Origin of the sequence: Metamycoplasma alkalescens (assembly GCF_900476125.1) — a bacterium.
Taxonomy (GTDB): Bacteria; Bacillota_I; Bacilli_A; order Mycoplasmatales; family Metamycoplasmataceae; genus Metamycoplasma; species Metamycoplasma alkalescens.
In genome coordinates, this window is sequence record NZ_LS991949.1 from 57672 (window position 1) to 288357 (window position 230686).

Genomic DNA, 230686 nt, shown 5'->3' on the forward strand with positions numbered 1-230686 from the left:
AAAGACAATAAGTGATATTTTAAAAAGGATAATAATTCTGAATTAAAACTACAAGATGATAAGAAAACTACTGAATCACAAATTACTGCTAGTGATAAGTTAGAAAAAAACTTTACTTTAAAACAAAATAATATTTCAGTAAACTCTCCTGCATATGTTGAATTAAAGTCAGGAACTAATTATACAATTCCAAAAAATTGAATAAGAAAGTCAGAAAAACTAGTTACTTATAATTGATATCGTTATATTCTAAATTGAAATGAAATAATGAATGAAGAAGATTCAAATTGAAAAGGTTCATATTTTAGATTTATAACTAATTTTAAGAATAACTACAAAACTGATTATGATAATAAGTTATATTTCTCATATTGAGATAAAACGATTACAATGAAATACTCAATTCTTGATGGTTCAAATAAATTTCAAGAAATTATAGAAAATGAAAAAATTACAAAAGATGATTTAAATCGAACTTTCAAGAGAGCATGAGAAGCAAATGTAAGAAAACCAAATCAAAAAATTCCTGCAAATAAATTAAAAAATGATAATCTTAAAGCTTGAACTATCAAAGATATTGAATTTAATAAAATTGGTCAAGATGAAATTTCAAATGAAGATTTTGAAGCAATTGCTGATGTTTCAAAACTTAAAAAACATCAAGACTTCATTCGTAACAACACTGTTGGTTTTGCAAAAGTCTCAATTCTTAAAAATATCCAAGATCGTGTTGGTAAGGATAATCTAGGAATTAGAAAAACAATTACTGTTGAAACTGTTAATGAAGAAAATAGTAAAAAGAATGTTTTCCACTTTGTTGATATGGGAGACAAAAATAAAAAAATTAATGGTTTTGAAAATAATGTCGGAAGATTGTATCATGAAACATTAAACCCCGGATGATTAAACCAAAGTATTTCAAATGAAAATGTTGATAGTTTCTTATTAAAACCAGATAAAAATAGTTCAAAAATTAAAAAACTTCCTTCAGTTTATACAAGATCATTAATATCATCAATTTTTAGAAATTTCACCCCTGATATTAATTACTTTAATGCTGATATTCGATTTGAAAATTATTATGACTTTTTTAGAAGTACACAAATTCCCAATCTAGTTAATGGCAAGATTTTAGTTTTAACAACGGCTGATGATGAAGAAAAAGCAAATGGATCAAGTGTGATTGGTGCAATTGCAATGCCATTGCCTGATAAATATATTGTTTTAAAACAAAGTCATATTGATGGATTTTCAGATAAAAAAGTTTGAAATAAGATTATTGTTGAAAATAAAGATTATTTAAGTTTAGATGAAGTTTATCAATATTTAATCAAAAATAATTACACAATTCGGGCTGAAATTGGGGAAAATGGATGAGCTGTAGTAAGTGACCAATTTCGAAACTCAATTAGTTTACCAATTTCATTTGGTGCAATTTCAAATGATTTAACACAAGAAATTATCCAAAAAAATACGATTAAGACATTAATTGAACAACTTCAATCAGCATTGATTGATACAGACTTTGGAAAATTGTTTAAGCGTCAAGACATTGTTCGTTTATTTAGAGCAATTTCAGATTCAATTGAAGCAAATGGTTTCCATACTTTATTATCAATTGGGAAAACAAACCGCTTTATTTTTGAAAAAACAATGTTGGATGTTATTAAATATTTAGTAAAACCAATTAATCAAACTAATACACAAAATTTACAATATGTTAATATCAATGCCAATTCATTTTTACATAATTTCTTTAGAAACATTTTTAAATACTTCAAAATGAAATATGTTGAAAATGATCGAAATGATCAATATATTGTCAATGAAATTAATAAATTAGCCCAAATTCTTAGTTTCAATAAAATGTATATCATTCCACAATTAAAAATTTCATTAAGTGATCTATTAGGTTATATTGAGAATAAAGAAAAAATCTTTGATGTTTTATCAGAATTAATTAGTTCAATTGATTTTGTGAAATTTTCAGTCCTAATCAATGATTGATTTGATAAACATCCTTATAAACCATTTACCGCAGTTAATGATACATATTGAACAATGTCACGTGATCGAATGCTGATTTCATTCCTGGCATCAGTTAATGAAAATCAATTTAAAAATAGTTTAAAAGATTTAATTAACTTAGTTGATTTTTCAAAATTCTTAAAACCTGATTTAAATGAAAAATCAAGTTATTTTGCAAAATGAGTTGCTGCACACAAAGAAGCAAGAACACTCAACGAAGAAGATAAAAACCAAGTAGAAAAATTCTTTAGGGCATTAGATGCAAAAAAAGACGGATCATACTCAAATATTAGAGAAGGTTTATCAACAATTATTTCAAATATTAGTTTAGAAAAATTCACTGCTTCATTAGGCAAATTAATTCGTCATGTCAAATACCCAATTACTGCAAATAATAAAATTTATAATGACTACAACACTGAAGAATTAAATAAATTTGATTATTTAGCAGCCTTTATGTCTTCAATAAATTCAGGAATTGATAATAATGTTTCATTTAGTAAAATTAATCAAATCCAAAATGCAATTATTCAAATTCTTAATTTATCAAACAAAACACAACAAGTAGCTGGCGATATTTTGAATATTGCAATCCCTAGTTCTGATGATGGAAAAATATCATTACTTGATTTAGGTGTTTTACCAAAATTAGCATTTCCAAAAAATCCATCTTCAACAAATGTAACGCCATATAATATTTCAATTAATGGGTTTAGTTTAGTTGATATTAAAAAAATTATTTCAAAAGTTGAAAATGCAATTACTTCAAAAACACTATTGAAATTAACGCAATCAGAATTAAACTTTATTAAAAATGAAGCCTTAATTAAAGAAATTGAATTAAATAATTTGAATTTAATTAAGGACAAATTAAATAAGTATTACCAATTTATTGAAAAAATTCAATTAAAAAAATTAAAACCAACAAATGATAAATACGATTTCAAAGATTCAAAATCTGAACATGATGTTGATTCTTATGGTGATTTAACATATTGGTCAGCAATGATTGATAGCAGTAGCAGTATCAAAGATCTTGAAATTGTTAAAAAGATTCATAGTTTGCTTGCTGAGTATGTAATTGAACCTGTTTTCATGGGTAATAAAGAATATGATGTGATGAAAAATCATTTTAAGAGCTACAGCTTATGAATTAAATTAGCTTATTTCTTGAATCGAATTGAAAGAGATGAAGATAAAATTACCATTGATGAACCAACAGGAAATAAAATTATTGAAAAACAACATAAAAAAGTTCTTTCATTTGATCAAATCACAGGGATTCTAAATGAATTATATTTATTTGGGAAGAAAGAAAAAGTTGTTAAAGCAATGACTAATTATGAGAATGTTGTAAATCCAATTCCAAGTAAAGTAATTTTTGGATCTGATAGTCAATATAATGCAACGGTGTTTAAAATTCCTTATGCTCATGCACATACGAATTTAGCAAATAAGGAATTAGAAAAATTACTTGATAATTCAACAGAAATTACAGAATTTAAAAATAACTTAAGAAAAAATCATAATATTAAAGATGAAAAACTTATTAATAAAATTGTTGCCTTATTAAAAAATAATTCTTATGAAATTACATATAACTTAGGTTATATTGCAACTGCTTCTCAATCAGCTACAAATTATGATGGTGCGCTAAATAAATTCATTAATTCATTTTTAAATACCAAAAAAAGAACAACTTCATTAAACCCTTTAATTAATGATGATTATGAATTTGATTTAGCATTCAAAATGGCAATTGATAATACAAAATTAGGTAATTATTTGTCAACAATAAATGTGCCAAATAATTTATTAAATCCAATGATTTTATTATCATTCCCACAAATTCCTTTGTATTATGGTTTAAGTCCAAATCCAAATGAAGGAAATTTAGCATACATTGTTAAAAAGATGATGGATAATTTAAGATTTTCAAATATTGAAGATATTAAAAAACAAATCCAAGCGCTAACTCATGAATTTGATAGTTCAATTCATTTTGTTGAATCAAAAAATGATAGTGCTGTAGATTTGGATATTTCAAGTTTTAACCATCTATTCAACAATGTTTTAAGAAATGAAAATGGTGGTGAATTAGAAATATTTGGGATTAATATCACAACTTCAATTAAAAAAGCCTTATTCAAAATTGTGCAACCAATTCAAGTTTCAAACCTAATTTCATACACTGATTCAGGTTCGTATTTAGCAAAAGTAAACTATGGTTATGCAAATAAAAATGGTAAGGAAGTATATACTGGAGATATTAGTCAATATTTAAATAACCCATATGGAATGCAAGTTTTCATTGCTTCATTGGATGATAAATATAAAATTAAAATCAATACCCAAGAATATTTAATTATTGGCATTGATTCATCAACAGATTATTTATATCCTGTTGTTAATGAAGAAAATATTCAAGTTGATCCAAGTACACAAGCAATTGTTTATGTTAATTCAAAAGGATTTGACCGGATTTTTTCAGCTTATCCAACTTTTGCAATCAAAGAGTATGCTTTAGTTAAAGCACCAGTTGATGACAAAGGGAAATTTATTGCAGGAAGTTCACCAGAAGATCTAAAAAAAGAATTTAGTGAAATGATGACAAATATTAATCCAAATTCATTTAATAAAGTTTATTTAAAAGATGAAATGGATAGTATTAATCCTGAAAGAAAAATTCGTGTTGTCACAATCAGATCAATTATTAATTCAATTCGAAATGCAAGTATTTATTTAATTAGTATTCTAATTATTTTGGTTGCCTTCATTATTTATTTCATTATGAAAAGATATATTGAAGCAAGAAATAAAGTTGTCGGGATTCTAAGAGCACAAGGATATAAAACTTCAAAAATTGCTTTAGCATTCTGTGCTTTTGGATGAATTCCTGTTGTTGTGGGAGGTTTCTTTGGTTATATTTTAGGATTCTCATTACAAAAACCAGCAATGAATGTTTTAGCTTCATATTGAACACTCGAGAATAACATTATTCCAATTAATGTCTTCTCATTGCTTGGCACAATTTTAGTTCCGTTTTTATTTGTAAGTATTTTGATTTTTATCATTACAAGTATTTCTGTAAGTAAAAAACCAATTGAGTTAATGAGTGGAATTGTTGAAGTTAATGTTGGGAATTTAGCACAACGTGTTTCAGCAATGTTTAGAAAACTTCCAGTTAAAATTAGATTTATTGCCTCAATGGCACTAAATAATTTCTGGAAAATGTTTTCATTACTCCTTGCATTTTCAACAACGTCATTAATTTCGATGTTCTTTTTATCTTCAAATAATATTTTTAATAAAGCAATTAAAAAAACTTATGAAGATCGACTATATAAATTTAAATTAGATTTAGAAAGCCCAACAACTGAAGGTGGACCTTATGTGACATATAATAAGGATGATATCAATTCATTATTATATGTTCCGAATGATTTAGCTGGAAATGCTTCATCAAATGGAAGTCAACTTGATTATTCAAACCCAAATTTCTTAAGACCAGGTAACTCATTTAATACAGACGTTATTCAGAAAAAATTTGAGCCAGTTGTTCTAACGAAATCATCATTGGATATTCTTCTTGATTTATCTGTTGAACTAAGTCCGTGGGATATTACTTATGCGAATATGCCCGAAACCCAAAGAGCAAGAGTCTCGCAAATTTTCAAACGTGTTTCAAAAGAAATGCAAAATACACAGTATTTAATTGATATTTCAAAAATTAAAACAAATGAAAATTACTTGGATGTTTCAAATAGTAAAATTGACAACATTATTGCCGTTACTGATTTAAATAAATTTAAAGAAGATTTAGCACAAAATAAAGAAGAAGATATGTCAAATCGAACAAGTTATTTCATCTTTACTTCTTCAGAAATTTTTGATTCCGGAAATAGTGGCGGTCGGATTAATGAACAATTCAAATTTGTTGAATGAAATCCAACTGAGCAGTTTTATCAAAAACCAAAAGCTGTTTCAACGTCAAGATATAGACAAGAATATCGTAATTTCTTAGTCAATGCATATCGTAAAATTCAAAATCTTGATTTCTTTGTTTCATTTGCAGGAATTTATTGAAATGACACAACAAATGAAAAATATACCTATGCAAAAGCAAAATTAAATAATAAAGAACTAAAAATTTATGGTTATTATGATGATAGTCGTTTCATTTCAATTCGAAACCATAAACATGAAAATCTACAAAAAAAATTAGTTGATTTTGCTTATGATGAATCAAAAAATATTCCAATCATTATCAATGCTGTTGCAGCTAAAAAATATGGTTTAGGAATTGGTTCAGTTATTGAAATGGATTTATTGAACCACGTTGATCGTTTCAGTCATAAAGCGCTAAATCAAAAAGCACCAGAAACACATTATAAATTTGAAGTTATTGATATTTCAGATACTTATATCAATGAAGAATTCATTACACAAAAACATATTTTGGACAAAATTCTTGGTTATGATACATTAAGTAAGCGTCTAAAAGATTCACGTCAATTGGAATTAGAAAATGCAATTTTCCAAAATCCAAATGAAAAAGAAAAAATTCAAAAAATCTTTGATCGAAAATATGATGCATTCAACGGAATTCTTTCAAATGATTTAACACCAGTTCAAACAATTGATACATTAACAACCTATTCATCGACTGGATTCTGAGGAGCAGCTGCTTCATTCGAAGTTGAAGCATCAAATGACCAAGCGGTTTGAGAATTTTTCAAACGTGTATTTATTTCAGATGAAAGAATTAATTATGTTTCAGTTTATGAACATAATATCAATGCATATAATGAAGCGCATCCGGAAGCAAAATTAGATTACAAAGATGTTTTATTCAAACTATTAGAAATTGATGAGACACAATTTGCAAAAATCGTGAAAGAACCAAATTCGAATGAAGAATTTAAAAACATAGCAAGAAATGTTTTATCAAAATTTTATGGTAGTCACCCGGGTACAATTTATGGTAAGAACATTATGTATGGGGCTTCATTTGATGTTAATAGTAAAGATATTGAAGCCGGATTTATTTCAGGAATTTCTAAAACAGTTAACATTATTCTAATTGCTTTCATTGTTGTCTCGCTGCTAATTTCAATCATTATTTTGATTGTTATTACCAACATCATGATTGCTTCAAACAAAAAAGCAATTGCAACATTCTCTGTTTTAGGATATACAAACCGTGAAAAAGTTATGTTATTCTTTGCAAACTTCATCCCAACAATTTTATTTGCTTGTTTCTTAATGATTCCAGTTACATTAGTCTTGATTTCAGTCTTTAATGCGTTTATGATGGCAACATCACAAATTGTTTTACCTTTAGTTCTAAATTATTCAACAATTATTATTTCAATCACAATTTGCTTGACTGTTTTTGCATTAACTTCAATGTTAACTTGAAGAAGTTTAAATAAAGTTAAAGCGGTTGATGCTCTGAAAGGAAAATAATGGCAAAAAAAAATAAACAAAAACAAGAAAATAAAAATAATGATTTAAATAAATTAAACATTATTGATATTCTTAAGCATGATAAACCGTTTGAAATTAAAGATGATGGTTTAACTGTCAAAGTACTTGATTCAGCAACGCTAAAGAAATTTAAACTTGCAAATAACAAGCCAAGAAAAAAAGATGGTTTGGAAAATGAAAAAAACACAAATGATAATATTGTTGAAGTCTCTGATGTCAAAAAAACTTATTTATCAGGAAATGTTGCAACCGATGTTTTAAAAGGGATTTCTTTTGAAATCAAAAAAGGTGAAATTGCAATTTTATATGGAAAATCTGGATCAGGTAAATCAACACTTTTAAATATTATTAGTGCTCTAGATCGTCCAACTTCAGGAAAAGTTATTGTTAATAATATTAATCTTCCTTATTTAAGTGATTCAAAACAAACACTATTTCGAAGAGATAATATTTCCTTTATTTTCCAAAATTATAATTTGTTACAAAACCTAAATAGTTATGACAATGTTGAAACGGGTGCTTATTTACAAAAAAATAAGGCAAAACATTTAAATATTAAAAAATTATTTAAAGATTTTGATTTGGAAGAATGTATGTATAAATACCCTTCACAAATGTCTGGAGGTCAGCAACAACGGGTTTCAATTTTAAGAGCAATCGCCAAAAACTCAGATATTTTAGTTGCCGATGAACCAACAGGGGCATTGGATGAAAAAACTGGGCAAATTGTACTTAAAATTTTGCAAGAAATTAATCGTGATTATGGTACAACAATCATCATTGTTTCCCATGATCCCGATGTTGCACTTTTGGCGGATAAAGTTATTTATTTAGAACTTGGACAAATTAAAGAAGTTGTTACCCAAAAAAGAAAATGGTTAACTGAAGAAATTAAGCAAAATAATTTTGAAGAAATAGCAACAACATAATTTTTTTCAAGAAAATAAGAAAAACAAAAAAAGCTTCTCACAGGATTTTGTGAGAAGTTTTTGATATTTTAGAATTTGATGTTAATTTTTTAATTTTTTTTGATATCTTTGACTGAAGTATAATAAAAAGGAATATCAATTTCTTCAAGTTCTTTTCATTTATTGCCATAAATATTTCTTAAATAATTTTGATATTCAGCAATAACATTAATTTCCAAACCATCTTTTTCAAATTTAAGTAGTTGGTAATTTGTGTTTGTTAATCATTTTGCTAAAGAATTCTTATTTAAAAAGGGCGAACTAACAATAAAACCTTCATAATTTTCATCATATAAGTTTTCAAAAATATCTTTGTAATTAAGATTTTTTATTAAAGGTTTGAGCATTCTTGCAAGCCTAATTTTTTGATTGATTACTCCAATATTTGTTTTTTGCATTGAAGAATAAAATAAGGTAAATGCTTTGATTTTATTTTTTAAATTAAAAAATTTTTTGATTTTTTTAACTGTCGTGGGAATGATGATATTAATGTTTAAAAAAGGTATTTCTTGATTGATTAAATTAATATCATGGACAAATTTATTTTGTAGAGAAAAATAATCTGAATGTTTGACTGAGTCAAGAATCTTATTCGGAAATAATTCTTTTAATTTTTCATATGATTGAAAAGTCATAAAGACTTCATAATGATCAATATTATTTCAAAAATCAAGTTTATTAATACATGCTAATAAACTTAAATTATCTAAACTATATCATAAGGAATTATTGTTACAAATTTCAATAAATTCTCTCAAAATATTTTTTTTATTTTCAAAAATTTTTGTCATAAATATAAAAAAAATTATAAATGATATATTTAAAAAATCTTGATTAAATTAATGATTTAATCTTTCTTTTTTAAAATCAAAAAAATTATTGTTTTATTTTGGTTTTATAACCATCAAGTAAGATAAAATTAAAAAGTGGTAAAATATTTGTATTATATTTTTTAAATTACATTTAAACTTTTTAATAATTATTTTACATTATTCAAATAAAAAAATCTAAGTTGCTTGTTATTAAGGAGTTTTTGAAAGGAAATATATGTCTAAAAAAATGCAAAAAAATAAAACAAATGAACAAAAAACCAAAAGAAATAGGATTCTTTGAGGTACTTTTTGAGCAACAGCTATAGCTACTGCTATTGGAGCAGGAATTGGAATTCCGCTTGCGCAAGCATCAAAAGTGCTTCCAAAACCATCTCCAATTTTAAATCCGGATAGCCATATATATCGGATTCAAGACCCTTCAGGAAATAAAATCGATATCAATTATGGATCAATTGATAAAAACCCAGTTTTAGAAAATAAAAACAAACATATTTTTGAACAAATCAAAAAACATATTAGTAAATACTTATATGAACAAGAATATGAAGCTTCATTAAGATACCAAGCAATTTATAATGCCAATAAATCTAAAGCAGATGAAAAACAATTTGCTTTAGATTCTATTGAAAAAATTACTGAAAAAGTAAAAAAAGAATTGGACGATCTTAAAAAGCAATATCAAAAACAATTTGGTTTAGAAAAAAAATGGGAAGAAAAATTTTTAGAAGAGTTAGCTAAAGATAGTTGAGGAAAATCAAAAAATGAAGCCCAAGCTTTAGATTTTAAAATCAACAAAGAAATTGAAAAAAATGCTTATTTAAGATACAAAACTGAAGTAAATACTGATTGAACCTATTTGGAATTAAAAAATGGTGTCAAAGCAAATAAAAAAGTTTCTTACACAATAAAAGGTCAAGAAAAAGTTATTGCTAAAAAAGACGAAATTATAAATTTACAAAATGAGCTTAATATTAAAGAAAATGTTGATTATGTTTTACCAAAAGAAGATTCAATTGAAAATCAAGTTGATTCAAAAACATCAATTAAGATTCCAATTTTTGTCACAAAATCTTTTGTTAAAGAATTTAAAAATCCACAACGATTCATAAAACCATGATTAGATAAAAAACAAGCAATCTTATCTGAATTTGCTTTATCTACAAAACAAGATGAAACAGGATCAGAAAAACCATGAAAAGTTAAAAAAGACGAAATTATTAAATTATTAAAATTTTCAGCTTATGAAACAAAAGATAAAAAAACAGAAATTAAACTTGGTGTTGAAAAACTTAACGACTTTTCTGGTTTTAGTAATTTAATTAAGGAGCAAGAAATAAAGGAAGAAGATGAAATCAAAGCTAATAATGATAAATTATTAATTAATAATCTTTCTTCTGATACATCTAATGCAAATAAGTTTGGCTCAAAAGGGTTTATTAATTTAGAAAAAACAATTTCATCTGAAGATCCTTCTTCATATTTAAATTTATTATCAATAGTTTTAGGTGATGTTAAAAATGGTAACAATAATGTCAATAAATGAATATATAAGCATACTGAAAAAAATGACTTATTCACTACATTAAAAGAGAATCTAACAAAAGCTTTTGTAGAATCTAAATATTTTAAGGACTTTGAGAAACTTGATGTTTACAGCAAAATACTTGGTGAATTAAAAAAAGATATTTTTTCAAATGGTAAAAGTTCTTTAAAATTATCCGTTGTCAAAAATAAAAAAAATGGTGATTCTGAAATTCAAAAATATGCACAATACAATAATAAAATTGAAGAAATAATTAATAAATTTGATGAAAAAGATTTGGTTGATGTATTCGGTTCAGTTTTTAGAGATACATTTAGCAATGGTGTTGCTAGTAATAAAGCTAAGAAAAAAATTAATGCACTTTATAAAGTTGGAAATAATTTTGTTTCAGTTACATCAAAAGGAATACTAATCCAAAATGTTCATCAATTTAATAATGAAGACCAAGTTAGAAAATTAATTGTTAGAGATTTAGGAATAAAATCAAAAGCTAATTATAAAAGTTTATTTACCTCAGAATTATTTGATTTAACAACAATATTTTCTGAAGTTATTAACTCTAATGAATTTCAAATTAAAGATTTATTAGGTAATGAAGATTTTAAAAATCATATTAAGAATCAAAAATTTACTCCAATAGATTCAGATAAAGAAAAAGAATTTACTGACGAGGATATAAACGGAGCAATAAATTATATTTCTGCATTTGAAAAAACAAATAAGACATCAATTTTAAATAATAAATTGGATCAAATTGAAAAATTTGTTCAAAAGCAAGTTAATGACAACCTTATTGAAGATTTTAAATATGACTCAACTCAAAATAAAGTAACAATTGAATCACATAATGGCCGTGAAGCAGTTGATTATATTTTTGACACAATTGTTGAATATGTACTAAATGTAGAAATAAAAGAGAAAGGTAAGAGATAATTTATGAAAAAGAAAACAATAATAACAACTGCTTTATTATCTAGTCTTTTACCAATTACTTCAGTCATTTCAATTTCATGTAATAACCCAAATAGTAATAGCAAAAATGAGACTTCAGGATTTCAAGTTAATTTCTTAAAAGAACCTGCTTCAAAAAACCAAATTATTCAGCAACTTTTGGACACATATTTAAGTATTTTTTATGAAAGTGATTTAAAAGATATATCAGCTAATGATAATGATGAAAAAATTTTAAAAGCAATCGAAGATAAGAATTCAAAATTATACGCTGATTTGTATGATATATTTAAGCAATATGCTGCTAAAAAATTAGAAGAAAATCCCCAAATTTTTTGAAATTTAAAATTTGATTTTATTCGACTAAATATAGACGAAAAAGATTTTAAGCCTAGTCCAAAAGAAATTCCTAATGAAAAAGATTTTATTTTTATAATGAAAAATTCAAAACCTCTTCAACTAAATTGAAGATTGGAATTAGAAAAATTATTGATTTCTAAACTTTATTTATTAAAATCAAGAGAAGAATTTAAAAAACTTTCAAACAATGACAAAGGTCAAGATAAATATCAAGTTAGTTTAGATGCTGAAATTAAAAAAGAAGAAAAAAATAGCACTAAAAAAGATCTTTACAATGCATTGGATTTATCAAGTTCTAATTTATACCTAATTAAGTATTTAGTAGAAAATCCAATTATCCAAAAATGATCATTTACTGATAATCAGGATATGAATTTAAGAAATGGACATGCAAATGTCTCAACATTTGATGATTTTAATAATTTGGCTTCATATACATCTAGTGATAAGGTCAAATATAATTACAATCCAATCGCAAAACATAAAGAATTTATTATTGCTACAGGTAGTTCAGAAAAAACTAATTTAAAAGATTTAAGAGCATTTAAAGGAATTGAACAAAATAAAAATACTTCAGGTGACTTAGCTAATACATTAGCTGCAATAAAAAACACCAAATCTCCAATTTTTGGTTTTGTTAATCCAAATACAAATCAAGTTTGAGATCAAGACTATTTCAAATTTGCAGAAATATTAGAAAAAGAAAAAATTCTTCCTAAAATAAAACCAACAGCACAATTAAATGCAAAAGTTGGTAAAGAAGATCAACTAAAGAATTTTGATGCCAAAGATATTGAATTTGAGAGATTAACTAGAGATAATCAAAACGAAAAATTATTTACCAAAGAATTAACCCTTGAAAATGGAGAAAATAAAAAATATAAATTATTATTTGAAGTAAATGGTGATTTAGTATTTAGTAGCGGAACTAGTGGTAATTTAAGAGTTCCAATGCGTTTAAGTGTTGAAGGACTGGGTAAAAGACATTTTTATGACTTTAATGCAATTTTAAATTATGATGGCACAAAATTTGTAGTTGATGAGAGAGGTAACAACATTAATCTAGATAAGTTTCCAAAACAAATTAATATGATAAAAAATGGAACAATTGATGCTGCGTATGTTGTTAAAATTGCACCAATGTATATTTTAAAAGAAGTTGATGATGAAAAAGAACCAGGTAAAAAAGTTAATAAAGGCTTCTTAACTTTTGATCAAACACCATGAAATAATGAAACTGAACAAAGTAAAATTGCTAACCATATTATTGTTTCAAAAGGAAATGAGTTGTTTAGAGAAGCTAATAAGTATATATTAGATAATTTAGGGTTTAAATTAGTTGATTTACATCCAATTGTTTTAGACATATTTAAAGCGGAAGGAATATTATAATGGAGAAAGATATATTTCAAAGAATAATTGATAGAGAAATTCCAGCAACAATTCTTTATGAAGATGCAGATGTGATTGCTTTTTTAGATATTAAACCAGTGCAAAAAGGACATTTTTTAGTTGTTCACAAAGAATTTTCAAGAAATCTTTATGATATTGAAGAAAAAGATTTACTTAAATTAGTTTCAAAAGCACGTGAATTAGCTTTAGAATGAACTGAAAAACTTAATGCTGATGGATTTAAACTAACAATTAATAATAATGATGCTGCAGATCAAGCTGTTTTTAGAACACATATTCATATCATTCCATATTATGACTAAAACATTCTTGTAAAAAAATAGGAGAAAAAATATTCATGGAAAGAAAATATTCAGAACAAGAACAAGTGCGAAGAACAAAAGTGAATGAATTAGCTAAAAAAAATATTCGTGCTTTTAATTCAACAATTAAACCAACAATTTCTTCAAGAGAAATGATTGAATTATTTGAGAAAAAAAATCGTGAGGAAATTGATGCTCTTAAAAAAGATGTCATTTTTAATGGTAGAGTAATTACCCAAAGAGGACCTTTTTTAGTTTTACAAGATCGTTATGGCAATATGCAAATTTATGTTGACAAAAAAACATTGGACGAAATTTCAACTGAAGTTATTAAGCAACTAGATTTAGGCGATATTATTAGTGTTGAAGGACTTGTTTCAAAAACAAATACTGATGCATTAGTAATTAAAGCAAGAAAAATTACTTTATTAACAAAAGCACTAAAACCTCTTCCTGACAAATATCATGGATTAGTTGATTCTGAAGAAAGAAGAAGACATCGTTATGTTGACACAATCGTTAATGAAGAATCAAAGAAAACTTTTATTTTAAGAACACAAATCATTAAAGGGGTAAGAGAATTTTTTGATAATCTTGATTATTTAGAAGTTGATACCCCAGTGTTGCAACCAATTTTAGGTGGAGCAGCAGCAAGACCATTTATTACATTTTATAATGCTTTGAATCGCGATTTTTATTTACGAATTGCAACTGAGTTACCGCTGAAAAAATGTATTGTTGGTGGACTAGATCGTGTTTATGAAATTGGACGGATTTTTCGGAATGAAGGAGTTGATAGTACACACAATCCAGAATTTACTTCAATTGAATTTTATGAAGCATATTCTGATATGTGGGGAATGATGGAAAGAACAGAGGGTGTTTTTAAACATCTAACAAATAAACTAAAAATTGATAAAGTTAAATTTAATGGTTTTGATATCGAATTCAAATACCCATTTAAAAAAATTAATATGGTTGATGCTGTTTCAGAAAAAATTGGTGTTGATTTAAGAAAATTAAATGATGCACAAGCAATTGAATTAGCAAAAAAACATCATATTAAGGTTGAAAAATATTATAAATTAGGTCATGTTATCAATGATTTATTTGAAAAATATATTGAAGAAACATTGATTCAACCAACTTTTGTGTATGGTCATCCAATTGAAATTAGTCCCCTGGCATTTAAAGAATTAGATGATGAAAGATTTACCCAAAGAGCTGAGTTATTCATTGGAACAAAAGAATTTGCAAATATGTTTACAGAATTATCTGATCCAATTGATCAACTTCAAAGATTTGAATCGCAATTGGAAGAAAGAGAAAACGGTAATGAAGAAGCAAATGAAATTGATTGAGATTTTGTTAATGCTTTAGAATATGGGTTACCACCAACAGGTGGATGTGGTATTGGGATTGATCGTTTAATTATGTTATTAACACAAAATGATTCAATTAGAGATATTCTTTTATTCCCACAATTGAAAGATTTAAAATAATTAATAATCAAAATAAAAAATAGTCACTTTAGAAATTAAGAATGTGACTATTTTTTATTTTATTGTTGCTAATTAGATTTTGGGTGGTAGAAAAGGAGTTATTGTCCATGATTCACCACTTATGTATTTTGAGGATTTCTTTGCTTTGATATGAATTGAACCAGTTTTTTCTTCTTCTGCTTTTTTAAAATCAAATATCTCAAATTCATCTTTGTTTAATATATCAATGTTTATTTTTTCAGCAATTGCTTTTAAAATAGATTCTTCTGTCAAAATTGGATATTTGTCAAATACATCTGTTCAATTAATTGAATCTAATGGAAATTTTTTAATTTCTTCATTTAATTGTTCTTCATTCTTTTCAGATGAATCAGATTGATTTTCTTGCTTATTTATTTTCTTATTTTGGTTTTCTTTTTGTGGTTTATCTTTTGGAAATTTTTCTTCTTGATGATTATTTGTTTTATTATCTTTCAGAAGTTTTGGAATAATGATATTTATTTGACCAATTAAATATTTAGATTTTTTGGTTGTAGTAATCTCAATTAAACCTTGTTTTTCAATTTCTGCCTTTTTAATTTTAATATCAAGATCTTTTTCAAACTCAAGTTCTTTGATGGCAGTTTTTGAAATTAAAGTTTTTAAAATTTCTTCTTTTTTAATTTGATTTGAAGGATTTATTTATAAATTTAATTTCGAAATATCAATCTTTTGTTTTTTGTTATCATCTTGCTTTTGATTATTGCAAGAAATTGCAATCAAAGGTAACAAAGATATTGGCAATAAAATACTTGTGATTATTTTTATTTTTTTTCATTTGTAATTTTTACTCATATTTTTTTAAAAAGAATATTCAAATTTTTGTCTAATATTTTATTCCTAAATTTTTCTTTTAAATTTTAAAAAAAATGATTTTTAAATATAATTAATTTTGATTATATGCAAAATAAAACTTTTACATTACAAATCAAAGAAGAAATTATTAATCGTCCACTTAAAAAACAAGAAAAACTAAATTTATTAAGTGGAATTTTTGCAACTGCAAAAATTGAAAATAAGTTTGCAAAATTAATATTTAATAATAAAGATTTATTTGAATTTGTAAAAAATCTTTTGCAAGAATTTAATATTTCTTTTAGACAAAATCATAAAAATGATTTTTTAATTGACATTGCAACATTTGAAAATCAAAAACTAAAATTTGAAAGAGATTATTTTTCAGGAATATTTCTAGCAAGTGGTTCAATTTCAAACTTTGAAAGTTTGTCAAACCATTTAGAATTAAAATTTTATGATTTTAACAAAGCACTAGAATGCTTAATGACACTAAACAAATACAATTTAGAATTTAAACTTTTAAAAAGAAATAATAAATATTTAATTTATTTAAAAAAAATTGAAAATATTTGTGATTTTTTAAAAGCAATTGAAGCTATTAATTCTTATTATCAATTAGAAGAATATAAGATCTCAAGAGATTATTATAATAATATTAATCGAATTACAAATTTTGATATTTATAACCAACAACGAATTGCAAATTCAAATACTTTATTTTTAGAAAATTATGATTTTGTGATGAAAAATAAATTAAGTAATTTATTTAAAAAAGAAGAATTAGATTTTTTTAAAATCAAAAAAAATAATTTAGATTGTAGTTTATCTGAATTAGTTATTTTGCTAGAAAAAAATAATATTAAAAAATCACGTTCATCTTTAAACCATACACTAATAAAATTAAAAAATAAAGTTAACAAATACAAAGCAAAAAAACAATAATTAATTTGAATAATTTTTCTTTGATGCAATATTTAATAAGAAATTTAAAAATTTTGTAATAAAAATTTTTTATTCGATATAATAATAACCATAGCAACCATAACGAAGGGGCCCACCTGATTCCATTCCGAACTCAGCAGTTAAGACCTTCAGTGCCGACGATACCATAAGGGAAAATAGGTCGTTGCTCTTTTTTTTATTTTATTTTTATTTCAATTTAAGATTATTTTTTATTTCTTTTTCTAGTTTAAATGCCTTTATAATATAATTTAAATTAATTTTTATTTATTAGGAGTAATTTTAGAAATATGGAAAAAATTTTAGTTATTAATGCAGGTTCAAGTTCAATTAAATGAACATTATTCAATCAAGATTTAAAAATTGAAGCTAAAGGAATAGCTCAGCGAATTAAAATGCAAGAAGGCATTTTAACTTTGGATTATATGGGTAAAAAAACTGATACTTCTATGCCGCTTCCTTCTTTTTTAGAAACTGTTAAACAACTAGTTAAACAATGAAAAGATCATAATATTATTGCTGATTTTAAAGAAATAAACAAAGTTTCATTTCGGATTGTAAATGGTGGACCGAATTTGCAAAAAACAACAATTATTAGTCCCAAAGCACTGGAATGATTAAAAAGTTCAATTGATTTAGCACCAATTCATAATCCTGGCGCAATTGCTGCGATTGAAGCTTTTCAACAACTTTTACCGCATGCAAAAATGTCAATGCATTTTGATACTTCATTTCATCAAACACTACCAAAGAAAGCTTATACATATCCAATAAATAAAAAAATAACAGATGATCTAAATATTCGAAAATATGGTTTTCATGGATTAAATCATCATTACATTACCCTAAAATGTCAAGAAATATTCAACAAAAAAAATGTCAATATTGTTAATTTACATATTGGTAATGGCGCTAGTTTATGCGCAATTAAAAATAGTCAATCAATTGATACAAGCATGGGATTTACTCCATTAGCTGGAGTGATGATGGGAACAAGAAGTGGTGATATTGATGCTTCAATTATTCCTTACATCATGAAACATAAAAATATGAGCATTGAAGAGGCATTTGCAATGTTGAATGAACAATCAGGAATGTTGGGAGTGTCTGGAATTTCATCAGATTTAAGGGATGTTCAAGAATTTAAAAATAAAAACCCTCAAGCTGATTTTGCTCTTGATTTATATGCCCAAAAAATTGCTGATTATTTAGTTTTATATCTAAACAAAATAAATGATAAAATTGATGCAATTGTTTTTACTGCTGGAGTTGGTGAAAATGATAATGACATGCGTCAAGCAGTAATTGACAAAATTAACTTAGTAAACTTAGAGATTGATGCGCAAAAAAATCAAGATCGAAATTTCAAAGATTATAAATTAATATCTTCAGAAAAAAGTCAAATCCCAATTTATGTAATTCGGGCAGATGAAGAATTATTTATTGCCAAAGAAGCAATCAATTTGTAAATCTAATTCCAATTTAAAATCAATGAAAAAATCAATAATGTATATTGAGATCTAAATTATTTAGTGCCAATATGCATTATTTTTTTATAATTTTGGAAAGATTTTGCTTGAATTAACTTATAAATAAATTCATTTTTTTGTTGTATAATACAAAACTAAAGTAAAGTTAAAGAAAGGAGGTTTATTAAATGCTTAGACTTTTTAAATATATGAGTAATAAACTAAAAATGCTTTCTTTGTTAACAATTGTTTTTACAATTGTTCAGGTTATTGCTTTTTTGTTTATTCCGATTTTTATTGGGCAAATTACCTCATTAATTTCTCAAAAAATATTTTTAAAAGCAAATAATATTCCATTTGAAACATTTACTTCAAGTGTTCGAATTTTAAGAATGTTTACAGTCGAAGGAACAATTCCTGAAAGTCTAAAGTATTTTTCAATTTATTTTGCTATTGCTTTAATTATTGGTTCATCATCAACTTTATTTGGTTCAATTCTTGGATCATATGTTTCAGTTGCAGGGGCAAAACAAATTCGCGAAAAACTTTGAAATCATTTAGGAACTTTATCGCAAAAAGATATTGAATTTTTTAGTCATGCCAAAATTATGACAAGATTTACAATTGATGTTACAAGAATTCAATTTGGAATAAATGTTTTTTTAAGATTAAGTATTGTAGGACCTTTTAATTTAATTTTTGGATTAGTTTTTGCATTATTAACAGATATGAAACTTTCAGTTACACTTGGAGTTTTAATTCCGGCTTTAATGCTTACAATGATTATTTCAAGTATTATTGTTGTTCCTTATTTTGTTAAAGAACAAAGAATGTATGAACAACTAAATAATGAATCACAAGAAAGCATTCTTGGAATCAAGGTTATTAAATCATACAATTTAGAAAATCTTCAAAATAATAAATTCGAAGATAAAAATTGAAAATGAAATAAGTTATCAAAAAGATCTTGAAATGCTTACAATTTAACATTTGCTTTTGTTAATTTATTTGCCAATGTTACAACGGCTTTAATTTTATTAGTTGCAGGTTATTTTATCCGAAGAGATAGCACTGGTTCAATTTTAGAAGATGCAAATAAGTATAAAGAAACAATTTCAAGTGCTTCAACATTTATAAATTATGTTGTTTATATTACAGTTGGAGTAATTATGTCAACTTTTGTGATTTATTCATTGGTTAGATCAATGATTTCAGGGAAAAAAATCAATGAAATTTTTAAAACAAAACCAGATATTGAATATGTTGTTTCAGATAAAAAAATTGAAAATGGCCATATAAATTTCAATCATGTCTCATTTCGTTATTATAATGATTCAGAAAAAAACGTTTTAGAAGATATTACATTTGAAGCAAAACCGGGTGAAACAATTGGAATTATTGGTCCAACTGGCTCTGGTAAAAGTACAATTGCAAAATTACTAAGTCTTGATTTCAAAGCCTCACATGGTTCAATCAAAATTGATGGGCATGATATTAAAGAAATTGATACAAAATCAATTCATCAAACAATTGCCCATGTATACCAAAAGCCAGCTTTATTAAGTGGAAGTGTTCGTTCAAATTTATTGATGGCAAAACCAAATGCTAGTGATGAAGAATTAATTTATAGTATTAAAGCAGCTTGTGCTTATGACTTTGTTTTTAAATTAAAAGATAATTTGGATGCTGAAATTCAAGCTAAAGGAGCAAATTTATCTGGTGGACAAAAACAAAGACTATCAATTGCGCAAGGAATTATTAAAAAACCAAAAATTCTTATTTTGGATGATTCAACTTCTGCTTTAGATGCAAATACTGAATCAGAAATCAAAAAAAATCTAAAAAAATTAAATATCGACAATTTTGTCACAATTATTATTGCCCAAAAAATTTCATCAATCATGGATGCTGACAAAATTTTAGTTTTAGAAAAAGGAAAGGTGATTGATTCAGGACAACATCTTGATTTAATGCGCCGTTGTGCTTTGTATTCTGAGATTGCTAAAACCCAATTAGGAGAAGAAAATGTATAATTTAGATCCATTTAAAACTAAATTTGAACCAAACCTAACAAAAAAAGAAAAAAAAGCAATTAAAAGACAACAAAGACATCTTAAATGAGATAGTTTTAAAAAATTAATTCATTATTTAAACTTCAAAAAAGGTATGGCTTTTTGGATTGTTTTTAGTGCAATTTTAGCTGGAGCTTGTTTAACTTTTGGGACTTATTTAATTGGGTATATTACAGATAACTTTTTAAGTTTTGATTTTTTATTAGGAAATAATAAGCAAAATTTTGACCCCTTTAAATTTTTTGGATATTTTGCGCTGTTAATTACGCTTTATATTCTAGAACAAATTCTTTCTTATATTTCAAACACATTGTCAGTTGAAGCTGGTGTTTTATCATCGGCAATTATCCGGCATGATGCTTATAAATCAATTATGAAAATGCCTGTTTCTTTTTTTGATGCAGTAAGTGCAGGGGAATTGATGTCAATTCTAACAAATGATGTCGAAAACGTTGCTAATGGATTGGCTGGAAATCTAAACGTAATTATTTCAACAGTTTCAGTTACAGTCTTTTCATTTGGTTTCATGTTTTATTATTCAGCTTATTTATCACTAATAACATTAGTTTTATTCCCACTTTCATTGACAATGATTTTTATTTTGATAAAAAAATCAATGCCTCAGTTTGAAAAACAACAAAAACATATTGCAAAGTTAAATGGTTTTATTGAAGAAAATCTTGCCGCACATCACTTGATTAAAAGTTTGGATTTTAATTCTCAAATTAATGATCAATTTAGTAATAAGAACAAAAAACTTTATAAATCATCGCTAAAAGCAACAATTTATACCGGATTAATGTGACCATATGGTAATGTTGTGATCAATTTATTGCAATTAGTTGTTGTGATAACTGCTTCAGCTTTTGTCACAGCTGGAATTGGAACTGGTTCAAATAAGGAATTTACTCCCGGAATTTTAATGTCATTTGTTTTATATATAAGAATTATGTCAAGTAATGTTGTGCGGGTGTTTGAAAATATTTCGCAAGTTCAAATGATGATGGTTTCAGCAACTCGATTATTTAATTTAATTGCTCTAAAACCTGAAATTGATGAAGAAAAATTAGGTGTTATTGATCATGAAATTAAAGGTGAAGTAACATTTAATAATATTAATTTCTCATATCTAAAAAACCCAAATGATTTGCAATTAAAAAATGCATCATTTAAAGCTAAAAAAGGACAAGTTTTTGCTTTTGTTGGTCCAACGGGGGCAGGAAAAACAACAATCATTAATTTACTAAGTAAATTTTATATTCCAGATAGTGGTGAAATTTTGATTGATAATTACAAATCATCAGAAGTAAATGAAAAATCATGAAGAAACCAAATTTCAATTGTTTTACAAGATACATTTTTGTTTAAAGATACAATTATGGAAAATTTAAGATATGCAAATTTAGAAGCAACCGATGATGAAATTATTGAAGCTTCAAGAATTACACATGCTGATGAATTTATTCAACAACTTGAAAATGGTTATAATGAAGTAATTGAAGAAGGTGGTGCTAATTTATCACAAGGTGAAAGACAATTACTTGCAATCACGCGGGCAATTATTGCAAATAAAAATATTTTAATTCTTGATGAGGCAACTTCAAATATTGATACAAGAACAGAAAAAATTATTCAAAATGCAATTATGAAATTAATGAAAAATAAAACTTCATTTATCATTGCGCATCGTTTATCAACAATTGTTAATGCTGATTGTATTTTTGTGATTAAGGATGGCCAAATCATTGAAAGTGGTACACATAAAGAATTACTTGCAAAAAAAGGTTTTTATGAAAAAATGTATCACTCAGCTTTTTCTGAAGATTAAAATTTTTAACATTAAAAAAAGACCAGGGTATAAACTTGGTCTTTTTAATTGTTTATTTATGGTATTTAAGATTTTTTTTAATTGCTAAGCCCCGATAAATTTGTTCAATTAACATTAATCGAAACATTTGATGCGGAAATGTCATTTTTGAAAAAGCAATTTTTTCTTTAAATTTATTTTCAATCACACCATTTGAACCACCGATGATAAATGTTAAATTATCTTCGACAAATAAGTCTGAAAATTCTTCACTTGACATTTGTTTACCTTCTAGGGATAAATAAAAAACTTTGGAATTTTTAGGAATTTTTTTTAAAATCTCTTTTGTTTCTTTAGCGATTTTTATTTCAATATTATCATTGACAACTTCTTTGATTTCAATTAAATTTATCGTGGCAAAAAAATTAATTTTTTTTAGATATGAATCATAGATTTTTTGATGGTTGGAACTAAGAGTTCCAACTGCAATAATGTTTATTTTCATACTTTAGTTATTTTTTATTATTTAAATAATACATTAGCATTTGAATATCAGCTGGATTAATACCACTAATCCGTGTTGCTTGCCCAATTGTAGTTGGGCGGATTTGTTGCAGCTTTTGTCTTGCTTCAGTTGCTAGATTTTGCACTAGCGAATAATCAAGATCAACTGGTAATTTAAAATTTTCAAGCCGCATGATTTTTTCCGCAGCACTTTCTTGTTTTTTTAAGTAACCAAATAGTCGAACTTGGGTTGTAATTTCATTGATATAAGGATAATTTTTACCTAAAATATCTTTTGGTTCAACCTCAGGGTTTGAAAGTAGTTTTAAATAAGATTGACCATTTTGCACATTATATTTAATTCCTAATTGCGATTTAGATGAAACAAATTTATTTTTTAACTCTTCGATTTTTTCTTGAATATTCTTATATTTATTTTTTACTTGATTGAATTCTTCTTCAGAAATCATCTTGTTCTCAAAAGCATATTTTGCAAGTCTTTCATCAACATTATCATTTCTTAATAATAAGCGATACTCAGCACGACTTGTTAGCATCCGATATGGTTCAGAAGTTCCTTTTGTGACAATGTCATCAATTAAAACGCCAATATAACCATCACTTCTTTTAATTTCCATGACTGGTAAACCTTGAATTTTGTTTGCGGCATTAATTCCGGCAATTAATCCTTGAGCTGCTGCTTCTTCATATCCACTGGTTCCATTTGGTTGACCAGCAGAAAAGAAGTTTTCAATTAATTTTGTTTCTAGTGATTTATACAAAATTAATGGATTAATTGCATCATATTCAATCGCATAACCATATTTTTGCACTCTTGCATTTTCAAGACCAGGCACAGATTTAATGATTTCATCCTGCACATCGGCTGGCATTGATGTTGATAAGCCATTGATGTACATAATATCGCCTTTAGCAGTTTCGGGTTCAAAGAAGACATGATGTGTTTCTTTATCTTGGAAACGCACAATTTTATCTTCAATGCTTGGGCAATATCTTGGACCAACACCAACAATAACACCTGAATACAACGAACTTTTATCAAGATTTTTTAAAATGATTTCTTTTGTTTTTTTGGTTGTATGCGTTAAAAAGCAAGAAGTTTGTTCATCAAGTTTGATATTAGTTTTTGATGAAAAACAAAGTTCTGTTTTATCCAAAATTTCTTTTTCAACTTTTGAAAAATCAATACTATCCGTATAAATCCGACAAGGAGTTCCTGTTTTTAGCCTTTGTAACTCAAAACCATATTTTACTAAATTTCCTGAAAGTGTGGAACTATTTTTTTCGCCATCAGGACCATCATTTTTAATATCAAGTCCTCTTAGGATTCTTGAGTTCATATATACACCTGTTGTCATGATAACAGCCTTGGCATATAAATCACCATGTTTTAATGTCTTGATTCCAAGACATTTTTTGTTTTCAACAATTAAATCAGCAGTTTCATCTTCAATTAGGGTAATATTTTTTTCTTTTTTAGCAGCATCTAAAATTATTTCTGAATATTTTTCTTTGTCAATTTGCGCTCTTAATGATCAAACAGCAGGACCTTTTGATGTATTTAACATCTTAATTTGGATCATTGCCATATCAGCAAAAATGCCTTGTACTCCACCAAGGGCATCAATTTCCCGTGTAATAATTCCTTTTGCTGATCCACCAATTGATGGGTTGCATGGCAGCATTGCAAGTTTTTTGATATTTAAAGTTACTAATGCAACTTTTAAATTTCTTTTTGCAAGGGCAAAAACTGCTTCAATTCCAGCGTGTCCGCCACCAATGACAATGGCATCAAAATTTGTATGATTCATTTTTATTTGATTTCTTTTAAAATTTTTTCAATTCGTGCTGCTTCAGGTTCAACTGTATCAATTAAAAACACTAATTCTGGTAGTTTTTTGTATTTTCAACTTTTCGCAACAACTGAACGAATAAAAGGTGTCATTGAGGTGACTTTTTTAAAGTATCTTTCTTTATCTTTAAATAAAGTAATGAATACTTTTGCGTGTGAGCCATCATTTGACAAAATTACATCATTAATCGCAATGTTTGCAACATCAAAATCTTTTAAATCATAAAAACTATTTCCAATTAATTCTAATAATAATTGTTTTTTTCTTTCGTGAATAATTGCATTCATATTAAACTAACACATCCTCATAAAATTTTAATTCGTCATCTAACTCTATTTTATCAAAATCCTTAATATGGGTACCAAAATCAAAACCTTTTTCCACAACTTTGACATCATTTTTTTCAATTTTTAGTGAACTTATCATTCCTTTAAAAATACTTTTATTTTTTCTAAAAACTTCAACCTTACAAAATTCTTTAGCTAAACCTTCTAACATTTTACATCCAGCAATTGTTCCAACTTTTGAATAAAAGAATAATTTGATAACTTTTGCTAAACCAATTTGTTTTTCTTCATAAACAGGTTCTTTTAAAGTATTAATAATTGCTTGAATTTCTTCAATAATTTTGTAAATGATGTTGTGTGACATAATTTTAATTTGTTTTGATTCGGCAATCTTTTTAATTTCAGCTGAAGCATTAATATTAAACAAGTATATTCTTGAATTTGAGGTTTCAGCTAATAATAAATCAGCTTTTGTTAATTCCCCAGCTGTTGCACGAATAACATTAATATTAATTTCATCATTTTTAATTTTCAAAATTGCTTGCTTAATTGCCTCAGCAGTACCTTGAACATCGGTTTTAATAATAATATTTAGTGTTTTTTTACCATCTTTAATTGAGAAGGAATTTCTTTCACTTAATTCCTTTTGCTTGTTAATAAATGATTTTTCTTCTGCTAATTTTTTAGCAAATTTTTCATCGCTAACGACAATGAATCTATCACCTGAAAGAGGACTTTTGTGCAACCCTGTAATAATACATGGTTCACCTGGTAAAACTTTTTGTAGTGGTTTACCATCAACTGACATTAGGCTTCGAATGTTACCATATTCACCGCCCGCAATAATGAAATCTCTTGGTAATAAAGTTCCATTTTCAACAATGACTGTGGCAACAATTCCTCTTCCTTTATCAATTTTTGATTCAATGACTGTTCCAAAAGCATCACGGTTTAAATTAGCTTTTAGTTCTAATAAATCAGCTTGTAAAAATACTGCTTCTAATAAATCATCAATATTTTTTTCCTGGGCAGCAGAACCATAAATGAATTGGGTATCTCCCCCTCATTCTTCACAAACAATGTTATGATCACTTAATTGACTTTTAATTTTTTCAGGATCAGCACCCGGTTTATCCATTTTATTAACAAAAATAATAATTGGTAGTTCAGCTGATCGTGCATGATCAATTGCTTCAATTGTTTGGGGTTTAACACCATCATCAGCCGCAACAACAATGATAACAATATCAGTTATTTTTGCTCCTCTTGATCGCATTTCTGTAAATGCTTCATGTCCTGGTGTATCTAAGAAAGTGATTTTTCTTTCTTTATATTCGACTTGATAAGCGCCAGTGTGTTGGGTAATACCGCCAAATTCTGAAGCTAAAATATTACTGTTACGAATTTTATCAATTAATGTTGTTTTTCCATGATCAACATGTCCCATAATTGTAACAATTGGTGGGCGTGAAAATAAATCATTTGGATCATCAACAATTTCCAATTTATCAAATAAATTTTCTGCATCAACATTTTCTTCTTTTTTGAAATCCAAGTTATAAAGTAAACAAAGTTCAGCAATTTCTTCTTCATTTAAAAAAGTATTAATTGTTTTCATAATCCCTTTTTTAAAAAAGTAAGTCAAAATTTTTGCTGCTGTTTGATTAATTTTGGAACTAAATTCAGCAATCGTTAAAGGTCCACTAAAAATAAATACATTATCTTGGATTTTTGTTTCAACTTTATTTAATTTTCCTTTGATAATTTCTACATTGGAAGCTCGTTTGTTGTTTTTTTGTTTAGCCATATTTCCACCTCTTTTCATAATTTTTCGTATATTTCTTGGTCAATATTTTGTCTAAAGGCTTTATTTAATAAATGTTTTTTAAACAGGATATTAATTTGTTCTAAATTGTCTAAACAATATGTTCCTCTGCCTTTTAATTCTATATCTGGATCAAAATAAAATTCATTATTTATTTTTGCAAATCGTACTAGTTTTTGGATTGGATAAATTTTTCCATCAACAATTGATTTGCGTGTGTATTTTTTATCAATCTTCATCATCTAAATCGCTTAAATCAAGATTTTCTAACCCAGCACTTAAATCAGCATCTTTTTTAAAGTCTTTCATTTTTGTTGAAGTAATCTTTTCATAATCAGCTTCAATTTTTTCTTTGCTTTTGTTTTCTTTTTTAGTTACATCTTCTGAATAAACATCAAAATCATCATCTTCATTTTCTTTCGAATAATTCAATTCATTTTGAATTTCATACAATGCTTTTTCAATTTCTTCATCAATATTTGCATCATAAAATTGTCTTTCAAAAACCTTTTCGGTTTGTTGTGCTTTTTGTCTTAGTTCAGCTAAATCTTCATCAAATTCAGAAATATTAAATGAATAATCAGGTGCACTATATGGTCTTCTTTGAGTTTTTGCAAATGGTTTAAGATTTAGTTTTTTGCCCTCATATCTTAGTTTTGATTCTTCTTCAGAAATATTCGCATTTTCAAATGAATATTGAATTCCCATTTGGTCAGCTTGTGCTTGACTAATGATATCTAAACGAGTTTTTGTTAATTCGGATGCTAATCTAACATTTTGGCCTTTTTTGCCAATTGCCAATGTATGTTGTGCATTTGGGACAACGACAATAAAACTATTGAATTGTGGTGTTGAATCTTTTTTGTGAATGATATCAATTACTCTTGAAGGACTAATTGCATTCATGACAAATTTTTTCTTATCTTCATCATATAAAACAACATCAATTTTTTCATGGTTTAATTGTCTTGATATTGCATCAATTCGGTCTGAGTTTCGACCAATGATTGAACCTAATTCCTCAAGACCAAAAGGTGCTAATTCAGTTTTCTTGACTGCAACTTTTGCTCTTTCACCAGGAATTCTTACAATTTTAACAAGTTCAATATAACCGGCTGCAACTTCAGGAATTTCTTGTTCAAATAATTTGTTAAGAAGTTTTGATTCAACTGAAGAAACAATAACTTGAGCATTTTTTGATTCTTGTTTAACTTCTTCAATATAAACATCTAATAGATCACCTGGTCTTAGGTTTGCTAATAAACGTAGGTTGCTTGTTGATGATGGCATATAAGCAACAACACCATCATACAATTCCATTAGTGTTCCTGATTTTGTCATGTTTGTAATTTTTGCTTTGACAACACTACCGATTAAATTAATGTATTTTTCATATGTCATTTGTTTTTCAAGTTCCCGAATTTGTTGGTTAAAAATACTTAAAATTTTTTGGTAATCTTTTTTAGCAAAGCGTTCAAAATCAATTTCAGCAGAAATTAAATCACCTTCCTCAATTGAAGGATCAATTTTTTTAGCTTCTTCAATGGTGATTTCAATGCATGGACAAAAGTTATCTTTTTCATCATCTGTTTCAGGTTTAGCAGTGACAATCTTTGTGTGATTAATAACTTTGAAATCACGATTTTCTTTGTCAATAATAAATTCAAGTTCCGCATCGGGATCATATTGACCTAAGATAACTTGTTCAACAGCGCCTCTAAGAAGTTTAATTACAATTTCTTCATCAATCTTTTTTATTTGTGAAACGTTGTAAATTGCATTAAAGATTTCATTAGATTTTGTTGCCATATTACTAGGTTTCATGCTCATTTTTTCTCCTTAATAATTTCTTATACTTTATCAAAAAAGAATTGGGAAGATCCCAACTCCTTTTAATTCATCAATTAAAAATAGTATGTAATAATTTTATCATTTTTAAAACAAATATTTAAATTTAAGTATTTTTAGATATTTAGATAATCGATTTTATCAAATAATTTTTCCTTGAATTTTTTTATTTGTTTGATCAATGTCAATAATTTTGATATTTAAGTTATCCCCAATTGAAACTAATTCACTTGGATGAATAATGAATTGGTCATCTGATTTTTTCATATTTCGAATGTGGATTAAAACATTTTCTTTCAAACCAATATATGCAAAAATTCCAAAATTTGTGATGTTTTGAACTTGACCAATGATTTCTTGCCCAATTTGAATATCTTCAAATTTTAAAATCTTTTCATTGACAATGAATCCCATTTTGTCATCTCTAATATCTTTCCCAGGAGCAATTAATGAATCAATAATTAGATTGATATCATATTCACTTGCATCCAATTTTTTTGCTAGTTCTTGTTTATCAACATTTTGAAGTTTTTCTTTATCAATTGATTGAAGATTAATCTTCAAAGTTTTTACAACTTGATCAGCTAAATCATATAAATCAGGATGAATATTTGTTTTATCATAAAAGTTTTCTGAGTCATAAATTCTTAAAAAACCTGCTGATTGTTCGTATGCTTTAGTGCCTAATCCCTTAACATTTTTTAATTCATCTCTTGATTTAAACAAGCCATTTTCATTCCGGTAATCAACAATGTTTTGAGCAATGTTTTTTGAAAGACCTGAAACATATTCTAAAATGTATTTTGTTGCTGTGTTTAAATCAACTCCAACCATGTTAACAACTTTTTCAACTTTAAATGAAAGCTTATTTGCTAATTCTTTTTGATTGACGTCATGTTGATATTGTCCAACACCTAATGATTTTGGATCAATTTTGATTAATTCATTTAGTGGGTCTTGGAACTTTCTTCCAATATTAATTGCTGAACGATATTCTAAATCAAAGTCTGGAAATTCTTCGTGTGCAATTTTTGAAGCTGAATAAACTGAGGCGCCAACTTCACTAACAATTGCAAATTTGGTATTTAGATTTTGATTATTACTTCTTCTTGATTTTAGTAATTTATCAATAAATTCTTCACTTTCACGACTCGCTGTTCCATTACCAATAACAACTAAATCAACAGGATATTTATTTAGCATTTCATGAACTTTTTTAACACCTTCAAGAAATTTTTCTTTTGAACCTGCAAAAGGATAAATAATAAAACCATCTAAGTAATTGCCATTTGCATCAATCATAACACATTTACAACCATTGGCATATCCAGGATCAATTGCTAAAATATTTTTGTTTTTGGTTGCAGGTGATAACAATAAATCTTCAAGATTTTTTGAAAAAATTTCAATTGCTTCAGCTTCAGCTCGTTTAAATAAATCAGTTTTAATTTCCCGAATGATTGATGGAAAAATTAATCGGTCTAAGGCATCCTTAATTGCTTCATTGACAATTTTTGCAGTTCTTCGATTGATAAAGAATTTGTTATTTAAATAATAAATTACAACTTTTTCATTGTATTCAATTGTGTAAGATAAAATCTTTTTTTCCTCGCCCCGCGAGATTGCTAAGATCCGATGATTTGGAATTGATTTGACTTTTTCAAAATAATCATAATATTGTTTAAATGTTTCTTTTTCATCCTCAGTATTTTTTTTCTTGGTAACAATAAAACCATAATTCATTAACTGGTCTTTAACATATTCCCGAACATGAATATCTTGAGAAATATTTTGAGCAATAATGAATTTAGTTTGTTCAAGAACTTGATCAATGTTTTTTAATGTATCATTGTTAACGTATTTTGCTGCTTCTTTGTAAACATTGAATGTTTCATCTTTGTTTGTCATGATCAAATCAGCTAGCGGTCCTAGTCCTAATGCTAATGCTTCTGTTGCTTTAGTTTTTTTACCAACTTTGAATGGTTCATAAATATTTTCAATTTCTTGTTTGGTTTCAACAGTGGCAATTTTTTTTGCAATTTCTTCAGTTAATAAACCCTTTTCTTCTAAAATTGACTTAACATATTCTTTTCTTTTTAAAAGTTCAACATCATATTCGTATAGTTCATTAATTTTAGAAACTTGTTCTTCATCAAGTCCACCAGTTTGTTGTTTTCTATAACGTGAAATAAAAGGAATTGTTGCACCTTCATTTAATAATTTTAGAGTTTCTGATACTTGCATTTCATTAATGTTTAGCTTTTTAGCTACATTTTTTATTGATAAATCGCTCATAATTTTGTCCTATCATTTGAAATCAATTATTTCGTTTTTTTCAAGATAAATAAAATAACTTCTTTAATGTTTCCTATCACAATAAAAAAGTGTTTCATATTTAATTATACTATTATAATTTAATTTAGAAAAATCTTATTTTTCTAATTAATGTGTTTATGAAGCGAGGTTTAGGGATGAAAAAAATTGGTTTAATTGCAGAATTTAATCCGTTTCATAATGGTCATATTTATTTAATTAATCAAATTAAAAAAAAATATCCAGATGCAAAACTTATTGTTGCGCTTTCATCCAATTACACACAACGTGGTGAAATTGCTTGCGCTTCATTTCAAAAAAGAAAAAGAATTTGTAAGAAATATGGTGTTGATCAGGTTATTAAGTTAGATTTTCAAACCTCAACACAAGCCGCTCATATCTTTGCAAAAAATGCAATTAAAAAATTAATCAAAAAAAAGATTGATCTATTAGTTTTTGGTGCATCTGATTCAGATGATATAAATAAATATCTTAATGCGGCAAAAAAACTTAAAAACAATCAAGTAATTTATGATCAAAATGTTAAAAAAATTTTAAAAACTGGTCGCTCATTTATTTTTGCTTGTTATGAATCACTAAAATTATTTTTGAAAGAAGAAGAAATTCCACAAGATATTTTAGGATTTGAATACACAAAATTTATCATCAATAATACCTTAGAGATTAAACTAGATTGCATCAAAAGAACAGTTTCACATGCATCAAATGAAGTTTCATTAGTTTATGCTTCAGGAACTAAACTTCGAGAAATGATCAAAAATAATCAAGATATATCTTTATATTCACCTATGAGTATAACAAAAATTAAAAGAATCGAAGATACTTATAAAAAATTTCAAAAAATTGTTAAAAAAATTGATGCAAAAAAATTAGCAAATATTATGCTTGTTTCCGAAGGAATGGAAAATTTATTTAAAAAAAATATCGCTGCAAATTCATACGATGAATTTATAGAATTATGCACTTCAAAAAGATATAGTGCTTCAAGAATTAAGCGTGTATATTTATATGTTTTAAAAAAAGTTTATAAAAAAAGACAATTATGAAAATAAAAGTCTTTATTTTGCAATTGATCAAATTGTAAAAATTATTGCTGACAAAATAGCAGGGATAAATAAACTTAAAAATATTTTTCAAACATTGCTTTTTTTGTTTTGCTTATTTGAATTCTTGTTTGTAAAATTAATTTGTTTATTTTTTTGTAATTGATTAAGATCTTTTTCATTGCCCAAAGGAAGATTATCATATTTCAAAAAGGCTTTTATTTCTTTGAATAATTTTTGATTTTTTTCAATGTTTCAACCAATTTTTTCATTATCTTTGTTTGAACTTAAAATTGAATCAACTTTTTTCTTTGAATTTAAATTCAATAATTTTAGACATTGAAAATATTCATTTTTGAATGGTTTTACAAGCTTAGCAACATTTTTCTTTTTCTGTGATTGATATTCGATATTTGAATATATATCATTCAATTCAGGAATAATAAATTTGAATATTGTCTCATTTAAATAATTAGTTTTTTTAAAAATTTTAATATGTAAAACAAGACGCTCTAAAAGATTACAATAAACCAATTTATCAAATGGTTGATATTGTGGATGGTGTATAATTGCTTGATTGTTTGATAAAAATCCATTTTCATTTTCATCAATATGATGAACATAAAGTCCTTGGTTTGCTTTTTTAAAATCATTGTTTACAGAAATTAAATTATTTCCTAAAATATAAAAATAATTGCCTGGAACAAATCCATATTTATCTAATAAATATTCAATGCACTCTTCATAATCCGAATTTAATAATTTTATAATTTCAGCCATTAATTTAAATTATATTACATCAATAAAAAATCAAGGTCAAATATTGCATAACCTTGATTTTTTTGAATGTTTTATATTGAATTTTATTGATTTCAATTTTATTTATAAACTTTTAAATTCTTCAGTTGCTTCAATCAATGCAGTTGCTATTTTTTCTTCTTTTGAAGAATGCCCTCCTGTGACAATTTGCAATTTTGAATTTGGAAGATTTTTATGCAATAAGTATGCTCCTTCAGGACGGCAAATTAAATCATATCGTCCATGAACAATAATAGTTGGGATGTTTTTAATTTTTGCAATATTTTTTAAAATATAATTATCTTCCAAGAAAATATGGTTAATGAAATAATGGTTTTCAATTCTTGCAAGTTCTAGATTTGCTTTGTTATCCATTAAAATTGTTTCAATGTCAGGAAGTTGTTCAATTGCAACGGCTCCAAGTTCTCATTTTGCTCAATGATATGCAGCTTTGTAGGCAATGTCAATGTCATTGCTATTTAAGTACTTATGATATGCCTTAATTAAATCATTTCTTTCTTCGGGTAAAACAAATGAAGAAAATTCATCAAATGCTTCTGGCATAAAAAAAGAGGTTCCTTTTTGGTATAAAAATTCATTGTCTTCATCACGACCTAAAAAAATTCCCCGAAGAATTAATCCTTTAGTAGCATTAGGATAATTGATTGCATAGATTAAACTTAAACATGACCCTCATGATCCTCCAAATAAAATTCATTTTTCAATATTTAAATGAATTCTTAAAGCTTCAATATCATTTACCAAATCAAGTGTAGTATTTTGCTTAATTTCAGCTGATGGAAGTGATTTGCCACATCCTCTTTGATCAAAAAGAATAATTCGGTAATGTTTTGGATCAAAATATTGGCGACTTGATTCAGAAATTCCTCCACCCGGACCACCATGCACAAACAAAATTGGACTACCCTTTGGATTGCCAACTTCTTCATAATAAATTTGATGAATATCACTTACTTTTAAATATCCTTTTTTGTATGGTTCAATTGGATCAAACATTTTTTTCTCCTTAATATAAATTATTTAAGTTTTTTATGTATCTTTAATTTATTTTGGTATTTTTTATTAGTTTGTTTTTTTTATTTTCAATTCATAAAAGAATCATTTTATGACTGAAGTATATAGGAATTAAAACAAGTGGTAAACCAAGACCATATGCAATCAACTGTGGTGAATTAAGTATTTCTTCATATCCTTTAAAAGCAATTGAGATTTTTTTAACAAAAACAACTAGTAATAAAAATGCTAATGAGAATATTACTGAAAAATAGACTTTTCAATAATAAAATGGATTAGAAAAAATAATTGGTTTTTTTGACATCAGATTTATTGAGTTAAATGTTGCAGCAATACCTAAAACCAAAAAGGCAGTTGTTGATGCAGCTTTTAGAATGTCTTGACCATTATCACCATTATTTTTTGCCCATAAAGCACCCAAATAATAGCCAACCATTGAAATTATTCCAACCAATATTCCTTGTCATAATGTGTTTCAACCCATGTTTCTTGCAAAAATTGATTCATTTTTTGCAATTGGTAAATTATTCATGTAATTTTCTTTAGAATTTTGCAATCCTAATGCAATGGCTGGAAAACCATGAGTAAATAAATTGATTCATAGCAATTGTGTGGCTGAAAGAATATAAATATCCTTTCCTCTTAATTGTTCCCAATTTTTAAAAATTAGTCCGAAAATTAATAATCCAAATAAAACAAGAATAATTTCGGCAATTGATGTAATTAATAAATTTTGAATAACATTTTTAATTTTTTGATAAATTGAACGACCATTTTTAACAGCAGATACAATCGTTGAGAAATTATCATCTGCTAAAACCATATTTGCAGCTTGTTTTGCTGCCTCAGTTCCAGTTTTCCCCATTGCACAACCAATATCTGCTGTTTTTAGGGCAGGAGCATCATTAACACCATCCCCTGTCATTGCAACAATTTTTTCTTTTTTTTGTAAAGCATTGACAATTCTTAATTTATCATTTGGTGCAACACGAGCATAAACACTATATTTTTCAACATTAGCAATTAATTCTTCGTCACTAAATTTCTGTAACTCATCTCCTGTAATTGCTAAATCATTAGTTTTGTAGATATTCAAACTTCTTGCAATTGCAACTGCAGTATTGATATTATCCCCAGTAATCATGATCGGTTTTATTCCTGCTCTTTGACAAATTTCAATTGCTTCTTTGGCTTCTTGTCTTGGGGGATCAATCATTGCAACTAGTCCATCAAAATAAAGATTATTTTCTAAATAGTTTATTTGTTCTTCTGAATTTTTTTGTAAAAGATTATTAAATTCTTTTTCTGTAATTTCTTTTGAAGCAATTGCTAAAACCCGAAATGCCTCATTTGATCATTGATCATTAATTGTTAAAATTTGTTTCTTTTCAATGCTTGAATTATTTAATTTTTTAATTAAAATATCTGGTGCTCCCTTAACAATAACAATCAATTTATTATTGATTTTATTGATTGAGGTCATCGATTTACGTTCTGAATCAAAAGGCAATACAAAAATTCTTTGGTATTGAGTATCTAAAAGTTTTTTTTCTTTAAATTCTGAATATTTTTTTAATTGATACAAAAAAGCAACTTCAGTTGGATCACCAATTGTTTTTTCTTCATTGTTTTTGAAAATTAAATTTGCTTCAGAGCACATTGAACCATATTCAATCAATTTTAAAAAATTTTTATTCATTTGTTGATTTGGAATATCACTAAATTTTTGGTCATTCAATGTGAATAAATCAACAATTGTCATTTTATTTTGAGTTAATGTCCCTGTCTTATCTGAACAAATTACACTACAACTTCCCAGTGTTTCCACTGTCATTAAATCTTTAACAATTGCATTTTGCTTTGCCATTCTTTGGATGCCAATCACTAGAATAATTGAAGTAAAAGCAATTAATCCCTCTGGAATTGCGGCAACTGACAAAGAAACACCATTAACAATTACATTGCTTCAAAAGTATAATTCTTTGTAGTACGCTGTATTTGGAATAGCAAAAAGAATTTGCATAAGTACACTACATAAAAATAATCCAATTCCTAAATAACCAAAAATTTTTCCCAATTTATTGATTTTATTTTGTAGTGGACTTAAAGCTTCTTTTTGTTTGCTAACCATTGTTGAAATTTTTCCTAATTCTGTTTGTTCACCAATTGCACTAACAACAAAATAACCAGTTCCCGTTGCTACAATTGAAGATGAATAAACCATAAATTTCCGCTCAGCAATTGCCAGATTAAGATTCTTTTTTGCTAAATAATCTTTTAATGATGGTTCACTTTCACCAGTTAATGAAGCTTCAATTACTGACAAATTTGATGAAAAAGTCAAGTATCCATCTGCAGGGATTACATCACCTGCTTCAATCATAACAATATCACCAATTGTAATTTCTTCTGAATCAATTAAAATTAAATTGTTATTTCTGATAACTTTAGCCTTGAGTGGATTTAATTTTGACAATGAATCAACAGCCTTAGCACTTTTTATTTCTTGAATAGCACCAATCAAGGAATTGGTTAAAACAACAAATAAGATTATTGTTGGTTCAACAAATTCAACAATTAATTCAGTGTTAAAGACTCAATTTTTATTGATACCACTAACAATTGCTAAAACATACGAAAGCAATGCAGCACATAATAAGATAATAACCAAAACATCTTTAAATTGACCTAAATAAACTAAAAATGGATTGATCTTTTTAGTTTGTTTTAATTTATTTAATCCAAACTTTTTTTGCCTTTCTAAAACGTCTTCTTTATTCAACCCATTTTTCATTGATGTTTGCAGTAAATGATCGTTATTTTCTATAACTTGCTCTTCATTGTTTTTTTTAGATTTTCTTTCTTTATTTGGAGTCATATTTAAAAATTTTATAGCAATTTTAAATTGTTATTTTTAAATAAAATTATTTAAAACAATATTTTATTTGTTAATTATTTATTATTTAAATTAATTTTTAGGTTTATTTTATTTAATTGCTTATTTAAAATAAGATATATAATTTTTTTGAAAAATATGGGCAATTACCCAAGTGGCTTAAGGGGGCAGTCTCGAAAATTGCTAGGAGTTAATAGCTCGCAAGGGTTCAAATCCCTTATTGCCCGCCAGATCATAAAAATATGAAAATAAAAAAGATATAACTTTTTCTTAGATGTGAAGTTATATCTTTTTTAATATTTATTGTTGTTGTGAATTAGTTGTTATCATTGATTTTTTAAATTTTTCAGGAAGATTATTTTGTTTATTATTCATAGGTGAATTTTTAGCAAATTCAGAATAGTCTTTTATTTTTTCTACTTTCCAATTATTTATAATTTTGTCAAATGCTATTGCATTATAGAACATATAAGACATATCTGTCACATTTTCTGTTTTTCATTCTTTGAGTTCTTGATTAAAATTAGTTGCATTAGTAAACATAAAACTCATATCAGTAACTTTTGAAGTATTCCATTTTCCAATTGGTTGATTGAAATGTGTTGCATTATGAAACATAAATGCCATGCCAGTAACTTCATTTGTTTTTCAATTTGAAATATCATGATTGAATTTATTGGCAAAATAAAACATTGCTCGCATTGTTGTTACCTTATTTGTTTTTCAATTTGAAATATCCTGATTGAAGGAATTAGCATTATAAAATGTGTTTGACATTGAAGTTATATTTGAAGTATCTCAATCTTCAATACCTTCAATTTTTTCATTTTGGTTGTTTTTGAAAGCTTCTTCTAGACTTGTAATTATTGATGGCAATTTGTTTGGTACTTTTTTTATTGTTTTAGGAAAAGTTATAATTCTAAACTCATCTTTGTTATGATGGTAACCAATTTGAGTAATCTCAGTTGCATCTAAATTTGATAAATTAAAATCAAAAGTAGTTTTTTCTTTCCCAAATTTATCAATATATTTTGTTGCTTTTTTACCAGGGGTTACCATTCCTAAATCAAGTTTTAGAGTTTTGGTTCCAACTGAAAATTCAATCTCTTCTTTGTCCTCGTTTGCGTCTTGTTTAGCTTTTGGAGTTATCTTTTTATTCTCATCAGAGATTCTAAATTTTGTATCTTCACGATCTAATTTTGCTTTTAAATTTTCAAAAATTTCTTCAAATGTGTCAACAGTTGTAATTTTATTTTGAAATTCTTTATTTCATAAATTCTTTACAAGTTCAATAGTTTCTTCATCATATTTTTCTTGTTCATTTTGTGTTCTTGCTCGAAAAGTAACTTCAATCTCATTGTTTTGATTTTTGACATTAATTGTTGTTTTATTTTTTGAAGGTTACGAAATTTCTAAATCATCAAAAAAATCATTGTTAAGATTCTCATTGAATTTTTTGATTGCACTAATAATTTCTTCTTTGGTTGGATTATTGTTTGCTGTAATGATTAAACCAAGATTTTTATTCTTAATATATTCATCTAAATTTTTGGCAACAATTTGGTTTTCTTCATTCATCATAATTTCATTTACATCATTATTTTTATTTGTTTCATCATTTAAAACAATATTTTCTAAATTTTTATTGTTATTTTTTTTAATTAGTGTGGCAGCTAAAGTAATTCCAATCACAGGAACGACTATAGCTGTCGCACTTGAAAGACCAATAATAAATTTTTATTTTTATTCATTTTTATTTAAACCCTTTTAATAATTAGAAATACAAATGCCAAAAATTTTAACTTATATTTTTAAAAGTTTTAAAAAATGCCAAATTTTAAAATTAACTTTTTTTATTTATTTTTTTTGAATTTAATTCGTTATAGTTTTTAGATTTAAAAATTAAGTTCATTTGATTATTTTTTAATATGGTTTGAAAATCTTGCTAAAAGATGTTTTTATAACTATAATTATAAAAATATGACAAACCAAAAAATTAGAAATTTTGCAATTATTGCGCACATTGATCATGGTAAAAGTACACTAGCAGATCGAATTCTAGAATTTACACAAACAGTTAGTAAAAGGGAATTAAAACCCCAAATTTTGGATTCGATGGATCTTGAACAAGAGAGAGGTATTACAATCAAATTAAATGCTGTACAAATTAAATATAAAGATTATTTATTTCATTTGATTGATACACCTGGTCATGTTGATTTTACTTATGAAGTGAGTCGAAGTTTAGCTGCTTGTGAAGGAGCACTTTTATTAGTTGATGCAACACAGGGAATTCAGGCACAAACGCTTGCAAATGTTTATTTAGCAATTGAAAACAATTTAGAAATTATTCCTGTTATCAATAAAGTTGATTTACCAAGTGCCGATCCTGAAAGGGTAAAGAAAGAGATTGAAAATATCATTGGCATTGATGCCTCAGATGCAATTTTAATTTCAGCCAAAACAGGAATTAATATTGATCAAGTTGTGCAAGCAATCATTGAAAGAATTCCATGTCCAAAAGAAGCAAATAAAAGTAAACCACTTGAAGCTTTGATTTTTGATAGTTATTTCGATAATTACCGTGGTGTTGTAATTTATACGCGGATTTTTAATGGTGAAATTAGTGTCGGTGATGAAATTTATTTTATGCAAACAAAGAAAAATTATATTGTTACCGAACTTGGAGTAAAAAATCCAAACGAAGAAAAAAAAGAAAAACTATCTGCTGGCGAAGTTGGTTGAATTGCTGCTTCAATTCGGGATGTAAAAAGTGTTGCTGTTGGGGATACAATTACACTTGTTAAAAACCCAGTGCAAACCCCTTTACCTGGATATAAAAAAATGAAACCAGTTGTTTATACAGGTTTTTATCCTGTTGACACCCGTGATTATAATGCACTAAAAGATGCGCTTGAAAAAATTAGTTTGTCAGATTCATCAATTGTTTGAGAACCTGAAACTTCAAAAGCTTTAGGTTTTGGTTTCCGTATTGGTTTTTTAGGTTTGTTACATATGGATGTTTTACAAGAAAGGCTTGAGCGAGAATTTAATTTAGATATTTTAGCAACAGCGCCATCAGTTGAATTTGTGATTACATTAACAAATGGCAATGTTGAATATATTACAAATCCTTCTTTATTTCCTGATCGCAGTTTGATTAAAACAATTGAAGAACCTTATATTAAAGCTTCAATTATGCTGCCAGAAGAATATCTTGGCGCAATCATGGAATTATGTCAATCAAAACGAGGTAAATATATTGACATTGAATATCTTGATGATAAGCGCCGCCGTTTAATTTATGAATTACCATTGAATGAAACAATTTTTGATTTCTTTGATTTAATGAAAAGTTATTCCAAAGGTTATGCTTCATTTGATTATGAGCATATTGGTTTGCGTGAAAGTGATTTAGTTAAAGTTGATATTATGTTAAATGGCGAAAAGATTGATGCTTTAGCTTTAATTGCTCATCGTGATTTTGCATATCCTAAAAGTCGTGAATTAGCTGAGAAATTAAAAGAGGTTGTTCCAAGAAAAAACTTTGAAATTCCAATTCAAGCTGCAATTGGGGGTAAAATTATAGCAAGAGAAACAATCAAAGCATATCGTAAGGATGTCACAGCCAAATTATATGGAGGTGATGTCACAAGACGCCAAAAATTGCTTAAGAAACAAAAAGAAGGAAAAAAACGCATGAAACAAATTGGCAGTGTTGAAGTTCCACAAGAAGCATTTTTAGCAATTTTAAAAACTGATAGTTCAAATAACAAAAAAAATTAATTAAATTAAAAAGGAAATAAAGTCTTGATATATGGAAATTAAACCAATCATTACGTCTGAAAGCAATGAAAATAAAATCATTAACGAAGTTCAATTAGTTAATGCTACTAATGTTTTGCCATTTAATCAAGCAACTAACATATCTCACAAAAAAACACTTGATCCAGAGGGAATTATTCCTAATCATATTTATAAACTTCTTAATGGTGAAAAAAAATTTAAGCAAGCAAATTTAATAATTTTTAGTTTAATATTTTTATTTTCATTGATAACTTGTTTATTATTTGCATTTGCAAAAGATTTATTTAATAATCTAATTAAAGATGAAAATGTGACAAAGATTCCTTGGGGATGATATGTTTTGCCTGTAATTTTAATTGCAATTTCAATTCCTTATTTCTTTTTAAATTTAAATGATTTCATCTTTGTTAAAAAAACTTTTTATTATTATCGGGAAAAAATCAAAAGAAATGATTTCAGTGTTCCAACTTATATTAAAAATTTGTATTTAAAATTAATTAAAAGACAAGCAAGAAGAACTTGATTAGTTGTAGCTTTGATATTTTATTTAGGAGTATTTACCTTAATTTTTTGGGGCATAAAAGATCAAAAGTGGGGACTACTTGATTTTCAGAAATGAATTCATAATTCATTTGCAAATCCAAATGTTTTGGTTTATAGCATTTGTGGTATAATGCTAACAATAATATTGGTATTTATTATTGCAACAATATACCGGAAGAAAAAAATTACGGATATCCAAGTTTATTTTGGTGATGAAGTAATGAGTTATGAAGAATTTAACAAAGAGAAAACAAATGCATACAAATTTTGGGCAAAAATTTTCTTTTTAAGTGTTCTTATTTTGCTTGTAATACCAATAATTATTTTGTTAATCATTGCAAGAGTTCGTAAAAGAAATTAAAAAATAGTGAGGAAAAAAATGCCTACTTGAGGAATTGTTTTATTAGTTTTATTGCCATTAATTTTTGCGGCAGTTGCTGCATTTTTGGCAGTATACATTACTAAGAAAAAATTTGAAAAACATTTAAAAGAAAACCCTCCAATCAATGAAAAAATGATTCGGGTAATGTTTCAACAAATGGGACGTAAGGCTTCAGAAGCACAAATTAGACAAGTTATGCGTTCAATGAAAAATGCAAAATAATAACATAGTCAAAAAAAGACTATGTTTTTTATTAAAAAAAATTAAGATTATTATCTTCGTTCAATAAAATTTAAGATAAAAACACGAGGTAAAATATAATTTTATTTGATATTTTGAGATTTTTTAATAAAGTATCATTCTTTAAAATAATTTATAAGTTTAAACTAATTAGAAAATTAATATGATTTTAAGATGTGTAAGGAAATAATAATGGATAAAAAAATTACAAAACAACAACTAGCTACAAAAATTTGGGAAGCTGCTAATAATTTAAGAAGAAATTTAGAAGCACATGAGTATAAGGATTACATTTTAAGCTTAATTCTTTATAAATATTTATCTGACAAGCAAACAGAATTATTGTTTGAAGGTGGTATTGATAAAGATGATTTAAAGTATTTTGATAATCAACTTGATCTAAATAGTATAGATTTTGAAAAAACTAAAAGCTTGCAAAATAAAGAGGAAATTGAAAGTATTAAGAAAAATTTTATTGACCAAAATGGATATTTTATTCAATATAGAAATTTATTTAATACATGATTACATGAAGAAAACAAAAATAATTTTGACATTAAATTATTTCGTGATGCATTTACGGAATTTAATAAAACAATCAATGAAAAATATAAGGTATTATTTGAAGATGTTTTTTTAAAATTTGAAACAGGGTTAGGGAAATTGGGAACAACAACTCAAGACCAAAATACAACTGTTAATAAATTAATTGAAATTATTAGTGAGATTCCAACAAGAAAACAAGAATATGATGTTCTTGGTTTTATATATGAATATTTAATTGCAAGATTTGCCTCAACTGCTGGGAAAAAAAGTGGTGAATTTTATACCCCGCATGAAGTCTCTGTTTTAATGTCTAAAATTATTGCTTTTTATTTGAAAGATCGCGAAAAAATTAAAATATACGACCCAACTTCTGGATCTGGTTCATTACTATTAAATATCGGACAAGAGTTTAAAAAGTATAAAGAAAATGCTGATCTTAACCCTGTTACATATTATGCACAAGAAATAAAAGATGATGCTTATAATTTAACAAAAATGAATTTAATAATGAAAGATATTAATATAGCTGATATTAATGTGCGTAAAGGCGATACATTGGAAGATGATTGGCCTATTTTTAAAAATAATGATCCATCACAATATGAATTTTTAGCAGTTGATGCAGTTGTTTCAAATCCTCCATATTCACAAAAATGAGAAAGTGAAAATTGAAAATCTGATCCAAGATATGCTGAATATGGAATTGCACCTAAATCCAAAGCTGATTATGCATTCTTATTGCATGATTTATATCATTTAGAACCAAATGGAATCATGGCAATAGTGCTTCCGCATGGTGTTTTATTTCGGGGAAATAGTGAAAAACAAATTCGTGAAACGCTTGTAAAAAAAGGACAAATTGACACAATTATCGGCTTACCAGCAAACATGTTTTATGGAACAAGTATTCCAACGATTATTATGGTTTTAAAAAAACAAAGAACTGGGCGTGATATTTTCTTTGTAGACGCCTCACAGTTATATATTAAAGATGGCAAAAATAATAAATTTTCGCATTCACATATCAAAAAAATTTCTGATATTGTAAATAATAAAATTGAAGTTTCAAATTTATCAAGATTAGTTTCATATGAAGAAATTAAACAAAATGATTTTAATTTAAATATTTCAAGATATATTGATAATTTTAAAAAACCTGAAGAATATGATTTGTATTCTTCAATGTTTGGTGGTATTTCCTTGGAAGAAATGGCAAAATATGATCAATTTTTTGCGACATTTCCACAAATAAAAAATAAAATTTTTAGTTTAAATGCAAATGATTATTATCAAATTATCAATAATGAAAATGATAATATTCGCCAAATAATTCTTGAAGATAATGATATTAAGCAATATTTAAATAAATATGAAATGAATGCTAACTTATTAGTAAATCACATTAAGCAAATCATTCCTTCATTTAAAAATATGCTAAATGATAAAAAACCTGACATTGAAGAAAATTTATCTGATTTTATTTTTAATGATTTTGAAAAAATAGAACTTCTTGATATTTATGATATTTATCAAATTATTGTTAACAATGTCGACAAAATTACAAATGATCTTGAACTAATTTATAGTTATAATGAAGCAAATAAGAATATTACTCATAAAGATATTTTAGAAAATGAATATGAACGAACAAAAAGTGGCAAAAATGCAAAAATTGTTGATTGAAAATCAGATTTTATTTCACGTCAATTGATAGAGGATCTTTATTTTAAAGACAAGCATAAAGCTTTAAATCAATTTGAATCAGATTTAGAAAATCTAAATGCTCAACTAGATGAAGCATGTAAGTTAATTGAAGAAGATGAAAAAAATGAAGATATTTATGATTTTGAAAAAGATCAATTTAAAGATAATCAAATTTCAGTATTAGCAAAATCTTTTCTTAAAGAAAAAATAAATTTTGATGATGATTCATTTGAAAAAAGAATCATAAATATGGCAACAATTTTGAATGAAATTTCCACATTAAAAAAACAAAAAATTAATCCATTAAAAAATGAATTGATTGATTTGTCACTTGAAAAATATTTAAGTTTATCTGAAGAAGAAATTTATGATGTTTTAATTGCAAAATGAACAAAAGATTTAGTTGAGCAAATCAAACAAAAAGGCATGGATATTATTAATGACTATGTATCAAAATTTGAAAAATTATCAGATAAATATAAATTTACATTAAATGATATAAATAAACAAATCAAAGATACAGAAGCGCAATTAGCTAATTTGCTTTCAGATTTAAAAGGTGATGAAAGTGATATGCAAGCAATTAATGAATTAATAAACATTTTGGAGGGTAAATAGTGTCGCAAAAAAATATGGTTCCAAAGATAAGATTTAAGGAATTTACTAACGCTTGAGAACAGGAAAAGTTGGTAAATATTTTAAATTATGAACAACCAACAAAATATATAGTTAAATCCTCTAAATATGTAGATAAAGGAATTCCGGTATTAACAGCCGGCAAAACCCTAATTCTTGGGCATACGACAGACAAAGAGAATGTCAAAATAGTCTCAAAATTTAATCCAATAATTATTTTCGATGATTTTACAACATCTAGTCATTTTATTGATTTTCCATTCAAAATAAAGAGTTCTGCAATGAAATTATTAACAAATCACAATAATAATGACAATATTTATTTTAATTTTCTTTTACTTAAAAATTTAAAATATATTCCCGAAGGACATAATAGGCATTGGATATCAAAGTTTACTGATTTTAAAGTAATTACAACTAAGTATGAAGAAAAAAATATAATTTCAAGTCTCTTGCAAAACATGGATTCCCTTATCACTCTTCATCAGCGTAAGTTAGAAGTACTAAAAAATATGAAAAATCGACTTCTAAATAAAATGTTTGCTAACGAAAAAAATCAATTTCCGATGATAAGATTTAAGGAATTTACTAACGCTTGAGAACAGGAAAAGTTGGTAAATATTTTAAATTATGAACAACCAACAAAATATATAGTTAAATCCTCTAAATATGTAGATAAAGGAATTCCGGTATTAACAGCCGGCAAAACCCTAATTCTTGGGCATACGACAGACAAAGAGAATGTCAAAATAGTCTCAAAATTTAATCCAATAATTATTTTCGATGATTTTACAACATCTAGTCATTTTATTGATTTTCCATTCAAAATAAAGAGTTCTGCAATGAAATTATTAACAAATCACAATAATAATGACAATATTTATTTTAATTTTCTTTTACTTAAAAATTTAAAATATATTCCCGAAGGACATAATAGGCATTGGATATCAAAGTTTACTGATTTTAAAGTAATTACAACTAAGTATGAAGAAAAAAATATAATTTCAAGTCTCTTGCAAAACATGGATTCCCTTATCACTCTTCATCAGCGTAAGTTAGACATGCTAAAAAACTTTAAAAATACCCTATTAAATAAGATGTTTGTTTAAGGAGAAATATGCTTTTTAAAGATGAAAAAGAATTTGAAGAACACTTAGTTAATGAACTTTTAAAAAATGGTTGACAAGGAATTTCAGAAAATCAAGGGTATAAAACAATATTAAAAGATATCAATGAAGATGATCTAATTAGAAATTGAAAAAATATCATTTTTTTCATTAATAAAAAAGATTTAAACAACGTTGAGCTTAATGATGATGAAATGAATCAAATTATGAACAAAGTAGAATCATTTCATTCAATTGCAGATGCAAATATGTTTATCAATGGTGAAAGAGTTTTAATCAAAAGAACAAATCAAGATGACATAGATAATTTTAATAAAGAAATTTATTTAAAGATTTTTGGTAAAAAAGAAATCAATGCTGGAGATAGTATTTATCAAATTGCAAGGCAAGTAAAAATAAAAACAATGCTTGGGGATCGAATACTTGACTTGGTTTTATTAGTTAATGGAATGCCATTTTTTCATATTGAATTAAAAAATGAAAATTTACATATTAATAATGCAATCAGACAGTTAAAAAATTACTCAGAAATGGGATTATATAGTCGCTTTTTTAAACTTGTTCAAGTATTAGTTGCAATGAAACCAAACCAAATGTTTTATATGCCAAATACATACAAGCCATCAAACATAAATCAAACAAGTTTTCTTGTTTGAAAGAATGAAAAAAATATTGAAATTAATGATTGAAAATTAATTGTTAAAGATTTTTTATCAATTCCAATGGCGCATCGAATGGTTGCTGATTTTACTGTTGCTGATTATTCAGACAGTACAATCAAGATCTTAAGAAGTTATCAATATCATGCAGTAAACATAATTCAAAACATGTTTTTTGCAAAAAAATTTTTTAACGGACCAAATAATGGCGTTCAAAAAGGTGGGTTTGTTTGACATACAACTGGTTCAGGTAAAACACTTACGAGTTATAAATTATCACAATTATTACTTGAATGAAATTATGCTGATATTGTTGTTTTTGTTGTCGATCGGATTGAATTGGAAACACAAACTCAGTCATCATTCCATGAAATGAACAAAAGTTCAAATCATGTTGAAGTTAAAAAAACAAATTCAACAAAAGATTTATTCAAAGAATTAATTTCTAGTTCATCAAAAAAGAAACTTATTGTCAGTTCAATTTATAAGCAATATCGGATCAATGAAAGCAATTTTAAAAAAGAAGATCTTGATAAACTTGCAAATAAGAAAATTGTTTTTATTTTTGATGAAGCACATCGAACAACATTCGGTGATATGTATACAGGAATTATTAAAACATTAAAAAATGCTGTTATCTTTGGTTTTACCGGAACACCAATTGTTGAAGAAAATAGTAAAAATGGAATAACGTCTTACGAAAATTTTGGACCCTTGATTCACAAATATACAATGAAAAATGCAATTGATGATAAAAAAGTATTAGGATTCAATTGTGAATATGTTATTTTTAATTATGATTTCAAAAATCTAATAAGTTCAAATTATGATAATAATTTTGAACTAAGTTCTAATGAGTCGAAAATTATTCATACAATCTATCCTGATGATAATGAGATTAGAAATGAAAAAAGAGATTTTGAACTTTTAGCTAATAATCTAAGTCATAAAAAAAATGTTGCAAGGCATATTTTGAATCATTGAAAAAGATTGAATCAAAATAAGAAGTTCAGTGCAATTTTTGCAACCAGTAGTATTTCTGATGCAATCAAATATTTTGATGTCTTCCAAGAATTAATTTCAGAGTATAATCAAAAAAATCAAACTGATTTTAAAGTAACGGCGCTTTTTGATCCAAACATTGATTTTTCAAAAGATAAATATGAAGATTTAGAAAAAAAATATGATTCAATAAAAAGAATAATTGATCAATATAATTTAGATTTTAAAACTTCATTTGATTTTGAACAGCATGCTGATTTTAAAATTGATTTGTCAAATCGATTGGCACACAAAAACAGTTATTTAAACCTTTCGAATGATAGAAAATTAGATTTATTGATTGTTGTTGAACAAATGTTAACTGGTTTTGATTCAAAATGAATATCTTCAATCTATTTTGATAAAAAACTTGAGTATGAACATTTAGTTCAGGCAATTTCAAGAACAAATCGGATATTTGATCCAATGTTTGAAAAACCTTGAGGAAATGTGATTTTTTATCGAACACCACTACAAATGAAAATGAATCTTGATGAAGCATTAAGAATTTATGCTGATATTGATCCAAAAAATTCTACACAAAAAGATATTACTGCATACTATTCAAAAATTAATGAATCATTCAAAAAAATCAGAAATATTTTTGAAACATGAGGAATACATGATTTTGGAAGCATTCCACAAATGCCAGATGTAAATGATTTGAAATTTCTTGAATATGCAAAACAAGTTAAAGATTTTTCAACAGAATTTCTAAAGATTAAATCGAATTTGAATGCTTTTGAGATTTTAGGTTTTGAATGAGAAAACAATAAAAATATTGATTTTGATAAAGATACATGAAATTTATTAAAAGTTCGAAAAAATGAAGCTGATCTTAAAACAATATATGAATATATGAAGATTGATGAAGATGATGCTGATGATGATCTTGATTTAGAAATTGATAGTTTGATCACAACTGAATTTGTCGAAAAAGTTGATTCAGCATATATCAATAGTTTGACACAAATAATTAGTGAAACTAATGATATTGAAGTAATTCAGGCCACAAAAGAAGAATTGAATAAGATGATTTTGAAATTCCCTGTATCAGAACAAAAGTATGCAAGACAATGTTTAGAACCAACCCTGAATAATAATCAAAAACTTCCTTCAAATTTTGATTTAAATTTATGTGTGTTTGAATTAAAAGAAAAAGAAGAAAATTTAGAGTTGGAAGAATTTGCAAAAAATCTGAATGTTAATATTAAGGAATTAAAAAATATTATTCATTCAAATGAAGATATTTATGCGAATAATAATCTCCAAAATCTTTGTCGAAATAGTTACAATGATCAAGTAAGAGAATATATTTCAGAAATCAAGAAATTCCCTTTGGAAAAAGTTAAAAGAATTAATATTGAAAACTTTATTAAAGAATTCATTCTTCACAAAAGAAAAAATACTTCTTAAAATTAAAATCTGATGCCATTAATTTATGTGGTTTCAGATTTTTATTATAAAAAATAGTACATTTTAAATTTTTAATGTACTAACGTGGGTTTTATAATTTTTAATTTAAACTAGAAACTGAACGCATTACTAAATCAATATCTTTATTTTCTAGTTCATTTATAATGTGTAAATAAATTTTTTCGGTTGTATTCATGCTTGCATGCCCTAATCTTTTTGCCACAGAAGCAATTGACACTCCTGCATATAACAAAATTGAAGCATGTGTGTGCCGAAGACCATGAACACTAATGATTGGAATATTGGCTTTTTTGCACTTTCTTTCTAAAATGTCATTAATTGTTGAATTATAGATTTTGTTTTTTAAAATAAAAATTGGTTTATCTTTTTCACAATCCTTAATAAGGGAATTAAATTGCGAAACTGTTTGTCAATCAAGTGGTATTTTTCGAATTGATGATTTATTTTTAGTTGGAATAAAACCACCATCCTCTTTATAATTTCATGTTTTTGAAATGTTTAAGATTTGCTTTGAAAAATCAAAATCATTCGGTGTTAATGCAATTGCTTCAGAAAATCTCAACCCGGTTTTAGCAATCAATAATATCAATCAATCTAGAGTTATTTTTTCATTTAATTTCAAACTTTTTAGTAATAGTTGCAATTCAAATTGACTTAAAAACTTTATTTTTTTCTTTTTGGGTGGCCGCCCTTTAATTACAATTTTTCTTGTTGGATCATTTGCTAATAATCCATCATCAAAAGCATCAAGTAAACAACTTTTTAAATGATGATGAAAATCCGTTGTTGTTTGGCGTTCATGATATCTTGCATAATCATTTAATATTCTTTGATAAGTTGTTCGATCTAAATCAATTAATCTAACATCTGGTGCTAACTTTATTATTCAATCTAATGATAATTCATACTTTTTAAAACTTACATTTCTAATTGACCCCTTTTTATACACATATATTCAATTTTGAAAATATTTGTATAATAAAATTTCATTTTTCTTCATTTTCCCCTCCAAAAAACCCACGCTGATGAAGGGTGATAAGTAAGTTTATATTATCAATTAAATCTGAAATCTTGTTTTGTTCAAAAACATTTTTGGTTATTAATATTTTTAAATTAGACATTGTATTTGTTGTTAACATTGGCATTGCAACTCATGTAACATATTTTTTGATATTTCTTGAAAGTGAATTAGCAAAAAAACTATTTGGTGTATTTTGCTTTTTAGACAATATTCCACAGTGAGAAGTAGCATAAAATAAGCCTTTTCTATGAAAAACAGTACCAGCTTTTCCTACGTTTCCCACTTAGTCGCGAAAACACTCAGTTTTCAGCGGCTATATTTTTTTATAAAAAAATATAATTTATTATGCTTTTATGCTTAAATATGATATAATAAAAACATGAAAAAGTCGAGAAATGATGCAAAAAGACAATGAAGAACATCAATAGCAAGAGTTAAAAAAGGTGAATACTTATCAATTGGGGTGCCGAGACCAGATAACAAAGGTTTTGTATACAGATTAGGATATGGTTATCTGCATGAATTAAAACAATATCACGATGATCCGCTAACAATTATCAAAGCAATTATTGCAAACTTTCCATTGTCTTGATCAAAAGAACAAGCAAGAACTAAATTAGATGAGATTCTTAAAGGAAAAAAAGAAACCAAAAAAGAAGTTTTAGAAAGGTTTAAAGGTTACGAATTAGTTGAAAAACTATTTGATTATTTCAATATTTTTAACGATTGTTCTCCCACAAAATCGACAACATTAAAAGATGTTATTTTAGAGTTGATTTATCAAAGAATTAAAAATCCAATAAGTGTTTTTAACACTTATAAAACAGCAAAAAAAGAAAAAATAGACACTTATTCAAAAAATTCATTTTATAGATCATTAGACTATATAGCAAAAAACAAAGATGAAATTCTAAGAAATTTAAATGCAAAAATTTGTGCAAATACTAATAGAAAAATTGATGTATTATGATTTGACGCAACAACTACTTATTTTGAAACATTTTCTCGTGAAGGTTATAAAAAACCTGGCTATTCAAAAGATGGAAAATTTAAAGAAGACCAGATTGTTATAGGTATGGCAACTGATGAAAATGGGATACCATTACACTACAAAATATTTCCAGGAAATGTTACTGATTCAAATACTTTCATACCATTTATGCTTGAAATTGCAGATATTTATGAAGTTAACAGTGTAACTATAATTGCTGACAAAGGAATGAGTGTTAATAGAAATATTAGATTTTTAGAATCTAAGAATTGAAAATACATAATCTCATATAGAATGAAAGCTGGAAGCAAACAATTTAAAGAGTATGTATTAGATGAAAAAGATTATATAAATGATGGTGGTTTGATATACAAAACTCGTGATATTGTATCTTCATACAATAAAAAAAGAATTAATGGACATTTTAGAAGACAAATAATTAGTTTTAGTCAAAAACGAGCAACTAAAGACAAAAACGATAGAGACATTTTAATTCAAAATTTCACTAAGAAAATGAATAAAGATAATCTTGTTTCTTGTGATGATTTAGCGGGATCTAAAAAATATAGATTCTTCAAACCTATAAACAAAGGTGCGTTTTATGAACTTGATATAGAAAAAATACAAGAAGATCAAAAATATGACGGATACTATGTTTATGAAACAAATAGAACAGATTTATCAGTAAAAGAAGTTATTAATTTATATTCAAAACAATGACAAATTGAGTCTAATTTTAAGACATTAAAAGGTAAATTATCTCTTCGTCCAATGTATTTATCAACTTGAAACCATATTGTTGGTTACATTTGCTTATGTTTCATTTCATTAGTGTTTTTAAACTACATCATCTACATTCTAAATTCAAAATTAGGACTGACTGGAAAAAGTAAAATCACTGAGCATAAAGTGATTAATGTTATCAAAGAAGTTAAAGAAATTGAAGTATTTGTAAATAAACAAAAAATCAAAACTATACAAGTGTATAATGATGAGTTACAAGAAAGTTGGCAAACTTATCAGATATTATTAGAGCTTTTAACAAAAGAAAAAGTCACTTAAACATTACATTATAAAAAAACATAACTTATGAAATCAAAAATTTACATAAGTATGTTTTTTGTTTTATGCTTAAACTGGGAAACGTAGGAAAATAAGCCTTTTCTATGAAAAACAGTACCAGCTTTTGCACCGTCTGTTGTTCAAGTAATTGAATCCTTATATTGATAATTATTATAAAACCCTAACAATCCTTCACTTAGTGTTTGTGATGAATAAACTGGATAAATATATTTACCATGTTTTGTTTTTGAAATGCTATTTATAGTTATTGATGAACCTCTACCAATTTCAAACAAATTTCCTACCTTTTCCTGTTCTCAAGCGTTAGTAAATTCCTTAAATCTTATCATCGGAAATTGATTTTTTTCGTTAGCAAACATTTTATTTAGAAGTCGATTTTTCATATTTTTTAGTGTTTCTAACTTACGCTGATGAAGGGTGATAAGTAAGTTTATATTATCAATTAAATCTGAAATCTTGTTTTGTTCAAAAACATTTTTGGTTATTAATATTTTTAAATTAGACATTGTATTTGTTGTTAACATTGGCATTGCAACTCATGTAACATATTTTTTGATATTTCTTGAAAGTGAATTAGCAAAAAAACTATTTGGTGTATTTTGCTTTTTAGACAATATTCCACAGTGAGAAGTAGCATAAAATAAGCCTTTTCTATGAAAAACAGTACCAGCTTTTGCACCGTCTGTTGTTCAAGTAATTGAATCCTTATATTGATAATTATTATAAAACCCTAACAATCCTTCACTTAGTGTTTGTGATGAATAAACTGGATAAATATATTTACCATGTTTTGTTTTTGAAATGCTATTTATAGTTATTGATGAACCTCTACCAATTTCAAACAAATTTCCTACCTTTTCCTGTTCTCAAGCGTTAGTAAATTTTTTAAAAAAAAGTTATAAATATTTTAATTTTTAATGATTTTTTTGAAAAGTTTATAAACTCCTAAAAAATAAAATTAATAAAATACTTATGAAAATAATGTATAATCTTATAGTTTTTCCCTATGGAGATTGAGAGGTATGAAAGAATTTAGAACAAACACAATAAAATATACAACATCACTAACTTTGTCATTAATTGGCTCAGAAGCTTTTAAACTTGGTACATCAATTTTTATTTATAAATTTACAGGAAATTTATGATTAGTAACAATTCTTTATTTATTAGTCCAACTTCCTTCAATTTTAGTTTATATATTTAGTTCAAAAATTGTCAAAAAGTTTAAGAATGATAAGTTAATTTTATTGTTTTCAGATATTGTAAGTTTTGTTTTATTAATTCCAACTCTAATTACATTTTTCTTAACACAAAATAATAAAATCCTCTCAGTCGTTTTAATTGTCTTTAATACACTTCTTGGATTTATTCATGCATTTAGATTTATTTATTTAAAAAATGTTGTTTATTATATTTCACAAAATAATAAACAAATGAAAATCATTAATATCTCAAATTCATTTGCAACTTCATTTGGATTTTTCCTATCAACAATTTTTTCATTTTTTCTATTCAAAAATCTTGATTTTTATTGATTAGTGATCATGAATATGGCAACTTATTTAATTTCTGGAATTTTATATTATTCGCTAAAAACAAGTGCTACTGCGGCTAACTTTGAAATTGTTGCTAATAAAAATGAACATGTTATTGTCAAAAAAAATAAATTAAAATCATGAATTTTTATTCTTTCAGGTTCATTTTTAATAGGGATATTTTTATATCCAAAAACATCAGGGTTATCGCAATTATTTTCAAGTGTAGAAAATTACTCAATTGATACATGGGGTTTTTATTTATCAATTATTTTTACATCTTTTTCATTACTTGGTGTTATACTATCATTTGTTCTAAACAATAAAATTAAGCACCAAAAAAGTTTTTTCATGATTTTAGTTGTTTTAATTTTATTTCTTAATTTTGTATGACTATTTTTTAAAAATACTAATGAAAAAAGCTATTTTGTAAGTTATGTTGTATCAACAACAATTCAACAATTTCTATTTTCTTTATTTATTCCAATTTTTTATAGTCTTTCATATGAGTTATTTGATAAAAATAATTTTCATAAACAAAATGGAATTTCAATTGTTTTTAGAACAGTCATTACATCGATTATAACTTTATTATTTACACAAATAACAATAAAATTTGGTTATTTCTATACTTATTTATTTTATGCTATTGTTATTTTAATAGCTTGTTTGGGGATTTTTTATTCTATGTTTAATTTCAAGGACGCAAAATTTAAAAAATATTACAACACTTCAGTCATTGCAACTGAATATATTGAAACAGCAAAAAAAGGTTTATGAAAATCAGAAAAAAAAGTAATTGATTATTTAATTAAAGAAAATTTGGAAATTAAAAATATTTTAGATATTGGTTGTGGTGCTGGAAGAACTACTTTTGCTTTAGCAAAATTGTTTCCAAATGCCAAAATTAAAGCAATTGATATTTCTGAAGAATTGCTAAAGAATTTGCAAAATACCGATAATATTACATTTGAGTTAATCAATATTTTAGAATATAACACACAAGAAAAATTTGACTTCATCCTTTTTAGTTTTAATGGTTTAACAAATATTCTTCCACAAAAAGATGTGATTAAATTTTTTATCAAAATAAAAGAATTATTAAGAGATGAAAAAAGTCGTTTTGTTTTTACAATTCATGATATTTTTTCTTCACAAGAATATAAAGATTTTTGAATTAATAAAATGAAAATTTATTCTTTACCAACACTTTCATCTAAAAAAATTCTTTCACATAAACACCATGGAATCAAAACCAAAAACCGTTTTTATACACATGAGGATATGTTAAAAATTTTTGATGAATTTGCATTTAAATTACATCATTATTTTAAACGTGATAATGATCTTGAAGAAGATTGAGTAAATAAAATTTCAATGCCATGCGTTTTTTATGATATTTCAAAAATCTAAAAAAGTTTAGCAAATGATTTTATATCTAAGAAATCCAAGGAAATATTTTCTTGGATTTTTAATTTCTTTTTTAATGCTAATTTGTTAAATCCAATAAAAAAAATAAAAATTATTAAATATAATTAATAAACATGAAAAAAAGTGGGATTTTTAAAAACAATTTAGGATATGGCAATGATCTTTTTGTATACCAGGATAAAGAGATGTTTAATTATTCAGTCGATACAATTTTATTAGGAAATTTTGTTTCAATTAATCGCAATGTTTCAAACATTCTTGAAATTGGTACAAATAATGGTGCTTTAGCAATTTTTATTGCCGCACGATCAAAAAAAATCAAAATTGATGCCATTGAAATTCAAAAAAAAGCAGTTAATTTAGCTAAGAAAAATGTTGAATTAAATCACTTAGAAAATCAAATCGATGTAATTGAAGCAGATTTTAAAAAGTATGCAAAAGATTATGCTTTTTTATGTGGTAACAAACAAGCAAAAAAATATTCTTTAATTGTTGCAAATCCTCCTTATTACAATGAAAATTTTAATAAGCCAAGAAACACTGGCACTTATGAACAAAAATTAGCAACACATGAAATTAATCTTGACTTAGAAACACTGATTTCATTATCAGCAAAAATAATTGAACAAAAAGGTTATTTAAGTCTTGTTTTACCAATTGCAAGATATGTTGATTTAATTTCATTATTAAGAAAATATAATTTTGAACCCAAGCGAATTCAATTAGTTTATACAAGAATTAATTCCCAACCAAAATTTTGTTTAGTCGAAGCGCGATTCAATTCAGGTTGAGGAACATTTTTTGAAAAAAATATTTATTTGCATAATGAAAATAAAAATGATCATTCATACTCTGAAGAGACAAAAAAACTTTATATTCCCATCAAAGAAGGAGAAAAAAATGTCAAAAAATAAAAAAACATTTTATATTACAACCCCAATTTATTATCCAAGTGGTGATTTACATATTGGCCATCTTTTGACAACAACATTAGCTTGAGTGTATAAAAATTTTAAGCAATCCCAAGGCTATGAAACATTTTTTTCAACTGGTATTGATGAGCATGGTCAAAAAATTCAAAAAAAAGCAATTGAAAATAATTTAGATCCGCAAAAATATGTTGATATTGAATCACAAAAATTTGTTGATCTATGAAATTTATTGGAAATTGATTATGATTTCTATAGTCGAACTACAAATGAAAATCATAAGCAGATTGTTTTAAAAGTTTTTGAAAAAATGTTTGAAAAAGGTTATTTATTTAAAAATAAATATAGTGGATTATATTCAGTAAATGATGAAGAATTTTTAACAAAAACTCAAGCAGTATATAAAAATAATCAATATTTCCACCCAATTTCTGGACATTTATTGCAAGAGATTGAAGAAGAAAGTTATTTTTTTAATATGCAAAAATTTGAGCCTTGAATTAAAAAGTTTTTTTTAGAAAAAAATGATTTTTTAACAAACAAAAGTATTGAAAAAGAACTAAATAATAATTTCTTATCAAAAGGTTTAGAAAACTTATCAGTTACAAGAGTGTCATTTGATTGAGGAATTAAGATTCCAATTAATCAATATCAAGATAAAAAACAACATGTGATTTATGTTTGATTAGATGCTTTGTTTAGTTATGTAAGTGCTCTTGGTTTTGAACAAGAAAATAATCAGAATTATTTAAAATTTTGACAAAATGGTAATGAAAGAGTTCATGTTTTAGCAAAAGAGATTTCAAGATTTCATGCAATTTATTGACCAATTTTTTTAAAATCAATTAATATTAATTTACCAACTAAAGAAGTAATACATTCTTGAATTATTACACCTGAGGGTAAAATGTCAAAATCAAAGGGAAATATTATTGAACCAATTCCATTAATAAAAAAATATGGTGCTGAAGAAATTAAATATTTTTTTACATCACAAATTAATATTGATCATGATTTTTCATTTAGTGAAGAATTATTGGTTAATGTTCTAAATGCAGATTTAGCAAATAATTTTGGAAATTTAGTCAATCGGACAATCAAAATGATTAATCAAAACTTTTCAAATGGAACAAAATTTATTGAAAATGATTTGCAAGACATTGATAAGAATATTTTAGATTCACTAAATTCATTTTATGAAAAATATCTTTTTGAATTTAACAATTTTCATGCTGATAAAGCTTTAAAAAATGCAATTTTATTATCTTCGAAATTGAATGAATATATTGATTTAACAAAACCATGATTGTTAAAAAATGATTTAAAGCGATTGAATGTTGTTTTAAATACTTTGTTAAATGGAATTTATGTTATTAATCTAATGCTTTCAGTTGTAATGCCAAAAAAAACAAAAAAAATTTTGAATTTTTTGAAATTAAATTCACATGACCAAACTTTAATTTTAGACTTTAAAAAGTTTGATAATTTAAATCCTAATGCTTCAGAAATATTATTTGCTAGAATTGCAAAATAATAAATATTTTTTTGATAATTCAAAATTTTAAATTAAAAGATATTAATAAAACAATTGAGGATTTATGAAGAAAAAAATATTAAATAAGTTATTAGTTATTACATCTTTAGTAATTCCATCATCATTTTTAGTTGGATGTCAAACAAAAATGAATAATATTATTGATGATAAGTCAATAAATGATGACAAACCAATAAATGATAATAAAGAAAAAAATGATCCTGATATTAATAACCAAATAAACAATAATGAAAAAAATGATATTGATAATGAAAAAAAAGATAATTTAGTATCCAATTCATTGTCATTAGCTGATCTTAGAAGCATTAGCAATAAAAATGAATACCCTTCATATGTGAATAAATTTAAAAAAATTGATCAAGAAGTTCTTTATAGTGAAATTTATGATCGTAGTTTTTCAATTAAATTTGGAACAAAAACTAAAAATGGTGAATTTCTTTCAAATGGCAGTGGCACAGGATGGCTTTTAGATTATCATCAATATACAAATAATCCTAATAAATATAAATTATTTTTTGCAACTAATTTGCATGTGCTAGGTCATTTTAGTAATTCATTGGATGACAAATTAAATGAAGATTTAAATTATAATGATCCAAGTGAAGATAAGGTTGTTGGTGTTGCAATTGGAAAATCTAAACTAAAACCACAATCATTCCAACCAATTAGGAATTCTGAAACAAATGCTATTTCGCAAAAAAATGATTGAAAAATTGCTAATTATTATACTAACTCAGATGAGTTAGAAAAATATGATAAATCTAATTCATCTTTAATTAGCACAATTAAATCTGAGGCAATCTCAAGACCAAAAATAGTTTTTGCAGCTTTTGATTTTATGAAAGAAGAAGTTTTTGGAAAATATCAAGAAGAGCTAAAAGAATCAGCATTAAGTTATTTAAAAACTAAAGATTTAAATGATGAATACTATAAAACAACATATGAATATTATTTAAAAAATGATAAATATATTCCAATGATGGTGGACTTTGGGGTATTTGAATTTGATATTGATCTTAATAAGGCAAATGATGAATTAAAAAATTGAATCAATAAAGCAATTTTAGGACTTGATTCTTATTTAAAAAGAATAAATGAAACTAGTATTCTTCCAAATCAGGATAAAAATATTTCAAAGTATATGCTAACAAGAGACTACGTATCAGCATTAGCTAAAAATGATGAAGAAAATAATTTATACAACTTAGAAAATATTTATATTGGAGGTTATCCTGCAGATAACAATCAAGTATTATTTGTAAAAAATAATCCAACTGATCGGTATGAAGATGCAAATAAGAAAAAATTCGCATTTCCACAAGGTAGCTATGAAAATAAAATTGAATTTGTAAATAATCTTGGGATTTTTTTAGGCACATGAAAAAGAGTAATGGCTCAATGGTATGGTTATCATTATAATGTTAATTTTTCATCATTATATTATGGAGCTTCTGGATCATTAGTTTATAATGAATTTGGACAAATGATTGGAATTTATGATGCAGTTCGCTCATCAGTTAGTTCAGGTGATTTATTATCATATGCTGGAATTGCTCCACTTATGCAATCCCATGATATATTTGATGGAAATAAAAATACTACATATGCATATAATTTAATTGATGGAAGTGACAAAAAAAGATATAGAAAACAAAAAAATTCTTATCGTGAAAATTTGAGCAAACTATATCCAAATGGTTTTGAAGATAATAATAAAAAAACAAAGTTATTTGACAAAGGGTATTAATAATAAATCTTGATTAGATTCTATTTTATTTATAATTCATATAAATTATTAGTGATAAGCCTTTATAAAAATTAAAACTAAAAAACCTAAGTTATTGAATCTTAGGTTTTTTAAAATTTGAAATTAGTCAATAATTTGGGTTTATTTATTGTTGAATGAACACATAATAAGTAAATAATAATTATATTCATAAGTAATAAGTTTAGAATTTGTATAATCTATCTTAATTAAAAAAGAAAAAATAAAAAATTAGGGTTCTTTATTTATAGAGATTTAGAAATTAAAAAAAATTACTAAGAAATTTTGGAAATCATTTAAATTAAAGGATTTTGTTGATAATGATACTAAATAGCAATCATTTGATCTAAGGCATTTGATATAAAAAAAGTATATTTAATTAAATGATTTAATAATAAACTTCATTGTAATTAAAAAAAATTCTAATTTAATTTTATTTTTTTATTTTCAAAAAATAAATCTTTATTTTTAGTAATCAATATTTAATATTATGATATACTTATTTTGTATAGTTAAAATATCAAAATATTATATTTTTATATGTAACAATTTACTTTTTTCTTACTAATTTAATGATAAAAAATAGATAAAATAAAAAACAAATCAATGAATAATTAAAAAAAGCAAGTATTTTTTAATTTTAAGATTTGTTTTCAATCATTTTTCCTTAGGGTATATTTTATCTAAAAATATGATAAATTATCAAACTCATTAAAATAATTTTAAATTTAAATAAAAAGTGGATTTTATTTCAATATTAATGTTTTGAAAATTAATTAAGTATATATAGTATTAATAATAATATGTTTCTGATTATAAAAAATAAATCATTTGATTTAGCAAATTTAAAATAATACAAAATAAAATACACTCAATTAAAATAAAAAAAGCTACTAATTAAATAAAAAAACTAAAAATGAATTCAATTTTTTCATAATTTACTTCGTTTGAAATTTTGTCCTATTGCATGTATCTTATATATTAGGTCATAACATAACATATAAGTTAAATAATTTAAACCCTTTACTATACTATAATTGTCTTAATTAAGAATACAACTATACAAAATATAGAGCATATTTATGAATAAAAATAAGTAATACATTCAAAAATATGGTTGGATTAGATTTAAGATTTTATTTTTTTGCTGAAGTAATTTCAATTTAGATTGCAACCAAAAATAAAAAATAAACTTAAATTTAATGCAAATCTAAGCCCTTCAACCAACGTAAAAAACCTTCTTAAATTTCTTTATTTTGACATAAGAAAGTTTAATTTTGAAGGTACTAAAAATTTCAATTAATTTTAGATAAAAATAAAAGTAACAAATCAATAATAATTAAAAAAATATTCAATAAAAAATTAAACTAGATTTTGAAATATGAAATTTGATAAAAAATCATCTAAAATTTTAAACAAATCGCACTCCTAAACAAAGATTTATAATTAAAAATGATTCTCTTTATTTTATATATATACGTGTATAAAATATTTCAAAACTCAAGAAAAAAATTAATTCTTAAATTCAATAAATTTATTTAATGAATTTTTCAATTAAAATTGCATTCAATCTAGTTAATTTCAAAAAATTTTATTCACTTAAAAAATTAAATATAGTACTTTAGAATATTTTAAGATTTGTACAAGATGGGAAGAAGATTTATCTAAAATTGTTGCTGATGCAAATTAAATTAGCATAATTAAAAATTCACAATTACAATAATTTAATTCAGATCAAAAAAAGTTAAAAAATACTAAAAAAATTCCCAAAAAATTAGTTTTAGTTATCTTAAGTCTTTTATGATATTGAAAAATTATTCTTATTTTGCTAATGATGTGATTTTAGTTTTTTGAAAAATAAATTTTTATTTGGATAAGAATTATTTGGAAACATCATTAAAATAATTTAAATTAGAATTATTTATTTAATAATAATAAACAGTCTAAAACAAACATTTTTAAAAAAGATTTAAATAAAAAAAATGAAGTTTTTTTGAAATTGATCTTAGTTATTTTAAAAAATATAGGTATTTTTACAATTCTTAATATTTTGTTTAAATTCCAAGACTTGCTTTGGTACTGAATAAACAAAAAACTGAAATAAATAATAAACAAGAGTGGTATGTTTAAAAAAAATCAGATTTTTAATTAAGAATTATTTAATTGCGAAAGAAAAAAAATTAATTTAGGCATCATCTTTAAAAAGTGTAGATGCATTTTATAAAGAATTTTAATTTAGGCGTTGTGAGAATGTAAATAATATGGTGACTTTTTGTTTGAGGGGTCAAAAAAGCTTTGATAAAAAATCTTGTAAAATAAAGAATTAAAAATTAAAAACTTTTTTATTCTTATTTAAAAAAATGCAAATAAATTTGCATGAAAAATTCAAGTGAATATTTAGCTACTATATACAGTTTTGCTGAATTAATTTTGTTTGACTTTCTTAGTTTAAAATGAAATACTTGAAGTTACAAGATTAAATAAATTTAAATAAATAAAGCTTAATATTTCTTTTATATCTAAATAAATTAAATTAAAAACTCTCTTAAAGGCCCACAATGGTTTCATTGTGGGTTTTATTTATTTTTAAATAATAATCAAGGGTTTGAGTTTTTATTTTCTTAGTGTTTTTTTGATAAAATAATCACATGAAATTTATTGATGAAGTAGATATTTTTGTATCGGCTGGAAAAGGTGGTGATGGAATAATTAGTTTTCGCCGCGAAGCAAATGTTGACAAAGGTGGTCCGGATGGCGGCGATGGTGGCGATGGCGGATCAGTTTATTTTCAAGGTGATTCTGGTCAAAATACATTATTATCTTTTTATTACCAAAATAAAATTGTTGCGGAAGCGGGCGAAAATGGTAAACCTAAAAATGCTTATGGTCGCGGCGGTGCAGATTTAGTTGTAAAAGTACCACTTGGCACAATGGTTTATGATAATGAAAAATTGATTGCTGATATTGTTTCCGAAGAAAAATATTTAATTGCTAAGGGCGGTAAAGGCGGTAAGGGGAATTTAAGATTTAAATCTTCAAGAAACACAGCACCCCGGATTTGTGAAAATGGTTTACCTGGACAAAAATTTAATTTGCATCTAACACTAAAAGTTTTAGCTGATGTTGGTTTGATTGGGAAACCAAGTGCTGGCAAAAGTACAATTTTGTCACAAATTTCAAATGCAAAACCAAAAATTGCTGATTATGATTTTACTACTTTAGTACCGCAACTTGGTTTAGTAAAATATTTTGAAAATAATTTTGTAATTGCAGACTTACCTGGCTTGATTGAAAAAGCATCGGAAGGAAAAGGATTAGGAATTCAATTTTTAAAACATATTGAACGTTGCAAAGTAATTTGTCATGTCATTGATTTTGGTGATGAAAATAAAAACCCAATTGAGGATTTTGAAATTATTAATAATGAAATAAAAAGTTATAATCTGAGATTAGAAAAATTGCCACAAGTTGTTGTTGCAAACAAATCTGATTTAGATGCTTTTCAAAAAAATCTTTTAGTTTTTCAAAAAAAATATCCAAATATTAAATTAATTACCAATTCAGCATTTGTTGATTCAAATATTGATGAAATAAAAAAAGAATTATGAAATGCACTTTTAAATGCAAAACAAATTTCAATTGCAAATTTTTCTCAAGAGGATGATGATGTTTTTCTTATTAAATTAGAAAAAAAACCAATTGAAATCAAAAGATTGACAAATGACACATATGAAATCATTGGTGACGATGTTTATGCTATTTATGATAAAATTCCAGTAATTTCTTTAGATAATTTATGAAGATTTAATGCAAAATTAAAAAATTTAGGAGTTTTTGAATTAATCAAAAATTCCAAAATTAAAGATGGTGACACAATCAAAATAAAAGATTACGAATTCATTTGAAATGCCGAGGATTTTTAAATACAATTTTTATATATTTTTTTATAAAAAGAATATAAAAACATATATAATAATTTAGTGCTTAAAATCTTAAGCAAAATCATTATTCATAAATTAAGAGTGGAGAAGTAGCTCAGCTTGGTAGAGCACTTGACTTGGGCTCAAGCGGTCGCAGGTTCGAATCCTGTCTTCTTCACCAGTTTTTTTGGGGGGGTAGCTCACCTGGCCAGAGCGCCTGCCTTGCACGCAGGAGGTAGAGGGTTCGAGTCCCTTCCTCTCCACCATTATGGCACTGTAGCTCAGTTGGTTAGAGCATCCGGTTCATACCCGGAAGGTCAAGAGTTCGACTCTCTTCGGTGCTACCATATGTGTAACCCATCGGGAATATTTTGGACCCATAGCTCAATGGTTAGAGCAACCGGCTCATAACCGGTCGGTTACAGGTTCGAGTCCTGTTGGGTCCACCATTGGGGCAATTACCCAAGAGGCTGAAGGGAGCAGTCTTGAAAACTGCCAGGGGCTTCACGGCCCGCGGGGGTTCAAATCCCTCATTGCCCGCCATTATATCGCGGAGTAGAGCAGAGGCAGCTCGTTGGGCTCATAACCCAAAGGACATTGGTTCGATTCCAATCTCCGCAACCACGGTCCAGTGGTAAAGTGGTTTAATACGCTTCCCTGTCACGGAAGAGATCGCGGGTTCAATTCCCGTCTGGACCGCCATTATTGGCTCTGTAGCTCAGTTGGTAGAGCAACGGACTGAAGCTCCGTGTGTCGCTGGTTCGATTCCTGCCGGAGCCACCATTTCAGAAATGACTAAAACACCTTGTGTGTTTTTTTCTTTATTTTTAGGATAGAAAAAGTATAATTATTACTTATGACTGTATTACAAATTTTTATCCAAATATTTGGAGCTTTGGGTGCACTCACAACAATTTTATTAGGTGTACCTCAATTAATAAGATTAATGAAAACAAAAAAATCTGAAGATCCAAGTTATGTTTCTTTTTGAATATTTTATGTTGGGATTTTAATTTGAATTGTTTATGGTGTATTTACACCAAATGAAAATGGATGATATATCTTTTTAGCAAATTTAGTTTGTTCATTTATTTTTGCCTTAACAATTTTTTATTCATATCATTACAATTTAAAAACAACAAACAAACAAAGAAATATTGTTATTGCAGTAATTTCAATGATGCAGATCTTAGTAATTGCTTTTTTAGTTGTTTTTATTATTTTATTAGTTCAAAAAATTCAAACAGGATTCTTTTACCCAGTTGATGCAAATGGAAAAAACATTGGTAAAATTGCCTTTTTTAATCAAACAACGTCGCTATTAATTGGGTTAATTACACCTTCATTTACAACTTTAGCATTTATGCCACAGTTAATTAAAGGTTTGATTCATAAAAAATTCCAAGGAATATCACCTTGAATGCTTTTAATCTTTTTATTAAATAATGTTTGATGAATTACATTTTTCATTTTAAGCATTATTAAAGCTAAAAAAATTAATACTGAAGCTGAATTATCAACCATGAATGCCTTAATTGGTGCCCTTGTTTGACAATTGCTTTCATTAACAATTTATTCAGTTCAGTTTGGTTTTGTGCTTGCTTATGAAATCAAAACAACAAAAAAACAACAATTAATAACAAAAAGTGTCTAAGCTAAATTTGACACTTTTTTATTTAATGATTAATTTTGCAGCTTGTAAATAAGCACGCAATAAATTGCTTTTTCCTAATTCAATTCCACCATAATAACGAATTACAACAAGTAATTTATTATAAATTTCCTTATTGACTAAAAGAGTATATAGGGGAATTCCGGCTACTCCCTTAGGTTCTTTATCATCACTAAAACCATGCATAAAATTATTATTATCTTTGATAATATAGGCATAAACAATATGTCTTGCTTTTTTATGCTTTTGGCGTAGTTGCACCAAAATATTTTTTAATTCATCCTTTTTTTTGATATCAATTAAAAGTGGAATAAATTTTGATTTTTTAATTTCTAAGAAATCCATTTCTGCTATTTATTATATATAACAAATGCTATAATATTTAACATTATGTTGAAATTAATTGTTAATTATGCGGAGCGAATTGATAAATATATTGCCAATAATTCATCAATCACAAGAAATGACATTCAGCAACTAATTCAAGAGGGTGCTGTATTTGTTAATCAAACCAAAATTAATAAAAATAAATACATTGTCAAAGAAAATGATGAAATTGAAATTATTCGTGTAATTGATAAACAAATTAATGTTGAAGAACAAAAAATACCGCTTGAAATTATTTATGAAAATGATGATTATTTAGTTCTTAATAAACCAAGCGGTTTAGTTGTTCACCCTGCTCCAGGTCATAAAAGCAATACACTTGTAAACGGATTGATGTATCATTTTAAAAACAATTTAAGCAATGTCAACGGCCTTTTAAGAATGGGAGTTGTTCATCGAATTGATAAAGATACAAGCGGGTTATTAATCATTGCAAAAAACAATCAAACACATAATTATTTTGCTTCATTATTAAAAAATCATCAAATTAATCGAACTTATTTAGCGATTGTAGATAAAAAAATTAATAATAAAAAACTTCATATTGATCTTCCAATTGGTCGTGATGCTAAAAACCGCCAAAAATATGCTGTGACTGAACAAAATTCAAAACATGCTTTTACAATCATTGAAGTTTTAGATTATTTAAATATCAATAATCAAGAAAAAACCTTAGTCAAATGTAATTTAAAAACAGGACGAACACATCAAATAAGAGTGCATTTAAATTACATTGGTCATCCTGTTTATGGTGATCCAATTTATAATAAAAAAGTTGATGAATTTAATCAAAGATTACACGCAGTTTCGCTAGATTTTATTGATAATAAAGGAAATAAAATGCATTTTGAAGCACCGATTCCAAAAATTATGCTTGATGAAATGCGCAATAAATAAAAAAAGATAATTGCCTTATATTGATATATAATTATGAATACGAAATATGATGTAATTTTTACTATATTTAAGTTATAATTATCAATTAAATTTTAAAAGAAAACGGAGTTTTATGAGATCAATCGACATAGCCCAATATAATACAACTGAAGAGTTGTACAATGAACATCAAAAGAAATTCAATATTAGGTGAATTTTATTTTCGACATTCTTAGCAATATTTTGTGTTTTATTGATGATCGCTTTTATTGAATATGCCGTTAGACGTCAAGATTACATTCTTAATTATATCAATGTATTTTCATCAGTAAGAACGGATGCACAACCATCTGATGCCCAAGCAGCTGCAAATCAGTTGTATACAAGAAAATTTACACTTTCAATTATTGGTGTATTAGGTTCATTAGCGATGTTTATATGACACATGGTTTCATATTTACTTTCAATGAAAAAGAAAGACTTTAGTAGATATTCGCCTTGATTATCAAGTTTATATAGTTTAGTAATTGTTTTTACAATTATCAATTTATTTTTTTCAATGGGAAGTTTTTTTAGAATTGAAAGTTGAAATGTTAACCAAATTTTGAATGTTAGTTACACATTTGTTTTACCAATTGGATATTTTGGATTTTATTTTCCATGTTCGACAATTATTAAAATGTTTAGATATGTCAAAACAAAAGAGCAATTAAAAAAACTTGGTGCCAATGGTGATCCTTTAAATATGTTAAACCAAATGTTTGCAAACAATGCCAGTCAAAATGAATTAGAAACTGAAAAAAAACTTTCTGAAAAAAACACTTTACCTTTTGTTATTAATGATTTAGACGAAAATAAAGCAAATAATCAAAAAGCAATTGATTTTCGGGCACAATTAGAAACTTTAGATGATAAAAAAATTATTTTAATGGCACAAAAATTAAATATTTTTGGTGCCGCTGAATTAAGTCGTGAACAATTAATTGATAAAATTATCATGATTTTTGAAAATATTAAAAAAGATCAAGATCAAAATAATAATGAAAATGATCTTGCAAAAAAAGATAATAAAACAAACGAAGATGAAACTAAGTTTGAAAATGATAAAAAAGAAGAAAAAGATTCAGATGAAATTCAATAAAATTAATTTTTAAAAAAAGTAATTTTATTGATATTCTCTAATGAGTCAAGGAGATTTTTTGATTATGGAAAATATTTTATTCGCAGAATCAACAACCCCAGCACAAACTGAACCAAAACCAGCAGGATCGTTTTTAATTTTTACTTTAGTCATTACAATTTTGCTAATTATTAATCTTTATTTTTTAATCAAATTCTTTTTTTATTACAAAAAAAGCATTGATAAAACAAAAAGCATTTTAGGTGAATATTTAGTTAAAAAATATATTCAAGGAATTAATCTAAGAAGCAATGGTTTTTTTAATATCTTTTTTATTGGATGTTTAATCTTAGCGCAAATTATTTTATCATCAGTTTCGCTTTCAAGAGTATATGCTAATTTTGAATTAAATAAATCATATATTCCAATTTTTAGTGCCGGAATTGCAACAGGAGTAATTTTATTATTAAGTCTAATTTTTGGTCAAGTAGCAATTTATTTCATCAAATTTAATTATCCGCAATATAAATTAAAAAAAGATAGCATTCATTCTGAATTACTTTCATTAAAAGAATTTAAACGCAATGAATTAAATGCTAATTATCCAGAAAAAATTCAAATTGATTTTGATAAATTACGCCAAGAAAATGTTTTATTGTTCAATTTATTTCAACGCTGAATGAATTTTTATAACAACATGAATGCCGAAGTTTTAGTCACAAAAAAGCATCAAAAAATCTCAGAAGATGCAAAGAAGCAAGTTCAAAAAAGCCAAGATTCTCAATTAAAAACAAAAAAACAATTTAGTTTTCAAAAACAATACAACTTATTTTTAAATCAGTTGTTTAAAATCATTTTTTTTGGTGAAGCAATTGAAGAAATTAATAAAAAAGAAGCATTAAAACAAGAATTTTATCAAGATAAATTAATCTCTTCGAAACCAAAAAACCTGCAAGCAAATAATGCTGACAAGCAAAATGATCTAGAAAAAGAAATTGCTTGAATGTCACAAATGGATGATAAAGCAAAAATAATCCAAGAAAATAAAAAAATTACAACTCTTTCAAAAGAAGAATTTAAAAAGAAATATGAAGAGTATGTTTATGTAACTCGTTCAATGGATCCTTTATATCAAGGATTGCAAAAAAATTCATGACTATTTTATCGTGATTCAGAAATTGAGGATTTATTTTTCAATGTCAATACATCAATTTCTTACCATTTGAATGAGGAAGAATTTGTTTATGAAAAAGAATTATCAGAATTTTTAAAAGAATATAAAGACTATTTAATTTCAAAATTTTTATTAACAAGATAATTAATAAGGTAACAACTAAAAAATCATGAAGAAAGCAATTAAATGAATGTTTGTTTCGAGTCCAATTTTAATTGCGGCGCCAGCAATTGTTTCATGTGCACCAATTAATAAGGCAGTTACAACATTAAAAAACAAAGCAATTTGGCAAGTTGAACAAGAAATTGATGATTTTTTTAAAGATAAAACTGAAGACAAAGATACAGAAAAACTTAAAGAAGATGTTAAAAAATTATTAAAAGATCTTAAAAGCAAAGAGATTTCAAAAAATTATTCAATTGCAAATTTTTTAGCAGATTCAAAAAATGAATTTATTTCTTTAGTTAATAGTTTTTGACAACTTAAAATTGGCAAAGCAAAAAAAGCTTTTGAATATTTTGCGATATATGATGATTTCCGAAACTGATTATTAAAAAATAATATTGATGCCCCAGCCAATAAGAAAGTTAAAGAAAAAGTAGATAATTTTGTGAAAACTAATTTTGATAATGGCAAGATTGACTTTAATAATTTTTCATTAGAAGATATTGACAAACATAAAGACAAGCTAAATAAATTTGTTGAAGAAATTAAAGATGAGATTAAAGATCCTGAATTAAAAAAAATAGTTGAAAATGCTTCTTCTAACCTAAATGGAATAAAAGAATTTTTATAATAAATTTTAAAATGACTATTTAATGGTCATTTTTTTATTTAAAAATAAAAGACAACGCATAGATTGTTGTCTTCTTATTGTTTTTTAATTAGATAATTTATACTATAGCATGATCTTTTTCTTTGTCTTGAATAAGTAGTTTTTTTAGAAGCTTAATTAAATAGTATGATGAAAAAATTATCACTACTAAATTAATCAATGACAACACTAAAACAGCATAATCATAAGCTAAAAATTTATTTAAATCAACTAAGGTAATAAATAGCACAAGACGGAAAGTAAAAATTAGCAATAAAGCAACTATTAAACCAATAGTAATATATTTTTCTTTTTTGAGATATGGACAAATTACTAATTCTAGTGCTAAATAAAAACAAAAGACAACACTCATTGCAACGAAAATAAAATAAATTATTGCTGAGAGAGTTGGTAAATATACGGCCATAAAATTAGCTTGAGTTAATGAACCAATATTAAAAACAATATCTAATAAATTTATAATTGCCACGCCAACAATAAAAACTAATAAAACACTAACAAAAGCAACAATAAAAGTGGTATTTTTATTTTTCATTTGTAACTCCTAGTTGTTTATTTAATTCTAAAAGTAAAATTGCGCGCATATCAATTGTATTTTGTTGCTCATTATTAAAGTTAGCATAATAGTTAGCAATTAATTGTGATTTAAATTGATTTGGAAACTGTGCTAAATAAGTTTGTTTTTCTTGCAGATTAGTAAATTGAAGTTTAAACCCATTTCGTTTTTTATTTTTTGAGCTTAAGTTTTTTAAATATTTGTTATCAATTTCAACTTTATTAGCAATGATTTTATTCATTAAATGATGCAATTGACTTAATTCTTTATCATTTTTGATTGTTAAGAAAAATTGTTCAAAGAATCATTTTAGTTCATTAAAGTTTTTGCTTTTATCAATAAATTTATTAAGCATTGTTTGGAAATCATTTAGTTTCTCAAAGTCTTCAAAAATAAAAGTTTTTAAAAAGTAGTTAACAAAATAATGATCAATTGAAGCATTTTTAAAATCTTTAATTATTGTTTTAAAACAAAGATTTTTTTCTTTTGCAAGAATAAAAGCTATATTACTTAAATTAGTTTCAATGTTTGCTTCAGCAACTTTTTTTCCTGCTTGTTTGCTTTGATAAATTTGCAATAATTGTTGTAGTTTCAGTGCTAATAAATAATTTTTATTTGGCAAAATCATTTTTGATTTATTTTTTTGATAAGCTAATGGAATAAATCTAGGTCTTGATATTTCAATATCAATGTCTTGATATTTAGCTTTAATAAATACTTCATTCATAGAAGAAATTTCTAGATTATTCGAATTTGCAATTGCTTTTGGATTGAAATTCTCATTTATGGCAATAAATTCAATCTTATTAGGTTTGTAATAATAATCTTTATAAGCTAATGCTAATGCATAATCTCCTTGGGGAATTAATTCAGCTTCTTGCATTTCAAATAAAAATTTTTTATCTTTATTAGAAAGCATATTTAAGTTTTTATTTAATGTCTTGTATGCAGCAATATTTAAAGTAGTAAATAATTTGACTTTAAGTCATTTTTCTGCTTTAAAAATATTATGATGATAATATCTCACAAATAAAATATGTGCTAGTGAGTTAACTCATCAAAATGTGGATAATGTTAGTAAAGTAAGTAGAATTGCTAACATAATAGGAAAATATGGAAATAGTTTTTTATATTTATCTAAATCACTTTGACTTTGAGATGGTACTAGTGTTAGGCCATAAATAATAGCAATATTTAAAGCCAATAAACCCAAAACAAGAAAAAATGAAAAGAATAATCATAAATGTTTAAGACCTACTTTATTTGTATAATATTTTTCTAAAAGATCTTTTTTAGATTGTGATATCATATACCTCCCTTAATTTATAATTAGATCAATAATAAACACCAAACTTTCTTTGTTTGGATGCCATATCAAAGATAAAATTTTTAATTTAATTTTTTAACTTTATTATTTTTTATTAATGATTTTTAAATGAATGTTAATTTCATAAAATTATATTAATTACATATATTATATAACTAATTTCAATCAAATATAATTAGGAATATAAAAAATAGCATTTATTGCTTATTGCAAAGGTTAAAAAAATTTATTTATATTATGATTTAATTTATCTTAATTATTTTTGATAATCTGATTATATTTTTCTAAAAAAATTTGTTTAAAATAAAATTTAAAAAAATGTAAAACACCGGTTTAGTTGTTGTATAATTTATGAGTATTTTATATTCAAGCTAAAAAATACCAAAGATAATTTTCAAAATTATTTAATAACATTTTAAAAAATTAAGGAGAATAAAACTATGCCTACAGTTGCTCAACTAGTTAAGCAAGGTCGTAAGGATAAAACATCAAAATCAAAAGCTCCTGCTTTATTAAAGATGTATAACTCTTTACAAAAAAAAGAAAAAATAATTCCTGCACCATTTAAACGTGGTGTATGTACCAGGGTTGCAACAATGACACCTAAAAAACCTAACTCAGCAATTCGTAAATATGCCCGTGTTAGATTATCAAATGGACAGGAAGTAACAGCTTACATTCCAGGTGAAGGTCACAATTTACAAGAACACTCAGTTGTTTTAATTCGTGGGGGGAAAGTTAAGGATTTACCAGGGATTAGATACACAATCGTGCGTGGAACACAAGATGCAGCAGGTGTTAATAACAGAAAACAAGCTCGTTCACTATATGGAACAAAAAGACCAAAAAGTAACTAATTCTTAAAAAAGTTAAAAAGAAAGGAAAAAATATTATGTCAAGAAAACATAAAGCACCAGTGAGAGATGTTTTAGCAGATCCAGTTTTTAACTCAAAAATTATTACCAAATTAATTAACACAATCATGTTAGATGGTAAAAAATCTGTTGCTGAAAGCATTTTGTATAACGCATTTGATATTGTGAAAGAAAAAACTAATAAAGACCCAATGGAAGTGTTTAATGCTGCGCTTGAAAATGTAAGTCCACAACTTGAAGTTCGTTCAAGAAGAGTTGGAGGTTCAAACTACCAAGTACCATGTGAAGTTAGTCCAAAAAGAAAACAAACACTAGCTTTAAGATGAATTATTCAATATGCAAGATTAAGAAATGATAAGACCATGGAAGAAAAATTAGCACACGAAATTATTGATGCTTCAAACAAAATGGGTGGAGCAATCAAAAAGCGTGAAGATACTCATAAAATGGCCGAATCAAATAAAGCTTTTGCTCATTTCAGATGATAAATTGTATAAACATTTTAAATTTAAAAATAGGAAAAAATAAACTATATGGCAAGAGAATATAAATTAGATGATTATCGAAACATCGGAATCATGGCGCATATTGATGCTGGCAAAACAACAACAACTGAAAGAGTTTTGTACCACACAGGTAAAATTCATAAAATTGGTGAAACACATGAAGGTGCTTCACAAATGGATTGAATGGTGCAAGAACAAGAACGTGGAATTACAATTACTTCAGCTGCAACAACAACATATTGAAAAAATAAAAGATTAAACATCATTGATACCCCAGGACACGTTGACTTTACAATTGAGGTTGAACGTTCATTGCGGGTATTAGATGGTGCTGTTGCTGTTCTTGATGCGCAATCAGGAGTTGAACCTCAAACTGAAACTGTTTGAAGACAAGCAACAAATTACAGTGTTCCAAGAATTGTTTATGTTAACAAAATGGACAAAATGGGTGCTAATTTCAAAGCATCTGTTGAATCACTAAAAAAATTATTAGGTGCAAATGCACATGCAATTCAACTAAATATTGGTGAAGAAGCACAATTCAATGGAATCATTGATTTAGTAACAATGAAAGCATATGAATTTGATGGCAACATCGAAGAAAATATGAAAGAAATTGAAATTCCATCATATTTAAAAGACGAAGCAACCTTAATGCGTGCTTCATTAGCAGAATCATTAGCTGATTTTGATGAAGAAATTATGGAGTTATTATTAACTGAACAAGAAATTTCAGTTGAGTTAATGAAAAAAGCAATCCGGAAAGCAACTTTAACAGCAACTTATTTCCCAGTTGTTTGTGGAACATCATTTAAAAATAAAGGTGTTAAATTAATGCTTGATGCCGTTGTGGATTATTTACCAAGTCCGCTTGATATTCCACCAATGAAAGCATACAAAAATGGGGAAGAAATCGCAATCCCTGCTTCTGATGATGAATTTTTCTCGGCTTTAGCATTTAAAGTTATGAATGACCCATTTGTTGGAAATCTAACATTCTTTAGAGTTTATAGTGGTGTGATTGGCAAAGGTTCATATGTTGCTAACTCAACAAAAGGCGAAAAAGAAAGACTAAGCCGGATCTTATTAATGCATGCGAATTCAAGAATTGATATTGAAGAAGTTAGAGCCGGTGATATTGGGGCTGCTGTTGGATTAAAATACACAACAACAGGGGATACTTTAATTGATGAAAAACATAAAGATATTGTTTTAGAAAACATGAATTTCCCTGAACCTGTTATTTCGCAAGCAATTGAACCAAAAACAAAAGATGCTTCTGAAAAACTTTCATTAGCATTGCAACGTTTAGGTGCTGAAGACCCAACATTTAAATACTACACTGATGAAGAAACGGGTCAAACAATTATTGCAGGGATGGGTGAGTTACATCTAGATATTATTATTGATCGTTTGAAACGTGAATTCAAAGTTGAAGTAAGTGTTGGTGCTCCTCAAGTTTCATACCGTGAAACCATTACAAAATCAGCTGAAGTTGAAGGAATTCATAAAAAACAATCTGGTGGTAAAGGTCAATATGGTCATGTTTGAATTAAATATGAACCAAACCCAGATGGCGGCTTTGAATTTGTCGATAAAATTGTTGGTGGTAAAATTCCAAAAGAATACATCAAATCAATTGAAAAAGGTTTGAGAGAAAAAATGGCAATTGGTATTTTAGCTGGATATCAAATGATTGATTTAAAAGCAACTTTGTTTGATGGATCATACCATGATGTCGATTCTTCAGAATTAGCTTACAAAATTGCTGCTTCAAAATCATTAACTAAAGGACGTGAACAATTGGGTACTGTTTTATTAGAACCAATTATGGATGTTGCCGTTGTTGTTCCTGAAGATTTCTTTGGGGATGTCATGGGGGATATCTCACGTCGTAGAGGTCAAGTGCGTGATAATGAAACAAGAAATGATGGTGCCCATGTGATTAAGGCATATGTTCCATTAAGTGAAATGTTTGGTTACGCAACACAACTAAGATCAATGACAACTGGTCGGGGAACTTACCAAATGTGATTTGATCACTATGAAAAATTACCACGTAATTTAGCGGATGAAATCATTAAAAAACGTGGTGGAAGAGTTTCTGTAGACGAAGATTAAAAAATTTTCTTATATTAATTTTTTAATCTTTATTTATTAAAATATCAATCTAGTTTAAGCCTTTTATATAATTAAGGCTTAACCTAAATGAAAAGTTCAAGTGCAACACTGTTGCATTTGCTTTTTTTATTATAAATTAAATGTTTCTATAACTTATTTTTTTGTTTAAAGTGAAAAAATATTTATTATTTTTTTGAATCTAAATTCAATTTAAAGAGTTTTATTATTAAAACTAAAATTTGGAATACTCAAAAAACTGACATTAGTCAGTTATTATTTTTTTTAGTTTGATTTTATCAATTTTAAATAAGTAAATTTTTATAATATAAAGTCATTACTATTTTCTTTTTTAAACAACTCCAAAGGTGTTAATCAGTTTAATATTTCTCTTGGCATATTGTTGATTTTGAAAACTATTTTTTCTAATTCTTCTTGGGTTATTTCATTAAAATCAAACCCCTTTTTAAATTCTCTTCTTAAAATCCCATTTCAATGTTCATTACTACCTCGTTGGAATGATGCATATGGTTCTGCACGATATATTTTTATGTCTAACCACTTAGCTAATAAACCAATTTTTTCAAATTCAATACCATTATCTATGGTTATGCTTTTGACAAATAAATTGTTATCTTGAATTAGATTTTTAAGACTTGAATTTATTACAAATCCAGATTTTGAACGAACTTTTATTGCGAATCCGATTCTTGTTTTTCTTTCTGTAAGTGTTAAAACATTGTAATATCCATTTGATTTTTTACCCAATACAAGATCAGCTTCTCAGTGTCCAAATTCTTTTCTTAAATCAATTTTTTTTGGTCTTGTTCATATTGGAAAAACGTAATCTGCTGAATTAACCAATCTTTTTATAACTGATGTAGTTCTTTTTCCGCCCTTTTTATATCATTTTCTTAATCTATCTTTTCTTTTGATAACTCAAAGATTTTTATTTATTCAGTTGTATATCGTTCTTAATGAAGGACAATTTATATTTGGATCCTTTTTTATCTCATGTAATGTAGCTTTCACACCATAGTATTTTTTGTCATATTTATTTTTGAATAATTCTGTAAATTTATCAAATTTATTCGGCAACAAAAATCTAAAATAATATTTATGTCTATGACGTTTTTTAGCCTTAATGTTTGCTACAATGGGGTCATAAGTTCCTAAGCTTGTGTTTCTTTTTATTTCTCGCATAATTGTTGAAGGACTTCTATCTAATTTTTTTGCAATTGAACGTATTGATTTATTACGATTAAGCTCAAATTTTATATAAGATCTTTCAACTTCATTTATATGTTTATATTTATTATTTTTGTTATAATTCATATTGAAAGTTCCTTTATCTCAGGCGGGACTTTTTTTCTTATTTTTAAAAATAAAAATTCAAGTGTCCACAACTATATTTTATATCTTTATTGTGTTGCACTTGAATTTATAATTAAGCTTAAGCCTTTTATATAATTAAGGCTTAAACTTTTTTATTCAAGTTTACAAATAAATAAAATTCTTTTTAAATTAAGAATGAAAAAAGCTGAAATTTATTTTTTTTAAAAAACAAAAAATTAAATTTTGCTAAAATTTTTTTATTTCAATTTTCTATTTATAAGTAAATAAGACATATTATTTCTTAGTGATTTGGGGTGAAAATATGAAAATTTTTAAAAATAAAAAAACTAAAATATTAACTTTGTCATTAGGTCTGAGTTTAATCTCTGCAGGAGCAATTGCAGGATTTTTATTTTCTTTTAATCATAAAAATAATTTAGGAATTAATTATCAAAATTTTGGTTCAAATACACCAGAAATTTTTAGTAATGGTGTAGCGGACATTAAAAATGCAACAATTTCACATACTGATCGAAATTTAGTTGAAGCAAAAGCTCCGGTTGTTATTGAAAAAGAAGAACCAAAAATTGTACCAACTGAAGTAGCTGAACCTGAGTCAGTTCCAGTCCCAAAACCTTCACAACCAATTATTAAACCCGACCCAATTCCAACACCTACATTACCAACACCTAAGCCAACACCCCAAAGAGATGATTCCAAAAAAATTAGCAAAAAAACTGTAACTATCCATGGGGTTACTGTTGAAGTTTATGCCGAAGAACCTAAAGCAAGAATTTTAGATCAACGTGATATTGATGCAGGAATTACAAATAAAAATCCATTCGTTAGTGATCTTGTAGGTCGAATTGTAAGTATTGAAGTAACTGACGAATTAAAAAGCGCTGTTGCTAAAAATTTAGTTAAGAATGAGCATCCAGGTTTAGAAAAATTTCAAGGTATGTTTTTAACTGACGATATTCCTCTTGAAATAGCTGATATTGAAAAAACAAATGGAGCTTTTAATCCAGACGATTATTTTAAACAAAATCTTCATTATTGACAGCGACTTATGGATAAATTCATTCATTTGTTAAAAAGTCCAAGAGTTAAAGAATTTCTTTTACCAAAAGCAGTTGCTGAATTAGAAAATGGTAAAAAATTTTTTAGTGAAAATACAAAATATGCTTGAATGATAAAAAATCTTGATTATTCAAAATTTACAACATTATCTTCAAATGCACAAAAATATTTAAAAGAAGGTTATACAGCAACAGCTGAGAATGCTTATATTAATGAAAATGGTGAACTTGATTCATATTCATATGAACCAGCTCCAGGTTATAATAAGGTAACAACCTTAAATGAAAAACTTAATCGTGAACGGAGAGTTTTTCATATGGAAGGGTATTTTGGAAGAAACCCTGGGCAAATTGCTGATGGCGAATATCCTGGATGAAGCAAAAGTGATATAACAACTAAATATGAAAATGATTATGACATTAATAAAAATGATGATATTAAAGTATTTGAATTAAGCAAAAAATCTAAAGATGGTAAAGAAGAAAAGGCAATTGCAATCGAAATTGATGCATCTAATGAATCAGGATATAAAAAAACACTAGATTTTATTAACAAATTGAAGGCTAATAACATTGAAATTACTTCATATCGAATTAAGAATATGGGTAAAAAAGATCCAAATCAAGCGTTTAAAGAAATTATGAAGGCACTTCCAAATAAACTACCACATCTTGAATTATTTTTTGATCAAAATGCAACAAATACAGCATCTTTAATTGAACTGGAAAATAAGGAAATTAAGGAGTTATCATTATTTACTTTGGGTAATATCCATTTACCACAATGATCAATTAATCCACTAGCATTAAAAGGTGTTAAATGAATAAATACACTTGATTATGCAAACAATTATGGGATGCATAATGCAGCTTCAAGAATTGTTTTTGACACAATTGCTTTTGAAGAAACAGATATTGATAAGGATAAAAATGATCTTGAAGGCAAATATAAACGAATTAATGATGGGCTAAGAATGGCCTATTATGTAAGAAATAATGAAAAAATCTTTCAGGGAAGTTTTGGTTCTGGAACAGATCCAGATCATGATGAGGGGGGGAATAGTTATCCAACAAGACTTGATTTTTCAAGAGCACCTTCAATCAAGAGTTTAAAAGGATTAGTTTTTAAGGATGTCATTAAAACATCAAACAAACCAAGAAAACTTAAAAATCTTAAACTATATAATAATAAAAGTTTCTTTGAAATTAGTGGAGATGACTTAGACAACGCACAATTTGATTCTGTCATGGCAGTTGGTGAACAAGGACCTCCACCAACAATAATAGAGTTTAGTAATGGTCAACAAACAAATTCAATTAGAATTAAAGGTAAAAATCAATTAAGTTCTTCAGCAATTGACAATCTTAGTGTATTATTTCAGTTATCAAGAATTCCAAAAAATATTCAAGTTGAAGAAGGTACTTATGATCTCAAAAAACAACTTGAGGGTCAAGGTTATACTGTAACTTTTTCTTCAGTTGATTCTGATGATTCATTTAACTAGAAAGTTATTTTGATTTAAGGGAATTTATAAAAATGAAAAAAAATATAAAATTTAAAAAAATGATATTTTTGTCATTTGGAAGTTTTTTGGCAATATCTCCTTTAATTATTTTGTCTTCATGCAAGAAAAATATTAAAGAAGATAATTTGAATTCTAATTTAAATAATCAAGATAATGAATCAAAAAAAGATAATAACAGTGATGGGAATAACTCAAATAATTTTAATGAGCATCCAAATGATAAAATTCAACCTCAAATTAATAGTATTAGTAATACTGAAATTGATAAGTACATTAAACTTAATCAAGATCAACGTTTCAAAAAAGATAATGATAAGTATGTAGATGGATTAAAAAAATATTTAGCAGCTTCTGCTAATATTAACAATTGAAATGATTTAAGAAAAAATCTTCATGCAACACAAGCCCAAATTAATAATTTTGATAAGTTAGCCTCCCAAAATAAACAAGATTCTTTTGTTAATTCAGCATATAAAGGTTTTACAATTCCTTCATATAAAAGCAATTCAACTGAGATTGATGGTTTAGATATTTTGGAATCTGAGGAATCACCTAAACAAGCTTCAAAAATTGATGCATTTAACAAAAATAATCCTTATTCTGCGATTGGATTGGCAAGAAAAATTGTTAATGAGAAATACTTGGAAATTGCTAAACAAACATATTCAATTCGAATAAATAATCTGAATGATTATCAAAAAGAAATTAAGCAAAATAAATTTGATATTAATTATTTAGAAAACAATACAGAAGAATTTGAAAAATTAAAAGAAGAGAAACTAGAGAAATTAAAAAAAGATAAAGATATTTTAGAAAAAGAATTTGATCAAGCAATTAATAAAATTTCATCTGATTCAAGAAAATCAAAAATTGATGAAAAAAATGAAGCATTAAAAAAATACGATGAAAATATTGCTTATTATCAAAATTTAACTAAAGATTCCTATCTTGAGTTTTTAAAAAAACAAATTGAAGAATTTAAAGAAAAAGCTAAAAAAAACAAGGAAGAAAAGAAATCAATTCTTCCTGAAAATGGAACAATGTGAATTCTTGATTATCAAATTGAAGAAAATAAAAAATATCCAACAAAATGATATTTCGGAACTAATTCACATGTTGCTAAAGCACTGACAGAAAATTTATTATCATTTTCAATTTCAAAAATTAGTAATGATCTAAGAGTTGGTTCGCAATTAAGAGTTTCAAGTTTGGATGACAATATTATTACTTTTGGTTTCACTAATTCATCAAAAGAAGCAATTTCAAAAATTTTTGATGGAACAGATTTTTTAAAAGAAGAGTTTACTGCAACAAATTTTTTATCACAAAAATCCAAAAATAAATTTCCTAATTTAGGGTCATTTGTTGATTTTGCAGTTTTTGAAATTGATTTTTCAAAAATTAAGAAGGAAGATTTGATTGTAGTAGCAAATGATCAACCATTAACTTCAAAATATGTGAATAAAAAAGATAATGATTTTGCAGAAAATTTAGCAAAAGAAATTACGAATGATTATGTTAATAATGTAAAAAATCATGTTAAATTCAAAAAAGATTCTTATTTAAAAGATTATAAAAAAATTGATTACCCAATTAAGGGGAAATTATCTGATAATATTGAATTTCTTTATGCTGTTGGTTGACCTTCATCGCTTGGGGATTTCTATTTGAAACCATATGTTGATGATGATCAAAATAAACGAAAAGAAACTTCATTTAGTTTATGAACTAATACTGAGTATGAATATTATGATTTAAATGTTGTAAATGGAGAAAATGCAATTGTTGATCCTGAAAAACAAAAAAAATATCAAAGAGGGAATTTTTTATCATACCAAATTGGTTATCGTTCATTTACAAATAAACCAGGTGTATTAGATACTTTTATCGCTGCTCCAAAATTTGGGAAAGAATTTTATACTATCAATGGTAAACAATATGCAAATATGGGTCTTGCTTATATGCCACGTCGTTGAGCCCCAATTGGTGGAGCATCAGGTTCATCAATAAGAAATCAACATAATGAATTAGTTGCAGTTTATTATGCAACAAATACAAATGCTAGAGTTGGATTATCAGTTGCTTTTAGATCAGAAGGATTTGATTATCAAGGACTATATGGTAAATATAATTTACCACAATATGACTTAATTTATGGTGGTGGAAAAGATCAAAGAAATTCATATCGTGAAGCACTAAAAAATAAAAAACAAGACATTAAAACAAACTTATTTAAAGAAGGTGTTAACAAAGAAAATCCTGATTATAAATTTGATCGGGTTTTAACAGCGAAAGATATAAAAAATTAATGATTTAATATTTAAATTAGTTGGAGTATTTTATGCAATTTAAATCAAAAAATAGAAAGAAATTTTTGTTTTTATTTTCTATATTTATTTCAACATCAGCATTTATTTTGTTTTCATGCAAACAAAATAAAGTAAATAATGATCAAGATAATGTAAATAAGGAAATATTAAATTATTCTGATGAAGAATTTGAGAAAGATTTTAAAAATTTAACACAATCTCCAAATTTTGAAGATCACTTAATTTTGAAATTTAAAAATTCCTTAGAAAAAATAAACGTAAATGAAATTTCTTGATTGCAATTAAAAAATCACTTAAATAATTTAGTAATTCAAGCTAAAAATGAAGATCTAAATAAAAAAATTGGTTTTAGTCTTGTTGACATAATTCTAGTCCCAAATAATCATCAAATAAATGAGCCTAAAATAAAGGTTTTGCTTACAAATAAAAAAACTAAAAAATCTTTTGAATATGTTTTTGAATTAAAAAAAATAAGTAATCAAAACCATCAAATTAATAATTCAAATATTGATTTAGATAAATATATTAGTTATCCACATAACAAGCGTTTTTTACATGATAATAATGAATATCTAAAAATTTTAAGAAATTATTTGTCTTCTTCAATGGGAATTAAAAATTGACATGAATTAAGAAAAAATGTTGTAGCAAATGAAAAACAAGTTAAAGAATTTAATAAAAAAGCAGCATTAGTTAATCAAGATTCCTATGAAAATTTAGCATATAAAGGTTTTACAATACCTTCTTATGATAAAAAAAGTAATGTTAAAGGACTTGAGTTGTTTGAAGGGTTAGAAATTGGAAAAATACCCTCTTGGGTTGATTCATTAGACAAAAAAGGTGATGATGTTTATAAAACGATTGGATTGGCTAGAAAAATTGTTAATCAAAAATATTTAGATATTGCAAAACAAACTTTTTCAATCAATTTAACAAGAAAAAATGATTTCAAAAAAGAGATTGATCAAATAAAACAAAACCTTGATCTTTGAAATAAAGAAGATGCAAAAGAAAAATTTGAACAATTAAGAAATGAAGAAATTAAAAAATTAGAATTTGATAAAAAAAATATTGAAGAATATTGAAATGAAAAAATAAAAAATACTCAAGATCATTTGTCAAGACAAAATTTAGAAAATGAAAAAGAAAAAAATTTAAAAGCAATAAACGACAAGATTCAATATTTTAAAAAATTAACTTTAGATGTTGAAAAAGAAATTTTAAGAAAAAAAATTGTTGAATTTGAGAAAATGACAAAAGAAAATATACATTCGATCAGCGAAAATGGCACAATGTGGATTTTGGATTACCAACTTAGTGATAATGGTTATCCAACAAAATGATATTTTGGAACAAATTCACATGTGGCAAGAGCACTTGTAGATAATTTAACTTCTTTTTCGATTACTAAAATCAACAATAATTTAGAGATTGGACAAACACTAAATTTATCAAGACTTGATGAGAAGATTACAACATTTTATTTCAATGATAAAAAAGCAATCAAAAAGGTTTTTGATGGAATTGGATATTTAAATAAAAAACCATTTGAATTTTTAATTCCTGAACAAAAGAAAAAATTTCAAGATTATGAAGCATTTGCAGATTTTGCTGTTTTTGAAGTCGATTTTTCACAAATAAAAAAATTGTATGCGTCTTCAAATCAAAAAGATGTAACAGCAAAATATGAAGAATATGATCAAAAGAATTTTGCACAAAATCTTGCAAAAGAGATAACTAATGATTATGCAAACCAAACAAATAAACATATTAAATTTCGAAAGAATTCATACCTAAAAGATTATAAAAATATTGATTATCCACTTCAAGGCAATAATCCGAGTGATCTTGAATATTTATATGCTGTTGGTTGACCACGTAGCACAGGAGATTTTTATCTAGATAAAAAAGCTCAAGGTTTTGATATTGAATGAGCAAGACAAAGCCTTAGCCTTTGATTTAATACTGATTTTTCTTATTACAATAAAGAAATTCAAAAACAAGAATTCGATTTAAATAATAAGATTGATCAAGGAAATTTCTTATCATACAATGTTGGTTATCGAAGTTTTATTAATAAACCAGGCATTGTTGATACATTTATTGCAGCACCAAAATTTGGTGATGGATTTTATGAATTAAATGGTAAAAAATATATCAATATGACCCTTGGATATGTACCGCGTTATTATGCTCCAATAGCAGGAGCTTCAGGTTCTTCAATAAGAAACCAAGATAATGAATTAGTTTCAATTTATTATTCAACTAATAATGGTGCACGAGCTGGATTATCTGCTGCTTTTAGATCGGAAGGATTTGATTATCAAGGACTATATGGGAAATATAACTTGCCACAATATGATTTAATTTATGGTGGTGGTAAAGATCAAAAAAATTCATATCGTGATGCCTTAAAAAATTTATATCCAGATTTAAAAACAAATTTATTTAAAAATGGATTAGAAAAAGGATTTGAAGAATATAAGTTTGGAAATATTCTTACTTTAAAAGATATTGAATAGACAATCTTAATTTCTTTTAATATCACATGCCAATCATAGCAACTGTATGCTATGATTTTTTTAAAATTTAAATATATAAAATTACATTATCTAATGATTAAAAAATAAATTGATTTTTGTTTCCTAAAATCTTTATTTTATTTTTTTTAAAAAAATAAGTATAAAATTATAAAAAAAGTTAAATGTTAAAATTTTGTTATAATTTCTAATTAAAATATTTAGTTTATAATCTCAAAAAGGTAGTTAATTATGAAAAAAATATTTAAAAATAAAAAAAATAAAATAATTGCTTTATCACTGGGTTCAAGTCTTTTAGCATCAGCTGGACTTGGAATTTTCTTATTTTCATATAATAATAAAAATAATTTAGGTGTAAATTATAAAAATTATGGTTCAAATGATCCTGAAATTTTTAATAGTTCAAACGCTGATATTAAGGATGCAACAATTTCACATACTGATCGTAATTTAGTCGAAGCAAAAGCACCTGTAGTCATTGAGAAAAATGAAAAAGAAATCCAACCAATTGAAGTAGCTAAACCAGAACCAACTCCAGTCCCAGTACCTCCACAACCCATCCCAAAACCAATTGAGCAACCAAAAAAAATAGAAAGAATCACAGTTAATATTCATGGTGTAAATGTAATTGTTGAGGCTGAAGTAGCACCTGGAAGAGTTTTAAATAAAGAAGATATTGCAGCTGGTATTACAAACAAGGATCCATATATAGCTCAAATTGTTGGGAAAATTACAAATGTCGAAGTAACTAAAAAATTAAAAGATGCAGTAGCTAAAAATTTAGTTGAAAATAGTTCAAGTGGATTAAAAACATATGCAGATAAATTTTTAAATTCACTTCCAGAAGTTGATAGTGAAGAATTTAAACTTGAAGATTTTACAAGACAAAATTCTCATGTTTGACAAAAAATGTTAGATAGGTTTAGAAAGTTGCTTGACAGTAATAATGTTGTTAATTTTTTAAAAAAAGAAGCAGCAGATGAATATAGAAAAGGAAAAACATTTCCTAGTCCAACACATAAATATGCATGATTAATTAAAAATTTGGATTATTCAAAATTTACTAAACTAAGCGGAAGTGCTGAAAAATTCTTAAAAGAAGGTTACACAGCAACTGCAGATAATGTTTATATTAATGAAAATGGTGAACTTGATTCATATTCATATGATCCAGCTCCTGGGTTTAATACTGTAACTTCAAGACTTCAAAGAGATAATCGTGAAAAAAGGGTCTTTTCATATGATAGTTATTACGGGAGAACACCAGCTGAAATTAGTAATGGTGAATACCCTGGATGAACAAAAAGAGAAGTTACAACTGATGCTCAATTCAAAGAATTTAATGTTGGACAGGATGATGATATTAAAATTTTTGAATTGACTAAAGCTGAAAAAGATAAAGATGGTAAAGAAATTAAAGGAATTGCTGTTGAAATTGATGCAAACAATTCTTTAGGTTATGAAAAAACTAAAAAATTAATTGAAGATCTAAAAAATAAAAATATCAAAATTACATCTTATCGTATTAAAAATATGGGTGAGAAAGATCCGCAACAAAAATTCAGAGAAATTATCCGTGCCTTACCAAATGATTTACCACATCTAGAATTATTTTTTAGTTCAAAAGCAACAAATACAGCATCACTTATTGAATTAGAAAATAAGGATATTAAGGAATTATCTTTATTTACGGAAGGAAATCCATTAATAGAAGGTTGGTCAATTAATCCATGAGCAATAAAAGGTGTAAGATGGGTAAATACAATTGATTATAATGTTAATTGAGAACGTAGACAAAAAACAGTCTCAAGAATTGTTTTTAACACTTTAGCATTCGAAGAATCTGACATTAAATCTCAAGAAACAAGTTTAGAAAAGAAATTTGAAAGAATTAATTTAGGCTTAAGAATGGCTTATTATGTAAGAAATAATGAAGGTATTTTTCAAGGCGATTTTGGACCTGGATTGAATCCTGATAATAATGAAGGAGATAATAGTTATCCAACAAGACTTGATTTTTCAAGAGCTCCATCAATGAAGTCATTAAAAGGATTAATTTTTCATGATATAAGAAATGGAAACAATAAACCAAGAAAATTAAAAAATCTTAAATTCTATAATGATAAGTCTTATTTTGAACTTAAAACAACTGATTTAGATCAAGGTCAATTAGATAAAGTTATGGCATTAAATGAACCAGAACCACCAAGAACTGAGATTAAATTTTCAAATGGAATTACAACTCAGGCTATTAGATTTAGTGATAGCAACTCGTTAACAGATTCTGGATTATCAAATTTAAATGTACTAACTAGTTTATCAAAAATAACAAAAATTCAAGTCCCTAGAAATGCACATCAATTAAGAAGTCAACTTGAAAACCTATATGATGTATCTGAACATGATGGAACAGAAGATATATCATATAACTAATTAAATTTATTATATTTGCAAAGTGAGATATGTATGACAACAAAAATAAATAAGAAATCAAAAAAGATTCTATTTTCTTTATTGGGAATGTCTTTGATTTCATCACCAATTTTTGCTTTAATTTCTTGTACTAATCCAAATAAGAATAAACAAGAAGAAGAAACTGAAAATAAAGATGCTAATTCAAATAATGAAGGTTTTAAGATTGATCCAAATTTAAAATATTCTGATTCAGATTTTGAAAAAGATGTAAATAACCTTAAGTTAAATTCAAATTTAGATGATGTTTTTGATTTGAGTTTCCAAAGTTTTTCAGGCGGAAATAAAAAAGAAAATATTTTCCCATCACAAATTCAACTAAATCCAAGCATTTTAAAAATCAAAGTAAAAAATAATGAACTAGATAAAAAAATTCATTTTAAAGTGCAAGGAATTACTTTAAAAGATAATGCCAACCAAACTGGTGAAGCTAAGATTAATGTTGTATTCATTAACAAAGCAACTGGTAAAAGAGATAACAAAATTTATAATCTTTCTGGTTTGAATAAGTCATTTAATAACGAAGATGCAAATGGAAACAAACCAAATAATAAAATCTCAACTCAAAAAAGTAATGATGAAATCTCAAAATATATAAATTTAAATCAAGAGAAGCGTTTTGAAGCAGATAACAATGAATATTTGGATGGACTAAAAAAATATTTAGCATTCGCAGCAGGTGTAAATAAGTGAGATGATTTAAGAAAAACACTTAAAGCAAAAGAAAAAGAAATTAATAAATTTAATCAAAAAGCATCTGAAATTGGACAAGATTCTTTTGAAAATTCTGCATATAAAGGATTTACATTACCTTCATATAAAGAGGATGGGACATTTGATGGTCTAGATATTCTTGAAGGTGAAGAAATTGGAAAACAATCATCATGAGTTGATTCATTGGGAAAACATGATATTTATAAAACAATTGGTCTAGCAAGAAAAATTGTCAACGAAGATTATTTAAAAATTGCTAAACAAACATATTCTATCCGTCTAAATAATATAAATGATTATCAAAAAGAAATTGATCAAAATAATTTTGATATTGATTATTTACAAAAAAATCAAGGGGAATTTGAAAAATTAAAAACAGAAAAAATTGAGAAATTAGAAAAAGATAAAAAGCTTTTAGAAAAAGAATTTAATGAGGCAATTGAAAAAATTTCACCTGATTCAAGGGAATTAAAAATAAAAGAAAAAGATGAAGCATTAAAAAAATATGATGAAAAAATTGAATATTATAAAAAGCTAGATCAAAAAAAATATATTGAATATTTAGAAAATAAAATTAAAGAATTCAAAGAAAAAGCTGAAAAAAATAAAACTGATAAAACATCAATTCTTCCTGAAAATGGAACAATGTGAATTCTTGATTATCAAATTGAAAAAAATGGAAAATACCCAACTAAATGATATTTTGGAACTAATTCCCATGTAGCTAGGGCATTAACAAAAAACTTATTATCATTCTCAATTTCAAAAATTAATAATGATCTAAAAGTTGGTTCACAATTAAGATTATCAAATTTAGATGATAACATTACAACTTTTGGATTTTCAGATAGTTTTGGTTCAATTAAAAAAATATTTGACGGAACTGATTTTTTAACTAAAAAAGCTTCAGATTATTTATCGTCTGAATTAAAGAAAAAATATAGTGATTTAGGTTCATTTGCGGATTTTGCAGTTCTTGAAGTCGATTTTAGCATTCTAAGTGCTTCAAAATTTTCTGCTTTTTCAAATAACAATAGTGTTATAAATAAATTCATTAGTAATGAAACAAATAATGAAAATAATTTTGCAGAAATACTGGCAAAAGAAATTACAAACAATTATGCAACCGATAAAGATCAACATATTAAATTTAGAAAAAATTCATATTTAAAAGAATACAACAAAATAAATTATCCTCTTAAAGGAGATATCTCTAATATTGATTCACTTTATGCTGTTGGCTGACCTTCATCAAAGGGTGATTTCTATCTAAAACAATATGTTGATGATGACCAAAGAAAAGTTGCAGAACATAATTTTAGTTTGTGAACAAATACAGAATATGAATATTATGATAAAGATGTTGTAGGTGGAGAAGGATCAATTGTATCTGATAAAGAAAAAGAAAGATACAAACGTGGTAATTTCTTGTCTTATAATGTTGGTTATCGTTCATTCAAAAATATGCCAGGAGTTTTAGATACATTTATTGCATCTCCTAAAACTGGAAAAGATTTTTATGTCTTAAATGGTAAAAAATATGCAAATATGGGACTTGGATATATGCCACGTCGTTGAGCACCAATTGGAGGAGCTTCAGGTTCATCAATAAGAAATCAAAATAATGAATTAGTTGCAGTTTATTATGCAACAAATACAAATGCAAGAGTTGGTCTATCAGTTGCATTTAGATCTGAAGGTTTTGATTATGAAGGTTTATATGGATCTGAATACAAATTACCACAATATGATTTAATTTATGGTGGCGGAAAAGATCAAAAAAATTCTTATAGACAGGAACTTGAAAAACTATACAAAGATAAAGGAATTACAACTAATTTATTCCAAAGTGGTTTAGATAAAGTTCCACAAGAATTTAAGTTTGAAAATATAAATCATTTAACTGCTTCTGATTTGAAGAAAAATAATTCAAATTAAAAATCAAATTTTTAAAACAATTAATCATAAAATTTAGTTTGTGGTTATTTTGTTTTTTATTTATAGTTTGATAATTTTTTATAATCTTAAATATATTTAGAATTATATTTAAAAAATATGTTACAATAGTAGTCGCAATATATGAAGACAGTAACGGCAAAAAAGCTTAATCATGTTACCGAGTATGTAAATGTTTTTGTTATTGCAAATTAAATAATACAAGGAGGAAAAATGAGTGCATTAAGAGATGCTAAAGTTTTAGTAGTTGATGAAATTACAAAAAACCTAAATGAATCAAAAGCTTTATATGTTGCTTCATATAAAACATTAGATGTAACAGCATTACAATTGATTCGTAGAGAATTAGCTAAACATGGTGTTTTATTAAAAGTGTATAAAAACCGTTTAGTTAAACAAGCACTTTTATCAACTGAATTAAAATCTTTAAATGATTTCTTAGTTGGTCAAAATATCTTTGTTTTTGCAAAACAAGACGATTTAACTTCATTGAAATCTTTAGTTAAATTTCAAAAAGAATTTCCTGCATTAGAATTAGTCGCTGGAATTTATGAAAACAAAGTTGTTGATGCAAAAAATTTATTAGAAATATCAAAACTTCCTTCATACGAAGAATCACTTATGATTCTTGGAAACTCATTATTGGCACCAATTAAAAATCTTGCAATTGGTTTAAATGAGTTAATTAAACAAGGAAAAGTATCGGAATAATTAAATTTTTTAAGGAGAAAAAATTATGGCAAAATTAACAAAAGAAGAATTCGTTTCAGCACTAAAGGAAATGAACATTAAAGAAGTTATGGATTTAGTAGAAGGATTAAAAGAAGAATTTGGAATTGATCCGACTGCTGTTGTTGCAGCAGCTGCTCCAGCTGCAGCTGAAGCTGTTGAAGAAAAATCAACATTTAATGTAACTTTAAAATCAGACGGTGGAAACAAACTAGCTGTTATTAAAGTTGTTAAAGATTTATTAGGTTTAGGCTTAATGGATGCAAAAAAACTAGTTGAATCAGCACCTGCTTTATTGAAAGAAAATGTTAAAAAAGAAGAAGCAGAAGAACTAAAAGCTAAATTAGCAGAAGTTAATGCTGAAGTTGTTTTAGATTAATTTATTTACAATTAAAAAACGAGCTTGCAAAGCCGTTTTTGTATTTTTTATTATATATATACGCACGCATATACATATATGCATTATAAGACAGATATTGTTCTTAATAAACACAATCAAATATAAATTTATAGAGGTTAGATATGAGTAATAAATCACAATATGTTTTAAGAAAATTTGGCCCAATTACAGAACGAAGAGATTATTCAATCAGTCCCAAAAAATTCGAAACACCTGATTTTTTAAAAATGCAAAGAGACTCAGTTGAGTATTTTTTAACTAAAGGTGTGGAAGAAGAATTAAGAAATATATATCCAATTGAAGCACATGGTAAAGTTAAAATTGAATATATTGAAAATTCGGCAACTTTTGAATATCCAAACAAAACTGAATTTGAGGCAATTAAGGAAGCAAAGCAAAAAGGTTCTTCATATTATGGAAAATTAAAAGCCCGCTTAAAACAAATTAATGATGAAACGGGTGAAGTTGTTTCAGCTGAAGTTGTTTTTGCTGAAATTCCAATTATGACTTATGGGGGATCATTTATTATCAATGGTTCAGAAAAAGTTATTGCTTCACAATTAATTCGTTCAACTGGCGCTTATTTTGGTGTTAACGTTAGAAATAAACAAGCAAACGACTTGTTTAATAAAGTTGAAATTATTCCGCAAGTTGGTTCATGATTAGAAATTTATCATAAAACAACCTCATCTAACCCTGATACAATTAAAGTTCATATTGACAAAAACAAATCATTTTTATTAACAACATTTTTAAAAGCTTTAGGTTTTTCTGAAAAAGCAATTAAAAAAATGTTTGGTGAAATCCCTGAATTAAATGAAACGCTAAAAAAAGATAAAACAATTGGTGTAACTGATGAAGAAATTACGAAAGATTCCCAAGAAACAATTTATCGCTTAATTCGGCGTGGCGATCGAATGACAGCCGAATCAGCACGTAATTTAATTCCGTTGACTTTATTCAATGAAAAAAGATATAGTTTAACTGAAACTGGTCGTTTTACCCTAAATCGAAAATTAAATATTGGTGAAAGATTAGTAAATACTTATCTTGCTGAAGATATTTTGGATCAAAATGGTAAAATTAAATATCAAAAAGGTTTATTAGTTAATTGAGAAATTGCAAGAAAAATTGCTGAGGAATTTCGTTTAGGAATTTTACCACTTTGAAAATTACCTGATGCTTCACCATCAATGTATGGAACACAATTAGACATTAAGGGTAATGAAAAATTAGGTCAAAGATTATCAGTTCCAAGAGTTTTTGTTTATCCAACTGAAAATGATATGTTACATGATACAAACAAAATTCAGGTTTTAGGTAATGATCCAAACTCAGATGAAAACTTTTTATTAATTCCTGATATCATTGCAACAATTTCTTACTATTTTAATTTGTTATCAAACATTGGTGTTGATGATGATCCAGATTCATTAGTAAATAAAAGAATTGTTACAATTGGTGAATTATTACAAAATCAATTCCGGATTGGATTGATTAAATTAGAAAAAAATACCCGCGAAAGAATCTCAACGAAAGAAACTGCAAAAATTACCCCAAAAAATGTGACAAATAACAAACCAATTTTTAACCAATTTAAATCATTCTTTAATACATCAAAATTGTCGCAATTTATGGATCAATGTAATCCTTTGGCTGAAATTTCAAATAAACGGCGTGTAACTTCATTAGGTCCAGGGGGTTTAAACCGGGACACTGCCCAATTTGAGGTTCGGGATGTACACCCAACGCATTATGGAAGAATTTGCCCAATTGAAACTCCAGAAGGACCAAATATCGGACTTATTCTTAACTTAGCTTCATTTGCTGATATTGATAAATATGGTTTTATTAAATCACCATATTTCAGAGTTAAAAATAAAAAAGTTGATTTTTCACAACCACATTATTTAACAGCAATTGAAGAAGCTGGATATGCATTTGCGCAATCAACAGTGAACATTGAAAATGATGAAATTGTTGATGACTTAGTAATTGTGCGGCGTGATAATGAATATTTGGAAGTACCTGCTTCTGAAGTTGATTTTGTTGGGGTTTCAAACCGGCAAATGACTTCAATTGCTGCTTCAGCAATTCCTTTTTTAGAAAACGATGATGCTAACCGGGCATTGATGGGTTCAAACATGCAACGTCAAGCAGTCCCTGTTTTATTCCCAGAAGCGCCTTTAGTTGCAACTGGTGTTGAAGCTGATATTGCGAAATTCTCATCAACAAATATCATTGCGAAATATGATGGAATTGTAACTTATGTCGATGCAAATATTATTAAAATCCAAAGAGAAGGTTCAAGTAAAATTGATACTTATTATTTAAGAACATTTGAACGTTCAAATCAAGGAACCTTAATTCATCAAGTTCCGCTTGTTAAATTAGGTCAAGAAGTTAGAGTTGGTGATTTATTAGTTGATGGACCATCAATGAAAAATGGTGAGATGGCACTTGGGAAAAATGTTTTAGTTGGATTTACTACTTGACATGGATTTAATTATGAAGATGCTGTTGTCTTATCTGAAAGATTAGTAAAAGACGATGTTTATACATCAATTCATATTGAAGAACAAACAATTCAATTTAGACACTCAAAAGCAGGTGAAGATATTTTAACTGCTGATATTCCAAATGTTTCAAACTACTCAAAACGTTATTTGGATGAAAATGGAATTGTAAGAGTTGGTTCTGAAGTTTCAGCCGGAGATATTTTGGTTGGAAGAACTTCACCAAAAGGCGAAGAAAACCCAACTCCTGAAGAAAAACTTATGGCTGCAATTTTTGGTCAAAAAACAACTTCAAGAAAAGACACATCGCTAAAAGTAAAACACGGTCATAATGGAACGGTTGTTGCTGTGGATATTCTAAGCCGCAAATTAGGTGATACCTTAGAAGATGGCATTGAACAAATCGTTAAGGTTTCAATTGCGCAAAAAAGAAAAATTAAAGTTGGTGACAAAATGGCAGGACGTCATGGAAACAAAGGTGTTGTTTCAATCGTGTTGCCAGTTGAAGAAATGCCATATTTGGAAGATGGAACGCCGCTAGATATTGTTCTAAACCCACAAGGGGTTCCTTCACGGATGAATATAGGTCAAGTTTTAGAGTTGCACTTAGGATTAGCAGCTAAAAAATTAAATACAAAATTTGTCACCCCAATTTTTGATGGGATAACACATAACCAAATTAAAGAAATTCTTGAAGAAGCAAACATTGATTCATCAGGAAAATTAACAGTTTATGATGGTGCCACAGGTGAACCATTTGATCAACCAATTTCAGTTGGAATTATGTATTATTTAAAACTTTACCATATGGTTGATGACAAAATGCATGCCCGTTCAGTGGGTCCATATTCATTAATTACCCAACAACCTCTAGGTGGTAAATCACAAAATGGGGGACAAAGATTTGGGGAAATGGAAACATGAGCAATTGAATCATATGGGGCATCAAATCTACTACAAGAATTTTTAACATACAAATCAGATAATATTAATGGACGTAACCAACTATATAATTCATTAGCAAGAAAAACCAAATTACCAAAACCAGGGATGCCTGAATCATTCAATGTTCTAGTGCACGAATTACGCGGACTTGGAATTAAAATGGAAGCTTTTGATGATAGTGTGGACGAAAATATTGATAGTGAAAGAGTTGATACAAAATATCAACAAGATTGAGATGGAGGAGCTGAATAATAATGAAAGACAGTTTAAAATATAATTTATTTGATGAGTCAAAAATCGCTAAAATTTCTTTATCTTTAGCAACTCCTCAAGATGTTGAAGAATGATCACATGGAGAAGTAACAAAACCTGAAACAATCAACTATAAATCATATAAACCTGAAAAGGGCGGTTTATTTGACGAAATTATTTTTGGTCCAATGATTGACTATCGTTGTCCAGTTTGTGGCTACAAATATAAAAAAATTAATGAAGGTTCATATTGCACAAGAACAGAATTATGTAAACAAGAAAAAGTGCAAATTCTTCCAAAAATTGCCCGTAGAAATCATATGGGACATATTAAATTAAACAGTCCTGTGGTACATTTTTGATATTTCAAAGTTGACCATTCAATTCTTTATAAATTACTTGGATTAAGAATTTCAAGTGAAAATATTCATGAAGTTGTTCGAAGAGAAGAATTAGAAAATCTAATTTATTACAAAAACCATATTGTTGTTGAAGATGGCGGATTGAAATCATTGCCTAAAAATTTAATTATTGAAATCAATGATGCGGCCGTTATTTATAAAGAAGCACTTGATGAGTTATTAACCCGTTTTGATCCAAATAATCCCGAAGATCAAGAAGCTTATGAAGATATTAGTGAAACAATTGAGCAATTAGTTGAAAAAGCAACTTCAAAAATTGGTCAAGAATATGGAATTGATTTTTATGAATTAAATGAAGTAATTGAATATTACTCAGATGCCAGAATTATGACTGGGGCAAAAGCAATTGAATACTTATTAAAAAACTTAGATTTAGCTGCGGAAAAAAACCTTGTTACTGAGCAAATTAAACAATTAAATTTACAAGAATCAAAAAATCCTGATAAATTTGCAACAACAACAAGACAAACACGCGAAAAACTATACAAGAGATTGCAAGTGATCAATGCTTTCATTGAATCAAAACAATCACCAACCAACATGTTAATTTATAATTTGCCTGTCATTCCAGCTGATTTACGTCCGCTAATTCAATTAGATGGCGGAAGACATTCAACTTCAGATATTAATGAGTTATACCGTCGGGTAATTATTCGGAACAACCGGCTACAACAATGACAAGAAAAAGACGCGCCAATTTTAGTTATTCAAAATGAATTAAGAATGATTCAAGAAGCAGTTGATGCTTTAATTGATAATCAAAGAAGAACACCAAATCCTGTTTTATCAAAAGATAACCGACCATTCAAATCGATTTCAGATTCTTTAACTGGTAAAAAAGGTCGTTTTAGACAAAATCTTTTAGGGAAACGTGTTGATTATTCAGGACGTTCAGTTATTGTTGTGGGACCAAATCTAAAAATGCACCAATGTGGTATTCCGCGGGAAATGGCAGCAAAATTATTTGAACCATGAATCATCGCGCGTTTAATTGACCAACAAGTTGCAACAACCGTTAAAAATGCTAAAAAAATTATTGAGGATCAAAATCCAATTATTTGACCACATGTTGCAGAAGCAATCAAAGGAAGACTTGTACTTTTAAACCGTGCCCCAACGCTACACCGTTTATCAATTCAAGCTTTTGAACCTGTTTTAGTAAGAGGGAAAGCAATTAGATTACATCCTTTAGTATGTACTCCATTTAATGCTGACTTTGATGGGGACCAAATGGCTGTTCACGTCCCAATTTCTGAACAAGCCTTGCTTGAAAGTCGTGAATTGATGTTGGCGAATAAAAACATCTTAGGACCAAAAGATGGTGAACCAATTATTAATCCATCACAAGACATGGTTTTAGGGTTATATTATTTAACAATTGAAGAAAAAGATGCTTTGGGTGAAGGTCGTGTTTTTGATAATTATGACCATATGATTCGAAGTTTAGAAGCTAAAAAAGTTTCTTTACATGCAAGAGTTGCGCTTCCAGCTGAGGAAGTTAAAAACCTAAAATTATTTAATGGTTTTGAAATTAATAAAAAATTGTATGTAATTTCAACCGTTGGTAAATTTATTTTCAATAATGTTTTTCCAAAAAATTTTCCATTTATTTTTGATAACAAAGTTACAAAAGCAGTTAACCTTGAAGAATACAAAAATGAATTTAAGAAAACTTATGTTGTTGAAGCTGGAACACATATTCCAAACTATATTAAAAGTCTTCCAATTGAAGAAGCTTTTAACAAAAAAAACATTGCTAAAATTATTCGTTATATGTTTGATAACTATGTTGCAACAATTAGCGTTGCGGATGTCGCAAGTGTGATTGATAAGATTAATGAATTAAATGAATCAGACATTGTTTTAGAATTTTTAAAAATCAAGACTTATAAAGGAAGTTTTTTAGAAAAAGATCATGCTGATTTATTGACAGAGTTTGTTTTAAAAGAAAAGCAAAAAATTGATCAAGAAAATCAAGAGCGTTATGCCGATCAAACAAATATTCCAATTTCAATTAAAGAAAAAGCAAGAATTCTTGATAATGTGTGATTTAGTTATACAAACATTGTTGCTTCGATTCTTGATGATATTAAACAATTAGGTTTTGATTATTCAACAACTTCAGGAATCTCAATTTCTTTTTCTGATATTTTAGAAACAGATAGAAAGAAAGAATATATTGCTGAAGGTGATGCTTATATCAATGAATTAAAACAACATTATAATTTAGGGTTTATTACTGATGATGATCGTTATTCATTAACAATTAAAAAATGAGCTGAAATCAAAGATAAAATTCAGCAAGAACTACAAACAATTATCAAAAATAATCCAAAAAACCCGGTAATTACAATGATTAATTCCGGAGCCAGAGGAAATATTTCAAACTATGTTCAACTTGCAGGAATGCGGGGTCTGATGGCAAACAACACCAAAACAACTAAAGCTGATGCGAAAAATGATCGTGTTGTTCGTTCAACCGTTGAAGTACCAGTTAAATCATCATTTATTGAAGGATTAACTGCATTTGAATTTTATTCATCAACACATGGAGCAAGAAAAGGACTAACTGATACTGCACTTAACACTGCGAAGTCAGGTTATTTAACAAGACGTTTAGTCGATGTTGCGCAAAATATTGTTGTGCGTCAAGCGGATTGTGGTTCAGAATATGGATATTTAGCAAGAAATATTGTTGATACAAAAACCAAACAAATCATTGTGCCACTAAAAGAAAGAATTGTTGGACGTTTTTCAAACAAACCAATTTATGATAAAAACAATAATCTAATTTGTGAAAGAAATGTTTTATTTACTAATAAATTAGCGCAAAAAATCATTGAGGCAGGAATTACTGAAGTTGAAATTCGTTCAATTTTAGGCTGCAACACAAGAAATGGTGTATGTAAAGTGTGCTTTGGAAAAGACTTAGCAACAAATCGAATTGTTAACATTGGTGAAGCAGTTGGTATTATTGCTGCCCAATCAATTGGGGAACCCGGAACCCAATTAACAATGCGTACTTTCCACACCGGTGGTGTTGCAGGGGTTGAAGATATTACTGGTGGTTTTACACGTTTAATTGAATTGATTGATGCCCATGATCAACCATGAGGAAGACCAGCAACAATTTCACCTTATCAAGGTAAAATCATTGATATTGAAAAAAGTAAAAAAATTGAAAATGAGTATCTTGTTTCAATTGAGACAACAAATGCTAGTGATCAAACAATGGTAAAACATGTTTTAGTGAATACAAATAAAAAACTTAGAGTTGCAGTCGGTGATGAAGTACGCATTGGACAAAAACTTTCAGAGGGTCCAATTATTCTAAAAGAATTACTTGCCTTAACGGATGTGATTACTGTCCAAAATTATTTACTAAAAGAAATTCAAAGAATTTATCGGATCCAAGGGATTGCAATTAGTGATAAATATATTGAAATTATCATTCGCCAAATGATGTCAAAAATTATCATTAGTGAACCAGGCGATTCAAAATTCTTTGCCGGAGCAATTGTTGATATTTTTGATTACCAAGAAGAAAATGCTTTATTATTAACCAAAAATAAAAAACCAGCATATGGTAATGTCGTAATTAAGGGAGCAAAACAAGTTCCGCTTCTATCAGATTCATTCTTAGCTGCTGCTTCATACCAAGAAACATCAAAAATTCTTGTTAACTCAGCAATTTCATCAAGAACTGACCATTTAACAGGATTGAAAGAAAATATTATTGTTGGGAAAAAAATTCCTTCAGGAACAGCAATCAATGATTTTGAAGAACATTCAAAATATGATATTAAACCATCAATTAAATACTTCAATGCATTTTTAGATTCGGATTACAAAGAAGAAGATGAAAATAAAGAAAATCCTGAAGAAAATGAAATTGATTTGGATGCTTTAACTGAGGAATTTGCTGAAGAACAAAAAGAAGAAGAAACATTACTTGAAGATGAAGAAAATGTTGATTTATACCAAGAAGATAGCAATGATGATGATACAAATTTAGAATAAATTTCAAAGATTTAAACAAGGATTTCATGTCCTTGTTTTTAATATTTTTAAATTAAAATAATTTTGGTATAATTGTAACGTTACTTATAGAGTAACCATTCTAAAAAGGTTTAAAACTTTTTAAAAAAGTACCTTAAAGATGTGACAAAATATAAGGAGTTTAAATGTTTGCAATTATTGAAACAGGTGGAAAACAATTAATTGTTAAAAAAGGTGATGTAATCTACATTGAAAAAATCGATGGCAATAAAGGCGACGTTATTTCATTTGATAAAGTTTTAGCAATTGAATCAAAAATTGGTACACCTTATTTAGAAAAAGCTTCTGTTTTAGGAACAATTGAAAAACAAGGTAAAGCAAAAAAAATTGTTGTTTATAGACATAATGCAAAATCAACACACAAAAGAAAATTAGGACACCGTCAACCTTATACCAAAGTACAAATTACAGAAATTAAGGAGAAATAACTATGGCACACACGAAATCTGGTGGAACAACGTCAAATAGTCGAGACTCGGCGGGAAGAAGATTAGGTGTCAAAGCAACACATGGTCAATTTGTCACAGCTGGAAGCATTATTTATAGACAAAGAGGAACAAAAATTTTTCCTGGAAATAATGTTGGTCGCGGCAAAGATGACACTTTATATGCTTTAATTGATGGAATTGTTAAATTTGAAAACAGAATTAACCGTAAATTTGCATCTGTATATGCAATTGAGAAATAATTGTAATTTAAGAATCTAAAAAAATAAGTTCAACTTGTAAAAAAAAGTTTGAACTATTTTTTTATTTTGAATTTAATTTTAGATGTTTTTTAATTACATGAATATAAAAATTTTTAATATATAATTATTTCATCATTTGAATATTTGAATGATAATAAGACATTTGTTTTGTCAAAGCAAAGGAGTACAATGGCAAAAAAATCATGAATGATTCTTGAACAAAACAAAGAAAAAATCTTATTTTGATTAGAAAAAAAAGCTCTTGAAAATAAGATGAAAATAATTGATTTTGATAAATTAGTATCAACAACATTATTGAAAACTTTTTTAAAAAAAGATGACAAAGAAGTAATTGAATTTTTAAATAAAATTAATTTTTTAATTGCTGAATCTAAGCAAATCATTTTTAACAACTTGATTGTTGATTTTGAACTTAATCCAAAATTTTCATTTGATAAAAAAATTCCTTTTATTCTAGAAAACCAAGAAGAAAGCAAATTAGAAAATAAATTTGAAATTTTTTTTAATGAAGAAATTAAAAAATTAATTGAAAAAAAATCTTATGTTGAATTTTTGCCAAATTTAATTTTATATTTTTCAGAAACTTCAAATTGTCTGAAAATATATATTAAAAAGGATTACTTTAATAACTAAGGATACAAAATTATGGAAAATATGATAAAAAATAATAAAAACAATCATCCCAAAGTTGTTTCAATTTTTGATTATATTGTTGAAGTTTCGGGAGAATTTAGTTATGAACAAGGGATGCATTTTGTTTGCGAAAGAGATCATAGTATCAATTTAATCTTAATTAATGCAACAAATGATAGAGCCTTTTTATTAGCAAATAACGAAAACAAACAACTAAAAATTAATGACACAATTATTCCAACTAAAAGTAGTAATGTTTTTAGTTCAACGGAGCATTTTGGTAAAGTAATTGATATTTTTGGCAATGTTGTTCTACCACATAAAAAACAAGTTGAAAAAAAAGAAGGTGACAAAGAAGGCGCTGTTTTTAAATTAGCACATCAACTAATGGATGTTAAAACTTTAAATGAGCAACTTTATACCGGTTTTACTTTAATTGATTTATTAGTTCCAATTGGTAAAGGTCAACGGGAATTAATTATTGGCGACCGTCAAACTGGAAAAACTCATATTGCAATTAATGTTATTCTTAATCAAGCAAAAACAAATACAAAATGCATTTATGTTGCAATTGGGCAAAAAAAAGAAAGTATTTCAAAACTTTATAACATTTTAAAAGAAAATGATGCTTTAAAAAATACAATTATTATTGATGCGCCTGCAACTAGTCCTTATGAACAATATTTAGCTCCATATGTCGGAATGGCACACGCAGAAAATCTTGTTTTTGATGATGATGTTGTGATTATTTTTGATGATCTAACAAAACATGCAAACATCATTCGGGAAATTGCGCTTTTAACTGATAAACCAGTTGGAAAAGAAGCGATGCCAGGTGATATTTTCTTTGCGCACTCACAATTACTTGAAAGAGCGGGGTCATTTAAGAATAAAAAAACAATTACAGCCCTGCCAATTTTACAAACAGTTGATGGTGATATAACTTCATTAATTTCATCAAATGTAATTTCGATCACAGATGGTCAAATTGTAACAAGTGCAGATTTATTTTCACAAGGAATTTTACCTGCAATTAATATTAATTTATCAGTTTCAAGAACAGGCTCTTCGGTTCAAAATCGAATTATGTCTAAAGTTGCTTCTGAAGTTGGGAAAATTTTTAGACAATATAAAAGACATCTAAAATTAGCAGCCTTAGACTATGAATTAAACAAAGAAACCGCTGAATTGCTTTACAAAGGTAAAATGATTGATAAGATGTTTATTCAAAAAGGATATGCATTATATTCAAATAAATTTGTTTTATTAATGTCAAAATTAATTTCTTGAACAATTTTAAAAGGAATTAATGATGAACAAAAAGCTTTAAGATTTATTAATGCTTTAATTGAAATGAATCCTGATGCAAAAAAAACTTATGAAATTATTTTAACTTCAACGAATTATGATGATAAATTAGTAAAAGATTATTTTGCATATGCGCTAAAACAATACTCAAATTATTTAGGATTGAATTGAAATGTTGAATATGAACATGAATTTGTTGAATTTGATCAAGACTTCTTGCATAAAGTTGCAATGAAATTAGGTGATAAATAATGGCTAAAATTATAAAATTATGATCAGATATTGTTGAAATAAAATTCGAAAAGAATAAATTGCCTTTAGTGAATCATTTATTGACAACAAATAATGGCAAAACATATTTATTAGTTAAAAGAATTCTTGATGAAGAAACAATTCGTGCAATCATCATTTATTCATCAAAACCAATTAATATTGATGATGAAGTCATTAATACAAACCAAAGTTTTATGGTCCCAGTTGGTAAAAATTCAAAAAATAATATTTATTCATTTGAAGGTAAACCATTGCTAGAAGATCGAAAAACTGAACCAAAATATATTGAAATGAATTCAATCATTAACAATGAAAGATATTTAGATAATAAATTAGAAATCATTGAAACAGGAATTAAAGCAATTGATTTCTTTATCCCAATTATCAAAGGTTACAAATTAGGTATTTTTGGTGGTGCCGGGGTTGGGAAAACTGTTTTAATGAAAGAAATTATTTTCAATGTTAATAAAGAAAATCAAAAAACTTCAAATATTTTTATTGGTTCAGGAGAACGTTCACGTGAAGCAATTGAGTTATTCAATGAATTAGAATCTTCAAACCTAATGAAAGATTCATCAATGTATATTTCAAAAATGAATGAATCTCCAGGCGCTAGAATGTCAATTGTCCCAATAGGAATTACAGCTGCTGAGTATTTAAGAGATTTTGAAAAAGAAGATGTCTTATTATTCATTGACAATATCTATCGTTTTGTTCAAGCTGAAAATGAAGTTAGTGCTTCATTAGGAAAAAAACCATCTGTTGGTGGATATCAATCAACACTTGAATCGGATGTTGCAAACATTGAGAATCGTATGTTTCGTAACCAAAATGGTTCAATTACTTCTTTCCAAACAATATTTTTACCAATGGATGATTTAAGTGATCCATCAGCTGTTGCGGTATTTAATCATCTAGATGGAAATCTTGTTTTATCACGGAATCAAACAGCAAAAAATATTTTTCCAGCTTTTGATCCACTTGCTAGTTCGTCAAATTCAGTTGATGAAAAAATTATTGGAAAAAAACATTTTGAAGCAATATTGGAAACAAAAAGAATTTTAAAAGCCTACAAGGACTTAGAAGATGTTATTATGATTTTAGGTTTTGATGAGTTGGATGAGCAAAGTAAGAAAACAGTTAAAATTGCTTTACAACTTGAAAACTTCTTTACCCAAAACTTTTTCATGACTGAACATTTTACAAAATCGCCTGGTGTTTATGTACCCCTTTCACAGACAATTGAATCAGTTCAAAGAATCTTAGATGGAAAATATCTAAAACAAAGTCCAGAGATTTTTGCTTATGTTGGATCAAATTTAAATATTCCAACTGATGAGGAACTTGGGTTATAAATTTCGAAATTTAGTAAATTATTTTACAAACTAATTTTATCTATGTTTGAAATCCAAATTTAGGTTTAAAATTTAAGGTAAAATATATTTACTATTTTTTTATATTTATTGAAAAAAAGGGGAAAAAATGAAAACAAAATTTGACGAAATTAAATATTTCGAGTCAATTGACAAATGATTTCGAGCAGCTAACTACTTAAGCGTAGCGCAAATTTATCTACGTAATAATCCATTATTAAAAACTAAACTAACAAAAGATGATATTAAACTATACCCAATTGGACATTGAGGAACAATTCCTGGACAAAACTTTATTTATGCACATTTAAATCGTGTGATTAACAAATATGATTTAAACATGTTTTATATTGAAGGACCAGGACATGGTGGTCAAGTTATGATTTCAAACTCATACCTTGATGGTTCATATTCAGAAATTTATCCTGAAATCTCTGAAGATACTAAGGGTATTCAAAAAATGTGTAAAAGATTTTCATTCCCTGGTGGAACAGCTAGCCATGCTGCCCCTGAAACACCAGGTTCAATTCATGAAGGTGGAGAATTAGGTTATTCATTATCACACGCAACGGGAGCAATTTTGGATAATCCTGGTGTAATTGCAGCAACTGTTGTTGGTGATGGTGAGGCTGAAACTGGACCTTTATGTGCATCATGATTTTCAAACTCATTTATTAATCCAGTTAATGATGGTGTTGTACTTCCGATTTTACATTTAAATGGTGGAAAAATTTCAAACCCAACTTTATTAGCAAGAAAACCAATTGAAGAAATTAAAAATTATTTCTTGGGAATGGGTTGAGAACCAATTATTTTTGAATGAACTGAAGAAAAAACTAATTTAGAAATTCATCAAGAAATGGCTAAATTAATGGATTTAGCAATTGAAAAAATTCTAAAAATTAAAAAAGAAGCAGCAGCTAAAAAAGCCGAAGAAGCATTAAGACCACAATGACCAGTTTTAATTGTTAAAACACCAAAAGGTTGAACTTGTCCAAAAGAATGAGATGGCAATGCAATTGAAGGTAGTTTCAGAGCGCACCAAGTTCCTTTACCAGTTAGTGCTTTTAAAACTGAACATCTTGCTGCATTAGAAAAATGATTAAGATCATACAAACCAGAAGAATTATTTGATGAAAATGGTAAAGTAATATCTGAAATTAGAAATTTAGCACCAAAAGGCAATAAAAGAATGGCAATGAACCCAATTGCAAATGGTGGTATTGATCCTAAAACATTGCAATTATCAAATTGAGATAAATTTGCAATTGATATTAAATATCCAGGTCAAATAAAAGGTCAAGACATGGTTGAATTAAGTAAATTCATGGCTGATACAGTTTTAAAAAACCCAGATAATTTTAGAGTTTTTGGACCAGATGAAACAAAATCTAACCGTTTATTTGGTTTATTTGATGTGACAAAACGTCAATGATTAGAAAAATATTCAAATAAATATGATGAATGAGTTTCACCAGTGGGAAGAATTATTGATTCACAATTAAGTGAACATCAAGCGCAAGGATTTTTGGAAGGTTATGTTTTAACAGGACGTCATGGATTCTTTGCATCATATGAATCATTTTTAAGAGTTGTTGACTCAATGCTAACACAACATATGAAATGATTAAAAAAATCACTTGAATTGCCTTGAAGAAAAGATTATCCATCATTGAATGTAATTGCAACTTCAACTGCATTTCAACAAGACCATAATGGTTATACCCACCAAGATCCTGGAATTTTAGGACATTTAGCTGACAAACGTCCTGAATTAATTCGTGAATATTTACCAGCTGACTCAAATACATTATTAGCAGTAATGGATAAATCATTGAAAGAAAGAAATGTGATTAATTTAATTGTTGCTTCAAAACAACCAAGAGAACAATTTTATACAATCAAAGAAGCAAAAGAATTAGTTGAAAAAGGCTACAAGGTCATTGATTGAGCATCAAACGTGAAAAAAGATGAAGAAGCAGATATTGTTTTTGTTGCTTCAGGTGTTGAACCAAACTTAGAAACTTTAGCTGCAATTTCAATTATTCATGAGCATTTTCCAAAATTAAAAATCAAATATGTTAATGTTGTTGATTTATTAAAACTAAGAAGTCCTGAAATTGATCCACGTGGATTAAGTGATGAAGAATTTGATAAGGTCTTTACTAAAGATAAATTAATAGTTTTTGCTTTCCATGGTTTTGAAGGATTAATTCGTGATATTTTCTTCACAAGAACAAATCGCAACTTAATTATTCATGGTTACCGTGAAAATGGTGATATTACAACTAGTTTTGATATTAGACAATTAAGTCAAATGGATCGTTTCCATATTGCCAAAGATGCAATTGCAAAACTACATGGAAATAAATCACAAGACTTTTTAGATTTAATGGATAAAAAGATTGAAGAACATAATAAATACATTCATGAATTTGGTTATGATATGCCAGAAATTGTTGAATGAAAATGAAAAAATATTAATGAATAAAATAAAGTATTTTTATGATAAAATAATTGCTAGTTAATTTAAACTTATTCGTAAGGAAGGAGCATAAGATGCAAAAAGAAATTCATCCGAAATATAGTGAAATTCATGCTACATGTTCTTCATGCAATACATCATTTATTTTTGGTTCAACTGCTGAAAAAGTAACTTTAGATGTATGCTCTAATTGTCATGCATTTTATACCGGAAACCGTACAGATGTCAAAGCTCGTGGTCGTGTAGAAAGATTTAACAAAATATTGGAAAAATCAAAAAAATAAATTATTTCTTTTACCAAGAAAATTAATAATAAATCACTAGGTTTTTGTTCAAAACCTAGTTTTTTATTTAAAAAAATAACTTTTAAATAAAGGAGTTGTTTATAAGCAATAATGAAATCCGATGTTCAATCCAGTTTTATTATCAGCATCTTCTCATTTGGCATTAAAATCTTTGGTTTTAATTTCGCCTTTTGGTGCGCTTAATGAACGAATTAAACCAGCTGTTGAAGTAATTGCTGAAGTAATGATTGGAATCGCACCAATAATTGAAGTAATTAAAGCTGAAATGGCAAATCCACCGCTAATTTCATTACATTGCTTTTGGTTAAGTTTTTGCATTTTTTACCTCCTTATTTATTTTTTATCCCACTTAATTCCTTTTTAATTGCATAATAAGAAAAAATGAAGAAAAAAACAGTCATTTTTAAAGTTGACTGTTTATAAATTCTTCTTTTTTATTTTTTGCTTTTTGACTACTAATAATTGATTGGACAATAATTGCAACGAATAATCCAATTGCGCCAATTACTAACCAAACATCAGCGATATTAAAAACTCCTTTATTAACTCAAGGAAGATTAATTATATCCCTAACTCCCTTAAACAAAAAGCGATCAATCATATTCCCAAATGAACCTGCACTTATAACTGCTAAAAAAACTGTAATGTAAATCAGTTTTTTTTCTTTAATAAAAGTTACAGCTCAAAGTGCACCAAAAAAGATAAGAAAACTAATTGTATGTAAAAATGGTAAATTCGTTTCAAAAAAACCAATTGTTGTCCCATTATGTAAAACGGATTTAAAAATAATAAATTTATTTCCAAATTCATAATCAGTGTTGACAATCAAGTTTTTTTTGTCATCCCATTTGAAAATAAATTCTTTTGTTAGCAAGTCAATTGCTAATAGAATAAGAAAACTTCCAAGAAAAATAGCAACATTAATTAAAATGAATTTTCAATGAAGTTTTCAATATTCTTTTGAAAAATATCTTACTCTATTATTTTCCATTGATGACATCCTCACATCTTTTACATATTTCAAGTTCAAAATTAAAATCTGCTTTTTCAAAATGATTTCAACATCTTAGACATTTTTCTGATGGAAGTTTTTCAATTTTAAATTCATTTCCAATTGAAACTTTAGCAACCATTAATAATTTTGTTAATGGTAATGATTTAATAAATTCTGAATCTGTTTTGATTGTTATAAACGCTTCATTTTGTCTTTTAATTTCTTGTTTTTTGATTTTTTCTTCAATCATTTTATAAACTTCATTTTTTAGAACAAAAAATTCTTCCCATTTTTCACTTAATTGATTTTTTTGTTCCAATGCAAAATTTCATTTTAATAAATGCGCTGAAGGCAATTTATTTGGTTCATTGAAATATTGATAAACTTCTTCCATTGTTGTTGGTAAGATTGGACTTAAACTTAGAATCAAGAATTTAATAATTTTTGCAAATAAAGTTTGGATTTGTCTTCTTTCAAAATCATTGCTTTTGTTTAAATACAAAATATCTTTTGTGATTGAAATATAGTATGAACTTAGATTGATAATAAAGTTATTGATTTCTTTAATTACATTGACAAATTTATAATTTTCATAATAAGAAAAAACTTTTGCTTCAAGATTAATTAATTTTTCTTCCATTAGAGCATGAATTGAATCTAATTTGACAAAATTAAAATCAAAATCAGTAATCCCGCCAAGCATGAACTTAATTGTATTTCTTAATTTACGATATATTTCAATATTTTGTTCAAGAATTTTATCATCAATTGCAATATCGGCACTATATTCAGAATTTGCTGCTCATAATCTTAAAATATCTGAACCATGTTTTTTTACAACATCAAGTGGATCAACGGTATTATTCAATGATTTAGACATTTTTCTACCCTTGCCATCCAAAACAAAACCATGAGATAAAAAAGCTTTAAACGGACTCTTTTTCCTTCAAGCAACAGAATTAATCATTGAGCTATTAAATCATCCACGGTATTGATCTGATCCTTCTAAATATAAATCAAAAGGAGCTTCAATGTTATTCGGTTTTACACCTAATGATGTTGACCCTGAATCAAACCAAACATCCATAATATCATTTTCTTTGCTAAATCCTTTATTTCTTCATTTTAAAGGAAGCAATTCATCAACATCTTTTTCATATCAAATATTGCTACCATGTTTTTCAACTAAATCAATCACATAATCAAAAATTTCTTCTTCTAAAACTGGATTTTTGTTTTGATCATAAAAAACAATAATCGGTACACCTCAACTTCTTTGTCTTGAAATACATCAAGTATCACGATTTTCTAACATTAATTCCAATCTTGATTTTGATCAATCATTATAAGTTTTTACATTTTCAATTTCATCCAAAATGTTTTGCTTAATTTTTTTAAGTGAAACAAATCATTGCGGGGTTGCTCGATACATGATTGGTAAATGTGTTCTTCAGTCATGCGGATATGAGTGTTTAATTTTTTTAAACCCAAGCAATAAATTGTTTTTTTCCAAAAATTTTCCAATCAATGGATTTGCATCATCATAAAAAAGATTTTTAAACATCAGCGCATGTTCATTTAGCATTCCATCATCATTAACATGCATGATTTTAACTAAATTATTTTTATTGCCAATAATAAAGTCATCTTCCCCAAAAAGCGGTGCCATATGCACTAATCCACTTCCATTTTCAAGACTAACATGATGACCTTCAACAACTGGACAAATTAATTGGTTAATTGGACTTTGGTATTTTATTCCTAAAAGATCTTCACCTTTGAATTCATTGCCAATAATTTGATAGTTTTCTCATTTACATTGAATCGCAACAGATTCTAACAAGTCTTTTGCTAAGATATAAATTTGTTCATTGACTTTAATTTTGATATATGAAAAGTCTTTGTTAATTGCAACTCCTGAGTTTGCAATTAAAGTTCAAGGTGTTGTTGTTCAAATAATTAAATTTTCATTTTCTTGAATTATTTTATTTCCAAAAACAATTTTGAATGAAACAAATAAAGATGGTGAAATATGGTCTGCATATTCAACTTCAGCTTCAGCCAATGCAGATTGTGATGATGGCGACCAATAAATTGGTTTAAGATCTTTATAAATTAAACCATCAAAAATCATTTTTTTAAATAAGCGAAGCTGTTGTGCTTCAAATTTTTTATCAAGTGTGACATAAATTTCTTTAAAGTCAGTTAACATTGATAATTTTTTGAATTGTTCTTTTTGTTTTTCAATTTGACTCAAAGCATACTTGGCACATGCATTCCTTAATTCTGGAATTGAAAAATCTTTTGCATTCATTTTCTTTTCAACAAGCATTTTATGTTCAATTGGCAATCCATGTGTGTCTCAACCTGGAACAAAAGGACTGAAATATCCTTGCATATTTTTTGAACGTACAATAATATCTTTTAAAATTTTATTTAATGCATGCCCAACATGAATATTGCCATTGGCATATGGTGGACCATCATGTAAGACAAAGTTCTTATTGCCTTGATTTGATTTCAGGATTTGCTGATATAAGTTCATTTTTTGTCATTTTTCATTGAAAAAAGCTTCTTTTTCAACCAAGTTTGCTTTCATTGAAAAATCAGTTTGTGGCATTAAAAGTGTGTTCTTATAATCTTTATTTTTTTTCTCCATAATTTCCTTCTTTTTGTTTCTAAATAATTCAAAAAATAATACATAAATTTTACAATATTTATTTTAAAGTATTGCCAATCATTTTAAACTTAATTTGCTTCTAAAAATTTTATTTAATAAAATTGTTTAATTTAATTGCTTTCAAAATTAGTAATTTTTTTTCTTAAACATATTAGCATTTTTAAAATTAAAATTAAAAAAAGAAAAAAGCAATATTAAGATAAAATTAATACCATGTATAATCATAAATTAATTGAAAAAAAATGACAAAAATTTTGAGAAGATAATAAATCATTCAAAACAACAAATAGAAGCAATAAAAAAGCTTATATTTTAGATATGTTTCCTTATCCTTCAGGAGCTGGGTTACATGTTGGACACCTAGAAGGATATACAGCTACAGATATTATTGCAAGGTATAAACGTCTAAATGGGTTTGATGTTTTGCATCCAATTGGTTGGGATGCATTTGGATTGCCCGCTGAACAATATGCGTTAAAAACAGGAAATCATCCAGCCTCATTTACAATCAAAAATATTGATAATTTTCGTAAGCAGTTAAAACTAATGGGTTTTTCTTATGATTATGATAAAGAAATTAATACAACTGATCCAAAATTTTATTATTGAACACAATGAATTTTCAAGGAATTGTATAAAAAAGGTTTAGCTTCAATCGAAGAGATTGATGTAAATTGATGTGAACAACTTGGTACCGTCTTAGCAAATGAAGAAATTATTGATTTAAATGGCAAAAAAGTCTCAGAACGTGGCAATTATCCTGTGGTTCGTAAACCAATGAAACAATGAGTTTTAAAAATTACAGAATATGCTGAAAAATTACTTGAAGAATTAGATAATTTAGATTGACCAGAAAGTCTAAAATTATTGCAAAAAAATTGAATTGGTAAATCAAAAGGTCATGTCGTTGAATGAGATATCAAAAATCATTCGGGGACATTGGAAACTTTTACAACCCGTTTAGATACAATCTATGGTGTTTCAGCTTTAATAATTAGTCCTGAACATCCGCTTCTTCTAGAAATTTGTGATCAATCTCTAAAAAATCAAATAGAAGAATATATTGCAACTACAAAAGAAAAAAATGATTTAGAAAGAACACAATTAAGCAAAGAAAAAACAGGATTATTTATTGGAGCGTATGCAATTCATCCTCTAACAAAGCAAGAAATTCCAATTTGGGCTTCAGATTATGTTTTAATGAATTATGGTAGTGGGGCATTGATGTTAGTCCCAGCTCATGATAGTCGTGATTTTGAATTTGCTAAAAAATTTAATTTAGAAATTAAGGCTGTTCTTGAAGCAAACACTCTACCTTTTTTGGATGATGCAGCACATTGTAATTCAGAATTTGCTAATGGTCTAAATATCAAAGAAGCAAAAAAAGTTATTTATCAAGAGCTAATCAAACTTAATAAGGCTAAAGAAAAAACGAATTTTAAATTAAGAGATTGAATTTTTTCACGTCAAAGATATTGAGGCGAACCATTCCCAGTTTTATTTGATGAAAATAATCAAATTCATTTAGTTGAAAATTTAGTTAAGCTTCCAGAAATTGATAACATTAAACCTTCAAATTCAACACAAGGGCCTTTAGCAAATATAAAAAGTTGAATCAATGTTGAAATTGATAATAAAAAATATGCTCATGATACAAATGTTATGCCACAATGAGCAGGATCAAGTTGATATTTTTTAGCTTATATCTTAAAAAATGAAGACGGTAGTTATTTAGCTCTCAATTCAAATGAAGCTAAAAAAAGATTTGAAAAATGAATGCCAGTAGATTTATATATTGGTGGCCAAGAACATGCAGTTTTACATTTACTTTATGCAAGATTTTGACATCGTTTTTTATATGATATTGGGATTGTTAATACAAAAGAACCATTTTATAAAATTATTAATCAAGGTTTAGTTTTAGGACCAGATGGTCAAAAGATGTCTAAATCCCTTGGTAACGTTATTAATCCAGATGAGTTAGTTTCAGAATTTGGAGCTGATGCATTGAGATTATATGAAATGTTTATGGGTCCAATTACTGATTCAAAAGCATGAAATACTGATTCTTTAAATGGCATCAGAAAATGACTTGATAAGATCGATTTAGTTTTTAATAATCTATTAAAAAATATCAATCCGAACTCCAAAAACCCTGAGTTAGATAGTCAAATTAATCAATTAATTCTAGATATTACAAATAATATTGAAAAATACAAATTCAATATTGCAATTAGCAAATTAATGGTGTTCATAAACTACTTATCAACACTTAAAGAAATCAATTCAACTGATGTAATTAGAGATTTTGGAATCTTATTATCACCATTTGCACCACATTTTGCTGAAGAAATTTTATTTAATATTAATGAAAAACCACTTCAATATCAATCTTGACCAATCGTTAATTTAGATAAAATAATAAATAAAAATCCTCAGATTGGAATTCAAATAAATGGCAAAATTCGAGCACAAATGGAAATTATTCCTTCTTGAAATGAAAAAGAAATTGTTAGTCAAGCAATATCATTACCATCAGTAAAAAAATGGATTGAAGATAAACAAATTATTAAAACTATATATGTTGAAAATAAGATTTTAAATATCATTGTTAAATAAGAATCATACTTAATTCAGTTAGATATTATTTTTTGTTTCTGTTAATTAACTTTTATATAATTTAAATTATGGAAAATAGTAGAAAACTTAGAAATTTTGCAATTGCCTATTTATCATTATTTTTTATAAATATAGCAATAATTATCATATTAGTCTCAGCGAGCTTATTTAGTGCAGGTATTATATTAAACGGATCTAAACCAGATTCACTACTAAATTTAGCGATCGGAGGAAATATAACCGTTGCATTGATATCATATTTATTAATTATTCCAATTTCAATTGCAATGGTAGTTTTATTGATATGGTCAGCAATCATTGCTCCAAATCAAAAATACCTAGTGTTATTTATAGTGGGAAATATTTTTTGAATTGTTGCAATAGTAGGAATGATAATGTATTTAGTTGAATCAAAAAGATCAAATTTCTATCAAAGCACTTATAGTGACAATATAACAATATAAAGTAAATTAAGTTAATTGAAAAAAAATAGTTCTTGGCCTATGCTAAGAACTATTTTAAATAATTTATTCAATTTAAAATGTAATATTACTATATAAATTAATGGTAAAATTTATTATATAGGTTGAAAACTATATAATATATTAGATATAAGGGGAAGAAAATGGCAATACCAGAAAAAATTAAAAGAGTATCAAGACCTAAAAATACAGTTATAAAGGACTATTTTGGGAAGTATAAAGTAGTAAAAAGAACTAGCAAATATGTAAATGGTAAGGCAATTCCTAAAGATTTAGAAATTGTTGGCGAAATTATTGATTACAAATTTGTTCCATATCCAGAACCAATTCCAGTTGGTACAAAAACAAAGGAAACTGTAATATCAAAGATAAAAGACTTTGGAAATATTGAATTAATAACTAAGTATACTAAGGATATATTAAAAGAATTACGGAATTTTTTTGATACAAAGGTAGCAAATTTTATTTATTCATTAGCAGTCATGAAATCAATAAATCCAGAAGCAATTGATGATGATTTTAAGTTGCTCTATGAAACATCTTTTCTATCTGAAAAATTTAGAAATTTAAATTTTGATGTAAGAAATTTAGATAAATTAATTCTTAATTACAATTCATGATACTCACAAACTGAATGATTCATGAATGAAAGAATAAAAAAGTTTAGAGATACTAGAAATGTCGTATTGGCGTCATTTAAATGATTTTTTACAGAAGAAAATATGTTTTTAAATTACGAACCATCGATTACTTGAAGTAAAATGAAATTTCTATATATTTTTGATTTTATTACTAAAGAACCTATATTTCACAGACCATTTGTAGAAAATATCTTTAATGGTAGAACATTTTATGATTTTTTTAACTCGAAAGATGAATTTTCAAATAAATTTGTTATTTTTGATAATGAAATGGAAAAGGATGAAATAGAAAAAGTTCTTAAAAATAATCAAGATATTAAGTACATTAAACCTTTAGATGTTCATGCAGAATCCTTTAACATTGATGAACTGCTTTCATCGAGTGGATGATTAGCAATACATAATTACTATAAAAGCAATAGTGCTGTAAGTGGATTAAAAATAAATGATAATTCTAAGTTTATATACGCATTCAGAGATTTTGACGAAGCAATTAGAATGGGCCGTGAACGTCTAGCTATGATTGATGAAACTTATAGATATTCCGATCTATTAAGAGATAGGAAGTATGATGGTATTACAATCGTTGAGTCAAATATTGATACTCATTTAGAAGAGATATATATGCTATATAATAGTCATCCTAATGTGATTCAAGATTTGAAATTTACTAAGAATCTAATAAGTAGCACTGAAAGATCTGCTAATTCAGTATTACATAAGGCAATGAGCGAATTTGTAAACTTTTTAGCTAAACTTATAAAATTCAAAATTGAGAATATTTTAAAAGAAAAGGAAGTTGATAATGAATATTCATATAAACAGATAATCAAACGTTTAGGATATTATCGTAAGCAACAAAGTAAAGAAGGCAATTGAATATCAGTAGAAAAACCAAAAGAAATAACCAAATTAGCAAAAATTTTTAATTTATAGATAACTATAAATTTAGCATATTACAGTAATCTATTATTGAATAAAAAGTCTCATTTTTGTTAGTTTGTCAATATTAATTTCTGTAAAAAAATAGGAATAATATATTAAAACTAAAAGGTTAGACACATTTAGTATTTATATTAATTTGGATTCAATTTTATTGTATGTAAATTATCACTTTTTAGTTTTTTAATTACATTTTCTAATATGTTTCCATCATTCTTGTTTTTATAATCACCTTGTCCTTGAATAAGATTGATTGCGTTTGTTGTTGTATTATGCTCAGAATCTTCTGTGAGCAAATAATTTATGCCAACAAGATTGAATGATGAATCTATTACCATTGATCCTGAGGAACCGCTATCTAAAGCATTGTGTTTCTCATTCTTTTCTATTCTTGTGTATAAAGTAGAATGTTGAGTAAGGATATTTAGTGGCATACCATGTTCATTTTCTACAAATGGTTTTGTGTATTCTTCCCAATTATTTTTATGTGAATTTCAATCCTTATTTAATGATTCATTGTATCTTACTCATAGACTTTTAAAGTCATCATCCTTAACGTAGCGATTTTGTGTGCTAATAATCCCACCAATTGATTTATTACCTTTAAAACTAAAATTAGGATAACCTGCATAAAATTGTGTTTTGTAAGGACTCATTAATTCATTTTTTCCTAAACCAATATATCAATCTTTTTCTTTATTAGTTCCAATTATTTCATCTAACTTTGGAAGAATTAATTTTAATTGACTTTTTTTAATTTTTATTTTTAATAAAACAAAATCTGCACCAGCATTTTTTGTTTTCCCGATTCTAGTCTCACTATCATATTCTTCAAATCATTTACCTGCTGTATCTGGATGATCAATCATAAAATCATTAATTTCGTAACGTGGTGTGTAATATGGCATATCTAAATATTGTGAATATGATTCAATAGTTGGTATTGCTTCATTTTTATCAACATATGCTGAATTGCTACTTAAAAATTCATCTTTAGCTCTCAGTGTCATGAATTTAGCATTGGTGCGATTCTTTAAATTATTTCAATAGTTATCTCAATCATTCGGATCATAGAATCCAGCTTTTCATCATTTAGAATTGATGTTATTATCATTTTTTCTAAAATATAGACTTTTATCAAAAATTTTATTTAAACTAAAAACATGTATATTAGTAGCAACTAATAATTCTCAGTAATCTTGCTTTTCAGCTTCTTTATTAATTATTCGATCAACCACTCACATACTGCCACCACTACTAGTATGTCCCAAATGTTCTTTTTGTATTCTAAAAGGATCTCTAAATCACTCGGTACCATAATATAGCATCATAAAACTTCGGTCATAAATGTATTGATAAAAATCAAGATTACTTTTTAGATAAGAAGTATTTGTTTTGTCGATTTTTAAATAGTATTTTTGATTATTTTTATTTGTTATAAGCAACTCAATTTCACCAATTTCATCATTGAAATTCGATTGAATTTTAATTATATTTTCAATATTTAATAATTTAGAAATACTTTTAAAATTCATGTAATAGAATAATTGATTTAAATTTGAAGGAAGATAACCAAAAGGATTTTTCTTAATTATTTCATAGTCATTAAGTCTTATAACCTTTGCATCGTCTTTATCTTTTTCATTGAAATTATTTAAATAATATTGCTTTACCATTCCATCGACTGAAATGTGATCATTATAGAATGCAACTTTTTCTCTTGAGTTATTTCCATAATGACCATAAAAACCAATATCTTTAGCATACTCTCAAAATTGCTTCTCAATATCATTATTAGAAGTATAACTTCTAAAGTCAACTTGACTACCATTATCTCCATTTCTTAAAAAAACATTAATATTATGAGATGCAGTTTTAAATTTAGGTGTTTTTCTTGTTATTGTATAAACATCATTATTAAATAAGAATTCATCATCGAACAAGTGTGAATCAAGAAAGTATTGCGGATTTTTATTTATAGTATAAATTTTGCTATCATCATAAATTAGTTTTTCATTGTTATGATAAATTGGTTTGTTGTTTGGTTTAGGTTCTTCATTATTATTTTTTGAAGGGTTTAGATTGATTGGATTATTGATTGGATCGTTTGTTGGATTTTTGAAATTGAAAAATGTTTCTTCTTTAATTATTTCGTTGACATTTTGTTTAGATGTTGAATCTTTCTTAATAATCTTTATTCTTATGATTAGACTATCATTATTTTTTATGATTTGATCTTTTATGACATCATATTTTTCTCTATCATAATTCAAAACAACATCATTTCAACCTACTGTATTAAGAACTAAATTTTCTTTGTTTGGAATTGTAATTTTTATTTCATTGTTTTTAATTTCATTATGTTGATTATGTATTTTTGATTGGCATGAAATACCTAGTAAAGGAAAACTACTAATTAGTAAACTAGATATCAATTTAAATTTATTCTTAGTCATAAGTTAGTTTTTTTCTTTTTAGAGTTTTTTTAAATTTATTTTAGATAAATATTTTAGCAGTTTTAAATTCATTCTTTGTTTAAAGAGTAAATAAAAAACTCAATTGCTTGAGTTTTAATTTGTCAAATAAATGATATGGCTGCCCTTGTTAGATTCGAACTAACGAATGGCGGTACCAAAAACCGCTGCCTTTCCACTTGGCTAAAGGGCAAAATGGTGGAGGGGGAGGGATTCGAACCCCCGAACCGTGAGGAAGTGGGTTACAGCCACCCGCGTTTGGCCGCTTCGCTACCCCTCCATTCAATCAATCGCAAGAAAATTATATTATAAAATCAAAACTTTATGCAAAAAAATCTAAATTTTATTTTTTAGTTTAAAAGGTTTTAAATTTTGCTAAATTTTTAATTATTTTTTTTAAAATCAAATTGATTTATTAAGGTTGTTTGCAGATTTTGAGTGCTATAATTCAATATTATACAATCAAGTATTTTTGAAATTGCTTAATTAAAAAAAAGGAGATATTTTGAATAAAAAATTAAGATTATTTTTAAGTGCAATGCCAGTTATTGCATTACCAGTTGTTGCTGCAAGTTGCAATACAACTAATAATAAAAATGACTTTAGTTCACTTAAAGAAAAAATTGAAAAATTAAGTGTTGAACAAAAAAGAGAATTAATTGATAATTTAAATTTAACAAAAGAAGAAAAATCTGAATTAATTGATAAACTAAATTCAGGTGCAGGAATTGCAGCGGCAATTGTTTGATATGTAACTTCTGCTGAACAAAGAGCGGCTGCAATGCAAGCTTATACATTGGCAAAAATTGCATTTGATAATATTAAGAAAAAAGAAGAAAAATTACAAGAGTTGGATTATACAAAATCTAAAGATGGTGTTGTTAAAAATACAGAAGGAGATAAAGCTGTACCTGTTGTTTTCATGGATATTGATGAAACAGTTTTTGTTAATGAATACACTGAATCATGAATGGTTTATGAAAATAATGGTGTGTTTAGTGAAGAATTCAAAGGTGAAGTTGATGCCAAGGGAAATAGAAAACCAGTTCCTGGGGCAATTGATTTTATTAATCATGTCTTTAAAAATGGTGGAATTGTTATGTTTAACTCAGGAATTCCGCAAGTCAAAGCTCCAATTGAAGGAATTAAGAAAAACTTAATTAAACACGGAGTTAAAGAAAAATATGTTCATGATTGAATGTTTTGATGCTCTGGTGTGGATACAACTGCTAAAGGCGGAAAATATGAAGACAAAAGTCCATGAAAAACTGCCTTAGAAAATCCTAATATTAATAAGCGTGTAACAAGTAAAAATCAAAGAATGAATGATGTTAGTGATAATAAGGATGGTTGAAACTTTAATGTATCAGATTCAAAATCAGGAGATAAAATCCGCACTAAAGTAATTATGAAAATCGGTGATGATTTTAATGATTTTTATGATGATGCATATAAACATCTAAAACCAGGGGATAATATTAAATTTATAAAAGATAATAACTTAGATCGTTTATTTACTGACATTGAATTTAAAAATGGGAAGGGTGTTAAAGTTACAGTTAAAGATGGGCAAACTAAAGTTGAAGAACTTAACTGACATCAATTTAATATTCAAGTTCCAGGAAATGCAATGTATGGTGGATGAGCTCGTCCATATAAACATGGTAAATTTGATAAAATTTGAAAAGCATTAGAAAAAGTATTTAAAAATTCACAAGATAATATCCAAGCTTAGTTAGTATAAAAAAACCTAAAATTAAGAGCAATAAAATTTATTTTAAATATCAAACAAGATTTTATTTAGATTAAAAATTGCGTTTGATATTTTTTATTTGTAAAAAAAACATAAAAAATTAGTTTTTGGTATAATAAATTGGTATTTATGCAAGGAAGCATAAGATTGCGATATGCCAAGCTTAGTTGTTCTACTTGGATATTGAGAACTTGTGTGGAGCATTTCAATTAATTGAAAAAGGAGAACAAGCAATGGCAAAACTGGAAATTAAGATCAAAGCTTTTGAAGCTAATTTAGTTGATGATGCAGCAAAAAAAGTTGTCTTATTAGCAAAAGCAGAAAAAGCTGAAGTTAGTGGTCCAATTCCCTTACCAACAAAAAGAGAAATTGTTACCATTCTAAGATCAGTTCACGTTAATAAAAAATCACGTGAGCAATTTGAAAGTAGAACTCATAAACGGCTAATAGTTTTATCAAATGTAACTAAAACTTTAATTGATAAAGCAAAAAGATTAGAATTACCTGCTGGAGTTCAAATTACAATCAAATCTGTAGAATAATACAGATGATTATTTTTTATTTTATATTTAGAAAGGAAAAAAATGAAAGGAATCTTAGGAAGAAAAGTTGGAATGACTCAACTATTCACAAGTGAAGGTAAATTAATTCCTGTGACTGTAGTTGAAGTTAAACCAAATGTTGTTACCAACGTTTTAACACAAGAAAAAAACGGTTATATTGCAACACAACTTAGTTTAGAAGATAAGAAAAAATCTCGAATTAAGAAACCTGAAGTTAACTATTTTAAACAAGCAAATACAACACCTAAGCAATTCGTAAAAGAAATTCGTAACATGACAGGTTACAACCTAGGTGAAACTATTGATGCCTCAATTTTTGAAGGCGGAGATATTGTTGATGTTACAGCAATTTCAAAAGGAAAAGGTTTTGCTGGAACCATTAAAAGATGAAACCAACACATTGGTCCAAAATCACATGGTGGTGGGGGTGGTTCAAAACCTATTAGACAAACTGGTTCAATTGGTGACATTTCTGGAAATAGAGTTTGGAAAGGTATGACAATGCCAGGTCATCTAGGATCAGAACAAGTAACAATTCAAAACCTTGAAGTTGTGAAAATTGACACTGAAAATAATCTTTTATTATTAAAGGGTAGCACCCCAGGAGCTAAAGGCGCATTATTAGTAATTAAAAATGCGAAAAAATCAGTTCAAAAGAAACCTGAAATTAAATTAGTAAACCTGAAAGAAGCTTTAGCAAAAAATGAAATTTTTGAACAAGCAAAAAAATATAATCTTGAATTAAAAATGGAAATGTCATTAAAAGAAATGAAGAGTGCTTTAGCTGAAGCAATTGCCAAAGAAGAAGCAGCTAAAGAAGAAAATGTTGAAGGAGATAAATAATTATGGCATCAGTTGTTGTTGACAAATACTATATCTCAGAAGCATTTGATGAAAACCGAAACATTTCATTTAATTTCAAAAAAGCCAAAGAAGAAGTTTCAGGAAATTTTGCTAACTTTATTGATGCGGTGAATGAATTTATTAGCATTAGTGAAAAATCAGAAAATGTAACTCGTGTTTGATTCCATCGTGATGGTGCATATCGTGGTAGTGTTAGTTTAGAAAAAGCAAAAATCATTGCAAATAAAATCGTTGAATCAAAAATTGAAAACGAAAAAGCAATTGAATATATTGAAAAAGAAGACTTGGTTGATAAACCAGTTAAGAAAGAAGAAAAAACAACTTCAAATAAGAATAAAGAAATTCCAACAGGAAACAAAAAAACTGATCTACCAAAATCTGTATTTGGATTAGAAAAAGTTTATGCTCAAGCAATTTTTGATGCAATTTTAGCAGAAAGAGCTTCAAAACGTTTCGCTACACATAAAGTTAAGTCACGTGGAGAAGTAAGTGGAACTGGGAAAAAACCTTGAGCTCAAAAACATACAGGTAATGCCCGTGCGGGTTCATTAAGAAGTCCAATTTTTGTTGGGGGTGGTAGAGCATTTGGTCCTACAACCGAAAGAAATTACAATTTAAAAATAAATAAAAAAGCAAGAAAAAATGCGTTATTCTCAGCTTTAACAATGTTAGCAAATGCCAATGCTGTTTTTGTAAGAGAATATCAATTAGAAAAAATTTCAACAAGAGCATTATTAGTTGAATTAAACAAAGATAATTTAATTAATTTAAATCATGTTCTAATTGTTTCTTCAAATGACATTGTATTTAGATCAGCAAGAAACTTACCAAATGTACATGTTTCAAAAGTAACATCTTTATCAATTGAGCAATTAGTTGCTGCTGATGTTTTAGTAATTAGCGCAGATGATATTAAATTCTTAGAAGGGATGGCAAAATAATGAATATTAATGAAGTTATTAAATATCCAGTTTTAACAGAAAAATCTGAAATTGCTAGAACAAATGAAAATGTTTATACATTTGTTGTTGATAAAAGAACAAATAAAGTTGAAGTTAGAAAAGCTGTTGAATTTATTTTTGATGTAAAAGTTCTAAAAGTTAACATTATTAACTATGATAAGAAACCAGCAAAACTTGGGAGATTTTCAGGATATAAAAATGCAGTTAAAAAAGCAATTGTATATCTAGATGAAAAATCAAAAATTGTTTTATTTGCTGATGAAGCTAAGGAAGCAAAAAAGACTTTAGAAACGCAAGAAAAAGATGCAACTAAAGAAGTTAAAGAAATTTCTGAAGTAGAAAAGAAAGCAGCCGAAAAAATTAAAAAAGCTGCAGAGTTAAAAGAAGCAAAATTAGCAAAAGAAAATAAAGAAAACAAAACAAATAATCAAGAAGAAAAATAATTAATCTTGCATGCAACTATAAGATTAATAAACAATATAAAAATTAAAAAAATAATTCTTAAAAGAAAACAATATTTTTAAGAAATGGAGAGAATAAAAACATGGCTATTAAAAAGTTTAAAGCATACACAAATGGTCGTCGTAATATGTCTTCTCTTGACTACCAGGCAAATTTAACTGGACATAAACCAGAAAAGTCATTGCTTGTAGCACTTCCAACACATGCAGGAAGAAATAATCAAGGTAAAATCACTACTCGTCACCACGGTGGGAGGTTAAAAAGATTTTATCGGATTGTTGATTTCAAAAGATATAGCAAAGATGGAATTGAAGCAGTTGTTAAAACAATTGAATACGATCCAAATCGTTCAGCAAATATTTCATTAATTGTTTATCGCGATGGGGAAAAAAGATATATTATTAGTCCTAAAAATATTAAAGTTGGACAAAAAGTTGTTTCTGGTGAAAATGTTGATATTCAAATCGGAAATAATTTACCATTAAAAAATATTCCCGAAGGTACATTTGTTCACAATATTGAACTACAACCAAAACAAGGTGGCATCATTGCGCGTTCAGCTGGTTCTTCAGCACAAATTCTTGGAAAAGATGAATCAGGAAAATATGTGATTCTAAAACTTAAATCAGGTGAAGTAAGAAAAGTTTTAGGTGTATGTCGGGCAACAATTGGTGAAGTTGGAAATGAAGAACATTCATTAGTAAACATTGGTAAAGCAGGTAGAAATCGACTAAAAGGAATTAGACCAACAGTGCGGGGCTCAGCAATGAACCCAAATGATCACCCACATGGTGGTGGTGAAGGTAAACAACCAATCGGAAGAAAATCACCAATGACCCCATGAGGCAAAAAAGCGCTTGGAGTTAAAACAAGAGCAACTAAAAAAGCATCTAACCAATTCATTATTCGAAGAAGAAAGGAAAGTAAATAATGTCTCGTTCATTAAAAAAAGCACCATTTGTTGATGATCATTTAATGAAAAAAGTCGTTGCTATTATTGAAAATAAAGCACCAAAAAGACCAATTAAAACTTGATCAAGACGTTCAACAATCTACCCAGATTTTATTGGCTTAACATTTCAAGTTCATAATGGTCATGCATTCATTGATGTGTTTGTAACCAACGATATGGTTGGACATAAATTAGGTGAATTTGCACCAACAAGAACCTTTAATGGTCATGGTGCTGATAAAGCAAAAGGAAAGAAAAAATAATATGACACAACAAGTAGTTAAAGCATCAGTTAAAATGCAAAGAATTAGTCCAAGAAAAGCACGATTAGTTGCAGATTTAATTCGTTATAAATCAACTACACAAGCATTAGTGATTTTGCAAACAACAAATAAAAAGGCATCAAAAATTATTTTCAAACTTCTAAATTCAGCAATTGCAAATGCAACAAATAATTATGGCTTAGATGCAACAAAATTAGTGGTCTCAAAAATTTTAGTTAACGATGGTCCAACCCTAAAAAGATTTCAACCACATTCACGTGGACGTGCATACCCAATTTTAAAAAGAACAAGTCATTTCTATATTGAATTAATTGAATTAAATAATGAACTAAGTATGGAGGCAAAATAATATGGGACAAAAAGTCAATCCAAATGGATTTCGTTTTGGTGTAACCAAAGCACATAATACAGTTTGATATTCAGACAAAGCCAATTTTGCAACTCTATTGCTAGAAGATCAAAAAATTTATGATTTCTTTGATGCAAAAGTTCGTGAGTATTTAATTGGAAATGTACAAATTAAAAGAAATCAAAATGGTAATGTAATTGTTTATGTTTACACAGCTAAACCTGCTGCTTTATTAGGAACAAATGGTGATAATATTAAACAAATCACACAAGCACTTAAGAAACATTTAAAAAACAAAAAATTAAGCATCACAATCGATGTGATTGAATTAAAAAATCCTGATTTAAATGCAAGATTATTAGCCGAAGGAATTGCAATTAAATTAGAAAATCGGGGAAGTTTTCGACTAGCACAAAAATTTGCAATTAAAAGTGCAATGAAAGCTGGTGCAAAAGGAATCAAAACCTCAGTTTCAGGCCGTTTAAATGGTGTTGATATGGCAAGAACTGAAGGATATACCGAAGGAGAAATGAAACTACACACCCTAAGACAAGATGTTGATTATGCCGTTACAATTGCAAAAACAACTTATGGAATCTTAGGAATTAAAGTTTGAGTATCTTGCGGCGAAATTCTAGACAAAAATAATTTGCAAACAAATTTTGCTAAAAAACCTGAAAGAAGACCAAGATTTAGTGGAAAGGATGGCGAAAAACATGCTTCAACCAAAGAGAACTAAACATCGGAAAATGTTTCGAATTCGTCATGATAAAACTAAAGCACACCGTAACAATACCGTATCATTTGGGGAATTTGGTTTAAAATCAACTTCTTCAGCATGAATTAGTGCAAGGCAAATTGAAGCTGCCCGGATCGCGATTACCCGTCGAATGGGTCGTGAAGGTAAAGTTATTATTAAAATATTCCCACATATGTCAAAAACTTCAAAACCAATTGGTGTACGGATGGGTTCAGGTAAAGGAAGTCCAGATCAATGATTTGCTGTTGTCAAAGAAGGAACTGTGATGTTTGAAGTTATGGGTAACCAAGTTGATACAATGAAAGATGCATTAAGACTAGGTGGACATAAATTACCAGTAACCTGAAAAATTGTTGCCAAAGAAGTAAGCGAAGAATGTAATTGCAAATGTGAAAATGGAGGAGAAAAATAGTTATGACTTATACTGAACTTAAGAAAAAATCAGTTGAAGAACTAAATAATTTATTAAATGAATTAAAAGCTGAACTATTTTCACTTCGCTTCAAAAATGCGACCCGTCAATTAGACCAAACTCATAAAATTATCTTAGTTAAAAAAGATATCGCAAGAACACTAACAGCCTTAAATTCAAAAGCAAAAGAAGGGGATAAATAATGGAACAAGTTATGAGAGAAAATCGACGTAAAAAACTTGTCGGAACTGTGATCAGTACAAAAAACAATAAAACAATTACTGTGATTGTTGAAACATATGAAAAACACCCACTTTATTCAAAGCGTTTCAAAAAATCAAAGAAATTTGCAGTTCATGATGAAAATAATCAGGCACAAGTTGGTGACGTTGTTGAAATCCAAGAAACAAGACCACTTTCAAAAACCAAACATTTCCGTTTAGTTTCAATTAAATCACATGCTATTGGAGGATCTGAAAATGCTTAGTGAATTTTCAAGATGTAATGTTGCTGATAATTCAGGGGCAAAAGAAGTTATGATCATCAAAAATTTAGGTGGTTCTGTTGTAAGAAGTACAAATATTGGTGATGTTGTTGTTGTCACTGTTAAAAAAGCAATTCCAAATGGTGTTGTTAAAGAAGGTCAAGTTTTAAAAGCTGTTATTGTGCGAACAAAAAGAGGAATTTCAAGAGAAAATGGTTCATACATCCGTTTTGATGACAATGCTGTTGTTTTAATTAAAGAAGACGGAAGCATGAGAGGAACCCGGGTATTTGGACCAGTTGCTAGAGAACTTCGTGATAAGGGATATTTGAAAATAATTTCATTAGCACCGGAGGTTTTATAGTTATGTCACAAGCAAAAATTAGAAAAAATGATATGGTTTTAGTAATTTCAGGCAAAGAAAAAGGTAAATTTGCTGCTGTTTTAGAAACAGATTACAAAAAACAAACTGTAATTCTAAAAGAAATCAATATGAAAATTAAACACCATAAACCTTCACAAGAAAATACTGAAGGAAAAATTGAAAAAAAAGAATATCCAATTCATATTTCAAATGTTGCCTTTTTAGCTAAAAAAGGTGCCCAAGGTCAAAAATCAATTGGGACAAAAATTGGTTGAAAAGTTGATGCAAAAACCGGTAAAAAACAAAGAGTTGCAAAAAAAGTTAATAAGGTTATTTAGTAAATTAAGGAGATTTTATTTATGCCAAAATTAGAATTAGAAAAAAAATATTTAGAATTGGTTCGTCCAGAACTAATCAAAGAATTTGGTTATTCATCAATTATGCAAGCTCCACGTTTACAAAAAATCGTTATTAATATGACAGCCGGTAATGAAGTATCAAATTCAAAAGCTATTGAAGAAGTAATGGTTGAATTAAGCCAAATTACAGGGCAAAAACCATACCAAACAGTAGCAAAAAAATCATTGGCTTCTTGAAAATTACGTGAAGGAATGCCAATGGGTGGAAAAGTAACACTAAGACGTGAAAAGATGTGATCATTTTTAACAAAATTAATCAATGTTGCCTTGCCGCGTGTGCGGGACTTTAATGGAACAAGTCTAAAAAGTTTTGATGGACGTGGAAACTATGCAATTGGCATTAAAGAAGAAATCATTTTCCCTGAAATTTCATTTGATAAAATCCGGAAATTAAAAGGTATGGATATTATTTTTGTAACAACTGCAACTTCAGACAAAGAAGCATTTGCATTATTAAAAAAACTTGGAATTCCATTTGCAAAGGCTAATAATTAAGGAGACAAAATAAATTATGGCAAGAAAAGCATTAATGGTTAAAGCAGAACGTAAACCAAAATTTTCAGCAAGAAAATATACTCGCTGTCAAATTTGTGGGCGTGTTCATGCAGTATTACGTAAATATAAAATTTGTAGAATTTGTTTTAGAGAATTAGCGCATGAAGGAAAAATTCCTGGTGTAAAGAAAGCGAGTTGATAATTATGGCGATTATTACAGACCCAATAGCAGATATGTTTGTAAGAATTAAGAATGCAATTTCAAGAAAATATTTAGAAGTTGTGATTCCGCATTCAAAAAAGAAAGAAAAAATCTTAGAAATTTTTGCTAAAGAAGGTTACATTAATACATTTGAAATTATTGTGACTAAAAAAGGTTTCAAAGAAATTAAAATATCTTTAAAATATAAAGGCATGAATCAAAATTTATCTGCAATTACTGATATTAAAAAAGTTTCAAAACCAGGTTTAAAAGTATATTCAGCCGCAGATAAATTACCACGTGTTTTAAGTGGATATGGAACAGCGATTATTTCAACTTCAAAAGGATTGTTAACAGATAAAGAAGCAAGAAAAGCTAGCCTAGGTGGCGAAGTTATTGCTTTCATTTGATAAGTTACTAAGTTTAAAAAAATAAGCAAAATAAAATTTATTTTAAATTTGATTATTTATGTCAAGAATTGGTAAACGAATCTTAACAATCCCCAAAAATGTTGAAGTATCACTTACAAAAAATCATTTAATTATTAAAGGTAATTTAGGACAATTAGAATATACATTTTCACCATTAATTTCTGTTGTTATTGAAAATAATGAAATTAAAACAATAAGAGCGAATGAAGATAAAACTACAAAACAACTACATGGTACAACAAATGCAATTATTAGTAATATGCTAATTGGCGTTTCACAAGGTTACAAAAAAGAAATTGAAATTAAAGGTGTTGGTTATAAAGCAACACTAAAAGGGAATGAAATCGAAGTTATTGCAGGTTATTCACATAACGTTTTAAAACAAATTCCAGCCAATTTAAAAGTTGAAGTTCCTAAACCAACAAACATCATTATTTCAGGAATTGATAAACAAGCTGTTGGACAATTTGCAGCGATTTTACGTGATATTAGACGTCCAAGTCCATACTCAGGTAAAGGAATTATGTATAAAGATGAAGTTATTAGACGTAAAGAAGGAAAAACTGCTGCAAAGTAGTGTAAAATAAGGAGTAAAAGATGTTATCAAGAAATCAAAAACGTAAAGCTAAACATTTGAAAATTACAAATAAATTAGCAAAAGGAACATCATCAAGACCACGTGTTGTTGTTTTCAAATCATTACACAATTTTTATGCACAAGCAGTTAATGACCAAACACATACAACAATCGCTTCATTTTCAACAAGACAATTATCTGAAAAAGGCAACAATATTGAAATCGTAAAAAAAGTTGCAAAAGAATTTGCAGCAAAACTAAAACAAGCCAAAATTTCTTCAATTGTTTTTGATCGTTCAGGTTATATCTACCATGGAAAATTAGCAGCTTTTGCTGATACATTAAGAGAAGAAGGGATTAAATTCTAATGACTGATGAATTAAAAAAAGAAACAATTAAAGAAGAAGCTGCTACTACTAAAGTAGTTTTGGCACCCAAAGAAAATAAAAACAAAGAAACAACTTTAAAACAAAATCCTGAAAGAAGAAATTCTTTACCAAAAAAACAATTTAATGCCCAACAACCAGTTAAACTATACGAAGAAAAAGTTATTAATATCGCAAGAGTAACAACCGTAGTTAAGGGTGGAAGAAGATTTTCATTCTCAGCTTATGTTGTTGTTGGAAATAAAAAAGGTAAAGTTGGTTTTGGGCATGGCAAAGCAAATGAAGTGCAAGATGCAATCAAAAAAGCCGTTAAAGATGCCCAAAAGAACATTTTTAGTGTTCCAGTTGTTAAAGGCACAATCCCACATGAAATTAAAGAAAAATTCTTAGCTTCAAAAGTGCAATTACGCCCTGCCAAAAAAGGTTCAGGAATTATTGCTTCAAATACCGTTCGTGCTGTTGTTGAATTAGCAGGTTATACTGATATTTCAACCAAAACTTATGGTTCAAGAACAAAACAAAATATTGTTCATGCCACTGTTAATGCCCTTAAAAAATTAAGAACAGTTGAAGAAATTGCAAAATTACGTGACATTGAATTAGATGTTTTATTAGATAAATAAAATTAAGGAGAAAACTAATAGTTTATGAAATTACATACACTAAAAGCAACACAAGGTGCACGTAAGCAAAAAACTCGTGTTGGTCGTGGTCATGCGGCTGGCAAGGGAAAACAAGCTGGTCGAGGACAAAGTGGACAAACAAAAAGAAGTACAGTAAGATTAGGTTTTGAAGGTGGGCAATTACCATTATTCAGAAGAATTCCAAAACGTGGTTTTAATAATGTTAACCATGTTGAATATCAAATTGTAAACTTATTTTCATTGCAAAAAAAATTCAATGAAAATGAAATCGTTTCTTATGAAACATTAGCTGCAAAAAACCTAATTAAAGGGAAATTGCCTGTTAAAATTTTAGGAAAGGGAATTTTAACTAAAAAATTAATAGTTTCAATTCCAAATCTTTCGCAATCAGCTAAAGAAGCGATTGAGAAAGCAGGAGGAAAAATCGAGGTTCAATAATGGCTAAAAAAATAAAAGTGGAAAAGGAAATATCTAACAAAAAACTTGAACGTAAATTAGCAATTGACAAGTATTTTGTTAAAAGAAGAAATACGTGATCAGAATGATGAAAAAATCATAATCTTTTCAAAAAGATTTTGTTTACTTTGTTTATTATTGCCCTTTTCTTGGCAGCAGGAACAATTACGCTGCCAGGTGTTGATTTAGCTCATACAGACAAATTGAACCAAGGAGATTTCTTTGGAATCTTAAACTTAGTTGGCGGTGGGGGATTAAGAAGATTTTCGATTGTGGCACTCGGGATTGGACCATTTATTTCTTCATCCTTAGTGATGATGATTTTGCAAACAAAAATCTTCCCCCCAATTTATCGACTAAGTCAATCAGGACCGATTGGTCGAATTAAAATTAATTTTATAACTTATTCAGTGACTTTGTTTTTTGCGATTTTTCAAGCAATTTTAATAACAAGAGCACTGCTTAATCCGACTGATAATTTTGGAATTCGCTTTTCACCAAATATTGCCAAAACAATGGGTGAAACTGGCGCGCTTTTTTATGAGTGATTTATCATTCCATTATTATTAGTTGCTGGATCATTTTTCTCATTATTTTTATCAGAACAAATTACAAATAAAGGTGTGGGGAATGGAACTAGTTTAATTATTTTTGTCGGCATTGCAAGTTCATTAATTCCAACATTTAGACAAGCATTTGAATATTACATGCCATCCGTCAAAAATAATAATGCAATCATTTTAAAAGAAACACTAAATTTTGTTGTTTATTTATTAGCATATTTATTAGTAATTTTCATTGTGACATTTTTTAGCTTAGCTGAAAGAAGAATTCCAATCCAACAAGTTGGTGCTGGATTATCAAAAACTGAAAAAGAATTAAGTTACTTACCAATCAAAGCAAACCCAGCTGGGATTATGTCAGTAATTTTTTCAATGATGATTTTATCACTCCCAACAATGATTGCGAGTTTGTTTAACCCTGATACAAGTCGCTATTACCAATGAGTTTATGCCAATTTACAATTAACCCAACCTCTTGGCTTTTTCTTATTCGTAATCATTACTTTTGGGTTAACAATTTTAATGGGAATCCAACAATCAAAAATTGACAAAATTAGTGAAGATTTTGCCAAAAGTAGTACGTTTATTCCTGGAATTAGACCAGGAGAACAAACAGAGACTTATTTATTAAATGTTGTTTTAAGATTGTCATTCTTTTCAGCTGGTTATTTAATTATTTTGGGCGCGTTGCAATTTATTCAACAAATGTTTGGTATGCCAGCCCCAATTTCATTTGGTGGAACAACAATTATGATTCTTGTTTCAACAGCAATTGAAACAGTACAACAAATTCAAGCAAGATATAAATCACAAGAACTTGCAAGAAAAAGAAGAATGATTAAAGAATTAAAAGAAGTGTATGGAGAGGAAGAAAATCTAATATGATAAAAACATGTTGTCAATGTGAAAATCAAGGCAATAGTATCAAACCAAATTTAATTTTTATTGGCCCTCCAGGAGCTGGAAAAGGTTCGCTTTCAAAATTGATGGTTGAGGAATTTGGTTATCATCAACTTTCAACTGGTGATATGTTTCGTCAAGAAATTAATAACCAAACTGAATTAGGATTAAAAATCAAAAATATTTTGGACTCAGGAAAATATGTTGATGATAGCATTACAAATGCCTTGGTTAAAAAAAGATTAATTGAATTAGTAAAAAACAAAATTCCATTTATTTTAGATGGGTTTCCAAGAACGATTGATCAAGCAAAATTTCTTGAAGAACTAGAAAATCAAGGAATTTATATTGGGAAAGTAATTTTATTAAAAATCTCAAATAAACAAATCATTGATCGTTTATCAAAAAGAAGAATTTGTCCAAATTGCAAAACAATTTATCATCTTGAAGTTTTCCCACCTCTTGATAATAAATTTTGCAAAAAATGTCACACAAAAGTTATAAAAAGAGTTGATGACGAAGAAGAAGTGATTTTGAAACGTCTTGAAATGTATTATGCGCAAACAGAATGTTTAATTGATTTTTATCAACAAAAAAACATCGTTTTAGAAATCAATAGTCATCAAGAATTAAAAGAAGTCTTTTTTGATGTAAAGAAGGTTTTAGGGTGATAAGAATTAAAAATCAAATTGAAATCCAAAAAATCAAAAAAGCCTGTGCAATCTTGGCCGAAGTTAAAAAAATTCTTTGAGACTTCATAAGACCAGGAGTTTCTTTAAAAGAAATTGATAGCGTCGCTTTTAAAGAAATTACGAAACGCGGCGGGAAACCAGCTTTTTTAGGACAATATGGTTTTCCTGCAACTTGCTGCATCTCAGTCAATGAGGAATTAATTCATGGCATTCCTTCGGATTATCTTGTTAAAGAAGGTGATCTTATTAAAATTGACACAGGGGTTATTTGGGAAAATTATTATTCTGATTCAGCTTTTACTAAAGGCGTTGGAAAAATTACCAAAGAAGACCAAGAATTAATTGATGTTGCAAAAGACGCTTTCTATGCCGGATTTAATGCAATTAAGGTTGGCAAAAGAATTGGTGATGTCTCAGCGGCGATTGGGAATTTCATTCGTCAAAAAGGTTATTATACCCCAGATGAATTTTGTGGCCATGGCATTGGGTATCAATTACATGAGGATCCAATGATTCCTAATGATGGCATCCCAAATACTGGACCGATTATTAAAAATGGGATGGTGATTTGCATTGAACCAATGATTTTGCAAAAATCAAAAAAAGTTCAAATCAAAAATGATAATTGAACAGTAATTGATCCATTAGGATTTAATACAGCACATTATGAACAAACAATTTTAATTGATAATGGAGAGGCATATATCTTATCAGGAGATAACATTTAATGGGAAAAAATAAAAAAGAAAATAAAGAAGAAGTGATTAAAATGACTGGTCGCATTATCAAAATGCACTCAACGAAAAATTATGATGTCTTATTAGAAAATGATCAAGAAATCAAAGCATATATCTCTGGAAAAATGGCATTGCATAATATCAAATTAATTCCAGGTGATGTTGTTGATGTAGAAATCAGTCCATTTAACTTAGAATTAGGTCGAATTGTTTTTCGTCATAAGTAATCATTTAAGGAGATAATTATTACAAAATGAAAGTAAGAGCGTCAATCAAACGGATCTGTAAGGACTGTAAAATAATTAAAAGACATGGTGTTAATAGAGTTATTTGCATTAACCCAAAACATAAACAAAGACAAGGATAAAAGGAAATGGCTAGAGTTTTAAATATCGAAATTCCAAATAATAAAAAAGCACGTATTTCTTTAACATATATTTTTGGCATTGGTCCTACATTAGCAAAAAAAATCTTAACTGATGCAAATGTAGATGGCGAAAAAAGAGTTAAAGAATTAAGCGAAGAAGAATTAACACGTATTAGGGATGAAGCTAAAAAATACACAACCGAAGGTGATTTAAGAAGAGAAATTAACTTAAACATCAAACGTTTAATGGAAATTAAATCATACCGGGGCATCAGACATAGAAAAGGTTTACCAGTTCGTGGTCAATCAACAAAGAAAAATGCAAGAACAAGAAAAGGTCCAAGAAAAACAATTGCTGGAAAGAAAGGTAAATAATAATGGCTAAGAAAAATAAAAAAGTTATTACACAAGGTGTCGCACACATTCATTCAACATACCAAAATACCATTGTTTCTTTTGCAGATTTAAAAGGCAATGTTTTTGCATGATCTTCATCAGGTGCAATCGGGTATAAAGGGACAAAGAAAAAAACTCCATATGCAGCAGGTTTAGCAGCCGCTGCCGCAGTTGAAAAAGCTAAAGAATTTGGGTTAAAAGAAGTTTCAATTTTAGTTAAAGGTGTTGGTCCTGGTAAATCAACAGCTAGAAAACAAATTGAAACAAGTGGGTTTAGTATTAAAGATGTTAAAGATGTAACTCCAACACCTCATAATGGTACACGTCCTCCAAAAAAAATTCTTAAAAGAGAAAAATAATTAAACAAAGAAAAAAAGAGGATAATTATGGAAAAAAATCAAAAAATTATATACAAGGAATTAATCGCGGAAAAAATCAATGATTTTAATACAACATTCATTATTGAACCACTTGCGCGTGGCTATGCAAATACAATGGGGACAGTTTTAAGAAGAACACTGTTATCTTCAATTACTTCAATTGCCCCATTTGCAATTAAAATTAATAATGTCGAACATGAATTTCAAACAATTGATGGACTAAAAGAAGATGCAATTACTTTAGTTCGAAACATAAGAAATATTCGTTTTGTTTATAATGAAGAACTTTTTTTAGAAAACAACTTAGCTAAAGTTTCTTTTAAATCAAACAAAGAAGGTGAAATTTATGCTTATGATATTCCTTTAAATTCAGGATTAGAAATTGTTAATAAAGATCAATATATTGCAACAATTGCCAAGGGTGGTTCATTAGAATTTGATTTATTTTTAAGACAAGGCAAAGGATTTATTGATTTTGAAGAAAATAAAAATGTCATTGGGCAATATGGTCCAAGATTAGAATCGACAATTAAAAATGGGCAATTTTTAGCAATTGATAGTGATTTTAGTCCCATCAAAAAATGTGAAATTTCTTTTGAAGAGCTAAATAGTTCATCAAAATTGATTGAAGAAAGACTAAAAATCAAAATCGAAACCGATGGCACCTTGCAAGCTAAAGATGCAATTGAGCAAGCTGCAAAAATTATTGTCGCACATTTTCAAATCATTGGTAATATCAATGCGCTTGAAACACTTGAATTGTTTGAAGATAATAAAGAAAAGAAAGAAAAAGACATTAAAGCATCAATTTCAATTGATAAATTGAATCTAACAATTCGTTCACTAAATGCTTTAAAAAGAGCAAAATATAACACAGTTGAAGAAATTATTAAATTAAGTGATGAAGATTTATCAAACATTAAAAACCTAGGTAAAAAATCAATTGAAGACATTATTCAAAAAAGAAATGAATGACTTGAAAAAATGGGTCAAGCAAACAACAATAATGAAGATTTTATAATCGAATCATTTGATCAAGTGAATAATTTAGATTTAGAAGAGGGAGATAAATAATGGCAAATCCAAAACAAGTATTTCGCAGAAATACAGAATGATGAAACCATATTGAGAGATCTTTAGTTACTGACTTATTAATTAATGGAAAACTAAAAACGACTTTAGAAAGAGCAAAACGCATTCGTTCAAATGCGGAAAAAATGATTACTTTAGCAAAGAAAAACACCCTTTCAACCCGTAGACAAGCAGCAAAATTTTTAAGAAATATTCCATCAAAAAACCAAAATAAAGATTCATTACAATATTTATTTGATGTTTTAGGACCAAAATATGCAACTCGGAATGGCGGATATACAAGAATTATTAAAATCAACAACCGTGCTGGTGACAATGCGAAAATGGCAATTATTAAACTTGTTTAAGATTAAAAATTAATTTAAGATTAAGGAGATAAAAAAATGGCTGTAGTTCCAAAAAGAAAAACTTCGAAGCAAAGAAAAAATTTAAGAAGAAGTCATCATGCCCTAAGTTTAGCAACATTGGTTGAATGTAAACATTGTAAACAATCAATCATTCCGCATCAAGCATGTAAATATTGTGGGTTTTATAAAGATATCAAAGTTCTTAAAAATGCAATTAATGACAAAATCAAATAATTTAGCTTTATATTTAATAAATTTAAAATCATAATCAAATTAAAAATTAACAGCAAGGTCTTAACATGCTGTTATTTTTTTATGCTTTTTTCTTAGTCTTTTTAACTAAAATTAAATTTTTTAAAAAATCTACAAACTTTATTTTATTTATGCTACCATAATATGGTTTCAACCATCTAAGAAAGCAAAAAACAAATAATTTTAAAAAAAATTTCGAGTTTAAACTGCATTTTTAATGCTTGAAATTAAAAAAATAATTTATTTTAAAAAAAATTCAAATTTTTTATTAAAATAATACACGATAGTTCTTTGAAAACTGGATACAAATACCATAACGTCAATTTTAATTTCAATAATTGAAATAATTTTAGATAATAAAAAATAACCAAATCAAATTTTAATTTTTAAGAGTTTGATCCTGGCTCAGGATGAACGCTGGCTGTGTGCCTAATACATGCATGTCGAGCGAGGTTTTTTAAACCTAGCGGCGAATGGGTGAGTAACACGTGCTTAATCTACCCTTTAGATTGGAATACCCAATGGAAACATTGGCTAATGCCGGATACGCATAAAATCGCATGATTTTGTTGTGAAAGGAGCCTTTAAAGCTCCACTAGAGGATGAGGGTGCGGAACATTAGTTAGTTGGTAGGGTAATGGCCTACCAAGACTATGATGTTTAGCCGGGTCGAGAGACTGAACGGCCACATTGGGACTGAGATACGGCCCAAACTCCTACGGGAGGCAGCAGTAGGGAATATTCCACAATGAGCGAAAGCTTGATGGAGCGACACAGCGTGCACGATGAAGGTCTTCGGATTGTAAAGTGCTGTTATAGGGAAAGAAAACTTGGTTGAGGAAATGCTTCCAAGCTGACGGTACCCTGTCAGAAAGCGATGGCTAACTATGTGCCAGCAGCCGCGGTAATACATAGGTCGCAAGCGTTATCCGGAATTATTGGGCGTAAAGCGTTTGTAGGCTGTTTATTAAGTCTGGAGTTAAATCCCAGGGCTCAACCCTGGTTCGCTTTGGATACTGGTAAACTAGAGTTGGATAGAGGTAAGCGGAATTCCATGTGAAGCGGTGAAATGCGTAGATATATGGAAGAACACCAAAGGCGAAGGCAGCTTACTGGGTCTATACTGACGCTGAGGGACGAAAGCGTGGGGAGCAAACAGGATTAGATACCCTGGTAGTCCACGCCGTAAACGATGATCATTAGTCGGTGGAGAATTCACTGACGCAGCTAACGCATTAAATGATCCGCCTGAGTAGTATGCTCGCAAGAGTGAAACTTAAAGGAATTGACGGGGACCCGCACAAGCGGTGGAGCATGTGGTTTAATTTGAAGATACGCGGAGAACCTTACCCACTCTTGACATCCTTCGCAAAGCTATAGAGATATAGTCGAGGTTAACGGAGTGACAGATGGTGCATGGTTGTCGTCAGCTCGTGTCGTGAGATGTTTGGTCAAGTCCTGCAACGAGCGCAACCCCTATCTTTAGTTACTAACGAGTCATGTCGAGGACTCTAGAGATACTGCCTGGGTAACTGGGAGGAAGGTGGGGATGACGTCAAATCATCATGCCTCTTACGAGTGGGGCAACACACGTGCTACAATGGTCGGTACAAAGAGAAGCAATATGGCGACATGGAGCAAATCTCAAAAAGCCGATCTCAGTTCGGATTGGAGTCTGCAATTCGACTCCATGAAGTCGGAATCGCTAGTAATCGCAGATCAGCTACGCTGCGGTGAATACGTTCTCGGGTCTTGTACACACCGCCCGTCACACCATGGGAGCTGGTAATACCCGAAGTCGGTTAGCTAACCTCGGAGGCGACCGCCTAAGGTAGGACTGGTGACTGGGGTGAAGTCGTAACAAGGTATCCCTACGAGAACGTGGGGATGGATCACCTCCTTTCAACGGAGAGTACACATACTTTTGTTATGGAGAAATGATTTGTATCCAGTTTTGAGAGATCTATCTCTCTTTTTGTTCTTTGAAAACTGAATATCGACATTGAAAAATTAAATTATTAATATTTCAAAGTTTAGATCAACCTATAGAATATATCATACAAAAGACAAACAATAGGTCTTATACAACTATTAAACAAGATAAGAGTTTTTGGTGGATGCCTTGGGTCTGAAAGTCGATGAAGGACGTGATTACCTGCGATAAGCCTCGGTTAGCTGGAAATAAGCTTTGACCCGGGGATTTCCGAATGGGGAAACCCAATTGAGCTAATCCTCAATTATCATTTTGATGAATCAAATAGTCAAATGAAGAGACACGCTGTGAATTGAAACATCTCAGTAGCAGCAGGAAAAGAAAATAAAGAATGATTCCCTCAGTAGTGGCGAGCGAAAGGGGAACAGCCCAAACCAACATTCGTTGTTGGGGTTATAGGACTACATTTTAGAGTTTTAAAAAATTTAGACATAGCAGAATAAGTTGGAATGCTTAAACAAAGAGGGTGAAATTCCCGTAAGCAAAATGGCTAAATCTCTTTGTAGTATCCTGAGTAGGGCGGGGCACGTGAAACCCTGTCTGAATTTGCCAGGACCACCTGGTAAGGCTAAATACTAATCAGACACCGATAGTGAACTAGTACCGTGAGGGAAAGGTGAAAAGAACCCCGAGAGGGGAGTGAAATAGATCCTGAAACCAATTACTTACAGTTAGTCAGAGCCCGTTAATGGGTGATGGCGTACATCTTGCAGAATGGACCGGCGAGTTATGTCAACATGCGAGGTTAAGTGGAATAAAGCGAAGCCGTAGAGAAATCGAGTCTTAAGAGGGCGCAAAAATTAGTATGTTGATATAGACCCGAAACCAGGTGATCTACCCATGAGCAGGTTGAAACTTAGGTAACACTAAGTGGAGGACCGAACCGTAGTACGCTAAAAAGTGCCCGGATGACTTGTGGGTAGGGGTGAAATTCCAATCGAACTTGGAGATAGCTGGTTCTCTCCGAAATAGCTTTAGGGCTAGCGTGTAGTGTTAAGTGATGGGGGTAGAGCACTGAATATGGAATGGCGGCGCCTAGCTGTACTGACTATAATCAAACTCCGAATACTATCATGAATTACTATGCAGTCGGTACATCGGTGATAACGTCGATGCACGCGAGGGGAACAACCCAGATCGTCAGCTAAGGTCCCAAAATTGTGTTAAGTGAGAAAGGTTGTGGAGTTTCTTAAACAGCTAGGATGTTGGCTTAGAAGCAGCCATCGTTTAAAGAGTGCGTAATAGCTCACTAGTCGAGAGACTCTGTGCCGATAATTCAGCGGGACTAAAACACAATACCGAAGCTACGGGCATATAAAAATGCGTTAGGAGAGCGTTGTAAGGGCATTGAAGCCAGACTGTGAAGACTGGTGGAGCGCTTACAAGTGAGAATGCCGGTATGAGTAACGATTCAGAGTGAGAATCTCTGACGCCTATTGGGGAAGGTTTCCTGGGCAAGGTTCGTCCACCCAGGGTTAGTCGGGTCCTAAGACGAGGCCGAAAGGCGTAGCCGATGGACAACAGGTTAATATTCCTGTACTTTCTATAAATGTGATGGAGTGACGGGGGAGGATAGTACTACCACTTATTGGATTGTGGGGTAAATAACAACTGGGTTATGTAGGCAAATCCGCATAATTTTAACCGGGAGTTATGATGCATAGTGAAAGGGCGACCAAGTAGCGAATTGGATGATTCCATACCTCTTAAAAAAGCTTCTAACATAAAGTTTATATGAAACCCGTACCAAGAACGGACACACGTCCCCAAGATGAGTATTCTAAGGCGAGCGAGAAAACCAATGTCAAGGAACTCTGCAAATTCATCCCGTAAGTTCGCAAGAAGGGATGCCCACCCTAAAAAGTGGGCCGCAGTGAATAGTAAGGGGGAACTGTTTATCAAAAACACAGCTCTATGCTAAGTCGTAAGACGATGTATATGGGGTGACTCCTGCCCAGTGCCCGAAGGTTAAGCAAAGGTGTTAGCATTTGCGAAGCATTGATGTGAAGCCCGGGTGAACGGCGGCCGTAACTATAACGGTCCTAAGGTAGCGAAATTCCTTGTCGGCTAAATACTGACCTGCACGAAAGGAGTAATTATCTCTTAACTGTCTCGACATTGGACTCGGTGAAATTATGGTTCCGGCGAAGACGCCGGAGACCCGCATCTAGACGAAAAGACCCCGTGGAGCTTTACTATAACTTCATATTGGAGTTTGATTTAACTTGTGTAGGATAGGTGGGAGACTATGATGCTTAAACGCTAGTTTAAGAAGAGTCGCCGTTGAAATACCACCCTTGTTAAATTGAACTTCTAACTTGTTACCATTACCTGGTAAGAGGACAGTGTGTGGTGGGTAGTTTGACTGGGGCGGTCGCCTCCTAAAAGGTAACGGAGGCGTTCAAAGTTACACTCAATACGGTCAGAAACCGTATCAGAGAGCATAAAGGTAGAAGTGTGATTGACTGTGAGACCTACAAGTCGAGCAGGTGCGAAAGCAGGACTTAGTGATCCGGCGGTTCTTTGTGGAAAGGCCGTCGCTCAACGGATAAAAGCTACCCCGGGGATAACAGGCTTATCTTTCCCAAGAGATCACATCGACGGGAAGGTTTGGCACCTCGATGTCGGCTCATCGCATCCTGGAGCTGGAGTCGGTTCCAAGGGTTGGGCTGTTCGCCCATTAAAGCGGTACGCGAGCTGGGTTCAAAACGTCGTGAGACAGTTTGGTTCCTATCTGATGTGGGCGTTGGAATATTGATGAGAGCTACTCTTAGTACGAGAGGACCGGAGTGGACGTACCGATGGTGTTCCAGTTGTTTTGCCAAAAGCATAGCTGGGTAGCCAAGTACGGCAGGGATAACCGCTGAAAGCATCTAAGCGGGAAGCCCCCTCAAAGATGAGTATTCCCTATTAAATTCCTTATAGACTATGAGGTTGATAGGCTGGAGGTGTAAGTATAGCAATATATTCAGCTGACCAGTACTAATAAATTGATTGGTTTAATAGTGATTCTATAGAAGTAATCTAAAAATAAAAAGCGCGATATTCAGTTTTCAAAGAAACAAAAATAAAAAAAATAAAGAACCAAAAATTAAGGTTCTTTTTTTTATTTTCTTTTCATATTTTAATTTAAACAAATCCTGTCTTAAAAATCAATAATAAACAACAATTTTTATTTTTTAATCTTAATCTCTTTTATTAATTTAATTTCATCTTAAACTAAAAAAACTAGACTCCGCAGACTCTAGTTTCAATTATTCAGTGAAATAAGCTTTTTTTGCTTTGGATAAGATATTAACTATGTTAATCCAATTTCTTATTATTTGAAATTGAATCAATAACATTATACTAAAAAAATAAAACTTAAGATAAAAAAATATTTTTTTATTTGATTTTAAGAACTTTTTTGAAATTTAATTGCTTATTTTAAATAAAAAAATCAAAATGATGTTAAAATATTTTCTTGAATAAAGGAAAAAAATGAACTCAAGTTTATACAAAAAAAATTTATATCCTATGATGTTCACAGCTAAGATGGCTGCATTTTTCTTTATGTGAATTATTAATTTCAACAAGAATATTAATATTAAGTGCTTAATCAATAATAATATTCTTGCAGAAATTTTTAAGACCGCTTAAATTTCACACAAGAATTAAAAAATGCAAACAAAACTTTTTTAATTTTTCAATAATTAAAATTTTAAAAAAACTAAAAAATCAAAACAAAAAATAATCAAACTCAAATTTTTAAACAAACTAAAAAGAATAAAATTGAGCATAAAATATTTTTGTTAAATAAATAATTCAAAAAACAAAAAAATTTAGGAAACTAAAATTTAAAAAAACTAAAAAATCACTGAATTTGATCAGTAAATTATTTGTAATTTTGTTACAAGCAAAACATCTAAAAAAAAGAATAAAATAAGTTTTATAATTTTTATATTTCATATTTTTTATTTTATGTAATTTGTCTGATTAAAAAAATTATGAAATATAAAAAATGGAGATTTAAATGAAAAAAATAAACAAATTAGCTTTATTATCAGCCCTCCCATTGTCAGCTGCAGCAATCCCATTAATTGCAGCTTCATGTAATAGTATCAATTTAAAAAGATATGTTTTTGAATATAGTTCTTCTTATTCACCACAAGCATTTGGGCATGATGCTTCAAGATCATATGGTTCATATATTGGTAGTGCTGTCACCCAACACATTTCAGTCGGATTATTAAGATATCAATCACTAAATGAACCTGAAGTTTTCCATCATGATATTAAAAATGCTGAAAATCAAATTACTGATATTAAAACTTACATCACAAAACCATCTTATGTAGTTAAAAAACTAGCGTTAGCATCAGCAATTGTTGTTACTGATAAAGATGGAAAAACAAGTGTATTTGATAGTGATGATTATGATATGTCAGAACAAAAAGCACCAAATGAAGATACAATAGATGGCAAAGTAATTGGGCATTTTCCAAGTCCTTCAATCTTTCTAAAATCAAGTAATCAAAAATCAATCAATAGTAATGAATTTTTAAAAAAATTAAAAGATGCCAAAAAAGTTCAATTCGTTGTACGAAAAGGTGTTTTTTGAGTTGATCAAAATGGTAATAAAACAAAATATGAAGTTCAAGCAAAAGATTTTTATTATTCATGATTAAGAACACAAGCAATCAATGGTACATTTAGACATGGAAATGGTGGAAGTGAACAACTAGACGCTGAAGCACAGGAAGCTTTATCTGATCCATCTTCATCTGCATTCACTGAAAAAGAAGGATATTCAAACGAATATTTATTTACATTATTTGGTATTGATTATGAAAAATTTGGAAAAGAAGAAGAATTCATTCAAAAAGTTGAAACTGATCAATTTAAGGGTGATGAAGCAATTACATTTCAACAACTAGGACAAAGCAAAACTGACTTTGAAAAATTTATTAATGCAACAATCATCAAAGACTATACTTTCATGCCTGCTCCTTCGCAATATATTGATGAAGCAAATGCAAGTTCTGAATTACCAGTTTATGATTACATTGGTAATAAGACTGAAAAATCAAAGAAATTTGAAGAAAAACTAAGAGCAATTGATAAAAAATCAATTGTTTCTAAGGTTGGAGCATATTGATATGGATTGAGTTTAAAAAACACTTTATTCATTGGTCCATATTACATCTTGCCCCAAAAAGGTCAAGAGCTTAGATTGAAAAAGAATCAACATTACTATGATCAAGAATGAGCAAAAAGCAATGATACCGTTGAAGAAATTTTCCAAATTTACAATAGTGACATTGAACCGGATATTTTTACAAGAAGAAGTTTAAACCAATACAAACAAGGTAGACTTTCGCAAATTAGTTTTACTGATCTTAAGCCAAACCAACAATCAGAAATTTTAAAAAATAGGCGTGAATATGGTTTACGTTTCAATCGGGCAATAAATAAAACAAGTCCATTTTATCGTTCAGTTTTACAACCATTTGTTAAACCACTACCTGATAATAATGATGTCTCATTTTATGGGTTTAATGATGCCTTTGCCAAAATAATGTTTGGTGGTACAAGAGATGAATTGAAAAAAGGTACAAATGATCCAAAAGAATATATTTCAGGAACTGGATTGATTTTTAGAACATTGTTTAATGCTGCAATAAACTGAAATGAATTAGCAGCTCAAGCAACAAATGGTCAAGGAATTGCTTGATTGGCAAAAGTTGCTGATGGTTCAGAAATTGGTGGAAAAGATCAAAGTAATTCAAAAATTAAAACTCCTTATGATGTAAGAGAAGAAATTAATTCATTGTTTGCTTTGAAATCAGATGGAACAGGTAAGTTAAAATTTGGAGATAAATTAAATGAAGATTTAAGTCCATTAGAAAATGATGAGGCAGTTAAAAACATTTCAACAAAAATTGATAGGTTAAAATCAGCTGGATTTGAAACTATTAAACAAGAAATGGAAAAATTAATTCAAGAATTTGATAAGAAAAATCCAGAATTAAGTGGAAAAGAGTTTTCATTCCAATACATTTATCCTTTTATTAATATTTCAGCAGGTTATAAAGAAGCATTTGAAAATATCTCAAAAACATTTGAGCAACTTCATCCAAGATTAAAACTTTCAGTATTTCACACTACTAATAAAGACGATCCAAAATTTCAAGCACTTAGAACTGGTGGAGCAAATGCAACAGAATTGGTCTCATGAGGTTATGATTATGATGCAATTGGTTCAGGATATGATGGCTTATCATGAAATGCTAACCTGATTCCAACATTAACATGAATAGCTGCAAATGAAGAAAATAAAAAGAATGAAATTCTTAAACAAAATTATCCAAAAATACATGCACTTGCAAAAGCTATTGTGGAGTGATCAGAAAAAGAAAATACTAAATGAATTGGTTCTGTTCCATTTAAAGAACTTCATTTAGTAAAAAATGATTTTAAAGGTCAACGTTTACCATATACAACATCATTAAAATTTGAAAAGAAGAATGGTTCAACAACATATGAATTAGTAAAAGGGGCTGATGGTAAACCAGAAAAATGAAAATCAGAAAATGGTAAGCAAGCAACTGAAGCACATGCTTGAACAGCACAATTTTGATTAAATTATGTTTCAAGTATAACTAATGAAGAAGCTAAAGAATTGATGAAAGAATTTACTTCATTTTTCAATGTAGATTTTAGTTACAATATCTTCAAACAAAAAAATGAATTTGGTCGTTCACTAATTCAAAAACATTTCATTGTACCCGATGATTCACCAACTGGGGTATCAATGTATTCAGATTGAAAAATAAAATTAGAAAAATAGGAGATTAGATGTTTAGATATATACGGCAAAGGATTCTTTTTGCTATTCTTACTTTGTTCATAATTACGTTCGTAGTTTTTGTTTTAGTGAGTGCATTTGGACCAAGTCCAATTAAATCAATCGTTGAAAAAGAATTGCAAGATCCCAAAAATAAACTCACATTTGATGAGTTAATGGTAATGTATGAAAAGCAATTTGGATTAAGGGATGCAGAAGGTAATCCAATTTCAATTATTGCAAGATATTTCAGATATCTTGGTGGTGCATTTAGAGGAGATTTTGGTTTTGTAATTAACAAAGCAAATAATCCAAGTCCATCAGAATATACAAATATTCAACAATTATTTTTTATTCCTTTAAGATATTCAATTCGTATCACACTTCCTGCATTCATAATAAGTTCAATTGTTGGAACTACGATTGGTGTTTTTGCAGGGTATAAAAGAGGAAAATTATTTGATTCAGCAGCAAACATATTTGTTTTATTATTCATTGCGATTCCTTCATTTGTTTTAGCACCAATTTTGATCACAATTTCGCTAAAAATAGGAATTCCTGCAACAATTCCAAGAGATGCACTAGAACCAACATTTGGTGAACTATTTGTTTCTTACTTACCACCAATTTTAATTATTACTTTGGCTTCAATGGCGGTTTATGTAAGTTATACAAGAAACCAAGTAATTACAGTGTTAACTTCAAATTATGTTTTAATTGCTAAAACAAAAGGATTAAATGCAAGACAAATATTTTTTAAATATGTTTTAAGAAATATCTCAATTCCATTGTTTAACTTATTACTTGGTTCATTTTTAGGATTGTTATCTGGTTCAATTATTATTGAAAAATATTGGGATGTTCCAGGGACAAGTCAAATTATTGCAAGATCATTCCCAACCGGGGAAATTAATATCATCATGTTCTCAACAATATTTTTTACAGGTCTATCATTATTAGCAGATATTCTTGCGGATGTGATGTATGCAGTATTGGACCCAAAAATTACTTTTGCAACAAAAAGCAAGAAAAATTACTGATTATTCTTTAAAGCATATTTAGAAAGAAGAAAATTAGCTAAAGATTTATTTAACAAACAAAAAAATCAATTACAAAATCAACAAATATCAAAAAATGACTAGAAAGGAGGATTAGAGTTTATGGAAAATAATTTAGAAAACCAGGTCAAGGATTTTAATAAGCAATATAAGATAAGTTCAGAATTATCAAAAAAATTTGCTTTTGTTCAAGGCAGTGATAAAGTCCAAACTTCATCAATTGCTGGAAGACCTAAAAAAATGGGAATCGAAATTGCAAAAAGATTTTTTTCAAATCCAATTGTTGTGATTTCCTTAATAATTTTTACTTTTATTTTGATGGCATCATTGATTGTTCCTTCAAAATTAGCAACAGAATATACACCTAATTCTCCAATCAATAAATATTCTTTTATTGAACTACTACCACCAGTTTATAGTCCGATGGTAACAAAAGCAGTTTCTAACACTGACCCAGTTTATAAATTCTATTTAAACTTAAAAGCTTCAATTTCACAACTTCCACAAGATCAACAAGTGTTATGAAATCAATGATTTGCCTTCTTTTTAGATTCAGCCAAAACTTCTTCATTTGAAGGTCAATTGTTTTTTACATATAATGCATATTCATTATTTGAAGCTGGTGTTTTAAATGAATTATTATTTAAAGCTCAACAAGAAGGAAGCACATTAACAACGGATTTTGTTAATACCTTAAAAGCAACTCAAGTTCCAGTTTTAAAAACATATTTAGGAACTTCATCAACGGGCTATGATATTTGAGTAACTACTTGATATGCAACTTGAAGAGGGATTGAAATTGCGATTATTACAACTCTAATTCAAGCAATATTTGGGATTACAATTGGAGCATTCCTAGGTTTTCATGCCGGAAAATTAGTTGATACAATTGTGATGAGAATTATTAATATATTCAACTCACCACCAACAATTATTTGAATTTTAATTTTTGTTGGAATCTTTGGAACCAACCAAGTATCCTTAATCTTAGCAATGTCAATTGCAGGATGACCGTTATTTGTTGGGTTAACAAGAATGTATATCATCACTGTTAAAAATGAAGAATATATTGTTGCTGCCAAAGCAATTGGGGCATCAACACCAAGACAAATTTTTGTTCATGCCTTGCCAGCAATTGTTGGAAAAATTGCAAACTCATTTGTTAAAAATGTCCCAAGTGCAATTTTATGAGTAGCATCATTAGCATTCTTAGGATTCTTTAAGGATGGTAAAGATACTAACTTAGGACAAATTCTAATTGAATCATCCTCAGAAGCTGGACAAAATGTGTGAATTATTTTATTACCAACATTGATTTTGTTATTCTTAACATTATCATTAAACTTCATGGCAATCGGAATTCATGATGCTTTAGATCCAAGAGTTATAAACAAAGGAAGAAGAAAATAATTTATGGAAATTACAAAAAAAACGCCAATAAATCAACATTCAAATCGAAAAAAACATAAAAAAGAAAAAGCATCACAAAAAAGAGGATATTTATTCTCAAAAATTCAAGCCGAAGAAAAATTGCAAAATAACCGTTTGTTAGAAGTAAGAAATTTACATGTTAGTTTCCCAATTGGTAGAAAGAAAACAATTCATATCGTCAGAGGTGTTGATATTGATGTTAATCGCGCTGAGATTGTTGGCTTAGTTGGCGAATCGGGTTCAGGGAAATCTGTCACTTCGAAAACATTGATTAATGTCAATGAAAATGCTTTAGTAACCGCTGATAAAATTCAAATTGGTGATTTAGAATTAAGTAACATTCTAAAAAAAGAAAAATATTGACAATTAGTGCGGGGTCAAAAAATTGGTTATATTCCCCAAGATCCACTAACTTCATTAAACCCCACAAGATTGATTGGGAAACAATTACTAGATGCACTAAATAACAATCTTGATTGGGTTGGAAAAACCTATACGGAAAAAAAAGAATATTTATTAGGTTTGTTAAAAACTTTTGGACTAAGAGAAGCTGAAAAAATTTTTAATTCATACCCACACACCCTTTCAGGGGGAATGAAACAAAGAATTGTGATTACAATGGTTGTGGCACTAAAACCAGATTTAATTATTGCCGATGAACCAACAACAGCTCTAGATCCAACTGTCCAAGCAAGTGTGCTTGCACTTTTTGAAAACATTCGTCAAGAAATGGGGATCTCAATTATTTTAATTAGTCATAATATCTCAGTTATTGCAAAATTCTGTGACTATATTTATGTGATGTATGCCGGAAGAATTGTTGAAAAAGGTTTGAAAGAAGAAATTTTTACCAAACCAGCACACCCATATACATGAGCTTTAATTTCTGCAATTCCTGAATCAAAAGAAGAAAAATTATATAACATTAAAGGAACTCCTCCAGACATGGCTAATTTACCAGTTGGTGATCCTTTTGCACCAAGAAATGATTATGCCCTTGAGATTGATTTTATCAAAGAACCCCCTTTAATCCCAATTACTGAGACACATTATGCAGCAACTTGATTATTAAGTCCAGAAGCTCCAAAAATTGAATTATCAAAAGATTTACAAAAACGTTTAGATTTATTTAAAAAGGCTTTTAACAATGGCAAGAGTAATTAATAAAGAAAAAAAAGTAATATTATCAATTGACAATTTAAAAAAATATTTTGTCACAAATGGCATTATTAACAAAGCTGTTGATGGTGTGTCTTTTGATGTTCATGAAGGGGAAATTGTTGGTTTAATTGGTGAATCAGGTTCAGGAAAAACTACCGTTGGAAGAAAAATTTTAAGACTTTATGATGAATACAATGGTTTTGTAATTCTTGATGACAAAATTATTTCAGGAAAAAATATTAGTTATTCCTTAAAAAAATATTTACGTAAAAATGTGCAAATGATTTTTCAAGATCCGCATGCATCTTTAAATAGTCAACAAAATATTTACAATATTTTAAAAGAACCTCTACTTGTAAATGGGATTATGAATAACAAAATTAAAGATATTTTTTCTGACTGACTAGAGGTTAAAAAAGCATTTAAATATACTTTTCAAATCCAAGCAATGAAACTTGAATTAGAAAACTATAAAGAAATTAATCGTTTAGCAAACCCATTTTTTGCAAAATGAACAAATAAATTTAAAAACTTTCAATTTGACAAAGAAATCAGTATTGAAGATAATTTCTCATCTTTTTATACTTATTTAGAAGAAAAACAAAAAATGGAAAGCATTATTATTAATAACTTGTATTCAAATGCATCTTCTTTAATTGAGTTTTATTATCAAATGCAAAATAAATATCGGAACAATGAACTTCAAAAAGAAGAAATTACGTATCGGAATGCAGTTGCCAAATACAAAGAAATTCAAGTTTTAAGTAAGTTATCAAAAAATCAATATAGATTAAAAAAAGAATTACAAGTTCTTTTGGATAAAAAAAATGCTTTAATTGTCTTACAACATGAAAAAATTAAAGAAGCACATAATATTTTTGCTAACTACTGTGTTGAAAATAAAAACGAAAAAACATTAGTCAATATTGCAAAATTGATGTCAACGAATTTAGATTATTATTTATACAATTTAAAAAATGAATATTTATTCAAAAAACGAATTGCCGTTTTAAAAGATTTAAAAAAATCTTTAAAATATCTTGAATTTGAAAATATTAAAGAATTAGTTCAAAAACTTGAAGTTTATGTTAAAAACTTCTATGAAAAAAATCTTTCAGCAATCACATATTCAAAAACAATGAAAAAAGATATTAAAGAAATTTTAGATAAAGAATTTATTTTTGATGCCACAAAATACCAAGCAATTTCACAAAAAAATCAACAAAAATACGATAATGAATTACTTAAGTTAAACCAAGAAATTGCGCAATTAAGAAAACAATTAGAGGTAAAAGAAGCACCAGAATATTCAAAAGAACAATTAAATGAAGCAATTAATAATCTAAAAAAAGCCAAAGAAATTTATTTGGATGGAAGACAAAAATTCCTTGTTGACTACAAGCAAAAAATTAATGATCTTTATACAAAAATTCAAGCTGAAAAAAATCAATATTTATCATTAGTTTCAGACCAAAATGAATGTAATGAAGCTTATAAAAAATACCGGGCAGAGTTTTTTGTTTATATTAAAAATGAATACTTTTTAAAAATTTCAAAACTAGAAGAGCGTAAAAACAATTTAGTTGCTGAACTAAGAAAAAATCCTGATAAAAGCAAAAAAATCAAACACTCATTACAACAAATAAAAATAAAAATCAACCAACAACAAAAAGATCTTGATCGTTTAATTAAAACATACAATTCAGACATTACCCTAAAAGAAGATACATTGAAATCATTCAATATCGAAAGAAATTATTTAAACAAAGATATCAAGAATATTTATGTTCTACTTGGTGTTGATCATAAATGAGTTGAAATGAATTTAAACAAAAAAGATGATGCTGATTTTGATTTAAGACATTCAAATTGAAACAAAAGATTCAACATTTTTGATTATAAAATTTCATTCCCTTTTGCGAAATCTTTAATCTCTGAGTTATTGTACAAAATGACAATTTATCGTTCATTAGAGGATGTTGGATTATTAAAACAATTTGCATACCGTTATCCACATGAATTTAGTGGGGGACAGCTACAACGGATTGTAATTGCTAGAGCATTAATTACTGAACCAAAAGTAATTGTCGCTGATGAACCAATTGCATCCTTAGATATCTCAATTCAAGCACAAGTTGTAAACTTATTAAAAGATTTGTGTATTCAAAAAAATATCGGTTTAATTTTCATTGCGCATGATTTAAGTATGATTGAATATATTGCTGATAATGTTCAAATTATGCATTTAGGAAAAATTGTGGAAAGTGGTAAAACTGAAGCAATTTATAACGAACCACTTCACCCATATACAATTAGTTTATTTAAGGCCGTTCCTAAAATTTCAAATGCAAGTGAAAAATTCCAAAAAGTTTCCTTTGAATTAGATTATATCAAAGAACAACAATTTCCAAATGTTCCTGAAAATTATAAGGTTAATGATGAACATTATATTTATGGAACAAAACAACAAATTAAAAAATGACTTTCAGATAAAAAATAAAAAATAAGATTAGGTATAAAAAAATGCCTAATTTTATTTTATGTTTAATTCTCTTCGGAAGATTGCAGTTATTAAGTATAATTTTTAGGAGTTAATTATGCAAAAAAACCAAAAAAATTTAAATGCAAAAAGTTATTGAAAAAGAAGTTGAAATCTAGGCAGCATTCTTTATTTTTTTATTAGTATTTTTTTAATGATCCTAATCATTTTTTTAACAGGATATTTAAAAAAACAAACTGATTATCGCTTAACATGATCAAATGCCATTACTGTTGGCACAACAATTTTTTTAGCAATTGCAATTTTTGTGATTCTTTTTAAAAAAGGTTTTGGAAAAAATCTTTTTAAACCAATGATTGATTCATATCATCAAAGCAGAATTTCTAAAAAAGCTAAAACAAGATATCTGTTAGGCATGAATCAGTTTGAAAAAGATAAAATTCTAAATCAAGAACGCCAAAAATACCAAAATGAAAGAAATAAAAAAGATCTTGAAAAACAAAAAAATCAAACAACAAATTTAGCTTCTTTTTTATTAATCGCAATCACACTTCTTACTTTAATCATTGGCGTAGTAACAATTCATTATGCTTAGTTTGATAAAACAAAAAAATATAATTAACTAAAAAAAATTTGGTAATTAAGGAGTTTAAAAATGAAATATTTGATTGGTAATTTTAAAATGAACAAAACTTTTTTTGATGTTGAATCATATATTGAAGCACTTAGTTATTTAATCAATGAAAATAAAACAAAATTAAAAAATCTTCAAATCGGGATTGCGCCATCTTTTGATAGTGCATATTTATCATATTTGCATCAGGATCGCAATTTCTTATTTGGGTTACAAAATATATATCATGAACTAAATGGTGCTTATACAGGTGAAGTTTCGTTGAATGTTGCAATTGAAACAAAGATTGATTTCATTTTAATTGGACATAGTGAACGTCGTAGTTTATTTAATGAAACAAATCAATTAATCAATAAAAAAATTACTCACTTGCAAAAAACAAAGATTATGCCAATTTTATGCATTGGGGAATCAATGCAAGAATTCAATGAAAACAAAACATTTGAAGTTTTAGCGAAACAAATTAATGAAGGTCTAAAAAATATTGAAAATCATAGCAATTTAATTATTTCTTATGAACCAGTTTATTGCATTGGTAATGGCATCATCCCAGAAGTGTCGCATATTCAAAAAGTAATTGATTTCATTCATATCATATTAAATAACAAAATCCCTGTTTTATATGGTGGTTCAGTTTCACTTGCAAATATTGAGATTCTTGAACAAGTCAAAGGACTAAGTGGTTATTTAGTTGGTAAAGCTTCATTGAATGCCAATGAGTTTGTTGAATTAGCAAAAAAAATAAAAAGTTAGTTTTTTTCTTTTCAAACTAACTTTTTATTTTAAAAATCATTGCTTGCCAATTTCAATATCTTTTTCATTAATCTGATTTTCATGTTTAAAATTAATATAACGAATCGGATTTTCTAATTCAATAAACACTTCTTTGTATTTGCTTGGAATTAATTCAAGATCAAATAAGTAAATTTCATTATCAATTTGATTTTCTAAATCATTACTTATTTTAATAATTCCATGGTATTCAAGATCTTCAATTACACAATTTATAATATAAATTCCAGGTTTGGGTTTTAAAAGATTTTTTGGAAAACTGAAATTTAATTTCTCTAAATGTGTTATAAAGGCATATTTTTCAATCAATAAATTATTGATCGCATGAATATTGCCCTCTTCAATTAATTCTCTGATTAATGAAGAAGAAATTTTTCTTTTTTGCACTTTTCTTTCATTGGCAACCAAGACATTAAAATTCTTTTTAAGATAATCAATATTGCCTAATTTTTGAAAACCGAATTTGAAATCAAATCCACAAACAACATGTTTAACATTATTTAACTTTAAATTTTCACAAAAATCAATATGTGAAGTGCGTAAATTATCTTTTAAAGAATCAACAATGAAAACATAATCAAACCCTAAATTAAAAAGTGTATACAATCTTGTTTTTGTTTGAAAAGCTTTTTTTTCATTATTGACAAGATTCTTATATGAATCTTTAAAAAGCATGATTGCAATTTTATTTTTATTTAAAGTGTTTTTTAAATCTTTTGCAAGTTTGACTAATTCATAATGGCCAAGGTGTAATGTTTCAAATGCACCTAAAACCATAATTAATTCCTCTTTGATTTCAAAGTTTTCTTTAAAATTTCAATTAAATATTTTCATCTCTTAATGCTAAATTCATTTCAAAAAGATTTTTAATTATAAAATCCCATTTCTTTTAATTTAAAATAAGGACCATCTTCTGTGACTGGTAAGCAAATTAAATCAGCAGCATCTTTAGTAACATCTTCCCCATTTCCTAATGCAACACCCAAACCAACTTGCTGTAGCATTTCAATGTCATTTTCTGAATCACCAAAAGCAACCATTTCATCTAATTTAACATCCAAAATATCCCCAAGCATCTTTAATCCAACAGCTTTTGTAATTCCTCTTGAAGATAGAAAAATTCCTGAATTTCATGTTGCTAAAACTCACATATTCATGTTGTTTTTTTCAAAAAATTCATTCAATTTTTTTGCTCATTCTTCAGGAGCTTTAGTACTAATTGTAATTAAATAATTTTTATCATTTTGTGCTTCAAAATCTTTTTCTGAAATAAATTTATCTTTATATGGAAAGTAAAATCAAGTATTGATATCAAATAAATCATTATAGTAGCCTCATTTATTTCCAACAAATGAGAATGCTAATTTATTTTCTTCAGCATAAGCTCGAAACTTAATGAAATCCTCATAATCAATTACTTCTTCAAAAATATATTCATTAGTTTTCAAATCAAGAATAAAAGTTCCATTTGCACCAACAAAATAATCAACATGTGGATTGTGAATTTGGTTACCAATTGTAAAAATATCACGTCCTGAACACAACACATTAATATATCCAGCTTCTTTTAGTTTTGCAAACATTTCTTTTGTTCTTTCACTTAGTTCAGAAACACCAAATGGCAATAGTGTTCCATCAATATCAAAAACTACCATTTTATATTTATTGTTCATTTTTACCTCCGAGTTTTGGGGTCAAAAATATACGGCTGAATAAAATTTTTTCAAATTTTATTAAACCGTTTTCTATTTTTCCTCAACCAATTATTTTATCATTATGAATGAATATTGCCCTATCATTGACATTCTTAAATCTATCTAAAAAAATTTCTTTTGATTTAATTTGTCTTAGTTCAAAATCATCAAGTGCATATAATTTTACATTAAAAATTGCGTTTATATCAACTATTTCCTCATATGTAAGAGTTTCATTTAAACGAATATTTCCAATTGCCTCCCTTTTTAAAACATTAACAACAGCATCAGTATTTAAAAAAATTCCAATATCATGAACAAGTGAACGAATGTATGTTCCTTTTGAAACTTTTGTTCTAAAACTAAAAGTTTGCTTTTCAAAATTAAAATCAATTAATTTGAGTTCATAAATTTTAATCTCACAGGGTTCTAGATTGATTTCAAGATTTTTTCTTGCTAGTTGATAACTTCGTTGCCCGTTGACTTTTTTTGCTGAAAAAATCGGTGGAATTTGCTTGGTTTGTAATTTCATTTGAGCAAGGGCATTTTCTAATTCAGTTTTTGTTATTTTTTGCTTATTTTCAAAATAAGTAATTTCTTCACCTTCATCATAACTTCTTGAATGACAATGTAGTGTTGCTTCAACATAATACTCTTTTGTGTCATTAACTAATTGGGACAATACTTTTGTATCCTCATCAGTTGCGACAATTAAAAGTCCTGAAGCAAGTGGATCAAGGGTTCCACTATGTCCAATTTTTTTAATCTTATTTTTTCTGGCAAATTCTTTGATTGCAAAAAAACTTGATTCACCACGTTTTTTGTTTATTTTAAAAAACATAAATTTAAGACCTCAATTTAAATTTCAATATCAATTAAGTAAAATAATATATTTTTTTAAATGTTTCGAATTTATTTTTATTTAAAAAAAATTATTTCAAAAGTGGATTAATTTCAGAATCCTTAATTCCTTCTTTTTTAGCAATAGCTAAAAGAATTTCTTTAGTTTTTTGCATATACATTTTTGCTTGATTTTGAAATTCTTTATTGGTTAAATTATTTTTTTGATTTAAGTCCATATTATTTGCAAAAACTTTGATAATAAAATCAAAATCAACTTGATAATCAACTTGATCAATATTGATAATTACATTTTTTTTGAAATTTTCAAAATCTTCTTTAAATTGTTTGATTTGGTCTTGATTTTTTGCATTATCAGTTAAAAGTTGATGTCATAAACCCATTTCATAAACCAAGTTAACAATTGCATGGGAGTGACTGTGGGAATTTTTATCATCCTCAATGTTGATATCTTCAATTTTTTCTTTTTGTGTAATATTTGTTTCATCAAATAAATTACTTTTTAAAAAGTTTCAAGATGAAACAATATTTTCTTGTAATTCACCTAAATTAATATCAATTCCGCTTAGTCTTTGATCAATAATTTTGATTCTTTTTAAATACTCTTTGTTATCAATGTTTAAATTTAAATCACCAATTACAGCATCCACATCACTAAAAATTAATTGATATTTGTTTAATAAAACACTTAATTTTGGTTTTTTTATTTCGCTATTAATTTTAATTAATTGCTCATCATCAAATCATTTGTTATAGAATTTTTGAATTTCAATGCCATTTTTTTCTTCTTGTAAATTAATTAGACCAAAAACTTTTGTTTTTAAACTATTGTATTTTCTGATTAATTTGAAATATTGTTGTTTATAGTTGCGGTATGAATTTTTAACTTCTGAAATTAAACAAAGAATATTTTTTGAATAAATTTCTTCAAGTGCTTTTGGTTGTTGGTTGTTTAAAATAATTTCAATTTTTTGATTTTCATTAAAACTGGAATCATTAAAAATTAAATTTTCTTTGTCATTTGGAAATTTGGTAATACATGATAATGTTGTCCAAGGAACTAATGATATAAAAGAAAAACAACTTAGTTTTAAAATTAAGTTTTTTTTCATTTTTATTCCATCCTTTCAACTTTTTTATTTTCATTTACAAACATAAAATTATTTTTAGAGATGCTTTCATCATAACCTTTGAAATAATTTCAATATAAGACACTTTTAGCAACAATTTTTTCTTTGTTACTTTTAAATTGATAATCATTTTCACCAAAACCAATGAATAGAAGTTCAAAATATAATTGTCCTAATTTATTTTTTTCTGGGTTTAATTTAATATCAATTCGTTTAATTCCACTTAGGGTGTGTTTTTCTTTATTCTCTAAGGCATAAGCTAATAAATAGTTATTTAGATAAGCATTAAAAACTTTAATTTGGTAAGAATCATTATTTAACAATGAAGGATCAAAATTTTGGCGACTATCATTGTTTCAATAATTAAATAAACTATTTAATTTGTTTGAAGCGTGATTAAGTCCAACCATAAAAGCCGAATCTTCTTTGTTGATTACAAATTCTTCTAATTTAATTCCTTCTGGGATACCTTTATTAGTTGGATTAAAAGAATAAATATCACTTGATTGCGGATTGATTTTGTTTTTAAAAATCATTCCTTTCAATCGATGTCCATGGTCATCAAAATTCGAACTTAATCAAAGATATTTTTTACTGCTACCATTTTTTTTAGTTACATTAACAATTGCTTTAAAAACTTGATTTGTATCTAAATAATCACTAAATTCAAATTCTTCAATTTTGTATTCTAAATCTTCATTTTGACGATATTCCGGAATTTTGATTTTAAGAATTTCATCTTTAAATTCATTAAACAAATACATTAGACCTTTAGCATTTCAATACTCAGGAGATGTCGGAGCTTTAATAAAATGATTGATATTATCAATAATAGTTAAATATTTTTTTCCATCCATGTATAAAAGCGGATTTTCAACATAGTCATTAAATAATGGAAGATTTTCTTTTAAACCATCTTTCCCAACACCAAATTTGCCATTTCAAGCATAGTTTCGAAAGCCATTTAAATAAAAAGTTTTATTTTGGTTTTTTTGCTCTAATAACTCAGAATTATTTCAATCTTTGATACTTTTAATTTGAAATTCAACAAAGTCTTCAGGTGATGATAAACTTTGTTTTGTTTTAGCATTTTTTCAATCAATTTCAATCTCTGCAACATTGACATTGAATTGATTTAAATAAAGTTTTAATAACTGAGTGAATGTCTTTCTTTGTTGTTGATGTTCATGATCTAAAAAAGCTGAAGCTTGAATGTATTGTGGTTGCATTCAATCTGAAAATAAAGTGATTTTTCCGGATGAATTTTTAATATAGTTTTTATTCATGATGAAATAGTTATCTTTAATATCATCATTTAGCCGAAAAATAATAGTTTGAAAATCTTCGGGATATTGGTATTGTTCTGGTTTAAAATCAACATTCTTTTTTGCTGCTCAATTAATCAATCACTCTTCATAATCATTTGCTAAATCAATTTCGTTGAAATCAAATGACATGCTTAAAAAATTATTGATGTCAGCTTTTTTATTTGAATGAAAAATTCTGATGTTATTATTATCGGTTATTGTTTGTTCCCAATTATTTTTATATGGAAAGTCTGGTTGATACTCAATTCATTGATTCTTTTTTAATAAAAACATTTTTTGTTTATTTGCTTTTTCATCAAATTCAATTTTTACGTTATCAAAAGGATTTTTTTGATTATTTTCAAAATAATAAAATATTTTTTGATCTTTTTCAATTGAAGCAATTTGACTTAAGGTTAATCGATTTAAAAAAAGTCTTGAAATCTTATTAATATCTAAATAAACTTCTTTTTGCTTGGAGCAACTAATTGCAAGCATTGATGTGCTTGCTAAAAAAGTTGTTGCAAATAAAAAAAACATTCCTTTTTTAAACTTCATATTTTAAAATTTTATCATTTTTTTTATAATTATAGTTATAAAATTATTGTATAATTCTAAAGATTTAAAAGTATTAGTTTAAATTAAAATATAAAACTTATTTGTATGTTAAAAAAAGGGGGTTAAACTTAAATTTATGATTATTTGGGATAACATACCCTTTTTAGAAGGAAACTTTTATTTAACATTATTCTTAAATTTATTAGTTTATTTGTTAATTTTAGTTGCTCTTCCTTTAATTTTGATGGGTTTTTTAGCTTTAGTTAAAAATAAACCAAAAACTAATCAAAAAAGTAATTCCTTAATTTATATGTATGCTTTTTCAACAGGAATGTTTTTAATGATTGGGACATTTGGTTTCATGCGGGAAGGCTTTGAAACTGCAAAAAGATTTACTCATGGTGAATATGCAAATTTTAGTAGTGAATTTATTCGCACATTAGTTGTCGTTGCAATTCTTGGAATTAGTTCATTAATTGGATTTATGGTTGTCATTGGTGGGCGATATTTATTTGTTAAATCATCCAAGGTTGAATTACACAAAGCGCATGAAGAGCACAGTCATTCAGACCATTTAATTTCATTCAAAGATATTGATAATCCCAAAGCAGCATGGTTAGCAATTTTGATGCTTTTAAGTCATCGAATTGTTGATGGATATTTTATTGGCTATGCAATATTTAAAATCATTTGAACAAGAAATACATTTTCAAGTTTTTTAATGCTTCTTATTACATTTACAATTCATATCCTATTTGAGATTGCGATTGTTTACTTTCGGCAAATTCAATATGGTGAAAAAAAATCAAAAGCAATTTTATATAATTTCCTTACTTTTTTATTAATCATTCCTTTTGTTTTTTTAGGTGCATTTACAGGAAGAGTTTTAAGTGGAAATTTAGAATGAATTCAAGCTTCAATACTCACAATGGGTGGTTCAATAATTTTATTTACTTCTGTTTTTGAATTAATTCCGGAATTTATTCATATCAGAAATAAAAATCCCAAAATTTTATATTTAACATTAATAACTTTTGCATTTTCAATTGTTTTAACAATTATGTTATTAAGTTTTCATTCACATATTTAATATTAAAAATAAGGAGGAAAAATGAAGAAAAAATGATTAATTCTAAGCTCATTGAGTTTTGTTTTTCCATCCTTTTTATTTTCATGTACAAAAAACGATTTTAATCAAGATAAATTTCATTACATTGAAAAAAATAATTTTGCTAATGATTATAAAAATTTTGCTTATTTGGAAGATAATTTTTCTTCAAAAAATATTCATGAAATCAATTTAGCAACATCAGCAAAATTATTGCGAATAAAAGCAGCAAAACAACCTGAAATTGATTTTAGAGATAATATTGTACTTTTTCCTTCTGAACTTGCATATCAATTTGAGTGAGCAAAGCAAATAATTGTTGATGCAAAAAAATTTGACAATGATCAGACTGATGTTGTCGATTATAGCAATGAAAGTGAAGAAAAAAGTGGAGTTTTTAAACCCAAAAGAGACAAAGGTAATGGTTTTAATAGTCCTTTTTTATTCATCCCTTCATCAAATAATAATTCAATTAATAGTCCTAAATTTAAAGATTCTTTAAATTTGACAAAAAAATTAATTATTCAAACTTCAAATGCGAATGATGCTTGGATTGATAATAAAGGCAAAAAAATAATTAATAATAATCAAATCAATGCCAAAGCATTCAAATTAGGATTATTGGCAAAAATGTTAAGAAATAAAGATTTTAGGCAAAAATATGGTCAATCAAAAAACTTTTCTTTTGAAAAATATGCAAAGCAAAATGCTGCAATTGATGGGTTTGATTTAAACCAATATTTACAAGAAAATCATATTGACATTGAAACTCTATTAGATTTTGATTCAAGTAATGCAGCAAATGAAATTGTGCTAAAAACAAAAAATGATCAAGCAATAAATTTTCTTCCAATTTTTGAAAATTTATTTATTATTCAAAATTATTTTGATGCAATTCCTTATGAAATGCTAAAAAATAAATATGGTAGTCTAGAAGATAATTTAAATTGATTTTTTGAATATGGTAAAACTTATCAAGATCGTTTTTATGCTGCAAATTATTATATTAATCAAATGAACAATAATCAAACAAGATTAAAAAAGAATCCTGATTATAAAAATAATACAAGCAATAATTTGAATGAAATTACAATTCAATATAACTTATTACCAATTGCACAAACAACTTTTTCTTTACAAGCAACAAATGCTTTTAAACAAAATATTATTTCAAAAATTGAATATGAAAACCTTAATATTAATGAAAAAGATTATTTATTAAAAAATTATAAAAAATATAATTTTTCCTACCAAAGAAATTACAATCGTTTTGTTTTAAATAACAAAATAATTATTAATCATAATCCTTTAGTAAACACTCCTTATATGAATCAAAATTTTTTAAAACTGTTTTATGGTTTGAATGAAAAAACTAATCAATTTGAATTAAAAAAAGAAAACTTAATTTTCCAATCGCTTTTTAACAACATTATTAATCAATATAGTTTAGTTGATGGCAATAATGATGTTTGGTTATCGCAAGCTCCAGAAAATTTATTGCTTGATGCGAATAATCAAAGTCTAAATACAACCGAATTAAAAGATGCATTTTTACAAATTTCTAAACCAATAATTTTTTCCTATACTAAAAATAAGAAAATTGAAAACACATTTCAATATCAAAATAAAAACCAAATCACAAATCCGCAAATTATTAAACTAGAAGAAAAAATCAAATCATTTTGATTTGAAGAAATTAAGACTAATTTGCAAAATATGATTGATAAATTCTATGCAAATAACCAACAAATTGAGCAAGAATTTTTTTTAAATCTTCCCATTTTAATTAATTTAGAAAATCAATTTACAGATGAAAAAATTTCATTGGTAAAAAAAATTCTTAATTCAATTCATCAAAAATTTCGCGTTGAAATTACGCAAATTAATGATTATGAAAAATACATTGAATTTTTTTCTGCAAATAAATCAATTTATAAAGATACAAATTTTTTCTTATTTGAAGGAGTGACTTCTGAGTATTTATTTAAGCAAATTACAAATAAAGATCTTAATTTAGAAAAATTAATTACTTTTTTAGCTAAAAATTCTGATACTTATCATAATGTTTATACGGAATTAATAAATTTAAATAAATTTATTTCTACAAATAATTTTCGTTTTTCAAATAAAGAAATTAGAAATTATTTAAAAAATTTAAAAACTGAAAATCAACTAAACATGATCAATGAAATTAATAATTTAATTAGTTATTCAATTAATTTTAAAAATCAAATTAATATTGATAATTTTGCAAAAGTTGTTTTTCAAAAACATCTTATTAAACCAATTGGTTGAAATAATTTAAACTACTTTCAAGATATTGAAGTATGAAAGGCGAATAATGAAAAAAAATAAACTATTAATGTTGACAGGAGCAATTCCTTTTGTTGCATTTCCGATGTTATCAGTTGCATGTAAAATGCAGCCTGCAGATTGAGAAAAAAAGAAACCACAATTGCTAAATTCAACACAAATTCAAGAAATCAAAGATTCATTTGTCTTTGAATTAAATGAAGAAGGTCGCAAGCTACAAAAACAAGGAAAATTAAATGATTATTGAAATAAACTAGTAAAAGACAGGAAGTTGAATAAATCACTTGAAATTGAAGGACTTTTTAATTGAAATGCTGAGTTTAAGAAATATTTTAAAGTTTCCTATCATCCATTAAAAGGATTTAATTCAGCACATAAATATCAATTTAGATTATTAATGGAAAATAATGTCCCAGCAATTCATTATCAAGTTTTATGTGTTGATCTAAGAGATCTAGTTGAAGTTGATGTAATTAGAAAACTTGATACTTTATAATAATATAAAGTATTTTTTATATTTAAATGTGTTAATTTAATAAATTTAGATGTTTAAAGTATTAAAATTATGTTATGAAGAAGTCTAAATTTTTATTTATTCCAACAATAATAACACCAATGCTTTCATTGTTTGCATTGTCTTGCAATAATCCTAATAATAATTCCAATAACAACAATAACAACAGAAATAATTTCGATACAAAAATTGATTATACGATTGTTCCAAATAATCCAAGTAAATTATTAACAGATTCGCAAATCCAACAAGTTCATAATTCTTTTTCATTTAAAACAACATCTGAAGGAGCAAAAAAAACATTTGCTGAACTCAAAGAAATCGTTAAAAAAATCCGGAATGATGTTTATCCAAGTAACAAAGAGGATTTTGATCGAATTCCAAGAGAACAAACTTTTAATGGCGTTTTACAACATCCTGATTTTAAAAAATATTTTAATTTTGAATATCCTAATAGTCGCACTTTTGGATTTTTAAGTGGTCACAAATTTGAACTGGAATTAGTTGAAGAAGGTTCAAAGCGCAAAAGTCCCGCAATTCATTATGTGTTGCTATGTCCAGATAAAATCCAAAATGGAAAAATGTCACAAGAAGCATATGGGGATATTTATCTTGATAACAATATTTGATAAAAAAATGAAGTCATTTTCTTTAAAACTTCATTTTTTTTATAGATTTTTTAACAATATTTAATCCTGATTTTGGAATTTTAAAAAGAAACTTTTTTGTATTTTGCAAAAACTTCTTTTGTTATCTCACAAAATTCACCTGTTTTATCATCATGTTTAATTTTATGACATTTTTTAAACGCATTTAAACCATCATCAATCCCTTGATAATTAAAATTTAGTTCATTTTTAATTTCATTATATTTTTTAATATAAATATCGTTGATTTCATCTTCATGCTCTTTGTTAAAAAAGCAATGTGTTATCTCATGCAAAATATAATTAAAAATGAATGCTTCACAATTATAAATATCAGAAACAAAAATTAGGCGTTGGGCACCTTTTTGAAAAGTAATTGCTCCAATTTCACTTTTTTCAATAAAAGGCATTGTAATCAAAATAATTCCCTTTGTTAATAAATAATTTTGTAGCTCAAGAATTTTTTCTTTAAATTCCTTATTTTCATTGCAAATGATTTTGATTACTTTTTTAAAAATTACATCAAAAGAATTTTTGCGAAAAACACCAATTTCTTTATTTGTCATCATTTCAAGTAATGAAAGTTCACAAAATCTAATCCAAACTTTGCTATTTGGACTAGCATAAACATCTTCATCAGCTAAAGCATTTTCTTTTAAATAAAAAGCATAATTTTTTAAATCAGCAACACCATAAAAGCGATTCATAATCATCAATTTTTTATTTACTGACATATCTTTACTTAATTTAAGGTTGCTAATTAAAGGTAAACTTGGATTTGAAATAAGAAAATCCTGTCCATATGCATTTAAAAGTTCTTCAATTTCTTTATCATCAAGCTTTTCTTGATTATTATAAATTGAATAAACTTCTGAAAGAGTTCCTAATTCAAGATTAAAAACATTTTCCATGCCTTCAAGAATTGAAATACTAAGATTAATATTTTTTTTGCTATTGATAATAATATAAATATATTGTGTACTTAACCCAAGACGTTGTGAAAGTTCTTTTTGTGACATTGAAAATTTATTTAAATAATAAAGAATCTCTTCACCGAAATTTGTGCCATGCAATTGAACATGTGTTAAATCACAGATATGATTAATTTTCATTTTTTTAAACTCCAGCTAATTTAGTTATTATTTAGCAATGATATCTTCAGATTTCACTCCGCCAGGTAGCATTTCTTCCATCGTAAAAACTTTTTCTTCTAAAAAATCTGTTGAATGCAAAATGATTTTGGCATCATTTTCTAGAAATTGTGACATAACTTGTCGACAAGCACCACAAGGGTATAAAATTTTGTTTAAATTACTAATGATATGAATTTCCTTAAATGTTCCCATTTCAATTCCATGAACAACTGAGGAAAATAATGCTGCTCTTTCAGCACACAATCCACTTGGATAAGCTGCATTTTCACAGTTGACACCATAAAATTTATTGCATTTTGCATCAATTGCAAGAGCAGCAACTTTTACTTTTGAATATGGTGCATAGGCATAATCAAGTTTTTTTCGTAAAATTTCTTTTTCTTTTAATTCCATAATATAAATATTTTACCATTTTTAAATCATTTAAAAAGTATGCTTTTCTAGTTTAAAAAATAGTCTTATCTTAAAATACATAAAAAAGTGTCAAGTATTTTTACTTAACAGTTATTTTGTGGTAAAATAATTGATATTTAAAAAATCAAATGTCATTTTTACATTTAAAAAATAAAAAAATAAAGGAAAACTTATGGTTAAAATTAGATTAAAAAGAACAGGAAAAAAATTCCATGCAACTTATAAAATTGTTGCAGCTGATGCAAGAGCACCAAGAGATGGAAAATTTATTGATGTTTTAGGTCATTATGATCCACATACAAAAAAATTAGTTCTAAACGAAGAATTAACAACTAAGTACTTAGACAATGGTGCTAAACCAACAGAAACAATTCGCACTCTTTTAAAGAAAAATGATTTCTACAAAAACTATGTAGCCAATAAAAATAAATAATTATGAAAATAAACATACTCACACTTTTTCCAGAATATTTTGAAACTTTTAAACAATATAGCATCATTGCTAAAGCAATCAAATTAGGGCATTTGGAACTTAATATCATTGACTTTAGAAAATTTTCAAAAGAAAAAAGAAATAAAGTTGATGATACTGTCTATGGTGGTGGCGATGGCATGCTTTTACAAGTTGAACCGATTGATTTAGCACTTGAGACGTTGCCTAATAGTTATAAAATTATTGTCAGTCCACAAGGCAAAAAATTTGATCAAAAAAAAGCCCATGAATTAGCAAAAAAGCAAGAAATTACCCTTGTTTGTGGTCATTATGAAGGTTTTGATGAACGAGTATTGCATTTTGTTGATGAGGAGCTATCAATTGGTGATTTTATTTTAACAGGTGGAGAAATTCCAGCAATGGTTATTGCTGAGGCAGTTTCAAGATTGGTGCCTGGAGTTCTAAGAAAAACTAGTTATCAAAATGAAAGTTTTGAAAATGATGGACTACTAGACTATCCCCAATATACAAAACCAGCGATTTATAAAGGTTTAGAAGTGCCAAAAGTCTTATTATCTGGGAATCATAAATTAATCAAAGAATGGCGTGAGGAAAATGCTTATTTAAAAACTTTAAAAAATCGGAAAGATATAATCGAAAGGATTAAAAATGAGAAGTAAATTATTAGAAATTGTAGAAAAAGAACAAATTAGAACTGATTTTCCTCAAATAAGAGAAGGTTATAACGTTAGAGTTCATGTAAGAATTAAAGAAGGCGATAAAGAAAGAATTCAAGTTTTTGAAGGTTTAGTTATTGCATCATATGGTGAAGGAATCAATAAATCAATTACTGTTCGTAAAGATTCATATGGCGTTGGGGTTGAGCGGATTTTTAAAATTAATTCACCTTTAATTTCACATATTGAAGTTATTCGAAGAAATAAAGTTAGAAGAGCAAAACTTTACTACATGCGTAATCTTAAAGGCAAAAGCGCAAGATTGAAAGAAATCAAAAGAAAATAATTTTGATTCTAAAAAATCTAAAAAAGCAATTAATCTTCAGATTCTGAAGATTTTTTATTTTTCTAAATTTCATCAAATTGAATCTAAATTCAGTTTAAATAATTTTAAAATTAAAATCAAAAAATGTTATATAGTATTTATGTAACAAATTAGGTTGTTATCTTTTTAAATTAATTTAAATTTAAAACTAAAATTCAATTGGAGATTTTCATTTAAAAAAAAAATATGAAAAAATTAAATAAAATGTCTTTTTTATTTTTTGCAACTTTAAGTTTAGGATCTCTTCCTTTAATTGCTGCTTCTTGTGAAAATGTATCAAAAAAAAGATTTAGAAATGATAAAAATCTTGCAAATGATCTTGAATCAAACAAAGAAGATAGTTCATTTTCATCATCAAACGAACAAAAAAATGATGATCTATCAAAGAAAAAAAATCCAAACAATGAAGTTAAAGATTCAAATAAAAATGATGAAAGTATTTCGAATAATGAAAAACCAAAAACTCATGATGATTTAGATTCAAACAAAGAAGAAAATACTCCAAAAAAAGAAATGGTGAATGATCACAATCCTTTATTAAACGCTAAAGATGATGAAAAAAGCAATATTGAAAATCAAAAATTAAAAATAAGCAAAAGAAGTGTTGAAGAAAAAATCAATCAATCTCTTAAAAAAGTTGAAGCAAATAACGAAGAAATTAAAAATATTCTTAAGAATATTGAAAAAGAAAAAAATAATCTTGATTTAGATTTTTTAGTATCAATTATAGATCATAGTTTTGATGAATTTGAAACAATATTAAATTTAAAAAATATTGAAAATCTTGAAGAATTCAAGAAGCAAATTGAAGAAATTAAAGAAAAATTATCTTATTTACTTGAGTTATTTTTTGAATTTAAAAATAATTATTCAAAAATTGAAAAAGAAATTGGTGCTTTAAAAGAAAAAATAAATAAATTAGCAAATTTATTTAAGAATAATGATTTGAAACCGAAATTTGAAGTTTTTAATTATTTTATAAATCAGATTTTTGAATGCATTCTTAAAAGAATAAACAATCTTAAATTGCATCTTCAAAAATATAGTGAATTAAGTTCAAAGCGAAATCAATTATTAAAAGAAATATCTAGTTATAGCAATTCATTTTCACATGGTTGAAATCTTTTTTTCTACCCAGGAAGTTATGGGCAAAAATATAATTTCTTAATAAATGAAGCTAATAAATTAAAAAATCAAATTGATAGTGAAATAAATAATATAGATAAATTTGATTTTTTAAAATAGATTGATTTAAAGCGCTTTATTACTTAGGATTGAAATTTAGTAATAAAAAAATTCAAGACAATTTTGAGTGCTTGAATTTTTTAATATAAATTAAAATCTTAATTATTTTCATAATTAGTAACAATATCTTTAATTTTTTTATATGTAAGACCTGTATATTCAATTTTTTGATTCAAAATCTTTTTGAAATAAAAAAATTGTGAGGACAATTTTGAATTGCTATTATTTTCTGCTACAAATTTTTTAATTTATTTTAATGTTAAATCAATTTGATCAATTTTTTTTATTTTCTACTATTTCTAAAACTTCCTTGTAGTAATTAATTAAAGCTTGACTTCTTTGTTTTTAAATGCTTCATTTTTTGCTTTTTCTTTACTTGAAATTTCTTGTTTTTGAAATTTATTTTCTTTAGAATCTTTTGATTCTTGAGATTGATCACTTTGGATGTTTCTTTGAATTTCCTCTTGTTTATTTTTTCTTCTACAAGAAGCAGCAATTAGTGGTAGTGTTGCAATGATGCAACTGATCCTAAACTAAGGATTATTTTGTTTAATTACTTTCTCCGTATAAAATCATTTATTATAAATTTAATTTAAAAAACGAAACAATAAAAAAACTGTTACAAAAAAATATTCTATTAGTTTTTTTGAAAATCACCAAAATTTTTTTATTAATAAACAATTTTTTTAAAAAAAATAAAAAACAAAGACAATTATTAGTCTTTATTTTTCAAACTCTTTTTTGACATACGACGAATTAAATAAATATAATAAACTTCCTCAATCTAAATCAAATTTAATAATGTCTCCTGGTTTGTAATTGATTTTGCTATCTTGGGCATTAATAATTAAATGATCTGATGACCCTCCAAGAATTTTAAGATCTTTGTCATATGGAATCATTGCGTCAAACATTGTATCTAGTTTACCAATTCCTAAAATTAATCTTTTGATATTGCCAATGTCTTCAAAATAAGGAACTTGTCCAAATGCATCAATTCCACATTCACCAACTGGAAGGGATGATTTATAATCAACTTCAATAATTTCAACTTCACATCGAAAAGCATCACGATGCATTCCTTTGATTGTTTGACGATACATATCCTCAGTTCCAAAAATTATTGCAAATCCCATTCTTAAGAAATTGACTTCTTTTGGCATACGATTTTCTCAAACCATATGTAAACTTAATGAATTTCCACCTGACATATGTGTTAGTTTAATATTTAATTCATCTTCAATTTGATGTTTTAAAGCTACAAATTGTGCCATTGCTTGATCTGAAGGAATTCTTGCACCATAACATCCAAAATTGCAACCTAAACCAATTAATTTAATGCCTTTAAGTTCTTGAATTTGTTTGGAAATTTCTAATGTTTCTTCAGGTAAATACCCCTCACGACGATCACCTAAATCAACCATTAAAACAATTTCGTGTGTTTTTAAATTATTTGCAGTTACATATTCATCAATTTTTTTAATGACATTAATATCACCATTTAATGATGAATCGCATAGTTCCAACATTCTTGGAATTTCAGAAATCATTGGAATTCTTAGAAGCTGTTTATGTCCTGGAATGTCCTTATAAACTTCAAAATTATCCAATCTTGAATCACCAAAATATTTAATTCCTGCTTCATAATATAATTCAACCATTCGGCGATTGCCACAAAATCCTTTAGTTACAGCTAAAACTTCAATATTTTTTTGCTTGCAAATTTCAATTGCTTGTTTGATATTGTTTTTAAACTTAGTTTCATTTATGATAATTTTTGGAAAAGCCATGTTAAAAATTTATTTTCTCCACATTAGTTAAAATATAAAAATCTTTTTTACCTTTTTTTAATAAGGCATATTTAGAATATTTTTTAAATTCAATAATTTGATTTTCATCTACAACAATTTGGTTATCAATTAGAAATGATTTTTTTTGAATAAATTCTCTTGTTTCACGATTTGATACTGTGATTTTATATCTCCTTATAACATCAATAAATTTTTGATTTTTTTCAACATAGATTGTTTGAATCGAGTTTTTAAGCATTTCAATATCACTTAATGTTAAATTTTGATTGCTTTTTGCAAAAAGAATGTTGCTGATTTTTTGTGCTTGGTTGGCTGCTCTTGCACCATGAATATCTTTAACTAAATGATATGCCAAAGTTTTTTGGGCAAAACGAAGATATTTGGCTTGATTGTGTTTAGTCATAATTTTATTAATTTCATCAAGCGATAAAAAAGTCAAGATTTTTAGATATTCATCAATTTTTTCATCTGCTTGATTTAAAAGAAATTGGTATAGGGCATAAGGAGTTGTCATTTCTTTGTTTAATCACAAAGATCCACCTCCTGTTGATTTTCCAAATTTTTGACCATTTTCATCAGTTAATAAATTTATTGTCAATGCAACAGCATTCGCACTGTCACCATAAATTTTGCGAATAAATTCTAATCCTGTTGTAATATTTCCTCATTGGTCTGAGCCACCGGCTTGGATTCTAACATCATGTTTTTCATACATGCATTTAAAATCTCAACCTTGAATTAATTGATAACATAACTCAGTAGCAGTTAAGCCACTTTTTAGTCTTGTTGCAATACTTTCTTTTTCTAATAAATAATTAATATTGATTAATTTCCCAATTTTTGAAAAGAAATCAATTAATTTGATGTTTTTATAAAAATCAAGATTATCTATTACATCTAAACCAAATTTTTTTAATTGTTTTTTAATTGCTATTTTGTTTTCTTTTAAGGTTTCTATGTCCAAAAACTTTCTTTCACTATTGCGAAAACTTGGATCACCTATCATTCCTGTAATTCCCCCAAGAATTGCATAAACTTTATATCCAGCATTTTTAAAACGTAATAATGTTGCAATTTGTAAATAATTTCCTAAATGAAGACTTTTAGCAGTTGGATCAAAGCCAATATAAACACCTGAGTTTTTTGGAATTTCTAAGAATTTTTTTTCATTTGAAATGTTATTAAGAATTTTTCTTGTCTTTAATTCAGCAATAAAGTTTTTTGGCATAAAAATCCCTTCTTTTGAAATATGCAATATAATATAAATTAATACTTAAATTAAGATTTATTTTAAATAATTATATAAAATATTAATTTTATTTTTTGAATGAAATGATTGCAAAATTTTTTTAAATTGGTTGAAGATTTTAAGATAAAAAAACAAAATTTTAAAATATTTAAAATACTTGTATAATTATTTCATTAATTTTAGTGATTAGGAGAAATTATGAAAATAAAAATAATTGTTGATTCATCATCAGGATTAAGTGAAGAACAAGCACATCAATTAGGTTGAGGTTTCATTCCTTTACAGTGTGAAATTGAAAATAAGAAATATCAAATTGGAAAAGATATTTTCATTGGAGATTTTAAAATAATGTGAGAAGCAAATAGAAAAATTCATGCAATTACATCGGCTTCATCACCAGTTGTTAATGAACAAGAAGTAGCTAAATATATAAATGACTATGATTTGATAATGATTTATTCAATTTCAAAACATTTGTCATCACAAATTTCTTTCTTAATGAATCAATTTAAAGATAATAAGAAGGTTTATGTTGTTGATTCAAAAAGAATTTCATATTTAATTGTTCGTGATTTATTAATTTTTGAAGAAAAAATTAAACAAGGCATTGCATTTGAAGACGCAATTAAACATTTTGAAATCAATAATGAAAGATTAATTTTAGTTCCACAATTTAATGATGCCTTAGTTAAGGGAGGGCGTTTATCAAAAGCAGCAGCAGTAATTGCAAAACTTTTAAAAATTGTGCCTTTGATTAAATTTGATTTTGGGGTGTTAGAAAAAGAAGGAATTGGTAGAGTGTTTACTAAATCCTTAGAAAAAATTGTAACTGAATTATGAAATAGTAACAAGGATGATTTAGAAGACAAAGTCTTATTTGTTATCCATGCAGAAAATGATGATTTAGACCAATTAATTTCAAAATTTAAAACAATTACAGAAAACGGTATTCCAATATACTCAATTAAATTACCAGTTGATGTTTCAATTCATACCGGAATTGGTGCTGTTTGTGTCACAATAGCCAAAATTGATAAAAATATTCAAAATAAATTATTCTTATTTGCTAAAAAATGATAGTTTATATTTAAGTATTAAGTAAGTAATAACTATTAGTTTTTAGTTTTAAAAAAATTAATACTTAATTTATAAAATATTAAGGCTAATATTAAGGTTAATTACAAATATTACATAATATTAACAATGATTCATTCAAGGAGATTAGTAAGCAATGCAGACTAATAGTATTACTAATAAAAAAATATATGATGATTTTGAATCAATGCTAAATAACAAAAAAAGAAATTCATTCATTTGAATGTTAAAAATCATTTTAATTTCTTTTTTTGTGCTTGCTTCAGGATTGATTTTATTTTTTGCCCCATTAACACTTTTTTCAAAAAAATTATTTTTAAACCAAAATATTCAATGATTTTTAGTTTTTTCAAATCCAACATTAGAACGGATTAATTATTTAGCTTTATTTCGAGTATTTTTGTTAATGGGAATATTTTTTTATACATTTATTAAAAATTTTTCAAACACAATTGAACAAAAAGAAGCGGGAAAAAAATATCTTGGTTGATTTGTCACTTATTTAGTTTTTTCTTTAACAGCTTTAGTTTTGTTGTTTACTTTTTTTAGACAAAATACACTAGATTATTATTTTTTAGCTTTAATTTCAATTCCACTTTTAATTTTAGATTTAGCTTATTCAATTTATAAATATAAATTAAAAAGAAAAACTGATCCTTTGATTCATAAAAATAAAAATTTAGTGATTATTTCTAATGTTGCAAGAGGAATTTTAGTTTTTAGTTTTTTAATTATTTTAAGCATTTGGGTGTTTTCAATCAAAGGAAATAAAAATGATTTTTTAAATAACAACATAATGCATAATTTCTTTTTGAATATGTTTTCACAAAGAGATGTTAAAAACCTAATTTATTTGATTTTGTTTTTAATATTTTTAGCAATCATTTTATTTGGAATTAAAATTGAAAAAATTATTTTAGCAATTACAAAACAAAACAAAAATAACAATTTTAAAGAAAAAATCATCTTATATTTATTTTTAGGATTTGTTGTTTTTCTTTGATTTATTCGTACATTTTTTTATAAAAATGCAAATGATATTATTGTTGCAAATAAAGAACCACAAACATATTTATATTTGATTGGACTAGGGATAATTGTTTTCTTATTCATTTGATATTTATTAATTAATTTTATTAAGAAATTTAAGGTTCGTGGTCTTTTAGTTAATAATATTATTCTTGGTTTTATGCTTGGGTTAATTTGAATTATTGTTTTAATCAATGTTTTAGTGTTTAAAAATAAACTTGAAACTAATTTAAGCATTTTATTTGGCGGATTTTTTAGCTTAGTAATTTTATTAATCCATCGCTTAAAAATTGCAAATGAATCATATTATGTTGCAATGTTTTTAGAAATTATTATTATTCTAATGCTTGCAACACTATTAATTAGTGGTCTTAATTCAATTTTATTAGCAAATAATAATCAAAGTTTTTATAATGTTAGTTCAAAATTATCACTTGAACAAATCTTTGTGATTACTACAGCTGTTTTAATCATCGCATTTAATCTTGCACTGATGATTAATTTATTTGTTGTGTTAATGAAATTAACCAAAAAATCAAATAATATTTATATTGAAAGAAATTAAATAAAGATGAAAAAAATTGAGAAACAAAAACAAAGTCAATTGCTAGAAACAAATAAAAAAATCGAATTATTAAATCAAGAATTTGAAAATTTTAAAAATCAAAATAATTTCATTTCTTTTGATAAATTAATTTCGACAGTTTTGTTAAAAAGTAATCTTGATAAAAATAAAAATGAAGAAAAAATATTATTTGATTGAATTAAAAAAGCCAGTGAGCAAAAATATGATTTAGTTTTTGATGCTTTTGTAATTTCATTTAATTTGGAGCCAAATTTAAATAATTTGTATTTAGCACCAACATTATCAAAAAATCAATCATCAAATTTTGAAACAATTGATTTTAGTTCAGATTCAAACTTATTTAATAGCAATTTTATAATGAATCTCAATATTGAAATCAAATTTTTATTAGCAAATGGATTTTATGTTGAAGTCATTAAAGGAATAATTATGAAAAAAAACAATGATTTTGAATTATTTTACAGCCAAGAACATATATTAGGATGATAAGATGCATTTAAAAAAATATGAAGAAAAATTACAAAATTTAAACAATATTTTAACAAAAGTTAATAATTCAAAAAATATTCTTTTAATTGATATTATGAAGCTAACAAGAAAATTAAAATTTGATATTTCAAATGCCCTTTTAAATATCAGTTTAATTACAGAAATTAAAAATCAATATGCAATTAAAAATAAATTACTAAATACTGATAAAAAAATTACGAATAAAAACAAAAAAAAGCAAACTAGTTTATGAATTTATGTAACTGAAAAACAAAAATATTCAACGGATTCATATTCGAGATATGAAAAAACAATTTTAAATTATGTTAATAAAAAACATGATGATTTCATTGTTGTTGGTGAAAGAGCATTGCAATTTTGTAAACAAAATGATTTCAATGTAATTAAGCATTTTTTAGAATCAGAAGAAAAAAATAAAAGTTTACCTTGAATTATTTCACAATTAATCAAAATTTTACATGTTGAAAATAATTATGATCATGTAAATTTTGTAATTAATACAAACAAAAATTATAATGGTTATTTTACACTTTTGCCAATTGATCAATTTGATGTTAATAAGTTAGCTCACCAAGAACTTGAACCTAGTCGTCTTAATAATTTTGCTAATTACAAGATTTATCCTGGAATTGAAGAATTCATTGATAATGAAATTAATATTTTTTTGGAAAATGCTGTTCGTTCATTAATGATTGAATCATCATTTTATAATGCTAAAAATGATTTAGTAACAACAAATAAAATTATCAATCAAATTGAGGATGAAATTACGATTGTTAAAAAGAAAATTATTCGTAGTAAACGTGAAAAAGAAATTGAAGAAATTGTTTTATTAACAAGAGCAAATAAAAACTTTTTTGAGGATTAAAATATGCAAGATACAACAAAAACTTTTCAAATAAAAATTAATTTTTTAAATAATAAGCTGCTTGAATTAAAAAAAGCACAATTATTCATTAATGTCGATCAAACTGAAGAATGAGTGTTTGTTGATGAAAATTCAATCTTGGCATATGAAAAAATTTTAATCCGAATTAAAAATCTTGAAACAAACCAAACATTTTATTTATTCTTAATTAATACAAACATAATTGTTAATGAAAACTTAATCACAATTACAACATTTAGCCAGAAAGAAATTTATTTTGAATCAAAAAATTTTATTGATAAGACAAAAGAAATTAAAGAAATTTCAAATCAAATCAATTACTATTTATCACTTCAAACAATTGGGCTGAATTTAGACCAATATATGGAACTAAAAATCTTAGAACAAAAACTATATTTACTTGACTTTCAACAAAAATTAAAATTAATTAAATAGGAAAAATCATGAAAATAAAAACCAAATTATGATCATTTAGTTTAATTCCAGGATTAGTCATTCCTATGACTTTAATTTCCTATGCCAATTTAAACCAACAAAGTAAAAGAGAAGAATCAAGTAAACAAGAAAATAAAAAAGAAGAACCAAAAGTTGCATCCGATTTTTCTGAGTTTAAAACTTTTGCACAAGATAAGCTTCAAAAAGGAATTGAAACTTTAATTAAAGATACAGAAAAATTCCTAGATTCAGAAAGAAAAAAAATTGAAGAAGAACTAAATAGTGATTTCAAAAAAAATATTGCAAATATTGACAAATTAATTTATTTACAAGTTTTGATAAAGTATTTAAAAGACAATGGTGAATCATTGAAAACAAATCATGCAAATAATCATGGATTTAATGTTGTTTTTCCATATTTAATGGCAAATAATCAAAAATATGATATTGCTAATATTAAATATGACGGTGAGGATTTTGAAGAAATCAAGGTTGGTAAAGAAACCAATACTGATTATTCAAAACAAATTAAAGGTGAGAATAATAAAATTGAAAAAAAACAACAAGATCAAACAAATAGCATTTCAAAAGAAAAACTAGAAAAATTAATTAATAAATATATTTCAGACCTTAGCAAAGAACTAAAATCAATGCTTTATGATGAAAAAGATATTCCTGTTGTTGGTAAAGATATTCAAATTAAATTCAAAGACAATAATCTAATTGAATTTACAACTCCTGCTGGATTTGATAATTGGGATAAATATATCATTTCAAAACTAGAAAAAAAATTCATTAAATTTGATTTAAAACAAAATAAAGATTTTAAAGACGAAGAAGAAAAACAAGAAGAAAAAAAAGAAGATGAACCAATTGAAAAACCAGATTTAGTTCCTGGTGATAAACCTGATAAAGAAGTTAACGTTGATGAACAAATAAGAACTCTACCGCTTTTATTTCCAAATGTTTCTTATACTCATACAAATAATTCTGTCTCAACATTAGTTTCTTCATTTAATTCAGCAGCATCTGATCAAAAGAAAAAAATCTTCTTTTTTGATAACCCAATTAATACAAGATATGAATATTCAGTTGCTAGCATAGAAGCTTCTGGGAATAATGCAATTAAAGCAACAATCAAAATTACTGATCTTGTTGCACCAAATAAAGTAAGAGAATATTCTGTTGCAAACATAAAAATAGATACTTCAAATAAACAAAAAGCATTCAATAAAGTTTATGAAAAAACCATTCAAGCAAACCAAGAACTTTTTTCAAGACTATATTTGGCCTTAGGAATTGATCACAAAGTTAATTACACAGATTTAAGACATAATAATTTAAGGAAAAGTTTATTTGATATGGTTGGTGCTGGTGTGCAAGTTATTAACCAAAAAGAATACAATGCAAATATGCATAAAATTATTAATGACTTAGCAACAAGTTATGGAAGTTCAAATAATGAAGAAACAATTAATAGGGGACTAAAAAATTCAAAATATTTATTTTTAACTTCTTTGTTTTCATCAAAAATTAATGAAGAGTGATATTTTAATTATTTAACTAATGCTCTTAAAGGAATTTTGTTAAGATTTAAAGAAATTACAAGAATTAATGAAAAAATTATTCAAACGAATTTTATTAATTCAAAATTAAATTTGGATATTATTAATCAATATTATGACTTAATTAATAAACAAATCTCAAGATTAATTGCTACAAGTTCAAAAAGAGTTTTAAATATTTTTGCTTGATATGATTTTTATTTAAAATCGGTTAAGGAAATTATTGATAATTTTGCTCAATTAGGAATTTTGGTGGACAATAAAAGTATTAGTGATGAAAAAATATTAGCAAATTTCAAAAAAACATATGCCAATGTGAAAGAAATTATTAATAAAGAAAAACAAGTTGCTAAAAACACTTTAAACTATCTTGGTTATGGTTTATTAGGAATTTTTTCGATTTTATTATTAAGTTCAATTATCTTTATTGCAATTAAAAGAAAACAATTGAGAGCATTAAAAATTAAAAAAATTTCTGGATTAGTGATTGCAATTTCATTAAGCATTGTAATTGCGGCAATTCTAATGATAATTTTATAAACAAAACAAGTATGTTATTTTAGTAAAATTTAAATCAAAAAAACCTCCAAACTCTGGAGGTTTTAATTATATATTTCTAATTAGATGATAGATAATTTAATTTTATATTATTATAATTCATAATATTCCTTAAATGAAGGTCATTTTTTTCTATCTCTATGCAGTGGGTTATTTTCTGCAAATAAAAGATGTTGACCAACTTTTGATACATTTCAATTAGATATATCATGACTAAATGATATTGCATGATAGAATACTCCACGCATATCAGTTACATTTAATGTATCTCATGCATAATATTCTTCACCATTTGATTTTACTCATCTTGTAGATATATCTTGATTAAAACTATTTGCACCTCAAAACATATCACGTAGATTATGAACATTTGAAATATTTCAATTAGTTATTGCTCCATTAAATTTAAATGCATGGAAGAACATTTGAAACATATCTCTTACATTTTTAGTATTTCAATTGTTTAGATTTTGATTAAATACATTAGCATGTCAAAACATTGAATTCATATCAGTTACATTTGATACATCTCATGCTTTGTATTGTTTATTGTTTTTAAAAACAATTTTTGTATCAATTGGTTGATTAAATCTTGTTGCCTCATGGAACATGTAAGACATACTTGTAACTTTTGATGTATCTCAATCAGATATATTTTGATCAAAATTTAGAGCTTGATAAAACATTCCTGCCATGCTAGTTACATTTGAAGTATCTCATTTTGATATGTCTGTATTAAATCCATGTGAAAGTTTGAACATATTTGCCATTGTCACAATATTTGAAGTATCTCAATTGCTTATTCCATGTAAATTGTTTCCTCAATTTTGGAAAAACATTCCTTGTAAACTTGTGATTTCTTTTGGTAAGTAAGATGTAATTCTACCTCCATTTACAATATTGGGCATCACATGAGCAACAATTTCATCTCCATTATCATAATATCCAATTTGAGTGATTTCATATACATCACCAATTTTATGCTTCATATTATGTTCAAATTTAGTATTTATGTCAGATACCCCATTAAATTCTAATTCAGCTCCATTTTTAACCTTACGATATTTTGTTGGTGCACTTGCTGCTTTAATATATCCAAAAGGAAGTAGTAATTCATTATCAAAAATTTTTATTTTAAAAAATGATTCATCTGAATTTTTAAATCTCAAATATTTTAATTTAGGACGTTTATTTTTATAAGATTCTGAAATAAGTTGAATATTTTCAACATTAGAATTATCAAGGTTAAGTGATTTCTTAATTTCATTTTTGAATCTTTCTAAAATGCTTGAGTATTTTTCTGAACTTCTTAATTGATTTTTAAATTTGTTGTTTCAAATATTAATAATTTGTTCATTTCTAATACTTTTAAAAGTAATTTCAACTTCACCACTTAAACGTAGATAATTATCCTTATTTGTTTTTATTTTTGCTTTAGCTTTACCTTGAGATTCATTAATGATTTCTATTTGTATAAAATCTTTTATTCTTTCAATTTTTTGATTATTTTTTACCAAAAGATCAAGAATTATGCTCTCTGTAGGGTTTATAATACCACCTAAATTTTTATTAGTAATTAAGGTATTTATATCAATATTATTGGATTTATTTCGATTAATTTTTTCTTCAAGATCTTTAATTAAATCATTTAGTCTTGCAATTTCTTTATTTTTTTCAACTAATTGGGCATTTGCTTTCATTAACCTTACTTCAAATTCTTCTTTTTTAACTAATGCTCTAAAATGTGCCTCTCTAGATGCAACTAATTCTAGTTCTTTTTCTTTAAGTAATTTATTTAGTTCATCTATTTTTTCATCAATAGCATCATTCAGTTCTTTATTTGTGGCTTCAAGTTGGCTCGCAATTTTTGATATATGATTTTGATTTTTCTTGTAAAGAATGCTGTAATTGCTCATTTTTTTATTTATATCTTCAATTATAATTCCTGAAGCAGCAAGTTCTTTTTCAATGGCCATTTTTTCTTTTTTTAATTTAAATACATCGATATTTACTTTGGCATATTCATTTTTAAATTTTTCGTGTTTTTCAAAAGCCATCTTGACATCTTCAACATTAAATTTTTCTATTGGATATCGTTTTTTAAATTCCTCATCTAGCTTAACAAGACCTGGACGTCAACCTTTTTCGTATTCTGCTTCTCACTCATCATATCACAATCGATAAATTCAGATTGTTCATAAAACAATTTTTGCATTATCTTTAATTTCTTTAATTTCTTTATTTTTGCTTTCTAATTCCTTTTTGTGATTATCAAATTTTTGTTTTTCAGAATTATATTTTGCTTCTATTTTTTCAAGTCTAGAAATTTTTTCATTAAATTCTTCATTTTCTTTTTTTAATTTTCTATTTTCGCTTTGCAATGTTCTTTTTTCGGCTGTTAAATCTTTAACATTTTCTTTTTCTCTAGCTAAGTCTGATTCTGCAGCATGTTTTGCTTCATTGGCAGCTTCAAGATCTTTAGTTAGTTTGTCATTTTTTCTTTGAAGTTCTGAAATATTAGTATCTTTTGTTCTTATATTTCCATTAAGATTTTCAATATCGCGTTCTTTTTGTCTTACAGTATCATTTAATTTTGAAATATCTTCCTTTAATTTTGTAATTTCTTCCTTTAACTTTACATTTTCTGTACTATCAGGATTTTTATTTCTCTCCCTGTTAAGATCATCTTCTAATCTTCTAATTTGTTCTTCTTTTCCAGCAATGATTCTATTTTTATCTGCAATTTCAGATTTAAAAGCATCTCTTTCTTGTTCAAATTTTCTTTTATCCTCTATAGCAGCATTTTTATCATCTTCAAATTGTTTTTTTTGCTTTTCTAAGCTATCTATTTTGATTTTATTTTTTCTTATTTCTTCATCCAAATCAGTAATTTTTTCTTTTGCATTTCTTAGTTCTCTTTCTGATTTTCTTAGTTTATCCTCATTTTCATCGACTTCATCTGTTTTTTTGCGAAGGTCTTCCTTTATTTTGTCAAGTTGCCTTTTATTTTCAGCAATTTCATCTTCTTTATCTTTAATATTTCTGTTTAAACTACTAATCGTTCTTTGAAATTCTTTATTTTTTTCTTCAAGATCTTCATATTTTTTTATATTTTCTTTATATTTTTCAATTTCTTCAGTGTTTCTTCTAATTGTTTCTTGAGCTTCATTGATTTGTCTTTGTTTGTCATTATTTTGACTATTTAAATCACTAACTCTTTGTTTTTCAATTTTTAATTGTTCTTCTAAATCCTTTTTTGCTTTTTCAATTGCAACTTTTTCATTATTTATTTTTTGTTGTTGTTTTTCAAGATCATTAATTTTTTTGTTCAGCTCTTCTATTCTTTTGCCATCAGGAGTATTTTGATACTTATCAAGTTCATCTTTGATTTTTTTAATTTCTTCTTCTTTTTCTTTGATTTCATTATTTATTTCATCAATTTTTTCAGAATTTTCTTTTTTATCTTTTTCTAATTTTTCAATTTCTATGATTTTTTCTGTACGTTCTTTTTCTAAGTCATCAATATCTTTTTGTAATTTGTTCCCACGATTTTTGTTTGTCACAGCAATAATCGATACAGCTGCAATAGCCGAAGTTGCTGCAAGAATACCAATGGTAGTTAATATAATTCCACCCTTTTTCATAATCTTCTCATTTCCTTTTTTAAAATTTTAATTTTGTATTTTAATGCTGTTTTTTTTAATATTTTTGTTTTTAATTATGACTATTTTTAAAATTGATAATTATGATTTTTTAGATTATGATTTTTGATTTTTTTTATTTAAATTTACATTTGAATTTTTGTTTTGGATGTTGCTACTCTTAGCTATTTCATACAACAAAAAAACACTAGACATTTTAGAGTGTGTAAAAAACTAAATATATAAATACTAAATACTAATAAACAAATTTTTATTTTTTAGATTTATTAAATAATAAAAATTACTAAACAAATTAAATTATTTTTATATCTAATTCAACCTAGTTCTAAATTTATTTTGTTAAATTAAATTTTTAAAGAATTTTTAAAAATTTATAAAAAACTATTTATTCATATTATTTTGTTATTTTATTATCGATTTAATCAAATATTTTTTTAAATTAAAATCATAATTCTAAAAAATAATTAAAAAATAACAAATTTAACATCTAAATATTGCTGTTATTTTTTTGATTATTTAAATTTAATTATTGTTTTTTTATTAAAGCAATTAAATAAATAATTAACTTCAATTTATATTATTCTTATTAGAAGTTATAGAATATCAAATAAAATTATCATAAAAAAACTTAAAATATTTTTATAAAAAAATCAATAAATTTCACATATTTTTTATTTTTAAATAAAAACAATCAAAAGCGAATTTTATTATTTTTTTGTGTTTTCTATTTTTTAATAAGAATGCATAGTATTATTTTTTTATTTTAATTAAAAGTAGGAATTAATTTGATTATTTAATTATTTAAAATAAGTATTTTTTTCTATGTATTCTTTCATATAATAGATTACAATATTACATAAAAAATATTACCACTTTAGAATTTATTTTTTAAAAAAAATATAAATAAAAACATTTTTTTTATTTTTCTTATTTTATAGAAGAAAAAAAATGGGAATTAGTGAATATTTAAGTTTATTTTTTAACTTAAAATTTTTATTTATTTGATTTAACAAGAAAAATTCAAGCGCAAAACAACTAAACTTTTAAATTATAGTTTGCTGCGCTTGAATTTTATAATCAAGTAATTTTTCAAATTTTAGTATTTTTAATTCATTTATTGTATTAAAACTAATTGATTTTAATTAGAAATTATAATAGCATCATCAACATTTTCTGCTTCGTCTTCATAGTATTTTTTAAATAAAGGTCAATTTTTTTTGTTTGAATTAAAATTAGCATTAGCATTGTGGGCAAATCTTGCATGTTGTCCTACTTTTGATACATTTTAATTCGATATATCTTGATTAAAATTTGTTGCTCCATAAAATATACTACGTAAATTTTCAACATTTGTTATATTTCAATTTGTTATATTTCCATTAAAACTAGTTGCATGTAAAAACATTTGAAACATATTTCTTACATTTTTAGTATTTCAGTTATTTAAATCTTTATTAAACATTTCGGCATTTCTAAACATTGAATTCATATCAGTTACGTTTGAAACATCTCAAGATTTGTAATTTTTCTTTTGTTTAAAAACATTTCTTGTATCAATAGCTTGATTAAATTTTTTTGCTTTATAAAACATTCATGACATATTAGTTACATTTGATGTACTTCAATCAGAAATATCTTGATTAAAGTTTAGAGCTTGATAAAACATTCCAGACATACTACGCACATTTGAAGTATCTCAATTAAATATATTTGCATTGAAATTATTTGAAAATCTAAACATATTTGCCATTGTCACAATATTTGATGTATCCCAGCTACTTATTCCATCCAGGTTATTGCCTTTATTTCGGTAAAACATTCCTTGTAAACTTGTGATTTCTTTTGGTAATGTTGATGTTATTTTGCCCCCATCTATGATATTAGGCATTATATGAGCAACAATTTCATTGCCATCATCATAATATCCAATTTGGGTTATTTCATATACTTCACCAACTTTTTTTCTCATATTGTATTGAAATGTATTATCAAAATTATTCATTCCATTAAACTCTTCTTCAGGACCATTTATGGATTTACGATACTTAGTTGGAGCGCTTGCTGCTTCAATCATACCAAAAGGAAGTTGTAGTGATTCATTTAGAATTTTAATTTGAAATGAATCATCATTAGGATTTTTTAATTCTAGTTTTTTTATTTTAGGTCGATTATTTTTATTTAGTTCTGAAATAAGCTGAATGTGTTCATGATTATAATCTTCATTATTATTTGATTCTTTAATTTCTTTTTTAAATCTTTCTAAAATACTTGAAAATTTTTCTGAACTTTTTAATTTATCTTTAAATTTGTTATTTCAAATGTTTGTTATTTTATCAATGTCAATTGCTTTAAAAACAATTTCAACTTCACCATTTAAATTTAGATGGTTATTTTTAGTTGCTTTTATTTTTGCTATGCCATCTGCTTCATTTTTAATTTCTATTTCTATTTCTAATAAATCCTTGATATTTTTTATTTTTTCATTATTTCTTATTAAAATATCAAAAATTATATCTTTTTTAGGGTTTACAATTGTTCCCAAATTTTTATTTGTAATTAAATTATTAATATCAGTAGTCTTTGAAAAATTATCAATAATTTCTTTTTCTTTTTCTTTAATTAAATCTTCAAGTTCTTTAATTTTAAGATCACGCGAACCTATATCATTTTTAATGTTTTTATTTTCTTCTTCTATTTTTGATACTCGATCTTTGAATTCATTTATTTCTTTTTTATAATTTTCAATTTTAGTTTTTTGTCGATTAATTTCATCTTTTTGTTCTTCAAATTTTCTTTTTTCAATTTCTTTAGTTACTTGATTTTTTTCTTTATTTAATTTCTCAATTTCCTTATTAGCATCATCTAATTGTTTTTTTGTTTGAATCAAGTCATTTTTTATTTTGGATAATTCATTTTCTTTTTTAATTAATTGAGAATTTTGATCTGCAATTTGCTTGTTTGCTTTATCTAACTGATTCTTAATTTCATTAATTTTTTCTTGTGATTTTTTTTCTAATTCTAATTTAAGTTTTTCAATTTCAATCTCATATTTTTTTATTTCTTTTTTAAAAATATTGATTTGAATTTCGGTTTTTTTATTTTGCTCAATTAGAGATTGATTTTTTTTCTTCCAATTCTATTTTTTTATTTTCAAGTTGACTTATTTTATTAATTAATTTTTTTTCTTTTGATTTTAAATTTTTAATTTGATTCTCAAGCTCTCTAATTTTCTTTTCATCTATACTATTTTTATATTTTTCAAATTCATCTTGAATTCTTTTTAGTTCTTCTTCTTTTTCTTTGATTTGATTATTTATTTGATTAATTTTTTCAGAATTATTTTTTTTATTTTTTTTTAATTCTTCAATTTCTTTAATCTTTTCTGTACGTTCTTTTTATAAGTCGCTTATATTTTTTTGCATTTTATTATTTTGAGTTTTATTTGTAATAGCAATAATGGTTATAGCAGCAATTGCTGAAATTATAGTAATGGTACCAATTGTTGCCAACATAATTCTTCTTTTTTTCATAATTTCTTCGTTTTTTTCTTTCTTTTTAAGCTTTTGTTTTTTATATAAATGTTTATTAAGCCTTAATTTATTTATAAATATTTTTTTGTTTTTAGTTTTAATTTAGAAATTTATTTATTATTAATGTCACTTTGTTAAGGTTTTATTAAATAAAAAAATATGATTCTAATTTTTTTTTAAATAAATAAAAATTTTTTAATATTTTTTTATTTAGTTTTAAAAAAAATAAAAACACCCAAAATTTTAGGTGTCTTATTTTTTAATTTAATATAACAAATAGGTTTTTTAGTTGTTTTATTAACATTATTTTTCATAATATTCTTTAAACGCTGGTCAAAATGTCTTATTAGCCTCAAATGGATTACCAGCAGCAAAATCAAGATGTTGGCCAACTTTTGATACATTTCAATTAGATATGTCTTGATTAAATTTAGGTGTAGAGTAGAAAACACCACGCATATCAGTTACATTTAATGTATCTCATGCATAATATTCTTCACCATTTGATTTTACTCATCTTGTAGATATATCTTGATTGAAATTATTTGCTCCTCAAAACATATCACGTAGATTGTCAACTTTTGATGTATTTCAATTGGTTATTGCCCCATTAAATTGAAATGCATGGAAGAACATTTGAAACATATTTCTTACATTTTTAGTATTTCAATCATTTAAATCCCGATTAAATTGTTGTGCATGTCAAAACATTGAATTCATATCTGTTACATTTGAAACATCTCATGCTTTATACTGTTTACCATTTTTAGATACCATTTTTGTATTAATAGGTTTGTTAAATTTATATGCTTCATGAAACATATAAGACATACCAGTAACTTTTGATGTATTTCATTCAGATATATCTTGGTCAAAATTTGTTGCTTGATAAAACATTCCGGCCATACTAGTTACATTTGAAGTATCTCATTTAGATATGTTTGTATTAAATCCATGTGAAAATTTGAACATATTTGCCATTGTTTCAACATTCGAAGTATCTCAATCACTTATTCCACCTAAATTATTACCTGAATTTTGGAAAAACATTCCTTGTAAACTTGTGATTTCTTTTGGTAATGTTGATGTTATTTTGCCCCCATCTATGATATTAGGCATTACATGAGCAACAATTTGATTCCCATTATCATAATATCCAATTTGGGTTATTTCATATACTTCACCAACCTTGTATCTCATATTATGCTCAAATTTTCCAAGTAGCGGAGATTCTCTATAAAATTCTAATATTTCTCCTCCTTTAGTTTTTCGATATTTAGTTGGAGAATTAGCTGCTTCAACTTTACCAAAAGGAAGTAATAAAGGATCATTTAAAATTTTAATTTGGAAAGATTTTTCTTTTGGATCTTGAAATTTTAGTTCTTTTATTTTAGGACGCTTATTTTCATAATCTTTTGAAATAAGTTGAATATGTTCTTCATTATATTCTTGATTTTCAAGCTCTTTTTTAATTTCTTCTTTAAATCTTTTTAAAATACTTAAAAATTTTTCAGAACTTACAATTTTTCCTTTGAAAAATTTTTCAGTTCATACTTTTTCAACAAATTCCTTGCCAAAGTTTTTAAATTCAATATCAACATTTCCTCTTAATCTTGATAATTTTTCAAAATTTGAAGTGTCTTTAACTTTTAATTTTGCTTTTCCTTGTTCTTTATCTATAACTTCTACTTTTAAGTGATCTTTTAAATCCTTTAATTTTTCATTTTTATTTACAATGACATCTAGGATTGTTTCTTCTGGTGAATTTACATATATAACATTACCTATATTAGGATTTTCAACTATTTTTTTTAATTCAAGAGTATTATATTTTTCTTCTATTTCATCTTGAATTTTTTTAATTTCATCTTTACGTTTTTGTTCTAATTCATCTTGAATTTTTTTAATTTCTTCTTGATGTTTTTGCTCTAATTTTTTCTTAGTTTCTTCATTTTGTGATATTTGTTCTTTTAATTTTTCAATTTCTGCTTGACTTGATGCTTTAGCTGTTTCTAATTCTTGATTTTTTCTATTTAACTCATTTATTTTTTCAGCCTGTGCATCAAATTCCTTAATTTTATTATCTAATAATTCTTTGTTTTTTTCAAAGCCATCTTTATATTGTTCTTTTTCTCTTGTAATTTTTTCTATTTCTTGGTTTTTTTCTTGAATTTTTGTTTCTGTCTCTTGAATTAATCTTTCTTGTTGCGCGTTTTTTGCTTTTTCTTCTTCAAGTTTTTGAAGAGCACTATCTTTTGCTTCTTCAATTGTCTTTTTTTCTCTTTCTAAAGCCTCAATTCTTTCGGTTGAATTTTTTGTTTGTTCTTTAAATTCATTTATTTTAGATTCAATTTCTTCTTTTTCTTTAATTAATTTGCTTTTTTCTTCTTCAACTTGTTGAATTTTTTGATTGTTTTCAGAAATTTCTTGCTCTTTTTTGGTTAACTTTTGATTTAGATCATCGATTTGTTTCTTTAGTTCATTATTTTCATTATTTAATTCAATATTTTTAGCATTTAATTCTTCTTTTTCTTGTTTTAATTTTTTGATTTCATTTTCAGATTCAGTTGCTTTTTTTTCTAATTCTGCTAATTTATTATTAATTTCTTGAATTTGAGTTTTTTGTTGCTCAATTAAATTTTTTTTCTCTTCAAATTGCTCATTCAATTGGTCAAATTGAGTTTTAATTTGGTTTTTTTCATTTTCAATTCTTGTTTTTTCATCCAGAAGTTTTTTATTATTTTCTTCTGATGTTTGAATTTTTACATTTAGTTCTTCAAGTTTTTTGTCTAAATTTTGTTTTTGATTTTTTATAGTTTCAAGTTGAGCATTTAATTCATCTTTTTGATTATTAATAGCAATAATTAATTCATCTTTTTCTTGAATTTGAATTGTATAGTTTTCTATTGCCTGTTTTTGCGATAAATTTTCATCATGTAATTCTTCAAGCTTTTTATTTAAATTTTCTTTGTCTTTTTTTAGATTTTTTTCTGCTAATATTGCTTCTTCAAGTTGTTTTTTTATTTCATCAATTTCATTTTTTAGTTTCTCAATTTCTTTTCCAGCATCTGTGCTTTTAAATTCATCAAGTTCTTCTTCAATTTTTTTAATTTCATCATTCTTTTTGTTGATATCTTCTTCTAGTTCATGAATTTTATTTTGAGCTTTATGTGATTCATCTTCAATTTTTTTGATTTCATCATCATGTTGTTTTTTTAACTTATCCATTTGGTCATGTATTCTATTACTTCTCTTTTTATTAGTTATTGCAACAACAGAAACAGCTCCAATTGCTGAAACAACAGCAATTGTTCCAACTGTAGTTAATATAATTCCGCTTTTTTTCATAATTTCTCCGTATTTTTTTGTCCTTGAAATTTTTAAATGTTTGTAAGGAAAAACAATACGTAATAGAGATTTACTTTCTTTTTTATAAATAATTTTTCTATTAAAATTATTAAGAATTTTTTTGCAAGATTATTAAATTAAATTATTTAGATAAACTTTTTTAATTAGTAAATTATTTCTTATTTCTTTATTAATAAATTAAATAAACAAAAACATTAAATTATTAGATTTTAATAATTTAAGATTTAAATTTATTTTTAGTTTATTTGCAATAATAAAGATTTTTTATTTTTAGATTAAACCATATAAAGAATTTAATTAAATAATATGCAAGTATTTTATTATTAGCTAACTTATTTATTTGGTTTATTTTTATTATTGGTTTTTAGAAATTAATTAATCATTTTTAATTTTTTTAAATTACTCCAAATTTTTAAAAAAATTAAATGATATAGTTAGTTTGTTAAATATTTTATTTCTAAATAATTAAATTGAATTTTTTATTAAATTATGTTTTTGAATAAATCAAGATATAAGTTGTTTTTTATTGATTTTTTTAACTAAAAATAATTCTTTAGTAATTTTATAATTTGCTATTTTTTATTTTGAAATAAAAATAACGAAAGCAAAAAAAATTAAATCATCTATTATTATTGTTTTAAAACATTTATAAATTTCTCTTAAAGTCTTTTTCATCAATTAAAAATTTCTGCTTATTTTCTTAAAAAAATAAGAAAAAGTTTTTAACCTAATGTCATTTCATTTTTTAAAAAAAGATTACAAGAGAAATTATTTTAATAACTTTTTTACTAGTAATTACATTGATTAATTTCTCTATGTATTCTTTTTATAATATAGAGCTTACAACTTATATATTACCACCATTTGGAGTCATTATCCAAAAAATATTATTAATTTTTGCTAATTTTCTAGGTTTTTTGGAGATATTTTGTGAATTTTTTCCCAAATTTCATTTTTTTATTATTTAAAATAAATAAAAAAACAAGTGTCTTTTTTAATAAGTTAATATTACAAACTTATTTTTTCACTTGTTTATTTGTATATTGAAGTTTATTTGTAATGGTTATTTTTATTTTTCTTTGTTTACTTTTTCTTGAGCGGATTTTTTCTTAGCTTCAGCAACTAAAATTTTTTCAATTTCAGAATGATAGTCATCAACTTCTTTTTGAATTTCATGGTATTTTTTTAGATTTTCAGGATCATTTAGTTGTGCTAGTTTATCAAAAATTCTGTCTGCTAGTTTTTCTTGTTCAAAGTTTTTAAATGGAACAAAAGTTTTTATTTGGTCCTCTTTTAAACCATATAAATCCGCTAATTGTTTGATTCTTTTGTCATATTCTTCATCCGAAATATGTAATTTTTCTTCATCAACAATTTTTCCATAAATATATGATTTAATAAGGTTTTTAGTTGCTTCTTTTTTGTATAAATCTAAAATTTCATCCTTTGTTGTTTTTGAGAATTCAATATATTCTTTTTCAGAAACACCTCTTTGTTTAATTTGGGTTAAAAAATCACGGTAGTATCCATTTGCAGTTTGGTCAACAATGATTTCTGACATTTCAACTTTTGAATTGCTTGTGATTTCTTCAATTGCACTGTTAATGAAATTAGTTTTATTTTTTTGTAATTTATTTTTTAAAGCAGTAATTTCTAAATATTTATCAAAGTCTGCTGGAGTTTTTACAAGTGGATTGATTTTGATTTCTTGTAAAAATTGTTCATTAATTTCAGGATAATTTGGGGTTTTGATGTTGTGGATTGTAACTTTGAAAATCACATCTTTTCCAGCTAAGTTTTTAGCATGATATTCTTTTGGGAATGTCAAATGAAGATCTTTTGTTTCACCTTTTTTTAAACCAATCATTTTTTCTTCAAATCCAGGAATAAATTGGTTTGAACCAATTACCAAATCAAACTTTTCTGCTTCACCACCTTCAAATTTTTCATTGTCAATATAACCAGTAAAATCAAAGTTAACTTGGTCATTTCATTTGATTGCTTCATTTGAATCAAGCATTACAACGTAGTTTGTTAACAATTGATGTTTTGTTTCTTCTAATTCTTCTTTGCTTAAAGTTAATGAATCTAATTTTGCTTGAATTTTTTTGTAATTTCCAATTGTAATTTTTGGAAATAAAGGAAAAATAAATTCAAAAACAACTTTTTCTAAACTTAAATTCACAACATCAAATTTGGGACGAACATTATCTGCCAACATATCTTCATTGGTAATTTGGGTAGTGATATGTTTTCTATAAATATCATCAATATTATCAGAAATAGTTTTGTCAAAAATTTTTACTAGACTAATTCTTTTGATTGCTTCTGATAATGGTGCTTTTCCTTTTCTAAAGCCAGGAATAGTAATATCTTTTGCTAAGATTTTTCTTGTTTTATTTAATGCCTCTTCTCATTCAGCGCCTTCAAGAGTATAATCAATAATTAATTCGGTTTTATTATCGTTAAATTTACGTGACATTTTTCTCCTTGAATAAAAAATATGTAATTATTATAACATTATTATTTGAATAATGCATATAAGGTTTTTTCATTTTCATTAAGGTTTTTTTCGTCTTCTTCACCAAATAAAACCTTTGTGACTTGAATGACATTTTTATACTCATTTTTAGTTTGATTTTTTAAAATATCAACTCAATTTTGAAACAAATAAGCACTAAATACCTGCCTTGCAATTTTTGTTTTAGCAACATCTTCATTAAATAAATTAATGATTTCTTTTTCTAATTTTGCAAGTGCTTCATTTTTTAAAAAAGAACCATCTTTTTTAGGATTAATGATTTGATTTTTAACAGTGTAATCATAATCAATATTTTTAGTTTGTAATAAATCATAAATCAATGTTTGAAACCCTGCGTTTTCAAACCCCTCACCATTAAAAAAATATTGAAATTCAGAAGCAAATTGATCTAAATCGCGATTTTTCAATTCGTTATAATTAAGCATAAAAACATAATCCATTTTTTTAGATTTTAGCGCATTAATTAAACTTAGAGTATCTAAATTTGTTTTTGTTTTGAGTTGATTTTTTTTAATTTGAAACAAAATCATTTCTCTAAAAGCTTCAATTTCATTTTGCATTTTTGAAATTGGAAATGAATTTCTTTTGCTATCTATTAAATAGATTGCTTTTAGTGGATCTTCATTTCTAATTGCTGCAACTTCATCAATAAAATCATTAAATTCTTTTTCTAATAAATTTTTCATAAGTACTTAGAATTTTACCATTATATTTTTCATAAGAATTTTAATAATATATAATTAGTCTAGTAGACTAAACAAAAAATTAACTATTGATTATAAGATTTTAAGGAGTAATTTAAAAAAATGTCTAAAATTAAAAAAATATATGCCTATGAGGTTTTGGATAGCCGTGGTAATCCAACAGTTAAAGTTGAATTACAAACTAAAAAAGCATTCGCTGAGGCATTAGTTCCATCTGGAGCTTCAACTGGGTCAAAAGAAGCCCTTGAGTTAAGAGATAAAAATACTCAATATGAAAATAATTGATTTGGCGGCAAAGGTGTGCAAACAGCTTGTGATAACATTAATAATAAAATTGCAAAATTACTAGTTGGTGTTGATGTTTTAAAACAAGAATTTATTGATAATTTAATGCTTGAAGCAGATGGTAGTGAAACAAAGTCAAACTTTGGAGCAAATGCAATTTTAGCAGTTTCATTAGCTTGTGCAAAAGCAGCGGCAATTGAAACAAAAAAACCACTTTATAAATATTTGGCTTCATTAGCAAAAAATGATAATAATCTATTTTCATTACCAGTACCAATGTTAAACGTTATTAATGGTGGCGAGCATGCTTCAAACACAATTGATTTTCAAGAATTTATGATTATGCCACTTGGTGCTAAAACTTTTAAAGAAGCAATGCAAATGGCAAATAAAGTTTTTCATACGTTGGCAAAATTATTAAAAAAATCAGGACATGGAACACAAGTTGGGGATGAAGGTGGTTTTGCTCCAAATCTACATACCCACGAAGAAGCGCTAGATTTCTTAGTTAAAGCAATTCAAGAAGCAAATTTCAACCCTGCAACAAAAGGTGAAAAAGCAATTGCAATTTGTTTGGACGCTGCAAGTTCAGAATTATATGACCCAAAAACAAACAAATATGTCTTTAAAAAATTTAAGCAAGCAATTTTAACCAAAAAACCTGGATTTGCAAAATATGCTAAAAGCAAATATGAATTTAGTTCAGATGAATTAGTTAAGTACTACAAAAAATTAGTTAAAAAATATCCAATTATTTCAATCGAAGATTCACATGCTGAAAATGATTGAGACGGGTTTATTAAAATGCAAAAAGAACTTGGATCACAAATTCAATTAGTTGGTGATGATTTGATTGTGACAAATCCAAAATATATCCAAATGGCAATTGACAAAAAAGCAATCAATTCCTCATTAATTAAAATTAATCAAATTGGTTCATTAACTGAAACAATTAAAGCAATTAAAATGTCACAAGAAGCTGGTTTTGTTCCTGTTATTTCACACCGTTCAGGCGAAACTGAAGATACATTTATTGCTGATTTAGCAGTTGCATTCAATACAAATGAAATTAAAACTGGTTCAATGTCAAGAACAGATCGGATTGCTAAATATAATCGTTTATTAAAAATTGAGGATGAATTAAAACAAAAAGGTGTTTTCTTAGGTGAAAAAGCATTCTCAAATTTAAAATAAAAATCTTATTAATTAAAAAAACTCGGGAGATTTAATTCCGAGTTTTAATCATTTCAAATTAGTCGATTTTAACTTTAACAGCAGCACCCATTGAGGTTGAAACAACAATGTTTAAAACATATGCTCCTTTAACTGCTTGTGGTTTTAATCTTTTAATTGTATGAATTAAGGTTTCAGCATTTTGGACTAATGCTTCAGTGGTCATTGATTTTTTACCAATTGAGGCATGAATAATTCCACCTTTATCAGCACGGTAGTTAGCTTTCCCTTTTTTAAGTTCTTCAACAGCTTTAGCTGGATTAGTTGTAACTGTTCCAGTTTTTGGGTTTGGCATTAAACCTTTAGGACCTAGTTTTTTACCATATTTACCTAAAACTAACATCATTTTTGGATCAGCAACAATCACATCAAAATCATATTTGTCTTGGTTTAAAACTTCAGGTAATTCAGCTGATGAATAAACTAAATCAGCACCAGCTTCTAAAGCAGCTTTTTGAGCTGAAACTTCATCAGTTGCAACTAAAACTTTCACAGTTTTTCCAGTTCCATTTGGTAAAACAACAGCCCCTCTTAATTGTTGGTCAGATTTTCTTGTATCCAAGTTTAATTTAATTGCAATATCTAATGATTCATCAAATTTTGCAAATGATGCTTTTTTTGCTAAATTAATTGCATCAACTAATGAATAAACATCTTTTTTATTAACTAAGTTTTTTAAAACTTTTGCATTTTTGGTAATTCTTTTAGTCATTAGTTAGCACCACCCTTCAATCATTCTTCATAACCTTCAATTGTGATTCCCATGTTTTTTGCTGTACCTGCAACTTGACGCATTGCTGCTTCAATTGTATTTGCATTCATATCTGGCATTTTATATTCAGCAATTTCTTTTAGTTGATCTAAAGTAATTGATCCGACTTTTTCTTTGTTTGGAATTCCACTACCTTTTTTTGCTTTTGCAGCTTGGATTAGTTTGTATGAAGTTGGTGAGGTAAATAATTTGAAATCAAATGATTTGTCTTTATACACTGTAATTAAAACAGGAACTGGTTCTGAACCCCGGTCTCTTGTTTGGTCATTAAATGCTTTGGTAAATTCTGGCATGTTAATTCCAACCCCAGCTAAAGCAGGTCCTGGTTTGGCTTGACCAGCGTTAAATTGTAATTTGGCTTTTTTAACGATTTCTTTTGCCATTTTGTTTAAAAATCCTTTCGATAATTGTGGTGATAGCGAATTTTTTTTAAGATTCTTCCACTACTTTTTTGGCAATTGTATATTGCAGTTGCAATTATAACAAAATAATTTTTTATTCCATAAAAAACATTATTTTTACAAAAAAACTTATCACTTTTTATTGTTCCTTGTTTTAAGTAAAAAATTCATGAAAATAGGTTTGTGATAGAATAGAAGTGGAGGACTTAAAATGTATAACGAAAAATATAAATTGGTTGCAAAAATTTTTATTATCATTTCAATGGTTTTATTATTTCCACTAATTCTTCCAACACTTTTAGGTTTTTTTGCATTAGGAGTTATTGATCAAAAATATGCTCCAGAAGATAAAAAGACACTTTGAGGAATTTTAACAATAATTTTGATTAATTGAATTGCTGGAATTTTTATTTTAATTGATGAGCGTCCAGTTAATGCTTCGAATGAATTAAATGATGATGCGAATTTATAAAAATTTTTATAAGTTTATTAACTAAAATTAATAATAATGATAAAAAAATTCAAGTATGATTTCTTTTGACTTGAATTTTTTTTGTTTTTATTTTAAGTTAAATTTAGATTAAAAATCAGCTGCAGCTTTTTTAATTAAATCTGCTTTTTGAGCAATGATTTCTTCATTGGTCAAACTAATAAAAGGTTCAACTTTTGTGCCATCAATTAAAATACTTTTTGCAATTTTTGCACCTAAGAAATCTCAAACTCCTTCTAAATATGAAATATGATTGGCTCATAAATATCAACCAAGCGGAGCACCTTGTGTTGCAATAATTTGTACTTTTAAATGATCTAATAATCCAATTGCTCCACCTTTTTTTGAATATTTATAGCTAAATGTTTTATTCGCAACCGCAACACGATCAATAAATGTTTTTAAAACAGAGGGTACATTAAAATTGATCATTGGTGCTGAAATAACTAGCTTATCAATGCTTTTTAACATTTCAATGTATTTGTTTGAAAATTCTTCATCAAAAAAGTTACTGAAATTGTTCGCATTCATCCCAGTTCGTGCCATTTCTAAATCATTTAAATTTAATTCTTTAATTTCATCATCTGGATTATTTTTTTTATATTCTTCAATAAATTTTTTTGTTGCAAAACAAGAAATTGATTTGCCTTTATTTAATGGTGAAGAATATAAAACCAAAACTTTTGCCATTTTTCTCCTTCATCTTTGGATTTTTTGCTTATGCATTATCAAATTTGAATAATTATAATCTTAAACCAATTTTTTTAAATTGAATGCTTTTAAAAGAAAAAAATAAAAAAACTTGGGACTAGCAAGTTTTTCTAATATGGTGCGGATGAAGGGAATCGGACCCTCGTATTCAGATTGGCAACCTGATGTTCTACCATTGAACTACATCCGCAAAATGGTGCAAGTGATGGGAATCGAACCCACGTAGTTAGCTTGGAAGGCTAAAGTTCTACCATTAAACTACACTCGCAAATTCCGAAATAAATTATAAACTAAAATATTTTTATTTTGCTAAAAATTTTTGCAAAAAAAGAATAAAAAAAATGGCGATCGTGGCAGGATTCGAACCTGCGACCACATGCTTAGAAGGCACGTACTCTATCCCCTGAGCTACACGACCGTCGCATCTATTATTTTACCATAAATTTTATTTTGAGATTTTTTTTAAAAAAATATTTTGCTTTAAAAACATCGTTTATTTTGCAATGATTTTTATTTTTCATTGCATTTGCAATTAAGTTAATTGTTTGATTTTTTTTGCAATTTTTTTTGAAACAATTTTTTCTAGTTCATCTTGTGAAGCTAAATAAATATTTTCATATGTCAAAAAATGTTCTAATAATTTATTAATTGTTTTTTTGCCAATGCCTTCAATGTTTTCAAGGCTATTATTGACTATACTCTTAAAATGTCTTTTGTTAAACCAATTTTTGGCATATTTATCAACTTGAAATTGAATTTTTGTCAAAAAATTAAAAACATCAAAGTCATTAATTTCAATTTGTTGATTCTGGTCATTAATTAAGGTTGCAAAACTATGTTTATTATTTTTAATTAAACCAAAAACTGGTTTGTTAATTTCTAGTTCAAATAAGGCTCTCTCAATACTTTTAATTTGATAAATCCCACCATCAACAAAAATGATATTGACTAGATCGCTATTATTTTTTAAAAATTTATAAGCATTTTGATACATATAATACAAGTCAGCTTCATTGCCTTTTTCTTTTTTAAGAATAAATGATCGCGAATGATTTTTTAAAAGTTTGCCATTTTCATATAAAAAAGCAGCGCCAACAATTTCATTTGTATTTGCCATAAATGAATTATCAAAAATCACAAATTTATTTGCATCATGTTCTAAAATCTTGCTTAGTTTTTCAATCGTTTGTTCAAGTTGATTATCTTTTTCTAATTTTGCAATTTTGTTTTCAAGATCATTTTTGGCATTTTCATAAGCAATATCCAACATATTTTGATAAATCTTATTGTTTTTAAAAACAAGATGTTTTTTTAGTTCTTCATTAATAAAAAGATTTTGGTATTCAGAAGGCAAAATAATATGTTCGGGGATAAAGTTTTTTGCATAATATTCTTCAATAAAATGACTAATAAAATCTTCCAATAAGGAATTAAGATTAAACCAAAAATCAGATTTATTAATTAAATTAGCTGCCCGATAGTGCAAAATCGAAATAAAAATTTTATCCTTCGTTACATAAAAACCAAAAACATCAAGATCTTTTGATGTTTTTAAAACTAAATTTTGTTGATTTTGTTTATTATAAATTAATTCATAAATTTGTTTGTATTGTTTTGCTAATAAGTACTCCATATTTTCAACTCAGAAATGAATTTTATTTTGCAATTGATTTTTAAAATCAGTATCAAATTTCAAAATTTTTTTTGCTTTTAAAAAAGCATTATTAACTTCTTCTTCGCTCATTTTATTAATAATTAATCCATCTTTAGATTTTAATAAATGAATAAGATATTTAATTAATTCTTTATATTCTTTACCTTTAACTAAAGGACCATAATAAATCGCATTGGGATTTTTTTTGTATTTATTTTTTAAACTAATCTGTAAATTGTTTTTATTTTTTTCAACACAAATATAAGGAAAAGTTGCTTGTGTTGGTAAAACAACATTGCATTTGGGTTTGTATTTCGCAATGCAACTTCGCTCAAAAATTAAAGCTTCAGTTTCGGTTTCAAAAACAAATGTTTCAAATGATGAAGTTTCTTCAAGCATTTTTTGGGTTTTATATGAGTTTTTCATATTCGGATCAAAATATTGTTTCATCCGTGCTTTTAAATTTTTGGCTTTACCGACATAGATGATATTATCATCCTTATCTTTTCAAAAATAAACCCCTGGTTTCGTTGAAATATTTTTGATTAATTCTTTGTCAATCATAATTTTTTTGTTTAATTTTTTTATTTATTTATATTTATTCAAGATTATCTTCGAGTGTTTTAATAATCACATTTAATCTTTTGAAAGGATCAATATCAAAATCTTTCAAAACAATTTCATAGGCTTTATTTTCAAAAACACCTAATTTGCCTGCTTCTTCTTCAAAGTCTCTTCTTAAACTAATGTATTTAATTGGAGTTTTATTTTCTAAAAAATTAATTTCAAAATCATAAAGTGGTTTAAGAACCCTAGTGATTTTGACATTATTGATTTTATTTTCAAAAGCATGGTAGTAAAAAATGCTATTTAAATTATTTTTTCTACCAAAAGAAATTAAAAGTGCATAGTTTTTTTGTTTAATTTCAAGTGCAAGAATCGCATATGGTTCAACCAAATAATTTTTATTTTCTTTATCATCAAGAATTAATGCTAAATATGGATGAGTTAAATTTTTAATTTTCTCAAATTCTTCGTTTGATACCTCATATAGAATTCCGTTATCTAATAATGGTAAAAATTGACTTTCTTTTTCAAGGGCAATGAAAGCTTTTAAATTTTCTTCATTTTCATTTGGTGATTTGGAAAAATTAGGACCATCTGGTGCCAAATAATATTGACCATGTTCTAATCTTGTATAAACATAAACATCTTCAATGATTTCATTTGTATCAGTCGCAATCACATTTGCTAAAAATCTTTGGTATTGTGGAAACATCTCCCAACGATCAATCATGAACAACTCTTCCTTGGTAATTTCAAAAATACTACCTTTTACTTGATGACCAATATCTTTTTTTAATAAAAAATATTGTAAATCATCAATACATTTTGCATATCCATTCAAAATTGCTGGACGTTTAATAACATTTGGTGATAACAAATTTTTATAAAATAATTCATCTTGAATTGTTCCATATGAAAAAACATATATTTTTTTATCTTGCTCCATATTTTTTCTCCTTCAAAAATTAAAAAATATTTTTTTAATTAGTATCACTAATTATATTTGTTATTTTTCATTTTGTTTTTATATTTATGTAAATAAAAGTTTGAAGAATTTTTTTGCAGTCTTTTGATTATGATTTTTTGATATATTTATACTAAAAAAATATAGTATAATTTAATATGCCATAAGAACAGCAACCTTGTAATCTGGTCAGGATAGAAATTATAGCAGCCATATCGAGAAGTGCAGTGTCTTGTGGTTTTATATTTTTTTTAAATATAAGGAGTATTTGCTTTGATTTGTACAAGATTATTAAGTCCAATCAAAAATCATCAACAAAAAACAATTTTACCAATCATTGAGGTTGATGATTTTGTGATTTATAAAATGATTTCAAGTGATCTATTTTATAACGCAAAAGCAATAAATCAATATTTGAATTTAAAAAATGATGATTTAAAAGAAATCTTTTTTGATGAAAATGTTTATTTTATTTGCTCAAATAAGTTGTTTGACAATGAATTTGAAAAAGACCATCAATTGATTAAAGAGCTTAAAAATTCAATTTATTTTCATGAATTTGTTTTAAAACAGCTTAAAAATTTCAAAGAAATTGTGACAAATGATGGTAATGGCGGTTCACTTATTTTATTTGATTATATGCGTGGTTATCATAAACCTTTTTATGTTTTTTCAGATATCGAACAAACAAAAAAAGAATTGGATTATTTATTGGAATTACCCGAGATCAAAGAGGATATTAATTACTATTTACCTTTATATGATAATTACATTACAAAACTAAAAAAAGCAAATGAAGCCTTTAATAATAAAACCTCACAAATTTTCTTATTTGTTGATCAATTATTAAAAAATAAAATTGATGCAATCATTGAAGATATTGAAAATAATGTTAAATAACATGATAAAAATCCTTGCAATTTCAAGCTTGGATTTTTTATTTTTTAGGTTTAAGATAAAGATTTAAATATTTGGTTATCTTGACATATTTTAGGATATTTAAATATACTTTTATTTTTCTAAAAATTTTTGTAAAAAAGAATTTGGTATAAAATTTCTGGTATATAAGGTTTTGTTATTTTTAACAAAAGGAGTGAAAAAAATGCATAAATCAAAAAAATCAAAGTTAGTTTTTCTTGCATTAGGACCTTTATAGGATTGACAGCAACTGCAATAAGTTGTGATAATTCTAAATCAAATGCAACAAATACAAATAATCAAAGACAAAATGAAGAAATCAATCTTCCAATAACATTCAACAAGCGATAAGATTTGAGAATATTATAATAATCAAAATAATCAAAATAAACCGAATGAAAAAAATAACCCAGACCCAAATCAAACTAATGAATCAAATCATAAAAATCAAAAAGACAACTATGATTTATTTCCATCAAATCCATCAAATGATTCAATCACTCCAGTTCCAAGTGATTTAAATAGTTATTATCCAAGACAAACTATTGAAAAATTTGAGCCAAAAAATTATAGTGTTGAAGAGATTAAATCAATGATTTTAAGTGATACGTATGCTTGAAATTATTTTTCACATCCAAATTATGTTTTCGAAAATGATGAAGTAACTGTATCTGGGGATGGAGAAAATTTTGTAAAGCTTAAATTACTAGATGCAAAAACCAAACAAGAAGTTACTGGTGTTAAATGATTTCAAAGAATTAAATATCCAATTAATCAAGTTTTTGCAGCGAATGAAGATAAAGACTCAAATACAATTCTTACCTTAACATCTAGTGGAGAAATAAAAGGAAAATCTCATCAACAAGAACATGGAGTTACTGAGGTTTGAGCTGAATATCAAGGTTATTTATATCGTTGTTTAGTTCATGTAAGATCAGATGCTCAAACTAAAAATGATGATGAAATCAAAAAAGCAGAAGCAGAAGCAGAAAAAATTGTCAAAGATTGAAAAGATTTTTCAACACTAGAAAAAATCAAAAAAGCACATGAATGAATGGTTACAAATGTCATTTATGAAGATAGAGGCAATCTAAGAGATGACCAAACAGCATATTCTTCATTAGTTGAAAAAAGATCAATTTGTACAGGGTATGCTAATGGATTTAAAATGTTAATGGAAAAAATGAATATTCCATGTATCATGGTAACTGGACAAATGGATTTAAGAATTCATACAAATCATTTTGAACGTCATGCTTGAAATTTAGTTGGGATTGATGGTCAATGATATCATGTTGACACCACATCAGATCGTTCTCCAGAATGAAAAAATGATTCAAGTAAAATAAGATATGATTTCTTTTTAATTCATGATAAAGATTTCAGCAGAGGACAACAATTTAGTCATAATTATGGAAGCAGATTAGGTCAACGTTTTAGAAATCTAAAACTTAAAAACTTTGTCAAAAATGTTGATGATGCATTAGCTATATTTGACCAAAAATATGGTAATAATTCATTAAAAATTGAAAAAGATAAACCATGATTAGATATTTATGGCGATGTGACTCTTTCAGAAAATATCAAGGATGCTTTTAAAAAAAGAGGACTTGAAATTGATAAAGAGAATATATCTAATCTTGGGACATCACGATGAATGAGTTATAAAAAAATTAGATATAGTTTTAAGAATTTAGATTTTGATAAAAAACAAATAATTAATATTAAAGCAATAAAAGAAGAAATATCTAATAAAAAATTGGGTAAATATGCTATTAAACTAGAAATGGATTCAGACACAATTGATTTAAAAACTGGAAACTTTATTGTTAAAAATGCAATGATTAATAATATTGAAAAAGTTAATGACGGCTATATTTTATATTTTGATAATTTTTCTCAATTTGGAGAAAATGAAATTGATTTAGAAATTAGAAAATATGGCTTTAAATTTGATTTTGCCAGTCAAAATAAATTTACATTTAATGTTGAAAAACATAATACTCCAAATGCAACAATTAAAGCAATTGGGCCTAATTCAATTGTTCTTAGTGGTGTTGATAATGGTATGGAATATAGAAATACTTTTGGTGAATGAAAAGATATTACACATGATAACTTTAAAATAGAAAATGTCATTTTGGGGGATATTTTAATTCGAGTAAAAGATAATTTTGATAAATTTAAATCAGATATTCAAGTTATTTCTTTACCAAAAGCTGGAGATGTTAATAATAAAATTAAAGTTTTTGACAACACGATTATTGGTGTTGATAATACAATGGGATTTCGTGTTAAAGATCAAGGAAGTTGAATGCAAATTACAACAACAAAACTTAAAAATTTACCAAAAAATATTTATGAATTTAGAGTTAAGGGGAATAATAATACTTTAGCTTCAGAAAGTTATATTGTTACTTTGTAATAAATACAAATTAAAAATTAAACAATTTATTAAAAAAGTTAAATTCAATTAAGCGATAATATTCAAACATAATGAATATGTCGCTTATTTTTTATATCAAAAATACAAATTGAATATTTCTTACAAAAAAAACTAAAAATAATTATTATTGATTTTTTTGCCTTATTTTAAGTATCTAAAAAGGTGAATTATAAATTGTTACAAAAAACTAATTTGGTATTAAAATTTATATTATGACTATGATAGATAGTATTTTGTCATTTCATAATTTCAAAAAAGGAGTTTAAAATGCCAAAGTTAAAAAAATCAACATTAGCTTTTCTTGCATTAGGATCATTATTTAGTTTAGGAATTACAACAATAAGTTGTAAAAATCCAAGAATAAATTCAACAAATGAAAATGATAAAGCAAATAATGACAGAATTAATAATGCAACAAACAATGGCTCAATAAATGATAAGATTTGAGAGTATCACAACAATAACAATGATGATCAAAACAAACCAAACATTAAACCAAGTGATAAAAATGATTTAAAACCAAATAAACCTGTTGAAACAAATGATCAAAAAAATAATGACAAAATTGATTTAGTTCCATTAACTCCAGTAATTCAACCAATTTTTCCAATTCCAAGTAATGATGAATTGGATAATTTTTATCCAAAACAAATAGAAGAAGAATACAATCCAAAAGATTTATCTGAAGATGAAATAATTTCAAGAATTAAAAATCAAATGGAAACATGAAATTATTTTGCACATCCTAAATATGTTTTAGAAAAAAACAATGTAACCGTTTATGGCGATGGACAAGATTCAGTGAAACTCAAATTACTAGAAAAAGAAACTGGTAGAGAAGTTTCCGGTGTTCGCTGGTTTCAAAAAACAAGAATTCCATATACTGACGTTTTTGCAGCCGAAAAAGAGGGTGATAAATCATATTTGACTTTAACAAGTAGTGGGGTTGTTTCTAGAAAGAAACCACATGAAGAAAACCAAATAATTACTGAAGTTTGAGCAGAATATAAAGGATATTTATATCAATGTTTAGTTAAAGTTGCTTCAAATGATGAAACTAGAAATATTAAAGAAGAATTAATTGCTGAACAAGAAGCAGAAAAAATAATATCTGATTGAAAAAATCTTCCAACATTGCAAAAGGTAATTAAAGCTCATGAATGAATGGTTACAAATGTAATATATTTACTTCAAGCAACTCCCCAAGATGATGAAACAGCTTATGCCGCATTGGTTAATAAAAGAGCAATTTGTAATGGTTATGCTAAAGCATTTAGAATTCTAATGAAAAAATTAGGTGTTCCAGTTTCGATTATAACTGGTGGAGGCAATCAGGCACTTTTTCCAGGATATGTTACACGTCATGTTTGAAATCTTGTTGAGATTGATGGTGAATGATATCATGTTGATACAACATGAGATCGTGCTAGAACAGGGAATAAATCAAACAATCAAGCAAACTATAATTTCTTTTTAATGCATGATGATGATTTTGGAAAGGAAAACTCATTTTATAATGTTTTAAGTGATAATATGGGTCAACGTTATAGAAATTTAAAGTTAAATAATTTTGTAAAAAGCGCTGATGAAGCAATGGCCTTATTTGATGTTAAATATTCAGATGAAAATAATATTCCTAGATGATTTGAGTTTTATGCTGAAGAAAAAAAATTGAATGAGATTGAAAAAGCTTTCACAAATAGAGGGATAAATATTCTTGATCGTAGTATAAAAAATGTTAGTTGAATGAATTACAAAAAAATAAGATATCAATTTGCAAACAACTTTAAATTTCAAAAAATTAATGACATAAAATTTAACGTGCATAAACATAGTGTCCCAAAAGAAATACTTGGAGAATATACAATTAAAGTAAGTTTTGTTGAAGATATTAATAATATTAATTTATTACCAGAAAACTTCAAGGTTAAAAATGCAATGATTAAAAAAATTGAAAAAAGTGGTAAAGACTATATTTTATATCTTGATAATTTTGAAAAATATGGAAATGTGGACGTTGGTTTAGAAATAAAAAAACAAGGTTATAAGTTTATTTTTAATAATCAGCATAAAGTTTCATTTGATGTCAAAAAACATCAAACTCCAAAGGTAAAAGTCTATGCAAATGGACCTAAGTCAATTGTTCTTAGTGGTGTAAGTGAAAAAATGGAATATAGAAACAATTTTGGAAAATGAAAAAATATTCCACACGATAATTATCAAATTAATGATGTTATATTAGGAAGCATTTCAATTCGAGTAAAAGATAATTTTGATAAATTTAAATCAGATATTCAAGTTATTTCTTTACCAAAAGCAAGTGACATTAATAATAAAGTTAAGGCATTTGATGGCATGATTATTGGGGTTGATAATACAATGGAATTTCGTGTTAAAGGATCTGAAAAATGAATCCCAATTAAAACTACAAAACTTAAAAATCTAAAAAGCAATACTTATCAATTTAGAGTTAAAGGCAATAATAATACTTTAGCTTCTGAAATTCATGAAGTTAATTTATATTAAAAAATCAATAAAAATAAAATCAGTTTTTTGCTGGTTTTTTTTGTTTTAAATTTTTTAAAAAAATCACACACCTAAATAGTGCGGATTTTTTGCAATTAATTATTTTATTAACGTCTGTTGTAATATTCAACGATTAATGATTCATCAATTTCTTTAGCAAATTCATGTCTTTCAGGTAATCTTGTGTATGTTACTTTAAAGTCTTCACGTTTTAATCAAGATGCAGTTTCCATTACTTCTAGTGCTTTTTTTAATTCGTCATTGTTTTGCAATGAAGACTTAATTTCGATCACTGAGTTTGGTTTGATAATCATTGATGGAATATTTGCTTTGTGTCCATCAACAATAACGTGGTTATGATTAACAAATTGTCTTGCTTGTGCTCTTGTACGTGCAAATCCTGCTCTAAAAATTAAATTGTCTAATCTTGATTCAACTAATTGAAGTAAATTAGTACCTGTAATCCCGCTTTTTCTAGCAGCAACATTAAATAAGTTTTTAAATTGTCTTTCATTTAAACCATACATAAATCTTACTTTTTGTTTTTCATACATATGCAATTGGTAATCTGATGGTTTAGATCTTCTAGCACCATGTTGTCCAGGGGCTGTTGTTCTTTTTTTACCTTTTGTGAATTCTTTATTATTTTCTAAAAGTGATGTACCATATCTTCGCGATTTTTTAAAAATTGATCCTAAAAATCTTGACATATTTTTTCCTTCCAATATGCAAAGACATTTTAATAATTCTTAACTATATTTTTTTCTCTAATGATTTCGGGTTACAGCTTAACTTACTCTCAAATTTTAAGCAAAGAAAAAACGTTTAATTAATATTATTATGCTGTGTCAATGCGATAAAATTATATCCTAATTTATTTAAATGTATATTAATTAAATTAAGGAATTTAAACAATAATTATTGTGAATTATTTTTTTGATTTTTTATATTCATCATATTTTTTATTTAATTCATTTTTTACTTTTTCATAGAAATCAACTACTTTTTTTCATTCTTTTTTTAGATCTTCTGGTGAACTTTTTCCTTTCTTAATAATTTCTTGGAATTTAGTATCTTCATATGAACTATATTTATTTAATTCTCCTGAAAGTTTTAATAATTCACCATACAATTTTCCTTCTTTTCCACTATTATAAGCTAAATGTCCTAAAAACTCGTAGTCATTTCCTATAGTTTTTACAAACTCATTAGAATATTCCTTAACTAGTTTAAATAAGTCACCAATAGTTCTATTTTTTGGATCATGGCTTTTTATAATAACTTTTGGAGTTTTTTCATCATTTCTTTTTTCTCCTGAATTTTTAATATTAGCTGATGGTTTTTTATTATTTAAATCCTTTTTCTGGTCATCTTTTTTATTAGTTTTAGATGATTTTGGATTTTCTTCATTTTTACTTTCTGATTCTGATATTACATTTGGATCATCACCTTGAGCTTGTGACATTAAATCTTTATTATCATTTTTTGAATCTTGTGTTTTATTTGAATTATTATTTTGAGCATCTAACATTAAATTATTTTGATTATTATTTTTGTTTGTATCTTGTTTATTTTCATTCTTTTTTTCGCATGAAGCAGCAATCATGATTGGTGAGATAGCTACAAATGAACCTAATAACATACTTATTTTTTTAAATTTAAACATTTTTTCTCCTTAAAATAAGATATTTTTTAATCAAATACTCTGTTTGATTCTTTTTAAAATATCTAACATTGATATACAAATTAAAATTAAAACTTAAGCATTATAAAGTAATTTCTAAAAAAAAAATAGTTAAAAATAAGCAAGATTTTGTAAAAAAATGTAATTTTAAGTAGTTTTTTTATAAAAAAAGAAGAATTTTAAAACTCTTCTTTGATTTTTTATTCAATAAATTTGATTTTTTAATGTTTTGCTATTAACCTAAAATTTAAAATCAATTAAGGGTTTGTGGTATTTTTTGGTAAATTTGTACATAAAATTTTTAATTTTTTTAGCAATATTGCCTTTTGTTTTATTTGTTTCATGGATAATGAAAATTAGATTTTCATTTTTGAAATCATAGATGATGCTCATTCATTCATTTTTAGCAAAATTAAATTTGGCAATATATTTTTCATTATCATTTTTGAAATAATTCGTGATATTTTCAATTGAATTAACTTTAAGTTGGCCAATTTTGTCTTGGACAAAAAGTTTTGTTTCAAAATCACTTAGGTTTTTAAAATCGCAATAATATTTAAATTCTGAAACAAGAAATTGTTTTTGAAAAACAAGATTTTGTTCACAAATATCATCATATTTCATTTCCTGAGTTTGATAATAATTAAGCATATCAACAATCACGCTTAAAAAAGCAAATGCATCATAACCATATTTTTTTGAATTAGATAAAAAAACATTATATTCTTCATCAAAATACAAAGAATTTTGATCAATGATTTTGTTAGGATTAAAAACCCAATCAATTTTAATGTTTAATTGCAATTTATCAGCAATTTCTTCGATGTTTTGTTGCTTAATAAAATATGATGTATAAAGGTTTTTAATCGGTTGAAAGTTTTTGTTGATATTAATATGGTAATTATTAATAAAAGCTAAGTAATTACTAATTAAATCACTAATATCAATTAATTCATATTGTAAACAAAGTTTTTTATGATAATTTCTTTTATATAAATAAAGTTTTTTAAAATCATATGAAAATTTAATAATGTATTCAACATTTTTTAAATTTGAATAATGTCATCATGAAAATTTAAGTAAGTGAGGTTTTTCTTCTTTATTTTTATTTTTTAAAACTGTGTAAGCAATATCATTTTTACCCAAGATTCTTTTGACAAAAGTATTTTGTAAACTCGAATTAATAACACCAATTTTTAAAAGATGATTGGGGTTTTTTGTAAAGTTTTTTTGCAAAATAAAATCGGTGTATTCTTTAAGAATCTTATTGAAATTAAGTTTTTGATATTCATCAATGAATTCTTTGATATCTTCAAATTGCAAATTCTTATATTCTTCCAAAATTTTTTTGATAAATTTATGGTTTATTGGTTCATTATCTTTATTAAAAAAAGAAATTGCATATTTATTATGATGATTATATTTATGAAGATAGATACTAATTAAAAAAGCATCTGCTGCATCATTTGTAAATTTTAAAAATGCCTCAGATACAGGTAGGTTTTTTTCATAAGTGTATAATTTTCCACATTGAAAAGAAATCACATTCACCATTTTTTTCTCAAAGTTTGCTAAAAGTTTATGACTGCCATCGTTGGCAATCAACATTTTTATTTCAAAGATTTTATCTTTATTTAAAACATTAACAATTGCTTGAGCAAGTAATTTTATTGTTTCTTCATTAAAAGCATTTAATTCATCTTTGATTGGGGCAATTATATGGTGATTTTTTGTTTTAAAATTTTTTTGCTCTTCATTCTCTAATTTTCAATGATTGGAAAATAGTTTTCATTTCATACTTAACCTACTTGATTGCAATTTCTAATTTATTAATAAAATCATTTACTGCTTTTTCATCATCAATTTTATCCCGTGCGCTGTAATATAAATTACTATTTATATACGTTTTAATTGCTCTTCTTAATTCTTCATTAATATTTTCAGAATCAACTAAATCCGTCAATGAAATTAAATTTGTTTGTTTAAGATTATCTAGCAGCAATAAATTAACCTTTTTTTCTTCTTCATAATTAATTAAGGTTTTATATACTTCTTCAAAATTTTGTGAGGGAAAAACATAATTTAAATTTAAAGCAAGATATTCAACTGGACTTAATTTAACTTTTTTGTCACCATATTGCCATTCAAGAAGATTATCCTTATCATAAAACCATTTTAAAAACTCATTAACAACTTCATTTTTTTCAACAATATCAGATCTAATTCCTGCTAAAAAAAGTCCTTGCATGAAATATGAACCATTTTTTTGTTGTGTGTGTTTTTTTGTTGGTGGGGTTTTGATTATAAATTCATGTTGGTGTTTTTTAAAAAAATCTAAAGCTTCTTTGGCCGAATAAATTCTTGTTGTCACAATTACAAAGAGATGTTCTAAAAATGTTTCTCTTTGAAATCTTTTTGTTGCTTCAATTTGAATGACTTGATTTTTTAAATCTTGATAAAATTCCTTGATAACTTCTTTAAATTGATTTTCTTCGTTTGGATTTGAACCAAAAAGGCGATTGAAATCAAAGTTATAATTTTCATCGTAATTTATCGCAAATTTAGCGTAATCAGAATCTGCTTTTTTAAACAATTGTTCATAAATATAATTTTCAAGATGTCGAACATAAAGAATTTCAAAAGTTTTTTTATTTAATGATTTCTTTATTAAATGACAAAATTGCTTGAAATTATCATCGATTGCAAAAATATCATTTCCTAAATCAAGATCCCAATTTTTAACTGCATTTTCATTAAATTCAATTGACGGTTTTTTAAAATTTGAATGATTTTCTTTTTTAATTAAAGGAAACCATTCGCTTGATTTTTCTATATTCAAAATATTTTTGTTATTAATGTTTTTATTTTTGTTGAAATCATATAAAGATTTTAAAAAAAAGCATAAAAGTTTTTTATTGATTATCAAAATCTCTGAAGCTAATCCAATTGGTAAACTAAAAATTTCATTTTGATTATTAAAACCTAGACGATTATTATAATCAAGAACTTTATTTTCAATTGAACTTTTTTTAGCAATTTCAGATAAATTAACTAAGCGATTATTTCTTTTGATTGAAGGAATAATTGAAGGATATGAAAGCACTAAAGATGGTGTGCGGTAATCTTTGATGTTCATTTCTAAATTAACTTTATGATTAACACCACGTTTATTGAAATCATTTCTTAAAATTATTTGGTTTGAAGCATATTTTTCAGGTAAAGTTTTATTAAAACGATTGACAATTTTTACAATTGCATCATATGATTTTTTCTCACCTTGTTCGACAAATGGAATCATTAATGAAACTTGCGGATTTTCGGTGTTTGTGCATGATAATGAAAACATTGAACTCATTGATAAGATTGGGGTTGTTGTTGCTAATAAAAGAAGTCATTTATTTTTTGTAATATTTTTCATAAAACTATTTAATTATTCTTGATGAAATTGTTTTCGCAACGATTGTACCATCATTTGTGGCAGTTGTAATTTGCCGAATTCCTTTGGCAACAACATCACCAATTGCAAAAATGTTTTTTTCAGCTGTTTCCATATTATCATCAACAACAATAAAACCTCTTTCATTTAATAAATTTTTGTTTTTAATAAAAGAAGTTGCGGCTTTAAAACCAATGTAGGGAAATACACCTTTAATTGTCATTTCTTGGATTTGACCATTAATGTTGCAAACAATTTTTTCCAGATTTTTTTCACCTTCAAGTTTTAAAATTACTGAATTTTCGTGAATGAAAATATTTTTATGTTTTTTTGCATCTTTCACCAATTTAGCTTCAGCAATAATTCCGTCCCGAACAAAAATATGCACTTCTGAAGCAGTTGAAGCTAAATAGGTTGATTCTTCAAAAGCAGAATTACCACCGCCAATAATTGCACAAGGTTGATTTTTAAACAAAGCACCATCACAAATTGCACAATAAGAAACACCATTGCCTGTAAATTTATCAATATTTTCAACTTGTGTTGGAACTAAATTTATCATTCCAGTAGCAATAATTATTGTTTCAGAAAAATAGGTTTTACCATTTTCTAAATAAACTGCTTTTTGGTTGTCAGCAAGACTTTTTATTTCAATTACTTTGCCAAAAATTTGTTTTGCACCATTGTTTTTGGCTTGATTTAACATATTGATTGAAAGTTTTGTGCCACTAATGTAATCAAAACCAGGGTAGTTTTCAATTTTTGATTGCTCTATCATTTTTCCACCTGGAGCATGACTTTCAATAAAAGCAACATCATAACCATTTCTTGCTAAATAAATTGCTGCAGTTAATCCTGCTGGTCCTGCACCAATTATTAAAACATCGAATTTATTGTTATCCATTTTCTATCCTTCAAAAATAAATTTAAAAAATAAAAATTAGTTAGTTTTAAACACGAGCTTTTTCAGTGTGTTCAATAAATCTATTTTTTTCAAAATCTCTTTTTAATAATTTACTTCTTGCTTCTTTTGGTTCATATACAATGAAATAAAAAACTTTATGTGTTCATTCTTTTCTGTATTTATAGATTTTATAAACATTGTAATTTAGTTTAATTACAAATTCAAATAAAACTAACAACACCAAACCAGTAATAATGTATAAAGCTGAAATTACTTTATAAATATTATAGTTATCTTGACGTAGTGGTTCCATACCAAAACGAACGATTCCGTAGTATAAAATATATAGTGCTCCAGTTGTTCCTGGTTTTAATCAATTGTAATTGTTTAAAATTCAAACTAGAATGATGTATCCAATTAAGTTTGCAACTGATTCATATAAAAATAGTGGTAAACGGTAATGTCCATTAATAAACATATGCTCACGAATTATTTGCGGCAAGATTTTAAATGCTAAGGAATTTTCAAGCATGATTTGACCATAAACTTCGTGATTTGCAAAGTTTCCTCAACGTCCAATTGTTTGACCAATTAAAACAGCTGGTAAAATGATTGAAAATGCTTTTTTTAGATCAATTGTCTTGGCACTTTTTGCAAAAACAACATAAACAATACAACAAATTGTTGAAACAATTACTCCCCCATGGATTGATAATCCACCTTCTCAGATAAAAAACATTTTATATCATGGTCCATTGACTCAACCGCGGTGTTCGATTAATTGCTGAATTACAAAGAAAAGTCTTGCCCCAATAATTGCTGTTGGTAAAGCAATAAAAATTAAAATTGCTAATTGATCAAAAGGTCACTTCTCTCTTTTTCAAAAATAAACAACAGTCAAAATTGATGACAACATTCCTAACATCATTGTTAATGAATAAACATAAAAAGGACCAATTTGTAAACTAACACCAGCATAATCTTTCATTTGCTATTTTTCTCCTTTCATTTCAATTAAGAAAGTTTTATTAAAATTTAATTTATTTTATTTTCTAAAATAAATTTGTAATAAATTATATTTTAATTTAAGAATTATTTAAGATTTTATTCAAATATTGTCCAGTGTAAGACTCGGGAATTTTAGCAACTTGTTCAGGTGTTCCAGTTGCAATAATTTGCCCACCAAGTCTTCCGCCCCCCGGTCCTAAATCAATAATATAATCGGCACATTTAATGACATCTAAATTATGCTCAATCACAATAACTGTATCGCCATTATCAATAATTCGGTTTAAAACATTTAAAAGATTTTGGACATCGTATGAATGTAGTCCTGTTGTTGGTTCATCTAAAATATATAATGATTTTCCTGTTGGTTTTTTTTGTAAATAAGTTGCTAATTTAACTCTTTGAGCTTCACCACCAGATAGTGTTGTTGCATTTTGGCCTAATTTAATATAGCCAAGTCCAACATCTAATAATGTTTGAAGTTGATCTTTAATTTTAGATCTTAAAGAAAAGAAATTATAAGCTTGTTCAACAGTCATATTTAAAATATCACTAATTGATTTACCATGGTATTTAATTTCAAGTGTTTCATAATTATATCTTTGACCATCACAATGGTCACAAGTAACATAAACATCAGGTAAAAAATGCATTTCAATTTTAATCACACCATCACCTTCGCATTTATCGCATCTACCTCCTGGAACATTAAAAGAAAATCTTGAACGTGTATATCCACGAATTTTTGACTCTTCAACATTTGCAAAAATTTCCCGAATATCATCAAAAACTCCAGTATATGTTGCTGGGTTTGAACGTGGTGTTCTTCCGATTGCACTTTGGTCAATTTTGATTAATTTATCAATTTCTAAATATCCTGATAATTTATTTTTTTGATTAATATAATTTCCTGGATTTTTAAAAAATGTATCTAATTCTTTGACTAATTCTTGATTAATTAATGAAGATTTTCCTGACCCCGAAACCCCAGTTACAGCAATGAATTTGCCAAGTGGAAATTTCGCACTAATATTTCTTAAGTTATTTGCTGAAGCATTTTTAATGCTTAAAATTTTATCATTTCCTGAACGACGACTTTTAGGAATCTTGATTTCAAGTTTTTTAGCTAGATATTGTCCTGTGATACTTTTTTGCTCATTCATGATTTGTTCTAAATTTCCAGCAGCAACAACTTCACCACCATGTTCGCCGGCTTTTGGACCAATATCAACAATGAAATCAGCCTCACGAATTGTTTCTTCATCATGTTCAACAACAATTAAGGAATTGCCTAATTCAACCATTTTTTTTAATGAATTTAGCAATTTTTCATTATCTTTTTGGTGCAATCCAATTGATGGTTCATCTAAAACATATAAAACACCAGTTAAATTTGCGCCAATTTGTGTGGCTAAACGAATTCGTTGTGCTTCACCACCTGATAAAGTTTCAGCTTTTCGATTAAGTGTTAAATATTGTAATCCAACATTAATTAAAAAATCAATGCGATGGTTTAGTTCAATCAAAATTAAGTTTGTAATTTCTTTTTCCATCTCAGATAACTTAATCTCATTTAAAATTATTTTTAGCTCTTCAATTGATTTATTGCAAATTTCAAAAATATCAAGGTTATTGATTTTGGTTGCCAAAGCAAATTTGTTTAATCTTTTACCTTTACACTCATCACAAGGCATATCCATTAAATATTTTGAATAATAAACTCTTGCGTCATTTGAAGATGTATCAAAATATTTGCGCTCAATTTTTTCACATAATCCTTCAATATGTTTTGATCTTTCATAACGGTTACCACTTTCAGCAATAAGGGTATATGTAATATCTTCAACTGAACCAAATTTTAAAATTTCAAGTTCAAAATTTGATAAATCTTTGATTGGCAAATTTTTATCAATTTGATAAAAACTTAGTAATTTATCAAATTCTTGTCATTCTAAATTTGGCGTGTTCATGAAATTTTTATAAAATAAAATCGCACCTTTATTAATTGATAAATTTTTATCTGGACAAATCAGATCTCAAGAAGCTTTTTGTAACATACCTAAACCCTTACATTTTAAACACATCCCATTTGGTGAGTTAAATGAAAAAAGTCGTGGTTCGATTTTGGGCATATCAAAATCACCATGTTCACAACTGTGATAAATTGAATAAGTATTTTTAATTCCATCAAGAACTTCAATTGTTACCAAACCATTTGAATATTGCAAGGCAATCTCAATTGCTTCAGAAATTCTTGATTTAATTTCTTGCTGTTCTGAAAGGGTGATCCGATCAATAATCAAATCAATATTTCATTTTTTGTTTTTGTCAAGTTTAATTTCATTTTCTAATTCATAAATTTCATTATTTGCTTTAATTCTTAAAAAACCTTCTTTTTTAAGTTTTGCTAGAACTGTTGCAAATGAACCTTTTTGGTTAATAACAATTGGTGACATAATGAATATTTTTGAACCAGGTTTTTGGGTTAAAACATGATTAATAATATCCCTGCTTTTTTGGGCAGTGATTTCTTTTTTATGATTTGGACAAAAAGGTTTACCAATTCTTGCAAAAAGTAACCGCAAATAATCATATATTTCAGTTACTGTTCCAACAATGCTCCGAGGGTTATTATGAACTGTTTTTTGTTCAATTGAAATTGCTGGACTTAGTCCTTCAATACTATCAACATCTGGCTTTTTTGATCCACCAAGAAATTGTTTGGCATAGTTTGATAAACTATCAACGTATCTTCTTCTTCCTTCTTCATAAATAGTATTAAATGCAAGTGAACTTTTTCCTGAACCAGATAGTCCTGTAAAAACAATAAATTTATTGCGAGGAATTTCTAAACTAATATTTTTTAGATTATTTTCTCTTGCATTTTTGATTATTATTTTATCTTTCATATTGATTAAATTATATTCAATAAAAAAAATTTAAAATTAAAAGATAAATTTTAAATCTTAATACGTTTTTTAAACATCATTTTTATTTGAAACTCATCATTAATTTTTGAAAATTATAATTAAGACTTATTAATAAAAATAATAAATTTATTTATTAAAAAATTATTATGAACCGCAATTTAATTAGATATTCAATTATAGTTTCAACATATAATTATTTTTAGTTGTATTACTCTAAAAAAATGCTTAAAAAATAAATACAAAATTTATAAGAAGTCAAATTAAAATTAGTACTTTAAATACTTATCCACCTAATTTTGAACATGACCAATTTTAATGTCCTAAAATATAAATATTAATCTTATTTAAGATTTGTTTTTTATTAAATTGATTGACTTATATGCAAATTGAAGATTTATTTTTCCCTTTATTTGTGATTTTGCCCTTAAATTATGGTATATTTAAAGGGAAAATAAGGGGATAATGATGCGAAATTTTGATTATTCAAAAATTAATGAAATTAAATGAGATTCAGAAATACTAAGTTTAATCACAGCAATTTATCATTACAAAGGAAAAACTGAGTTTTTTATTAAACAAGAATCAAAAAAATTGGATCAACTTGTTGAAAATACAAAAAACGTTAGCACAATGACTTCAAATGAAATTGAGGGAATTATTACAACAACTCAAAGATTTAAAAAAATTATGGCCAACAAGATTTTGCCAAGAAATAAAAATGAAAAAGAAATTATGGGATATAAAGAAATTTTAAATATAATCAATGATAATTTTGAAGATCTTCCTCTTTCAAAAAACTATATTTTGCAAATGCATAAAATAATGTTAAAGTACACTAATAATCCTCTAGCTGGTAAAATAAAAAATGTTCAAAATTACATCACTATAAATTATGCAGATGGCAATCAAGAAATTTTATTTAAACCTATTTCACCATTCGAAACACCAATTGCCTTAGAAAAAATATGTGATGAATTTAACCAAGCTATTAATAATTTTTTAGTTGAACCGCTTATTTTGATTCCAATTTTTATTCATGATTTTTTATGTATTCATCCTTTTAATGATGGAAATGGTAGAATAAGTCGATTATTAACAACACTTTTGTTATATAAAAGCGGATTTTTTGTAAGTAAATATGTTTCTTTAGAATCTTTAATTGCCAATACTAAAATTGATTATTATCAAGCATTACAAATTGCAGGGATTAACTGACATGAAGAAAAAGAAGACGTTATTCCTTTTATAAAATATATCTTAGGGATTATTCTTGCAGGATACAAAGAATTAAAAGATAAGTCTTTTGTAATTGAAGAAAAACTTTTAGCAATTGATATTGTAAGAAAAGCTATTTCATTAAAAATGGGAAGTTTTAGTAAACAAGATATTTGTGAACTTTGCCCCACATTAAGTTTAAGTTCAATTGAAAGATCGTTAAGAAATCTTGTTCAATTAGGAGAAATAAAACTAAAAGGTATTGGTAAAAAAATCAGATATACGAAATTGAAATAAAATAAATTTAAAATTAAGTAATATTTTTTTAATAAACAATTTATCAAATCATTAATTTTTTATTTCATAAAAATATATTTATAAAATATAGTTAGTTTTGGTTGTTTTTAGCTGAGAAATTGGTCTAGTCAAACTTCCAAACAAGAAATTTAGACTAATACAAACTATTATGTTTGTATTTTTCTTATTAGGTATTTATTTGCATTCTTAAGAAAAAAAGATATTAAAAAAAACTACTAATTACTTAGTAGTCTAATTATTTTAATTTAATAATTAAATAGTATTCATTGTAAAAAAACACCTAATTTATCAATCTAATCTAAAATTAAGATCAAATTATCTTACTTTATAACCTTAAGGGTCGTTTATTATCTAGTTCTTCCTTATCATTATCATTTGCTTTTTTATAATTATCATTTACTTTTTTATTATTATCACCCACTTTTTTATAAACATCTTCAACATATTGATAAAACTTTTTTGGGTCTTGTTTCAATTTATCAATTATTTTTCTGTCAATATTAGCATAAGCTTTTATTATTGGTACACATATTTTTTGATTTTTAATTGCTTGTTCATCTGTTTTTCAAATCGTATTATTATTTTTGAAATCAAAATGATCAACTTCAAAATATTTAATATAATTGATATTTTTATATAAGATATTCATAACTTCATCATATATTTGCGGTGATGTTTGAAAATTATTTTTTTTATCTTCAACATATAAACTCTCAAATAAGTCTCGATCCATTACATTAATAACTGAACAATTGATAGCTATTTCTTTTTCTTGGCCATATGTATCAATTTTAGATATAAAATTAGTTTTATCATTCTTAGTTTGAATCCTATTTTGATTTGTTATTGACTTAAGACTAAGATAGTATACTTTTTTATCTGAATAAAAGATAACATAAGGTCTATTTGTACCATGACCTTCAATTAGATTTCCATATTTATCTTTTGCTATTGGTAATTTATTTCCTTTATTCCTTTTTTTATAAACTATACCAATCATCATTTCATTATTCATTATGTTTGTTTCTCCTAAGATTATTTATTTAAATTGAATAAAAAAAAGCAAGTTTATTATTGACCTGCTTTTTAGTTCTACTTCCTTATTTCGTCATCTCAGATGGTAGACAGGGCCGGCAAGAACCACCACCGCCAATCTTATAAATATATCAAATAATATATTTATATCTAAATTTTACTATATATTTTTAGAAAATGTAAAAAATATTTTATTTTTCCATTAGATTATTATTTAAACTTAATTTGAAAACTATTTTTTGTTTATTAAATTAGTCTAATTTTTAAAAATTCATTTGATTTAAAAAATAAACTTGATTTTTATAAAAAAAGCTAATTTTAATTTCTTATCACATTTATTATTAATAATTCTATTTTTGTAATTTCTTGTATATTAGTAATTTATTTAATATGTTTTAAATATGAAAAAAGCATAAAAAAAGCAAGTTTATTACTAAAATCTATTTTTTTTGATTTAGCTATTAGATTTCACCGTTTCAAATAATAAATATGAATTAAAAAATTAAAACTACTGAGTTAATTTATAAGTTTAATCCAAATCCTTATTAAGAATTAAATTGTAATATAGTTTAAAACTAAATAAGATATCAAAATAAAAAAAATTAAGTATTTCTTTAATTTGATTTTTTAATTTTGAAGTTAATAAATAATTTAAAATATAGATAATATTTTTTTTCTTATAAATAAAAATAAAATATATTGATTATAAAGACTTAAAAAAAGGATAAAATTATATTTAAAATAAAGAAATTAAAATTTTATTACAAAGGAAAAGTATGAAGAAACTAAGTAAATTCTTAGTTCTAAGTACACCTCTAGCATTTAGTGCATTAATATCAATTTCAGCAATAAGTTGTTGAATGCAAACACCAATCCCGATGCCCAAACCTAAACCTGATAGCAATGATCCAAATTATAGAGATCCATTTCCTAATAATAGCAATGACAATAATAATGGTGATAATAATAAACAACCTAATCAACAAAAAGATGATATTCAACCAACTAAATTTGAATATGACAATATAGTTTATAAGATTGATAAAGAAGATAATATTGATTATAAAAAGGTATATTATGCTGATTTGGTATTAAAAAATAATGCCGAAGGATTTAAAAAACTTTTACCAAATGTTGAAACTTATCAAAATTTTAAGGAATTAAATGGTGAAAAAGATATTCCTACATTTGCAGCAGCATCATACTATATTAGAAATCTAGAGCATTATCTAAATAATAGTTTTATTAAAGACAATGCAACTAATAAAAAAGAAATAAATCCACTTGAATATAATACTTTGGTTAGAAAAATCTTACAAATTCTAAAAGACACTAAATTTAGTGAAGAATTTAATGTTACTAAAACTATTCCTGAACAAGCGAAAACAACAAAAGATAAAATATTTCGATTTTTAATGCCTCATATTAATATTTGAGATTCTAAAACAGACAATTCAAATCCAAAGGATGCTTGAGGATATAAAAAATGAAATAATTGAAGTTCAACTTGAGAATATACTGAATTAGATGTTTTTAATAGTGAAAGAGAAGAGCATTATTTTGATAAAGTTTATAAATTACCATCATTATTATGAAAATATAATCGAATATTTAGTTTTTCAGGGTCTTTTGAAAATGAATTGTTTTTAAGTACTCAATTTTATGAAAAAAACCCTAAATTTGATCAAAATACAATGGCAATTGATTATGAAATATTTGATTACTTTTGAAGAAATCGGGTTAAAGTTTATTCGATGCAAATTGATTTATGAGAAATGCTAGTTGCTTACTTAGAACTTCAGGTTGCAATGACAGATCCAATTAATGGCGGAAATTTTGAGTGAGATGAAGAAAAAACTTTAAAGAAAAATTTGAGAGAGAAAAAAATTGATGATGTATTTAAAAACTTTAAAGAAAAAACTTTAAATTATATGAAATTATCACAATTATTTGGTTATACTCTACAAGAAAGAAATAATCCAATTACGCTACAGTTGTTTCCTGGTGGTACTAATTACCAATATGAAACTGATTTTCGTCATGCCTATAAATGGGCATGAAATGAATATCATAAATTCATTCAACCATTGCAACATGTTTTTTATGATAGAGGTGATATAGAGTCCGATTTAAGAAGAAATTTTGACTCAAAATATGCTAAATATTATGATTTTATTTGAAAAAATATTGAATTAGTCGACAAAATAAATAAACCTCATTTAATACCTGAATCAGAAGCTAATGCAAGATTGAATATTATAACTTCACATTATAAGAATAAATTTAATTGAAAATTTAAGATTGAATAAAATTAATAATATCCAATAATATACTTATTAAATTTTATGTATGATTGGAAGAAAAACTCCTTGCTAGTCATCTCTTGTTTATTTTTATGATATTTCTTGATGAAATACAAGAAAAAAAGGTATACAAACCTACTAATGAGTTTGTTATAAAAAAAGCAAATGCAACATTGTTGCATTTGAATTTTTTATTTAGAACTACCAAATTATATTGGTAATATATTGTATCTTGATTTGTTTTAATTCCTCGCATATCAAAAATATGCTCCAAAAGATATCAAAACACAACACTGCAAACACATAGTTTAGGAATTGTTTAATCTCCAATTATTTTCTTGGTTGTAAGAATTAAATAAATTCTAGCATATTTTAACCTAAAACAAAAAAGAATTACCTTATTTTTTAAGATGAAGAAAAAATTAGAAGTATCATAAAATACTAAGAAATTTTTAAGCATTCTAAAGCTAACCACATTGCCAATAATTTGCTTTTTTTTATTGTATTATCAACAAAGATTAAAAAAAATTAGAAAATTTTTGTGATTTTTTATTTTTGGGAAAAATATTTTTTTGTTTTAAATCATCAAATATTATTAATCTTAAAACTGAGAATCATCAATCTCCAAATATTTAATTTTATCCCCGTTTTTATGTATTGTTTTCATCACCTTATCATACACATATGGAGATATTTGAAAAATATCTTCTTCATCTTCAATATATAAATTTTCAAATAATTTTTGATTCATTATATAAACAGTTGAACAATTAATAGCTATTTCTTTTTGCCCATCATATAAATCAGTTTCAAATATTAAATTATCTTCATTATTTTTAATTTGGTCTTTATTATTATTTATTAATATGCAAAGATTAAGGCAGTATACTTGTTCATTTGAAAAAAAGAAAACAAAAGAATAATTTGTTTCATTTTCATCAATTAGTGATTTTAATTTATCCTTTCATATTGCTAACTTAGTTTCATTATTTGTTAACCTATATACTCCCCCAATTAATAATTTATTTTCCATTTTTTTGCTCCTTGTATTATTAAAATGATATGTAAAAGTAAGTTTATTTCTAAATTTAGCTCCAGTCCTATTTCCTTATTTTGTCATTTCAATATGGTAGACATTAGTAAGCAAGAACCAGAATTGCCAATCCTATGTAATACATATTACACTTGCATTTTAAATTTTATTACATTATTAATAAATTTTATAAAAATTTATTCATAAAATTCTTCAAATGTATCTAAAATTTATATAGAATTCACCTTATTTTTTTAATTCAAAACAATCTGAAATAAAAAGAAAAAGTTAATTATTTAAAATCTAAAAAAGGATAAAATTATATTTAAAATAAAGAAATTAAAATTTTATTACAAAGGAAAAGTATGAAGAAACTAAGTAAATTCTTAGTTCTAAGTACACCTCTAGCATTTAGTGCATTAATATCAATTTCGGCAATAAGTTGTTGAATGCAAACACCAGTCCCGATGCCCAAACCTAAACCTGATAGCAATGATCCAAATTATAGAGATCCATTTCCTAATAATAGCAATGACAATAATAATGGTGATAATAATAAACAACCTAATCAACAAAAAGATGATATTCAACCAACTAAATTTGAATATGACAATATAGTTTATAAGATTGATAAAGAAGATAATATTGATTATAAAAAGGTATATTATGCTGATTTGGTATTAAAAAATAATGCCGAAGGATTTAAAAAACTTTTGCCAAATGTAGAAACTTATCATCTTTTTTCAAACTTAATTGGTGAAAAAGATATTCCTACATTTGCCAATGCATCATACTATATTCGAAATCTTAAGCATTATCTAAATAATAGTCTTATTAAAGATAATGCAGTCAACAAAAAAGAAATAAGTCCACTTGAATATAATATTTTGGTTAAAAAAATTTTAGAAATTCTAGAAGATACTAAATATGATAGGGAATTTAATTTTTATCAAAGTATCCCTAATAAAGCCCGTCCAGCAATAGATAAAATGTTTGAAGTCCTAATGCCGCATATTAGACTTTGAGATTCTGAAATTGATAATTCAAATCCAAAAGATGCTTGGGGATACAAAAAATGAGATAATTGGAGGTCAACTTGAATATATAGAGAATTAGATGTTTTTAATAGTGAAAGAAAAGATAATTATAAGGATAAAGTTTATAAATTACCATCATTATTATGAAAATATAATCGGATATTTAGTTTTTCAGGTAACTTTAAAAATGAATTATTTTTAAGTACTCAATTTTATGAAAAAAATCCCAAATTTGATCATAACACAATGGCAATTGATTATCAAGAAGAAGATTATTATTGAAGAAATCGGGTTAAAGTTTATTCAATGCAAGTTGACTTATGAGAAATGCTAGTTGCTTACTTAGAACTTCAGGTTGCAATGACAAATTCAATTAATGGAGGAAATTTTGAGTGAGATGAATCAAAAACTCTTGAACAAAATTTAAGATTTAAAAAAATTAGTTTATCATTTAGAAAGTTTAAAGAAAAAACTTTAAATTATATGAAATTATCACAGTTATTAGGTTATGCCTCACAAGAGAAAAATAATTTAAATACATTGCAATTATTTCCTGGTGGTCCTAACTATCAATATGAAACTGATTTTCGTCATGCTTATAAATGAGCATGAAATGAATATCATAAATTCATTCAACCAATGCAACATATTTTAGATAAAAGAGCTAATATAAAACATGAAGTAAGAACGAATTTTGAACCAGAATTATTGAAATATTATGATTTTATTTGAAAAAATATTCAATTAGTTGACAAAATTGATAAGCCACATTTGATATATGAATCAGAAGTTAAGGAAAGATTAAACATGATAATTTCACATTATAAAAATAAATTTAATTGAAAATTTAAAATTTAAGAAAATTAATAATATTAAATTATTTTTTGTTAAAATTATTGTGTACGATTGGCAGAAAAACTCTTTGCTGGCCATGTCTCGCGTATTTTTATAATACTCCTTGACGGAATCAAGAAAGAAAGAGTATACAAACCTGAATAAAAGGGTTTGTATTTTTTATATAATTTTATTTATGAATGAAATTTCGATTGGAAAAATTTCTAAATTAGAAATAATAATAATTTATTATTGCTAAGAAAAATATTTTGAAATTATAAAAAACACAAGCATAATGCTTGCATTAGTTTTTTTATTTTAAAAGCTAACATTAAGTATTTTTAAGTTAATAAAGAGTTATCTCCTAGCAATTTATTTTAATATTGCATTATATTGATTAATAAATTTTAGAAAAAGGGGGTTAAAAATATTTATGAAATTTTATTTTTAAATTTTCTTATATATATTAATCAAATGACTAATCCAATGATTACTAGTCCTAAAATTGTGATTGGGATAAATATTAATAAGAATTTTTTTCTTCTTGCAGCTTGTTCTTGCGGAGAAAGGGAATTATTTGGATTATCAATATCATCAATTGGTTCAAATAATTTATTATGATTAGTTATTTTTATTGATGCAGTATTTTTTGAAACTTTTTCAATTGGTTGAAGTATTAGTATTTTTGAAATAGGTTTTTCTGATTTTTTGCCAATTTCTCTAACTAAAATATTAAGATTGTTATCATCAATTTTATAGTGTTTATTATGTTCAATAAAATACTTTGATTGAATTTGCTTAATGATTTCATTAATGATTTTTGTTTTTAATTCTGAAAAAATATGTTGCATAAAGCTTAATTCATCTAATTTTAAGACTCCTAGGTTATATAAAATTGCTTTTTCAGGGTTATTTTCATCACCCGGTTCATAACTTGGGTCTTCATCGTCAACAACAAATTTGGCAGTATTCTTAACATTAATTGTTGTTTGATTTTTAATTTTAGCATTTAATCCTTTGATAATAAATTGAAATGAATGATTTTTCCCTTGCGCTAGAAATTCAATACCCGCATTAAAATTAATAATTTCAATATCCTTATTAACTTCAAATTCTTCAGTTAAAAATTGGCGATTAATTTCATCAATAATTTTTTTTCTTAATAAAGAAAGTCTATTTTCATTTAGTTCAAAATCAATTAATTTTTTTGTTGCTAAATCAAAATCATTTTCAAGGATTTTGTTAACTGTATTAATAACAGGAATTCTTTTATACCCAATTTTTGGTGATTTTGCTTCTAAAATTAATAAGGATGAAAGTGGTGGATTAAGAGGTGAAATATTTGCTTGTGGATAAATTCTTTCTGTCACAACAGTATCTAAATTCTTAATTGCATAATCCTTATTTATTTCTAAATTTGGTAAATGTTTTTTTAATTCATTAAGAATAAAAATTTCTGCTTCTTTTTTATCTGTAATACCACGTAAATTAATTTCTTTTAATTCTAAATTAGAAAAAATATCATCATCCAATTCATCTTCCTCTTTGGTTTTAAAACTATTTATTATCATTCTAAAACTATGGGACGGTTCTAATTTATATTCATTTTTATATTTTTCTGCCAAATCAACATTAATTACTAATTCATTTATATCTAAATTAAATACATATGAAATATTAATTTTTTGAAATTCATCTTCAGAGATTTTAAAAATTTCTTTCTTATTTAATTTCTCTAAAAAGTTTGATTTTAAAGAATTTTTTGCTGTATGAATAATATATTCTTGATTTAATTTCAGGTTAATGATTTTTTTATTTATCTCAATATCTCTAAACTTAATTGGAATAAAAACTTGGCGATTTAAATAATAAATTAATTCATTTGTTAATAATGAAAATGAAGCAATGACTCCAGTTTTATCTTGATTAAATTCAAGCTTATCAAGTTTTACTAATTCTTTAAAATCAAAATCATCTAAATATAAATTTGCAAAAGCATTCACATCGCCAAAATATTTTGCTTTAAATTCAGTAGTTGAATAATGGTCTTGAGGAATTGGTTTGAACTTTGGAATTATTTCAATTTCATTTGTTAACTTTTGATTTTCATATAAAGCATTAATATATGTTTTGTAATGTTCCATTGCATCTTCATAAGTTAATTTTTCAATTTGCTTCAAACTCAATTCTTTTTTTAATAAATAATTATAAAAATTTAGACCTTGTTTAGTTTTAAATAATGGTGTTACATTGCTTATTTTTGGTAAATTATCTGTAAAAAGTGATTGCGGATTACTATTTTCTTTTATTAAAATTAGTTTGAAATTAGAAATAGCTTTCTCAGTATTTGAAGCAAATAATCAAATTCCTGATGATGAAAAATAAGAATTATCTGATGTTTCATTTGTTAGATTTAAATAATAATTATCACTATATAATGGTTTTTCAAAATAACCTTCTTCATTTAATTTGAATAAAGTAAAATTTTTATTTTTTCCAATTAAAGTTTTTAAAGCACCCTTACCCAACACTGAAGCTTCCATAATAACCCCATTATCTAAATCCTTAATGCCTTTATGAGGAGCAAATAAAGTTTTTGAATTATAAGGTAATTTTGTTATTGAGTAGTAATTTTTTTGTTGCTCATCATCTTGATAATAAATTGAAAAATCTTTTTCTTTTAAAAATTGTTTATTTGCATCAATGAACATTCTATTTTCTTTTGTATATTTTGAAAAATCAAATCAAACTAATTGCTTTTTAGTTCCTGTTTCTTTATCAATCGCGGGGTCATATTTTGGATTTAAAATCGGATTGTTATTTTTATCTCTTAAAACTTCACCTTTTTCATTTTTTAAATATTCTTCAATTAATTCTTTTTGTTTGGGATTTTTTTGGGGATCTCAAGCAAATCATTTGAAATTCATTTGTGATGAACGACTATCAATTTTAATAACTTTTGTATAAGTATATTCTAAGTCCTTATCCAAATTTCCTTTTTTTGCATATTTTAATATTTCAATTTTATATTCATTTTTGGCATGTGAGTTATCTTCTGTTTTTTCATCATCTTTCTTTGGTTCAAATAAGTCGGCATCAAAAACTCTTTCACTATCATTTGAATTTTTTCGATCATCTAATAATTCCATTTCAAAATGACGGTCTAAAACATCAATTTTTTTACCATTTATTTTAATAATTTCAGTTTCATCTAAATCTGCATCAAAAAGGATTTTTGTTGGACTATGGGCAATTCATTTTCCTCCTCATCTTTTTTTACCCTTCAAATCAATTTCTTTATTGTCTTCAGGATCCCTAACTAATTCATCTGGAACTAATTGAGTAGTATTTTTTTCAAAATCTACCCAATTTCCTAATTTAATTTTTAATCTATCAACTAATTCCCTTGTTGTATATGCATTGGTTGGAATTAAGTTAATTTTTATATTTTCAGCCAAAATAGATCTAACGTTATCCTTTTGTAAAAATAAGTCAATATGTTCATTACTATCTTTTATTAAATAACCTAATTTTAAGTCATTTTCATTATTAAATTTATCATTAAGATTGGAAATAAATTGGTCTAAATAATATTTATTTGATTTGTTACCTTGGGCAAATCTTGGATCTTTTTCTTCATAATCTAATTTTCCACCTGTATCAGTATGGATATTAAAACTTGTTTGATTGTTTAATATTTGATTTTTTCATTTATACCAAGAATTTTTAAATTTTTTTCTATCATCAATTGTTGTTTTTTTGTAAAAAAATTTTATATGCAAATCAGTTAAATTTTTTTCTTCAATTCCTCTTCATCTTTCAGTAGAAAAACCAGCTTTTTTTGCTTCTAATTTTCACTCAATTTCATAAACACTATTTAAATCTATATTTCATTTTTTTAGATCTTCTTTGATTTGATTTTCTAATCTTTCTTTTTCATTATTTACAAAATTTATTTTTTCACTAAGTGAATCAACTAATTTATCATAATTATCTACTTTGACAATATCTGTATAAGCATGAGAGCAATCTTCTCAGTGATCTCACTCATGTCCATGCGAACCAGGAATTTCTGTAGAATATTCATATTTATATTCTCATTTATATTTATCTATAGAATCAAAAATTCACAAATGAGAATAAGAAATTCCAGGTGAAAATGTTAAATTTTCAATAGTTTCTTTATTTCAATCATCAGGAAATTCATAATACTTTGTTTCAATGATGTATGAACTTGCTGAAATTGAAAAAAGAGGGGCGAAACTAATTGGGGATAAAAAAAGTAACCATAATTTTTTATTTTTTATTTTTTTCATTATTTATTCCTATCTTTGCTGCCAATAGAATTAATATCTAAAATACTTAATTGATAATTGGTATATTTGGCAAATTATTTTATTATCTAAATTTGATGAATCAACCTCATAATTACTGAAATTTTTTTGTTTATTTTTTAAGTAAAAACTTTTTTGGTGATTTTTTGAAGTTTATTTTTTGTTTGATTTTTTTGCAAATAAGAAAATATTTTTGCTTTACTAAAAATAATTCTAAAGTTAAGTTATAAAGATTTTATTTTTAAATTTTAGGTTTAGTAAATATTGAATTTATTTTTAAATCAGTTTTTTAATTAAAGTATTTTTTATTTTGTTTGTTAAATTCATTATATTTATTCAATGAGTTAGGTTATGAAAATTATTCAAATTAATTTTTATCACCAATATAGCCCTTTTCAAAAAATAGCTCTTTTTCAAAATCATTATAATAAATTGATGATTTGATTTTAGAATACATATGCAATGAAAAAATCAAATTTCCAATTTCAGAATCTGCTAAAAATCTTTGGTGCGAACCATTTAGTCCACCTGAAGATTTAAACATATCCATAACTGCTTCCAAGTCTTTTTGTTTTAGTCCAAAAAATTTTGCATATTGGCAATTTTGTAAGATTGCTTCTGCCTTTTTTGTGATTAATGCACTTCCTAAAAAATCAGATGGATTTTGCGTGCAAAGAATCATTCCAGCATTGAATTTCCGAACTGTTTTTGTCATTGTATAAACAAAATCAAGTGTAGCGCTATTGTTTGGATCAATATACATATGCAACTCATCAATAACTAAGACTGTATTAATATTGGGATTTTCAATTACATTATTAAAGATTTGATTTTGAATAAAACTTAGTAACACAAATAAACCAACTTTTCCACTTGATGCTGAAGTATCAAATAATTTTTGGGTATTAAAAATAATAAAATCATTACTTAAATCAATATTAGTTTTACCATTGTAAACATATTCATATTTACCATTATATTCAAAATCAAAACTTAAACGATCAATGATATTTGCTAAAAGATTTTGTTTACGGATTTTTTCAAATTCATCTTTAAATTGATATTTTCTCAATTCCGCAATCAAATCTGACATAATTGGATAATCAAATTCAGCTAATTCCTGGTAACTTGTAAGATTATAAATTCCAAGTTTTTCATATAGATTTCTTACAAATGACATTAAAAAGACAAAATTATCTTGCACTCAATCAGGATTAATTAATTTAAAAAATGTTTCTAATCATTCAAGGTGCTTATTAATAATTAATTTAATACTTTGGTCATCTTGATCATCAAATAATTGAATTTGCACTTGAAGCGGATTTATGATCGTTTTATATCCCAAACCCAAATCAATTAATGTTCCACCAAATTTTTTTCCTAATTTTGCATACTCATTTTGGGGATCAATTATATAAACTTTATTATTTGTTGCCAAATGACCTAGAATTGCTTTTTTTACATCAGTACTTTTTCCCTTGCCACTTGAACCAACTGTAAACATATTATAATTAACCCGTCTTGATGAATTTTTATAAAATTGGTTAAAAATAATTGGTTCACCTGTTGCAGTTGTTTCTCCTAAAATAAAACTGTTACCATCATTATTAGTTTCATTTTCAAAAGGTCATCCATAAGCAACATTGTATGAGGACATCGGAATTGCTTCATTTAAATTATTTGTAGTTATTAAACAACTTTGTGCCATTCCTTCAAATTGTTTGAAAGGAATTGGATTAATATTTAATTTTGCTCTTTTGACATTTAAGAAATTTTTTTGTTCAATTTTTCTTAATTCCTTTAAACTATCAGCACAATTAATTATCATTAGCGAACTATTTGTTAGCGCATTTTTATTAACTTGTAATTGATTTTCTAGATATTCTAAGGCCTCTAATTGTAATCCACCTGCTTTTTGATAGTATCTTGATTTAATGATTGAAGAATTATCACTAATTTTTTTTCCAGTTTTATCCAATAATGTCGCTTGTGTTGCTTCATTAAAGATTCCTAAATTTCAAACAATTGTTGAGTTATTTGCAAAAATATCAATTGCTCAACCTTCTTGTAAATCTAGTGGTAATTCACTTATTGTATGAATTGAACAATACTTGCTATCCTGAATGAAATAATTATGTTTAAAAATAACATGATCATTTGCTAAGATGTCATCTAAAGCAAGAAGTTTATTTTCTTTTTTTTCAACTTTAACTTGATTATTTTTATTTGCTATTTGTTTGTTTTTCTTTTTTGAAAAAAGTTTTTTAAATTCTTCTTTTAAAAATTTAAAAAATTCTTTAACTTTTGTTTTGAAAGTTTGTTTCTCAATAAAATCTACTTCTTTGTTTTTTATTAAAGCCTGACGCTGCGAATTAATTTGTTGCTCAAGATATTGATTTGCTTTTTCTTCATCAATTTCTTTGTTATTTAATTTTGCCAAAAATTTTATTAAATGTAGTCCTTCAACCAACGTTGTATCAATATCCATTGAATTAAAAATTGCAGTGATGTTGTTTAAATTCTTTTTTAATTCGGAAATTGATTTATCATATAAAACCACATAGTAGGTATCTACTAATAGTCTTGTATCTAAAATATCAAAATCATTATATAAATTTTCATAATAACTTAAATAGTTATCTTTTATTTCTTTTGAAACATTCTTTTTGTTTAAGTTTTTTAACTTTGCATCAAAATTTTGCTTTAAATTATAAAAATTATTAGTGTAATCAATTAATTCTTTAGTTCGAATGAAAGTTATATGTTTGTCAGTTGTATCAATTATTTGCACAAATTTATTTAAAAATGCGTCTTTATCTTCATTGTCTTCATTTCAAGGACTTTTGCCTTGAAACTTTAATATTGCTAAATATTTTGTTCCAGTTTTTAATGGTTTTGTTTTAACAAATTTATTTTCAAAAATGCTTGAATAAGGAATTAATAATTTTGGATTAGCATGTTTTTTATCAAATTTTTTAACTGAAAATAAATACTTGATTGCACGAAATAATAAAACATAAACCCGACAATTATACTTATTTGATTTAATCAAAAAAGGACTAAAAGCAATTGCAACAAATATACTTAAAACTAAACTTCAAGTTCGGGGAATATGCGGAGGTAAAACTGTATATCCAATTAATACTGATACAATAATAATTAATGAACCAACAAAAAAATCCATTCACGTAAATGAGCGTCAAAAATGCCCTTGTGTTTTTTTAAGATTTTTAGGTTGTAACATTATTTTTTACTGTTTTTTAGTGTTTTTTGATATTTGAAATTATCATCTATTTCTTTTTTAAATTCGGATTTTTTGTATTTATTTTTTGATTCATTATATACTCCCATATTAGGTGCCTTTTTATTTAAATGACGTTCTAGATTTTTAATCCGCAATACACTATTATCCATTTTTGCTCGTTCAAGATTTGTTATTTTTTCTGGACTTTTTTGTGCTTTTTTTGCAAGTTTTTCATAATTTTTTACTTCTTTGTTACTTCTTTTTAATAATTGGTCATATGACATTTTCATCTCTTTTTTATCTAACCCTTGAAATTTAAGTGATCTTTGATTTTCTGGTAATTTTTCTTGTTCCTGATATTCTTTAAGATTTTGTTTTTCAAATTTTTTCATCTCTTTTTCCTTGATTTTTTGCGCAGTCGCAACATCTTTTCATTCTTGTAATTTTGATTGGTATTGCTGCAACCCAATTTTTCCAGATTTTAAATCACTTTTTAATTTCTTCTTTAATGCTGCGCCTTGAGCAAACCTTGCTCATGCTTGTGACTTACCTAAAATTTTATTTCCAGTCCCCATGAAAGCTTTTTTTCCAAGTCTGCCAACTGCCCCAACTCCACCTGCCATTGCCATTGAAGAACCAATTAAATTTTTTGTTTCACCCATTGTTTCTCTAATGCTTGCACTTTCACCAATAAAGGCACTAACTTCAGATGTTATTCCTTTTGCAGCAATTGCTCCACCGGCTGTAATTGCTAGAATTAAAATTAGTTTGCCAAAAAAATCAATATTATTAAGACCCCGAATTCAATTCATTGCTCTTCCAATAAATACTGAATATAGTTGTACTCCTACTACTAATCCTAAAATTGCAAATGATTTGGATGCATACATTTCTTGAAATTGTTTCATTCTTTTGCCATCATCAGCAACTGATGCGGCTGCAATAAATGGGGAAATAACAAATAAGAAAAATTGTTGAAATATTTTTGCACTAAAACTAACATTCCGAAGATAAAAGGAATTAATGTAGGAAAACAAATTATTCCCCCTGTTAATCAAAGCATAATTCCTTCACCTCAATCGAATTTGCTATAAACTCCCATTGGGATTTTAAATCCACTATTAGAAATATCTATTCAAGTTTGAAATGATATTTTATTACTTCAAGAATCATTGTATAAGGCAAGAAATAATGTTTTATCAATACTATCATTATTACTTCCCAATACTAGTGATAAAATAATTCCAAAAATAGTATTAAACAAAAATAATGCAATCGGAATTCCTAATAATCAAAGTGTTCCAAAAATAGAATTTTTCATTGCGATTCGAATTGGATTTGGTTGATCATTTTTTTGAAAGTGAACCTTAATTGCACTTAACACAAACAAAACAGCAAAAATCAAAATTGAAATGATTGCTAACCTTGCAAATAAATAAGGTAATTTAATGTTATTAATCGATCCACCAAATGGAACACCAAATAATAAATATTGTGGCAATCCAAAACTAATAAGTTGATATGCTTTTACAACTCATCCAATGATTAATAGAGGCAATAGCACTAATGGTGCATATCCAATCATAAAAAAACCATATGCTATTGAATTAATTCAACCCATTTGTTATTGAACCTTTCATATTCCTTGCAAAATAGTTGTTACAATTCCTGATATTGCTCAAGCAATCACAACAAAAACAATAAATCCTGCTAGTCATTTGATTTTTTTTAACTGAGCCCTTCTTTCTTCATCACTATCAGCTCTTGATGCTTTAAATCAAGCAATTGCCCCAACAATCATAATGGCTAAAACTAATAATCCCGCCATTGATCCAAGAACAATATTTATATATTTTTGAACAGTTTGCGCTAATAAAGTTAAATTTTGTTGTGTTGAAGATGATGCATCTGTTGCATCCCCTAAAGTTGTTGAAAAATTATTCATTTGATTTCTCCTTTATTTTGTAAAAGTATTTATCACAGGTAAGTCTTTAAAATTTCAATCAGAAAAGATTAAATATCCTGTTAATGAAATTGTCAAAAAAAATGACATTATGCATATTACAAGTGTAAATATTCATTGGCGTTTATAGATAGATCGCATTTGATTTCTTTTTGAAAATTCTTTTGAAAAACAATCTTTATAATCTGTTAATAACAATATTAAACTTAAAATTGCAATGACTATTCCAAATACCAATCCCAATATTGCTGGTGCTTTATCCATTAAATAAATCTCCTTAAATAGTTTTTAATCATGTATTCATGTATTTAAAATCTCCTCAATCTTTTTAATAAAAAGATATATTTCTAAAAGATTGTCATAACATTTTTCATTTTTATTATTTTTATTAGCTAATTTTTGGGTTTTTTGGGTTTTTTATTTATAGCTTCTTTGTTTACCTCATCATTTTTATTGAAATTCAATAATTTCATGAGATTAAAATCTCAAATTTCTGAGTCATTTATTTCAATTTTTGGTGCATGATGAACATATTCTTCATATTCTAAATACTCATATGCCGGTTTGATATTAATTGCAATTGGTTTATAAAAACCACAAGATATTATTGTCATTTCTTTTTTTTTATATTTTAATTCAGCTGGAGTCATTATTGCCTTATCATATTCTGAAACAGTTGTCGTCTTTTTATTTTTACTATCAAAAGTTACACTTTCTTTTTTAATTGTTTTTTCCCCTAACATTTTAGAAAATCACTCAAGTGTCTCATCTGAATTAGTTTCTAAAAAATAAATTAATCCTACTTGGGCTTGAATTGATTTTCAACTACCTAAATCACTTCCATATTTTTGCAATTGCTCAAATGCTTGAATCACTAACAAAAATAAAATATTTCTTGATCTTGATATAGCCATTCAGTCAGAAATTTGGGGAATATTTAATGAATTAAATTCTTCCAAATAAAATTGCAGCATGCGACTAAGTTTTCTTCCTGGAGAAGAATTGGCAAATTCAATTGCTTCCCGATAAATTTGTGTAATTAAAATATTTATTAAAAAATTAAATATCGGTTTGTGATCAGGAAAGCAAATAAAAATAACTCATGGTTTTTGGTTATTTCTTATTGTTTTATCAATTGAAAAATTAATATGACTTGTTATTTTTTGAATATTTAAATTGCTTTGAAATTCCAATAAAACGTTTGATGCATGTGTTAATATCCCACTAAAAGTTTCTGAAAAAATATCTTGCAATGCATTTCATTCTTCATGAAATTTTCATCAAATATGATTCCTTTTTGAAAATGATTTCAATCTAAATGTTCAAATCCCTCTTTTAAAATTTCTATCATCTAAAAACCAAATAACATTGGATAAAGTAAATGATTTAATTGTAAAAGTTTCATCTTCCAAACTATAAAGTAGCATAAATTTAATAACAGTAATAATTACATTTTTTGCTTGATTAACTCACATTGTTTTGCTATCTTCACCTTTTGGTCAATTTAATGAGTTAGTTATTTCAATAATTTGTTCAAAAGCAGCAGAATAATCATCATCATCTAAATCTTCTTTAGACTTATTGTGTAATCTATTTCAAATTTGCTCTAGCGGGTTTCAATGCAATGAATTTTTAGCATCAATAAAATCAAATACTTTTATTTCATAACCTTTTTCTAAAAACATTTCTCCTGTAATTTTCAAAATCTCTTTTTTGGGATCAGTAATTACTATGTTGGGTTTTAAATCATTTTCAAGTGAGGCATTATAATGTAAATTTGGAATTAAAACTTTTTGAGTTTTTCCAGAACCCGTAATTCCTAAAACAATCGCATGATTGTTTAAATTATTAACTAAATAGTCATATTTTTTAAAATTATTAGTTTTTAAATTCCCAAAAATAAAATTTGGATTACCTGGTTTAAAATTATTTTTGAATTTTCTAAAAGACCCTTCTTTTAGAAATTGATTATATTCCCAAGTCTTTTTTTCTGGATGATTATTTTTAGTTATTTTTGCTTTCAAAATTGCAATTCAAGATTTATAGTTTAAAATGATTAAAAAAAACAATGATCCTAAAACTATTATTAAAATTCCAATATTTCTAAATCTTGTATTTATTTTTCAAAATAAGAAAATATCATTGATAAATGATCGATTTTTTGAAACTCATTCTTGAAAAATTTTTACAGATTTTATTTGAATAAATAGCATTACAATTGCAATGAAAAAAAATGCTAGCGAAGGTCAAATTATCAATGAAAAAAAATAGTTTAAAAATTTATTTAAAAATTTTTGTTTATTATCTTTAATAAGCACTATTGATTAAACCTCTATTATCATGTTTAATTTTTATTGAAAAATAATATTTTTTAAAAAGAAAATAACATTATTAATTGATATTATTTTTTGATTATTTAATAATGATTAAAATATTGATTCTATCAATATTTAGACTATTATTTTTCAATAACTTTATATTTTCACAAATTAATAATTTTGACTTTAAAATATATTTATTGATTAATATTCTAAAAACAACAAATTATGTTTTGCTT

The 230686-nt window shown here is 26.2% G+C and carries 169 protein-coding genes, 14 tRNA genes, 3 rRNA genes, 1 other RNA gene and 2 pseudogenes (1 of these 189 running past the window's edge); 123 read left to right on the plus strand and 66 right to left on the minus strand.

Annotated elements, in window-relative coordinates:
- A protein-coding gene (locus D2845_RS05890) for an ABC transporter permease (RefSeq protein WP_110858155.1) crosses the window boundary here: on the plus strand, nucleotides 1–7497 show its 3' portion. The gene continues 891 nt to the left of window position 1, outside the view; 7497 of the gene's 8388 nt are visible here — the last part of the coding sequence; its start codon lies beyond the left edge, outside the window; it ends in the stop codon at nucleotides 7495–7497.
- The gene (locus D2845_RS00260) at nucleotides 7497–8447 is read left to right on the plus strand and encodes an ABC transporter ATP-binding protein (protein ID WP_002881318.1); all 951 of its coding nucleotides are present in this window, start codon (nucleotides 7497–7499) and stop codon (nucleotides 8445–8447) included. The genes D2845_RS05890 and D2845_RS00260 overlap by 1 nt, the downstream gene beginning before the upstream one ends.
- Before the next feature lie 89 nt (nucleotides 8448–8536).
- Here D2845_RS00260 and D2845_RS05895 read toward each other — a convergent pair whose 3' ends face one another.
- Nucleotides 8537–9277, minus strand: coding sequence for a LicD family protein (locus D2845_RS05895; protein ID WP_110858154.1), 741 nt, complete (start codon nucleotides 9275–9277; stop codon nucleotides 8537–8539).
- Between the two features lie 256 nt (nucleotides 9278–9533).
- On the opposite strand from D2845_RS05895, the gene D2845_RS05900 reads away from it, so the two are divergent.
- Genes D2845_RS05900 through lysS form a run of 4 tightly spaced genes read left to right on the plus strand, consistent with a single transcriptional unit; the run spans nucleotide 9534 to nucleotide 15390 of the window.
- Entirely contained in the window at nucleotides 9534–11795 is a 2262-nt protein-coding gene (locus D2845_RS05900) for a HinT-interacting membrane complex protein P80 (RefSeq protein WP_110858153.1), read from the plus strand.
- Between the two features lie 3 nt (nucleotides 11796–11798).
- Nucleotides 11799–13565 (plus strand): HinT-interacting membrane complex lipoprotein P60, encoded by a 1767-nt coding sequence (locus D2845_RS05905; RefSeq protein WP_110858152.1) that lies wholly within the window; start codon nucleotides 11799–11801, stop codon nucleotides 13563–13565.
- Nucleotides 13565–13888, plus strand: a complete 324-nt coding sequence (gene hinT / locus D2845_RS00280; RefSeq protein ID WP_002881309.1) for a histidine triad protein HinT — start codon at nucleotides 13565–13567, stop codon at nucleotides 13886–13888. The genes D2845_RS05905 and hinT overlap by 1 nt, the downstream gene beginning before the upstream one ends.
- Nucleotides 13889–13923: 35 nt before the next feature.
- Complete coding sequence (gene lysS, locus D2845_RS00285; protein WP_110858151.1) at nucleotides 13924–15390, plus strand: lysine--tRNA ligase; 1467 nt, start codon at nucleotides 13924–13926, stop codon at nucleotides 15388–15390.
- 72 nt (nucleotides 15391–15462) lie between these two features.
- Here lysS and D2845_RS06970 read toward each other — a convergent pair whose 3' ends face one another.
- Nucleotides 15463–15663, minus strand: a complete 201-nt coding sequence (locus D2845_RS06970) for a hypothetical protein (RefSeq protein ID WP_241853830.1) — start codon at nucleotides 15661–15663, stop codon at nucleotides 15463–15465.
- A 408-nt stretch (nucleotides 15664–16071) separates the two neighbouring features.
- Entirely contained in the window at nucleotides 16072–16224 is a 153-nt protein-coding gene (locus tag D2845_RS06975; protein WP_420811653.1) for a variable surface lipoprotein, read from the minus strand.
- 105 nt (nucleotides 16225–16329) lie between these two features.
- Here D2845_RS06975 and whiA point away from each other — a divergent pair, with 105 nt between their 5' ends.
- The 5 genes from whiA (at nucleotide 16330) to D2845_RS00315 (ending at nucleotide 22556) form a co-directional block, all read left to right on the plus strand.
- Entirely contained in the window at nucleotides 16330–17169 is an 840-nt protein-coding gene (whiA, locus tag D2845_RS00295) for a DNA-binding protein WhiA (RefSeq protein ID WP_002881301.1), read from the plus strand.
- 89 nt (nucleotides 17170–17258) lie between these two features.
- Nucleotides 17259–17362 (plus strand): 5S ribosomal RNA (rrf, locus tag D2845_RS00300).
- Nucleotides 17363–17477: 115 nt separating this feature from the next.
- Complete coding sequence (locus tag D2845_RS00305) at nucleotides 17478–18656, plus strand: acetate/propionate family kinase (RefSeq protein WP_110858149.1); 1179 nt, start codon at nucleotides 17478–17480, stop codon at nucleotides 18654–18656.
- Nucleotides 18657–18844: 188 nt separating this feature from the next.
- Nucleotides 18845–20689, plus strand: a complete 1845-nt coding sequence (locus tag D2845_RS05915; RefSeq protein WP_110858148.1) for an ABC transporter ATP-binding protein — start codon at nucleotides 18845–18847, stop codon at nucleotides 20687–20689.
- Nucleotides 20682–22556: an ABC transporter ATP-binding protein gene (locus D2845_RS00315; RefSeq protein ID WP_110858147.1), complete on the plus strand. Its 1875-nt coding sequence runs from the start codon at nucleotides 20682–20684 to the stop codon at nucleotides 22554–22556. Before D2845_RS05915 ends, D2845_RS00315 begins: the two co-directional genes overlap by 8 nt.
- A 52-nt stretch (nucleotides 22557–22608) precedes the next feature.
- On the opposite strand, the gene D2845_RS00320 is transcribed toward D2845_RS00315, so the two are convergent.
- The 7 genes from D2845_RS00320 to D2845_RS00350 all read right to left on the minus strand — a co-directional run bounded on the left by D2845_RS00320 (nucleotide 22609) and on the right by D2845_RS00350 (nucleotide 31168).
- Nucleotides 22609–23040, minus strand: a complete 432-nt coding sequence (locus D2845_RS00320; protein WP_110858146.1) for a 23S rRNA (pseudouridine(1915)-N(3))-methyltransferase RlmH — start codon at nucleotides 23038–23040, stop codon at nucleotides 22609–22611.
- A 7-nt stretch (nucleotides 23041–23047) separates the two neighbouring features.
- A complete protein-coding gene (mnmG, locus tag D2845_RS00325; protein ID WP_110858145.1) occupies nucleotides 23048–24871 on the minus strand; it encodes a tRNA uridine-5-carboxymethylaminomethyl(34) synthesis enzyme MnmG in 1824 nt (607 codons plus the stop codon).
- Nucleotides 24872–24873: 2 nt separating this feature from the next.
- Nucleotides 24874–25200 (minus strand): 30S ribosome-binding factor RbfA, encoded by a 327-nt coding sequence (gene rbfA / locus D2845_RS00330; RefSeq protein WP_110858144.1) that lies wholly within the window; start codon nucleotides 25198–25200, stop codon nucleotides 24874–24876.
- A 1-nt stretch (nucleotide 25201) separates the two neighbouring features.
- Complete coding sequence (gene infB, locus D2845_RS05920) at nucleotides 25202–27007, minus strand: translation initiation factor IF-2 (protein WP_002881289.1); 1806 nt, start codon at nucleotides 27005–27007, stop codon at nucleotides 25202–25204.
- Nucleotides 26968–27267 carry a YlxR family protein gene (locus D2845_RS00340; protein WP_002881286.1) on the minus strand — a complete coding sequence of 100 codons (300 nt, stop codon included), beginning with the start codon at nucleotides 27265–27267 and terminating at the stop codon, nucleotides 26968–26970. The genes infB and D2845_RS00340 overlap by 40 nt, the downstream gene beginning before the upstream one ends.
- Nucleotides 27251–28849 carry a transcription termination factor NusA gene (gene nusA / locus D2845_RS00345; RefSeq protein WP_231992784.1) on the minus strand — a complete coding sequence of 533 codons (1599 nt, stop codon included), beginning with the start codon at nucleotides 28847–28849 and terminating at the stop codon, nucleotides 27251–27253. Before nusA ends, D2845_RS00340 begins: the two co-directional genes overlap by 17 nt.
- Before the next feature lie 162 nt (nucleotides 28850–29011).
- Nucleotides 29012–31168 (minus strand): helix-hairpin-helix domain-containing protein, encoded by a 2157-nt coding sequence (locus D2845_RS00350; RefSeq protein ID WP_110858142.1) that lies wholly within the window; start codon nucleotides 31166–31168, stop codon nucleotides 29012–29014.
- A gap of 176 nt (nucleotides 31169–31344) precedes the next feature.
- Between D2845_RS00350 and D2845_RS00355 the strand changes: the two genes are divergently transcribed.
- Nucleotides 31345–32259: a nucleotidyltransferase gene (locus tag D2845_RS00355; protein ID WP_110858141.1), complete on the plus strand. Its 915-nt coding sequence runs from the start codon at nucleotides 31345–31347 to the stop codon at nucleotides 32257–32259.
- Between the two features lie 6 nt (nucleotides 32260–32265).
- Here D2845_RS00355 and D2845_RS00360 read toward each other — a convergent pair whose 3' ends face one another.
- From D2845_RS00360 to D2845_RS00370, 3 genes are all read right to left on the minus strand, one after another.
- Nucleotides 32266–33030, minus strand: coding sequence for an SAV1803-related protein (locus D2845_RS00360; protein ID WP_110858140.1), 765 nt, complete (start codon nucleotides 33028–33030; stop codon nucleotides 32266–32268).
- 102 nt (nucleotides 33031–33132) lie between these two features.
- A complete protein-coding gene (gene pip / locus D2845_RS05925; protein ID WP_002881277.1) occupies nucleotides 33133–34065 on the minus strand; it encodes a prolyl aminopeptidase in 933 nt (310 codons plus the stop codon).
- A 43-nt stretch (nucleotides 34066–34108) separates the two neighbouring features.
- Entirely contained in the window at nucleotides 34109–36961 is a 2853-nt protein-coding gene (locus D2845_RS00370; RefSeq protein ID WP_231992785.1) for a cation-translocating P-type ATPase, read from the minus strand.
- 158 nt (nucleotides 36962–37119) lie between these two features.
- Between D2845_RS00370 and D2845_RS00375 the strand changes: the two genes are divergently transcribed.
- Nucleotides 37120–37209 (plus strand) — tRNA-Ser (locus D2845_RS00375).
- A 70-nt stretch (nucleotides 37210–37279) separates the two neighbouring features.
- Here the strand turns inward: D2845_RS00375 and D2845_RS00380 are convergent.
- Together D2845_RS00380 and D2845_RS00385 are read right to left on the minus strand one after the other, a co-directional pair.
- Nucleotides 37280–38038 carry a BspA family leucine-rich repeat surface protein gene (locus tag D2845_RS00380; protein ID WP_110858139.1) on the minus strand — a complete coding sequence of 253 codons (759 nt, stop codon included), beginning with the start codon at nucleotides 38036–38038 and terminating at the stop codon, nucleotides 37280–37282.
- A gap of 342 nt (nucleotides 38039–38380) precedes the next feature.
- A complete protein-coding gene (locus D2845_RS00385; RefSeq protein WP_110858138.1) occupies nucleotides 38381–38671 on the minus strand; it encodes a hypothetical protein in 291 nt (96 codons plus the stop codon).
- A 288-nt stretch (nucleotides 38672–38959) separates the two neighbouring features.
- Between D2845_RS00385 and lepA the strand changes: the two genes are divergently transcribed.
- The 6 genes from lepA (at nucleotide 38960) to D2845_RS05945 (ending at nucleotide 49080) form a co-directional block, all read left to right on the plus strand.
- Nucleotides 38960–40765 carry a translation elongation factor 4 gene (lepA, locus tag D2845_RS00390; protein WP_110858137.1) on the plus strand — a complete coding sequence of 602 codons (1806 nt, stop codon included), beginning with the start codon at nucleotides 38960–38962 and terminating at the stop codon, nucleotides 40763–40765.
- Nucleotides 40766–40796: 31 nt separating this feature from the next.
- On the plus strand, nucleotides 40797–41690 hold the full coding sequence (locus D2845_RS05930; RefSeq protein WP_110858136.1) for an MSC_0882 family membrane protein: 894 nt from the start codon (nucleotides 40797–40799) through the stop codon (nucleotides 41688–41690).
- A gap of 18 nt (nucleotides 41691–41708) precedes the next feature.
- On the plus strand, nucleotides 41709–41933 hold the full coding sequence (locus D2845_RS00400; protein WP_002881271.1) for a YneF family protein: 225 nt from the start codon (nucleotides 41709–41711) through the stop codon (nucleotides 41931–41933).
- A gap of 210 nt (nucleotides 41934–42143) precedes the next feature.
- Nucleotides 42144–44819, plus strand: a complete 2676-nt coding sequence (locus D2845_RS05935) for a type I restriction-modification system subunit M (protein WP_110858135.1) — start codon at nucleotides 42144–42146, stop codon at nucleotides 44817–44819.
- On the plus strand, nucleotides 44819–45946 hold the full coding sequence (locus D2845_RS05940) for a restriction endonuclease subunit S (protein ID WP_197712581.1): 1128 nt from the start codon (nucleotides 44819–44821) through the stop codon (nucleotides 45944–45946). Before D2845_RS05935 ends, D2845_RS05940 begins: the two co-directional genes overlap by 1 nt.
- An 8-nt stretch (nucleotides 45947–45954) precedes the next feature.
- On the plus strand, nucleotides 45955–49080 hold the full coding sequence (locus D2845_RS05945; RefSeq protein WP_110858486.1) for an HsdR family type I site-specific deoxyribonuclease: 3126 nt from the start codon (nucleotides 45955–45957) through the stop codon (nucleotides 49078–49080).
- 100 nt (nucleotides 49081–49180) lie between these two features.
- On the opposite strand, the gene D2845_RS05950 is transcribed toward D2845_RS05945, so the two are convergent.
- Nucleotides 49181–50101, minus strand: a complete 921-nt coding sequence (locus tag D2845_RS05950; RefSeq protein WP_110858487.1) for a site-specific integrase — start codon at nucleotides 50099–50101, stop codon at nucleotides 49181–49183.
- A complete protein-coding gene (locus D2845_RS05955; RefSeq protein WP_170107401.1) occupies nucleotides 50043–50405 on the minus strand; it encodes a restriction endonuclease subunit S in 363 nt (120 codons plus the stop codon). Before D2845_RS05955 ends, D2845_RS05950 begins: the two co-directional genes overlap by 59 nt.
- Nucleotides 50406–50501: 96 nt before the next feature.
- Between D2845_RS05955 and D2845_RS00440 the strand changes: the two genes are divergently transcribed.
- Entirely contained in the window at nucleotides 50502–52175 is a 1674-nt protein-coding gene (locus tag D2845_RS00440; protein ID WP_117275958.1) for an IS1634 family transposase, read from the plus strand.
- Nucleotides 52176–52594: 419 nt separating this feature from the next.
- Here D2845_RS00440 and D2845_RS06980 read toward each other — a convergent pair.
- A pseudogene (locus tag D2845_RS06980) lies at nucleotides 52595–53041 on the minus strand (restriction endonuclease subunit S); the annotation flags it as partial.
- Nucleotides 53042–53218: 177 nt separating this feature from the next.
- On the opposite strand from D2845_RS06980, the gene D2845_RS05965 reads away from it, so the two are divergent.
- The 14 genes from D2845_RS05965 (at nucleotide 53219) to D2845_RS05975 (ending at nucleotide 64985) form a co-directional block, all read left to right on the plus strand.
- Entirely contained in the window at nucleotides 53219–55144 is a 1926-nt protein-coding gene (locus D2845_RS05965; protein ID WP_110858457.1) for an MFS transporter, read from the plus strand.
- A gap of 131 nt (nucleotides 55145–55275) precedes the next feature.
- Nucleotides 55276–56076 (plus strand): tRNA1(Val) (adenine(37)-N6)-methyltransferase, encoded by an 801-nt coding sequence (locus D2845_RS00455; protein WP_110858456.1) that lies wholly within the window; start codon nucleotides 55276–55278, stop codon nucleotides 56074–56076.
- A complete protein-coding gene (gene metG / locus D2845_RS00460; RefSeq protein ID WP_110858455.1) occupies nucleotides 56063–57625 on the plus strand; it encodes a methionine--tRNA ligase in 1563 nt (520 codons plus the stop codon). The genes D2845_RS00455 and metG overlap by 14 nt, the downstream gene beginning before the upstream one ends.
- A gap of 64 nt (nucleotides 57626–57689) precedes the next feature.
- Complete coding sequence (locus D2845_RS05970) at nucleotides 57690–59393, plus strand: MIP family Ig-specific serine endopeptidase (RefSeq protein WP_110858454.1); 1704 nt, start codon at nucleotides 57690–57692, stop codon at nucleotides 59391–59393.
- Nucleotides 59394–62059: 2666 nt separating this feature from the next.
- Nucleotides 62060–63334: a GTPase ObgE gene (gene obgE, locus D2845_RS00470; RefSeq protein WP_110858453.1), complete on the plus strand. Its 1275-nt coding sequence runs from the start codon at nucleotides 62060–62062 to the stop codon at nucleotides 63332–63334.
- Between the two features lie 101 nt (nucleotides 63335–63435).
- Nucleotides 63436–63512, plus strand: a tRNA-Pro gene (locus D2845_RS00475).
- Nucleotides 63513–63520: 8 nt separating this feature from the next.
- Nucleotides 63521–63597: transfer RNA gene (locus D2845_RS00480), tRNA-Ala, on the plus strand.
- Between the two features lie 4 nt (nucleotides 63598–63601).
- Nucleotides 63602–63678 (plus strand) — tRNA-Met (locus D2845_RS00485).
- Between the two features lie 26 nt (nucleotides 63679–63704).
- Nucleotides 63705–63780: transfer RNA gene (locus D2845_RS00490), tRNA-Ile, on the plus strand.
- A 3-nt stretch (nucleotides 63781–63783) separates the two neighbouring features.
- Nucleotides 63784–63874: transfer RNA gene (locus tag D2845_RS00495), tRNA-Ser, on the plus strand.
- A 6-nt stretch (nucleotides 63875–63880) separates the two neighbouring features.
- A tRNA-Met gene (locus tag D2845_RS00500) sits at nucleotides 63881–63955 on the plus strand.
- Nucleotide 63956: 1 nt separating this feature from the next.
- Nucleotides 63957–64033 (plus strand) — tRNA-Asp (locus D2845_RS00505).
- Between the two features lie 5 nt (nucleotides 64034–64038).
- A tRNA-Phe gene (locus D2845_RS00510) sits at nucleotides 64039–64114 on the plus strand.
- A gap of 73 nt (nucleotides 64115–64187) precedes the next feature.
- Nucleotides 64188–64985, plus strand: coding sequence for a PQ-loop domain-containing transporter (locus D2845_RS05975; RefSeq protein ID WP_110858452.1), 798 nt, complete (start codon nucleotides 64188–64190; stop codon nucleotides 64983–64985).
- Nucleotides 64986–65003: 18 nt separating this feature from the next.
- On the opposite strand, the gene D2845_RS00520 is transcribed toward D2845_RS05975, so the two are convergent.
- On the minus strand, nucleotides 65004–65348 hold the full coding sequence (locus tag D2845_RS00520; RefSeq protein WP_002881241.1) for a YigZ family protein: 345 nt from the start codon (nucleotides 65346–65348) through the stop codon (nucleotides 65004–65006).
- 45 nt (nucleotides 65349–65393) lie between these two features.
- Between D2845_RS00520 and D2845_RS00525 the strand changes: the two genes are divergently transcribed.
- The 4 genes from D2845_RS00525 (at nucleotide 65394) to D2845_RS05990 (ending at nucleotide 69356) form a co-directional block, all read left to right on the plus strand.
- Nucleotides 65394–66287, plus strand: a complete 894-nt coding sequence (locus D2845_RS00525) for an RluA family pseudouridine synthase (protein ID WP_110858451.1) — start codon at nucleotides 65394–65396, stop codon at nucleotides 66285–66287.
- 112 nt (nucleotides 66288–66399) lie between these two features.
- Nucleotides 66400–67407, plus strand: a complete 1008-nt coding sequence (locus D2845_RS05980) for a hypothetical protein (RefSeq protein ID WP_002881234.1) — start codon at nucleotides 66400–66402, stop codon at nucleotides 67405–67407.
- 64 nt (nucleotides 67408–67471) lie between these two features.
- On the plus strand, nucleotides 67472–68704 hold the full coding sequence (locus D2845_RS05985) for an ABC transporter permease (protein ID WP_110858450.1): 1233 nt from the start codon (nucleotides 67472–67474) through the stop codon (nucleotides 68702–68704).
- Between the two features lie 25 nt (nucleotides 68705–68729).
- Nucleotides 68730–69356 carry a hypothetical protein gene (locus D2845_RS05990; protein WP_110858449.1) on the plus strand — a complete coding sequence of 209 codons (627 nt, stop codon included), beginning with the start codon at nucleotides 68730–68732 and terminating at the stop codon, nucleotides 69354–69356.
- A 97-nt stretch (nucleotides 69357–69453) separates the two neighbouring features.
- On the opposite strand, the gene D2845_RS00545 is transcribed toward D2845_RS05990, so the two are convergent.
- Both D2845_RS00545 and D2845_RS05995 read right to left on the minus strand, forming a co-directional pair.
- Nucleotides 69454–69930, minus strand: a complete 477-nt coding sequence (locus tag D2845_RS00545) for a hypothetical protein (RefSeq protein ID WP_110858448.1) — start codon at nucleotides 69928–69930, stop codon at nucleotides 69454–69456.
- Nucleotides 69920–71260, minus strand: a complete 1341-nt coding sequence (locus tag D2845_RS05995; RefSeq protein ID WP_110858447.1) for an MAG4530 family protein — start codon at nucleotides 71258–71260, stop codon at nucleotides 69920–69922. Before D2845_RS05995 ends, D2845_RS00545 begins: the two co-directional genes overlap by 11 nt.
- 458 nt (nucleotides 71261–71718) lie before the next feature.
- On the opposite strand from D2845_RS05995, the gene rpsL reads away from it, so the two are divergent.
- Genes rpsL through fusA form a run of 3 tightly spaced genes read left to right on the plus strand, consistent with a single transcriptional unit; the run spans nucleotide 71719 to nucleotide 74780 of the window.
- The gene (gene rpsL, locus D2845_RS00555; RefSeq protein ID WP_002881225.1) at nucleotides 71719–72135 is read left to right on the plus strand and encodes a 30S ribosomal protein S12; all 417 of its coding nucleotides are present in this window, start codon (nucleotides 71719–71721) and stop codon (nucleotides 72133–72135) included.
- A 35-nt stretch (nucleotides 72136–72170) separates the two neighbouring features.
- Nucleotides 72171–72641 (plus strand): 30S ribosomal protein S7, encoded by a 471-nt coding sequence (rpsG, locus tag D2845_RS00560; RefSeq protein WP_002881224.1) that lies wholly within the window; start codon nucleotides 72171–72173, stop codon nucleotides 72639–72641.
- 45 nt (nucleotides 72642–72686) lie between these two features.
- Nucleotides 72687–74780 carry an elongation factor G gene (gene fusA / locus D2845_RS00565; protein WP_110858446.1) on the plus strand — a complete coding sequence of 698 codons (2094 nt, stop codon included), beginning with the start codon at nucleotides 72687–72689 and terminating at the stop codon, nucleotides 74778–74780.
- 318 nt (nucleotides 74781–75098) lie between these two features.
- On the opposite strand, the gene D2845_RS00570 is transcribed toward fusA, so the two are convergent.
- Nucleotides 75099–76112 carry an IS30 family transposase gene (locus D2845_RS00570; protein ID WP_117275960.1) on the minus strand — a complete coding sequence of 338 codons (1014 nt, stop codon included), beginning with the start codon at nucleotides 76110–76112 and terminating at the stop codon, nucleotides 75099–75101.
- Between the two features lie 322 nt (nucleotides 76113–76434).
- On the opposite strand from D2845_RS00570, the gene D2845_RS06000 reads away from it, so the two are divergent.
- The 16 genes from D2845_RS06000 (at nucleotide 76435) to rpmE (ending at nucleotide 105117) form a co-directional block, all read left to right on the plus strand.
- Nucleotides 76435–78696, plus strand: coding sequence for a putative immunoglobulin-blocking virulence protein (locus D2845_RS06000; RefSeq protein WP_110858323.1), 2262 nt, complete (start codon nucleotides 76435–76437; stop codon nucleotides 78694–78696).
- Nucleotides 78697–78728: 32 nt separating this feature from the next.
- Nucleotides 78729–81026, plus strand: a complete 2298-nt coding sequence (mip, locus tag D2845_RS06005) for an Ig-specific serine endopeptidase MIP (RefSeq protein ID WP_110858322.1) — start codon at nucleotides 78729–78731, stop codon at nucleotides 81024–81026.
- 32 nt (nucleotides 81027–81058) lie between these two features.
- Nucleotides 81059–83569: an Ig-specific serine endopeptidase MIP gene (gene mip / locus D2845_RS00585; protein ID WP_110858321.1), complete on the plus strand. Its 2511-nt coding sequence runs from the start codon at nucleotides 81059–81061 to the stop codon at nucleotides 83567–83569.
- Nucleotides 83570–83818: 249 nt separating this feature from the next.
- Nucleotides 83819–86020, plus strand: a complete 2202-nt coding sequence (locus D2845_RS00590; protein ID WP_110858320.1) for a putative immunoglobulin-blocking virulence protein — start codon at nucleotides 83819–83821, stop codon at nucleotides 86018–86020.
- A gap of 33 nt (nucleotides 86021–86053) precedes the next feature.
- The gene (mip, locus tag D2845_RS06010) at nucleotides 86054–88711 is read left to right on the plus strand and encodes an Ig-specific serine endopeptidase MIP (protein ID WP_110858319.1); all 2658 of its coding nucleotides are present in this window, start codon (nucleotides 86054–86056) and stop codon (nucleotides 88709–88711) included.
- A gap of 231 nt (nucleotides 88712–88942) precedes the next feature.
- Nucleotides 88943–89440, plus strand: coding sequence for a 50S ribosomal protein L10 (rplJ, locus tag D2845_RS00600; RefSeq protein ID WP_110858318.1), 498 nt, complete (start codon nucleotides 88943–88945; stop codon nucleotides 89438–89440).
- A gap of 25 nt (nucleotides 89441–89465) precedes the next feature.
- Nucleotides 89466–89837, plus strand: a complete 372-nt coding sequence (rplL, locus tag D2845_RS00605; protein ID WP_110858317.1) for a 50S ribosomal protein L7/L12 — start codon at nucleotides 89466–89468, stop codon at nucleotides 89835–89837.
- A 143-nt stretch (nucleotides 89838–89980) separates the two neighbouring features.
- Complete coding sequence (gene rpoB / locus D2845_RS00610; protein WP_110858316.1) at nucleotides 89981–93571, plus strand: DNA-directed RNA polymerase subunit beta; 3591 nt, start codon at nucleotides 89981–89983, stop codon at nucleotides 93569–93571.
- Between the two features lie 2 nt (nucleotides 93572–93573).
- Entirely contained in the window at nucleotides 93574–98013 is a 4440-nt protein-coding gene (locus tag D2845_RS00615; RefSeq protein ID WP_110858315.1) for a DNA-directed RNA polymerase subunit beta', read from the plus strand.
- Nucleotides 98014–98177: 164 nt separating this feature from the next.
- Nucleotides 98178–98480: a 50S ribosomal protein L21 gene (rplU, locus tag D2845_RS00620; protein ID WP_002881199.1), complete on the plus strand. Its 303-nt coding sequence runs from the start codon at nucleotides 98178–98180 to the stop codon at nucleotides 98478–98480.
- A gap of 2 nt (nucleotides 98481–98482) precedes the next feature.
- Nucleotides 98483–98740: a 50S ribosomal protein L27 gene (gene rpmA / locus D2845_RS00625; protein ID WP_002881197.1), complete on the plus strand. Its 258-nt coding sequence runs from the start codon at nucleotides 98483–98485 to the stop codon at nucleotides 98738–98740.
- 189 nt (nucleotides 98741–98929) lie between these two features.
- The gene (locus D2845_RS00630; protein ID WP_231992787.1) at nucleotides 98930–99394 is read left to right on the plus strand and encodes an MSC_0623 family F1-like ATPase-associated protein; all 465 of its coding nucleotides are present in this window, start codon (nucleotides 98930–98932) and stop codon (nucleotides 99392–99394) included.
- 12 nt (nucleotides 99395–99406) lie between these two features.
- Nucleotides 99407–100954, plus strand: a complete 1548-nt coding sequence (locus D2845_RS00635) for an MSC_0619 family F1-like ATPase alpha subunit (protein WP_110858313.1) — start codon at nucleotides 99407–99409, stop codon at nucleotides 100952–100954.
- The gene (locus D2845_RS00640) at nucleotides 100951–102330 is read left to right on the plus strand and encodes an MSC_0618 family F1-like ATPase beta subunit (RefSeq protein WP_110858312.1); all 1380 of its coding nucleotides are present in this window, start codon (nucleotides 100951–100953) and stop codon (nucleotides 102328–102330) included. Before D2845_RS00635 ends, D2845_RS00640 begins: the two co-directional genes overlap by 4 nt.
- Nucleotides 102331–102457: 127 nt before the next feature.
- A complete protein-coding gene (locus D2845_RS00645) occupies nucleotides 102458–104839 on the plus strand; it encodes a phosphoketolase family protein (protein ID WP_110858311.1) in 2382 nt (793 codons plus the stop codon).
- Between the two features lie 68 nt (nucleotides 104840–104907).
- Complete coding sequence (gene rpmE, locus D2845_RS00650; protein WP_002881184.1) at nucleotides 104908–105117, plus strand: 50S ribosomal protein L31; 210 nt, start codon at nucleotides 104908–104910, stop codon at nucleotides 105115–105117.
- 99 nt (nucleotides 105118–105216) lie between these two features.
- On the opposite strand, the gene D2845_RS00655 is transcribed toward rpmE, so the two are convergent.
- The 3 genes from D2845_RS00655 to ileS form a co-directional block, all read right to left on the minus strand.
- On the minus strand, nucleotides 105217–105456 hold the full coding sequence (locus D2845_RS00655; protein ID WP_002881183.1) for a hypothetical protein: 240 nt from the start codon (nucleotides 105454–105456) through the stop codon (nucleotides 105217–105219).
- Nucleotides 105457–105541: 85 nt separating this feature from the next.
- Nucleotides 105542–106129, minus strand: a complete 588-nt coding sequence (locus tag D2845_RS06015) for a signal peptidase II (protein WP_231992788.1) — start codon at nucleotides 106127–106129, stop codon at nucleotides 105542–105544.
- Nucleotides 106119–108791: an isoleucine--tRNA ligase gene (gene ileS / locus D2845_RS00665; protein ID WP_110858309.1), complete on the minus strand. Its 2673-nt coding sequence runs from the start codon at nucleotides 108789–108791 to the stop codon at nucleotides 106119–106121. Before ileS ends, D2845_RS06015 begins: the two co-directional genes overlap by 11 nt.
- Before the next feature lie 234 nt (nucleotides 108792–109025).
- Between ileS and leuS the strand changes: the two genes are divergently transcribed.
- The 3 genes from leuS (at nucleotide 109026) to D2845_RS06020 (ending at nucleotide 113490) form a co-directional block, all read left to right on the plus strand.
- Entirely contained in the window at nucleotides 109026–111431 is a 2406-nt protein-coding gene (leuS, locus tag D2845_RS00670) for a leucine--tRNA ligase (protein WP_110858308.1), read from the plus strand.
- A 68-nt stretch (nucleotides 111432–111499) separates the two neighbouring features.
- Nucleotides 111500–111895 (plus strand): hypothetical protein, encoded by a 396-nt coding sequence (locus D2845_RS00675; protein WP_110858307.1) that lies wholly within the window; start codon nucleotides 111500–111502, stop codon nucleotides 111893–111895.
- Nucleotides 111896–112056: 161 nt separating this feature from the next.
- Nucleotides 112057–113490 (plus strand): hypothetical protein, encoded by a 1434-nt coding sequence (locus D2845_RS06020; RefSeq protein ID WP_110858306.1) that lies wholly within the window; start codon nucleotides 112057–112059, stop codon nucleotides 113488–113490.
- A gap of 140 nt (nucleotides 113491–113630) precedes the next feature.
- Here the strand turns inward: D2845_RS06020 and D2845_RS00685 are convergent, their stop codons facing one another.
- The 3 genes from D2845_RS00685 to D2845_RS00695 form a co-directional block, all read right to left on the minus strand.
- Nucleotides 113631–115952, minus strand: coding sequence for an MAG2960 family serine endopeptidase lipoprotein (locus tag D2845_RS00685; RefSeq protein WP_110858305.1), 2322 nt, complete (start codon nucleotides 115950–115952; stop codon nucleotides 113631–113633).
- Between the two features lie 136 nt (nucleotides 115953–116088).
- A tRNA-Gln gene (locus tag D2845_RS00690) sits at nucleotides 116089–116163 on the minus strand.
- Between the two features lie 3 nt (nucleotides 116164–116166).
- Nucleotides 116167–116250: transfer RNA gene (locus D2845_RS00695), tRNA-Tyr, on the minus strand.
- A 225-nt stretch (nucleotides 116251–116475) separates the two neighbouring features.
- On the opposite strand from D2845_RS00695, the gene D2845_RS06025 reads away from it, so the two are divergent.
- From D2845_RS06025 to D2845_RS00900, 40 genes are all read left to right on the plus strand, one after another.
- Nucleotides 116476–117705: an HAD family acid phosphatase gene (locus tag D2845_RS06025; RefSeq protein ID WP_110858304.1), complete on the plus strand. Its 1230-nt coding sequence runs from the start codon at nucleotides 116476–116478 to the stop codon at nucleotides 117703–117705.
- A gap of 251 nt (nucleotides 117706–117956) precedes the next feature.
- Nucleotides 117957–118265, plus strand: a complete 309-nt coding sequence (gene rpsJ, locus D2845_RS00705; RefSeq protein ID WP_002881133.1) for a 30S ribosomal protein S10 — start codon at nucleotides 117957–117959, stop codon at nucleotides 118263–118265.
- A 42-nt stretch (nucleotides 118266–118307) separates the two neighbouring features.
- The gene (gene rplC, locus D2845_RS00710; RefSeq protein WP_110858303.1) at nucleotides 118308–119129 is read left to right on the plus strand and encodes a 50S ribosomal protein L3; all 822 of its coding nucleotides are present in this window, start codon (nucleotides 118308–118310) and stop codon (nucleotides 119127–119129) included.
- Between the two features lie 2 nt (nucleotides 119130–119131).
- A complete protein-coding gene (rplD, locus tag D2845_RS00715; protein WP_197712582.1) occupies nucleotides 119132–120091 on the plus strand; it encodes a 50S ribosomal protein L4 in 960 nt (319 codons plus the stop codon).
- Complete coding sequence (gene rplW / locus D2845_RS00720) at nucleotides 120091–120555, plus strand: 50S ribosomal protein L23 (protein ID WP_002881127.1); 465 nt, start codon at nucleotides 120091–120093, stop codon at nucleotides 120553–120555. The genes rplD and rplW overlap by 1 nt, the downstream gene beginning before the upstream one ends.
- Before the next feature lie 101 nt (nucleotides 120556–120656).
- Nucleotides 120657–121505 carry a 50S ribosomal protein L2 gene (rplB, locus tag D2845_RS00725; protein ID WP_002881125.1) on the plus strand — a complete coding sequence of 283 codons (849 nt, stop codon included), beginning with the start codon at nucleotides 120657–120659 and terminating at the stop codon, nucleotides 121503–121505.
- Complete coding sequence (gene rpsS / locus D2845_RS00730) at nucleotides 121505–121789, plus strand: 30S ribosomal protein S19 (protein ID WP_002881122.1); 285 nt, start codon at nucleotides 121505–121507, stop codon at nucleotides 121787–121789. Before rplB ends, rpsS begins: the two co-directional genes overlap by 1 nt.
- A 1-nt stretch (nucleotide 121790) precedes the next feature.
- Nucleotides 121791–122159 (plus strand): 50S ribosomal protein L22, encoded by a 369-nt coding sequence (gene rplV, locus D2845_RS00735; RefSeq protein WP_110858301.1) that lies wholly within the window; start codon nucleotides 121791–121793, stop codon nucleotides 122157–122159.
- A 1-nt stretch (nucleotide 122160) separates the two neighbouring features.
- Entirely contained in the window at nucleotides 122161–122898 is a 738-nt protein-coding gene (rpsC, locus tag D2845_RS00740; protein ID WP_110858300.1) for a 30S ribosomal protein S3, read from the plus strand.
- Nucleotides 122876–123331 carry a 50S ribosomal protein L16 gene (gene rplP / locus D2845_RS00745; protein ID WP_002881112.1) on the plus strand — a complete coding sequence of 152 codons (456 nt, stop codon included), beginning with the start codon at nucleotides 122876–122878 and terminating at the stop codon, nucleotides 123329–123331. Before rpsC ends, rplP begins: the two co-directional genes overlap by 23 nt.
- A 2-nt stretch (nucleotides 123332–123333) precedes the next feature.
- Entirely contained in the window at nucleotides 123334–123534 is a 201-nt protein-coding gene (rpmC, locus tag D2845_RS00750; protein WP_002881109.1) for a 50S ribosomal protein L29, read from the plus strand.
- The gene (rpsQ, locus tag D2845_RS00755; RefSeq protein ID WP_002881107.1) at nucleotides 123534–123818 is read left to right on the plus strand and encodes a 30S ribosomal protein S17; all 285 of its coding nucleotides are present in this window, start codon (nucleotides 123534–123536) and stop codon (nucleotides 123816–123818) included. Before rpmC ends, rpsQ begins: the two co-directional genes overlap by 1 nt.
- A complete protein-coding gene (gene rplN / locus D2845_RS00760; protein ID WP_002881105.1) occupies nucleotides 123811–124179 on the plus strand; it encodes a 50S ribosomal protein L14 in 369 nt (122 codons plus the stop codon). The genes rpsQ and rplN overlap by 8 nt, the downstream gene beginning before the upstream one ends.
- Before the next feature lie 2 nt (nucleotides 124180–124181).
- A complete protein-coding gene (gene rplX / locus D2845_RS00765; protein ID WP_002881104.1) occupies nucleotides 124182–124517 on the plus strand; it encodes a 50S ribosomal protein L24 in 336 nt (111 codons plus the stop codon).
- Between the two features lie 21 nt (nucleotides 124518–124538).
- Nucleotides 124539–125093, plus strand: a complete 555-nt coding sequence (gene rplE, locus D2845_RS00770) for a 50S ribosomal protein L5 (RefSeq protein ID WP_002881102.1) — start codon at nucleotides 124539–124541, stop codon at nucleotides 125091–125093.
- Between the two features lie 16 nt (nucleotides 125094–125109).
- On the plus strand, nucleotides 125110–125295 hold the full coding sequence (locus D2845_RS00775) for a type Z 30S ribosomal protein S14 (RefSeq protein WP_002881099.1): 186 nt from the start codon (nucleotides 125110–125112) through the stop codon (nucleotides 125293–125295).
- A 2-nt stretch (nucleotides 125296–125297) separates the two neighbouring features.
- Nucleotides 125298–125708 carry a 30S ribosomal protein S8 gene (gene rpsH, locus D2845_RS00780; RefSeq protein ID WP_002881097.1) on the plus strand — a complete coding sequence of 137 codons (411 nt, stop codon included), beginning with the start codon at nucleotides 125298–125300 and terminating at the stop codon, nucleotides 125706–125708.
- Between the two features lie 55 nt (nucleotides 125709–125763).
- Entirely contained in the window at nucleotides 125764–126303 is a 540-nt protein-coding gene (gene rplF / locus D2845_RS00785) for a 50S ribosomal protein L6 (RefSeq protein ID WP_002881096.1), read from the plus strand.
- Nucleotides 126304–126323: 20 nt separating this feature from the next.
- The gene (gene rplR / locus D2845_RS00790; protein WP_002881095.1) at nucleotides 126324–126671 is read left to right on the plus strand and encodes a 50S ribosomal protein L18; all 348 of its coding nucleotides are present in this window, start codon (nucleotides 126324–126326) and stop codon (nucleotides 126669–126671) included.
- Nucleotides 126671–127312 (plus strand): 30S ribosomal protein S5, encoded by a 642-nt coding sequence (gene rpsE, locus D2845_RS00795; protein WP_002881094.1) that lies wholly within the window; start codon nucleotides 126671–126673, stop codon nucleotides 127310–127312. Before rplR ends, rpsE begins: the two co-directional genes overlap by 1 nt.
- 24 nt (nucleotides 127313–127336) lie before the next feature.
- A complete protein-coding gene (gene rplO, locus D2845_RS00800) occupies nucleotides 127337–127771 on the plus strand; it encodes a 50S ribosomal protein L15 (protein WP_002881093.1) in 435 nt (144 codons plus the stop codon).
- Complete coding sequence (gene secY / locus D2845_RS00805) at nucleotides 127771–129240, plus strand: preprotein translocase subunit SecY (protein ID WP_110858299.1); 1470 nt, start codon at nucleotides 127771–127773, stop codon at nucleotides 129238–129240. Before rplO ends, secY begins: the two co-directional genes overlap by 1 nt.
- Entirely contained in the window at nucleotides 129234–129926 is a 693-nt protein-coding gene (locus D2845_RS00810) for an adenylate kinase (RefSeq protein ID WP_110858298.1), read from the plus strand. The genes secY and D2845_RS00810 overlap by 7 nt, the downstream gene beginning before the upstream one ends.
- Nucleotides 129920–130672: a type I methionyl aminopeptidase gene (map, locus tag D2845_RS00815; RefSeq protein ID WP_110858297.1), complete on the plus strand. Its 753-nt coding sequence runs from the start codon at nucleotides 129920–129922 to the stop codon at nucleotides 130670–130672. Before D2845_RS00810 ends, map begins: the two co-directional genes overlap by 7 nt.
- Complete coding sequence (gene infA / locus D2845_RS00820; RefSeq protein ID WP_002881083.1) at nucleotides 130672–130908, plus strand: translation initiation factor IF-1; 237 nt, start codon at nucleotides 130672–130674, stop codon at nucleotides 130906–130908. The genes map and infA overlap by 1 nt, the downstream gene beginning before the upstream one ends.
- 26 nt (nucleotides 130909–130934) lie before the next feature.
- A complete protein-coding gene (rpmJ, locus tag D2845_RS00825; protein ID WP_002881082.1) occupies nucleotides 130935–131048 on the plus strand; it encodes a 50S ribosomal protein L36 in 114 nt (37 codons plus the stop codon).
- Nucleotides 131049–131054: 6 nt separating this feature from the next.
- Nucleotides 131055–131423, plus strand: coding sequence for a 30S ribosomal protein S13 (gene rpsM, locus D2845_RS00830; RefSeq protein ID WP_002881081.1), 369 nt, complete (start codon nucleotides 131055–131057; stop codon nucleotides 131421–131423).
- A 2-nt stretch (nucleotides 131424–131425) separates the two neighbouring features.
- Nucleotides 131426–131803, plus strand: coding sequence for a 30S ribosomal protein S11 (rpsK, locus tag D2845_RS00835; protein WP_002881080.1), 378 nt, complete (start codon nucleotides 131426–131428; stop codon nucleotides 131801–131803).
- Nucleotides 131804–131830: 27 nt separating this feature from the next.
- Nucleotides 131831–132898: a DNA-directed RNA polymerase subunit alpha gene (locus D2845_RS00840; protein WP_110858296.1), complete on the plus strand. Its 1068-nt coding sequence runs from the start codon at nucleotides 131831–131833 to the stop codon at nucleotides 132896–132898.
- The gene (rplQ, locus tag D2845_RS00845) at nucleotides 132898–133263 is read left to right on the plus strand and encodes a 50S ribosomal protein L17 (protein WP_110858295.1); all 366 of its coding nucleotides are present in this window, start codon (nucleotides 132898–132900) and stop codon (nucleotides 133261–133263) included. Before D2845_RS00840 ends, rplQ begins: the two co-directional genes overlap by 1 nt.
- A 36-nt stretch (nucleotides 133264–133299) precedes the next feature.
- Nucleotides 133300–133497, plus strand: coding sequence for a 50S ribosomal protein L32 (gene rpmF, locus D2845_RS00850; protein WP_002881076.1), 198 nt, complete (start codon nucleotides 133300–133302; stop codon nucleotides 133495–133497).
- A gap of 400 nt (nucleotides 133498–133897) precedes the next feature.
- Nucleotides 133898–135418 (plus strand): 16S ribosomal RNA (locus tag D2845_RS00855).
- 186 nt (nucleotides 135419–135604) lie between these two features.
- Nucleotides 135605–138515, plus strand: a 23S ribosomal RNA gene (locus tag D2845_RS00860).
- The 16S and 23S rRNA genes sit together here, the layout of an rRNA operon.
- Before the next feature lie 1005 nt (nucleotides 138516–139520).
- The gene (locus D2845_RS06030; protein WP_110858176.1) at nucleotides 139521–142337 is read left to right on the plus strand and encodes an OppA family ABC transporter substrate-binding lipoprotein; all 2817 of its coding nucleotides are present in this window, start codon (nucleotides 139521–139523) and stop codon (nucleotides 142335–142337) included.
- A gap of 8 nt (nucleotides 142338–142345) precedes the next feature.
- The gene (locus D2845_RS00875) at nucleotides 142346–143476 is read left to right on the plus strand and encodes an ABC transporter permease (RefSeq protein ID WP_002881068.1); all 1131 of its coding nucleotides are present in this window, start codon (nucleotides 142346–142348) and stop codon (nucleotides 143474–143476) included.
- A gap of 18 nt (nucleotides 143477–143494) precedes the next feature.
- Nucleotides 143495–144802: an ABC transporter permease gene (locus D2845_RS00880; protein ID WP_002881064.1), complete on the plus strand. Its 1308-nt coding sequence runs from the start codon at nucleotides 143495–143497 to the stop codon at nucleotides 144800–144802.
- A 3-nt stretch (nucleotides 144803–144805) separates the two neighbouring features.
- Nucleotides 144806–145987: an ABC transporter ATP-binding protein gene (locus D2845_RS00885; RefSeq protein WP_211305431.1), complete on the plus strand. Its 1182-nt coding sequence runs from the start codon at nucleotides 144806–144808 to the stop codon at nucleotides 145985–145987.
- Nucleotides 145971–148484 (plus strand): ATP-binding cassette domain-containing protein, encoded by a 2514-nt coding sequence (locus D2845_RS06940; RefSeq protein ID WP_110858177.1) that lies wholly within the window; start codon nucleotides 145971–145973, stop codon nucleotides 148482–148484. Before D2845_RS00885 ends, D2845_RS06940 begins: the two co-directional genes overlap by 17 nt.
- Nucleotides 148485–148677: 193 nt before the next feature.
- Nucleotides 148678–149079: a hypothetical protein gene (locus D2845_RS06035; protein ID WP_231992789.1), complete on the plus strand. Its 402-nt coding sequence runs from the start codon at nucleotides 148678–148680 to the stop codon at nucleotides 149077–149079.
- Nucleotides 149080–149139: 60 nt separating this feature from the next.
- Nucleotides 149140–149871: a triose-phosphate isomerase gene (locus tag D2845_RS00900; protein ID WP_110858178.1), complete on the plus strand. Its 732-nt coding sequence runs from the start codon at nucleotides 149140–149142 to the stop codon at nucleotides 149869–149871.
- Nucleotides 149872–149895: 24 nt separating this feature from the next.
- Here the strand turns inward: D2845_RS00900 and D2845_RS00905 are convergent, their stop codons facing one another.
- The 5 genes from D2845_RS00905 to D2845_RS06045 form a co-directional block, all read right to left on the minus strand.
- A complete protein-coding gene (locus tag D2845_RS00905) occupies nucleotides 149896–150744 on the minus strand; it encodes an FAD synthase (protein ID WP_002881056.1) in 849 nt (282 codons plus the stop codon).
- A 32-nt stretch (nucleotides 150745–150776) separates the two neighbouring features.
- A complete protein-coding gene (locus tag D2845_RS00910) occupies nucleotides 150777–151583 on the minus strand; it encodes a YcsE-related riboflavin metabolism phosphatase (RefSeq protein ID WP_002881054.1) in 807 nt (268 codons plus the stop codon).
- On the minus strand, nucleotides 151573–152445 hold the full coding sequence (gene truB / locus D2845_RS00915) for a tRNA pseudouridine(55) synthase TruB (RefSeq protein ID WP_110858179.1): 873 nt from the start codon (nucleotides 152443–152445) through the stop codon (nucleotides 151573–151575). The genes D2845_RS00910 and truB overlap by 11 nt, the downstream gene beginning before the upstream one ends.
- Before the next feature lie 91 nt (nucleotides 152446–152536).
- Nucleotides 152537–153577 (minus strand): HxHSH motif-containing lipoprotein, encoded by a 1041-nt coding sequence (locus D2845_RS06040; protein WP_002881051.1) that lies wholly within the window; start codon nucleotides 153575–153577, stop codon nucleotides 152537–152539.
- Nucleotides 153578–153579: 2 nt separating this feature from the next.
- Complete coding sequence (locus D2845_RS06045; protein WP_110858180.1) at nucleotides 153580–155460, minus strand: MAG3240 family lipoprotein; 1881 nt, start codon at nucleotides 155458–155460, stop codon at nucleotides 153580–153582.
- 136 nt (nucleotides 155461–155596) lie between these two features.
- On the opposite strand from D2845_RS06045, the gene D2845_RS06050 reads away from it, so the two are divergent.
- From D2845_RS06050 to D2845_RS00945, 4 genes are all read left to right on the plus strand, one after another.
- The gene (locus D2845_RS06050) at nucleotides 155597–156550 is read left to right on the plus strand and encodes a ZIP family metal transporter (protein WP_040544964.1); all 954 of its coding nucleotides are present in this window, start codon (nucleotides 155597–155599) and stop codon (nucleotides 156548–156550) included.
- 21 nt (nucleotides 156551–156571) lie between these two features.
- Nucleotides 156572–158923, plus strand: a complete 2352-nt coding sequence (locus tag D2845_RS06055; protein ID WP_110858181.1) for an OppA family ABC transporter substrate-binding lipoprotein — start codon at nucleotides 156572–156574, stop codon at nucleotides 158921–158923.
- Complete coding sequence (locus D2845_RS06060) at nucleotides 158910–159377, plus strand: hypothetical protein (RefSeq protein ID WP_110858182.1); 468 nt, start codon at nucleotides 158910–158912, stop codon at nucleotides 159375–159377. Before D2845_RS06055 ends, D2845_RS06060 begins: the two co-directional genes overlap by 14 nt.
- Before the next feature lie 74 nt (nucleotides 159378–159451).
- A complete protein-coding gene (locus D2845_RS00945) occupies nucleotides 159452–160027 on the plus strand; it encodes a hypothetical protein (protein ID WP_002881043.1) in 576 nt (191 codons plus the stop codon).
- A 77-nt stretch (nucleotides 160028–160104) separates the two neighbouring features.
- Here D2845_RS00945 and D2845_RS00950 read toward each other — a convergent pair whose 3' ends face one another.
- A complete protein-coding gene (locus D2845_RS00950) occupies nucleotides 160105–161154 on the minus strand; it encodes a helix-turn-helix domain-containing protein (protein ID WP_110858183.1) in 1050 nt (349 codons plus the stop codon).
- 27 nt (nucleotides 161155–161181) lie between these two features.
- On the minus strand, nucleotides 161182–161589 hold the full coding sequence (gene cdd / locus D2845_RS00955) for a cytidine deaminase (protein ID WP_002881031.1): 408 nt from the start codon (nucleotides 161587–161589) through the stop codon (nucleotides 161182–161184).
- 193 nt (nucleotides 161590–161782) lie between these two features.
- On the opposite strand from cdd, the gene rpsP reads away from it, so the two are divergent.
- From rpsP to D2845_RS00975, 4 genes are all read left to right on the plus strand, one after another.
- Nucleotides 161783–162043: a 30S ribosomal protein S16 gene (gene rpsP / locus D2845_RS00960; RefSeq protein WP_002881029.1), complete on the plus strand. Its 261-nt coding sequence runs from the start codon at nucleotides 161783–161785 to the stop codon at nucleotides 162041–162043.
- Between the two features lie 2 nt (nucleotides 162044–162045).
- On the plus strand, nucleotides 162046–162723 hold the full coding sequence (trmD, locus tag D2845_RS00965) for a tRNA (guanosine(37)-N1)-methyltransferase TrmD (RefSeq protein ID WP_002881027.1): 678 nt from the start codon (nucleotides 162046–162048) through the stop codon (nucleotides 162721–162723).
- Nucleotides 162713–163066, plus strand: a complete 354-nt coding sequence (gene rplS / locus D2845_RS00970) for a 50S ribosomal protein L19 (protein ID WP_002881026.1) — start codon at nucleotides 162713–162715, stop codon at nucleotides 163064–163066. Before trmD ends, rplS begins: the two co-directional genes overlap by 11 nt.
- Before the next feature lie 225 nt (nucleotides 163067–163291).
- Nucleotides 163292–164350: a hypothetical protein gene (locus D2845_RS00975; RefSeq protein ID WP_110858184.1), complete on the plus strand. Its 1059-nt coding sequence runs from the start codon at nucleotides 163292–163294 to the stop codon at nucleotides 164348–164350.
- Between the two features lie 722 nt (nucleotides 164351–165072).
- Here D2845_RS00975 and D2845_RS00980 read toward each other — a convergent pair.
- Together D2845_RS00980 and tyrS are read right to left on the minus strand one after the other, a co-directional pair.
- A complete protein-coding gene (locus D2845_RS00980) occupies nucleotides 165073–166140 on the minus strand; it encodes an alanine/ornithine racemase family PLP-dependent enzyme (RefSeq protein WP_110858185.1) in 1068 nt (355 codons plus the stop codon).
- Between the two features lies 1 nt (nucleotide 166141).
- On the minus strand, nucleotides 166142–167389 hold the full coding sequence (gene tyrS / locus D2845_RS00985; protein ID WP_110858186.1) for a tyrosine--tRNA ligase: 1248 nt from the start codon (nucleotides 167387–167389) through the stop codon (nucleotides 166142–166144).
- Between the two features lie 219 nt (nucleotides 167390–167608).
- On the opposite strand from tyrS, the gene D2845_RS00990 reads away from it, so the two are divergent.
- From D2845_RS00990 to D2845_RS01015, 6 genes are all read left to right on the plus strand, one after another.
- Nucleotides 167609–168490: a DegV family protein gene (locus D2845_RS00990; protein WP_002881021.1), complete on the plus strand. Its 882-nt coding sequence runs from the start codon at nucleotides 167609–167611 to the stop codon at nucleotides 168488–168490.
- A gap of 151 nt (nucleotides 168491–168641) precedes the next feature.
- Entirely contained in the window at nucleotides 168642–170099 is a 1458-nt protein-coding gene (locus D2845_RS06065; protein WP_110858187.1) for an MSC_0624 family F1-like ATPase-associated membrane protein, read from the plus strand.
- Nucleotides 170100–170105: 6 nt separating this feature from the next.
- Nucleotides 170106–170609 (plus strand): MSC_0623 family F1-like ATPase-associated protein, encoded by a 504-nt coding sequence (locus D2845_RS01000; protein WP_110858188.1) that lies wholly within the window; start codon nucleotides 170106–170108, stop codon nucleotides 170607–170609.
- A 1-nt stretch (nucleotide 170610) separates the two neighbouring features.
- Nucleotides 170611–171498, plus strand: coding sequence for an MSC_0622 family F1-like ATPase gamma subunit (locus D2845_RS06070; protein WP_110858189.1), 888 nt, complete (start codon nucleotides 170611–170613; stop codon nucleotides 171496–171498).
- A gap of 3 nt (nucleotides 171499–171501) precedes the next feature.
- Nucleotides 171502–171954: an MSC_0621 family F1-like ATPase epsilon subunit gene (locus D2845_RS01010; RefSeq protein WP_110858190.1), complete on the plus strand. Its 453-nt coding sequence runs from the start codon at nucleotides 171502–171504 to the stop codon at nucleotides 171952–171954.
- An 8-nt stretch (nucleotides 171955–171962) separates the two neighbouring features.
- On the plus strand, nucleotides 171963–174059 hold the full coding sequence (locus D2845_RS01015) for an MSC_0620 family F1-like ATPase-associated subunit (protein WP_110858191.1): 2097 nt from the start codon (nucleotides 171963–171965) through the stop codon (nucleotides 174057–174059).
- A gap of 110 nt (nucleotides 174060–174169) precedes the next feature.
- Here the strand turns inward: D2845_RS01015 and D2845_RS06075 are convergent, their stop codons facing one another.
- The 6 genes from D2845_RS06075 to D2845_RS01040 all read right to left on the minus strand — a co-directional run bounded on the left by D2845_RS06075 (nucleotide 174170) and on the right by D2845_RS01040 (nucleotide 187866).
- Complete coding sequence (locus tag D2845_RS06075; protein ID WP_110858192.1) at nucleotides 174170–177721, minus strand: BspA family leucine-rich repeat surface protein; 3552 nt, start codon at nucleotides 177719–177721, stop codon at nucleotides 174170–174172.
- A 1303-nt stretch (nucleotides 177722–179024) separates the two neighbouring features.
- Nucleotides 179025–180626, minus strand: coding sequence for a BspA family leucine-rich repeat surface protein (locus D2845_RS01025; protein WP_110858193.1), 1602 nt, complete (start codon nucleotides 180624–180626; stop codon nucleotides 179025–179027).
- Between the two features lie 508 nt (nucleotides 180627–181134).
- On the minus strand, nucleotides 181135–181269 hold the full coding sequence (locus D2845_RS06945; protein ID WP_276329737.1) for a hypothetical protein: 135 nt from the start codon (nucleotides 181267–181269) through the stop codon (nucleotides 181135–181137).
- A 303-nt stretch (nucleotides 181270–181572) separates the two neighbouring features.
- Nucleotides 181573–184617 (minus strand): BspA family leucine-rich repeat surface protein, encoded by a 3045-nt coding sequence (locus D2845_RS06080; RefSeq protein WP_110858194.1) that lies wholly within the window; start codon nucleotides 184615–184617, stop codon nucleotides 181573–181575.
- A gap of 1090 nt (nucleotides 184618–185707) precedes the next feature.
- Complete coding sequence (gene tig, locus D2845_RS01035; protein WP_110858195.1) at nucleotides 185708–187120, minus strand: trigger factor; 1413 nt, start codon at nucleotides 187118–187120, stop codon at nucleotides 185708–185710.
- Nucleotides 187121–187161: 41 nt separating this feature from the next.
- On the minus strand, nucleotides 187162–187866 hold the full coding sequence (locus tag D2845_RS01040; RefSeq protein WP_110858196.1) for a hypothetical protein: 705 nt from the start codon (nucleotides 187864–187866) through the stop codon (nucleotides 187162–187164).
- A gap of 120 nt (nucleotides 187867–187986) precedes the next feature.
- Between D2845_RS01040 and eno the strand changes: the two genes are divergently transcribed.
- Nucleotides 187987–189363, plus strand: a complete 1377-nt coding sequence (eno, locus tag D2845_RS01045; RefSeq protein ID WP_110858197.1) for a phosphopyruvate hydratase — start codon at nucleotides 187987–187989, stop codon at nucleotides 189361–189363.
- Between the two features lie 58 nt (nucleotides 189364–189421).
- On the opposite strand, the gene rplA is transcribed toward eno, so the two are convergent.
- Together rplA and rplK are read right to left on the minus strand one after the other, a co-directional pair.
- Nucleotides 189422–190114 (minus strand): 50S ribosomal protein L1, encoded by a 693-nt coding sequence (rplA, locus tag D2845_RS01050; RefSeq protein WP_110858198.1) that lies wholly within the window; start codon nucleotides 190112–190114, stop codon nucleotides 189422–189424.
- Entirely contained in the window at nucleotides 190114–190557 is a 444-nt protein-coding gene (gene rplK / locus D2845_RS01055) for a 50S ribosomal protein L11 (RefSeq protein WP_002880984.1), read from the minus strand. The genes rplA and rplK overlap by 1 nt, the downstream gene beginning before the upstream one ends.
- Nucleotides 190558–190786: 229 nt before the next feature.
- Between rplK and D2845_RS06085 the strand changes: the two genes are divergently transcribed.
- Complete coding sequence (locus tag D2845_RS06085; RefSeq protein ID WP_002880983.1) at nucleotides 190787–191047, plus strand: hypothetical protein; 261 nt, start codon at nucleotides 190787–190789, stop codon at nucleotides 191045–191047.
- A gap of 108 nt (nucleotides 191048–191155) precedes the next feature.
- On the opposite strand, the gene D2845_RS01065 is transcribed toward D2845_RS06085, so the two are convergent.
- The 6 genes from D2845_RS01065 to D2845_RS01090 form a co-directional block, all read right to left on the minus strand.
- Complete coding sequence (locus tag D2845_RS01065; protein ID WP_110858199.1) at nucleotides 191156–191755, minus strand: FMN-dependent NADH-azoreductase; 600 nt, start codon at nucleotides 191753–191755, stop codon at nucleotides 191156–191158.
- A 137-nt stretch (nucleotides 191756–191892) separates the two neighbouring features.
- Nucleotides 191893–191966 (minus strand) — tRNA-Gly (locus D2845_RS01070).
- Nucleotides 191967–191970: 4 nt separating this feature from the next.
- Nucleotides 191971–192044, minus strand: a tRNA-Gly gene (locus tag D2845_RS01075).
- Between the two features lie 74 nt (nucleotides 192045–192118).
- A tRNA-Arg gene (locus D2845_RS01080) sits at nucleotides 192119–192194 on the minus strand.
- Between the two features lie 114 nt (nucleotides 192195–192308).
- On the minus strand, nucleotides 192309–193994 hold the full coding sequence (locus D2845_RS01085; protein ID WP_110858200.1) for a GIY-YIG nuclease family protein: 1686 nt from the start codon (nucleotides 193992–193994) through the stop codon (nucleotides 192309–192311).
- A 34-nt stretch (nucleotides 193995–194028) separates the two neighbouring features.
- A complete protein-coding gene (locus D2845_RS01090; protein ID WP_110858201.1) occupies nucleotides 194029–194943 on the minus strand; it encodes a gamma-glutamylcyclotransferase family protein in 915 nt (304 codons plus the stop codon).
- Between the two features lie 171 nt (nucleotides 194944–195114).
- On the opposite strand from D2845_RS01090, the gene ffs reads away from it, so the two are divergent.
- The 4 genes from ffs (at nucleotide 195115) to D2845_RS06095 (ending at nucleotide 200851) form a co-directional block, all read left to right on the plus strand.
- Nucleotides 195115–195213: signal recognition particle sRNA small type (ffs, locus tag D2845_RS01095), an RNA gene on the plus strand.
- 21 nt (nucleotides 195214–195234) lie between these two features.
- Nucleotides 195235–195861: a hypothetical protein gene (locus D2845_RS01100; protein ID WP_110858202.1), complete on the plus strand. Its 627-nt coding sequence runs from the start codon at nucleotides 195235–195237 to the stop codon at nucleotides 195859–195861.
- A gap of 535 nt (nucleotides 195862–196396) precedes the next feature.
- Nucleotides 196397–198304: an MAG6410 family transglutaminase-related lipoprotein gene (locus D2845_RS06090; protein WP_420811656.1), complete on the plus strand. Its 1908-nt coding sequence runs from the start codon at nucleotides 196397–196399 to the stop codon at nucleotides 198302–198304.
- 288 nt (nucleotides 198305–198592) lie between these two features.
- A complete protein-coding gene (locus D2845_RS06095) occupies nucleotides 198593–200851 on the plus strand; it encodes an MAG6410 family transglutaminase-related lipoprotein (RefSeq protein ID WP_110858205.1) in 2259 nt (752 codons plus the stop codon).
- Nucleotides 200852–200958: 107 nt separating this feature from the next.
- On the opposite strand, the gene rpsD is transcribed toward D2845_RS06095, so the two are convergent.
- From rpsD to uvrA, 7 genes are all read right to left on the minus strand, one after another.
- A complete protein-coding gene (gene rpsD, locus D2845_RS01120) occupies nucleotides 200959–201561 on the minus strand; it encodes a 30S ribosomal protein S4 (protein WP_110858206.1) in 603 nt (200 codons plus the stop codon).
- 218 nt (nucleotides 201562–201779) lie between these two features.
- Entirely contained in the window at nucleotides 201780–202517 is a 738-nt protein-coding gene (locus tag D2845_RS01125) for a hypothetical protein (RefSeq protein WP_110858207.1), read from the minus strand.
- Between the two features lie 258 nt (nucleotides 202518–202775).
- On the minus strand, nucleotides 202776–204332 hold the full coding sequence (locus tag D2845_RS06100; RefSeq protein WP_231992791.1) for a hypothetical protein: 1557 nt from the start codon (nucleotides 204330–204332) through the stop codon (nucleotides 202776–202778).
- A gap of 7 nt (nucleotides 204333–204339) precedes the next feature.
- A complete protein-coding gene (locus tag D2845_RS01135) occupies nucleotides 204340–205953 on the minus strand; it encodes a hypothetical protein (protein ID WP_110858209.1) in 1614 nt (537 codons plus the stop codon).
- 4 nt (nucleotides 205954–205957) lie between these two features.
- A complete protein-coding gene (locus D2845_RS01140) occupies nucleotides 205958–206875 on the minus strand; it encodes an NAD(P)/FAD-dependent oxidoreductase (protein WP_110858210.1) in 918 nt (305 codons plus the stop codon).
- A 46-nt stretch (nucleotides 206876–206921) separates the two neighbouring features.
- A complete protein-coding gene (gene lgt, locus D2845_RS06105) occupies nucleotides 206922–207863 on the minus strand; it encodes a prolipoprotein diacylglyceryl transferase (protein ID WP_002880965.1) in 942 nt (313 codons plus the stop codon).
- A 97-nt stretch (nucleotides 207864–207960) separates the two neighbouring features.
- Nucleotides 207961–210792 (minus strand): excinuclease ABC subunit UvrA, encoded by a 2832-nt coding sequence (gene uvrA, locus D2845_RS06110; RefSeq protein ID WP_110858211.1) that lies wholly within the window; start codon nucleotides 210790–210792, stop codon nucleotides 207961–207963.
- A gap of 483 nt (nucleotides 210793–211275) precedes the next feature.
- Between uvrA and D2845_RS01155 the strand changes: the two genes are divergently transcribed.
- Entirely contained in the window at nucleotides 211276–212325 is a 1050-nt protein-coding gene (locus tag D2845_RS01155) for a Fic family protein (protein WP_231992792.1), read from the plus strand.
- Between the two features lie 346 nt (nucleotides 212326–212671).
- Here D2845_RS01155 and D2845_RS01160 read toward each other — a convergent pair whose 3' ends face one another.
- Nucleotides 212672–213361: an Mbov_0400 family ICE element protein gene (locus D2845_RS01160; protein ID WP_110858213.1), complete on the minus strand. Its 690-nt coding sequence runs from the start codon at nucleotides 213359–213361 to the stop codon at nucleotides 212672–212674.
- A gap of 796 nt (nucleotides 213362–214157) precedes the next feature.
- Here D2845_RS01160 and D2845_RS06115 point away from each other — a divergent pair.
- Nucleotides 214158–215690 (plus strand): MAG3960 family lipoprotein, encoded by a 1533-nt coding sequence (locus D2845_RS06115; RefSeq protein ID WP_117275962.1) that lies wholly within the window; start codon nucleotides 214158–214160, stop codon nucleotides 215688–215690.
- A gap of 595 nt (nucleotides 215691–216285) precedes the next feature.
- Here the strand turns inward: D2845_RS06115 and D2845_RS06120 are convergent.
- Nucleotides 216286–216717 (minus strand): Mbov_0400 family ICE element protein, encoded by a 432-nt coding sequence (locus D2845_RS06120; protein ID WP_110858500.1) that lies wholly within the window; start codon nucleotides 216715–216717, stop codon nucleotides 216286–216288.
- 365 nt (nucleotides 216718–217082) lie between these two features.
- Between D2845_RS06120 and D2845_RS06125 the strand changes: the two genes are divergently transcribed.
- Nucleotides 217083–218612 (plus strand): MAG3960 family lipoprotein, encoded by a 1530-nt coding sequence (locus D2845_RS06125; RefSeq protein ID WP_117275963.1) that lies wholly within the window; start codon nucleotides 217083–217085, stop codon nucleotides 218610–218612.
- Nucleotides 218613–219019: 407 nt separating this feature from the next.
- Here D2845_RS06125 and D2845_RS06130 read toward each other — a convergent pair whose 3' ends face one another.
- The 6 genes and pseudogenes from D2845_RS06130 to D2845_RS01210 all read right to left on the minus strand — a co-directional run bounded on the left by D2845_RS06130 (nucleotide 219020) and on the right by D2845_RS01210 (nucleotide 230447).
- Nucleotides 219020–222904, minus strand: a complete 3885-nt coding sequence (locus tag D2845_RS06130) for an Mbov_0399 family ICE element protein (protein ID WP_110858216.1) — start codon at nucleotides 222902–222904, stop codon at nucleotides 219020–219022.
- Nucleotides 222905–223289: 385 nt separating this feature from the next.
- On the minus strand, nucleotides 223290–226166 hold the full coding sequence (locus tag D2845_RS01185; RefSeq protein ID WP_110858217.1) for an Mbov_0397 family ICE element conjugal transfer ATPase: 2877 nt from the start codon (nucleotides 226164–226166) through the stop codon (nucleotides 223290–223292).
- A pseudogene (locus tag D2845_RS06985) lies at nucleotides 226166–227787 on the minus strand (Mbov_0396 family ICE element transmembrane protein). Before D2845_RS06985 ends, D2845_RS01185 begins: the two are co-directional and overlap by 1 nt.
- 3 nt (nucleotides 227788–227790) lie before the next feature.
- Complete coding sequence (locus D2845_RS06145) at nucleotides 227791–228111, minus strand: Mbov_0395 family pilin-like conjugal transfer protein (protein ID WP_110858220.1); 321 nt, start codon at nucleotides 228109–228111, stop codon at nucleotides 227791–227793.
- A gap of 12 nt (nucleotides 228112–228123) precedes the next feature.
- Nucleotides 228124–228393, minus strand: coding sequence for a hypothetical protein (locus D2845_RS06150; protein ID WP_002880925.1), 270 nt, complete (start codon nucleotides 228391–228393; stop codon nucleotides 228124–228126).
- Between the two features lie 128 nt (nucleotides 228394–228521).
- Nucleotides 228522–230447: a type IV secretory system conjugative DNA transfer family protein gene (locus D2845_RS01210; protein WP_110858221.1), complete on the minus strand. Its 1926-nt coding sequence runs from the start codon at nucleotides 230445–230447 to the stop codon at nucleotides 228522–228524.
- Nucleotides 230448–230686 lie beyond the last annotated feature (239 nt).